General features: G+C 50.8%; 187 protein-coding genes and 8 riboswitches (2 of these 195 only partly in view). Of the genes, 46 read left to right on the plus strand and 141 right to left on the minus strand.

What is annotated here, in order from left to right; all coding sequences use genetic code 11:
• From AC0YOA_RS19640 to AC0YOA_RS19650, 3 genes are all read right to left on the minus strand, one after another.
• Nucleotides 1–1,069, minus strand: partial view of an SGNH/GDSL hydrolase family protein gene (locus AC0YOA_RS19640; RefSeq protein ID WP_475788029.1) — the 5' portion only. It extends 599 nt beyond the left edge of the window; the window shows 1,069 of its 1,668 coding nt (coding positions 1–1,069); it begins with the start codon at nt 1,067–1,069; its stop codon lies beyond the left edge, outside the window.
• Between the two features lie 203 nt (nt 1,070–1,272).
• Nucleotides 1,273–2,130, minus strand: a complete 858-nt coding sequence (locus tag AC0YOA_RS19645; RefSeq protein ID WP_475788030.1) for a phytanoyl-CoA dioxygenase family protein — start codon at nt 2,128–2,130, stop codon at nt 1,273–1,275.
• Nucleotides 2,131–2,240: 110 nt separating this feature from the next.
• Complete coding sequence (locus tag AC0YOA_RS19650) at nt 2,241–3,122, minus strand: AraC family transcriptional regulator (protein ID WP_475788031.1); 882 nt, start codon at nt 3,120–3,122, stop codon at nt 2,241–2,243.
• A 252-nt stretch (nt 3,123–3,374) separates the two neighbouring features.
• Here AC0YOA_RS19650 and AC0YOA_RS19655 point away from each other — a divergent pair, with 252 nt between their 5' ends.
• Nucleotides 3,375–4,010 carry a helix-turn-helix domain-containing protein gene (locus tag AC0YOA_RS19655; protein WP_475788032.1) on the plus strand — a complete coding sequence of 212 codons (636 nt, stop codon included), beginning with the start codon at nt 3,375–3,377 and terminating at the stop codon, nt 4,008–4,010.
• A gap of 474 nt (nt 4,011–4,484) precedes the next feature.
• On the opposite strand, the gene AC0YOA_RS19660 is transcribed toward AC0YOA_RS19655, so the two are convergent.
• Entirely contained in the window at nt 4,485–5,150 is a 666-nt protein-coding gene (locus AC0YOA_RS19660) for an HAD family hydrolase (RefSeq protein WP_475788033.1), read from the minus strand.
• A gap of 316 nt (nt 5,151–5,466) precedes the next feature.
• On the opposite strand from AC0YOA_RS19660, the gene AC0YOA_RS19665 reads away from it, so the two are divergent.
• Together AC0YOA_RS19665 and AC0YOA_RS19670 are read left to right on the plus strand one after the other, a co-directional pair.
• The gene (locus AC0YOA_RS19665) at nt 5,467–7,044 is read left to right on the plus strand and encodes an MDR family MFS transporter (protein ID WP_475788034.1); all 1,578 of its coding nucleotides are present in this window, start codon (nt 5,467–5,469) and stop codon (nt 7,042–7,044) included.
• 5 nt (nt 7,045–7,049) lie between these two features.
• The gene (locus tag AC0YOA_RS19670) at nt 7,050–7,694 is read left to right on the plus strand and encodes a PadR family transcriptional regulator (protein ID WP_475788035.1); all 645 of its coding nucleotides are present in this window, start codon (nt 7,050–7,052) and stop codon (nt 7,692–7,694) included.
• 49 nt (nt 7,695–7,743) lie between these two features.
• On the opposite strand, the gene AC0YOA_RS19675 is transcribed toward AC0YOA_RS19670, so the two are convergent.
• The 7 genes from AC0YOA_RS19675 to AC0YOA_RS19705 form a co-directional block, all read right to left on the minus strand.
• Nucleotides 7,744–8,613, minus strand: coding sequence for a sugar phosphate isomerase/epimerase family protein (locus tag AC0YOA_RS19675; protein WP_475788036.1), 870 nt, complete (start codon nt 8,611–8,613; stop codon nt 7,744–7,746).
• Complete coding sequence (locus AC0YOA_RS19680) at nt 8,613–9,605, minus strand: Gfo/Idh/MocA family protein (protein ID WP_475788037.1); 993 nt, start codon at nt 9,603–9,605, stop codon at nt 8,613–8,615. The genes AC0YOA_RS19675 and AC0YOA_RS19680 overlap by 1 nt, the downstream gene beginning before the upstream one ends.
• Before the next feature lie 519 nt (nt 9,606–10,124).
• Nucleotides 10,125–11,309 carry a Gfo/Idh/MocA family protein gene (locus AC0YOA_RS19685; RefSeq protein WP_210044878.1) on the minus strand — a complete coding sequence of 395 codons (1,185 nt, stop codon included), beginning with the start codon at nt 11,307–11,309 and terminating at the stop codon, nt 10,125–10,127.
• Nucleotides 11,310–11,341: 32 nt separating this feature from the next.
• Nucleotides 11,342–12,163 carry a sugar phosphate isomerase/epimerase family protein gene (locus tag AC0YOA_RS19690; RefSeq protein ID WP_475788038.1) on the minus strand — a complete coding sequence of 274 codons (822 nt, stop codon included), beginning with the start codon at nt 12,161–12,163 and terminating at the stop codon, nt 11,342–11,344.
• Nucleotides 12,164–12,183: 20 nt separating this feature from the next.
• Nucleotides 12,184–13,485 carry an ABC transporter substrate-binding protein gene (locus AC0YOA_RS19695; protein ID WP_475788039.1) on the minus strand — a complete coding sequence of 434 codons (1,302 nt, stop codon included), beginning with the start codon at nt 13,483–13,485 and terminating at the stop codon, nt 12,184–12,186.
• Nucleotides 13,486–13,646: 161 nt separating this feature from the next.
• Entirely contained in the window at nt 13,647–14,489 is an 843-nt protein-coding gene (locus AC0YOA_RS19700; RefSeq protein ID WP_210044875.1) for a carbohydrate ABC transporter permease, read from the minus strand.
• A complete protein-coding gene (locus AC0YOA_RS19705; RefSeq protein ID WP_475788040.1) occupies nt 14,486–15,439 on the minus strand; it encodes a carbohydrate ABC transporter permease in 954 nt (317 codons plus the stop codon). Before AC0YOA_RS19705 ends, AC0YOA_RS19700 begins: the two co-directional genes overlap by 4 nt.
• A 120-nt stretch (nt 15,440–15,559) precedes the next feature.
• Between AC0YOA_RS19705 and AC0YOA_RS19710 the strand changes: the two genes are divergently transcribed.
• The 4 genes from AC0YOA_RS19710 (at nt 15,560) to AC0YOA_RS19725 (ending at nt 21,243) form a co-directional block, all read left to right on the plus strand.
• Nucleotides 15,560–16,819 carry a response regulator gene (locus AC0YOA_RS19710; protein ID WP_475788041.1) on the plus strand — a complete coding sequence of 420 codons (1,260 nt, stop codon included), beginning with the start codon at nt 15,560–15,562 and terminating at the stop codon, nt 16,817–16,819.
• A 26-nt stretch (nt 16,820–16,845) separates the two neighbouring features.
• A complete protein-coding gene (locus AC0YOA_RS19715) occupies nt 16,846–18,633 on the plus strand; it encodes a cache domain-containing sensor histidine kinase (RefSeq protein ID WP_475788042.1) in 1,788 nt (595 codons plus the stop codon).
• 51 nt (nt 18,634–18,684) lie between these two features.
• A complete protein-coding gene (locus AC0YOA_RS19720; protein ID WP_475788043.1) occupies nt 18,685–19,791 on the plus strand; it encodes a glycoside hydrolase family 88 protein in 1,107 nt (368 codons plus the stop codon).
• A gap of 420 nt (nt 19,792–20,211) precedes the next feature.
• Nucleotides 20,212–21,243: a YheC/YheD family endospore coat-associated protein gene (locus tag AC0YOA_RS19725; protein ID WP_475788044.1), complete on the plus strand. Its 1,032-nt coding sequence runs from the start codon at nt 20,212–20,214 to the stop codon at nt 21,241–21,243.
• A 217-nt stretch (nt 21,244–21,460) separates the two neighbouring features.
• Here AC0YOA_RS19725 and AC0YOA_RS19730 read toward each other — a convergent pair whose 3' ends face one another.
• Together AC0YOA_RS19730 and AC0YOA_RS19735 are read right to left on the minus strand one after the other, a co-directional pair.
• On the minus strand, nt 21,461–22,309 hold the full coding sequence (locus AC0YOA_RS19730; protein ID WP_475788045.1) for a BclA C-terminal domain-containing protein: 849 nt from the start codon (nt 22,307–22,309) through the stop codon (nt 21,461–21,463).
• Between the two features lie 312 nt (nt 22,310–22,621).
• Nucleotides 22,622–23,356 (minus strand): alpha/beta fold hydrolase, encoded by a 735-nt coding sequence (locus tag AC0YOA_RS19735; protein ID WP_475788046.1) that lies wholly within the window; start codon nt 23,354–23,356, stop codon nt 22,622–22,624.
• A 102-nt stretch (nt 23,357–23,458) separates the two neighbouring features.
• Between AC0YOA_RS19735 and AC0YOA_RS19740 the strand changes: the two genes are divergently transcribed.
• A complete protein-coding gene (locus AC0YOA_RS19740; protein WP_475788047.1) occupies nt 23,459–24,409 on the plus strand; it encodes a helix-turn-helix transcriptional regulator in 951 nt (316 codons plus the stop codon).
• Between the two features lie 304 nt (nt 24,410–24,713).
• On the opposite strand, the gene allC is transcribed toward AC0YOA_RS19740, so the two are convergent.
• The 8 genes from allC to AC0YOA_RS19780 form a co-directional block, all read right to left on the minus strand.
• Complete coding sequence (gene allC, locus AC0YOA_RS19745; RefSeq protein WP_475788048.1) at nt 24,714–25,997, minus strand: allantoate deiminase; 1,284 nt, start codon at nt 25,995–25,997, stop codon at nt 24,714–24,716.
• Between the two features lie 30 nt (nt 25,998–26,027).
• Complete coding sequence (locus AC0YOA_RS19750; RefSeq protein ID WP_475788049.1) at nt 26,028–27,398, minus strand: allantoinase; 1,371 nt, start codon at nt 27,396–27,398, stop codon at nt 26,028–26,030.
• Nucleotides 27,399–27,738: 340 nt separating this feature from the next.
• A complete protein-coding gene (locus AC0YOA_RS19755) occupies nt 27,739–28,704 on the minus strand; it encodes an ABC transporter ATP-binding protein (RefSeq protein ID WP_475788050.1) in 966 nt (321 codons plus the stop codon).
• On the minus strand, nt 28,697–29,680 hold the full coding sequence (locus tag AC0YOA_RS19760) for an ABC transporter ATP-binding protein (protein WP_475788051.1): 984 nt from the start codon (nt 29,678–29,680) through the stop codon (nt 28,697–28,699). Before AC0YOA_RS19760 ends, AC0YOA_RS19755 begins: the two co-directional genes overlap by 8 nt.
• A 13-nt stretch (nt 29,681–29,693) precedes the next feature.
• The gene (gene opp4C / locus AC0YOA_RS19765; RefSeq protein WP_475788052.1) at nt 29,694–30,620 is read right to left on the minus strand and encodes an oligopeptide ABC transporter permease; all 927 of its coding nucleotides are present in this window, start codon (nt 30,618–30,620) and stop codon (nt 29,694–29,696) included.
• A 16-nt stretch (nt 30,621–30,636) separates the two neighbouring features.
• The gene (locus AC0YOA_RS19770; protein ID WP_475788053.1) at nt 30,637–31,590 is read right to left on the minus strand and encodes an ABC transporter permease; all 954 of its coding nucleotides are present in this window, start codon (nt 31,588–31,590) and stop codon (nt 30,637–30,639) included.
• Nucleotides 31,591–31,649: 59 nt separating this feature from the next.
• Nucleotides 31,650–33,410 carry an ABC transporter substrate-binding protein gene (locus AC0YOA_RS19775; protein ID WP_475788054.1) on the minus strand — a complete coding sequence of 587 codons (1,761 nt, stop codon included), beginning with the start codon at nt 33,408–33,410 and terminating at the stop codon, nt 31,650–31,652.
• A 350-nt stretch (nt 33,411–33,760) separates the two neighbouring features.
• A complete protein-coding gene (locus AC0YOA_RS19780) occupies nt 33,761–34,672 on the minus strand; it encodes an ArsR/SmtB family transcription factor (RefSeq protein ID WP_475788055.1) in 912 nt (303 codons plus the stop codon).
• Nucleotides 34,673–34,937: 265 nt separating this feature from the next.
• On the opposite strand from AC0YOA_RS19780, the gene AC0YOA_RS19785 reads away from it, so the two are divergent.
• Complete coding sequence (locus AC0YOA_RS19785) at nt 34,938–35,702, plus strand: SDR family NAD(P)-dependent oxidoreductase (RefSeq protein ID WP_475788056.1); 765 nt, start codon at nt 34,938–34,940, stop codon at nt 35,700–35,702.
• 89 nt (nt 35,703–35,791) lie between these two features.
• Here the strand turns inward: AC0YOA_RS19785 and AC0YOA_RS19790 are convergent, their stop codons facing one another.
• From AC0YOA_RS19790 to AC0YOA_RS19885, 20 genes are all read right to left on the minus strand, one after another.
• Nucleotides 35,792–36,505, minus strand: a complete 714-nt coding sequence (locus tag AC0YOA_RS19790; protein ID WP_475788057.1) for a hypothetical protein — start codon at nt 36,503–36,505, stop codon at nt 35,792–35,794.
• Between the two features lie 95 nt (nt 36,506–36,600).
• Nucleotides 36,601–41,595: a CehA/McbA family metallohydrolase gene (locus tag AC0YOA_RS19795; RefSeq protein WP_475788058.1), complete on the minus strand. Its 4,995-nt coding sequence runs from the start codon at nt 41,593–41,595 to the stop codon at nt 36,601–36,603.
• A gap of 490 nt (nt 41,596–42,085) precedes the next feature.
• Complete coding sequence (locus AC0YOA_RS19800; RefSeq protein WP_475771344.1) at nt 42,086–43,042, minus strand: ABC transporter ATP-binding protein; 957 nt, start codon at nt 43,040–43,042, stop codon at nt 42,086–42,088.
• Entirely contained in the window at nt 43,035–44,063 is a 1,029-nt protein-coding gene (locus AC0YOA_RS19805) for an ABC transporter ATP-binding protein (protein WP_475788059.1), read from the minus strand. Before AC0YOA_RS19805 ends, AC0YOA_RS19800 begins: the two co-directional genes overlap by 8 nt.
• 13 nt (nt 44,064–44,076) lie before the next feature.
• Nucleotides 44,077–44,991, minus strand: coding sequence for an ABC transporter permease (locus tag AC0YOA_RS19810; RefSeq protein WP_210044853.1), 915 nt, complete (start codon nt 44,989–44,991; stop codon nt 44,077–44,079).
• 6 nt (nt 44,992–44,997) lie between these two features.
• Nucleotides 44,998–45,924, minus strand: a complete 927-nt coding sequence (locus tag AC0YOA_RS19815; protein ID WP_475788060.1) for an ABC transporter permease — start codon at nt 45,922–45,924, stop codon at nt 44,998–45,000.
• A gap of 134 nt (nt 45,925–46,058) precedes the next feature.
• The gene (locus AC0YOA_RS19820) at nt 46,059–47,768 is read right to left on the minus strand and encodes a peptide ABC transporter substrate-binding protein (protein WP_475788061.1); all 1,710 of its coding nucleotides are present in this window, start codon (nt 47,766–47,768) and stop codon (nt 46,059–46,061) included.
• A 540-nt stretch (nt 47,769–48,308) separates the two neighbouring features.
• Nucleotides 48,309–49,355 carry a zinc-dependent alcohol dehydrogenase gene (locus tag AC0YOA_RS19825; protein WP_475788062.1) on the minus strand — a complete coding sequence of 349 codons (1,047 nt, stop codon included), beginning with the start codon at nt 49,353–49,355 and terminating at the stop codon, nt 48,309–48,311.
• 254 nt (nt 49,356–49,609) lie between these two features.
• Nucleotides 49,610–50,497 carry a carbohydrate ABC transporter permease gene (locus AC0YOA_RS19830; protein ID WP_475788063.1) on the minus strand — a complete coding sequence of 296 codons (888 nt, stop codon included), beginning with the start codon at nt 50,495–50,497 and terminating at the stop codon, nt 49,610–49,612.
• Between the two features lie 17 nt (nt 50,498–50,514).
• Nucleotides 50,515–51,414: an ABC transporter permease gene (locus tag AC0YOA_RS19835; protein ID WP_210044848.1), complete on the minus strand. Its 900-nt coding sequence runs from the start codon at nt 51,412–51,414 to the stop codon at nt 50,515–50,517.
• Between the two features lie 95 nt (nt 51,415–51,509).
• Nucleotides 51,510–53,270, minus strand: a complete 1,761-nt coding sequence (locus tag AC0YOA_RS19840; protein ID WP_475788064.1) for a type 2 periplasmic-binding domain-containing protein — start codon at nt 53,268–53,270, stop codon at nt 51,510–51,512.
• Between the two features lie 178 nt (nt 53,271–53,448).
• Entirely contained in the window at nt 53,449–54,882 is a 1,434-nt protein-coding gene (locus tag AC0YOA_RS19845) for a helix-turn-helix domain-containing protein (protein WP_475788065.1), read from the minus strand.
• Nucleotides 54,879–56,636 carry a sensor histidine kinase gene (locus AC0YOA_RS19850; RefSeq protein WP_475788066.1) on the minus strand — a complete coding sequence of 586 codons (1,758 nt, stop codon included), beginning with the start codon at nt 56,634–56,636 and terminating at the stop codon, nt 54,879–54,881. Before AC0YOA_RS19850 ends, AC0YOA_RS19845 begins: the two co-directional genes overlap by 4 nt.
• 308 nt (nt 56,637–56,944) lie before the next feature.
• Nucleotides 56,945–57,895, minus strand: coding sequence for a magnesium/cobalt transporter CorA (gene corA, locus AC0YOA_RS19855; RefSeq protein ID WP_475788067.1), 951 nt, complete (start codon nt 57,893–57,895; stop codon nt 56,945–56,947).
• A 76-nt stretch (nt 57,896–57,971) separates the two neighbouring features.
• Nucleotides 57,972–60,296 carry a histidine kinase gene (locus tag AC0YOA_RS19860; RefSeq protein ID WP_475788068.1) on the minus strand — a complete coding sequence of 775 codons (2,325 nt, stop codon included), beginning with the start codon at nt 60,294–60,296 and terminating at the stop codon, nt 57,972–57,974.
• Nucleotides 60,297–60,416: 120 nt separating this feature from the next.
• Nucleotides 60,417–61,031 (minus strand): potassium-transporting ATPase subunit KdpC, encoded by a 615-nt coding sequence (kdpC, locus tag AC0YOA_RS19865; protein WP_475788069.1) that lies wholly within the window; start codon nt 61,029–61,031, stop codon nt 60,417–60,419.
• Between the two features lie 47 nt (nt 61,032–61,078).
• A complete protein-coding gene (kdpB, locus tag AC0YOA_RS19870; protein ID WP_475788070.1) occupies nt 61,079–63,112 on the minus strand; it encodes a potassium-transporting ATPase subunit KdpB in 2,034 nt (677 codons plus the stop codon).
• 21 nt (nt 63,113–63,133) lie between these two features.
• Nucleotides 63,134–64,813 (minus strand): potassium-transporting ATPase subunit KdpA, encoded by a 1,680-nt coding sequence (gene kdpA, locus AC0YOA_RS19875; protein WP_475788071.1) that lies wholly within the window; start codon nt 64,811–64,813, stop codon nt 63,134–63,136.
• Between the two features lie 40 nt (nt 64,814–64,853).
• A complete protein-coding gene (gene kdpF, locus AC0YOA_RS19880; protein WP_379114309.1) occupies nt 64,854–64,931 on the minus strand; it encodes a K(+)-transporting ATPase subunit F in 78 nt (25 codons plus the stop codon).
• A 120-nt stretch (nt 64,932–65,051) separates the two neighbouring features.
• A complete protein-coding gene (locus AC0YOA_RS19885; protein ID WP_210044839.1) occupies nt 65,052–65,462 on the minus strand; it encodes a hypothetical protein in 411 nt (136 codons plus the stop codon).
• Between the two features lie 116 nt (nt 65,463–65,578).
• Nucleotides 65,579–65,763: riboswitch (cyclic di-AMP (ydaO/yuaA leader) on the minus strand.
• Nucleotides 65,764–65,854: 91 nt separating this feature from the next.
• Nucleotides 65,855–66,052, minus strand: a riboswitch (cyclic di-AMP (ydaO/yuaA leader).
• A gap of 399 nt (nt 66,053–66,451) precedes the next feature.
• A riboswitch (cyclic di-AMP (ydaO/yuaA leader) is annotated at nt 66,452–66,616 on the plus strand.
• A gap of 7 nt (nt 66,617–66,623) precedes the next feature.
• On the opposite strand from AC0YOA_RS19885, the gene AC0YOA_RS19890 reads away from it, so the two are divergent.
• Nucleotides 66,624–67,052, plus strand: a complete 429-nt coding sequence (locus AC0YOA_RS19890; protein ID WP_475788072.1) for a hypothetical protein — start codon at nt 66,624–66,626, stop codon at nt 67,050–67,052.
• Between the two features lie 262 nt (nt 67,053–67,314).
• Here the strand turns inward: AC0YOA_RS19890 and AC0YOA_RS19895 are convergent, their stop codons facing one another.
• Together AC0YOA_RS19895 and AC0YOA_RS19900 are read right to left on the minus strand one after the other, a co-directional pair.
• Nucleotides 67,315–67,845, minus strand: coding sequence for a chromate transporter (locus AC0YOA_RS19895; protein WP_475788073.1), 531 nt, complete (start codon nt 67,843–67,845; stop codon nt 67,315–67,317).
• A 33-nt stretch (nt 67,846–67,878) separates the two neighbouring features.
• Nucleotides 67,879–68,514 carry a chromate transporter gene (locus AC0YOA_RS19900; RefSeq protein WP_475788074.1) on the minus strand — a complete coding sequence of 212 codons (636 nt, stop codon included), beginning with the start codon at nt 68,512–68,514 and terminating at the stop codon, nt 67,879–67,881.
• Nucleotides 68,515–68,803: 289 nt separating this feature from the next.
• Between AC0YOA_RS19900 and AC0YOA_RS19905 the strand changes: the two genes are divergently transcribed.
• Nucleotides 68,804–70,006 (plus strand): ROK family protein, encoded by a 1,203-nt coding sequence (locus tag AC0YOA_RS19905; protein WP_475788075.1) that lies wholly within the window; start codon nt 68,804–68,806, stop codon nt 70,004–70,006.
• Nucleotides 70,007–70,151: 145 nt separating this feature from the next.
• Here the strand turns inward: AC0YOA_RS19905 and AC0YOA_RS19910 are convergent, their stop codons facing one another.
• The 7 genes from AC0YOA_RS19910 to AC0YOA_RS19940 form a co-directional block, all read right to left on the minus strand.
• Nucleotides 70,152–71,696, minus strand: a complete 1,545-nt coding sequence (locus tag AC0YOA_RS19910) for a sulfatase (RefSeq protein ID WP_475788076.1) — start codon at nt 71,694–71,696, stop codon at nt 70,152–70,154.
• 29 nt (nt 71,697–71,725) lie between these two features.
• Complete coding sequence (locus tag AC0YOA_RS19915; RefSeq protein WP_475788077.1) at nt 71,726–74,101, minus strand: helix-turn-helix domain-containing protein; 2,376 nt, start codon at nt 74,099–74,101, stop codon at nt 71,726–71,728.
• A 160-nt stretch (nt 74,102–74,261) separates the two neighbouring features.
• Nucleotides 74,262–75,785, minus strand: coding sequence for an extracellular solute-binding protein (locus tag AC0YOA_RS19920; protein WP_475788078.1), 1,524 nt, complete (start codon nt 75,783–75,785; stop codon nt 74,262–74,264).
• Nucleotides 75,786–75,823: 38 nt separating this feature from the next.
• The gene (locus AC0YOA_RS19925) at nt 75,824–76,696 is read right to left on the minus strand and encodes a carbohydrate ABC transporter permease (RefSeq protein ID WP_210044825.1); all 873 of its coding nucleotides are present in this window, start codon (nt 76,694–76,696) and stop codon (nt 75,824–75,826) included.
• Nucleotides 76,697–77,605: an ABC transporter permease gene (locus AC0YOA_RS19930; protein ID WP_475788079.1), complete on the minus strand. Its 909-nt coding sequence runs from the start codon at nt 77,603–77,605 to the stop codon at nt 76,697–76,699. It lies immediately after the preceding gene.
• A 247-nt stretch (nt 77,606–77,852) separates the two neighbouring features.
• Entirely contained in the window at nt 77,853–78,302 is a 450-nt protein-coding gene (locus tag AC0YOA_RS19935; RefSeq protein WP_475788080.1) for a hypothetical protein, read from the minus strand.
• 135 nt (nt 78,303–78,437) lie between these two features.
• Nucleotides 78,438–78,752, minus strand: a complete 315-nt coding sequence (locus AC0YOA_RS19940; protein ID WP_475788081.1) for an antibiotic biosynthesis monooxygenase family protein — start codon at nt 78,750–78,752, stop codon at nt 78,438–78,440.
• Between the two features lie 471 nt (nt 78,753–79,223).
• Here AC0YOA_RS19940 and AC0YOA_RS19945 point away from each other — a divergent pair, with 471 nt between their 5' ends.
• Nucleotides 79,224–80,111, plus strand: coding sequence for a hypothetical protein (locus AC0YOA_RS19945; RefSeq protein WP_475788082.1), 888 nt, complete (start codon nt 79,224–79,226; stop codon nt 80,109–80,111).
• Nucleotides 80,112–80,245: 134 nt separating this feature from the next.
• Here AC0YOA_RS19945 and AC0YOA_RS19950 read toward each other — a convergent pair whose 3' ends face one another.
• The 4 genes from AC0YOA_RS19950 to AC0YOA_RS19965 all read right to left on the minus strand — a co-directional run bounded on the left by AC0YOA_RS19950 (nt 80,246) and on the right by AC0YOA_RS19965 (nt 89,391).
• Nucleotides 80,246–83,476, minus strand: a complete 3,231-nt coding sequence (locus AC0YOA_RS19950; protein WP_475788083.1) for a CheR family methyltransferase — start codon at nt 83,474–83,476, stop codon at nt 80,246–80,248.
• Nucleotides 83,477–83,772: 296 nt separating this feature from the next.
• Nucleotides 83,773–84,717: a helix-turn-helix domain-containing protein gene (locus tag AC0YOA_RS19955; RefSeq protein ID WP_475788084.1), complete on the minus strand. Its 945-nt coding sequence runs from the start codon at nt 84,715–84,717 to the stop codon at nt 83,773–83,775.
• Nucleotides 84,718–84,776: 59 nt separating this feature from the next.
• Nucleotides 84,777–85,784: a zinc-dependent alcohol dehydrogenase gene (locus AC0YOA_RS19960; RefSeq protein WP_475788085.1), complete on the minus strand. Its 1,008-nt coding sequence runs from the start codon at nt 85,782–85,784 to the stop codon at nt 84,777–84,779.
• A 289-nt stretch (nt 85,785–86,073) separates the two neighbouring features.
• Nucleotides 86,074–89,391 (minus strand): S-layer homology domain-containing protein, encoded by a 3,318-nt coding sequence (locus AC0YOA_RS19965; RefSeq protein ID WP_475788086.1) that lies wholly within the window; start codon nt 89,389–89,391, stop codon nt 86,074–86,076.
• Between the two features lie 457 nt (nt 89,392–89,848).
• Between AC0YOA_RS19965 and AC0YOA_RS19970 the strand changes: the two genes are divergently transcribed.
• Entirely contained in the window at nt 89,849–91,009 is a 1,161-nt protein-coding gene (locus AC0YOA_RS19970) for an acyl-CoA dehydrogenase family protein (protein ID WP_475788087.1), read from the plus strand.
• 88 nt (nt 91,010–91,097) lie between these two features.
• Here AC0YOA_RS19970 and AC0YOA_RS19975 read toward each other — a convergent pair whose 3' ends face one another.
• Together AC0YOA_RS19975 and AC0YOA_RS19980 are read right to left on the minus strand one after the other, a co-directional pair.
• Nucleotides 91,098–91,814, minus strand: a complete 717-nt coding sequence (locus AC0YOA_RS19975) for a PIG-L family deacetylase (RefSeq protein WP_475788088.1) — start codon at nt 91,812–91,814, stop codon at nt 91,098–91,100.
• Nucleotides 91,811–92,122 (minus strand): DUF1806 family protein, encoded by a 312-nt coding sequence (locus tag AC0YOA_RS19980; protein WP_475771427.1) that lies wholly within the window; start codon nt 92,120–92,122, stop codon nt 91,811–91,813. The genes AC0YOA_RS19975 and AC0YOA_RS19980 overlap by 4 nt, the downstream gene beginning before the upstream one ends.
• A 171-nt stretch (nt 92,123–92,293) precedes the next feature.
• Here AC0YOA_RS19980 and AC0YOA_RS19985 point away from each other — a divergent pair, with 171 nt between their 5' ends.
• Nucleotides 92,294–94,054 carry a sensor histidine kinase gene (locus tag AC0YOA_RS19985; RefSeq protein ID WP_475788089.1) on the plus strand — a complete coding sequence of 587 codons (1,761 nt, stop codon included), beginning with the start codon at nt 92,294–92,296 and terminating at the stop codon, nt 94,052–94,054.
• A gap of 37 nt (nt 94,055–94,091) precedes the next feature.
• Nucleotides 94,092–95,675 carry a response regulator transcription factor gene (locus tag AC0YOA_RS19990; protein ID WP_475788090.1) on the plus strand — a complete coding sequence of 528 codons (1,584 nt, stop codon included), beginning with the start codon at nt 94,092–94,094 and terminating at the stop codon, nt 95,673–95,675.
• Between the two features lie 79 nt (nt 95,676–95,754).
• Here AC0YOA_RS19990 and AC0YOA_RS19995 read toward each other — a convergent pair whose 3' ends face one another.
• From AC0YOA_RS19995 to AC0YOA_RS20020, 6 genes are all read right to left on the minus strand, one after another.
• Nucleotides 95,755–97,962, minus strand: coding sequence for a heparinase II/III domain-containing protein (locus tag AC0YOA_RS19995; RefSeq protein ID WP_475788091.1), 2,208 nt, complete (start codon nt 97,960–97,962; stop codon nt 95,755–95,757).
• A 39-nt stretch (nt 97,963–98,001) separates the two neighbouring features.
• Nucleotides 98,002–101,097 carry an alpha-mannosidase gene (locus AC0YOA_RS20000; RefSeq protein WP_475788092.1) on the minus strand — a complete coding sequence of 1,032 codons (3,096 nt, stop codon included), beginning with the start codon at nt 101,095–101,097 and terminating at the stop codon, nt 98,002–98,004.
• Nucleotides 101,098–101,406: 309 nt separating this feature from the next.
• Nucleotides 101,407–103,035: a type 2 periplasmic-binding domain-containing protein gene (locus AC0YOA_RS20005; protein WP_475788093.1), complete on the minus strand. Its 1,629-nt coding sequence runs from the start codon at nt 103,033–103,035 to the stop codon at nt 101,407–101,409.
• Nucleotides 103,036–103,091: 56 nt separating this feature from the next.
• Complete coding sequence (locus tag AC0YOA_RS20010) at nt 103,092–103,979, minus strand: carbohydrate ABC transporter permease (RefSeq protein ID WP_210044811.1); 888 nt, start codon at nt 103,977–103,979, stop codon at nt 103,092–103,094.
• Nucleotides 103,980–104,006: 27 nt separating this feature from the next.
• A complete protein-coding gene (locus tag AC0YOA_RS20015) occupies nt 104,007–104,774 on the minus strand; it encodes an ABC transporter permease (RefSeq protein WP_210044810.1) in 768 nt (255 codons plus the stop codon).
• A gap of 524 nt (nt 104,775–105,298) precedes the next feature.
• Nucleotides 105,299–106,429: a glycoside hydrolase family 88 protein gene (locus AC0YOA_RS20020; protein ID WP_475788094.1), complete on the minus strand. Its 1,131-nt coding sequence runs from the start codon at nt 106,427–106,429 to the stop codon at nt 105,299–105,301.
• Between the two features lie 112 nt (nt 106,430–106,541).
• Between AC0YOA_RS20020 and AC0YOA_RS20025 the strand changes: the two genes are divergently transcribed.
• A complete protein-coding gene (locus AC0YOA_RS20025) occupies nt 106,542–107,420 on the plus strand; it encodes a helix-turn-helix transcriptional regulator (protein WP_475788095.1) in 879 nt (292 codons plus the stop codon).
• A gap of 337 nt (nt 107,421–107,757) precedes the next feature.
• On the opposite strand, the gene AC0YOA_RS20030 is transcribed toward AC0YOA_RS20025, so the two are convergent.
• From AC0YOA_RS20030 to gcvH, 4 genes are all read right to left on the minus strand, one after another.
• Entirely contained in the window at nt 107,758–108,771 is a 1,014-nt protein-coding gene (locus tag AC0YOA_RS20030; protein WP_475788096.1) for an aldo/keto reductase, read from the minus strand.
• Between the two features lie 164 nt (nt 108,772–108,935).
• Nucleotides 108,936–109,934: a copper amine oxidase N-terminal domain-containing protein gene (locus AC0YOA_RS20035; RefSeq protein ID WP_475788097.1), complete on the minus strand. Its 999-nt coding sequence runs from the start codon at nt 109,932–109,934 to the stop codon at nt 108,936–108,938.
• Nucleotides 109,935–110,447: 513 nt separating this feature from the next.
• Nucleotides 110,448–111,467 (minus strand): alpha/beta hydrolase family protein, encoded by a 1,020-nt coding sequence (locus tag AC0YOA_RS20040; protein WP_475788098.1) that lies wholly within the window; start codon nt 111,465–111,467, stop codon nt 110,448–110,450.
• 249 nt (nt 111,468–111,716) lie between these two features.
• Complete coding sequence (gene gcvH, locus AC0YOA_RS20045) at nt 111,717–112,109, minus strand: glycine cleavage system protein GcvH (protein WP_475788099.1); 393 nt, start codon at nt 112,107–112,109, stop codon at nt 111,717–111,719.
• 287 nt (nt 112,110–112,396) lie between these two features.
• A riboswitch (glycine riboswitch) is annotated at nt 112,397–112,515 on the minus strand.
• A 135-nt stretch (nt 112,516–112,650) separates the two neighbouring features.
• Nucleotides 112,651–112,755: riboswitch (glycine riboswitch) on the plus strand.
• Nucleotides 112,756–112,758: 3 nt separating this feature from the next.
• A riboswitch (glycine riboswitch) is annotated at nt 112,759–112,856 on the plus strand.
• 106 nt (nt 112,857–112,962) lie between these two features.
• On the opposite strand from gcvH, the gene gcvT reads away from it, so the two are divergent.
• From gcvT to gcvPB, 3 genes are read left to right on the plus strand one after another with little or no spacing between them, the layout of a single operon-like run.
• A complete protein-coding gene (gene gcvT / locus AC0YOA_RS20050) occupies nt 112,963–114,075 on the plus strand; it encodes a glycine cleavage system aminomethyltransferase GcvT (protein ID WP_475788100.1) in 1,113 nt (370 codons plus the stop codon).
• Nucleotides 114,076–114,081: 6 nt separating this feature from the next.
• On the plus strand, nt 114,082–115,440 hold the full coding sequence (gene gcvPA, locus AC0YOA_RS20055) for an aminomethyl-transferring glycine dehydrogenase subunit GcvPA (protein ID WP_475788101.1): 1,359 nt from the start codon (nt 114,082–114,084) through the stop codon (nt 115,438–115,440).
• Nucleotides 115,441–115,490: 50 nt separating this feature from the next.
• The gene (gene gcvPB, locus AC0YOA_RS20060; RefSeq protein WP_475788334.1) at nt 115,491–116,954 is read left to right on the plus strand and encodes an aminomethyl-transferring glycine dehydrogenase subunit GcvPB; all 1,464 of its coding nucleotides are present in this window, start codon (nt 115,491–115,493) and stop codon (nt 116,952–116,954) included.
• A gap of 322 nt (nt 116,955–117,276) precedes the next feature.
• Here the strand turns inward: gcvPB and AC0YOA_RS20065 are convergent, their stop codons facing one another.
• From AC0YOA_RS20065 to AC0YOA_RS20075, 3 genes are all read right to left on the minus strand, one after another.
• The gene (locus tag AC0YOA_RS20065) at nt 117,277–118,233 is read right to left on the minus strand and encodes a phytanoyl-CoA dioxygenase family protein (protein ID WP_475788102.1); all 957 of its coding nucleotides are present in this window, start codon (nt 118,231–118,233) and stop codon (nt 117,277–117,279) included.
• A gap of 208 nt (nt 118,234–118,441) precedes the next feature.
• Nucleotides 118,442–120,511 (minus strand): serine hydrolase domain-containing protein, encoded by a 2,070-nt coding sequence (locus tag AC0YOA_RS20070; protein ID WP_475788103.1) that lies wholly within the window; start codon nt 120,509–120,511, stop codon nt 118,442–118,444.
• A gap of 317 nt (nt 120,512–120,828) precedes the next feature.
• Nucleotides 120,829–121,233 (minus strand): hypothetical protein, encoded by a 405-nt coding sequence (locus AC0YOA_RS20075; RefSeq protein ID WP_475788104.1) that lies wholly within the window; start codon nt 121,231–121,233, stop codon nt 120,829–120,831.
• 155 nt (nt 121,234–121,388) lie between these two features.
• Here AC0YOA_RS20075 and AC0YOA_RS20080 point away from each other — a divergent pair, with 155 nt between their 5' ends.
• The gene (locus AC0YOA_RS20080) at nt 121,389–122,501 is read left to right on the plus strand and encodes a GerAB/ArcD/ProY family transporter (protein WP_475788335.1); all 1,113 of its coding nucleotides are present in this window, start codon (nt 121,389–121,391) and stop codon (nt 122,499–122,501) included.
• Nucleotides 122,502–122,690: 189 nt separating this feature from the next.
• On the opposite strand, the gene AC0YOA_RS20085 is transcribed toward AC0YOA_RS20080, so the two are convergent.
• A complete protein-coding gene (locus AC0YOA_RS20085; protein ID WP_475788105.1) occupies nt 122,691–123,470 on the minus strand; it encodes an alpha/beta fold hydrolase in 780 nt (259 codons plus the stop codon).
• A 212-nt stretch (nt 123,471–123,682) separates the two neighbouring features.
• On the opposite strand from AC0YOA_RS20085, the gene AC0YOA_RS20090 reads away from it, so the two are divergent.
• Genes AC0YOA_RS20090 through AC0YOA_RS20100 form a run of 3 tightly spaced genes read left to right on the plus strand, consistent with a single transcriptional unit; the run spans nt 123,683 to nt 127,331 of the window.
• A complete protein-coding gene (locus tag AC0YOA_RS20090) occupies nt 123,683–125,155 on the plus strand; it encodes a spore germination protein (protein ID WP_475788106.1) in 1,473 nt (490 codons plus the stop codon).
• A 26-nt stretch (nt 125,156–125,181) separates the two neighbouring features.
• On the plus strand, nt 125,182–126,240 hold the full coding sequence (locus tag AC0YOA_RS20095; protein WP_475788107.1) for a Ger(x)C family spore germination protein: 1,059 nt from the start codon (nt 125,182–125,184) through the stop codon (nt 126,238–126,240).
• Complete coding sequence (locus AC0YOA_RS20100) at nt 126,240–127,331, plus strand: GerAB/ArcD/ProY family transporter (RefSeq protein WP_475788108.1); 1,092 nt, start codon at nt 126,240–126,242, stop codon at nt 127,329–127,331. The genes AC0YOA_RS20095 and AC0YOA_RS20100 overlap by 1 nt, the downstream gene beginning before the upstream one ends.
• A 169-nt stretch (nt 127,332–127,500) precedes the next feature.
• On the opposite strand, the gene AC0YOA_RS20105 is transcribed toward AC0YOA_RS20100, so the two are convergent.
• The 5 genes from AC0YOA_RS20105 to AC0YOA_RS20125 form a co-directional block, all read right to left on the minus strand.
• Complete coding sequence (locus tag AC0YOA_RS20105; protein ID WP_475788109.1) at nt 127,501–128,007, minus strand: GNAT family N-acetyltransferase; 507 nt, start codon at nt 128,005–128,007, stop codon at nt 127,501–127,503.
• A 514-nt stretch (nt 128,008–128,521) separates the two neighbouring features.
• The gene (locus AC0YOA_RS20110) at nt 128,522–130,066 is read right to left on the minus strand and encodes a Calx-beta domain-containing protein (protein WP_475788110.1); all 1,545 of its coding nucleotides are present in this window, start codon (nt 130,064–130,066) and stop codon (nt 128,522–128,524) included.
• Nucleotides 130,067–130,571: 505 nt separating this feature from the next.
• A complete protein-coding gene (locus AC0YOA_RS20115; RefSeq protein ID WP_475788111.1) occupies nt 130,572–130,955 on the minus strand; it encodes a DUF6220 domain-containing protein in 384 nt (127 codons plus the stop codon).
• On the minus strand, nt 130,948–131,448 hold the full coding sequence (locus AC0YOA_RS20120; RefSeq protein ID WP_475788112.1) for a DUF6022 family protein: 501 nt from the start codon (nt 131,446–131,448) through the stop codon (nt 130,948–130,950). The genes AC0YOA_RS20115 and AC0YOA_RS20120 overlap by 8 nt, the downstream gene beginning before the upstream one ends.
• A 33-nt stretch (nt 131,449–131,481) precedes the next feature.
• Nucleotides 131,482–131,916: a DUF6526 family protein gene (locus AC0YOA_RS20125; protein WP_475788113.1), complete on the minus strand. Its 435-nt coding sequence runs from the start codon at nt 131,914–131,916 to the stop codon at nt 131,482–131,484.
• Nucleotides 131,917–132,080: 164 nt separating this feature from the next.
• Between AC0YOA_RS20125 and AC0YOA_RS20130 the strand changes: the two genes are divergently transcribed.
• Entirely contained in the window at nt 132,081–132,668 is a 588-nt protein-coding gene (locus AC0YOA_RS20130; RefSeq protein WP_475788114.1) for a TetR/AcrR family transcriptional regulator, read from the plus strand.
• Nucleotides 132,669–133,279: 611 nt separating this feature from the next.
• Here AC0YOA_RS20130 and AC0YOA_RS20135 read toward each other — a convergent pair.
• Nucleotides 133,280–133,927 (minus strand): DJ-1/PfpI family protein, encoded by a 648-nt coding sequence (locus AC0YOA_RS20135; protein ID WP_475788115.1) that lies wholly within the window; start codon nt 133,925–133,927, stop codon nt 133,280–133,282.
• 179 nt (nt 133,928–134,106) lie between these two features.
• Between AC0YOA_RS20135 and AC0YOA_RS20140 the strand changes: the two genes are divergently transcribed.
• Nucleotides 134,107–134,703 carry a TetR/AcrR family transcriptional regulator gene (locus AC0YOA_RS20140; RefSeq protein ID WP_475788116.1) on the plus strand — a complete coding sequence of 199 codons (597 nt, stop codon included), beginning with the start codon at nt 134,107–134,109 and terminating at the stop codon, nt 134,701–134,703.
• Nucleotides 134,704–134,896: 193 nt separating this feature from the next.
• Here the strand turns inward: AC0YOA_RS20140 and AC0YOA_RS20145 are convergent, their stop codons facing one another.
• The 12 genes from AC0YOA_RS20145 to AC0YOA_RS20200 form a co-directional block, all read right to left on the minus strand.
• Nucleotides 134,897–135,628, minus strand: a complete 732-nt coding sequence (locus tag AC0YOA_RS20145; RefSeq protein ID WP_475788117.1) for a class I SAM-dependent methyltransferase — start codon at nt 135,626–135,628, stop codon at nt 134,897–134,899.
• Between the two features lie 198 nt (nt 135,629–135,826).
• Entirely contained in the window at nt 135,827–136,501 is a 675-nt protein-coding gene (locus tag AC0YOA_RS20150; protein WP_475788118.1) for an HAD family hydrolase, read from the minus strand.
• A 77-nt stretch (nt 136,502–136,578) separates the two neighbouring features.
• Nucleotides 136,579–137,139 carry an HAD-IA family hydrolase gene (locus AC0YOA_RS20155; protein WP_475788119.1) on the minus strand — a complete coding sequence of 187 codons (561 nt, stop codon included), beginning with the start codon at nt 137,137–137,139 and terminating at the stop codon, nt 136,579–136,581.
• 231 nt (nt 137,140–137,370) lie between these two features.
• Nucleotides 137,371–137,952 carry a dienelactone hydrolase family protein gene (locus AC0YOA_RS20160; RefSeq protein WP_475788120.1) on the minus strand — a complete coding sequence of 194 codons (582 nt, stop codon included), beginning with the start codon at nt 137,950–137,952 and terminating at the stop codon, nt 137,371–137,373.
• 137 nt (nt 137,953–138,089) lie between these two features.
• Nucleotides 138,090–138,359 carry a stalk domain-containing protein gene (locus AC0YOA_RS20165; protein ID WP_475788121.1) on the minus strand — a complete coding sequence of 90 codons (270 nt, stop codon included), beginning with the start codon at nt 138,357–138,359 and terminating at the stop codon, nt 138,090–138,092.
• A 54-nt stretch (nt 138,360–138,413) separates the two neighbouring features.
• Nucleotides 138,414–138,680, minus strand: coding sequence for a sigma factor (locus AC0YOA_RS20170; RefSeq protein WP_475788122.1), 267 nt, complete (start codon nt 138,678–138,680; stop codon nt 138,414–138,416).
• A 110-nt stretch (nt 138,681–138,790) separates the two neighbouring features.
• Nucleotides 138,791–141,040, minus strand: coding sequence for a sensor histidine kinase (locus AC0YOA_RS20175; RefSeq protein WP_475788123.1), 2,250 nt, complete (start codon nt 141,038–141,040; stop codon nt 138,791–138,793).
• The gene (locus tag AC0YOA_RS20180; protein WP_475788124.1) at nt 141,018–141,710 is read right to left on the minus strand and encodes a response regulator transcription factor; all 693 of its coding nucleotides are present in this window, start codon (nt 141,708–141,710) and stop codon (nt 141,018–141,020) included. The genes AC0YOA_RS20175 and AC0YOA_RS20180 overlap by 23 nt, the downstream gene beginning before the upstream one ends.
• 235 nt (nt 141,711–141,945) lie before the next feature.
• Nucleotides 141,946–142,416 carry a pentapeptide repeat-containing protein gene (locus AC0YOA_RS20185; RefSeq protein ID WP_475788125.1) on the minus strand — a complete coding sequence of 157 codons (471 nt, stop codon included), beginning with the start codon at nt 142,414–142,416 and terminating at the stop codon, nt 141,946–141,948.
• Nucleotides 142,417–142,553: 137 nt separating this feature from the next.
• Nucleotides 142,554–143,927 carry a sensor histidine kinase gene (locus AC0YOA_RS20190; protein WP_475788126.1) on the minus strand — a complete coding sequence of 458 codons (1,374 nt, stop codon included), beginning with the start codon at nt 143,925–143,927 and terminating at the stop codon, nt 142,554–142,556.
• A gap of 11 nt (nt 143,928–143,938) precedes the next feature.
• Nucleotides 143,939–144,613 (minus strand): response regulator transcription factor, encoded by a 675-nt coding sequence (locus AC0YOA_RS20195; RefSeq protein WP_475788127.1) that lies wholly within the window; start codon nt 144,611–144,613, stop codon nt 143,939–143,941.
• A 24-nt stretch (nt 144,614–144,637) separates the two neighbouring features.
• Nucleotides 144,638–145,699 (minus strand): DUF4097 family beta strand repeat-containing protein, encoded by a 1,062-nt coding sequence (locus tag AC0YOA_RS20200; protein ID WP_475788128.1) that lies wholly within the window; start codon nt 145,697–145,699, stop codon nt 144,638–144,640.
• A 756-nt stretch (nt 145,700–146,455) separates the two neighbouring features.
• Here AC0YOA_RS20200 and AC0YOA_RS20205 point away from each other — a divergent pair.
• Entirely contained in the window at nt 146,456–147,319 is an 864-nt protein-coding gene (locus AC0YOA_RS20205) for an RCC1 domain-containing protein (RefSeq protein WP_475788129.1), read from the plus strand.
• Nucleotides 147,320–147,466: 147 nt separating this feature from the next.
• Here AC0YOA_RS20205 and AC0YOA_RS20210 read toward each other — a convergent pair whose 3' ends face one another.
• The 12 genes from AC0YOA_RS20210 to coxB all read right to left on the minus strand — a co-directional run bounded on the left by AC0YOA_RS20210 (nt 147,467) and on the right by coxB (nt 160,813).
• Nucleotides 147,467–148,801 carry an ABC transporter permease gene (locus AC0YOA_RS20210; RefSeq protein ID WP_475788130.1) on the minus strand — a complete coding sequence of 445 codons (1,335 nt, stop codon included), beginning with the start codon at nt 148,799–148,801 and terminating at the stop codon, nt 147,467–147,469.
• Entirely contained in the window at nt 148,794–149,696 is a 903-nt protein-coding gene (locus tag AC0YOA_RS20215) for an ABC transporter ATP-binding protein (RefSeq protein ID WP_475788131.1), read from the minus strand. Before AC0YOA_RS20215 ends, AC0YOA_RS20210 begins: the two co-directional genes overlap by 8 nt.
• A gap of 40 nt (nt 149,697–149,736) precedes the next feature.
• Nucleotides 149,737–150,654 (minus strand): ABC transporter ATP-binding protein, encoded by a 918-nt coding sequence (locus AC0YOA_RS20220; RefSeq protein ID WP_475788132.1) that lies wholly within the window; start codon nt 150,652–150,654, stop codon nt 149,737–149,739.
• 13 nt (nt 150,655–150,667) lie between these two features.
• On the minus strand, nt 150,668–151,072 hold the full coding sequence (locus tag AC0YOA_RS20225) for a GntR family transcriptional regulator (RefSeq protein WP_210038894.1): 405 nt from the start codon (nt 151,070–151,072) through the stop codon (nt 150,668–150,670).
• 39 nt (nt 151,073–151,111) lie between these two features.
• On the minus strand, nt 151,112–151,837 hold the full coding sequence (locus AC0YOA_RS20230; RefSeq protein WP_475788133.1) for a hypothetical protein: 726 nt from the start codon (nt 151,835–151,837) through the stop codon (nt 151,112–151,114).
• A gap of 371 nt (nt 151,838–152,208) precedes the next feature.
• Nucleotides 152,209–155,244 (minus strand): PAS domain S-box protein, encoded by a 3,036-nt coding sequence (locus AC0YOA_RS20235; RefSeq protein ID WP_475788134.1) that lies wholly within the window; start codon nt 155,242–155,244, stop codon nt 152,209–152,211.
• Nucleotides 155,245–155,417: 173 nt separating this feature from the next.
• Nucleotides 155,418–155,873, minus strand: coding sequence for a DUF420 domain-containing protein (locus AC0YOA_RS20240; RefSeq protein ID WP_379113533.1), 456 nt, complete (start codon nt 155,871–155,873; stop codon nt 155,418–155,420).
• A 79-nt stretch (nt 155,874–155,952) separates the two neighbouring features.
• On the minus strand, nt 155,953–156,870 hold the full coding sequence (gene ctaG / locus AC0YOA_RS20245) for a cytochrome c oxidase assembly factor CtaG (RefSeq protein WP_475788135.1): 918 nt from the start codon (nt 156,868–156,870) through the stop codon (nt 155,953–155,955).
• A gap of 87 nt (nt 156,871–156,957) precedes the next feature.
• On the minus strand, nt 156,958–157,275 hold the full coding sequence (locus AC0YOA_RS20250) for a cytochrome C oxidase subunit IV family protein (protein ID WP_210038889.1): 318 nt from the start codon (nt 157,273–157,275) through the stop codon (nt 156,958–156,960).
• A 4-nt stretch (nt 157,276–157,279) separates the two neighbouring features.
• The gene (locus AC0YOA_RS20255) at nt 157,280–157,900 is read right to left on the minus strand and encodes a cytochrome (ubi)quinol oxidase subunit III (protein ID WP_210038888.1); all 621 of its coding nucleotides are present in this window, start codon (nt 157,898–157,900) and stop codon (nt 157,280–157,282) included.
• Nucleotides 157,897–159,705 carry a cytochrome c oxidase subunit I gene (ctaD, locus tag AC0YOA_RS20260; protein ID WP_475788336.1) on the minus strand — a complete coding sequence of 603 codons (1,809 nt, stop codon included), beginning with the start codon at nt 159,703–159,705 and terminating at the stop codon, nt 157,897–157,899. The genes AC0YOA_RS20255 and ctaD overlap by 4 nt, the downstream gene beginning before the upstream one ends.
• 67 nt (nt 159,706–159,772) lie before the next feature.
• On the minus strand, nt 159,773–160,813 hold the full coding sequence (gene coxB, locus AC0YOA_RS20265; protein WP_210038886.1) for a cytochrome c oxidase subunit II: 1,041 nt from the start codon (nt 160,811–160,813) through the stop codon (nt 159,773–159,775).
• Nucleotides 160,814–161,174: 361 nt separating this feature from the next.
• Here coxB and AC0YOA_RS20270 point away from each other — a divergent pair, with 361 nt between their 5' ends.
• Nucleotides 161,175–161,903: a hypothetical protein gene (locus AC0YOA_RS20270; RefSeq protein WP_475788136.1), complete on the plus strand. Its 729-nt coding sequence runs from the start codon at nt 161,175–161,177 to the stop codon at nt 161,901–161,903.
• Nucleotides 161,904–162,043: 140 nt separating this feature from the next.
• On the opposite strand, the gene AC0YOA_RS20275 is transcribed toward AC0YOA_RS20270, so the two are convergent.
• On the minus strand, nt 162,044–162,781 hold the full coding sequence (locus tag AC0YOA_RS20275; RefSeq protein WP_210038885.1) for a phytanoyl-CoA dioxygenase family protein: 738 nt from the start codon (nt 162,779–162,781) through the stop codon (nt 162,044–162,046).
• A 162-nt stretch (nt 162,782–162,943) separates the two neighbouring features.
• Here AC0YOA_RS20275 and AC0YOA_RS20280 point away from each other — a divergent pair, with 162 nt between their 5' ends.
• The 4 genes from AC0YOA_RS20280 (at nt 162,944) to AC0YOA_RS20295 (ending at nt 166,558) form a co-directional block, all read left to right on the plus strand.
• Complete coding sequence (locus AC0YOA_RS20280) at nt 162,944–163,798, plus strand: helix-turn-helix domain-containing protein (RefSeq protein WP_475788137.1); 855 nt, start codon at nt 162,944–162,946, stop codon at nt 163,796–163,798.
• Nucleotides 163,799–163,922: 124 nt separating this feature from the next.
• Nucleotides 163,923–164,699 (plus strand): ABC transporter permease, encoded by a 777-nt coding sequence (locus tag AC0YOA_RS20285; protein WP_475788138.1) that lies wholly within the window; start codon nt 163,923–163,925, stop codon nt 164,697–164,699.
• Entirely contained in the window at nt 164,696–165,487 is a 792-nt protein-coding gene (locus AC0YOA_RS20290) for an ABC transporter permease (protein WP_475770065.1), read from the plus strand. Before AC0YOA_RS20285 ends, AC0YOA_RS20290 begins: the two co-directional genes overlap by 4 nt.
• A 48-nt stretch (nt 165,488–165,535) precedes the next feature.
• A complete protein-coding gene (locus AC0YOA_RS20295) occupies nt 165,536–166,558 on the plus strand; it encodes an ABC transporter ATP-binding protein (RefSeq protein ID WP_475788139.1) in 1,023 nt (340 codons plus the stop codon).
• A 216-nt stretch (nt 166,559–166,774) separates the two neighbouring features.
• On the opposite strand, the gene AC0YOA_RS20300 is transcribed toward AC0YOA_RS20295, so the two are convergent.
• On the minus strand, nt 166,775–167,401 hold the full coding sequence (locus AC0YOA_RS20300; protein WP_475788140.1) for a cyclodeaminase/cyclohydrolase family protein: 627 nt from the start codon (nt 167,399–167,401) through the stop codon (nt 166,775–166,777).
• Nucleotides 167,398–168,264, minus strand: coding sequence for a bifunctional 5,10-methylenetetrahydrofolate dehydrogenase/5,10-methenyltetrahydrofolate cyclohydrolase (locus AC0YOA_RS20305; protein WP_475788141.1), 867 nt, complete (start codon nt 168,262–168,264; stop codon nt 167,398–167,400). Before AC0YOA_RS20305 ends, AC0YOA_RS20300 begins: the two co-directional genes overlap by 4 nt.
• Before the next feature lie 82 nt (nt 168,265–168,346).
• A riboswitch (ZMP/ZTP riboswitch) is annotated at nt 168,347–168,486 on the minus strand.
• Between the two features lie 178 nt (nt 168,487–168,664).
• On the opposite strand from AC0YOA_RS20305, the gene AC0YOA_RS20310 reads away from it, so the two are divergent.
• From AC0YOA_RS20310 to AC0YOA_RS20325, 4 genes are all read left to right on the plus strand, one after another.
• On the plus strand, nt 168,665–169,108 hold the full coding sequence (locus AC0YOA_RS20310; RefSeq protein ID WP_210038878.1) for a MarR family winged helix-turn-helix transcriptional regulator: 444 nt from the start codon (nt 168,665–168,667) through the stop codon (nt 169,106–169,108).
• Nucleotides 169,109–169,328: 220 nt separating this feature from the next.
• Nucleotides 169,329–170,108, plus strand: coding sequence for a pirin family protein (locus tag AC0YOA_RS20315; RefSeq protein ID WP_475788142.1), 780 nt, complete (start codon nt 169,329–169,331; stop codon nt 170,106–170,108).
• Between the two features lie 130 nt (nt 170,109–170,238).
• The gene (locus tag AC0YOA_RS20320; RefSeq protein ID WP_210038876.1) at nt 170,239–170,400 is read left to right on the plus strand and encodes a hypothetical protein; all 162 of its coding nucleotides are present in this window, start codon (nt 170,239–170,241) and stop codon (nt 170,398–170,400) included.
• Nucleotides 170,401–170,481: 81 nt separating this feature from the next.
• A riboswitch (guanidine-I (ykkC/yxkD leader) is annotated at nt 170,482–170,597 on the plus strand.
• A 104-nt stretch (nt 170,598–170,701) separates the two neighbouring features.
• Nucleotides 170,702–171,031: a hypothetical protein gene (locus AC0YOA_RS20325; RefSeq protein ID WP_210038875.1), complete on the plus strand. Its 330-nt coding sequence runs from the start codon at nt 170,702–170,704 to the stop codon at nt 171,029–171,031.
• Between the two features lie 219 nt (nt 171,032–171,250).
• Here the strand turns inward: AC0YOA_RS20325 and AC0YOA_RS20330 are convergent, their stop codons facing one another.
• From AC0YOA_RS20330 to AC0YOA_RS20340, 3 genes are all read right to left on the minus strand, one after another.
• On the minus strand, nt 171,251–172,288 hold the full coding sequence (locus tag AC0YOA_RS20330) for a zinc-binding alcohol dehydrogenase family protein (RefSeq protein WP_475788337.1): 1,038 nt from the start codon (nt 172,286–172,288) through the stop codon (nt 171,251–171,253).
• Nucleotides 172,289–172,480: 192 nt separating this feature from the next.
• Nucleotides 172,481–174,499, minus strand: a complete 2,019-nt coding sequence (locus AC0YOA_RS20335) for a beta-galactosidase (protein WP_475788143.1) — start codon at nt 174,497–174,499, stop codon at nt 172,481–172,483.
• Nucleotides 174,500–174,587: 88 nt separating this feature from the next.
• On the minus strand, nt 174,588–176,951 hold the full coding sequence (locus tag AC0YOA_RS20340; protein WP_475788144.1) for a helix-turn-helix domain-containing protein: 2,364 nt from the start codon (nt 176,949–176,951) through the stop codon (nt 174,588–174,590).
• A gap of 327 nt (nt 176,952–177,278) precedes the next feature.
• On the opposite strand from AC0YOA_RS20340, the gene AC0YOA_RS20345 reads away from it, so the two are divergent.
• Nucleotides 177,279–179,954 carry a family 78 glycoside hydrolase catalytic domain gene (locus AC0YOA_RS20345; protein ID WP_475788145.1) on the plus strand — a complete coding sequence of 892 codons (2,676 nt, stop codon included), beginning with the start codon at nt 177,279–177,281 and terminating at the stop codon, nt 179,952–179,954.
• A 272-nt stretch (nt 179,955–180,226) separates the two neighbouring features.
• Here the strand turns inward: AC0YOA_RS20345 and AC0YOA_RS20350 are convergent, their stop codons facing one another.
• The 7 genes from AC0YOA_RS20350 to AC0YOA_RS20380 form a co-directional block, all read right to left on the minus strand.
• On the minus strand, nt 180,227–180,397 hold the full coding sequence (locus AC0YOA_RS20350; RefSeq protein WP_475788146.1) for a hypothetical protein: 171 nt from the start codon (nt 180,395–180,397) through the stop codon (nt 180,227–180,229).
• Nucleotides 180,398–181,314: 917 nt separating this feature from the next.
• Entirely contained in the window at nt 181,315–183,702 is a 2,388-nt protein-coding gene (locus AC0YOA_RS20355; protein ID WP_475788147.1) for a glycoside hydrolase family 95 protein, read from the minus strand.
• Entirely contained in the window at nt 183,686–184,729 is a 1,044-nt protein-coding gene (locus tag AC0YOA_RS20360; RefSeq protein WP_475788148.1) for a glycoside hydrolase family protein, read from the minus strand. The genes AC0YOA_RS20355 and AC0YOA_RS20360 overlap by 17 nt, the downstream gene beginning before the upstream one ends.
• 36 nt (nt 184,730–184,765) lie before the next feature.
• Complete coding sequence (locus AC0YOA_RS20365; RefSeq protein ID WP_475788149.1) at nt 184,766–187,225, minus strand: glycosyl hydrolase family 95 catalytic domain-containing protein; 2,460 nt, start codon at nt 187,223–187,225, stop codon at nt 184,766–184,768.
• 199 nt (nt 187,226–187,424) lie between these two features.
• Entirely contained in the window at nt 187,425–189,113 is a 1,689-nt protein-coding gene (locus AC0YOA_RS20370) for an ABC transporter substrate-binding protein (RefSeq protein ID WP_475788150.1), read from the minus strand.
• 80 nt (nt 189,114–189,193) lie between these two features.
• On the minus strand, nt 189,194–190,090 hold the full coding sequence (locus tag AC0YOA_RS20375; protein ID WP_210038867.1) for a carbohydrate ABC transporter permease: 897 nt from the start codon (nt 190,088–190,090) through the stop codon (nt 189,194–189,196).
• Between the two features lie 18 nt (nt 190,091–190,108).
• Nucleotides 190,109–191,032 carry an ABC transporter permease gene (locus AC0YOA_RS20380; RefSeq protein ID WP_475788338.1) on the minus strand — a complete coding sequence of 308 codons (924 nt, stop codon included), beginning with the start codon at nt 191,030–191,032 and terminating at the stop codon, nt 190,109–190,111.
• Between the two features lie 337 nt (nt 191,033–191,369).
• On the opposite strand from AC0YOA_RS20380, the gene AC0YOA_RS20385 reads away from it, so the two are divergent.
• The gene (locus AC0YOA_RS20385) at nt 191,370–193,448 is read left to right on the plus strand and encodes a glycoside hydrolase family 65 (protein ID WP_475788151.1); all 2,079 of its coding nucleotides are present in this window, start codon (nt 191,370–191,372) and stop codon (nt 193,446–193,448) included.
• 548 nt (nt 193,449–193,996) lie between these two features.
• On the opposite strand, the gene AC0YOA_RS20390 is transcribed toward AC0YOA_RS20385, so the two are convergent.
• Complete coding sequence (locus AC0YOA_RS20390; RefSeq protein ID WP_475788152.1) at nt 193,997–194,611, minus strand: TetR/AcrR family transcriptional regulator; 615 nt, start codon at nt 194,609–194,611, stop codon at nt 193,997–193,999.
• 160 nt (nt 194,612–194,771) lie between these two features.
• On the opposite strand from AC0YOA_RS20390, the gene AC0YOA_RS20395 reads away from it, so the two are divergent.
• Both AC0YOA_RS20395 and AC0YOA_RS20400 read left to right on the plus strand, forming a co-directional pair.
• Nucleotides 194,772–195,665 (plus strand): ketopantoate reductase family protein, encoded by an 894-nt coding sequence (locus AC0YOA_RS20395; protein ID WP_475788153.1) that lies wholly within the window; start codon nt 194,772–194,774, stop codon nt 195,663–195,665.
• A 159-nt stretch (nt 195,666–195,824) separates the two neighbouring features.
• Nucleotides 195,825–196,811, plus strand: a complete 987-nt coding sequence (locus AC0YOA_RS20400) for an NADP-dependent oxidoreductase (RefSeq protein WP_475788154.1) — start codon at nt 195,825–195,827, stop codon at nt 196,809–196,811.
• Nucleotides 196,812–197,066: 255 nt separating this feature from the next.
• Here the strand turns inward: AC0YOA_RS20400 and AC0YOA_RS20405 are convergent, their stop codons facing one another.
• The 5 genes from AC0YOA_RS20405 to AC0YOA_RS20425 form a co-directional block, all read right to left on the minus strand.
• Nucleotides 197,067–199,259, minus strand: a complete 2,193-nt coding sequence (locus tag AC0YOA_RS20405) for an alpha-L-rhamnosidase-related protein (RefSeq protein WP_475788155.1) — start codon at nt 199,257–199,259, stop codon at nt 197,067–197,069.
• 26 nt (nt 199,260–199,285) lie between these two features.
• Entirely contained in the window at nt 199,286–200,119 is an 834-nt protein-coding gene (locus AC0YOA_RS20410) for a carbohydrate ABC transporter permease (RefSeq protein WP_475788156.1), read from the minus strand.
• A 15-nt stretch (nt 200,120–200,134) separates the two neighbouring features.
• The gene (locus AC0YOA_RS20415; RefSeq protein ID WP_475788157.1) at nt 200,135–201,031 is read right to left on the minus strand and encodes a carbohydrate ABC transporter permease; all 897 of its coding nucleotides are present in this window, start codon (nt 201,029–201,031) and stop codon (nt 200,135–200,137) included.
• Between the two features lie 75 nt (nt 201,032–201,106).
• Nucleotides 201,107–202,414, minus strand: coding sequence for an ABC transporter substrate-binding protein (locus tag AC0YOA_RS20420; protein ID WP_475788158.1), 1,308 nt, complete (start codon nt 202,412–202,414; stop codon nt 201,107–201,109).
• A 105-nt stretch (nt 202,415–202,519) separates the two neighbouring features.
• Nucleotides 202,520–204,613, minus strand: coding sequence for an amylo-alpha-1,6-glucosidase (locus AC0YOA_RS20425; protein ID WP_475788159.1), 2,094 nt, complete (start codon nt 204,611–204,613; stop codon nt 202,520–202,522).
• A gap of 229 nt (nt 204,614–204,842) precedes the next feature.
• On the opposite strand from AC0YOA_RS20425, the gene AC0YOA_RS20430 reads away from it, so the two are divergent.
• Nucleotides 204,843–205,856, plus strand: coding sequence for a LacI family DNA-binding transcriptional regulator (locus AC0YOA_RS20430; RefSeq protein WP_475788160.1), 1,014 nt, complete (start codon nt 204,843–204,845; stop codon nt 205,854–205,856).
• Nucleotides 205,857–206,093: 237 nt separating this feature from the next.
• On the opposite strand, the gene AC0YOA_RS20435 is transcribed toward AC0YOA_RS20430, so the two are convergent.
• A complete protein-coding gene (locus tag AC0YOA_RS20435; RefSeq protein WP_475788161.1) occupies nt 206,094–206,930 on the minus strand; it encodes an oxidoreductase in 837 nt (278 codons plus the stop codon).
• Between the two features lie 341 nt (nt 206,931–207,271).
• Entirely contained in the window at nt 207,272–208,147 is an 876-nt protein-coding gene (locus tag AC0YOA_RS20440; protein WP_475788162.1) for a helix-turn-helix domain-containing protein, read from the minus strand.
• Nucleotides 208,148–208,230: 83 nt separating this feature from the next.
• Between AC0YOA_RS20440 and AC0YOA_RS20445 the strand changes: the two genes are divergently transcribed.
• A complete protein-coding gene (locus AC0YOA_RS20445; protein ID WP_210038854.1) occupies nt 208,231–209,046 on the plus strand; it encodes a phytanoyl-CoA dioxygenase family protein in 816 nt (271 codons plus the stop codon).
• A 172-nt stretch (nt 209,047–209,218) separates the two neighbouring features.
• Here the strand turns inward: AC0YOA_RS20445 and melA are convergent, their stop codons facing one another.
• The 4 genes from melA to AC0YOA_RS20465 form a co-directional block, all read right to left on the minus strand.
• A complete protein-coding gene (melA, locus tag AC0YOA_RS20450; protein ID WP_475788163.1) occupies nt 209,219–210,727 on the minus strand; it encodes an alpha-galactosidase in 1,509 nt (502 codons plus the stop codon).
• A 157-nt stretch (nt 210,728–210,884) separates the two neighbouring features.
• Nucleotides 210,885–211,796 carry a helix-turn-helix domain-containing protein gene (locus tag AC0YOA_RS20455; protein WP_475788164.1) on the minus strand — a complete coding sequence of 304 codons (912 nt, stop codon included), beginning with the start codon at nt 211,794–211,796 and terminating at the stop codon, nt 210,885–210,887.
• Between the two features lie 168 nt (nt 211,797–211,964).
• Nucleotides 211,965–213,374 (minus strand): SulP family inorganic anion transporter, encoded by a 1,410-nt coding sequence (locus AC0YOA_RS20460; RefSeq protein ID WP_475788165.1) that lies wholly within the window; start codon nt 213,372–213,374, stop codon nt 211,965–211,967.
• A gap of 110 nt (nt 213,375–213,484) precedes the next feature.
• The gene (locus AC0YOA_RS20465) at nt 213,485–213,691 is read right to left on the minus strand and encodes a DUF1657 domain-containing protein (protein WP_210038850.1); all 207 of its coding nucleotides are present in this window, start codon (nt 213,689–213,691) and stop codon (nt 213,485–213,487) included.
• 188 nt (nt 213,692–213,879) lie between these two features.
• On the opposite strand from AC0YOA_RS20465, the gene AC0YOA_RS20470 reads away from it, so the two are divergent.
• From AC0YOA_RS20470 to AC0YOA_RS20485, 4 genes are all read left to right on the plus strand, one after another.
• Nucleotides 213,880–214,740: a DUF421 domain-containing protein gene (locus AC0YOA_RS20470; protein WP_475788166.1), complete on the plus strand. Its 861-nt coding sequence runs from the start codon at nt 213,880–213,882 to the stop codon at nt 214,738–214,740.
• Nucleotides 214,741–214,823: 83 nt separating this feature from the next.
• Nucleotides 214,824–215,306 carry a stage V sporulation protein AC gene (gene spoVAC, locus AC0YOA_RS20475; RefSeq protein WP_475788167.1) on the plus strand — a complete coding sequence of 161 codons (483 nt, stop codon included), beginning with the start codon at nt 214,824–214,826 and terminating at the stop codon, nt 215,304–215,306.
• A 1-nt stretch (nt 215,307) separates the two neighbouring features.
• Nucleotides 215,308–216,315, plus strand: coding sequence for a stage V sporulation protein AD (gene spoVAD / locus AC0YOA_RS20480; RefSeq protein ID WP_475788168.1), 1,008 nt, complete (start codon nt 215,308–215,310; stop codon nt 216,313–216,315).
• Between the two features lie 181 nt (nt 216,316–216,496).
• Nucleotides 216,497–217,111, plus strand: coding sequence for a YitT family protein (locus AC0YOA_RS20485; RefSeq protein WP_210038846.1), 615 nt, complete (start codon nt 216,497–216,499; stop codon nt 217,109–217,111).
• 136 nt (nt 217,112–217,247) lie between these two features.
• On the opposite strand, the gene AC0YOA_RS20490 is transcribed toward AC0YOA_RS20485, so the two are convergent.
• Nucleotides 217,248–218,186, minus strand: a complete 939-nt coding sequence (locus AC0YOA_RS20490; RefSeq protein ID WP_475788169.1) for an aldo/keto reductase family protein — start codon at nt 218,184–218,186, stop codon at nt 217,248–217,250.
• A gap of 202 nt (nt 218,187–218,388) precedes the next feature.
• Between AC0YOA_RS20490 and AC0YOA_RS20495 the strand changes: the two genes are divergently transcribed.
• Nucleotides 218,389–218,721, plus strand: coding sequence for a winged helix-turn-helix transcriptional regulator (locus AC0YOA_RS20495; RefSeq protein ID WP_188994965.1), 333 nt, complete (start codon nt 218,389–218,391; stop codon nt 218,719–218,721).
• Nucleotides 218,722–218,769: 48 nt separating this feature from the next.
• Here AC0YOA_RS20495 and AC0YOA_RS20500 read toward each other — a convergent pair whose 3' ends face one another.
• The 15 genes from AC0YOA_RS20500 to bioB all read right to left on the minus strand — a co-directional run.
• Complete coding sequence (locus AC0YOA_RS20500; protein ID WP_475788170.1) at nt 218,770–218,934, minus strand: hypothetical protein; 165 nt, start codon at nt 218,932–218,934, stop codon at nt 218,770–218,772.
• 201 nt (nt 218,935–219,135) lie between these two features.
• Nucleotides 219,136–219,645, minus strand: a complete 510-nt coding sequence (locus AC0YOA_RS20505) for a DUF2179 domain-containing protein (protein ID WP_379113550.1) — start codon at nt 219,643–219,645, stop codon at nt 219,136–219,138.
• Between the two features lie 18 nt (nt 219,646–219,663).
• A complete protein-coding gene (gene thpD / locus AC0YOA_RS20510; RefSeq protein WP_475788171.1) occupies nt 219,664–220,563 on the minus strand; it encodes an ectoine hydroxylase in 900 nt (299 codons plus the stop codon).
• Complete coding sequence (locus AC0YOA_RS20515; protein WP_475788172.1) at nt 220,563–220,970, minus strand: ectoine synthase; 408 nt, start codon at nt 220,968–220,970, stop codon at nt 220,563–220,565. Before AC0YOA_RS20515 ends, thpD begins: the two co-directional genes overlap by 1 nt.
• A 43-nt stretch (nt 220,971–221,013) precedes the next feature.
• Nucleotides 221,014–222,267 (minus strand): diaminobutyrate--2-oxoglutarate transaminase, encoded by a 1,254-nt coding sequence (gene ectB, locus AC0YOA_RS20520; protein WP_475788339.1) that lies wholly within the window; start codon nt 222,265–222,267, stop codon nt 221,014–221,016.
• A 44-nt stretch (nt 222,268–222,311) separates the two neighbouring features.
• Nucleotides 222,312–222,809: a diaminobutyrate acetyltransferase gene (ectA, locus tag AC0YOA_RS20525; protein ID WP_475788173.1), complete on the minus strand. Its 498-nt coding sequence runs from the start codon at nt 222,807–222,809 to the stop codon at nt 222,312–222,314.
• 151 nt (nt 222,810–222,960) lie between these two features.
• Entirely contained in the window at nt 222,961–223,818 is an 858-nt protein-coding gene (ehuA, locus tag AC0YOA_RS20530) for an ectoine/hydroxyectoine ABC transporter ATP-binding protein EhuA (protein WP_475788174.1), read from the minus strand.
• 14 nt (nt 223,819–223,832) lie between these two features.
• Entirely contained in the window at nt 223,833–224,498 is a 666-nt protein-coding gene (gene ehuD, locus AC0YOA_RS20535; protein WP_475788175.1) for an ectoine/hydroxyectoine ABC transporter permease subunit EhuD, read from the minus strand.
• 7 nt (nt 224,499–224,505) lie between these two features.
• Complete coding sequence (ehuC, locus tag AC0YOA_RS20540) at nt 224,506–225,156, minus strand: ectoine/hydroxyectoine ABC transporter permease subunit EhuC (protein WP_475788176.1); 651 nt, start codon at nt 225,154–225,156, stop codon at nt 224,506–224,508.
• Nucleotides 225,157–225,158: 2 nt separating this feature from the next.
• Nucleotides 225,159–226,097 (minus strand): ectoine/hydroxyectoine ABC transporter substrate-binding protein EhuB, encoded by a 939-nt coding sequence (gene ehuB / locus AC0YOA_RS20545; protein ID WP_475788177.1) that lies wholly within the window; start codon nt 226,095–226,097, stop codon nt 225,159–225,161.
• Between the two features lie 945 nt (nt 226,098–227,042).
• Nucleotides 227,043–227,639, minus strand: a complete 597-nt coding sequence (locus AC0YOA_RS20550) for an RNA polymerase sigma factor (protein WP_210038836.1) — start codon at nt 227,637–227,639, stop codon at nt 227,043–227,045.
• A 99-nt stretch (nt 227,640–227,738) separates the two neighbouring features.
• Complete coding sequence (gene bioC, locus AC0YOA_RS20555) at nt 227,739–228,608, minus strand: malonyl-ACP O-methyltransferase BioC (RefSeq protein WP_475788178.1); 870 nt, start codon at nt 228,606–228,608, stop codon at nt 227,739–227,741.
• Nucleotides 228,571–229,383, minus strand: a complete 813-nt coding sequence (locus AC0YOA_RS20560) for an alpha/beta hydrolase (RefSeq protein WP_475788179.1) — start codon at nt 229,381–229,383, stop codon at nt 228,571–228,573. The genes bioC and AC0YOA_RS20560 overlap by 38 nt, the downstream gene beginning before the upstream one ends.
• Nucleotides 229,380–230,558: an 8-amino-7-oxononanoate synthase gene (gene bioF, locus AC0YOA_RS20565; protein WP_475788180.1), complete on the minus strand. Its 1,179-nt coding sequence runs from the start codon at nt 230,556–230,558 to the stop codon at nt 229,380–229,382. Before bioF ends, AC0YOA_RS20560 begins: the two co-directional genes overlap by 4 nt.
• A gap of 18 nt (nt 230,559–230,576) precedes the next feature.
• Nucleotides 230,577–230,686, minus strand: partial view of a biotin synthase BioB gene (gene bioB, locus AC0YOA_RS20570; RefSeq protein WP_475788181.1) — the 3' portion only. It continues 889 nt past the right edge of the window; only the last 110 of its 999 coding nucleotides appear in the window; its start codon lies beyond the right edge, outside the window; the stop codon is at nt 230,577–230,579.

A 230,686-nucleotide genomic window follows, 5' to 3' on the forward strand; every position in this document is an offset into this window, starting at 1 on the left:
ATGGAAAAGCATCAAAGAATTCGGTCCGCCATATCCACGGTTTTCCTGCTGCTGGCGTATTGGGAACAATGATGAAGCCTTCCCTGCCGCCCACATAGAAATCGATCCGCTCATAACCCTTCCACAATGACCGTGCTGTCGAATGCCTGTTCTCCGGCCGGGCTTCGGCTGACTCTAGGATCCGGCCGGCCAGGCGCTCACTTTGCTCCAGAGCCGTCTTCAGCGGCAATGCCTCGACCTTGTTGACATGGGTATGTCCGACATGCTCCTTCCACGCCGCGCTCAGCAGCAGATGACGCTCCCATGCCAGCTGGTACAGCTCCGATTGCTCTGGATGCTCCACATAGGAAGGCTCCCGCTCCAGGGTAATATTGAATAATCCGGCCAGCAGTGTCTTCGCGATGATCCAATGCCCCTGCTTGTTGGGATGAATGCCATCGCCGGAAATATAAGCGGGATCGGCGCTGCGCCTGCTCTCAATATAGGTAGTCAGAGGATCATGGATGTTAATAATTCCATCTGCTTCAGCTGTCAGTGTGAGCATCCAGTCCGCATACCGTCTCAATACGCCGTTATACTCGGCATACGGTGTCATATAGCTGTATTTCTCATGCCCTGCAGGAAGCAGATTTGCCCCCTGCAGCGACTTTGGATCGAATGGCGGCGGTGTCATCACAATCGCCAGAGCTCCGGCTTGGCGGACACGTCGAATGATTTCCTGCACGCCCTGCCGGTATGCCTGAAATCTTTCTTCGGAAAAGGGATAATAAATGCCATCATTCATTCCATAGCATAAAACGACCCAGTCCGGCCTGCTCTCCTGCAGCGCCCGGTCCAGACGATCATGAATGCAGGGGCGCGGAAACGGATGATCCGGCTCGCTTAAGCCGGAAGCGGTTTCACTATTAACGCCCAAATTGATCAGGGTCATATCATGCTCTGGCATATGCTGGCGGAAATAAGCTTCCATGTAGGCAATATATGTGCCTTCGTCGGTTATGCTGTCTCCAAGAAAAACAATCCTTTTGCTGAGGGGTACCCTTGAATTCTGCTCGAATAGCGGCTTCATTGCTTCGCTCCTTATCACTATGTTTGAATAGGAAATGCCCGATGCCGGCCGCCGCGGTCCGATTGTCCGGTGAACCGCAGCCGCCAAATCCTGCTACTAAGAGAATAGCTGATCTATTCGAACTTTTCCAGACTTATATACGGGCAAAAGCCCCATATCCGGGTCGGATATGGGACTCTGTGCCTTGGGCGGTTAATTTGCATTTATTGATGCTCCGGCTGGTTGTTCAGCCAATCCTCCAGCGTGGCAACACGCTCCGGATGCTTGTAGCTGCGCGCCAGGAAGCCCGCTCCATGCTGCGGCATGGGATCCTGATCCGTCGGCTGGTAACGCAGGTCAACGCTCCAACGCACGCTGTCCGACAGATTCGGCGTCGACATATGCAGGCAGCGGTCATTGAAGAGGATCGCTGAGCCCGCCTTCACCGGCAGCACGACCGTTTCCGTTTTGCCGAGCTGATTTTCCTTCAGCGCCGTATAACCGGTGCCGGTGTAGGATTCCTGATGCCATTTGAGCACGCGCTTCTTATGGGTACGCGGCTTGATATGCAGGCAGCCGTTCTCCAGAGTGGCGTCTACCAGAGGAATCCAGACGGTAATAACGGGATTGGCATTCGCATCCGGCCAATACGATTTGTCCTGATGCCAGGGAACGGCTCCGGAAGCGACAAGCGGCACCTTCGGCCTGACATTATATACGGGGTTGGAGAACAACTCCCCGCCGATCAGCGACTCCACCACATCCAGGATTTTGGGGTTGCTCATCAACGTGAAATAACCCGGAATACGGTCGCGCCAGCTGCGGCCGTGTTTATTGAAATGTTCATCCGTCAAGCCCTTGAACAGCTCCGCGAGCCGGTTGGGAAAAGGCAGATGCTCCAGCTTGTCGCTGATAAGGCCGGCATCAAAAAGCTCGTCGGCGATTTGTGAAACCTTCGTTTCCATCGCCTGCTTCGGCGCTGCCATATCTTCCGCATTCAACAGCTCCGGAATAACGAGATACCCTTCGGTATCATAAAAGTCCACTTGCTCCTTGGTCAGACTTCCCTGATTCGTTTTCATTACATCCGCCTGCCTCTCTATACTTTGTAATAGCTGATAGGTCTATTATAAAGAAGGAGAGGGAAAACGTATTTAAACAAAGCTTGCAAATTTGTCATATTTTCCGGTTATTATTGCGATTCTGACGGTCCTTCCCAGCGGATCTGCTTGCCCTCACGGTAAGCCTTGGGCGAAACGCCGTAATAGGATTTGAACCGTTTGGAAAAATAATGGATAGAGGGAAAACCAAGCGAATCGGCAATCTCGGATATGGATTTCCGGCTCTCCAGCAGCTCGGTCACGGCCTGCTTCATCTGATTGCGCAGGCAGTAGGCTCTTGGGGAAAGCCCCGTCACCTCCAGGAACAAACGGTGAAACTGAGACTTCTTCAGCCCCTCCTGCTCCATCAGGTCCAGGTAGTTCAAGGAGGAGTCCATATCCAGACGCTCCTTGATGCGTTGGATGCGGGAATCGTAGGCAGCTTGATGGGCACGCCACATAAACAGCTGCAGGAGCAGAGCATAGAGCAGACTGTTCTCCATTGCCTCCGCATAAGGCTCCCCGGTATATTGATGAGATTCCACAATAAGCGCCATCATCTCGAAAACGGCGGGCTGGTTCTCCAGCTGCAGCACATTTGGCATATGTTCCAGTTCCGGACAATCCATCACCGGAGTGAGCATCGCCTTGTCGAACTCCGACTTGTCCCGCACCAAATGCATGCTGGTGTTCAAGGCAGGTCTGCGCCACGGCTCATAATAGATATTGAAGGAGCTGAACGGATTCACCGGATCCGGGAAGAAGGAATGCGGCTGATCCGGCCGCAGGAAAATAAGCGTGCCCTTCGCAGCGTTATGCATCGTTCCGTCAATCTGCACCTTGCCCCGGCCGGAATCAAACAGGTGCAGGGCATAGCAGTATCCCACCCTGTTCATCTCCGAGAATCGATTCTCGCTGAACCGATAGTGATGCGCGATGCGGATGGACGGCGTAATCTGCTCCAGCTTCTTCATGCAGGCTTCAACTTCCTTCGTTCACAATTTCCTTCTTGATGGCTGTATGATTTAATGTTTGTAGGCTATCTTTATTTTATCATTTATTGCTGCCAAACATCGAGAGGCGGTGCGGCTGTGATTACGATACGTCCTGAGCGGCTTAAGCCGTATGTCGACAAAATCGTATATCAGGACGGAGGAACGGGCGAGCCTTTTACGGTATACCCCGATATTTATCATGTGATGGGTTTCTAGACTGTCGGCCGTGTCATGCTTGTGAGCGGCGGGCATACCCGGCCGCTTGCGCCCGCCGGACTTACTGGTCTCCATAAGGAGACGCGAATATTCCAGACTACGCCGCATCTATCCTCCATGCTCGTATATTTCAAGCCCGAGGCGCTCTTCCGCATGCGGAACTACAGCTCTCGGGAGATCGCGAACCAGAGCGTTGGATTGACCGATCTTGGGGGAAGCATGTCGGACTGGGAGCGGTTGATGCAGGTGCCGATGGAGCCGCGTGAGCTGCTCGGCTCTGTGGAAGCCATGGTCTGGGAGTGGTGCAGGGTGCTGGAGATCGATACATGGGCCAATTGGGCGGTTGAGCGGATCCGCGCAGCCCATGGATTGATCCGAATCGAGGAAATAGCCGAGGAATCCACGGTCAGCAGACGGCAGTTTGAACGGCGCTTCGTGGAACGGGTTGGCGTCCCGCCCAAATCATTCGCGCAGATTGTGAAATTCCAGCATGTGCTGCAATCAATGGGCACAGCGGAAACGCTGACGAATCTCGCCCACGATGCAGGCTACTTCGATCAGTCGCATCTGATCAAGCATATTCGCGGCATGAGCGGCCTTTCACCCGGCGATGTGCGCCGTCTGCTCGCATGGCCTGCTGCTGAAGATTAAGCAGACCGGGGTGAGTTGAAGGTGGAGGAATTCTTCCGGAACATGCATCACGGTCTGGAGCGGCGAATCTGCGCTCCAGCAAGGTTTCCCCGGCTTACAGTGCCAAGACCCAATGACGCGGCGCCTGTAAGCCGGTTTTTCCTTGGTGGAGACACCGTTTGCGCCCGATGAGCGCCGAATCGGCGCTCCAACAAGGTTTCCCCGGCTTGCAACGCCAAGACCCATTGCCACGGCGCCTGTAAGCAGGTTTTTCCTTGGTGGAGACACCGTTTGCGCCCGATGAGCGCCGAATCGGCGCTGCAGCAAGGTTTCCCCGGCTTACAGCGCCAAGACCCAATGACGCGGTGCCTGTAAGCAGGTTTTTCCTTGGTGGAGACACCGTTTGCGCCCGATGAGCGCCGAATCTGCGCTCCAGCAAGGTTTATTGGCGCGCCGTCAGATGACGTATAGTCAGCCTGTTCTACTGACGGTCCACTAATTGAATTGAACCCCATGCTGCGCCAGATAAGAGCGGAAATCCTCCAGGTTCTCAAATGCCCGTTCAGGCGGAATTCGGTAATCCTTATCCTGAACCATGGACATCCATTGGGCAGCGAAGGTGCGCACACCGGCATCCCGGCCCGCCTGCATATCATCATTGCTGTCGCCGACAAAAACCGTATGCTCGGGGCTCCAGCCCAGCTTATCCATAATACGGTGGATGCCTTCCGGCGAAGGCTTGGAATTCTCCACATCATCCCCTGTAACTACATGATTAAAAGGGACATTCCAGCCCAGTTTGTTAATGGAAATATCCAGCGTCCGTCGGGATTTGCCTGTAAACAGGGCCAGTCCTACTCCCGCCCGCCGCAAATCCCCAAGCAGCTCCGTGATGGCTTCATCGCGTTCTACCAGCTCTTCATGCCGCTGCTCATAGTGGGAGACAAATTCCTCCACTGCGGCGTCCGCCATGTCCCGGTTGCCCAAATGCTGATGGATAATACGCAATTCAGTCGGACCCGTCATTTCATGTAGATCCTCAATTAACAATGTCCGGTTGTCGTATTTTTCAAAAACAGATACACAGGCATGAAACATGACAGGCCATGTATTCGCCAACGTACCGTCAAAGTCAAATATGATGTGTTTGATATCACTCATGTGGCTAACTCCCCATTCTGTGTCCTTATAAACTCTAATGTCATTGTGCCCGCCTTATAGCCTTACGCCCCTATGCCTACGGGGTATAAGTAAAAAAAATTGCTTCAGTGCCGGAGAGGATGGCCTTGGCCGTTTCTTCATTATAGAAAAGTAAACATGAATCGCGCAATACTCCGTAGCTCGCCCGCCAGAGAATCAAAATATATTTATTGTAAATCGATCCCACCCATTGATTTTTACTCAAATTTGAGTAAAATAGGTGAAGGCAATTCAAATTTGAGTACATAGGGGACTCAGCAGGGGAAGGAAGTTATTAATGGACGCCAAAAAAAGCAATACGAAACTGGTTATTGCCGGTTTGCTGCTTGGTCTGTTTATGGCCGCACTCGATCAGACGATCGTTTCCACAGCCATGACAAAAATCATTCAGAAGCTTGGAGGGCTGGATAAATTCGTCTGGGTCTACTCCGCCTATATGATCGCGATGGTTGTTTCAACACCGATTTTCGGCAAGCTGTCCGACATGTACGGCCGGAAACGGTTTTTCTTATCCGGTTTGTTGTTATTCATGGTGGGCTCGATTCTATGCGGTACGGCTACCAACATGGATCAGCTCATTATTTATCGTGCCATTCAGGGGATTGGCGGCGGCGCTTTGATGCCGATTGTCTTCACTATCATTTATGATTTATTCCCGCAGGAGAAGCGCGGCAAAATGATGGGACTTTTCGGCGCGGTGTTTGGCGTCTCCAGCGTATTCGGCCCTATCATGGGCGGACTGATCACGGATAATATCAGCTGGCGCTGGATATTCTACATCAATGTGCCAATCGGCATTCTTGCTTTTCTGTTTATTTTCCAGGCTTATCACGAGTCCAAGAATCACCGCAAGCAAAGCGTGGACTGGGTCGGCGCTGTTCTTCTGACAGGAACTATTCTGTGCCTCATGTTCGGACTAGAGCTTGGCGGATCTGAAGGCTGGGCATGGGGATCGTGGAATACGGTCTCGTTATTCGTGGCCTCAGGCGTGCTCCTCGTTATCTTCCTGCTGGTAGAGAGAATCGCCAAGGATCCTATTATCCAGCTCAGCCTGTTCAAGAAACGGTTGTTTACGAGCAGCATGATGATCAGCCTGCTGTATGGCGGCGTCATGATCGCCGCTGCGACGTATATCCCGATCTTTATTCAAGGGGTATTCCACAAGACGGCTACGGAAACGAGCTCCGTGCTTACCCCGATGATGCTGGGCGTTGTCGCCAGCAGCCAGATCGGCGGACGGATCGTCAACCGATTCCGGTACCGCGATGTCATGATCGTCTCGGCCCTGTTCCTGCTGATCGGCACATCCTTGCTCGGATTCGCGATGGATACCTCCACCAGCCGCCTCGTCATTACGTTGTTCATGATCGTTGTCGGACTTGGCATGGGCGTATCCTTCTCGCTGCTCAATATCTCGACGCTTAATGCGGTGCCGCCCCAATACAAGGGCTCCGCTTCATCTTTGATCACATTCTTCCGGACGATCGGCTCCGCACTTGGTGTAACGGTATTAGGAGCGCTGCAAAAGCATGCCTTTCAAACCGGAGTTACGGAAATTCCGGATCTTGATCCCGGAATGGCCGCTCAGATCAAGGGAGGACAGGCGCTTCTGGATCCAACCGTCCAGGCCCAAATGGGGTTGTCTCCGGAGCTTGTCAACACGCTTCTGGGCAAGCTTGCGGATTCCATCATCTTTATCTTCCAGTGGTCCGTTATTCTGCCGATACTTGCCCTGGTATTCGTTTTCCTGATGGGCCGTGCGCGGCTGGAAACCAACAAGAGCGCCCAGCCAAGCCCCTCCGGGCAGCAGGGTGAAACGGCTGTAAAACCGAATCCTTCCTTAAAAAGAGGATAATTGCGATGTCGATGAAGCTGCTTATCCTGGGACTGCTGATGGAGCGCGACCGGCATCCTTACGAAATCCGCCAGACGATCAAGCAACGGAATTGGAACGAAAGCTTCAAGCTTCGGGATGGTTCACTGTATTACGCAGTGGATCAGCTGCGCGGGGATGGTCTGATCGAAGCCGCCGAGATTGTCTCCGTACCTGGCGACAACAGACCGGACAAGACGATATACCGGATTACAGAATCCGGCAAATCGTCGTTCGAAGAGCTTCTGTACGCGCAGTTCAATCAAATTTCATATCCGCAGCATCCGCTGTTTCTGACACTGCCATTCGTCCGTTACGGGAATCCGCAGAAGGTCGAAGCCTTGATTGAGAAGCAAATAGCCCACTGTGAGGCCAGGATCCAGAGGATGCAGGTGGTGCTGAAGCTGAAGCAGACTTTCCTTCCCAGAGGCTCCGAGCTTATGATTCAAGGCTTTATCCAATTTAGTGAAATCGAGAAAAAATGGCTGGGCGAGATGCTGAATGATGCCCGCGAAGGGACACTCTTCACCGGAGTAAAAATGTCTCTGGAAGAGATTCAAGCCTATCTTGAGTCGCTTGCGGAAAACGGGGACATGGAACCGCCATTCTCACTTGAGTACAGAGAAAAATAAAAAACGACCGCTTTCCGGTGTACTGATCCGGGAAGCGGTCGTTTTGATTTTATCGGAAATACTTCGACAGATGCTCGGCGGCTTTCACGATACCGAGCCGCTCCGCTTCAAGCGAGCCCCAGTAGCGGTGGTCCTCCAGCTCGATGCTGACCGCTCCCTTATACCCGATACGATCGAGACGGACGGCGACTTTACTCCATTCCACCTCGCCATGCCCCGGTATAGTGTACCGCCATGAGCCTTCCGAGAATGCGTATTTCGGACCAAAGGTTGCAGGAAGAACTCCGCATTCATACAGCTCGTTATGCAGAATTTCCGTATCCTTGCCGTGGCAGTGAACAATGCGGTCCCCGAATTCCGTAAGCGCGCGGAGATAATCAATCCCCAGCCGCACCAGATGCGAAGGGTCATAATTCAGTCCGAAATGCCTGGAAGGAATGGCTTCGAACATCGCCCTCCACATTTCCGGCGTACAGCCAAGCGTCGGATAATGCGGCGCGGGTCCCGGCCACCCTTCGATTGCCATATAGATGCCGGTCTGCTCCGCGTGGCGGACCAGCTCCGGGAAGGTATCCTTCCATATCGCAAACCCTTCCTTGCGCGGAAGCGCAAGATCCTCGGGCACCAGACACATGAACATTACGCTTCCACCCAGCTCCGAAATTGCGCTCATCTGCTGCTTGACCGATTCCACCGCATCTCCCCGCACGGCTTCATCCCGGCTTAACAGCTTCGACGTCTGCTGGGCATCGACTGAGCCAATGCCAATACCAGCCTGCTCGCATGCCTGCTTAATCTCCGGAGTCAGCTGCGGAACATCCAGAATATCCAGTCCAGCCTCTGCCGCCCACCTGGCGGTCTGACTGATTCCTTCCGCACCGATCTTGGGCGGGATACGCATGCCGATTTGATAACTCATCAGGCGGTTTCCTCCTCTTGTATAAGCGCTGCATCCGGCACATAACCGGCTGCCTGATAGATCATTTCCGACAACTTGACAACCTTGAGGGCGAACTCGCCTGGAACGAGCACTTCATGACGACCCAGAATCGCGTCGATGAAGCTTTTGTCCTGATTGGTGGTTGGCTGCGGCAGATCCGGAACAATCGCTTCCTGCTTCAAGCGGCGCAGGGTGATCTTGCCGTTGTCGTAGAAAATCCCGCCGTCCTCCCCGCAGAAGACGAAGGTCTCATGCCAGCAGGGGGCAAAGCCGACCAGATTCAGACCCGCCACAGCACCCTCCGCAAACCGGATGGAAGTGAATGTATCGATCTCCACCGGCGCGCCATGCATATGCAGCTGCGGCTTTACATCCACAGGGGTAAGACCGGTGGTCCAGAGCAGCACATCAATAATATGGCTGCCGGAATCCATCAGGAAGCCGCCGCCGGATAACGCCGGGTCCTGCCTCCAGGAGCCCGGTGTCCCCTGGCGCCATTCCTGATAGAGCGAAGCGGTGACGGAGGTCAGCTTGCCGATCTCCCCGCTTGCGATGGCATCCCGGATGTATAGAAATTCAGGCTGAAAATGGCGCTGGTAGGAGACCTGCATGATTTTGCCCGACTGCTCGGCCGTGCGGATGAGCAGCTCTGCCTCCGCGGATGAGCAGGTCATCGGTTTCTCGATCAGCACATGCAGACCTTTGTTCAGAACGTCATTGGCCTGTTGAAAATGCAGCGTATGCGGAGAGCAGATCACGACCGCATCCAGCTCCGCCTGCTCCAGCATTTCCTCATAATCGGAGAACAGGCCCGCATCCTGCAAGCCGTATTTCTCCACAAAAGCATTCCGGTTCACTTCGCTCGTATCCGCAAGAGCCGTTATTTGGACTTCCGACAGCTGCAACAGCTGTCTGGCATGCCATCCGGCTATGCCTCCCGTGCCGATGATTCCCACCCGAACTTTGCTCATAACTAAGTACCTCCCATAATGAAATGCAATGCATAATCATGTTATCAGGCCAACTCAACCAAAATTGCCGGATTATTCACAACACTCTCATTATAGAATTGTAAGCGCCTTCTAGCAATCCAAAAAACCGCCAGCTTTTTCAATCCCGCTGGCGGTTTATCATAGTTTTTGAACGGGTGCGTCACTACAAGTCCGGTGATTAACTGGCGGAGCAGGCGGAAATAGTCTGGAGGAGCGTGAGCTGAAAGCTTTCGCTAGAAAGCTGCTTCGCAAGCATCCACTTACGACCTTTGTACCCCGAATTTAACAATAGGGTTCAAAACCAATCACATTTATACCGCGATTGGTTTTGAACCAGGGTGGCAAAGCGATCCACGGTGTTTATTGTGGATTGCTTTGCACCAGAGGTATCCAAAATAAAAAATTCAGGGGTACAACAGCTCCTCGACAAGTGGCAAGCGGCTAACTCGCTTGTCACACTTGCGAGTATCGGAAGACGTTTCCGCATGCGCAGCCCGTCTAGACGGAGAAAGACTTCGATATATCCGCTTCTACATTTTCCTTCACCTGCTTGGTGAACTTGGAGGACTTGATCAGCTCCTGCAGCTTGCTTTCATATTCATCCGCGTCGAACGGAAGCTCAATCATCGCTTTCTTAAAGGAAGAAAGCATGATGCCGTTGCCGAGGGTCAGCCCCTTGACCCCTTCCTCGCCGTGGGCAATCAGGTCTCCCCCTCCGCTTAGAATGGCATTGAAGAACTTGTCGGCGACAACGCGGTGTCCGGTTGGCACATTGGTTTTGACCGGAATTTCCGTATACCAGCTTTCCACATTGCCGAAGCCGCTCTGGGACTCCCGCAGATGCTGGAGCATGGAAATACGATTTTTATATAATACGAGCTTCTCGTTCTCATAAATCAGCTTGCCGTTCTCCCCCACGATTTCGAAGCGGTTGGTTCCCGGGGATTCCGCCGTGGTCACGATAAAGTGGCCGATCATGCCGTTGTCATGCTCGAAGTAGGCGGTCACTTCATCCTCGACTTCAATATTATGATATTTGCCGATATGGGCGTGGGCGCTTATCCGGGCCGGAAGGCCGAACAGCCACTGGTACATATCCAGATTATGCGGACACTGATTCGTCAGGATGCCTCCGCCCTCTCCGGCCCAGGTTGCCCGCCAATCCCCGCTGTCGTAGTAGATTTGCGATCTGAACCATGCCGTGTTAATCCAGGTCACCCGGGTCAGCTGCCCGAGTTCTCCGCCGTCCACGATATCCTTCAACTTCTTGTAGAATGGCAGAGTGCGCTCTTGAAACATGATTCCGAATAACTGGTCCGGGTTACTTGTCTTAGCCTTCTGATAGGCCGCGATCATCTTGTTGGCATCATTGACATGGACGGCGATCGGCTTCTCGCACAGCACATGGAGCCCGCGCTCGAAAGCTTCAATCGCGATCGGGGTATGATCATAATGAGGAACCGCGATAATGACGGCTTCAAGCCCGGATTGTTCAAACAGCTCCTTATGGCTGTAATAGGCGGCCGTATTCGCTTCAGCGGCAAACCTGTCCGCCACTTCCTTCTTAACGTCGCATACGCCCACAAGCTCAACATTATCCATCGTTTGCAAATAGCCGATATGGGTGCGACCAATATTGCCGAGTCCTATTAACCCAACCTTAACCTTCTTGTTCGTACTCATGCTTCCCATCTCCTCCAGTCCTGATATACGGATTAATTCCAAGCCATGGATTCGGCTTCAAGCAGCTTCTTCAACGCTTTGACGGCATGGACAAATCGCCCTGGTCCGTCCTGCTCCGGCAAATATTTGTGCAAATGCGGCTCGATCGAGAGAAAACCGGAGAACCCCGTCTCTTTCAGATTACGGATGAAAGCAATGAATTCTCCGTCTCCATCGCCTGCCGGCACGAAAATCCGCTTTTCCGCCATGGCATCTTTAATATGAACATATTCGAGGTAAGACTGCAATTTAGGCAAGGCATCCGAAACCGGCTTAACACCATTCATGACAAAATTGCCGGGATCAAAAGCCATCCGCAGTCTTGGGCTGCTGCATGCATCCAGCAAATCCAGACACCGCTCGTCGATATCTCCATACACATGGCTTTCATTTTCCAGAAGCAGTGTCACCTGACTCTGTGCGGCAACTTCAATGAGCTGTTTCATCCGGGAAATCACTTCCTCCTTAAAGGAAGACGGCTCCTCCCCTTCGGGAATGAAGTAGGAGAAAATCCGGATATATGGAGCTTCCAGGTAATTGGCAATCTCGCAAGCCCGCCTGATGCTCGCCAGCTCGACGGAAAAATCATCGCGGATCCCGTATTTGCCCACGGGCGAGCCGATGGAGGAAATTTTGAAGCCGCGTGCATTCAGCCGTTCCTTAACCTTGCCTAATTCCGTATCCGACAGCTTGAGCACATTCTTCCCGTCCACGCCCCGGAATTCAATATGGGATATTCCTTCGGCTTCCATTACATTCATCTGTTCTTCCAGGTCCGGTGAAATTTCATCGGCAAAACCGGTAATCGTCAGCAAGGCGGACATCTCCTCTATCCTTAATTTTCGTATTCGGACGCTTTACTCTTCAAATCATCAAAGGCCTGCTCCGGCGTTGTTTTGCCGAACATCAAGGACTCGGTGATTGAAGTGTACTCCTTGGATTCAAAATTGATCCATCCCTTGGCCCCAGGGTTGAACGGCTGCGCTCCCGGAGTGGCTTTCTCGATCATTTCCACCGTCAGTTTATCTGCAGGAGTAAACTTGGGCTCCAATTCAGCTACGATTTTACTGGATGCCGGTACGCCGCGTGTGGTTCCGGAAATCTCCCCGACTTCGGGGTCATTGATAAACCAGTCGATAAACTTCATCGCCTCCTCTTTGTTCTTGGAGTCCTGGCTTACACTGAAGAAGAAGGTCGCCTTGAGCCAGCTGCCTGCTTGCTCGCTTTTGGGCATGGCGGAAACGCCTATACTGCCGGGCTTCAAGCTCTCCCACGAGGAGGCTTGGGCTGCATGAGCATTTCTGAAAATAATTCTTCCGTTGATCATAAGATCAAGCTTGGGATCCAGCTCTTTATCGCCAACTTGCACATCCGGCGGGGGGACAATGCCTTCTTTTCTAAAGTCACTGAAAAGATTAACCCATTCCAGCCAAGTATCCCTGTCGAAATTGAATTTGCCATCCATCGTAATCGGGAGGCCTTTTCCTTTGCTCAATTGATAGGAATAATAAGCCTCTTTACTGGATGTTCCATCCTGCATGACGTATTGATCTTTGCCAAGCTTCGCCTTGATGTCACGGGCCAGCTGGAAATATTCATCCCAGGTGATGCCGTCCTTGAGCTCAAAGCCGAGCTTCTCCAGCGATGCCTTATCATAAATGATGCCCCACGCATTATTGCCGAGCGGTATGGCGGTTTGCTTGCCATTGTACTGACCCGTTTCCGCGAGCTTCGGATCGATATCCGCGATATTGATACTGCTAAGGTCGGCCAATTGGTTTCTTGCATTCCAGTCCGCCAGCCAAGCCGCGTCCATCTGGATAATATCCGGCGTGTTTTTGGCTGCGGCTTGCGTGGTCAGTTTATCAATATACCCGTCGAATCCCGAATATTCCGGTTCAAACGTGACATTCGGATTTTCCTTCGTGTACAAATCGAGAATCTTGAGGGTGGCGTCATGTCGGGGCTGGGATCCCCACCAATTAATGCGAAGCTTCACCGGCTTGCTGCCAGTCTCCGCCGGTTGATTGTTTCCCGTCGATTCCGCTCCCGGCGATGCGCCCCCGCAGGCGGTCAGCGATATTCCCATTACAGCTGTCAGTACCGTGAGAATGATTTTTTTCCGCATTTTCAACATAAACGGCATGTCCCCTTTGATTAGTATTCTACTTGCCTGGCACAACTTCCTGTTTGACTTTTCCGGAAAGTTAAACGCTTACAGCCCCATCATAGCAACATGACAAGCCCATTAATATAATACTAAAACACAATTTGTTTCAATATTGTCAGAATATAGTTCTAACCTTTGATGCCTGAAGTGGCAATCCCTTCAACAAAATGCTTTTGGGCGAGGAAGAAGATAATCGCCGAAGGGATTACGGACACCAGACCCATGGCCAACAGCTGTCCCCATTCCTGGACCGACTGCGAATCATTGAACATGCGCAGCGCCAGGCCAACCGTATATTTATCAACTGAATTAATATAAAGCAAATGGCCGAAGAAGTCGTCCCAATTCCACAGAAAGCAGTAGATGAACACGGTAACAAGCGCCGGTTTTGTTAAAGGAATCACAATTCTCCAATAAATCCCAAACCAGCTGCAGCCGTCGATTTTGGCGGATTCGTCCAGTTCTCTGGGAATCCCTCTAATAAATTGCACAAGCAGGAATACGAAGAATGCGCCCCCCGACCCGCCTGCAAGAGAATGGGGAACAATGAAGGGCAAGTAAGTATTTACCCAACCAAGGCTGTGAAACAGCGTATATTGCGGGATAATCGTCACCTGTCCGGGAAGCATGAGCGTTAGCATCAAAATGGAAAACCAGAAATTGCGAAGCGGAAAATCCAGCCGGGCAAAACCAAAAGCGACAAGACTGCAGGATAGAACGGTCGTTATCAGAATGCCCAGCTCCAGCTGCAGGTTATTGAGATAGAAATCGGTAAAGGAGTGGCCGGGTATGGCGTACCAGCCATCCTTGAAATTGCTCCACAGCGGACTTGCCGGAAACAATCCGGGCAGGCTCATCTCCTGATTCGATTTCAGGGAAGCGCCGACCCACCAGATGACGGGATAAATCATAATCAAGCTGAGCAAAATGAGTCCCAAATGCCTGAACAGGATATTCCGTCTCACGTTCATCGTCTTTTCCTCCCTTCATCTTCATAAAACACCCAATACTTCGAGGTCAGGAATATAAGTGCCGTTGAAGCTACTATAATCAGGAGCATGATCCAGGCAAGGCCCGAGGCATATCCCATTTGAAGCCTGCTGAAAGCGCGTTCATATAGATAAAGCGAGTAGACGTAAGTCGAGTTGGCGGGTCCGCCGTTCGTGATGATCATCGCCGGGGTGAACATTTGGAAGGCTCCAATAATTCCCATCACGGTATTGAAATAGATCGTAGGCGAAAGCATAGGCAGTGTAATCCTAAAAAACTGTCTCACCTTGCCCGCCCCGTCAACAGACGATGCTTCGTACAGATCACCAGGTATCTGCTTCAGCCCGGCAAGGAAAACAACCATGGCGGAACCGAACTGCCAGCCCACGAGCAGCACCAGCGTCCATAACGCCGTATCGGGATTGGTCACCCATCCGGCCCCTTGTATGCCGAATTCGGCCAGTATATTGTTAATGAAGCCTTCTTTTCCGAAAATGTTCTTCCATAGAATCGATACGGCGATGCTTCCTCCAATCAAGGAAGGAAAATAAATCGCCGTTCTGTAAGCTGACATGCCTTTTACATTTTTTGCAAGCAATATGGCCACGAACAAGGCAGCAATCAGTCTTAACGGGGTTGAAGCCGCAACATAAAGGAATGTCACCTTGACCGCTTGTATAAAGCTATCATCTGATGTTAATATTTTGTTGTAATTGCTAAGCCCTACCCAATTAGGCTTTTCAAGGAGGGAGAAATCGGTAAAGGAATAGTAGAGTGACTGTATAATGGGATACAAGGTCAGGCCGAGCAAGCCGACCAGCCACGGCGAAATGAATAAATAGCCGGCAATCGGCGACTCCCAGCGCTTGATCCTGGGTTTGTGGCGCTTGGCCGATGGCAGGGGTATTGTCGATGTCGAACCGTCTTTCATGAAGTCCACCTCATTTACTGTGATTTTCTCTAATTATAGTTTTCATCAGGCTGCAAACCTATGAGGGTATATCACTATTTCTTTCAAATTAGTCCTACATTCTCAGCGGGAGGGATATCCATGTGGAAAATCGCAATCATCGATGATGACCGGCAGGTACTTAAAGGAATGAAGCAGGTGATTCCCTGGAAGGAGATCGGCGCCGAATGGGCGGGAGAAAGCACGAACGGCGCCAAGGGGCTTGAACTGATCCGCCAAACGAAACCGGATATCGTCATTACGGATGTTTATATGCCTGTCATGGACGGGCTGAAAATGATCGAGCAGCTGCGGGAAGAACGCTATGGGGGCAAGTTTCTCATTCACAGCGGCTATTCCGATTTCGAATTTGCCCGCAAGGCATTGAGGCTGAACGTGGAAGACTATTTATCCAAGCCCGTGTCCAGACACACGCTCCGCGAAGCGCTTCAGCGCGTTATCCAGGCGGTCGAGCAGGAGAACCGGCTCCGGAAGGAGCAAAACGAGCTCAAGGAAAAGGTCGGCCTGTATGAGCCGTTAGCCCATAAGGAGTGGCTGAAAACCGCGGTTACGGGCAGCATGGATCACTGGAACAAAGAGCATCCGCTGTTCAGCAGCGGCATTGACCGAAGCCATCTGGTTCTCGGAATTGAAATCATGAGGACAACGCGCATTGCCGAGGTTGGCACTTCCGACCGTTTTCTGTTCCGGTTTGCCATTCAGAACATCATTCAGGAAATTCTGGGCGAAGAAAATCTTTCGTTTGACTTCGTCGAACTGCATGGCTATCATGCGGCATTGATTATACATGTTGATCAGGACGCCACATACGAGGAGCTTAAGGACGGCATTACGACAATCGCCGGGAGAATTATCGAATGCGTGCAAAAGTATCTGTACGTTTCGCTCCGTATCGGTATCGGCGGCCTCAAGAAGCATTGGTCCAAGCTGTCCGATTCATTGGAGGAAGCATTCCATTTTCTGACCCAGGAGGCTTCCGTCATTCCCGCCTCCAGCTTGTACGAATATCACGATTCGGGCAAGCGCTCCCACAAACAGGCTGTCGATTTTATGAAGCAGTATATTCACGAGAACTACACGCGGGAAATCACATTGGCCGAGCTCGCCGATAAGGTGTTTATATCGCGGAATTACTTAAGCTTGATTTTTAAAAATGCTACCGGGGAAACGATCAACAACTACATTATCCGGGTGCGGATGGAGAAGGCCAAAAGCCTGCTGTTGATGGGGACGCTGAAAATTTACGAGATTGCGGAGAGTGTCGGGTACAAGAATATTCCTTATTTCAGTACGACGTTCAAAAAGCATTTTGGTGTCACCCCGGCGGAACTGAGCAGATAAAGTCACTTTTGAGGGTGTGAGAATAAATGAAGCATATATTCAAAAAATATCCGATTTATTATTTGCTGTACGGCGGATTTTCCGGCTTTATGGTCATCCTTCTGGTTGTGGTGATCGGACTTGCTTATTCGCTGTCCGCGCAGGAAATAGTGAAGAACACGTCTTATTATCAGCAAAATGTGCTGAACGAGCTGAACAGCAAAATCGGCATTCAAATGCGTTCGTTCGAGCAGACCTCCCTCGCGGCCTCAAGAAACCCCCTGTTATCAGACTACTCCCAGTCCAATGACAATTATTCCGATCATACCAGGAGCGCGGAGATTGAAGAATTTCTCGCCAATATCACGTATGCTACGCCGATGATATCCTCCATCCAGTTCTACACGAAGAATGCCATTCCCAGCCAATCGCAGACTCCGGTCGTATTTATCGAAGAAGAGAAAGCCAGGAAGGAGATCTGGTACGACTGGGTCCAGAAGGCGGATTTCACCTGGATCGGCGAGCGGATGATCACGCTGTTCAACGGCGAATTTGCCGTTATCAGCTTTGCCCGGAAGGTCTATTCCCCCTCCGGCGAATACAGCGGATTACTGCTGTTGAACATTAAAGCCGCAGCCATTCAGGCTCTGGTCCAAGGGGAGACGGCCGATGCCAACCGCATTCTGCTGGATTCCGGGGGGAGGGCAATTACCTCTATAGGAGACCCGGAGCTCCGGGATAATTTAGGCGATTTTCTTCCTTCCATGAACGACGAATCCGGATATTTAAGAGTGAAGACGGAAGGCTATACGCTGGCCAACGCCAACAGCCATCTGATGGTGTGGTCCAAGCACTTTAATTCGGATTGGACGATCGTGGAATTCACGCCCTGGAAGCAGATTACTTCGAGCAGCGTTCATAATGCGTTTATTTTGTCCCTTGTCGGGATACTGACCATCTTTCTGGCGTTATTCTTCACTTTATTGTTCTCCAACCAGTTTATCAAGCCGATCCGGCTGCTGCTGCATGAGATGGGCCGATACACGACGAATGCCAATAAAGTGAAGCTCCCGGAGGATTATACGAATGAATACGGCGTATTGTTCTCGGGCTACAGAAAGCTGATGGACCGCATTCAGGAGCTGTATCAATCTCTGGAAAATCAGTACAAAAGGCAAAAGAAAGCGGAGATCAAGGCGCTGCAGGCGATGATCAATCCGCATTTTCTCTACAACACCCTGGACCAGCTGAATTGGATGGCCCTTGGGTCCGGTCAGGATAAGATGAGCGAAATACTGGAGCTGATGGGCAAAATGTTCCGGATCGGCTTATCCAACGGGGAAAGCCTGATAACGATCCGCGAAGAGCTTATGCATGCCAGCTGCTATATGCAGATTCAGCAGCTGCGCTGGGAGGAAGGTTTAACCGTGCAGGTCGAGGTACCGGAGCATCTGGAAGGCTTTTATATTCCGAAAATGACTTTGCAGCCCTTTATCGAGAATGCCATTATGCATGGCTTCGACGGAAGAACAGCCGGGAGCATCAGGATCCACGCGGCCAGAGAGCCCTATGCGGAAGCCATTATGATTACGATAGCGGATGACGGAGTCGGGCTCAAAGCGAACTGGAATTCCGACAAGAACGGCAAGACCGGCGGGTATGGAATCCGCAATGTGAAAGAAAGATTCGAGGCCTTCTTCGGGGCGGTCTATGGGATTGAAATCAGAAACAAGGAGCCCGGCGGCGGGGTAGTGGTATTCATCCGGATTCCCTTGCTGAGCAATCAACATGACAATATAGGAACGTTTTCTCACAATCTACCGCCACTTTTTTGATTCTGAAAGCGCTACACTTATCATATAAACCAACCTTTGGAGGTAGAGAGAATGACCCAGTCCTACTGGCAGGAAGTAATAAGCCGTCTTGATGCCAAGATCGGCAATTCGATCGGCAAGCTTGCGGGAACCTATCCTCATTTTGCCGGAGAAGATGGAAAATTCGATAACATTGGCTCGGACTGGTGGACAACCGGCTTCTATCCGGGAATGCTCTGGATTATGTACGACATGACAGGCAAGGAGTGCTACAGGGATGCGGCCTGGAATTATGATCAAGTATTGGAGGAATGGTTCGTCAAACCGACCGAGGAGCTGCACCATGATGTCGGCTTTCAGTTCCTGTCGACCGCCGTTATCAAGCATAAAATGACGGGGGATGCGGACGGCTTCCGGAGGGGCATCGAAGCCGCCAATTTTCTTGCCGGCCGGTATAACCCCGTCGGACGCTTCATCCGCGCGTGGAATGCCGACAGGCATGGCTGGGCCATTATCGATTGCATGATTAATATCTCGCTTCTCTTCTGGGCAAGCAAAGTAAGCGGAGACCCCCGGTACAAGCATATTGCCATTGCGCATGCCGAGACGACCATGGAATATGGCATCCGCGAAGACGGGTCCACAAAACATATTTTGTCCTTCGATCCGGAGAACGGCGGATTCATCGAATCCTTCGGGGGGCAGGGCCATTCAGTGGAATCCTGCTGGAGCCGCGGCGCTTCCTGGGGGCTGTACGGCTTTATCAATACCTACCGGAACACAGGCGATGTACGTTTCCTCAACACGGCCAAACGGATCGCGCATTATTTTATCGCAGCTTTGCCGGAGGATCATGTCCCGTACTGGGATTTCCGGCTGGAGTCGCTGGAAGGTCAGTCAAGAGACAGCTCGGCCGCAGCTATTGCAGCTTCCGGCCTGTTGGAAATCGCGGAAGTCGTGACTGCAGGGGAGAAACAGCTGTACCTCGGAGCAGCCGGGCGGATCCTTCGTTCTCTAACCGAGAATTACGCCACATGGGAACTGCCGGAGCATGAAGCTATTCTGCTCCACGGTACTGGGAGCGGCACCTCTTTCATTGATGTCTCTCTCATATATGGAGACTATTACTATGTGGAAGCAGTCGCCAAATTAAGCGGCTGGAAGCATCGGATTTATTAATCGCTTAAGATGACGGCACACAGCAGGGGCTGGCCGATGCCTGCAGCAGCAATCCTTGGGCTGCAGGCCATCCAGCCGCAATATCTATAACCAAAGGGTTGAGCAGGAGACTTTTACCGCTGCTCAGCCCTTTTTTCTATGTGGTCCCGGAGCCCGGGAGGGCCTGATCATTTACCCATTAAGATGCAAGCTCCTCATAAATGAATACAACTACCTGCATAATATCAAATGCATAAACCATCCGCACAAAACAGCCTTTTCTTAAAGTAGTAGAAAGGCTTTGCTCGAATCAATTTATTCCCAATAGCGGAAAAGGGTGCAAACACATATTTTTGTTCAAGTGTATTGTTGTCCAAGCGTTTCCTTATTTGAGACATACCCTGTTCTTGACAGGCTTTTCGGGAATAGGAGAGATAAAGAATGTACAGAACCGGAACTTTACTCGGCATTATGGTCGCTACCCGCAAAATAAGAAAATCTTCGCTTATCAACTATCTTCGGCACAACACAACCCATTTCAAACTTTTCTGTTTCACACCGGCCGATATCGACTGGCAGCGGAACAGGATTACCGGACTTCACCGCTCCAGAGGCAAATGGGCGATTAGCATATTTCCTTTTCCGAAGGTGATCTACAACCGCTGTTATGAGCTGAAACAAGAGATGATTGAACAACTGGAAGCCGTAATCGGACGAAACAAATGCTTCAACCATATCAATCATCTCAATAAATATGAAACTCACAATCATCTAACCAAGTCGCTTGTTCCTTATCTGCCCGAGACCCTTCCTTTTGACCGGAAGAACGCGGTCGAAATGCTTGCTGCTCATAAACTTCTCTATCTCAAGCCTTGTTACGGCAATAAGGGCAAAGGGGTATATCGTGTAGAACTGAAAGATTCCGGCGAAATCCACATCGGCGAGCATTATATTCAACCCAGTATCATAGCCAGCAATATTCCGCAGTTTCTGGAGAGCGTGCAGACTCTTCTCGGCTCCGAACCGTACATCATACAAAGGGGAGTCCCTACACAGCGATTAGCCGGGAGAATCTTCGACATTCGCGTGCTTGTGCAAAAAAATAAGACGGGCATATGGTCTGTAACCAGTGTAATCAGCAGAGTGGCCTATAAAGGATGCTTTAACACCAGCATATTTGAGAAGATGTGCTCGTCTATAGAGGCGTTCAATTATTTATATCCGCAAGAACAAGCCGGCGCTATTTTAAACCGGATTCATGAGATCAGCTTGCAGGCTGCAAAAACCATCGAGACAAGCAGCGGCCTGCATTTAGGGGAGCTTAGCGTCGATTTGGCGCTGGACAACGATTGTCATCCCTGGATTATTGAAGTAAACGGCAAACCGCAAAAGAGTCTGTATCAAGCTTTCCGCAATAAAAGCACCGTCTATAAGAGGCCATTGGAATATGCCCATTTTCTGCAGAATCGCTGATCCCCATGCTTTAAAGGTATGCGGGTGTCAATATGCCCGAAACGGACTTTCGTTTCCTTGTTTCTTGGCACCTCTTCCGTCTTAAGAGAAGACCGACAGGACTTTTGTAAAGAATGGACAAACCTTCACCCTGAAACCGCATCTCCAAGACAAATCAGCAAAGAAGCAGCTCCGGGAAAAAGAGCTGCTTCCGGCTGTACCTGATCTATTCGCGGGTCTAAGCCAATCTCTTGATAACAACAGAGGCGTTCACGTTGGCTTGCGTGCCTCCTGCCAGCGACTGAAGGGTAACTGCGGCAGATGAGCTATGATTGCGCAGCGTGAGCACATCGCCGGAAGCCAAAGCGATTATAGCCTGCCCGTTGTTTTGCTGCGTGCCGGCACCGGAGCCGTATATAGTTCCGGCAACCAGAGCCCCATTCAGGAATAGTGCGAACTGGTTAGGCTCCACACCCGACACGGAAAAAGTAACCTCATAGGTACCCGCATCGGTAACTGCGATCTGAGTTGTTCCGGGGGCATGCGTAATTCCAGGCGTCAGAAGACCATTCGTATCGAAGATAACATCCGCCTCTATAGGAACCACTCGGGATGCCAGGTTATAAACATACCCGAACTGGGAAATCCCTCCGGCAGGGCCTGTAGCTCCTGTTGCTCCAACAGCACCCACGCTTCCCGCAGCTCCTACACTGCCTGCAGCGCCTACAGTGCCCGCGGCGCCTACGCTTCCCGCGGAGCCTACTGTGCCTGCGGGGCCTACCGCACCTGCGCTGCCTACACTGCCTGCCGTACCAACAGATCCGGCAGCTCCTACGTTGCCTACTGAACCGGCAGATCCTACACTGCCTGCTGTGCCTACATTGCCTGCAGCTCCTACATTGCCTGCAGCTCCTACACTGCCTGCGGCCCCTACCGCTCCGGCAGCACCTATATCAGCTCCTTGAGGAAGATTGACAACCACCACTTGCTTTTTGACGACGATTTTCTTGCAGCAGCAATTTTTCTTCGGGCGACGGATTTTTCGCTTGACTGTTTTCTTTTTACAGTCTTTTTTTGGTTTTATCACAGGACAACCCAATTCACACACACCTCCAGTTAGATTTGATGTATAGTACTCCATCGATCTATCGAAGGCATGGACATTTGTCTTACAGCTCATAGACTCCTATCTATTTCTATTGAAAATAGGCGTTTGTACAAGGTACATTCATCCGTAAAGTACATAAAAGTGTTTATCTATCCCGGCACGACTATTTTAATAGAATCATATACTACCAACGGGACAACTCAATAAAGCATCTCAACAAACCCTCCTTTATGAACATAAGTGAGGGTTCTTTTTTGTCCAGGCGGCATCCGGTTGCGGTGTGCTCCCCTTTTATTGGAGGGGCAGCTTCGCCAAAAAGGTCTGCAGCGCAAGGCGCAATCCGTCCGGATCGCTGAGCATTGGCAGGTGGCCTGTGTTCAAGCTGGCAATGTGCTCAGGGGTAAAGTTTGCAATCATTTTGTCCTGCTGAGCCTTACTGAGCTCTCTATCGTTCAGCAGTTTAATATACAGCTTCGGCACCGGAGGAATATCCGCATTTGATCGGTCCGTGTAGACGCGGACCGATTCCGGGACAAACTCCCGCACAACCTCTGCCGCCTGTTCCGGCGACAAATCATTGCATAAACCCGAACGGATGGCAGATTCGGGGGGCCGTGTGCCCAGCTTTCGCAGCAGGATGGACATGAGAAGACGTTTGGGGAATGGCAAAATGGAAAGAAAGGACCCGCCATTCCCGGGGATTGCCGCTCCGACGGCCGCGAATCCGGCCAGACGCCCGGACAACCCCGCGGCAGCCTTCAGAGCGGGAATTCCCCCGAGCGAATGGGCCACAATAATGAATTTTTTTACTTCCCATTCCTCTATTTGTTCCCGGATATAGGCCGTATAATGATCCAGTGAAAGTCCTTGCGCTGTTTCGTTATTGCCGCCGCGCAGCGGGAAGTCAACCAATAAACAGGGATTTTCCAATCCTTCAACGACCTGCTCCCAAATTCCGCGATTCAGGCCCGCACCATAAATAAAGACCAAACCGATCCTGTCTTCGGATTGTTGTTTAACGTTCATCCTGATTCCCCCTCCAGTTGATATCCTTTGTAGAGATCTTACCGTATAAACCGGTCAATTTCTGTCCTATTATTATGGTAAAATAAAAAAAACGGAGAGGGGATGGTATTTGTGTTAAAGGCGCAGCGTCTTATCCGGCTTATTATGATAATTAACGCCAAAAAATCCTTTACCGTTCAGGAGCTGGCTGATGAATTCGGACTGTCCTACCGGACGATAACCCGCGATTTGCTAGAGCTCAGTGAGCTTGGCGTCCCCATCTATTCCGTCCAGGGGAGGGGAGGCGGCTATAAGCTGCTGCAGGACCGGATACTGCCGCCGATCGCATTCACGGAAAGCGAAGCGGTGGCCCTGTTTTTCGCCTGCCAGTCCCTGCAGTATTTCGGCTCCTTGCCTTTTGACGAGGGAGCAAGCTCCGCGCTTCACAAGTTTTATCATTACCTGCCTGCTGACGTCAAGGAACAAATAGACCGTTTGCAAAACAAAGTGGCCATCTGGAGCCCTCACCGCAGAATGTCTCCGGACTGTCTGCGAACACTGCTGCAGGCCATCATGATCCGTAAAGTGGTGACGATCGAATACAGCTCGCGCAGCGGCACGACAGAGCGGAATATTCAGCCGATCGGCCTCTATTCGAGCGATGGCTACTGGTATTGTCCCGCTTACTGTATACTGCGCAGCGAGCAGCGATTGTTCCGTGCAGACCGGATTCTCTCTGCCACCTTGAACGATGCCATACCGTGGTCGGATGATGTGGAGCAATGGAATCTGCAGAATACGCCTGAAAAAAGCCAGTCGGAGCAAACTTCTCTGACCATCGAGCTCACTCCCAATGGTGTGTGGGCGCTCGAAACGGATATCTGGTTCGGTTCTGCCCTTGAACGCCGCGAAGACGGCAGCGGCACGGCAACTATTTTGGTCCCTGTTGAAAATCTGAAGTTTTATGTGGATCTGATCTGGAAGCTGGGGAGAGACGCCAGGATTCTGTATCCCGCTCAGGCCATAGCGTATACGAAACAAAAGCTCCAGGCCATGAATTCGCAATATCTCTGATTGCTATACAGCAGCCAATGTCAGACGGATATCTCATTGATCCCCCTGATCCAAGGATATCCTCCAATGAGGAAATTCATGCTTTATTCGGCATCTTTTGGACCTCTAGCAAGGAATAACCTCACTGCATCTATTCCTACTGGTAAACACTGGACATCTACTGAAATTCAATGAAAAGACGCCTCCATCGCCACTGTCAGAGTGGTTTTGAGGCGTCTTGTACATTGCTTGGGAGTGAGCCGCTCACTGAACCGCCTTTGGCAAAGGCTGCCTGGCAAAGCACATGGCCGATCCCAACAGGTTGTTATCCTCCTTGCGCGTACCCAAGCTGATAGAGCAGCTCGATCAGGACAGCAATCCCCGCCGCCATATCCTGAGGCAGCGTATATTCCTCAGGCGAGTGGCTGATGCCCCGGCAGCTTGGAACGAATAGCAGAGCTGTCGGACAATACCGCTGAAAAACCTGTGCGTCATGTCCGGCGCCGCTGACCATTCTGCGATAGGAGAGCGACTTGGCCTGGCAAATCTGCTCCAGTCTATGCGATAAACCGTGATCCATCCTGGCAGGCGCAACATCCAGGCTTTTCCGGCAGTCCAGTGATAATCCCCGGATATGTGCTATCTCCTCAAGACGGGTCAATACAGCCCCGCAAAAGCTTTCCAGCTCCGCTTCACCTGGATGCCGGATATCCAGCGTAAAGATTACTTTCCCGGCGACGACATTCGATGTATTGGGCACCGCTTCGATTTTTCCGACGGTAGCGACAAGCGGCTCTCCGAGGCGGAGCGCCTCCTGCTCCAAATAAACAATCATCTCCGCAGCGCCGCTGAGCGCATCCTTGCGCATCCGCATCGGCGTCGTTCCGGCGTGATTGGCCTCGCCACTCAGTTCAATGACATAACGCTTCTGCCCGACAATCGCATCAACGATTCCGATCGTCTGCTCCATGCGCTCCAGGATCACGCCCTGCTCGACATGCAGCTCGATAAAAGCCGCAATATCGTCCCGCCGGCTGGCAGGCTGCTGCGGATTTCCGAATCCTGCCGCCTCCATGGCTTCGCGAAAAGCAATGCCGTTATCGTCGTATATCCCCCGGATATGCTCCTCCCCGCGAAAGCCGGTAATGCTTCCGGACCCCCAGAATGCGATGGGAAACCGGCTCCCTTCCTCCTCGCAGAACGAAACCGCCTCGAGACTGCGCTGCGGCTGCCCGCAGGTTAGTTTCAAATAACGCAGCGCAATCAGCCCGGCGGCAATCCCGTAAATACCGTCATAGCTACCGCCGCAGCGCACGGTATCCACATGGGATCCGGTAAGAATCGAAGGCGCTGCCGCATCCATTCCGGTTAACCGGCCGAAGACATTGCCCGCCTGATCCTGCCGCACTTCAAGGCCCATGCGCCTCATCCGCCTTGCAAGCGCCTCTTGCCCGCCGCGCCAGGCTTCAGAGTAGAGCAGACGGGTAACTCCCCCGTCCGCTTCAGCTCCGAACGAAGCCAGCTCATTAATGATCGTTTCCGCCTCCGCCGCAAACTGCGCCAGCTGCTTCTCGCCGATTGAAACCGGGGTATCCGCTCCTTCTCCCATCGTCCGCCTCCCCCTTCTTCCTGCTTCAACTCACTGCACACTCACCCAATGTCCGTCCGGATCTCCCTGCAGCCCCCGGCCGTTCTCATATACAAGGCGCCCCCGGCTGATCGTCGCTTCGATCCGGCAGCCCATCCTCCTCCCGACATAGGGACTGTGCGGATGTCTGTAGTACAGATCGGATTCGCGCAAAACATATGTCCGATCCAGCGCGATCAGCGCAAGATCGGCATCCGCATGAAGGGCGATCCCGCCTTTCTGCGGGTGAAGCCCGAATCGTTTGGCGGGGTTTGCAGACAGCCACTGCGCCACCCGCTGCAGCGGAATTCCTCTTTTGATATGCGCTTCGTCGATGATAATTTCCATGCTGCTCTGTCCGCCGGAAATCCCGCCCCACAAGGCGAAGAAATTGCCGTCGGCATTTTCCTTCATCGAGCGCGGACAAGGGGAGTGGTCCGAAGAAATCATGTCGATTTTGCCTTCGCAGAGCGCTTCCCACAGCTGCTCCTGCTCCTGCCGGGTTCTTAAAGGAGGCGAGCATTTGGCAAGACCGCCAAGCGTATCCAGGTCATCCGCCGTCAGAGCCAGATAATGCGGACAAGTCTCCAGCGTTACATCGATTCCGCGCTGCTTGGCGGCATCGATCAATTCAACGGAACGGGCGCTGCTGATATGGACAAAATGCAGCGCGCAGCCGGTTTGCTCCGCAAAGAATAATGCGCGCTGCACAGCTTCCATCTCGGCAATGACCGGGCGCGAAGCGATATAATCCGCCTCCGAATGCAGGCCCAACCTCTTACAGCGCTCAGCCAGCCTGCCCGTTATCGCTTCGCTTTCCGCATGCAGGGCCAAAATTTTGTGATGCCTCGCAATCTCCTGCATGCCTTCATAAAGCGTAAGATCATCCGCTTCTCTGAATTCATCCTCCTCCGATGGCGACGGGGATGACATAAATGCCTTAAAGCCGATGATGCCGCTTTGCGCGAGCGCCGCGAGATCATCCCTGTTTCGGGGAACCAGTCCTCCCCATAAGGCATAATCGACGAAGGATTGGCCTTTGGCCGCTTCCAGCTTTTGCTGAAGCGCGGAGATTCGGATAGTTGGAGGATCGCCATTGAGCGGCATGTCAAAATAGGTGGTGCATCCTCCTGCGGCCATGGAGGAGGAGCCATGATAGAATCCCTCCCATTCCCCCAGCCCCGGCTCGTTGAAGTGTACATGCACATCGATCATCCCCGGCATAATATGCAGCTGCGAGGCATCTATCTGGCGGTCGCCTTCGCCATCGATCCGTTCCGACAGCTCTGCAATCCGACCACCGATAATCCCGATGTCGAGCCGTTTTACCTCATCCGCAAGAACCGCCATTCCGCCCCTGACAATCAAATCAAAACGCTGCATGCTTCATCCGCTCCCTCTTCTTCCTGCCGTTTCATGGAATCCCATTTACCACATATGTTATATATACTTACATAATAAAGATTAAGTCTTCCAAAGTCATTATCTATATTTGCCCATTTTGTCATGGCCTTCATGCTTGCCAAGCTGCAACGTAAGCGTATCGCCTCACCTGTTCTGGTGTTTCTCCGCCGTTCTTCCAGAAGTGCAAAAAAACCAGTCAGGTCATGGATTTGACCTGACTGGCATTATTAATGCGATCTCTGGCGCCTGCGCCATTCGCGAAGCGGCTTCGACCGTTATTCGGCTGCACAGGAGTGATCTCCCGCCGCAAGAAGCCCCGCTAAACCAGATGGCAGGCAACATAGTGATTGCCGCCTGCGTCGCGGAATTCCGGCACCTGTTCTTTGCAGATATCCGTGGCGTAAGGGCATCTTGTATGAAACTTGCAGCCCGACGGCGGATTGGCCGGACTTGGAATGTCGCCTTTCAGCACGATTCTCTCCCGCTTCAGCTTCGGAATCGGGACCGGAACCGCCGACAGCAGCGCTTTGGTATAAGGATGCAACGGATTGCGGAATAATTCATCCCGGGATGCTGTTTCCATCATGGAACCCAAATACATGACGCCGATCCGGGAGCACAGATGCTCGACCACGCTCAAGTCATGGGAGATGAACAGATAGGTCAATCCCCGCGTCTCCTGCAGCTTGCGGAAAAGGTTGATGATCTGGGCCTGTATCGACACATCCAGAGCGGATACGGGCTCGTCGGCGATAATCAGATCGGGATTCAGCACGAGCGCCCGGGCGATGCCGATCCGTTGACGCTGCCCGCCTGAGAATTCATGGGGGAAGCGGTCGATATGATAGGATGACAATCCGCAGGAAGCCAGCACCTCCTCCACGCGCTCCCGCACTTCCCCGCCCGAAACCAGACCGTGGTCCAGCAGCGCTTCGCCGATGGCGTCGCCTACGCGAACACGCGGATTCAGCGAGCTGTACGGATCCTGGAAGATCAGCTGCATTTTCGGTCGCAGCTTGCGAAGCTCCTGCGCGGAGAGGCTGTACAGATCGATTCCTTTATACTTCACTTCTCCGGCCGTTTTTTCCGTCAGCCGCAGAACCGTCCGCCCGACCGTGCTTTTCCCGCTGCCGGATTCACCGACAAGACCGAAGGTCTCGCCAGGCTGAAGCGTGATGCTGATATCGTCTACCGCTTTGACCTGCCCCACCGTGCGATTGAGCAGACCGGATTTGATCGGAAAGTATTTTTTCAGATGGTTGATTTCAAGCAGCGCCTCAGACATGAACGACCGCCTCCTCATAGAGCCAGCAGGCGACTTTTTGCTTAGCCGCTACAGCTTTGAGCTGCGGCTCCTTCGACTGGCAGACCGCCATACAGCTTTCGCACCGGTCATGAAAATAACAGGACGGCGTCAGGTCGAGCGGATTGGGAACCTGTCCCGGGATCGAATATAAGTCATCCTGCCGACGGCCCAGCACCGGCTTGGATTTCAGCAGCCCCCGCGTATACGGATGCTTGGGATTCTCGAACAGCTCGACAACCTCGCCCTCTTCAACGATTTTGCCGGAATACATAACGATTACATAATCAGCCATTTCCGCCACCACGCCAAGATCATGCGTAATGAGCAGAATGGACATGTTCGACTCTTCTTTGAACTTGCGGAGCAGATCCAGAATCTGCGCTTGAATGGTCACATCGAGCGCGGTCGTCGGCTCGTCGGCAATCAGCAGCTTGGGACTGCAGGATACCGCAATGGCAATCATGATCCGCTGCAGCATACCGCCGCTGAGCTCATGCGGATAGCTGCCCGCAATCTGCTCGGCCCTGGAGATGCCGACCTCCGTAATGAGCTCAATCGCGCGCTTCCGGGCTGCTTTCTTGCTCATCTTCAAATGCTCGACCAGCGGTTCAATCAGCTGCTCGCCGATCGTCAGAACCGGATTGAGCGACGACATCGGTTCCTGGAAAATCATCGCAATATCATGACCGCGTATGGTACGCAGCTCATTCTTGTCCAATTTGAGCAGGTCACGGCCGTCGAACCCGATCTCTCCGCCCACGACTTTGCCGGCCGGTCCCTCTACCAATCCCATCACCGACATCGCCGTAATGCTTTTTCCGCAGCCGGACTCCCCGACAATGCATACGGTCTCTCCACGTTTGACCCGCAGGCTCACATCGTCAACCGCTTTGACCGTACCCGCTTCGGTATCAAAATATGTGCTGAGGTGATTGATCTCAAGCAGCTCTTTCATGGAAGTCTGTCACCTACCTCTTCTGTTTGGGGTCCAGTACGTCCCGGAGCCCATCGCCAAATATGTTAATTGCGATGACCGTCGCGAATATCGAGAAACCCGGCGGTATCCAGAGCCATGGCCGCTCCTGAAAATCAATCATGTTGTTGGCCGAATCGATCATATTGCCCCAGGTCGGCGTTGGCGGCATGACGCCAAGACCGAAGAAGCTCAGAACCGATTCGCTCAGGATGGCGCCGCCGATATTGAGCGTCGCGATAACAATGAGCAGCGGCACCAGATTCGGCAGCAGATGGTTGAACAATTTGCGCCGGTCGCGCAAGCCGAGCACGACCGCGGCCTGCATAAATTCGCGTTCGCGGAGGCTGAGCATCTGCCCCCGCACCATCCGCGCAAGTCCCGGCCAGCCGACAAAGCTGAGCATCACCATGACAATATACATCCGGTAATCGGTCGGCACCTTCCACTCCGAGAGCATCGCGCCGAATATGAACAATAACGGAAGACTCGGAATCGTAAGCATCAGATCCGCGATCCGCATAATAATTTGATCCGCAATTCCCCGATAATAGCCGGCAATCGTGCCCAGAAGCGCTCCGATAAAGACCGAAAGCACCATGGACGCGAGTCCGACAGTCAGTGAAATCCGGCCGGCCTGAAGCACCCGGGTCAATACATCCCGGCCAAGCGCATCCGTGCCAAGCCAGTGCTTGAGGCCAGGAGCCTTGTTCATCATGGCCATATTGATTTTGTTGTCGGTATAAGGCGAGAACAGCGGTCCGATGAAGCACGCCGCAAACATGAGGACGACGACGACAAAGCCGGAGACCGCCAGCTTATTCTTGAGCAGACGGCGCAGCGACTGCTTCCAAAGCGATGATTTTACCGGAACCGGCTTAGCTTGATTGACCTTGCTCAAACCGCTGCTAATGGTTGACATCCATGACAGCCCCCTTCTACAACCGGACGCGCGGATCGGCAACACGATATAAGATGTCCGATAACAGCGTGCCGATGACCGTCAGAATCGCAATAAATACAGTAAAGCCCATAAGCAGCGGATAATCCCGCAGCGAGAAGGACTGCATATACAGCTGTCCGATTCCCGGCCAGTTGAATATTTTCTCAATGATGAGCGATCCGCCGAACAGCGCCGGAAGCTCGAAGCCGACCAAGGTAATAGCCGGCAGAAGCGCGTTTCGCAGCGCATGCGTAAACAGCACTTTTCTTTCCTTCAGCCCCTTGGCCCGCGCCGTACGGATATAGTCCTGCTTGAGGACGTCGATCATGCTGCTGCGGAAATATCGGGTCAGCGAGCCGAGTCCCAATAGCGTCATGACGATGACCGGAAGCGCCATATGATGGATGACTTCCTTCACATAAGCCATTCCGGTTGCGTTGCTTCCCGTCGTCAGCATTCCGCCGGGAGGCAGCCATTTCCAGTCGACCGCCATGATTTTGATCAGGAACAAGCCAATGAAGAAGGACGGGATCGACATGGCGGCGAATATCCCGACCATCACCAGCGTATCGAACCAGGAGTACTGCCGGTAAGCCGCGACCACCCCGACAATCACGGCGATCAGCCAGGTCAGGAACGTTGATACAACCGCCAGCAGGAAGGAATTCCAGACATATTGGTTAAACAGCGTAAGAACGGGCTTCTGCTGCGCCAGCGAATAACCGAAATCCCCGTGAAAAGCATGCTTCATCCATGTGCCGTAACGCTCCAGAAGCGGCTTGTTGAGGCCGTAAATCTCCCGCAGCTCCGCCTTGCGCTCCGGCGTCAGCTTGATGTTGCCGGTGATGAAATCACCTGGAGTCAACGCATACAGGCTGAAGATCAGAAATGTAGCTGCGAGCAGTATGACGACCATGTATGTCAATCTTTTCGTTAGATAAGCGCTCATGACCGGCTCCTTAAATGGCATCCCCCGCCCTTAAGCATATAAGGCAGGGGACGGTTTATTTATTTCAGGGTCCAATTCGGCAGGCTGGCGGCAAGTCCGTTGAAAGGACTTACAGACAGGTTCTGAATCCGGCCGTTGTAGGCATACACCGATTTCTTGTAGTTGGTGAAAATTACCGGAAGCTCATCGTTCAGAAGCTGATAAATTTCTTTGTAAATGGCTTTGCGCTGCTCGATATCGAGCGTCGCCAGCCCTTTGTCGTACAATTCCTTGAATTTCGGATTGTCGTAGCCCTTGATCTCTCCGTCCACGAACATCAGCAAGCCATCGGACGGATCGGTCAACAGCGGCGTCGAGAAGGATACGAGATCGTAGTCTCCGCCTTCCACCTTGGATGACAAGGCATTAAAGTCCGCGAACACTTCCGGCTGGAAGTCGACGCCAATCGCCTGAAAGTTTTCTTTGGCGACAGCGATAAAGATATCGGTGTTTTTGCTTTTGGAGCCCAGGTAATGAATGGACAGCTTCTTGCCGTCCTTCTCGCGGATGCCGTCCGCGCCCGGAACCCAGCCCGCTTCGTCCAGCAGCTTGTTCGCCTGATCCGGATCGTATTTGTACGGATTGATTCCGTCCTCGGTATAGGACCAAGCAATCGGTGACGATGGAATATTGGCGATGGAAGCGGCCCCCTGGTTGGCGTCAACATAAATACTTTGGCGGTCCAGTCCATAGGTGATCGCCTGCCGCACTTTTTTATCCTTCAACGCTTCATGCTCCAGATTGACCTGCAGATATCCGTAGGTGCTCGGCGTGTAAGAGAGAATATTAACGAACCCGAGGCTTTTCAGCTTATCAATATTTTCCTGCGTTGCTGTGAACGAGGCATAATCGACTTCACCGGTTTCAATAAACTGCCATACATCGCCTTCCGACGTTTTATAGATAAAATGCTCCGTTGCCGGTTTCCCTTTGTAGTAATTCTCATTGGCTACAAGCCGGACTTCCTGACCGGGAATGAACTTCTCCAGCTTGTACGGGCCGCTGCCGACCGGTTGTTCATGCATCTTCTTGATGTAATCCAGCTGGCCGAATTTATATTCCTTGCCGTAGTAGGCTTTGGACAGCACATCGGAGCCAAGCGTCAGCAGCGCTGCCGCATTCGGTTTTTCCAGCGTGACGGAAATCGTCAGGGGGTCAATCACCTTGATGCCCTCAATGCTTTCCGCTTTGCCTTCTTTGTATGCCTGGCCGCCTTTGACAAGCAGCGTTGGCAATTGGGAATCGCCGTCATAGGCTTTGTCATGCAGAATCGTCCAGGTGAACGCTACATCATCAGAGGTAATCGGCGTCCCGTCGCTGAACTTCAAGTCTTTGCGAAGATGGAAGGTGTAAGTGAGATTATCGTCAGAGACATCCCAGCCTTCTGCAAGAGCAGGCTGCGGGACTCCTTGATCGTCAACCGTAACCAGCGGCGTATAAAGCAGGGAAGACACATTGCCGTCATAACCGCTCTGTTGAAAATAAGGCGTGAACGCGCCGCTTGGATCCGTCAGGCCTACAATGATCGTATCTGTACGCTGCTGGGCCGCAGCGGGAAGTTTGGACATGTCGCTAGCCTGAATCGTCGAGGCTGTACCTTGCGCCGCATCGGCAGGTTCTTCTGTGCTTGCATTGCTGCCGTTCGCTGCCGCCGGAGCTGCCGGTGCATTGTCAGCAGGTACATTGCCAGCCGGTGTGCTGCTGCTCTTATCCGAGCATGCGGATAACAATAAACTGCCGATAATCAATACGGTGGATAATAAAGCAACGCCCTTCTTCATAACAACCTCTCCCATTTCAATTAAATTTTCTTTTTCTCAAAATATAAGAAAGTTAAATTTGGTCTAACGGTTTCTTATATTTCCAAGGTGAAAAGTCTTGGCTGCACCCCGTAAAGAAGGCGTCAACCGTTCTTCTCGATAATTCCGATAATATAAGTATGAATTAACTTCAATTATTTATATTATAGAAACCAATTGCGGTTCTGTAAATAGAGAACTGAAAAACATTTCCTAAAAAAGAGAAAATATTTTAAAAACAAAAAAACCACTCCCTCCGGAAATGGTTTGCTGGCATTCTTATTTGACTCCATAAGCCCGGTGATGAAGGGCGGAGAGGCTATTTTTACGGACTAGCTCTGCTCAATATATGCGATCAGTCTGCGCTGCATATGCTCCAATGCGCCAGGCCTCAGGGTGTATTCAACCAGTGTCTCGCCCTCAAAATAGGCCCGGATCATCCCTGCGCTCCGCAGCTTCGCAATATGATCATGCGTAATCCCCTTGGATAAATTCAAATGCCTCACGATTTCTATAAAGCTGCGGGGACCCTGGTGAAGATAGCGTAATATTTTCAGCCGGTTCTTCTCTCCGAGACTTCGGATCATCCGGTATTCCGGCGCGGGAAAATAATCGTCATCGGCAAAATAGATTCTTGCGGAATAATGGCAGAGCGTTAATTTGCCGAAATTGCAGATCACATTCAACGGCTGAAAATGATGCTGCGGGATGAGGATCAATTGTTCCAGCCCGTTCGCCGGTTTAAAATGCAGCCCGTTGGTTGTTTGGTCGATAAACTCATCCTGCTGAAGCCCCAATAACGCTTTCTTGCGGTCAAGAGTCTCCTCCCTTAACGATTCAATGATAGCCGGATCGATATGCCGGAAATATTGCTCTTCCCACTGCGACAGCATCGACAAGGTGCGGGAGCGGAATTTTCCTTTGTTGTCGGGAAACTGGTTGCTGTACTCCGATATAAGCTCGTAAAGGTCGCCGGATGACAATCCTTCCAGCCAAGCCAGGAAATCCTCGGTGCTTCCACAGCCGGGGCACAGATGAACGAGCAGAGAGGTTAATTTCCAATCCCCGTCGATCTCTGTTTGATCGAGGAAGGAAGCAAATTCAGGCGTCAACCGCTGACGGGTTTCTTTGGCCCACTGCGGGGCCAAATCAATCTTCTTATATGATTTTCGACATATGTACGTATGCAGACTATTGAGAAGTTCATATATGGGCCCAAACTTCACGTCTATCTGGTAATCCATCTCTCACGCTCCTTTCTTTCGCTTTCTGTTAGGCGTATTCTACAGCAGACTTTACGAAAAACGCAAGAGGAATGTGTAACCATCTGCGTTACAGACCCATGCAAACTCCCTGTCCGTATGCCGTTCAAAGGTACCGGCATGGCCGCATTAGTCCTGTTAACCATACCTGGTATGAATAAACGGCGTACTTTGCAAATCCGCGATTATCGCCAATAATGAGGCTGTAAGAACATACGGCAAACAAAGCTGCGGGAGGATGAACACAATGAACATTTCTTTGAACGGCAAAGTCGCCATTGTCACCGGCGCAGGGCGCGGAATCGGACTTGCAACCGTCAGAGCGCTGGCTGAATCCGGAGCGGACGTCATAGCAGCTTCGCGTCAGATAACGGCAGAGTTAAAGGAGCTTGAGGATACCGGCAAGGTGCTTACGGTTATAGCGAATGCAGCAAAGGCGGAAGGAGCGGAGCAGGTCGTGAAGGAGGCGCTAAATCGCTATGGACGGCTGGACATCCTCGTTAACAATATCGGCGCAACGGATACCCGTTCCGGGGAAGGCTTCCTTCAGCTGTCCGATGCCGACTGGGCGGAGATGATGGACGTTAATCTGATGAGCGTTGTGAGGACAGCTCGTGCTGCGCTTCCCCATCTTACGTCGCCAGGAGGGGCAATCGTGAATATTTCCTCAATGAACGCCGTCATGCCTAATCCGCGGATCATCGCTTACAGCTCAGCCAAAGCCGCTGTCACGAATTTGTCCAAAAATTTAGCCGGCGAGTTCGCATCAAGAGGCATTCGCGTCAATACCGTCGCACCGGGACCGACCCGTACGGAGATGTGGGCGGGAAGAATACCGGATAGCGATGAAGATTCCAGGAAAATGGCTCTTGATCTGGGCATCTCCTTGGGGCGTTTTGCCGAATCCGATGAAGTTGCCAGTCTTGTCGTATTCCTTGTTTCCGGTCACGCGTCCATGATTACAGGGGTGGATTATATTATCGATGGCGGATTGGTCAAGACCATTCACTAACGAGTAAGCCGCATGGGTATGACGGAGGATAAGCGGCGGCAATCATTATACAATTTAGGTCTGTATTCATTCCAAAGCCTGCGGATTATTCAGTTGGCCGGTTTGCGTACAGCCTTATTGCCGGTTTGCAAACTCACGGATTTGACGGAATTCCGCCGTCTCCATATCAGTACGCCGAGGGAGAACAAAAGCAAGCAGCCAAGAATGATCCCCCACCTGATCAGCGTTGGTTTGGCGATTGCCGAAACATGACCGGAGGAGTTATTCTCCCCATCCCTGCTCCAGCTGAACTGGGTGCTGGTCTGATTAAAGACAACTTCCTGCTCCCGGTCCGCAAACTGAATATGGGCCATATTTATATGATGGACGAACCCTTCTACCTGAAAGAAACGGTAATTAATCTCAAAATCTTCAACCGGCTTCGCAAATTTATATTCGATTTGGGCCATGATCATCGGCAGCGTGCCTTTCTCCGTCATTACTGTTTGCCTGATCAACGGCTCGCCGGCCACGCCTCCGCTCAATACCTGAAGATTGGAACCCATGAACGCATCCAGTACCGCTTCCTGTTCCTTCACTTCCTCCGCGTCGACATAACCGTCCGTATTCAGATCCAGTTCGACGAACTCCTGAAGCTGGTAGGGGTCCATATAGAGCGAATATTCGATGGTGTCTGTTCCGACGACGATCTCCGAGTAGCCGATAGGCTCAAAATGGGCGGACGAAATCTGGGGCAGGATCGGCAGCATGCCAAGCAGGAGAATCGCGATTTTCACATATGCATTTATCTTCTTGGCAGTCACAGCAATACTCTCCTCTCAGGTATGGATTTCACTCACCAAACAAATAGCCGGGAATACAGGCAAGCGCCCATATTCCCGAACTGATGCAGCATTGTTTATTTCATCAGATGCATGGCTGTCAAAATAACTTTAATCGCTTCAGCGCGTGTAGTGCCGGCTTTCGGAGCGAATTCCCCATTGCCGCGGCCCTGGATAATACCGAGCTGCTTCAACTGCTCCGCCATGCCTTGTGCCCATACCGGGATATCAGGCGCATCGCCGAATGTCGATTTCAATCCGGCATTGTCAGGAAGGCCCAGCGCTCTGGCCAGCAGAACGGCCATTTCCGAACGGCTCACGATCTGACCCGGACGGAAGGTGTTGTCGTCATAGCCTTTGATAATGCCGGCTTTGATTGCCTTCTTGATCGCATCGGCGGACCAGGCAGGAATGCTGCCTTGATCTGCAAAGCTTAATGCTGCGTCGGAATCGTTGTATCCCATCGCTTTGGTGAGAATAACCAGGAACTCGGCCCGATTGATCGTCTCATTAGGTTTGAACGTGCCATCCGGGTATCCGCTAATCAGACCGCTGTCAACGGCTTCCTGGATATAGCTTTTTGCCCAGTTATTCGACACGTCAGTAAACAGCTGATCGACAGGCTTCGTTGGCTGCTGATTCTCTCCTCCGCCTGACGCCGGAGCTTCAGGAGCTTCCGGCTCCTCAACTGGCGGCTTCTCTGCAGGCGGCGCAGGCGGCGCAGCCGGAGGGTACGAAGGATTATCAGATCCGTCCGCCGGAGGTGTGTTGTCATCGTCATCTGGATGACCCGGTCCCGGCAGCTTAATGGATATCGATACGATACCCGGATTTGAATTTCCTTTGCCGTCGTTCACCATATACATAAATGTATCCTCGCCGGGCTGCTCATCATTCGGCGTATACGTTACGCTGCCGGTATGACTATCCTTGAACACGGCTTTCCCCCTCGTACCGTTCTGCACAATGGTATACGTAAGCGGATCGCCGTCTGAATCCGTTCCTTTCAGACTGACATCGATCGCGATGCCGATTGTCGTGTTGAAGGAGAGATTCTCGGCCTTCGGCAGATGATTGCCTGGTGTAATATGGACAGTGATAGTAGCCGTATTCGAATCGACAGAGCCATCATTTACTTTAAAGCTGAACGTATCGGTTCCCGTCGCCGCGCCAATGTTCGGCGTATAGCTGAAGCCGCCGTATACCGCGTCTATGACGGTTGCCGTGCCCATAGTACCATTAGCCACGATTGAATAGGTCAGTTTATCGTTATCCGGATCCGTTGCCTTCAGCTTCTCCAGCAAAGATCCGCCCTGCGCAACGCTCCAGGTTCCACCTTCGGCAACCGGTGCCTGGTTGGATGCCGGAACTTCCTTGATGTTGACGGTAACAGCTGTCTCCTGGGAGTCCGCTTCGCCATCACTTGCTATAAAGGTGAACGTATCCGTTCCCGTGACACCCGGGTTCGGTGTGTAAGTAAATCCGCCGTATACCGCATCCGTTACGGCTGCCTGACCAAGCGTCCCTTGCTTCACGATTCGGAAAGCAAGCGGATCGCGGTCCTCATCCGAAGCGACCATTACGCCGTTGATCGGCGTGCCGGCAGCCGTATTGTATTCGGATGTCGAGGCGGCAGGCGCTTTGTTCGGCACAACGGTGACGGTTGTGATGATTTCAAGATTCCCGATTGAAACGGTAATATCCGCTTTGCCCGTCTTCAATCCCGTCATATGGCCGTAGCTGTCGATTGAGACAACCGAGGAGTCGCTGCTGATGAAGGCAAGCTTCCCGGTCTCCGAAAGCTCCAGCTTGCTGGCGTCGAGGTAAGTGCCGGTAACGGACAGCACATCCGATTTGTTTACCCGCAGCGTCATATTCTCATCATCAAAGCTCATGCTTTGCGGAACGCTGATTCCGTCTGTGATCCAGATCGGGTTGGAGAAAGCGAATTTTCCGTTGGCTCCCTCCAGCTCCATCCTGTAGAAATCACCAGGCAATGCATTATCCTGCAGGTTCTGATTAAAGGTTGTTCCCGTTAGACCGGTCCACTCTTTCAGAAGGACTCCGTTCTTGATTACGCGGGCGGTCGTCAGTCCTCCAGGCGCAGAACCGTTCAATACGATGTTTGCCTGTCCGCCTTGTCGGTCCACTGCAACATCGGAGCCAATCATTTTTCCGTTAATGTTGAGCTCCAGGTCGATATCGCCGTTCGTACCGTATAGCATACCGCCACGGATGGCTTGGTAAATCTCTTCCTTGGACAGGTTGTCCATATAGGCTTTAATGTGCGGATCGCCTACTTTGCCCGGGTTATGGGCATCGGAGTTGGCAAGACCGATAATATGCCGGCCCGCTTTGTTCAACTCATCCCATTTGGCGAACGCCTGGGCGTTAACCGTATGCTTGGGCGGGTAGAAGCCGTTCCACACTTCGATCCCGTTATAATTCTTGACGCTCCAGTCCTCCCACTCCAGGCCGGGATAATACGGATGGGCGATAAAATGCATCCCCTGCCCATCATTGTTCGCCCGGGTCTCGTTGATGTAATCCTGGGTCGGCTGCGCCCAATTGATCAGACTTGAAATATCGTAGGCCAGCGAGTGGCCGGTGCCGGTTGTGACTTCCTCGCCCAGCAGCTCCACGAAATCGGCGCGGTTCTCTTTGGCCACGTCATCTTTTTGCTTGATTGAGTTGTGGTCGGTTGCCGTAAGGAAATCCAGTCCCTTGTTGCGTGCAACCGTAGCGTTGTCGTTAATCGAACCGCTGCCGTCGCTGTAACGGCTGTGCGTATGGTTGTCGCCGGCATACCAGCCCGGTCCGTTCACGAAAATTTGCTTGTTCTTGGTGATATAAGGATTGCCGGATTTCTTGATTTCAAGCTGGATATCTCCGTGACCCCCGCCTGCCGCCGCAGCATTCCATGTGACGGTTGTAGAACTGTGAGCAGCAAGTTCCGGAATGTCTTTCGCTGCCATATCGCTTGAGGTTACATTGGCCGGCAGGTTGAGATTGGCCTGCAGCCCGGACACGATATCGTCCGAATCATTCTTGACCGTAAGCGATACCTGGAACGGCTCATTGACGGACAAAGTCTCCTTGTCTACGGCCAGTTCCATGCTGATACCGGTTTGGTGGCTGATGATCTCGTCATAAACGTTGTTGATCGCTTGGCTTTTGTCAGTCAAGCCTTCTGTGCTGGCCGCCACAAGATGGCGTGTAAGCCGGTATTCGCCGCCGGCAGGGATCGTAATCTGCTTCTCGCTAAGCACATTTGTATTATTGCCGTTAAGCGTGAAGCCGCTGGCAAAATCACCTTCGTAGATAATGCCGTATGCCTGCTGCGAGCTGCCGTATTGAGAGAACCACGGCGCGTTCGGCGTATACGTTGCCACATCGGGAATCGTTCCAACACCCGGCACGAAGGAGGTTTGTCCCTCCCCGTCATGGTCCATCACGTCACCGGCATAGGCAACGACATCGCTTGCCGTCGTGTTCTTGAACACCGTTTCCGTGTCGATCCACGTCTGATTGGCTTGCAGGGAATAAGTCGTCTCCACATTTACGCCGGGCACCTCTGAGTAGGTCCCGGTTACTTTGACGGTTGCCTGCTTGGCTGTGTTCTCCGTGACATCCACACTGGAGTTGCTAACCGTTAATACTTTCCATGGTTCTTTAGCAGGAAGAGGTGCACGTCTCAGGTATGGAAGGTTGATCCAGTCCAGATCATCATCCAGCCCTTGAACGGCGAAGTCGATCGGCCGTCCTACCGAATTCGTCAGTTGGGAATCGACGTAGGTCTTGGCGATTGTCATGGCGAGTTTGGAGTTTTGGATGACGACATCATCCACCGTTCCCTCGGCAAGCGTACCGGGGAGCCGGACGCCAGTTCCCGCCGAGACCGAAATCGGATTCATATCAAAGTCGATCGGGTAGACGATCGTTGAATCCGTTGTAATCTCTACAGAGTTTGAATCCATCTCGTAGCCGGGTCTGGAGGCTGTCAGCGTGTAGGTATTTGCCGGCAGATACAGCTCGTACTTGCCTTCGGCATCCGTTACAGCCGTGCCCGCGACCTCGGAATTGATGTTCTTGGCAACGAGAGTGACACCCGGAATGCCGGTGTCCGTAGTCGGGTCCGTCATCTGCCCGGTTACTTTGCTGTAATCGGGGACCTCAGGGTCCATTACGGACAGCTGCTTCGCATAAGTCGAGAAATTATCATATGGATTGCCGCGCTCCGACGGAATTTCCGTGACATGATACCAGGAAATTTGTTTGCTCTCTCCGGCTTTTACGCTGGCGTCAAACCAGGCGCCGAAATAGAGATCGCTGCCGTATATCCCGGTCGGCTGATCATCGAGCCAGGCGATGGAGTGAGCCGGTTCACCTGACGAACCCGAGGTGCCGTCATAGAGATAGTTCTCCGACCAGCCTGACGTTCTGAGACCGGGCAGCCAGCCAATACCAGGCGCATAAGACGATTGAGCGCCCGGAACATCGGGATCCATGGAATACAGGAAATAACCGGCGAAGTCGCTTGTATCCTGATTATTCAACGTCAGGGTCATCTTCATGACCGGCTGGTCCGGCAGCATTTGGTAGGTAACGGAGCCTTTGATCTTGGCATTCTGATCCCACTGGCCAGAGGCAACGATCTTATCGTTGTCCACGACTTGAATATTATCAAGGGACAGTTGAACACCCTTCTGGTTGTAGTCGCCGTTCATGGTAGGGCTCAGAACAAGCTCCGACCAATCCAGCGTTTCCTTCATATTCGCTTTCGGGTCTTTGGAGACGAAATCAACAGGCCAGCCCTTTTTGAAGCTGCCCTGCTTGTTATTTGCTCCGACTTTGTTCGAAATGATCGCGATAGCCTCGTCATTCTGCAGATAATAGTATGTATCGCCTTCCGCTACGTCTTTGCCGGTATTCGCAGTTCCATCATAAGTGAAGCCCGGATCCTCGGTCGATTGACCCGCTTGCGCATCCAGGGATGCGTAAGACTTCCCGATTGGCAGCATGCTGAACGCAATCGTCCCCATAATAGTAATATTAATCCATTTTTTCCACATGAAATTGTTTAGCTTCCTTTCGGTTTTTATAATGGTGACAGGTTTGACGCAAATACTTTCTAGTGATTTCCAACAATCCCCTCTACTTTGCCGGTAAATTTTTGCACAGCGCTAATAATAAGTCTGGACTGTTACCGTTGTGTTCTCAAAATAATAATAAATTATTAAGAATTTATATATGATCTGAAGATTTCGAAAATTTCATATAAAATAGACCATCAACCTGACGGCTAATGATCCTGCAAAATCTGTTTCACATGTCATAAAAGTAAAATATATACAGTTTTAAATTCATATTCTTGCTGCTTATTCAAGAATCAGGCTTCCCGGTGCTCCTTAACGGCTGCAAGCCGAGCCGGCCAAAAGCAAAAAACCACATGGAGCATCGGCTCGCATGTGGTTCACTTATTTAATTTATTATCATGCCGATCCAATAAATCAACGGAACAGCTGCGGCTGGCACGGATAAATGAATAGCTGCACCGCCATATTAATACAGATGACAAGCCGCAAAATGACCCGGCTCGATCTCTTTGAAGGCCGGCATCGAAGCCGCGCATTCCGGCATCGCTTTTGGACAGCGGGTGCGGAATGGGCAGCCGCTAGGCGGATTGACCGGGCTTGGAATTTCTCCCTGCAAAATAACCCGCTCCCGCGATTTCTGGATTTCCGGATCGGGAATCGGAATCGCCGAGAGCAGCGATTGCGTGTAAGGATGCAGAGGCTTCGCGTTCAGCGTACTGGCCGCCGCCACTTCAACAAGCTTACCCAGATACATGACTCCAATCCGGTCGGAAATATGCTTGATCATCGCCAGGTCATGGGCAATGAACAGATAGGTCAACCCATGCTCGCGCTGCAGATTCTTGAACAAATTCACGACCTGCGCCTGAACGGACACATCAAGCGCCGAGATCGGTTCATCGGCGATAATGAACTGCGGTTCGATCGCAAGTGCCCGCGCGATGCCTATCCGCTGGCGCTGGCCGCCTGAGAATTCATGGGGAAAACGCCCCGCATGCTCTTCGTTCAGACCGACGGCGTGGAGCAGCTGATGCACGCGCTCTGTCCGCTTTTTACCCGTGTAGAGTTTATGAATGTCGATTCCCTCGGCGATAATTTTGCCTACAGTCATCCGCGGATTAAGCGAAGCGTACGGGTCCTGGAACACCATCTGCATCTCGCGGTTGAATTTCAGGCGATCGTCGCCCTTCAGTTTCCCGACATCCTTGCCGTTGAAAATAACCTGCCCCTCCGAAGCCTCGTAAAGCCGGATAATCGTGCGGCCAGCCGTTGACTTGCCGCAGCCGGATTCCCCTACCAGACCGAATGTTTCCCCGCGATTGATCGAAAAATTCAAACCGTCGACCGCTTTCAGCGTCCGGTTGTCTTTCAGCTGAAAATGCTTCCGCAAGTTTTTCACTTCCAGAATAGGCGCTTCAGGCATATACTTTACCTCCTGTCTCCTTCGACTGCTCCACCTTCGGCGCGTCGGGATGATTCAGCCAGCAGGCAGCGCTGTGCGTATCGGATATTTTGAAATGATCGGGATCCGTCTCCCTGCATATCCGCATGGCATGCGGGCAGCGGGCCGCGAAAGCACAGCCCTTCGGCGGAGCGTACAGATCGGGCGGTGTACCGGGTATGGATGACAGCTCGGTATTGCCGTCGCTGTCCAGACGGGGTACGGAGCTGAGCAAGCCCCATGTGTAAGGGTGCCGCGAACGATAGAAGATATCGTTCAATTCGCCCTGTTCCACCACCTTGCCCGCATACATAACGATGACCCGCTGCGCCATTTCGGCAACCACGCCAAGATCATGGGTAATCAGAATAATCGCCGTGTCCGTCTTTTTCTGAATATCCCGCAGCAGATCCATAATCTGCGCCTGGATCGTCACGTCAAGAGCTGTTGTCGGTTCATCCGCAATCAGCAGCTTCGGATTGCAGGCCAGCGAAATTGCAATCATCACCCGCTGGCGCATCCCGCCTGACAGCTCATGCGGATACTGGTTAATCCGCTCCTCCGGATTGGACATGCCGACCAATTTCAGCAGTTCAACCGCGCGAAGCAGCGCCACGGATTTGCTGGCGCCTTCATGCTTGCGGATCCCTTCGGCAATTTGCGCGCCGACCGTCATCGTCGGATTGAGGGAAGTCATCGGGTCCTGGAAGATCATCCCCATTTCCTCTCCGCGCACTTTTTTCATTTGTTTCTCGGACAGCTTGGTAATATCCGTTTTGCCATTGAACATAATCGAGCCTGCTTTGATATAGCTCGGCGGAGACGGCGTAAGGCGCATAAGGGTCTGGGCCGTCACTGACTTGCCGCAGCCGGATTCACCGACGATTGCGAGCACTTCGCCTTTATTTAACTTAAAGGAGACGCCGCGAACCGCCTGGACTTCGCCGGAGAACATTTTGAACGAAACTTGCAGGTTGTTGACTTCCAGTAAAGGTGCGCTCATTCGACTCTCCTCCTTATTTTCTCATTTTCGGGTCGAGAGCGTCGCGCAGACCGTCTCCCAACAGGTTGAAGCTGAGCAATATCAAACTGAAGATAACAGTCGGGAACAGCAGACGGTGCGGATGATATCTCATTACTCCGGCGCCATCGCTAAGCAGATTCCCCAGTGAAGCCAGAGGCGGCCGTATGCCAAGTCCGATAAAGCTGAGGAATGCTTCGGCAAAAATAGCCGTCGGGACAACAAACGTAATTTGAACGACAATCACGCCAAGGGCGTTCGGAATCAAATGCTTCAGAATAATACGAAACGGTTTTGCACCCAAGGTGCGTGCCGCCAGGACGAACTCCTGCTCTTTGAGCACGAGCAGCTGCCCGCGGACCAGCCGCGCCATCGATACCCAACCGGTAATGACATAGGCAAAAATAATCGATTTCATCCCCGGACCCAAAACCATCAAGAGAAGAATGGCCATCAGCAGGTAAGGAATAGAGTATACCACTTCGATAAAACGCTGCATAATCGTATCGACTTTGCCGCCAAAATAAGCGGAAATTCCGCCGTAAAGAACTCCGATCACCAGATCGAGCAGCGCTGCTGTTATCCCGATCGTCAAGGAAATGCGCGCTCCCCACCATACGCGGGTCCAGAGATCCCGCCCAAAATCGTCGGTGCCAAAATAATGGTCGGCTGATGGACGCAGATTGACGGCTGACGGATTCTGCGTCTCGTAATCATAACCGCTGACAAGCGGAACAATAATAGCAAAAGCGGCGATGATCACAAGGACTACCAGTCCGGCCATAGCCAATTTATTTTTCTTCAGCCGCCTCCACGCATCCTGCCAATAATTCAGGGAAGGACGCAGAATCGCTTCTTTGCTGCTAGTCTGCGGAGCCGGTTGAAATTGATCTTTAACGATGACTTCCATCCCTTATCACCCTTTCCCTAACCGAATACGCGGATCGACGAAGCCATATGCAATATCAGTAATAAACATAGCCACAACAAGAATAGCCGCATAGAATATGGTCAATCCTGTAATCATCGTGTAATCGTTCGTCAGGATGGCGCTCACAAATTGATAGCCTATCCCCGGAACGGAAAATATCTTCTCCACGACCAGTGTCCCGGTTAATACATTGACGGTTATCGGTCCCAGAATGGTGATAACCGGTAATATCGCATTACGGATCATATGCGTCCCCACTACGGAAACCGTCGGTATTCCTTTTGCCTTCGCTGTCTTGATATAATCCTGGCTGGCGACTTCGAGCATGGAAGCCCTCATCATCCGCGCCAGTATGGCAATCGTTCCGAGCGACAGGGCCAGAGCCGGTAAAATCCGGTGCTCCGGAGTCGTCCACAAACCAGGCGGAAGCCATTGCAATTTAACTCCTACGAAGTAGGAGAGCAGCGGTCCAATAACAAATGATGGAATGGACACCCCGATGATGGCGATGAACATTGCGGTGTAATCGCCGAGCTTGTTATGTCTGAGCGCGGCAATAATCCCGAGCAGCAGACCGACAATAACAGCAAATATCAGAGATTCCAGACCAAGCTCAAAAGAGGCCGGATAAGCTGATTTGATTACGCTCACAACCGAGCGTGTAGGGAATTGATAGGAAATCCCCAGATCACCTTGTACCACTTGTCCTATATATTTCAAATATTGCTGCCATATCGGTTTATCCAAACCGTATTGTTCAATCAAAATTTGCAAGTTTTCCGGAGTAAGCTTCGCCGTAGCCTCGCCAAAGGGATTACCCGGCAGCAGCTTCATCAGGAAAAAAGTGATGGTGACAATAACCCACAGCGTCACAATCATATAAAAGAATCTGCGCAGCACATACTTAAGCATGATGGCCTCCCTCCCGCATTTGAAAGTTTGCAAGCAACATGAAGGAAGCCGTTCAAGTCGTTAACCGTGAACGGCTCCCCATGTTATGAAGTATGATGTTTGTTTCCTGGATGCATTAAATAACTTCTGCTTGTTTAACCTTCAAAATGGGCCCATTTCAATTCGAAATCCGGACCGTAAGGAGGCAGAATCAGATCTTTCAATTTTGGATTGATGACAAACGGCGATGAACGGAAGTAAAGCGGCATGACGGCTGCTTCGCTCATCAGAATTTTCTCTGCCTGCACCATTTCATCAGCACGCTTGGCCAGATCGGTTTGGATCTGAGCGTCTTTGATCAGCTTGTCGTAATCGGCATTCGACCAGTCCTGTGTATTGAGCGAACCGCCGGTCAGGAACATATCAAGCCATGTCATCGGGTCGTTATAGTCAGCACCCCATAATGTGGAGACGATAGTATAGTTCTTGCTCAATTCGCGATCCAGACGATTCGCATGCGGCAGCGGTTCAGCCACTACATCGACGCCAAGATTCGTTTTCCATTGTTGAACAATGTACTCAAGAAGCTTCTTGCCGGTTTCTGTATCGTCACCGATAATGGACAGCTTCGGAAGCGTCGTGCCGGATTCAGCCAAACCTTCTTGAAGCAGGGTTTTTGCCTTGGCCGCATCGAACGCATCGCGCGTGTCGCCGACAACAGTACGGAATTCTTTACCGTTGCCATCCTGGTTTCCTGCAGGCACAAAGCCGGTTGCCGGTACGGAACCATTGATCAGTACAAGATCCGTTACGCCTTTAAGATCGACAGCCATACTGAACGCTTGACGGACTTTAAGATTGGCAAAAGCAGGAACTTTGGTTTGTTGAAAATTGAGGTAGCCGGTAACAAGCTCTTTCTTCATTTGCAGATCCGGTTTACCGTCATAGGCTTTCATTTGGTCGCCTTTAACATCCGCGTAGTCAGTCTCGCCGGTTTCGTACAAATTCAGACCGGTATTCGTATCCTTCACGATGTTCAGGGTAACTTTGTCGAGTTTGACATTAGCGGCATCCCAATACTTGTCGTTCTTTTCGAGAACCAGCGATTGCTCGTGATTCCATGAAGTCAGCTTGAACGGACCTGCGCCAAGGACTTTATCGGCATCTGCGCCGCTCTTGTCTCCTTGAGCTTCTACAAACTTCTCATTCTGCGGGTAGAAGTTCAGAAATGCAAGCTGGGCCGTGAAGAACGGAATCGGGTGATCCAGCGTTATAACGAGAGTGGTGTCATCCTTCGCTTGGACCCCGAGCTTTTGTTTATTGGCTTCAATATCTTCCGGAGTTTTCGAATTCAGCACATCGTTGCCGCCTTTGATCCATGCGAGCATGAAGGCATAAGTCGCTTTGGTGTTCGGGTCAAGCGTTCTGCGGTAAGAATATACGAAGTCATTCGCGGTCAGCGGGCTTCCGTCTGCCCAGACAAGGCCGGAACGCAGCTTAATGGTATATGTCAATCCGTCAGCCGAGATTTCCGGCATCGATTCTGCCAGTGCCGGCTGCGGCTGCATGTCTTTATCCAGACGGTACAAACCTTCGCTGATGGCTCCAAGGATCGTGAACGTAGCGGCAGCTTCCGCTATCGAAACGTCCAGTGCGGGAGGATCGGCCCGGTAGTTCATGACCAGATCTTTTTTACCTGTACTGCTGTCACTAGGACTATTGGCATTGGTGTTCGTAGTAGTGCCGGGATCGGATGCCGCGTTGCCTCCATTGCCCCCGTTGTTACTATTGTTGCCGCATGCTGCCAAAATGGTACCGAGTAGAACTAATGTAATCATTCCTGACAAAAAACCTTTCACCTTCATAAATAAAACCTCCCCATTGATGATTTGTTAAGGATTAACCGCGGTAATTTCCATTTATTTTGGAGAACCTCATCCCAACGTCAGTATTATAACCTATCATTTTGACGATATCTATCATTATTTTTGATTATTAGGCGCAGCTATCCCATTCACCAAAAATTGTAAGCGTTTTACGATAAGGATATTATAAAAGAATTTGTAGCATTTGCACAGTAAATGTTCTCGTTTTTAATACCGTCTATTTATAACATACATATTACATAATTGAGTTATTTGGATGTTATATATTAGTCTCCTATATCTATTTATATGGAAATTAAGGCATTGGGAAAGCGCTATCAGCAATTAAAACTTACCACCAACACAAAAAAAGGAACCAGATTTTTATGATCCCTTTTTACCATTACAATTTTCACAATCCCATAAATGGCAATATTTTGTTTATTTTTTTCGACACTTCACGTTTTTGCGGTTGTTATTATTTCGAAACAACGGGAAATATAACCTATATTGAAGTCTGCGTGAGCCTCAAATTGCCGCCTATTCCTCGAAACTCAGCACGACTTGAAGATTTTTCTCCGTCTGCCTGTCCAGCATGGCATAAGCGTCCGAAGCTTCGCTGAATGGCATGATCCGGGTAATGAGCGCCTCCAGCTCCAGATCGCCTTGACCGGCCAGCCGGAAAATAGTCTGCTCCATCCGAGTGCGGTTCCAGCGGTTGCCAAGCTCGGGAGCTACCGCATTAATTTGCGAGCACACGATCTGGATGCGGTTGTGATGGAACTCCTCACCGAGGTACAACCCTTCCGCCTGCCCCTGATAGAAGCCCGCCGCCACAACGCGTCCGTTATACACAGCAGAACGGACAGCTTGGTGCAGCGCATGCGGGGAGCCGGAGATTTCAATCACAACATCCGCGCCGCGGCCCCCTGTGAGCGCTCTGATTTCCTTTGCAGCATCGCAGGTACCGCTGTTGATGGTATAGTCGGCGCCCAGATCTTTTGATTTGGCCAGACGGTAATCGTCCAGGTCGACCGCGATAACTGCTGCACCGTTTCTTTTGGCCAACTGGGCGGCCAATTGTCCGGGAACGCCCTGGCCGAACACCGCCACCGTCTCGCCGACATGCAGATGGGCGTCCAGTACGGCATTCAATGCAATGCAGCCCATCTGCGAAAATATGCCAATGATCGGCTTAAGACCCGGAGCAAGGCGATGCCCGCGGGCAAACGCCTCCGTGACGACATGCGAGCTGCGGTGTCCCCATGTCCCGTAAACGAGATCGCCGGCCCGTACCTCCTGTACATCGGGCGACGCTTCGACCACCTCGCCGATTTCCTCGTAAGCCCATCCGCCGACAACAGGATAGAACGTGCTGCCCGGCTGCCTTTTCTCGAACAGCTGCAGCTCCCTGTTCCATATGCCGCCGACCATCGGATTCGTCCCCCGATAGGCGGTCAGCTGCGTGCCTGCGCTGATCCCCGAATAAAGCGTCTGCAGTCTGAGCTCTCCCGGCCCAAGCGGCCTCTCCTCATACTCCTCGATCCGTACGGAGCGTTCCCGGTCGAACACCAGTACCTTTCCCACTGCTGCAGCCTCCTTCGCTGATTGATGGCGCAAAACTAACGGCCCAGTTTCATCTTTATGAAGAATTGGAGATTTTTGTGTGGGAAAGCTGTTGCCTTGTCATCTTTTTTTGCAAAGCAGGCCATACTGCCGACTCGTCATGGAAGAAATAATGACAAAACCCGAAATATATTCGAATTTCTAAATTTGAGCTTTGTATAACAAACGAGCAGTTCGGATTCAAAGATTGCTTGTCAAAAACTATACAATCCGCGCTATTCCTTCACCGAGCCCAATGTGATCCCATGAATAAAGAACCGCTGCAGAAAGGGATATATAAACAGAATCGGCAGCATCGTCAGCGAGATCTTCGCTGCATTCAGCGTCTGGTTCGAGACCTCCGAGAGCACTCCGCCCTCTCCAATATCCTGCGGTCTTGTCGGATCAATCGTGATGACGATCTGCTGCAGATAGGTCTGCAGCGGCATCAGATGGGGATCGTTGATGAAGACGATCGCCTGAAAATACTCGTTCCAGGTGTTGACGATCGTGAACAGCGATATCGTTGCCAGCACCGGCAGCGACAAGGGAAAATAAATATGCGTCAGCTTCACCCAAGGGCCCGCACCGTCGATATTCGAGCAGTCGTCGAGCTCCCTGGGCAGATTCCTCCAGAAGTTGAACACCAGGAGAATGTTGCCGAAGTTAAACAGGTATGGCAGGATCAAAATCCAGAAATTATCGAGCAGACCAAGGTTCTTGGCGTTCATATACCCCGGAATAATGCCTCCGTTAAAGCTGCTGACAATGAGCAAAATCCACAGATATATATTCCGCATGCGAAAATCTCTCGTCTCCCGGGAGAACGGAAAGGCGGCCAGATACGTCACCACCGTTCCCAGGATAAGCGTCAATGCAATCCGCTCCAGCGACACCCACAGCGAGATGAAGAACTGCTTGTCATCCAGCACTCTGGCATACGCATTGAACGACAGCCCTTTGGGCAGCACGGTAATCGTACCGCTCCCGGCTACCGCCGGATTGCTGAAGGACACGGCGACGGTATGCAGAATCGGGAACAGCGTGATAAGCGAGATCAGGACAAGGATCGTGATGTTGAACCCGTCAAACAGCCGTGAACCGAGCGTTTTGGAATGAATCATGCGCTGTCCTCCTTGGGCTAAAAGATCCGGTAATTGGCGAACCGGTAGGCGAGCGTATACGTCAGGGCGATCAGGGAAAGCCCCATCAGGCTGTTGACCAGGCCAACCGCCGTGCCGATCTCGTACTGCGCACCAACCAGGCCGTTGCGGAATACCCAGGTTTCAATCACGTCGGCGGTATCGTATACGATGACATTGTACAGGTTGTAAATTTGATCGAAACCGGCATACAGGATGCCGTTCAAGCTTAATGTCGCCAGCAAGGCGATGATGATGGCGATTCCCGGGATGGAGATATGCCAAATCTTCTGAAAACGGCCGGCGCCGTCCATTTCCGCAGCCTCGTACAAGGCCGGGTTGATGCTCGTTAAAGCGGCCAAATAAATGATTGTGGAGAAGCCCAGCTCCTTCCACATATTGGACAGGATAATGATCGGACGGAACCAGAAGTTGCTGCCCAGGTACATGATGGGCTCGATATGAAACACCGTCTCCAGCATATAGTTGATGATGCCGTGCGTGGAGAAAATATCGCGGAAGATGCCCGCAAGAATGACCCAGGACAGGAAATGAGGCAGATAGGTGATCGTCTGCACGGAACGCTTGAACCATTTCACCCGCAGCTCGTTCAGCATAAGCGCCAGCATAATGGGCAGCACCAGCAGCGTGACCAGCTTGCCGACCGAGATCAGCAGCGTGTTTCGGAGCACACGCCAGATTTCCGGATTTTGCACCAGAAACTTGTAATGCTCCAGTCCCGCCCATGGCGAGCCCAGCACGCCCTTGGTCGGGATGAAGTGCTTGAATGCCAGCACGATGCCATAGATAGGCAGCACGTTGAACAGGATGAATACCGCAAATACCGGAAGCAGCATGATGTGATAATGGAACTGATCATTCTTGAAGAGTTTGGTCATTCTTTTCACGCTCCGCCTGCGGCGAATCGGGCTCCGACGGCGCCAAGCCAGCCTCCCAGCCTGGCACCCCCAAAATCCGGATCGCCCTATATTCGTTAGCTGCCGCTTTCCTGGGCAGCCGATTCATTCACCTCTTGGGTAATCTGGTCGCCGCCCTGCGATTTCCACTCCTTGACGAAGGTATCGAAGTAGGCGATGGGCTCTTTATTCATGATGATCTTCGTATACGCGGTGAGCTGCTTGTCGATCAGCGAGCCCATCTTGGCATCGTAGGTCGGCGTCGTGCCGCTGAAGCCGTTCCATTGGATATCCAGGTCCGAGTGCGCGATAGCCGACAGCGCTGACATCCAGTTGATATAGTCCTTGTATTTGCCGGGGTCCTTCCGCGGGTTATCGTGATTGGGCTTGAGCGAATTTTCAAAAATTTGCCGCTCTCCCACCGATAAGTCATCCACGGTCGCTTTCCCGGCGAAAATATCCTCGAACAGCTTTACGCTTCGCAGCGTCGTATCAAGATAGGAGATTCCGAAGTTCGGAATGATCGTCGGCGCATCGACCTTATCGGTACCGAACTGCGTGTTAAGCTCATTGCGCCGGTCGGTCGTCTCCGGATATTTCGAGTGGCTGAGGGCTGTCGAGAAATTCAGGATTTTGACAGCCGCCTCCGGATTCTTGAAGCCTTTCTTGACGACCAGAAACTGGTCGGTCGGGAAATTCATGACGGCGTGGATTTTATTGTCGGTCGTAAGCGTATAGGCTTTCCAGTCGGCTTTGGGGTCGTTGTCGATGTTGAAGGTGAGCGGGAAGCTGCCGTTCCACCAGGACCCCAGCTGCATGCCCGACCTGCCCGATGTAATGAATTCGGCGGCTTTGTTGCCGTCGCTCAGCGCGAATTCAGGATCGATCATCCCTTCCTTGTACATATCGGCCAATACCTGCAGCGCCTGCTTGTTCTGCTCTTGAATGCCGCCCCATATGAGCTGTCCGCTGCTGTCCTTCACCCAGCTCTTGGGATAGGCGCTGTACGCGTTGAATATAGGGATGGCCACTGTGAAGCCCGGGTCCATGAACTGATTCTGCATGGAAAGCCCGATCGTATCGGCTTTGCCGTTGCCGTCGGGATCCTTCTCCTTGAACGCCCTGGCGACCGTGACCAGGTCATCAATGGTCCGGGGCGCCTGCAGGCTCAGCTTATCCAGCCAGTCCTGGCGGACCCACAGGATCTGGACGTTGGCATAGGTATCGCCCTGCGAGGGCAGGCCGTACATTTTGCCATCGAAGGTGGCGTAATCCAGCGCTCTGTTGTCAAAGGTCTGATAGTAGTCCTTCACTTCGTCAGACGCGTATTGGCTGTACACCGCTGTCAAATCCTCGACCATGTCCGCATCCACCAGCTTCTTGAGCATGCTGCGGGCGGACTGCTTGTTGTCGGTGGACCGCAGAAGGAAGATATCGGGGAGATCATTGCTCGCGAACATCAGATTATATTTCTGGTTATACTGATCGCCTGCGGGCGCGCTCCACTTGACGACCGGCTTGATGTTCAGCTTCTCCAGCCAAAAATCGCTGTTCCAGTTCGTCTCATAAGAGCTGCCGGGGATAAAGGACTTCTCGGTCTCCGGGTTGCGGTCGTAGATGACGCTGATTTCAAGCGTTTCCGGGTATTTGCCGAACGGATCGGCCTTCTCCTCCGGCGCGGACGCCGGATCGGCGGTTGCCGCCGCCGGGCTGCTGTTGTCCGGCTCCGGCGTGCTGCTGCTGTTGTTTCCGCCGCTTGCGCTGTTTGAATTGGAGCATGCGGACAGGATGAATACGGCGGACATCATGACCGCAAGACCCATGCGAAGCTTTTTCATGCCTACCCCTTCTTTCACCAAATATTGACGATCGCTTCAGAAAGTAAGACCCGACTCTTTCGGCCACAGTTTTATCGTCCATAGAAAGTGTACAATGGAAACGCTCTCAACAATCAGGGAAGACCGTTTTCAGGTATAGCGAAAACCGTTGCGAGCTGATGACTGCACCAGACGATTTTCACACCGGCTCCGAACAGGATTCTACGGCCGCATTTCGAAGAGCGAGGCAGCGGAACCGGTATTCCGATGGCAGAAGACCGGCATGCTCCCTGAAAACCCGGCTGAAGTACCTCTCATCCTGGAAACCCGATTGCTCCGCGATCCAATAGATCGGATGCTCCGTGGTGGCAAGCATTCTCTGCGCCGTGCATATACTGAGCGCCTTCACATACTCGTTAAACGACATGCCGAAGATATCCTTGAATACCTGGCTGAAATAGCTTCGGCTTAAGCCCACAAGCCGGGCGACCTCGCCTTGGGACAGCCCCTCCTTCAAATGCAGACGGATCATCTCCAGCGACTTCAGCGCGCTCGTATATACCTCTTTGGAATAACGCAGCGCATGATACCGCCTCTGCAGACACTCCCGGGCGAGCCGCAGCTCCCGGGTCCACCGGTCCCAGGAAAAGGCTGCGGGCTCGTATGCCGGCAATCCATTCGTCTGCAAGGCTCTGTGCGCGGGCATGCCCGCAGCCTTCAGGCTGTCGCTCAGCCGCCAGCCGAGCAAGGAGGCATCCGTCATGGCAGTCAGCTCCCCGACAGGCGGCTCGCACTGCGCAACAAGCTCCAGCCATTCTCCAAAGAGCTCCTCCCCGAAAATCCACCCGCAGCTGTGCCAGCTTTTTCGGATCTCGGCCATAACGGCGACTGCCGGCTGCCTGCCGGAATGCAGGCGCTTTAATTCCACAAGCGATACGGTAATGGTTCCGGCGTCCGGCGTCCACCGGTACGGGAACGAATGCCGCCTGTAGCCGCTCAGCAATTCATCGACAATCCGGCTGTCTTCATTCCAATGGTCGGTTACATGCACGGCAGCCCAGCCTGCCGCCGCCGCTTCCGCGGTTATTTTCCCGAGCAATAAATCGCCCGTCTCAGGCATGAACCAGGTGTCCGCTTCGAGCCTGGTCAAGCCGGGTCCGCTCTCCAGCCGCAGACGCTCAGGCAAGTTCAGAGCCGTCTCCGCTATCCGGATCAGGAGCAGGCCGGGGGCAGGATGACGCGGCTCCTGCTTGCGCTCGGACATTCGTTCATTGATGCGGTAGAGCGACTGTTCAAGCTCCGCCGTATCCAGGCGCGTCTTCACAATATAATCCAGCGCCCCCAGCCGGAGCGCTTCCTGGACGAATTCAAAATCGCGGTGGCAGGTCAATACGACGGAGGATAGCGACGGATAGAGCAGCTTGGCTTCATGCAGCAGCTCCAGACCTGATTTGACGGGCATCGTCAGATCGGTAATGAGCAGATCCACCTCATGATCGCGCAGGAACTCAAGCGCCGATTCCCCATTGTCCGCCTCCCCGATAATCTGTATGCCGAATTTCTCCCATGGCAGCGAGTATACAAAGCCCTGGCGGACAAAATACTCATCTTCGACAAAAAGCGTCCTGATCATTCGTTATCCCCTCCGATTTCCAGCGGCAGCCGAATGGTCATCGTTGTCCCGGAGCCCGCTTCGCTGACGACCTCCAGTCGATATGGCTCGCCATAATAGGTGTGAATCGTATTCTGGACGAATTGCAGGCCGATGCCCAGGCCCACTTTTCGGGTCACATCGTCCGGCTTGCCGAACAGCTGATTCAGCTGTTCGGGAGACATCCCTTCGCCGTTGTCCCGGATCTGCACGCAGAAGATGCCGCTGCCTTCGCGTCTGATCCGCACCACAACGAAGCCGTCCTTGTTGCGGAATCCGTGATAAAGCGAGTTCTCAACCAGGGGCTGGAGCAGAAAGCGGGGGAACGGAAGCTCCAGCACATCGTCGTCAACCTCGTATTCCACGCAAAATGAATGCTGATAGCGGATTTGCTGCAGACGGACATAATCGCCCAGCGCCTTGAGCTCCTGCCGGATGGTGACGATCTTCCCTTCCTTGCCCAGATTGTAATCCAGCACTTCAATGAAATAGGAGACCAGCTCGAAAATGTCGCGCTGATTGTTCATTTTGGCCATCCACTGTACGGTGTTAAGCGTGTTATGTATAAAATGCGGATTGATCTGGTACATCAGCTTCTCAACCTCCAGCTTCCGCTTGTTGCGCTCTCTCTCCCCGATCTCTGTCAACAGATTGACAATTTCGCTTTTCATATAGCCGAAAGTGCCAAGCAGCTCGTCGAATTCCAAAACTCCCGTATAGCGGACCGGCTCATTGAAACGGGTTGCCGCCGTATGCTGCAAATACCGGTTGAGCCGGATAAGCGGACGGTAGATGGTCCGCCAGATGAGCCATGCGAGAAATAGACTGGCGCCGATGGATAGTATGCCGACCGCCACAAACCGGATGATCCATTCGTTCGTCTCACGGAAGAACTCGTTCTTCGCGACCGCTGTAATGAGCGTCCAGCCATGCGCGCCCTGCGAGGTGAACAGCACATAATCACCCTGCTTGTAATACGAACGGCCGTCGACCTTGCGGGGCTGGACCGATGCCAGCAGCGGAAACGCCTTCTCCTCCTCGCTGTAAACAGTCTTCCCGTCCCGGTTGAGCAGGATATGCTTGATCGGCAGTCCGTATGGCAGGCTGCTCAACCGGTCCTGAAATACCTTGAAATTGGTCTCGATATAGACGGCAATCCGCTTCTCCCCGGCACTGCCGCCTCCGACCGTCCGCAGCACGGAGAGCACCCGGTTGTCGCTGTACGGATACAGCGTGCGGTGCGGCCCCAGAAATTCAAGTCCTGCATAGGGCGTTGCGATATGGGGAAACTGCCGGATATGCAGGTCAGGGTTTACATTCATATTGGAAAAAAGAAAGATATCGTCGTCCGGGAGGAAATACGTCATCAGTCCGAGATCGGGATTGGTATAATTGACGATCGTGGTGAATTTATATACATCCTTCTCGATCGCTCCCCGTTCAAGAGGATCCGACTGGCTGATAAATGCGTTGTAATGGTTCCGGATATCCCCGAACAGCGCCAGCTGCTGCGAGGCATAGTCGAGATTGTTCAGGGTAATGTCGAGGTTTTGCTTCTCCTGCTCCAGATTGCTCTGCACGCCCTTCTCCAGCTTGTTGGCCAGAAGGTTGTATATTGTATAATAGGAAATGCCGCCGATGAGCGAAACGGGGATAAAAGAAGCGAGCAGCAAAACAATAATCAATCGGGATTTGAGAGAATGCGGGAGCGGTATTCCGGTGCGGATTGGGTTCATGGGTAAGCTCCTCCTTTTGAATGCGGAAGAACGAAGCAGCAAAACTAAACCAATTGTAACACAGGAGAGGATTATTCAGGGATAAAAATGAAAACGCTTTTAAACGCCCCTGCGGGCATTGGATCAAGCCATTGCAGAAGCCTCCATCAGCCCTTTTTGACATTCCTTGTCTTCTGTCGGCTATCCTGTATCACGGCCTCGCTGCAAGAGCTCCGAAGGAGCTGCAGCAGCTCTTGCGGCCGTTCCGTCATGCAGCAAGGGCTGCCAATCGCTGGCAGCCCTTGTCGGATTTCTGTCAAATAAAAGCGCTAATCAAACCATTTCTTAAACCGGAACCACAGATACATACCAACGCCAATGCCGAGCATAATAAGAAGAACCATATAATAGCCCCAATGCCAGGCAAGCTCGGGCATTCTCTGAAAATTCATCCCATAAACCCCCGCAATAAAGGTCAAAGGCATGAATATCGTCGTAATGACCGTTAAAGTTTTCATAATGGTATTCATACGGTAAGAATTTATCGAAACATAGCTGTCCCGTATATCAGCCGTCAGTTCCCGATTGGCTTCAATCGTTTCAGAGAGCTTGAGAAGATGATCGTAGATGTCAGTGAAATAGACGATCCGCTCCTTCAGGCCTTCGATTCTTTCCGAATTGATGACCCGGTAGAGCAGCTCTGTCATCGGAACGATCGTTTTTCGAATTTTCAGAAGCTTGGATCTGATTTCGAAAATTTCGTTCATTAGCATATGAAGGGGAACATTCTTCCCTCTTATTTCAATCTCGTTCAGTTGATCTTCGATCCGGTAAAGACTCGGGAAATATTCGTCAACCAGTTTGTCTATGATGAAATAGGCCAGGTACACATTGCCTTTCTCACGAAGCCTCTGATGTTCAGCCATCCGCTGCCACACCTCGTCCATTTCCTTCAACGGCCTGGAATGAAAGGTCACGATGAAATTGCTGCCCCAGAACATATCGATCTCTTCCGCGGCCAGCGTGTCCGGATTCATGGCATGCAGCACAAAAAAATGAATGTCATCGTAATGATCCAGCTTAGGCCGCTGCAGCCAGTGATGGCAATCCTCAATAGCCAGCGGATGAAAATGAAAGTGCTGCTGCAGGAGCTGCGCTTCTTCCTCTGATGGCGCATTGAAATCCACCCAGTACCATCGTATATCGGCATGATTCAGATCATCTAATGATGGTTGATGGAGAAGCTCATGTTCGTCGTTAACAGCCATTATCCTGATCACAGTGCATCTCCCCCTTAGCCAGCAAAAAACAAAAATCCCATCCGGATTAAGGAGGGATTTCTGCTGTTCAATACGTTCACTCCTTAATCGACGGATCAAAATCCGCTACGATCAGCATATCCATATGGCGGGCGGTACGGAGCAGATAATGAACTACCGTTTCCTTAAACAGCGTGTACCAGAGCGGCCTGCGGGATTGCCCGATGATCAGCTGCGTGGCGTGCACTTCATTCATTCTTTGCAGCAAGGCCCTGCGTATGCTCTTGCGGCTGTCCGCCTCGGCTACCTGCATGTTCCCTCCCAGCCGCTCGCATAGTTGGCGCAGCGTATCGAGCCGCTTCTGCTCCTCTTCTGTCTTCACCGCGCCATGATGCACATAATGCACATGCCATTCCGCCTTCAGCCGGTGGGCAATCCGGAATCCGCGCCGGATCAGACGCTCGGAGCGGCTGCCCGTGTCCACGCAGACGAAGATCACCTCGCGTCTGCGCCAATGCCCCCGCAGCGAGGTATTGCGGTCCCACGCCTCCAGCCGCTCGTCCACATCATCGGCGATTTCACGCAGAGCGAGCTCGCGCAGGGCGATCAGATTGCCGATTTTAAAAAACGATCCTAGCGCCTGATCCACCTTCTCCAGCGCATAGATTTTCCCGTCCCGCATGCGGCTCTGCAGCATCTGCGGCGTGACGTCGATGAGCTCGACCTCGTCCGCCATCTTCAGAATGGCGTCCGGCACAGTCTCCCTGACACGCACGCCGGTCAGCTGCAGAACGGCATCGTTCAAGCTTTCCAGATGCTGAACATTCACAGTGGAAATAACGGAAATCCCGCTTTCCAGCAGCCGGATGACATCCTCGTATCTTTTCTTGAAGGGACTGCCGGGCACATTCGTATGCGCCAGCTCGTCGACCAGCACCACTTCTGGACAAAGCGAGATGATCGTCTCCGTGTCCATCTCCTCCAGCTGCGCTGCCTGATAGCTGGTCTTCGCGCGGGGAATAACCGGCAGCCTGCCCACCTGGTCAGCCGTATCCTTGCGTCCGTGGGTCTCAAGCAGGCCGATGACGGCATCGATGCCCTTGCTGCGGAGAATATTGCCCTCCTGCAGCATTTTATAGGTCTTGCCGACACCCGGGGCAGCCCCGATGTACACTTTAAAGGTTCCGCGCCGAATCGTCTCGATTTTCTCCTCGATTTCCCTCGAGCTGAGCCGGCGGAACGAGTCCTCTCCTCCAGCCGGATTGGGCTTGACGGGCAGAATGCGCTCACCCTCATGCTCTGCCCGGTCCGCCATGAGAAATACATCGATGTTCCTCGTCCGTCTCAGCACTCTGTTTACAATCGAGCCCTGCCACCGTTCCTGCCAGCGGTTCTTCTTGGAATGGCCCATGACGATCCGGGTCACATTGTGCTGTGTGGCGTAACGCACAAGCACGGTCGGAAGCTTGCGCAGATGCGGCAGGGGCAGCTCCTCGAATTTGGCCCCGACCTTCTCCACCAGCTTCTGGATCGAAAGCTTGAACGCCTGCTGGTTGCGGCTTAGCTTCTGCCGGGGCAGAACAAACGTGACCACAACCAGGTCACCGTTCAACCGCTTGGCTACCTGCTGTCCCCTGCGTACGTATAGCGACCCGTTCCAGTGATATTGAGCGGAGACAAGAATCCGTTCCGCCGCGCCGGAGGGGCCGATGAGCCCCTGCTCCTCCCGGTGCTTCTCCAGCGAATCGTTGACGCCTTCGGCCATCAGCCGGAGCGAAATCTCGCGGAGCACGCCGAGATTGCCGCGGCGGGACAAGGCGGGATGCGTACTGTCTCCCAATACCCCCTCGTCAATCCGCTTCAGTATCGTCTCCGGCGAAACATCGATCAGCCGGACTTCGTCCGCCAATTCAAGGGTATTCGAGGGCACAGTATCTTCGGCCTTGATGCCTGTCATCTTGAAGACAAATTCGTCTTCTCCGGCAAGCTCATAGACATTAATCGTGGTAATAATGCTGATCCCGTGGTCCATCAGAAATTGAATATCCTCGAGCCGGGTCTTGAAGCGGGCGTCTTCACGGTTGCGGTGGGCAAGACCGTCGACGAGCAGAACCTCCGGATTCCGGGCAAGCAAGACATCCAGCGGCAGGTCCTTCTGCTCCTTGCCAGCCCGCTGCCAATGAATGCTTGGCACGCGTTCCAGCTCCAGCGCCTGCTGGACGGTTTCCGACCGCTGCATCGTCGATACCGCACAAATGACCACATCGATCCCCTGCTGCTTCAGAAGCTTGCCTTCCCGAAGCATATGATAGGTTTTGCCGGATCCGCTGACCGCGCCGATAATGATCTTCAAGCGTCCCCGGTGCAGCCTGGAGATAGAATGCAGGATTTCTTCCGGTGTCTTGCGTCTGAACTGAGTCACGTTCTCTCCCCCTCCCGCAGCCAATCATCGATTTGCTTATATGCCTATTATGCCGTTGATTCTGCCGAAAAAGAAACCGCCCCGTCCGCGGAATGCCGTGCGGACAGGGTACGGTTACTCTTATTTCTTCAGCTCCGACAAAGCCAGATTGAGCTTCAGCACGTTGATCCGCTTGTCGCCGAATACGCCCAAGTCCCGGTTTTGCGTATGCTCATCTACCAATGCCTCCAGTTCCTGAGCGGAAATGCCGGTCAGCTTGCTGATTCTGGGAATCTGCACCAGGGCCGATTGCGGGGTAATATCCGGGTCGAGACCCGATCCCGAATTGGTCACCAGGGCAAGCGGCAGCTGCGCAAGCGGCACGTCAGGATTATCTTTTTGCCACTGCTCGATCGAAGCCTTCGTCCGCGCCAGCAGATCCGGATTGGATGGCGCATAGTTGTTGGTGCCGGAAGCCTCCGCTTTATATTCGATGCTGGATACGCGTCCCTGAAAATAGCTCGGATCCGTAAAGTTCTGCCCGATCAATTCGGAGCCGATTACATTACCGCCTTTATCCTTCAGCAGACTCCCGTTCGCCTGGGAGGGAAACAGCAGCTGCGCAAGTCCCGTGCTGACAAGCGGATAAGCGATTCCGCACAGTACGATGAACAGCACGCCGGCCCGCAGGGCAATCCCGAAAACCGATCCTCCAGACTGCTTCTCATTCCCGCTATCCGTAAGTGGTGTACTCATGGTACGATTCCTTCTTTCCATTTGAGTTTATAGCCTTGCGCCGTTCGTCAGATCCATACATGGACGATCAAATCAATCAATTTAATACCGATGAACGGAGCAATTATTCCGCCCAATCCATAGATGAACAGGTTGCGGCTGAGCAGACGCGAAGCGCTCATCGGACGGTAAGCGACCCCTTTCATGGCCAGCGGGATGAGCAGCGGGATGATGATCGCATTGAAGATCAAGGCCGACAATACCGCCGACAGCGGCGAACCCAGCCGCATCACGTTCAAAGCATCCATCTCCGGTATGGCCAGCATGAACATTGCTGGAATAATAGCGAAATATTTGGCAACGTCATTGGCAATACTGAACGTAGTCAATGCTCCGCGGGTCATCAGCAGCTGCTTCCCGATTGCCACCACTTCAATAATCTTCGAAGGGTCGGAGTCGAGATCGACCATATTTGCCGCTTCCTTGGCGGCTGTCGTGCCGCTGTTCATCGCAAGTCCGACATCCGCCTGCGCAAGCGCCGGAGCGTCATTCGTGCCGTCGCCTGTCATGGCAACCAGCTTGCCTTCGGCCTGCTCGCGGCGGATAACGGCAATCTTGTCTTCAGGCGTGCTCTCGGCGATGAAATCGTCGACGCCCGCTTCTCTGGCAATCGTAGCCGCCGTCAAGGGGTTATCCCCCGTACACATGATCGTCCTGATGCCCATTGCCCGAAGCTGGTCGAAGCGTTCCCGCATACCGGGCTTCACGGTATCCTTCAAATAAATCAATCCGAAGATCTCTTTGTCTACCGCTACGGCCAGCGGCGTACCGCCCTCGGAAGAGATCCGGTCCGACTGCGTACCCAGATCCGCCGGAATAGCGCCTCCCTGGGCCAGCACCCATTTACGGATCGCGTCGACTGCGCCTTTGCGCACGATGCGGCCATCCTTCAGATCAATGCCGCTCATCCGGGTTTCCGCTTTGAATTCCACAAAGCTTCCGCCTTCGCCAAGCGCGGCATCGTACGTTTTGCCGTTCTTCTTCATCCATTCCAGTACGGAGCGCCCTTCCGGCGTTTCATCCTGTACAGAGGTGATCGCCGCCCAGGCAGCCGTCTCGTTCACATTCGCCCTGCCCACCGGGACGATTTCGCTGGCCATCCGGTTTCCGAAGGTGATCGTCCCTGTTTTATCCAAAATCATCGTATTGATGTCCCCTGCGGCTTCCACCGCTTTACCGGACATCGCCAGTACATTAAACTGCGTGACCCGGTCCATGCCGGCGATGCCGATCGCCGACAGCAGTCCCCCGATTGTCGTCGGTATGAGACAGACGAGCAAAGCGATGAGAACCGGAATTTCCAGATCGACATCCACGTAGGAAGCAATCGGTCCAAGCGTTACGACTACAATCAGAAAAATAAGCGTCAAGCTGATCAGCAGCGTATTCAAGGCAATTTCATTCGGCGTTTTCTGCCGCTTCGCCCCTTCGACGAGCGCGATCATCCGGTCGATGAACGTTTCGCCGGGATCGCTTGTGATCCGTGCCTTGATGCGGTCGCTGACAACCCTTGTTCCGCCGGTGACGGAGTTGAAGTCGCCGCCGGCCTCCTTGATGACGGGTGCGGATTCGCCTGTAATCGCCGATTCATCGACAGATGCGAGACCCTCGATGACTTCGCCGTCACCGGGAATCATCTCCCCCTGCGAGACAATGACGATATCCCCTTTGCGAAGCTCGGTGGAAGGAACGACTTTGATGCCGCCGCCTACGACCTTGTTGGCCATAATTTCCTGCTTCGTTTTCTTGAGCGAATCAGCCTGCGCCTTGCCCCGGCCCTCAGCCAAAGCCTCTGCGAAGTTGGCGAACAGCACCGTGAACAGCAGGATTACAAACACGGTCAAATTGAAGCCGATGCGGTCCCTTGAGTCGAAATATCCCGGGAATATCGTCATCAGCAGCACGATGACGGTGCCGACTTCAACGACAAACATGACAGGATTCTTGATCATGGCTGCGGGATTCAGCTTGATTACGCTGGCTTTTAGCGCCTGGGCGACAAGATCGCCAGAAAACATGCTTTTTTTACGATTTCCATTCATTCTCGGCTCACCCCATTTCCTTTAACGAATTGTCAAATACTCGGCGATCGGGCCCATAACGATAACTGGCAGGAAGGTCAGCGCGCCAATCAGAATGACAGTCCCGATCAATAAGAATGTGAACAGCGCATTGTCCGTGCGGAACGTTCCGATCGTCTCCGGCACCCATTGCTTGCGGGTCAGCGACCCGGCAACGGCCAGCAGCGCAATCATCGAAATATACCTTCCGAAGAACATGACAAGGCCCGTGGTAATATTCCAGAACGGCGTATTATCTGCGAGTCCCTCAAATCCGGAGCCGTTGTTAGCCGCGGATGAGGTGTATTCATACAGCACCTGCGAGATGCCGTGGAAGCCAGGATTCGTAATGGCCCCTTTTCCAAGATCGGTCAGGAAGGCAATGGCCGTCGGTGCAAGAATGATAAACGGATGCGCCAGAATAGCGATCGCGATCAGCTTCATCTCCCGCGGTTCAATCTTCCTGCCGAGAAACTCCGGCGTTCGCCCGACCATCAGACCGCAGATGAAAACGGCAAGAATGGCATACATCAGCATATTGACCAGCCCTACGCCTTTACCGCCGAATACGACGTTAAGCATCATCTCTGCAAGCGGTACAAGACCGCCTATCGGTGTGAGCGTATCGTGCATGTTATTGACCGATCCCGTTGTCGCCGCCGTCGTAACCGCTGTGAACAAGGACGATTGGGCAATCCCGAAGCGTACTTCTTTACCTTCCATGCTGCCCTGTGAAGCATCAATGCCAAGCCCGTTCATGACAGGATTCCCGCTTTTCTCAGCCGAATAGACGACAGAGAGGAATACAAGGAACAGGATCATCATGGCCGAGAAAATAACCCAGCCCTGCTTGCGGCTTTTTGCGAACCTGCCGTACATGAAAGGCAGAGCCGCAGCCAGCATCCACATCGACAAAATCTCGATGACATTCGTAAGTGGTCTCGGGTTCTCGAACGGATGCGCCGAGTTGACGCCGAAGAACCCGCCTCCGTTGGTGCCCAGATGCTTGATCGATTCCAATGAAGCTACAGGTCCGATTGCGATCTGCTGGGTCGCGCCTTCCAGAGTGGTTACGGACAAGGTGGGATCAAGCGTCTGCGGCACCTGCAGGCCGACCAGCACCAGGGTGACGATAATCGCCAGCGGGAAAAAGACCCGCGTGTGCGCTTTGACGAAGTCCTCGAAGAAGTTACCTACCGTTTTGCCTTTGCTTGTGATTCCCCTCACGAATGCGACTGCAACCGAGAAGCCGGTCGCCGCCGACGTGAACATCATCATCATGATGACCGCCATTTGCGTGAAATACGACAGCCCGCTTTCACCGCTGTAATGCTGCAGGTTCGTATTGGTCATGAAGCTGATTATCGTATTCATGATGAGCGTGGGCTCCATATCGCCGATTCCGTTCGGATTTAGCGGCAGCCCGCTCTGCACCCGAAGCAGCACATAGCTGATGGCTACGAATATGAAGTTGATGGTAACAAAGCTGATGGCGTACTTCTTCCAGCTCATCCCTGCCCTGTTCTTCAGCCCCATGATCATAAAAATCACTTTCTCCACCGGACCGAACACCTTGTCTGTGCGGTTAGGTTCATTCGAGAATACATGATACAAATAATTCCCGAGCGGTTTGGCGATCAGCATCAGAACGCCGATCACAATAATAATTTGCAATATGTCCATAGCCGTTCCTCCTTGGGGCTTAATCGACTCTCAAGCTCATTTAAAATTTCTCCGGATGAAGCAGGGCATACACCAGGTAGATCAGCAACGCGCCTGTAAAAATCAATACCAGCGTCATAAGCGTTCTCCCTCCGTCTCGTCGATCGATTTGTCGCACCAGACCAAGAATCCAGCGATAACAAGGAAAGAGGCGATCAAAGTCAAAATCATCCATACATCCAACATAACAGCACTCCCTTTATGGTTGATCATTCAGGCGGCTGAGCAAGAACCCGACATCTCCGGATTGCGTGCGCACAATATAGGCAGCCCCGAGCTTTTTATAAATAACCTCGGGATGCCATACCGTCGTAATAACGGTAATCTCCTGGCAGGACCAGTTGGCCATGAGCTGCAGATACTGACAGCTGAGCGGCAGGCTCGACTCAAAAATATAAACGCGTCCGATCGAAAATTGGGGAGCCGCTCCCGCTTTGCTGCGGGTCGTGTTCACTCGGATAATTTCATTAACGCCCAGTTCCCGCAGCAGCTTTTCTTCCCTCCTATTATTCGTGAGGGCAACCACAGGCTGCTGTTTGTAGAGCAGCAGCCGTACGAATTTTCTCCCTGCCTCAGTCGATGCAGCCACCAATATGGGCCGTTGTTCCATACTTTTCTCCTCCAAATTCAGGGAAGAAGGCAACAAAAAAGAAGCCTTAGGAAAAGAGTAACCTTTACCTGCGGCTTCTTTGACCATGACAAACGTCCTGATCGCTCGCGATAAGTGTTGCCTCTCCCGGTACGCTTACGAGGTTAGCTGTCGGATTCGGGCATGAGAGTAGCCCTACGCCCGGCATTTTGGAATGCCGGATGATTCACCCCGTGACCGTCGCCTTCGTCCCGATGGACGAGGACGGTCGTTGGTTCCCCCGTTACTGCAGCTGCTGCGCAATATTCAGCGAATGAAACAAAACAAGATTTATACAAAAATCTATACAACAAAAAACCGCAGAGGCACGTGACGCTCTGCGGTCGAATTTAATCGATCACTTCGTTCACCATTCCTCTCTCCACCTGCGCTTACGAGGTTAGCTGTCGGATTCGGGCGGTGAGAGTCGCCCTACGCTGCATGAGTTTCATGACACTCCTGCAACGATTCACCCCTGCGCTGTACGATCCGACTCTCACATCGGATACCAACAACGCCTCTATGGTTCCCCCGCTTTCCACCCGAAGGCGGAAACTCAGCGATCAAAAAAATGGATATATGCTGTTAAGCACGATATGAATCATACTCCCAGCCGTACGGCGTGTAAAGCATGTCCAGAACAGCTATGGGCACAAATAACGCCGCTGGACATATTTTCAAGCGCTTTCAGAGGATCAATGCTTCTTTATGCTCTGTATATCGCGGTATTTCGCCGTTTTTCTTTATCTCCGCTTAAAATGAAACCCGGCCCTTCGGTAGCTTATATGAAGAATGGAGCAGCGTATTAGCAACATGAAGAGGGAACGAGCAATTGCGCAAAATGACTGGTTTTAGCCGCTTATTTTCACTTTAAATGAAAAATATGGCGTTATGAAGTGTTTATCAGGCTGCGGATCGTTTTACAGAAGAAAAGGAACGGAATATGATAAATGGCAAGCCTGATTACGGCTATCATTTATTCGCTGAGTGCTTCCAAAGGAAGCAGCGGGGGAACCATGTGAGCGTCTGGGACTTCTGGCGTTCAAGGGGTGAATCCGGATGCCTGACGGCTCTGGAAGGGCGGCTCTCTCGTCCGAATCCGACAGCTAACCTCGTAAGCGAAAAAAGGGAGAGAATTTAAAGATGTCTGTTCAAACCGTTGACCCACTGCCCAAAGCTGACCCGCTGCCTGAACCGGAACTCCGCCTGCAGATCGTTCAAGTCAAAAGGATGGAACTGTTTATTGTGGCCCTCAATGAAAACAAAATGACCCGTTATCAGGTCATCCTGTTTCTGACCACAAACGCCGGACAGGCATGGAGCGATATGGTGCTGGAAAATTGGCAAAAGCCCGCGGACTGGATTACATGGTCCAACCGTTTCCGGGACATTCTGGATTCCAGGGAGCCTCATAATCTCGGTTGGTTATTGCAGCATTATCATGAAGATACCATTCAAAGTGTACTGGTCTCCTCAGCTCTGGAGCAGTTGAAAGGCAATCCCGGTCATAATCAGTCAGCGATAAAAACCGTATTGTTTGACCGTGCATCTTCTTATATTAGTTTGTTCTAGCATTCAAACCTCTTTTTATATTGTAGGGAAGCCCGGAGAGTTTCTGTGCTCTTCGGGCTTATTTTCTATGCCCTAAGGTCAGAGGATTCCTAAGGAGTATGGACCGGGCCGCTTGTCGATCAAGCCATCCAGAATAACGTGTACAAAAACACATAATTATGGCGTACAGCAGCATAATAAATCGTATAAATAACTCCCGTGCGGATAAAATCAAAAAAAAGCATCGTCCGCCCTAACAAGCAGCAGCGATACTTTAAATGAATTAGAACAATATAATTCCGGCGGCCCCGGCAGCCAAGATGACCATAATGGGATGGAGTTTATATTTCAGTAGGAGATATAAGCATCCGGCGCAGATCAGGAGCGTGCAGACCGTCACCCAGGTGAAGCCCGTCTCGCCGTCCGGAAACCCGAAATGGATGGCAGCGAATACTATCAATCCCGTAATAACGGGCCGTAATCCATAAAATGAGGATTTTACCCACTGATTATGCTGCAGCCGGAAGAAAAAAGCCGCCATCAGCACAACCACGGTGAGAGACGGAAGCACCATCCCCAAAGTAGAGGCGACGGCTCCCAGGATGCCGGCTGATTTGTAGCCGATCAAGGTGGCCGTGTTGGTAGCAATCGGACCGGGCGCCATGCCCGCCAGCGACACGGCTTGCTGAAAATCGCCGCCCGTCATCCACTGATGAGCCGATACCTCGAATTGAATCATGGGGATCACCGCGTAACCGCCGCCGAAGGAAACCAGACCTATTTTCAAAAATGTGATAAACAGCCCCCAAATCATTCCTTCATCCCTCCCTTCTAAACCATGTCGCTCTTAGATGTAATATTCAAGGTAAACCGGCTCCGGCTTCTGAGCTTCCGAGGACGTTTTCTCCGTATTCGTCTTAAGTCCCATCAATCTCTTCATCTGTATAAGCACAATCCCTCCCAGCAGTCCGCAAACAATGATATACAAGGGATTGATATTCGCGAACAGAAACATAAGTGCAGCAATCGATACGAATGCCGTCGCAGCGTCAAAAACGGATGTTTTGAGCATTCTGTAGGCGGCCATGAGGATGAGCGCGACGACGGCGCCATGTATTCCCTTCAAAGCCGCCTCGACCTTCGGATTATCGTTAAAATATAAATAGAACAGGCTGAGTATAATAACGATCAGAAAAGTAGGGAACGTCACGCCCATAACGGCCGCGACCGCTCCCGGGAAGCCGGCCTTCCGAAAGCCCACGAAAGCCGCCGCGTTGACGCCGACCCCGCCCGGAGCAGAACCGGCAAGGGATATCATATCGGTCATGTCCGCCTTGTCGATCCATTTCTTCCTTCCGACGATCTCACGCTCAATGACCGGCATCATGGCATAACCGCCACCGAAAGTCGATGGTCCAATCCGAAAAAATACCCAAAACAGCTGTAGGAGGATTCCCAGTCGTTCTTTCCAAGCCTGCGCCATTGTTTTACCCTCTTTCAATCGCTTTTCTCTATTTTATCACATTTATTTCATTTTGGATTTATCTAATCGGTAAATGGGTTATAAATTCATTTTATAGCTAATTAAAGGTTTATTTAATAGGTATCTCTTAGCTTCAATTTGCAAAATTCCGATTATTCAGCTTCATTTAATCCATTATGGGTTAAAGTTAGGCGGGCGAATTGGGCTGCGATAGCGGAAGGCAATCTATTCGGGTATAATCAGAATTATACATTTACGATTACAATACTTGTGTAAGTAGGGATTAACGATGAAGAACAAACCCGAGAGAGCTGTTCCTTCGCATAAAAAGCTTATTTACACAGAGGTGGCCGAGCGGGGGACCGTTTCCAAGGCGGATTTATTAACGTCGAGCAAGCTTACAAGCAGCACGTTAACACGTTTATTGGATGATATGGTGGCGGAAGGGCTGATTCAGGAAACCGGACGGGGTCCTTCCAATGGCGGAAGGCGGCCCATTCTTTATCAAATCAGACCGGATTACGGCTATATTTTCGGGCTGGATATTTCCAGGATATCCTCGACACTCGGCTTATTCGACATGCAGATGAACCCGAAGTCGCTCGTCCGCTGGCGGATGGATGAGGCCATGACACCGGAGAGAACGGTCGAATACGTGGCCCGTCTCATGCAGGATATCATGAGGGATCACCAGATCGGGCCCAATCAAATCCTAGGCATGGGCATCGGTGCTGTCGGGCCCCTGGACCGGACTAACGGCATGATTCTAAGCCCGCTTTATTTTCCGGCCAGAGGCTGGACCCAGGTTCCGATCTGCCGGATGTTCGAGCAGGCAGCCGGGATCAGGAGCACGCTTGAGAACGGGGCGAATATGGCCCTGGTTGGCGAGCAGTGGTCGATGCGCCATGAGAATGTCCAGCATGCTCTTTATATCCACGCCGGCGTGAGCCTGCGTTCGGCTATGATGTCTTATGGCCGGATCGTCCATGGAACAGTCGATATGGAAGGATCGATCGGGCAAATGATTATTCAAACGGACGGGCCCAGACTTCACCCCTCCGGAAATTATGGGGCTCTTGAAGCATTGGCCTCCGTGCAGGCTCTGGAGAAGCAAGCCAGAGCCAGGGCGAAAATGGGCGATGATGCGCTCCTGCAGCAATACCGGATCACACCTGAACAGCTAAACTTCGACATCCTGGTGCAGGCCTTGTCATCCGACAACCCTTCCGTCCGGGAAATGTTCCACCAATCCGCCGTTTATTTTGGCGTGGGACTTGCCAATCTGATTAATATTTTTCTTCCGGAGCAGGTCATCCTGGGCGGCGCTCTGATTAATTCCAACCCCATGTATTATCAGACCGCGACGGAGATTGCCGTGCAAAACACGTATAATTATCCAGCCTATGAGCCCCGGTTCTCGAAAGGCCAGCTGAAGGAGGATGCGGTTGTTACCGGGGCCGCCCTGATCGTAAGGAACAGTATGGAGCTGTAAGGATCAGTGAGCAAAACGAAAGGCCCTAAGAATAGTTCCCCGGGCCTTTCAGGATTTTTTATAATAGGCTGTCCGGTTAGTCCGGCACCTCGTATCCATGATGGCTTTCTTTCGAGCACTTTCCCCGACCGCAAGCCCAGCTCCTTTACGCTGTTCCTCCAGATTCTGCGTCCTGCCGTCTTCTCCGCTCTTTCTCCCGGCTTACGTCCTCCGCTGTAACGATTCCGTCCAATGGTATCCCTAACCGTTCGAACTGCTCAGGCGGTGCGTCATTGTCCCTCATCAGTCCGGCCAGCAATCCAATCATTCGCACTTCGACCTCCGGATCGTCCATAACCGACTCCTGCTTCGGGTCTTGAGTCAGATCAAACAACAGATCTCCATATTGGTAAGGATTGACGAATGTATGGCCCGGAATTTTCATCACTTTACACTCCTTGGTAAAGGAGAATGGCGCGCGAAGCTCCAGCCCTTCGAATTCTCCGGGGGCAAACATCCGGTTCATATGGGTCGGCATCAGCGTATACTCGTACAGCGGCCGGTTGCCGGCATCCTTCGGCCCTCTCATATATACATACCGCCCGTCCGTGCAATTGACATGGCCGCCATGGATCCCGAACAGTGCCGCTTCCCGGATTGCACTGCCCTGAACGACTGCCGCATTGATCGGCTTCCCCTGCATGTCCGCCGGCAGGTCGGCGCCGAAGAAGTCAAGCAGCGTCGCAGGCAGATCGATCGTCTGCACCAGCGCATCGGAACGCCGGTTATGTTGTCCGCTTCTGGGGTCCCACAAGAACAGCGGAATATTCACGATTTCGTTATAGAACGGTTGAATATTTTTCCCCCACCACTGGTGCTCCCCGAGCAGGAAGCCATGGTCCGTATTGACGATCAGCAGCGTATCTTCCCATAGATGGAGACGATCGAACATGTCCAGCACCCTGCCCAGATGCGCATCGCACATGCTGACCAGCGCGGCATACTCGAAGATAGCGTGCTGCACCTCCTCCGGCTGCTCCTTGACCCTCCCGTAATCCGGCCAGTCAAAATGCTTGCCGATCGGGGAGTGGGGATACAAATCCTTGTACTTCTGCTGCGTAAAATAAGGCTCATGCGGATCGAACGCTTCGATTTGCAGGAACCAGCGGTCCTGATCGTGATTCCGCTCCATAAACTCGATGCCCCGGTCGACCGTAACCGCGAGCGGCTGCTTCTCTTCGGCATCCAGATACTGGCGGTTGACCCAGTCCTGCCGCCATAAATCGCCGGTCCGCCCGCTCAGGCTCTCCGGAATTTCCGGATTCTTCACATGCCCTTTCCAGGGGTCTCCCTCCTGCCCCCGCGCATACTCCCAGGTGTTATAACGGGTATGGTAGGTGGCGCCTCCATCCTCGAAATAATGCGTATGGTCGGTTGTGAGATGGGTATATACCCCGCTCTTCCTCAAGCACTCGATCATCGAATCATCGAAAGGCTCAAGCGGTCCCCAGCTTCTGTGCAGGAAGCTGCAGCGGCCTGTCTGCAAATCCCTTCTTGCCGGCATACACGGAAGACTTCCCGAGTAGCACCGGTCGAACGTAACGGAGTGCTCGGCCAGTCTTTGGAAATTCGGCGTATGAACCCAATCGCATCCATACGGGGCCAGCATATGCCGGTTCAATGAGTCAAACATCAACATGACGGCTTTCATATCAGGAATGCCTCCTTTTGATCAAGAGGTTACAGCTTGGGCCTATGCCCCTCATCCAGCATCATTTCCCTGTACCGGCTAGGGGTAATGCCCTCGCTCTTCTTGAAAATGCGGTTGAAGTAGGTCGGCTGATAGCCGACCAGCTCCGCGATATCGTTGATTTTGCAGTCTGTTTCGAGGAGCAGCTGCTTCGACTTGTTAAGACGGACGTCGGTTACATAGGTCACAAAGTTGATGCCGGTTATCTTCTTGAAGGCTTTGCTCAGCGTAAGCGGAGTCAGCTCATGCTCATCCGCCAGCATGTCCAGCGAGAGATCCGCATTGCCATACCGGCTGTGGATCGTCTCCACAATCCGCTCAATCGTCAACTTCAAGCGGCTGTCCTGATCCTCGGATTCCTGTCTGATTCTCCGGATGTACGGGCTGATGACCCGCTCTCTGAGCAGAGCTGCGATCTCTGAGGTTTCAATGCCTCTGTCCAGCTCCTCCTGGAGACTGAAGGGCTCTGTTTCAAAAGGGTTGTAGCCTGCCTTCAGCATTCCGAATCTAAGGTTGCCCAGCAGCTGCAGAAGCCCTTGCTGAAACAGATATTCCTTCGTCGTATTGGCCTCCAGCTCGCTGCAGAACGTCTCCAGAACCTGGGCGGCCAGCTTCTCGTCCAAATTGCGGATGGCCTGCATCAGCTCTGATTCTGCTGCAAAAGGGTAGCGTATCCCATCGTTTAGCTGCGGCATAAAGTCCTCCGCTTGAATGACCTGCTTGGAATCGTATAAATTCCGATAGCGGACAAGCCGGTTCACTTCCTCCCATGCCTGCGGGATTTCGGTCACGGTCTCTATCGGACGGCTGATGCATAACGTAGTGGGCATCTGCAGAAATTGGTAAATGATATCCACCAGCCTCTCGGCAAGAAGCTGCAAATCGTTTCTTCTGTTATCGGGAGATTCATCCGGCGGATATTCCAGAATGACGCCAATAGAGAGATCGTGAAGATTGATAACCTCGCTCCGAAGTTCGCGGTCCTTGAGCACTTCCTCCACCATGTTCACGGCTGCGAACGAGATGAGCTCCTGATCCCCTTTATGAAACCGCTCCTTGGACTGCGGCGATCCTGTCATCTGAATACCAAGAACCGCATACCCTGGCCGCTCTGTGTTCCAGCCGAAAAGCTGCATCCTCTCCTTCAGCTCATCAGGCCTGGATAATTGAAAATGGCCCTGCAGCAGCTGAAGCAGGAAGCCTTCCTTCATCACCGGAAGCTGCTTCTGAAGACGATCCTCCAGCGCGCGGCTCTGGAAGTTCAAATGCTTCCACTGCTCCGTAATAAACTCAACCTCATCCGCCGTTTCGCTTCCAGGAGAGAGATGAATCCCGAACATTTTGTTTAAGGTATGAATGGGCTGATACAGCTTGCGGGACACCAGGAAAGCAACCGCAATAGCCAGCAGCAGCCCCGCCCCGCCGAATAAATAAACGAAATTGGAGGCTGCCACAACGGGAGAATTGATTTTCTCAAGCGAATCGACGCTCGCATAGGTCCAATATTTGCCCAGCCGCTTGAATACCGTGTAAGTGACGGAATACATGCTCCGGTCCGCTTCATAAATCAGAGAGCCGCCGGCCTTCCCGCTGCCGCCGATACGCTCTATCAACCCGCTTTGCAGCTGCAGCGATTGGGCCTTCTCCGTGGAGCTGCCAATCGGCTGCCCCGAATCGTCGAACAGGAACGCGGCGCTGTTCTCGTCCAATGTCGAGCCGCTTAGCATCCGGGAAACCTGGTCCCGGTTCACCTGTACAAGCAGAGCGCCGAACGGTTCGACGTCGCTGCTCGCCGGCAATTGATAGACAAGCGTAAGCGTCTCTTTTCCCGCGCCGGTATTCGCTGCCGGGAGAAACCCCGGAAGCCAGAAGGCTGTTTGCGGATTATTCAATAATTCATGGAACCGCAGCTTGTCGTCATCCCCCAGGGCCAAGGTTCCACTGCTGTCCGAATATACGACGCCTGGACGATCCAAATAAATATCCGCCTGCTCGATTAACGGATTGGACTCCTTCAGGAGCAACAGATTCGTATAGATACTGCGGATGAACTCGTAATCGTATTGCGTCTCCAGGTTCTTAAGCTTCAGTCCGAACTCCGGATTGAATGCCCACTGCGTGGCGGCTTTCTCCAGAAACGACAGTGAATCGTCCAAGCGCTCCGCAGTCTGGGCTACCTGGTGCTGACGGGAGGAGAGCACAATTTTCTCCATCTGCCGGGTGCCGATCCACTTCACGCCGCTGCCCACAGCGATGGTGGGAAGGCAGATTGCCAATAGAACAAGGACGAGGCTTCTCCGGTAAAACCGTTTGCGAAACAGCGATGATATACGGAACGAATGAAAGGCGGCCTTCCAATTTTTCAAGTGCGATCTCTCCATTTTTTCGGCTCAAGCTAACGCCATTCTATCACCAAATCTCTGAACCAACCATGACCGCCAAGAAGAAACTGCGACGTCCTTTGGTGTCTCCAAGGCTGAAAATTGTCCTGCCCCGTCCCGTGAAGCTGTTTCGCAAAGGCAGTGCCTAGCTGCTTTGTCTCTTCTGATAATCTTCATTAAATTCGCTGATGATTTGCTGATACTGGGGATCTGCCTTCAGATCGGCTGCATATTTGTCCCAAGCTTCAATGGATTCGCGGCCCAGGATGACTTTTACTTTCATATCCTGCGTGCGCTTGTCGTAATCGGCTCCGACCTTGTTGTACGTATCGGAGTTCAGACCGACGGACGGATTGGCCATGCCATCCTTGGCCTGCTCGTCGATGATGGACATATTGCGCTTCAGGAAATCCTCCGGAATACCGGTCTGGTATGCGAAGGCGTACTTGTCGATGCTTTGGAAAATCGGGAAAATGACGCCGGTGTATTCTTTTGCTTTCTCCGTAAACAGGTACATGCCGTCCTTGACATTATAATGCTCGCCTTCAATCCCGAAGTTCGCCATGACGCTGCCTTCCTCTGTAGCTCCGTAATCCATGAAAGCCAGAATCTGCTTCATCTTCGCTTCCGGCACGGTCTTCGGAATGACCCAGAAGCCATATGCGCCGCTGCCCTTCGGAGCGAATTTCCCCTTGGGGCCTTCCAGATAAGGCAGGTACAATAGATCCGCTTGCGGATTGGCCGCGCGCATTTGACCGGTAAGCAGCCAGGTCGGCTTGATCGCATCGGCGAATATTCCCGCTTTATTGGTCGTGATGCTTTCCCTTACCTGTGTATTCTTCAGCGTCGGGAAGTCAGCAGCCAGCAGGCCCTCCTTGTACACTTTGTTCAGCCACAGGAGAGCATCTCGCGTTCCCTGCTCGAACGTCGTATCGATCAGCTTGCCGCCTTGATCCTTCCACTTGCCATAGTTCCCGTTCATGACATTCTCTACCCATGACAGGCTGCCCATATCCGTCTGCGACACGTTGGCGGTCAGTCCTACCGTATCGTTCTTCCCGTTGCCGTCAGGATCCTTCTCCGTGATCGCTTTCATGACATTGTACATGTCATCCAAGGTTTTGGGCGGCTGGAGGCCCAGCTTATCGAGCCAGTCTTTGCGGACAATCGGCATTCCCTCCGTGCCGAAGAGCGGACGGACGAACGGGATTCCGTAATAGTTGCCGTTCAGGCTCGTGTTCTTCCAGCTGTCCTCCGGGAAGGCGCTCAAATTCTTGTAATCCTTCAAATAAGGCGTAAGATCCCAGAAAGCGCCCTGCTCGGCCATTTTCCTGACCTGTGCCTGATAGGGACTGCGGAGCAGCATCAATTCCGGCATGTCGCCCGATGCCAACGTCACATTCGTCTTGTCGGTAAAGTTGTTGGACGATACCCATGTAATGTTCAGCTTCGTATTCGTTTTCTTCTCGATTTCCTGACGGATCGGATCCTGGTCGCTTGGCGGCTCCGGACTGAAATAGTCCGACATAATGCTGATTTCGACCGGCTTGCTGCTGCCTTCCCCGTTTGCTGCCTGGTTCTCCTGATTTCCGTTCTGACCGCAAGCAGCCAGTAATAATGCCATGATGATTACACATGAGAGCATTGTGATCCTGCTCTTTCCTGCCATGGATGACTCCTCCTCTATTGTTTCTATTGTATAGGATCTCATTCCTTCACGGAGCCGATCATGGCTCCTTTTGCAAAATGCTTCTGCAGGAATGGATATACCATAAGAATGGGGACAGTGGCCACGACGACCGCCGCCATCTTGATCGTCTCGCTCGGCAGCTGCAAATCGTTGCCCAGCGCCATTGAACCGCCCATCGAGGTCGATGAATCGACGATCATGTTGCGCAGCAGCATTTGCAAGGGCCACTTCGTATAGTCGTTGATATACAGCATCGCGTTAAAAAACGTGTTCCAATACCCCACCGCGAAGAACAGGCCAAAGGCCACCATGGACGGTATGGACAGCGGCAGAATAATTCTCATCCATACGCCGATTTCATTGCAGCCATCAATCGTCGCAGCCTCCTGCAGCGCATCCGGGATACTGTCGTAAAAGCCCTTCATCAGCAGTACGAACCAGCCGCTGGTCATGACCGGAATGATCAGGGACCAGATGCTGTTGATCATGCCGAGCTCCTTGACAAGCAGATAATCAGGGATAATGCCCGCTTGGAAAAGCGTGGTCAGCAGCACCAGCAGCATCAGGATTCTGCGGCCCTTCAGTCTTTTGCGCGACAGCGTATAGGCAAAGCTGGATGTCAGCAGCAGCGAAACCGCCGTACCGGCAGTCGCCAGAATACCACTGACGCCGATCGCATTGACGAATGCTTTTGTGGAGAAAATGTATTGATACGAAAGCGTGCTCCAGGCTTGTGGAAACAGCACAAAACCTCTGTCGATATACTCCTGCGGGTCCGTGAACGACACGACAAATACATAGTAGAGCGGGAACAGGGTAACCAGTCCGATAATCGACAAAATGCCGGCATTGGCCGTAATGAACAAGCGGTCTCCCATGGTTGGCTTCATCTAATACACCCCTTCCTCGCCCATCTTCTTCGCAAACCGGTTAGCGGCGATGACCAGAATGAGGCCCGTGACGGACTTGAAGAACCCGATCGCCGTACTGTAGCTGAATTCACCCTGCTGGATACCGGCACGGTAGACGTACGTATCGAAGACATCCGACACATCGGAAACAGCGCCATTCATCATCAGAAAGACCTGCTCGAAGCCGACATCCATCGTATGCCCAATCCGGAGGATCAGCAGAATGACGATGACGTTGCGGATGGATGGAAGCGTAATATGCCACATTTGGCGGAACCGGCCGGCCCCGTCCATCTTCGCCGCCTCATATAACTGCGGGTCGGTTCCCGCAATTGCCGCCAGGAACAGGATGGTCCCCCATCCGGCGTCCTTCCAGATGTTTTGAATCGTAAGGATGATCCAGAACAAACGCGGATTGGTCAAAAAGCCGATTTTCGCAAAGCCCGCCGCGGCCAGCAATTCGTTGATCACACCCTCCGATTGGGAGAGCAGCAGAAAGGTGATGCCGACAATAATGACCCACGACAAAAAGTGGGGCATATACACGATGGTCTGGATCGTTTTCTTGAACCGTTGATTCCGCAGCTCGTTCAGCAGAATCGCCAGCACGATCGGTAGGGGAAAAAACAGAAACAGATTCATAAAGCTGATGGCCAATGTATTTCTGAACAGATTCAGAAAATCGGGATTGGAGAAGAAACGCTGAAAATGCTCAAGGCCCACCCACGGGCTTTGCAGGATGCCTTGATAGGGAGAATAATCCTTAAAGGCAATGCTGAGTCCCCATAAGGGCACGTATTTGAACATCAGAAAAAATAAAACCCCGGGCAGCGCCAAAATATATAAATACTTATCACGCTTCAACGAATACAGCCAGCTGCTGGTCATGGTGCTCCTCCTCATCACGTTATAGCGCAATCATAGGAGAGAGCGGTTCTTGCCGGCAATCATACATTTCTCCCGGCCTGCAAGCCATGTCTTGCACTTTTTATCGCATTGGACTTTTCTCCCATGCCCGGAATTCTGCGATTGGTTTGTTCCCTTCATGCCCCGTAAATCCGCTTCAATCCATACCAAAAAAGCCCGACCGGAATCCATCCGGCCAGGCGGGCATCAGCGTTTCTTCCCGCAGAAGTCAATCATTATAAATGACGGCTTTTCTGTTTCTTCGTAAAAAAGAAAGATGCAGCCGCAGCAGAATAATCCCGATGATATACACACCGGCTGAATACCAAAGCAGCCAGTGGATATAGGTCAAATAACCGACCCGCAAAGTTAACCATTCAAACGCAACGGATACAAGCGTCCATCCGATCAGATAGTAGAAAAAATGCCGGCCGCTCTCTGGCATAAAATTCAGGATCAGTATTCCTACCGCCCCTGGAAAAATAGACTGGAGCACAACGGCCTGCCATTCTACGCCAGGGCCAAGCTGATTATAAAGTTTGAAGTAGAGGTCCAGCAATTGGTCAGCGGTACGTGTTGCAACCACCATGAACAACCATGTGCAGTACATTTCTTGCCGGGTAAGCCGTTTGGGCATAAACCAGACAACAAGAATGGCCAGGATTGTTGCGATTGTCATAAACAGCAAAATTCTGCACCTCATCTCCATTAACGCGGCTGTCTCATTAATTTCAAGTATGGTCAGAGAACTTATTATTCATGCAGAAATAATCGCGAGGCCCTTTCATCCAAGTCCTCCAGGACTGCTGCCCCGTTAAAAAGAATACTCCCTTTCAACTTTACAAATCTTAACCTTGTAATTTTGATACCATTCTTGCTTGCCCTTCTCCTGGGCGGCAAGATGAGCCGGATTTTGCTTCCAGTTCCTTATCGCCTCCAGACTCTCCCAATAGGAGATCGTGATCCCGGCTCCCGAGGAATCCCGGACACTTTCCACCCCGATGAAACCAGGCTGTTGGCCAGCCATCTGCTCCATTTTATCAGCCATGATGCTGTATCCGTTATCCCCCTCTGTACGCTCACTTGAGAATATGACGGCATAATACGATCCGTTCGTTTCTGGAACCATTGCTATCATCTCCTTCTATTATAGATGTCAGTTGTATACGTCAGATTATACTACAAGAAACAGATCGGGGATCCTTAGATATCTATTGATTACCATTTAAAAGGAAATTAATATAGACAATATCTATACTAATATATATATTGTTAGATTTTACTTAATAAAACCTTCTCATAGCGTTAACCTTTGGCTAACACTGCTCCCTTATGCTAAGACAGTACCGATTACAGCCTGTCCTGAAGGAGGGAATGCCCGCCGCCAAACCGGCAGATGTCCATTTTTGAATGAAACCGCTTGAATTTATGGCATGGCACCGGCCGATCCGGCATTGGTACCGGCGTCAACAGCGTCTTCGCCTGATTCATGGAGAGCCGACCGGACAGTAAGCATTCCTGCCGACCGATCCGGCCAAGCCTTACAGCAGTAACAACAATGGGACGGGAAGCCCGCCCACAATCCAAGGAGGCATTTATAATGTTCGCACAAGGTCAATTCCGCCTGCTCAAAACTGCCAAATCTGCAATCCTCGCTGCCGCTCTGCTCAGCACGCTTACTCTGTCCTTCAACAGCCATCAGGCGTCAGCCGCTCCTTCACCGGCCGTTCCCGATTATGAAGTCAAATTGCTGCTTAATCCAGGCGCTGTGCTCGACTCGAACCACGATCTGAGCAGCAGTGTGAGAAGTCATTTCGGTATACCAAGCACAAAGACCAAGATGAGCACGGAATTTCTGGATTCGGACGATCAGGATCTGAACGCTGAAGGCTGGAACGTCCGGGTGCGTAAAATGGAAGATTTCGACGACAAGGAATTCGAATTGACCTACAAGAAGCGTTATCCGATTACGAATGGCAATATCGATGCCGCACTGGCAGCCGCAGCACTTGACGGCTTCGATGCCGACGAGGATGACTACGATGCACAGGTTGATTGGGGCTATCAAAAGCAGACACTTAGCTTCAGCAACAAGAAGTCGGTCGATCAAGACGGGTATGACGGCATGGACAACCTCTCCAAGGACGATGCGATCGACATTACGATTGATGAAGCTCCCGGCAAATTCGAAGACTGGAGCTCGAGCAATTGGGGCACCGATCTGCTCGAGGATGCCCATCTGTACGGGCCGGTTGACGGCAAACGCTGGACCGGCACATGGAGCGGTGACGACATCGACATCGAAGTGTATGAAATCCTTCAAGCAGACGGAAGCGGCTATGATTATATCGCCGAAGCTTCCTTCAAGACCGACAGCCGCACAGATGCCGCTTCGCTGAAAACGCAGCTCCAAAACGAGCTGACGCAGCAGGGCTGGTTCCTGGCCGGCGATGAATTGAAAACCCAAATGATTCTGGACCGCTACTAAACAATTTGCTCTTCCCCATAGCCTCATGAAAAGAAAGGGACGCCGAATGATCCGGCGTCCCTCTTTAATTGCCTGCTATGCATTTGTCACGAAGCACGAATTCTGCCTTCCGCCAGTTGTGGTTTCGAAGAAATTCAGCGCAGGCTAACCTCTACAAGAGTCCCTTTGTTCGATGTGCTTTTAATCGATATACTGCCGTGATGATTCTCAACAATTTTATAACATATCAACAAGCCTAACCCTAAGCCCTCTTCTTTCGTCGTGTAGAAGATATCCCCTAGCTTGGCCATCTCCTCCTCGCGAATACCGATGCCCGTATCGCTGAAGCTGACAATGACCGATTCATTCGCATCGACTTTCACCTTGATGAACAAATTTCCGCTTTCCGTCATAGCTTCGATGCCGTTCTTAAGAATATTGCTGAACACGAGTTTGATTTGATTGGGTACACACCGGACCAGGGGTATCTGGTTCGCAAATTTCGTAATGATGTCCACGCCTTTTGCAGCGGCCTCCAGTTCATAGCGCAAGATCACATCCTGTAAAATGAGGATGAGATCCGTTTTCTCAAAATGCAGATTTTGAGGGCGGGCAAGAATGAGCAATTCATCAGTAATCGCTTCAATTTGTTCCAGTTCGGTGGACATGATTTCAATATGCTGTATTTTGGCTGAACCCGGCACAAGCATTTTCGTAAACCCCTTAAGCGTCGTTAACGGATTGCGTATCTCCTGTGCAATTCTCGCTGCCAGAAGGCTCACGGTCGTAAGCACCTCAGAGGTGTGCAAATCGGGCATTCTCGCATTCTTGAGCTCCGTAATGTCAATAAATGTGATAACAACTCCTTGATTGACAGAATCAAACGTAAGAAAAGGCAGTATTTTCAAACGAAACCACTTGCCGTCCAGGCTGCTCTGGATCTCTTTCTCTATCGTCACGCCCGCGAGAAGAACTTTATTCGCATCAGCCACCAATTGGTCATATTTGAGATGCGGCGAGATCTCGGCGATGGACTGTCCAATAACCAATTCTCCCAAACGAATCTCTTTGGTCATGGCAGGTGTAATTTTGCGGACAATCAATTTGGCATCCACAAAAACAGTCGCTACATTGGTGCTGTTGAAAAAGTTGGACATGTCCAGGTTCAAATCGGTCAATTCCTGAATCTTGAATTGGTACTCGTGATTCACCGCCAGCAATTCTTCGTTTCCCGATTGCAGCTCTTCATTAGTGCTTTGCAGTTCCTCGTTGGAAACGATCAATTCCTCGTTTGTCATACCGAGCTCTTCATTGGAGGTTTCCAGCTCTTCATTGGAAATTTGTAATTTGGCATTGGCAGCCTGTAGAGATCGCTTGGCATTGACCAGTTCCTTGTCCAATTCATGGATGTACTGCTCGATCTCCGTTTCCGATTGAAGATTAATTGGAGCTTGAATCTCCATCTTGACGTGAACAGGAGGTTCTTCCTGCTGCATTCCCGCTTCTTCGAAAAAAAGGATCATCAATTTATCGTTGATCGTATCGACGTCAAACGACTTCGCCCTTATATGTATGGAGTGCCCCCTGAAGCTGTCTTTGATCGCAATATCCCGGTACACGACTTCCTTCAGTTCTTTTCTTACTTTATGCAGTACGGTTTCAATGATCACCGCCAAATATTCCGGCACCATTTTCAATAGATTATGGGTTGGCTTCCCCTTCGGGATGATAAGGAGTTGATTGGCATTGCCATTGATATGGATAATGTCGTTGTTCTGATCGATAATAATGCAAGCGCCCACATATTCTTCGATCAACCTCGCAGAAATTGTATCCAATTTATGAATTCGTTCATTTTCCCTTAATCTGGAGATTACTTTATTTTTGTGATTAAGCCTCTTCCCCTTCTCTGTATTCTCCTGCCTGTATTCGCCAGGTGTGGATATAGAAGATTTATGTTGATAAAGATTCCATTTGTTATCCAGGGATTTAAATAATTTCGTTAATTTCCCCAATGTCTCGCTAGGCCCAAGAAATAAGTAGGCCTCCGGCTTCAAGGAAAAATTAAATTGGGCTATCACTTTTTGCTGGATTTCGGGCTGCAAATAAATTAACAGATTGCGGCAAGAGACCAAATCCAGCTGAGTAAAAGGTGGGTCATGAAGTAAATTATGCTGGGCAAAAATCACCATCTGCCGGATTTCTTTATTTATTTTATATTCATTTCCCTGGCTGGTGAAATAAGCCTGCAAATACTCCGGCGGTACATTTTTGGAGATGAATTCGGGGTAAATGCCTTTGCCTGCGAAGCGGATGGATTCCTGATCCACATCCGTCGCGAATATTTTGACTTCAAAGGTTTCTTCAATTTCCTCCATATATTTGGAGAAGAGGATCGCGAGCGAATATACCTCTTCACCGGTAGAGCAGCCCGCTACCCAGACCCGGATTTGTTTCTCAACCCCCTGCTGCTCGAAGATCGCAGGAAGCACCTTTTCATATAGAGCCGTATAGGCGCCCGGGTCCCGAAAAAATTGCGTCACCCCAATCAATAAATCCTTTTGCAGCGCGAGGACCTCATCCGAATGATGATATAAAAAATAGTTGTATGCCTTGAGATTATCAAGCTCCTGAATCCCCATCCGCCGTTGCAGACGCCGCATAATGCTGGCCTGCTTGTATATGGAGAAATCAACGCCCGAAGCTTGCTTCAGAATCGCAAACAAGGTTCTGAGCTCTTCGGCAATGGAGTCTTTGGTCTGATTCGTATAAAATCCGATATACTCCAGAATGTGCTGAGGCATATCCCCGGGAGTCAGAAAATAATCATTCCAGTCGACTTCCAGCTCTTTACCCGCGGAACGGATGGAGCTGACTGTGTTTTTTTCCTCCACCATCACCAGCCCGTTGGCTCGTGTGATCGCATCAATTCCCACTGCTCCGTCGATACCTTCCCGGGACAAGAGGATACAGATCGTATTGCTTCCAAAACTTTCGGCAAGCGACAGCATAAATCGGTCGGCAGGCAATCGCTCATCTTTAACTTCAACCGACGGATAATCGTTCAGAAATATTTTCCATGACTGAAATTTGAAATCCTGCTGCGGGGGCAGTAAATAAATACAATCCGGCCTGATTTCCATATTGTCTTCCGCATATAAAATTTGCTTCTTTGTATGCATGGAGAGCTGCGCCAGCGGAAAGTCTTTCGATTGTGCCCCATCGTGATGCGCAATGATAAAAGAAAGACCGTGAATGAGATCCACATGCTGCAAAAATTGGACCAAACCCTCCAGCTTCCCTGGTGAAGCGGCGATGCCGACTACGCTAAATTCTTTTATCCGATCATTTGCAGAGTCACTCTCATTATTTATCGTTGTTTCCATTAGGCATGATCATTTTCCTTCCCGTTGACACTTCCTTACGCTTGATTATCATCACTCTCAAAATAAAAAAAGAAATAAAGCAGCAGTACTTTATTTCGAGAACGTCATAGTATGCAGTTGAATATACGATCCAATTGACCATAATTTCTTGTCGCTCAACCAGTGTACCACGGCTATAACTTTTTGTCGATAATTGACAGTCCGGGGCTGAAAATAAAGTTCTGAACGGTCAAAAATTACGCACCATTCGTGAAGACAACAGCCATATTCCGCCTGCTCCACCAGTTAATCTTTATTCATTTCCATAATTTAGAGTTCGAAGCTTGAAAATGACTGGGTGTAACACCGACCATTGCCTTGAAGGCGCGGCTGAACAGGTGAATGCCCGAGAATCCTACTTCCCTGGCAATAACGGTCAGCGTTTTTCCGCCCTCAAGAATTCGCTGCTTGGCCTGTTCGATTCTGACATGCGTCAAATATTTGTGAATCGTAATATTCAGCTGCTCCTTAAACAAAAAAGATAAATGATTGGTCGAGATGCCGGCATGCTTGCTAATGGATGCATTGTCCAGCTGCGGATCCCAGTAATGCCCGTTAATGAAGCTGATGGTTCTCTCAATGAATACCCACCCTTTGGTCATCTTGCCCTCATGAGAGCCGCTGTTAATCTGGCCTTTTAAGAACAGGAACAGCAGCTCGATGCAAACCGCCTTCATGAGCAGCGCGTTATTCACGCGCTCATCAAGGGATGCTTTGTGCATCATGAGGAAGCTTCTTTTCAGGTCTATACGGTCTGCCGGACGCAGGTGGGAGATGGGCAGAAGGCTAGCCAGCCGCATCTCACGTTCCGGTATTTGTCTCTGCTTGTCCATCGTGATTCCGGTTTCCGTCCAGGCGCTTCGCTCGCCGTCATAGTAGAGATCGAAATGAAAGATGTATTGAATAACAGGAGCAGCCGATGTCGTGCGGATGATGTGTGACATGAATGGACTCATCAGGAGAACATCGCCCTCTTGAACGAGATACTTCACCCCGTTCAATATAAAATCCGCTTCGCCCTGCTCGATGTACGTAAACACATGATCATAATCCACCCATTCTCCCGACAGGGAGGAGGATTTCAGAATTTTGACCTTTCTCACAAAGGGAGAAATCGTATTCATCCATGCTTCCATCGTCCATCCCTCCGAACCGGCTTCACCTGCGATACTGATCCGCCCCCGCGCGGCAGGCTTCTCCATCGATTGTCTCATATCACTATTATAAAAGAAAAGGAGCCTATTCTGCCAAGCCGGCGGAATCAGGTCCAATCAAATAAAACCCCGTGATATTGATCCTTGTCATTCCGCAATCCTTCATATGCGGATGCCGCTTCCTCCGGTTTCAGCACATGGCTGATCAGCGGCTCAATCTGCAGCTTGCCGCGTTTCATAAGCTCGAATACAATTTGCGAGTTGCGCACCAGGGAATGCTTGAGAAATTCATTCGGCTCAACGGGATAACGCCACTCGTGAGCCCCTTTGAATGTAATGCATCCACGGTTATAAAGATGGCAATAGTTCAGCACATCGGTCAAATCGGTGTTAAATTCCCCCCTTGGACTGCCCAGGAACACGATCTCCCCTAATCTGGCGATCCAGTCCAGACTCTGAGCGGCAACCTGGGCAATGCCCGTGGCTTCAATATGCGTGGAGACGCCGATTCCGTCCGTCCTTTCCTCCACCCTCCGCTTGGCTCCCCCTTCGGCGCTATTGTACGTATCGAATAATCCGCAGCGTTCGGCAATTTCAAGCCTTTTGCGGGACAGGTCAATTCCAATGACATTAGCCCCCTGCAGTCCGGCCAGCTGTGCCGCCATATTTCCAACCAGTCCGAGTCCCGTAACACTCACATAATCGCCAAGCTCAATATTGGACACCCGAATGGCGGTAGCGGCCACCGTAGCCATGCGCGTAAAAGGCACCCACCGCAAGTCCAGACTTTCCGGGACCTTCAGGAACGTTCCTCGGGTCGAAACGGCCTGATACTTCGAGTGATCCCCGTAATGAAAAACGATGTCCCCTTTCCGCAGGGCAGACTCCCCTTCTCCCATCTCGACAATTTCGCTGACCGAGGCGTAGCCCGGCGTTCCCGGCATCTGAAACCAGCTCTCGTCCCCGGACAAGCAGGCCAGTTCCGTTCCTGGACTGATCAGCGTAAACAGCTTCCTCACGACTGCCTCTTCAGCCGGAATGGGAGACGGATCAAATGCCTCCTCCACCACTTCAACCTGCCACGGTTTGACGAAAACAACTTTTTTATTTTCCATTGTAAGCGCTCCCTTATTTTTGGTCTCCTTACAATATAATTGTTTTTTGAAGGGAAGTCTTTGAGGAGAACTCTGATTTTTTATCGAAAAAACCGATTGATCCGGCAAAAGGGATTCAGCAGGGGATTCGGACTTGGGCAAATTTAGATAACATCCATTCAAAACTAAAAATTAATCCCCAGTACCTGAAACGGTACCGGGGATTAAACCAGAGCAGAAGCTCACCGCCAGCGGGATCAATGCTCCACGCACTCTGGTCAGACTATTATATTCCTTTAAAACTTGAACTCTACTCCGTCCAGTTCTCCGTACCGTCCTCGAACTTCTCGAACTTATGAGGGATGGAGGCTTCCATAATCGCATCATAGTTCCAGTATGCTGCCGAAACATCCGTCCATTTTGGACTTACAGTGATCTTCCATGGGTGACGGTCCAGCAGTTTATTGAAAACGACCACCGCTTCGCTTCTCGTAATCGGTGAATCGGGGTGGAAGGTTCCGTCCGGATAGCCGGTCAGCAGTCCTTGCTGCTTGCCCGATGCAATGGCGTCTTCCGCCCAATGTCCGGCGACGTCAGGGAACGAGCCTTCCAAACTTACGGCCCACTGCTCTGCGTTCATTAGCACCTGAGCCAGCTCCGCACGCGTCACTTGTTTCTCAGGCTCGAATTGCCCGCCGCTGTAGCCGACCATCCACTTCTGCTGTTCGGCAAGGGCAATCGCGTTGGCCGCCCAATGCCTGGCATTCACATCTTTGAACGTGGCCGCTGCCGCTGTCACATCAGTTGTCGTGACTGGAATAACCCGGCTCAATATCGCAGCTATTTCCGCACGCGTAATGCCGCGCTCCGGTTGGAAGGAACCATCCGGATAGCCCGCCATGTACGGCTTGTGTTCTCCAGAATCAATGACATTCGGCTGCATTTTGAAGTTGTACTGTACAATCGACTCACCGACATGAATATTTCCTCCGCGGACATAACTGTTATCTCCATGCGCTTCGTCGCGTGCATCCTTGCGGCTGTCATAGGTAACATAACCGTCTTTCTCCGCGATGATGTAGTAATCCCCGTCAGGGAATACCATCCAGCCATATTGCCCTTCATCGTTGCTTGATTGCGGATCATGGTTCTTGTTCGGTGCAAAGTCCGGAAGCTCCGGAAGCACGACCACATCGCCCGCTTTTCTTCCCTTCGAACGATTTAGTTCCGTATCCGCCCAATGCAGCGTGACCTTCGCTCCCGCTACCTTGCTGCCGGTAACAGCGTTCGTTATAGTGCCATAAGGGTCGATCAGATCCGACTTGAGCGTCGCACTTCCATCGCTCTTGATCGTCAGCGTCGCAACGCGGCCTGCCAATTTCTCTCCTGTTGGCGCGATGACGCTTAATACAACCTTGTATTCCCCTGCCGGTACGTTCGGCAGACTGAAGCTGCCTGCTGCATTAATGGAGAATTCCGGAATATTCAGCGGCTCTCCGTCCGCCGTTAAGATTTGGGCAGACATGGAAAGTCCGGTCCCGACGATTTTTGTGATTACTGTTTTGGCTCCACTGCCTACGGTGCCCGGATCCGATTCCAATACGAGTGTAACGTCCTGAACCGGCGGCGTAGTGGCGCCATTTCCTTGATACGGCTGCGGATTAACCAAAGCGCTTGGTCCGCTTACGACTGGCGCTCCTGTCGGGTTGCCCGTCAAGGACTTTGGCGTGACTTCGAAGAACAGATATTTGCCCACGTCCCCGCTTGCGATCGGGTAGGTTTTGCCTGTCGCTCCGGTTATGGGCTCCTTGCCGCTGCCGTCGGCCTTGCTGCCTCTGTACCACTGATAGACAGGCTCGTTCTCCAGATCGCCCTCATTATCCGAGTACGTGTAATTACCGGTTACTGTCTGTCCAGCAGTTGCCGTGCCCGTGATAGCTGCATCCGCCGCTTCAGGCGCGTCATTCCCTACCAGGGCGCCGGGGCTGCTGACAACCGCCTCACCTGTCGGATTACCTGTTGACGCCTTGGGAGTAACCTCGAAGAACAGGTACTTGCCGTAATCTGCATTTGTGATTGTGTAATCAGCAGCTGTCGCCCCGTCAATCGCGATTTTATCGCTGCCGTCGGCATTGCTGCCTCTGTACCACTGATAGACAGATCCGCTTTCCAGATCGCCTTCATCATCGCCATAGGTGTAGGCTCCGGTTACCGTTTCTCCGGTCTTGACACTGCCCGTGATGCTCACATCTGCTGCTTCCGGCGCTTCATCGTTTACCAGGACCCCCGGACTTATAGCAGTTTCTCCTGTCGGAGTACCTGTCTCTGCTTTCGGAGTGACCTCAAAGAACAGATACTTGCCGTAATCTGCATTTGTGACCGTGTAGTCAGGGTCAGACGCTCCTTCAATCAGCACCTTGCCGCTGCCGTCTTCTGAGCTGCCTCTGTACCATTGATATACCGATCCGGTTACACTCTCCGGATCTCCGTCCTCATCCGAATACGTATAGCTGCCTGTTAGCTTGGTTCCGATCTTTGCCGTTCCGGCGATCTCTACGTCAGCCGCTTCAGGCGCATGATCATTCACCTTGTCAGTTGGACCACTTGGAACCGGCACTCCGACCAGTGCACCCGTCTCTGCGATGGGGGTTACTTCGAAGAACAGATATTGTCCATAGTCTTCATCTGTGATCGTGTAATCAAGGTCTGTCGCTCCTTCAATCAGCACCTTGCCGCTGCCGTCTTCCGAGCTGCCTCTGTACCATTTGTATACGGAACCGGTTACACTCTCAAGATCGCCGTCCTCATCCGAGTACTGATAGCTGCCTGTTAGTGTTTCTCCCAGCGTTGGTGTCCCGGTGATATGGACATTCGATGCAACTGGCAGTTTACCGTCAACACCGAAGAAAATATCATCCAGAAAATTACCGGATGAACTGTTGCCGACAGATACCGCTGTGAAAGCGAAGCGGGTTGTAGTTTGATTTGCAGGCACGATATAGGTCCCTGAATAGTATCCCCAGTCCGGTATACCATCGACCATGGTAAACGAATTGTTATACGGACTGGTAATTACGGTCGGTGCCCCGTTCTGTCCGATTCGTTTCGTGTAGGAGGCAGCGCCCGGGACTTCCTCAACGGAATAAGTGGTGCCGGTCACCGTGAATTGATCGATACTGCCGATCTGAAGCTTCATCTCATCTTGTCCTGTGGGAGCTCCCTCCCTTGCACGATGGGCAAGATGCCAGGTCAGCACATCACCGGGTTGCGTTGTGACATCCTGATACAAGGTAGAGAATTGAGTTGCATTCAGCTCTGCGAATTGATTCCCTTTTGCGGATAGAACAGGTATAGTTCCACCACCAGCAGCGCCGCTTCTCCAAATTTCTATCAGGTTATCTGTCGCTGTAGTCAGCCATATTAAAGTGGGCTCGGATCCTCTGGGCAGCTGCCTGGTTTCCAGCTGAATCACCCGATCCTCAAAGCCGCCATTCTGGATCAGATTTCCTCCTGTATCCGGAGCCGGACCGGGTTCCGCGTGGGATGAAGGAACAAAATAAAACGCCTGTACAGCGATCAAAAAAGACATAAGCATGGCCAATTTATTACGGTAGATTCGCCAATTCATTAAATACCCATTCCCTTCAATAAAGAGTTAACGTTGGGCTGCCCCAACGAGTGATACCTAGACAGCAGCAGATAGTACGTTCGCCCCGATTAATTACTCATGTTGCCATCTCCTGTTGATGGTTTTTCCCTCCCAATATAGCAAAATAGTCACACATTCATTGACATACTTTGCTAAATTTCTACAAATTCCCCCTTTGAAATATATTAATCCTATAAACTGTACAAAAACTGAACAATTCCCCGTTTGCTTGCAAAAAGAGCCTTGCTCAAAAGAAATGAGCAGAGCCTCACTGTGGAAATCGAAGTTTTAAGGCGGGTATTACCGCAAAGGCAGCATCCCGGGAGGAACTCCGGGGATGCTGCCTTTTTCTTTTGAACCGCGCTTGGAGCGCTCTTTCAATTTGTACATGACCCTGTGCCAATTGGTATAATAAGAGGGAAGGAGCGTGTGACTGATGATTCGATATATTGATCAATATATTCGCAGTGAGGAAGAGCGGATGCGGGCCGGCAAAGTAGAGGAGCTGGCTGCCCGTTTCGCGGAAAGGGCCGCACGGCATGACCATGAAGGATCTTTCCCGTTTGAGAATTTTGCCGACCTGCGGGAGGCCGGATATTTAAAGCTGACAGTCCCTCAGGAATTCGGCGGGGACGGGCTCTCGCTTTACGACCTCGTGATGCTGCAGGAACGGCTCGCGTATGGGGATGGTTCGACCGCATTGGCCGTCGGCTGGCATATCGGGCAGGTTCTTCATCTCCGGACAACCCGAAAATGGCCGCAGAACATTTTTGCCGATTTATGCCGCTCTATCGTGAAGGATGGGACCATGATCAATACCTTTGCCAGTGAAGCGGCAACCGGCAGTCCCAGCCGGGGCGGACGGCCCGAGACAACGGCAGTTGCCATAGAGGGGGGATGGCGGATTACGGGGCGCAAAACATTCAGCACGCTTTCGCCGATTCTCGACCGTTTTGTCGTATCGGCTTATATCCCGGATGAAGATTGTACGGGCGACTTTCTTGTTCATCGGACAGACCGGGTGACCGTTGTGGAAACCTGGGACACGCTCGGGATGCGCGCAACCGGGAGCCATGATGTGGTGTTGGACGAGGTTTTTGCAGGCACGGATATGCGGCTTTCCGGAAAAGGCATGGACGACGGGGGCGGCTGGCTGCTGCATATTCCGGCATGCTATATGGGCATTGCCCTGGCTGCACGGGATTACGCCCTTGAATTTGCCCGCTCCTACCGTCCCAATAGCCTGGCCGAACCAATCGCCTCTATCCCCTCGGTCCAGCACTTGATCGGGGAGATGGAAGTCGAACTGCGAACCGCCCGTTCGCCCCTGTATGCAGCGGCGGACCGCTGGGACCGGGAGAAGGAGAACCGGCCCTCCCTGAAACCGGAGCTCGGCTTGGCCAAGTATGCAGTCACCAATAACGCCATCAAAGTCGTGGACCTCGCGATGCGGATTGTCGGTGCTTCAAGCTTGTCCCGCAAGCAGCCCCTGGAACGGTACTACCGGGACGTTCGCGCAGGCCTGCATAATCCGCCGATGGATAATATGGTCCTTAACAGCTTGGCCGCTGCCGCTTTAGGCGAGAGGTCCCTGTGAAACGGGGAGGAAACGCTGCAAAAAGAAACTTGCTTCATCCTTTGGACGATGCAAGTTTCTTCTCTCTGAACTTATAGAAATTCAAGTGTTATGCGTTGAACAAATCATGGAGAGCTTGCGCCCGTTCCCCAGTGTTTCCCTTGAGAAAATATTCATGTCCGCCAAATCTGGCAAGCGCCTCTTGATCCGGCTGCCATACCCATTCGTCGATTTCAGTCTGGCAGCGGTGGGCGCGGAATGCCGCAAGCTTCGCCTCCAGATGAGCATGCACGTCGATTTTGACGACGTCTTTGCGGGTATAACCGTACCGCTCCGGACGCTCCATCGCATCGCCGAACGTAATGAAGTACAGATTTCCCCTATGCCCGGTTTGTTGAAAAGCGGCTGTCGTCGCTTTTCCGATCGCGCAATGATCCGGGTGTCCGCCCAGCTTTTCATGAAAAGTAAGAATGACGTCCGGATCGACTTCTTGGATCAAGCCGGCAATTCGCGCCGTCAGCTCGGCCTCATCGGCAAATTCAACCGTCTTGTCGCGGATATCGAGGAAGATGAGACGCCCGATACCCAGGCTTGTACACGCTTGCTGCAGCTCTATTTCGCGGGCGGCTGCCATCGTTTCCCTGTTGAGATACGGCGGATTGCCCATTCGGCGCCCCATTTCGCCACGGGTGGCGCTCACCAGCGTAATGTCGACTCCTTCGCTGGCATATTTCGCTAGGGTGCCGCCGCAAATAAACGACTCGTCGTCAGGATGCGCAAAAACCGCCAGGAGCTTGCGCAATGGTGTTTTTTCGATGCTGTTCATTCCGGAAATGGCTCCTTTCCCAGGTGCAGGGCGACATTCATCCGCCCTCTGTCGTCATAGCCGGCCAGCAGAAGACGGCCGTTCCCGTCTACCTCATAATGCGTGAGGGCTTCCATACGGAGCCACCCGTGTCCATCGAAGCGAATTGCGGCGCGAAAAGGACCATCCCCGGCCACATAGGCATGGGTAACCTTGACCTTGAAATTGCGGACGAAAACAAATGAAGTCGCCTCGCTGTGAATATAGGCGTCAGCCCCGACGAAGGTTCGAAGCTCGGCCTCCACCTGAGGCTTGATTATTTTGATCATCACGTTTGGTTCTCTTTTCTTAAAGGGATTTTTTATTGCAACATAATAATATCACAATATTCATATGAAATCTGTTTCATATTCATACAAAGGATGGAGCTGATTGCGATTAAAACCAAAATTCAAACCCAATTTTTTTTATATTATCTTTTTCTTTCCGTAATTCCGCTTTTGGCGCTTTCCTATTATTCCTACTATAATATCAAGACAAACACGCAGCAGGATTTGGTCAATACGATTTCATTCGATATGCGGCAAAGCCAGTCTTCCCTCGATAATTTGTATACAAGGTTCCAAAAATATACCGATATCCTGTCCAACTCCACCACGTTTTACAATGCGGTGATCTCCACATCCAATGATATGAAGAATGGGAAGATCCAGCAGGCCAAATACAGCGGTGCGATTAATCTTGATCCGCAAATCAAAAGCTTGTTCGCAACGGACGATGTGATCTCTGCCGCAATGGTCGTTATTGACGGGCGGGTCGTATACAGCTATAAGGATTTTGTATCCATTATGAATAATTTCGAAGATAACCCAATTATTGTAAATACAAAAAATACGCCCAACATGCACTGGTTCAGCAATCAGTCCAGCCCATTCGGTTTGTTCGACGGGAATTATACGATCATTACCAAAAACATCTATGACATCATTGGAAACAACCCGACGGAGAGCATCTGTCAATTTGTCATCCTGATTAATCAGCAAAAGATTACCGATCTATTAAACGATCATCTTCGATTTGCGGACAGCATCATTCGGGTTATAGATGAAAACGGTAACATGATTGCCGGCAATGACAGCGTTCCCCAGACAAGCGAAGAGCATTTTAATAAAATTATCCAACAGATGCCTTCCGATCAAAATTCAACCCATACGAAGTATATCGATAACTATCTCGTTTTACAGAGCTTTTCAACCACTTCCAATTGGCATATCGTTCAGCTGTCTCCTTCCAAGCATGTAACAAAAGCATCCTCATCCATTATTTTCTTTACCATTTTTCTGATAGCGGGCCTGCTGATCATCATGTTCCTGTTTTCTTTCTTTATTTCCAAAGAGATTATACTTCCCATCAAGCGTCTGGCCCATGCCATGAAAAAGGTTGGCGAGAAGAATATTAAAATTGAAATCGTTCAGCATTCAAAAAATGAAATCGGAGAAATCATCAGCGGATTTAATCAGATGGTAAAAAGAATCGACAATCTGTTTACACTTACGATTGAAATCGAAGGCAAGAAGCGAAAGTCCGAGATTGACATGCTCAAATATCAGATCAATCCTCATTTCTTATATAACACCATCAATTCCATCCGCTTCTCTGCCATGAATCACAAGGATGAAATAACGGCCACGATGCTGGTAACCTTGAGCCGTCTGCTTCGGAATACCCTGAGCCATACAAGCCATGTTATTCAATGGGGGGAAGAAATCCAAAACATCAAGGACTATATTATGCTGCAGCAGCTTCGGTATGATAACCAATTAAATGTAGCGTATAATATAGGAGAAAACACACAACATTTGTTTGTGCCCCATATGATTTTGCAGCCTATCGTCGAGAATTCCATCATGCATGGATTAAATCAGAAATTAAACTCGGGGGCTTTTGCAAGCGTCGTCATCTCTTCCTATTTAAAAGATAATCATATCCATATCATTTCTGTTTACGATAACGGGGTCGGTATTGCGGACTCTATCATGGAGAATATATTGGAGCATAATTCAACGACTGTTTCGGATTCTCTGCAAATCGGTTTAGTCAATATTCATAAACGAATCAGACTCCAATACGGAGAGCCCTATGGAATCGAGCTGGAAAGCGCAGCAGGCGAATATTCCAACGTGAAAATCATTTTGCCTGTACTAAAGAATATCGAGGATGAGCTTCCCATTTCGTTTGAACACATCGAAAACTATTCCTAATAGAAACGGGTGAAGGATTACGGTTAACGTTATTATTGTGGATGATGAGCCCTATGTCAGACAGATGATCAAAAGCATGATTCATTGGAAGGAGTTATCGCTGGAATTGGTGGGCGAGTTCTTCAATGGCGAGGACGCCTATAAGCGGATCATTGAGGACAGCAGCATAGAGCTGGTTATTACTGATCTGAGGATGCCGGTCATGGATGGACTGGTTCTGATCAAAGAAGCTTTAGCCATCCGGAGCGAATTAAACTTTATGGTTATCAGCGCCTATGACGATTTTCATCTAGTCAAGGAAGCGTTCATGCTTGGCGCCAAAGATTATTTATTGAAGTCCGAGATGACTGAGGATCATATTTATAATACCTTGTCCAATCTGCGATTACACGACAGCAAAACCTCTGCAGCCGGACTTGAATTCAAGCCTGACACTTCCAGCCGGGAGGCGGAGCCCTATTCCAGCGGAGAACTGATGAAGGAAAACCTGCTCAGCAGGCTGGCTGCGGGAAATATAAAGGCTAGCGATATCGGTACTCTCCAGGAATTACTGTGCAAGAATGAACCGAAGCGACTAGCGCTGACGATATTGAAACTGAATAAAATGGATATTCATGCCGCCCTTCCCGAAGCATCCTTCAAGCATGACATTTCAGAATATCTATCCCATACCGAAGAGCTGCTGGCCCCCGGGAGTGAAGTGCGTTATGAAATTGTTCAGACTTCACCCTATGAGTATTTAATCCTTCTGCTCTATTCCAGGCATGAATCAGACTCTTCGATCATGAAACATTTAAAGCATGTATATGACAGCTTTCGTCCCCCGGGCTTCAATATTAATCTGGGCTTGAGCCGTATCGCTTCTGATTTTGCCCGACTTCCCGAGCTCATTCATGAGGCGCGGATTTCCACCGACTACTGTTTTGTTGCAGGCAATGGGTCGATCATCCGGTATACGGCACAATTTGATGAAACGCCTCCTTTGGAAATCGATGTTATGAAGCAAATTTCCATGCTGAAGAAGCTGCTCAATTCCATCCTTTTTGATAACGGCAAAGCGGATATAAGCAAAATTATGGTCGTTCCCGGATCTGTAAGCGCCAGCCATATTCATGCCATTATGGACCTTTATATGAAATATCATTTTATCCTGATCGATTTTGCGCTGCAAAATGGACTGCATGGCGAAATTCGTGCTTTAAGCCATGAGTATGAAAAGCATTTGAAATTTTACGGCGACCTGAACTCGTTGAACAAGTGGCTTGCTTCCGTCATGTCACGGGTTCAGGGCCGCAAAGGCGAGAATTCGGTCATCAACCAGGTAAAGCACTTTGTTGAAGAGAATTATACCTGCGATATCAGCCTGCAATCCGTCGCCCTTAAGTTTAATATCAACAGCAGTTATCTCAGCCGCCTTTTCTCGGAAACAGAGAATACCAATTTCATCGATTATTTAGCGCATATCCGAATTACCAAAGCGATTGAATTCATCAAAACATCGAATCTGAAGATATATGAAATCTGTGAAAAAGTAGGCTATACTTCGCCAGAGCATTTCAGCAGAACCTTCAAAAAAATTACGGGAAAAAGCCCGAAGCAGTTCATGGATGGGCGGGAATAACAAAAAAAATCTGCCGAAGTCAAATTCGGCAGATTTTTTGTATTGCGGTTTAGGCGAGCAGCTTGTAATCTCCGGCGTGCTAGATTTTTAAAGTGCTTGTGCCAGCCTTGAGTTTGAATTTTCCGGGCTGCGCCTGGTTATCCGGCGAGGTCTTAAAATAACAGCTGGCATCGGAGGTGTTGTGTACCGTAATGCTGCCGTCCTCCAGATTCAACAGGCTGTCATTTTTCAGCATGGAAGAGATGTAACAAATGCCGTCAATTTTCAACAGGCTGCCATTATGCTGCGCGACTTGAAGGATTTTACCGTCATGGCTGCTCTTGATGTAAATGATAAACGCATCAGTCTCTAAATTTTTGTACGTAAGGGAGGAATTCTGATGCATGACTCTTCCGTCTGCGCGTATATTGCAAATGATGCGTTCCGTGCCGTCTTCTCTTTCAATAATGACTTCCTTGGCCCATTCGCCCTCGTCAGCTGTAATTCGAACCTCGCTGGCGCTGCCCGAAGGCAGCTTGAAGCAATGAATGAACTTCTCCCGCCGTTCCTCCGTAGGCGTTGAAATTTGCAAATATTCAACCTCCGGCTGGACCGGCGCAGCGGAGCCTCCATTCTTGATTTCATGAGCGTATCCGGACTGCAGCTGCCACTCTTTATTTCGCGGGAACAAGCTGTGTATTTCAAGCTGCACGCCATGGCTGGTCAGAACAGCGAGACTCGCATCCCGTTCCACTTTCCCGTTCACATGAAGATTATAATGCAGATTTCCCTCTTCATAGGTAAACAGATCGTCGATCATGACAATCATATCTTTGATAAAGATGACATGGCGGTAATATCGCTGGAACTGGTTAATGAAAGGGCCGGCGCAATCCGCAAGAAGATATTTATACGGTTCCGTCGACAGAAAAGCCGGGAAATTGCCCATATACTTGGTGCCATGATACCTGATATCGTCCGGCACCTGACCGCCGTTGAAATGGATCACATTATGCGCCTGGGGCTTAATATAGTACTGCACATAATTCGGATCGCCATAGCTGCAGTTGCCCGAATCCGTTATAAACAGCTGTCCTCTGCAGGCAAGCTCGAACGTTCCGGCATCATCATGATTGTGATTCCAGCTTTCACCCGTTTTCATCATAAAAGAAGTGTCGTCCGCCGTAAAACCGCTGCGTATGATGGCATATCCCGAATCATGAAAGATCCTTTCTCTGGGCGGCCGCCAACCGCTCGAGGCTATATCGGGATTATAAAAATAGAATTCATAGGGCAAAGCAAGCCGGGCGTTCAGTTGTTTGAAGTTCTCCTGCGTCCAGGATTTGTTGAATTTGCCGCATAAATAAAAAATATACTGGCTGTGCCTCTCAATTTTAAGAGAGATGTCTCCAAAATCGGCAAGCCTCGGTCCATCCCACAGCCTATGAAAAAAGGATGAATAGAAATCCGCCGTCTTTTCCTCCAGCTCGCTGAAATCCAAAGCTTCCAGTTGATCATCTTTTTTCAATATTTCATTGAATATACAGTAATTGGAGAAGGCATACATAAAATACCCGACATACTCTATGTAGTCCCCGTCACTTCCGAAGTTGGCCTTCTTGTTTTGCAGGACATTCCCAGGGTAATCCATCCATTCTCTTAACGAATCCATAATTTGATCCAGGCAGGAGTCAAATTGGGGGATTCTGCTTTTACCGGCTGTAAGTAAAACTACGCCCATTCCGCTTATACAGACATTCCACCAATTATGACCCATCGTATCCAGAGCGTTCACATGGTTTTCCGGTGACAGCCATTCCTCGTACAAGGGATAAAAGCTGTTATGGAGCAATCTAGAGGTTACTTCCTGAATATACTCCTCCGGCATTTGAGCTTTTATATTCTCTAATGCAATCGCAATATGCACGCCTATATCAGCCGTAGTCAGATCCGACTTCCACACCTTGAAGTTTGGCCCCAGATTGGACCAGCTGTCAGCGCTGCATACTGCGGAAATCAATCCTTTCACAATCGGCAGAAGGCTGCTGTCAGGTTCGAGAAGATAAAGAAAAGAGGCGTTAACGCTTAATTCCGACAGCTCTCTTGTCAAGACAGTACGTTCATAATACGCTTTCTCCTCGTCAGCCGCCCGATGGTTTAATTCCAGAAGAAGCTTATGCTTCTCCTGGACAAATGTATAATCAATGGACAGGATGTCTTTTTTCAGCAGCTCAAAACTATTGGCCGCATAGGGATCCTTACGGATAGCGTCCCGAATCCGCGCGATCGAATGATGATCAAATAACATATTCATCCTCCCTCTTTCGTCCAAAGCCGTTTCCAGGCTTTAATAGCTGATCCTGATCGTTTTGATCTCAAACGGCTTAAAGCTCAGCTGCATATCATTCTTATCCTCCAGCTCCTGAATTTCTTCCTCCAGCATGTTGGTCACTGCGGCCCGCCTGACAGCTTGACCGAAGACCAAATATGAATTCGTATACGTGCCTTCCGCTTCATACAGTCTGATTACATAGGCTTTATCATTATCTTCGCATGGCTTGATCGCCTCAATGATGATATTGGGCGCGCTGACGCTGATAAACTTTTCAAAGCTGCATTCGCCCGAAATAATAAGCGGCTTGTAATTGAATTCGTAGGCGGGCTTGATTACGGAATCCGCATCAAATCCGCTGTTATGCGGCAGAAAAGCATAGGAGCACATATGCTCCCCCTTGTCTCCGCGGTAATCCGGACGGCAGCCGCCTTTATGCAAGGTCAGGGTAAGCTGTGAATGATGGACAGATATGCCGTATTTGCAGTCATTCAAGATACTGACGCCGTATCTGTTTTCCGAAAGATCAGTATATTTGTGGTTGCAAACCTCGAACTTTGCTTTCTCCATATCCGTATTCCGTGTTGTCGGACGCTTGATGTACCCGAATTGCAGCTCCTGTCTCGCAAAATCCGCAAACACATTCGTATCGAATACGGTCTTCAGCAGTCTGTGATCGTCCTGCCAATCCATCAAGGTTTCGAATTTCACCTGCCTGCTGCCGCTGTAAAAAATCATGTCCTGAATCAGGCTTGATTTGGCAGTCAGCTTATAGCGGTTGCGGATTCTGAACTCGACGTGTCCATCTGATATGACTTCGCTACCCAGAAGAACAGCGCTATCCTTGAACTTAAGCTCAATATCGGCGTCGATGTCCCAGCTGTCCCAGGCTGTAGGCACATCCTCGGCGATAAGCAGCGTATTCAGGGCATAGCCCTGGCCTCTCAGCTCCCTGTTCAGGCTCTTGTCGATAAAGGACGCCATGTATTTTCGCTCATCGAGAACCACTTTGTATAATGGCGTTTCCAGGACAGTGCCGTCATAAGTAAAGCAGGAGCCTTCAGCGGGATAGCCTTCCACCCGTTCAAGCACCACAGAGGACAGAGCTTCCAGCTTTACGCCCGAAACAGCCAGCTTGCGATGGCCCGAAATATCCGTTACAATTTGCTGATTGTAGCCTCCTTTTACAACATACCCCTCCACATCATCCAGATAGATGACATCGCTGCGGTCGAAGGATAAGCTGTTGAGGACCGAAATGCTGTTCTCCGCAGCTTTGGCCGGAACGGCCTGTCTGATTAATTCATCGGCGGCTTGAATGATATGCGTTGTTTCCGCGATGCTCCGGTCATGGACCGCCGGAATGGACGTGCCTGGCAATATATCATGAAATTGATTGACAAGAAGCGTCTCGACAAGAGGCTTGATATGCGTATCGATGCATATGGCATCATGATGGACGGCGTTCCGGACTGTGAGATATTCCAGATCATGCAGCCGTACTTCCGACAATCTGTTATTGCGTTTGATCGTATGCTGGTTCGTGAGCGTTCCCCGGTGAAGCTCCAGATAGAGCTCGCCCGCATATACGGAAGGGTTTGTCAGCGACTGCTCCAGCCTTTGCATAAATTCGCCCACGAACATCGTCTCCACCTTCGGACAGCCTTCCAAATCGGCCGATCTCCGGGCCATCTCAATCATTTCAAATTGCGGCCCCCCGCCGCCGTCGCCGTAGCCGTAAGCCAGCAGCCGCATATTCGATACCGTCTTGTCGGTTATCGCGTCTCTGGATTTATGGCCGTCAAATACGGAGTCGATGCAGGTTTCCGGATCCGGCCACAAATGGGTTTTGTTCAAATGCGTCAGCACTCTCGTACCGTCCAGCCCCTGCCAGTAAAAGGTGTCGTAAGGGAATTTATTCGTATCGTTCCACGCCATTTTGGTCGTAAGGAAATAATCGACCCCGCAGCCCTTCATAATTTGCGGAATGGAAGGGCTGTATCCGAACGTATCCGGCAGCCAAAAGCAGTTGGATGTGTAGCCGAAATGCTCCCGGGTAAACCGCTGCCCCCACAGAAACTGCCGCAGCATCATTTCCCCGCCTACCAGATTGCCGTCGCACTCAATCCAGACCGCTCCATTCGGTTCATATCTGCCCGCTTTTACCGCGTCTTTTATTTTTTCGAACAACTCGGGATAATGGTCCTTGATCATCTTTCCGTGATAAGCGGAGCTCTGTACAAATTTGTACTCCGGATACTGCTCCATCAAGCTGATTTGATTGGAGTAGGTGCGGGTGCATTTCTTGATCGTTTCCTCGATGGTCCAGCGCCATGCCGTATCCATATGGGAATGGCCGATAACGGCCGCTATGGGGGCGAGTGAGGTATTCTTGTGTTGATATAAGGTTTTGATTAATTCGCTGGCCTGTCCAACGGCATCATTGAATATTTCCTGCTCGATATTGTCGGGAGAATAATAAAGAATCTCATGGATCTGCGTTAATGTTTTGATGAGGTTGGCCCTGACAAAGCTGTTCTTGTCCAATGCGCCGGCCATTTGATTGAAGGTTTTCAGATCGAAGTAAAAATCCGCCATTTTATCGTTTTTCACGCAGATTTCCATCGATATGTATTTGTGCATATAGTCGGAGCGCGGTGTTGCGGCCAGGGGCTGGCTCGCAATGGAGAAATGACCCGCATAGGATTCCAATGCAATGTCGATGATTTCTCCGCGCTCTGCATCTGATTTGAGCAGATCGCAGTAGTGATTGCCATGGCTTGCCGTAAATATCCCGAAAGGCGCTCCATTGACCCACAGAAGCGATTCATGTCCTCCGACATGCGGTTTAAGAAAGAGGGCTTGATGCTCCAATCCGTCCTTAACCCGGTACTCGCCCTTAAACCAGCAATAATTCCCCTCGCCGCCCCAGCTCTCGCCTGAATCGGCCCTGCTGAACAGATGGCTTTGCGGTATTTGATGGAGTCTTTCCGGCGTCCGGTACATTTCAACCTCGAAGGTATCCACCTTGGTGAAGATGTAAGGTTCTATCGTTTGCTCAAAACGCTTCAGCTTGCCCAGCATTCGTTCGGTCTGTTTTTCGTTCAGCATATCTATCTCCTCATTTCGTTTACTGATAGTGAAAAGGACGGGCTGCGCATGCGGAACCGTCTTCCGATCGCTGTTGTACCCCTGAATTTTTTTATTTTGGATACCTTTAGCTGTTAAATTCGGGGTACAAAGGCGAACGCTTGCGCTTCTCCAGACTGTTTCCGCCTGCTCCGCCTGTTATTCACCGGTTTGCGAGAAATATAAAGGTAGTATGAGATCGGTAGAAAGCTGATCTCATACTACCTTTTTTTGATTAAAAACGACATAAAACCTTTAAAACCATGCTGCTCCGCCGGTTAATCACCGGACTTACTTGTTATACAATCTGTTGGCGCTTGAGACCAGTTCATCGCCGATTTGTTTTTTCCAATCCGCAATAAAGCTGTCAAAATCTTCGATTTTCTTCTCGCCCACGATGACGGAGGTGAACATGGTGTTCCATTGCGTCAGGTACGTTTGGTTGCGGACATCGAGATTTTCGCCGGCTTCAGACGTAATCGGGCCTTCTACTGTCGGCTTATCCGTTGTAACCAGATAGTCGACATTCTTCTTGCTGTATAATCCGTTATCGTCAAAGAGCAGCTTCTGTCTGTTTTCTTGAACAAATGGAGGAAGAACGACTTTGTTCACTTCATCTGTCGCATCGAACCCGCTGTTGAAGGGCCATCCGAAGCCTTCTTTGGCTTTGGCGTCATTGGTTGAAAACTCCTGCTTCGTAACCATAGCGCCGTTAACCGTCGTATAATGAGTATCCTTCAAGCCATATTTGACAAGCGTATACATCTGCGGATCGCTGAATATTTTATCCCATGCTGTCAGGATGGCATGCAGCTTGTCTCTGTCCTGCTCTAATTTTTTGCTGAAGAAGGTTATATTCGTGAACATCGGTGCATTGGCAACAAGCGCCTTGCTTCCGTCTCCCAGGGTTGGGAATGGCGCCCAATCGAGCTTGGCATTCGGGAAATTGGCCGTTAACTGGGCGCCGATGCTTCCTTCATCGAAAGGCGGGCTTATCTGGAAAGTGGTGTTGTAGTATTGGTAAAAGAGCGCATTTCCCTTTACAAACTCATTCACCGGCGCCGATGTGTTTTGATACATCGTATAATATTCAGGGTTAATGTAACCGGCTTCATACCATTTGTTAAGCTGAATAAGCGCATCTCTCATTCCAGGCATAAATGGCGCATACTGAATCGTGTTATCCTTGTAGACCCATGCGTCGCGCCTTACACCATATGCGGACAGGAAGTAATACATTGCCTGGCCTTCTCCGCCGTTTTGAACGGTGATCGGGTAATTGTCGGGATATTTCTCCTTATACTTTTTCAACACATTATCCCAATCCGCAATCGTTTTGGGCATACCGACCCCAAGCTCCGCCAATATATCCGAACGGACCGCAACGCCATAGGGCAAGGAGTTGCCCAGGGCGCCATTGCTGAACCCTTTAAGCTGCCCGTCCTTGGACCATAAATCCAGGACATGGTCTTTTTGAGCGCCCGCTCTGCTGACAAATGACGCATAGATATTGGGGGCATACTGCTTGACTTCGTCTTCCGTCAAATTTGCGGCTGTGTTAAAGAGAGCGTCGCTGCTGGATGTATAGCCGCTGTACACATCAGGCATATCGCCCGATGCCACGAAGAGGTTGAGCTTGGTATCGTAATCGGCATCGGGAACGGCGGTTATTTTCAGATTGAGACCAAGCTTTTCATTCACCTGCTTCATGACTTCAGAATTTGGATCAGGCTGAATTCTTGTGGTAAATACATTGACGGTGTAATCGTTCTTGGTCTGGCTTGATTGTGTGTCCGCCGCCTGCCCTGCCGGTTCTGCAGCCTGATTCTTGTTATTGTTGGATGACGTGCAACCCGAAATAACAATCGTGCCGGCAATGACCATGGAAAGTGATGCTGAAAGCCATTTGACATTTTTCATCGATGATTTTCCCCTCTTCTTGGATATGATTTATATGTGAAGACATTGAAGCCCAATTAACCTTTTACGGCGCCGATCATAATCCCTTTGACAAAATATTTTTGCAGGAAAGGATAAACCATAATGATCGGGAGGGTAGTAACGAGCAGTATGGCCGCTTTTACCGATTCCGCGGTGTAATTTTGCCCGGAGCTGTCTACGATCTCTCCTCCTCTTACACTCGCCATCGCAGCATCCTGGGCATTATTAAGCACATCTCTCAAGAGGATTTGCAATACCTTGATTTCGCCATTCGATATATAAATCATCGCGTCGAACCAGGCATTCCATTGGCCTACCAGAGACCACAAGGTTATGGTTGCGATAATAGGCGTTGACAGCGGCAAAACAATTTTGAAGAAAATGGTAAAGTCATTGGCTCCATCCATATAAGCGCTCTCTTCAACCTCAACAGGCAAAGAAGTGAAGAAATTTCGGATAATTACGATGGTATACGCACTGCAAAGCCCGGGAAGTACCAGTGACCATATGGAATTGAGCATATGCAGCTCTTTCACAAGCAAATAGGTCGGAATCAGTCCGCCTCCAAAAAACATCGTGAAAATAATCAAGCCCATCCACATTTTTCTTCCGAGCAGATATCTTTTCGACAGCGGATAGGCAAGCATGGCCGAAACGACTACCGTAAGAACGGTTCCCAGCACGGTGCGCAGGATAGTCCAGTAATAGGCTTCCAATATGGAGCCCGTTGCAAAAATCTGCGTATAGGAGTCAAAGGTAGGGTTGCTGGTAAACAGGTGAAGCCCGATTTCGCCCGATTCATTGGACGGACTAAGCGAAATCACGATTTGCTGGACGAATGGAAATACAACAGTCAGACATATGAACACCATTAGGGAGATATTAAAGATATCAAATGCTCTTGCCCCTATGCTTTTTTTCATGTGTACACTCCTTTATTCCGTTAAAAGCTAGAAGACCGTATAATTAGAAAGCTTGCCTACGATCCAGTTGGCAGCCAATACAAGTATGAGCGCAATAACGCTTTTCGCTATGCCGACTGCAGTGGAGAAGCTGTATTGCATTTCCACGAGGCCGACCCGGTATACAAATGTATCGATGATATCAGCCGTTGGCATGACCATGGAATTGTAAAGGTTAAAGATCTGATCGAAGCCTCCATCCAGAATCCCGCCGAGTCCAAGGACAAAAAGCATGGCTATGGTAGGCAATATACTGGGGATCGTAATATATAGACATTGCTTAAACCGTCCTGCGCCATCGATGGTTGCAGATTCATACATATCCGTGTTTATCCCGGCGATGGCGGCTAAATAGATGATGCTGCTGTACCCGATTTCCTTCCACACATTGGAAACCAGCAAGATTTGCAGAAAAGATTTGCTGTCGCCGAGCAGCACTTGTGGCTTCCAGCTAAAGGTATCCGCCAATAATCCATATAAACCGTAGCTTGGCGATACCAGTTGAAATATCAGGCCCGCTACAATAATCCAGGAAAGAAAATGCGGAAGATATGAAATCGTTTGCACAATGCGCTTGAATTTGTTGGAAACCAGTTCATTCAACAGCAGGGCAAAAATGATCGGTGTAGGAAAACCTACGAGAATCTTCAGCAGACTAATTTTCACTGTATTTCCCGTGACGGTCCAAAAATATTTCATTTCAAACATCTGGTGGAAATACTTGAAGCCTACCCACGGACTTCCGAATATGCCCACCTGCGGGTCATACTCCTTAAAAGCAAGAAGAATGCCATACATCGGACCGTATCTAAACAGTAAGAAATAAATGAGACCGGGCAGCAGCAGCAAGAATAGAAATCTCTGCTTCATTAAAGTTGGAAGTATGCCTGTTCTCTTTTTAGGATTATGGATATTTAATCCAATTTTCCCATTTAATGCACTCACGCTCATCTCCTGCCTCTCTTGTTTGTTAACATCTTAAGAAAATGCTTATCCTTCATGCCGCATGAATCTGTCCACACAGCAATGGAATCGCTTTCGTTTCTTTCCCTTCACTTCATTGCCTGTATTTATTGTAACGCTTTCATATTTTAAAGGAATGATTTTTCTTTACAAAACTTGATGTATTTTTACTCCTTGCGCTTCTCCAGACTATTTCCCCATGCTCCGCCCTTCCGCATCCGTCGACAAAATCGGCATGGGCCTGGTCATGCAAAAATGGCCCGCAAGAGAGCCGCTTTTTGCAAAGCGTCCTTCTTGCGGGCCACAATTCACCTGGATTAGCGTCCGTACCAGTAACCGGGAATCCCTTTGTCGAGCCGCAGCAGCGCTTCAAGGAAGAAATAATCGCCCCAAATCACGAAATCATCGGGCGATGCGCCGCTTCTCACGGAATATGAGCCATGTCTCAGGAAGCCTTGCTCGTCCCTGTCTCCGGCTGTAAAATAATGCTTAATAAGGGAAGTCATGGACTGCTCCACTGCCGTCACAAAGAATTCCCGCTCCGGATCATCGTCCGGCAGATACCCGATAAGCTCGAGCAGGCCGCATGCGGTAATCGCAGAAGCCGAGCTGTCCCTTGGTGTGCCAGCGGTCTGAGGAGCGTCGAAATCCCAGTAGGCCACATGGTCCTCGGGCAGATGGGCGATGAAATACCGCGCGAGCCGTTTGGACGCTTCCAGAAACTGCGGCTCCTTGAAATAGCGGTAAGCCAGCGCGAAGCCATAAATCCCCCAGGCTTGACCGCGGGTCCAGGTCGAACCGTCTTTGAAGCCTTGATGTGTTCCACCGCGGATGGAATCACCTGTCTCCGGATCAAAATAAAACGTATGGTAGGAGGAGTCATCCCCCCGTACAAGAAAGCGCCTGCTCTTCTCGGCATGGATATAGGCTGCTTCCGCATATTTCCGGTCTCCCGTCTGTTCGGTGGCCCAGCACAGCAGCGGGAGGTTCATTAAGCAATCGATTATGATCCGCCCGCCGTTCTCCGGATCTCCTTCCGGTCCCCATGCCTGGAAAAGCTGCGATGCCGGCCTCCACCGTTTCATAAGAACATCCGCTGCCTGCAGGGCCAATTCCCTGGCGGATTCATCCTGCTCCACAATCCACTGCGCCTTGGCGGACAGGGAATACAGAAATCCGATATCGTGATGACCCAGATGACTCCCCTGCTCTATTCTTCTTTTGAAGGAAGCAACACTTTGAACAGCGGCCTCACGGATTGCCTGATCCTGGTTATATTCATAGCTCAGCCATAAGATTCCCGACCAGAAGCCTTCCGTCCAGCCTGTATTGTTCACTAGCTCATACTTGCCGTCCCCATTGCTTACATGCGGAAATTTGTCCTTGAAACGGTTCATATTGGCGGTTGTTGTAAGGATGGTTTGTTCGATTGCGGTTTTCCAGCTCATGAATGCCTCCTATGTGCTTTTTTGCTTTCAGCACCTATTATAGGAGCAGTCTACCGTTGATTTGTTGTGCTATTATATAGGTAAATTGCGAATTTGAAAGGAAACCTGCCCGATGTCCTTCCTGCAGCGGATCGAATACGAATTAGGGTCATTCTCCTACAGCTACAAGCAAAAAACGGAAAAATCCCGCTGGTACCATGCCCATCGGGGAATTGAAATGCTGTATATTTACGAAGGCGAAGGCGAGGTTATGCTGGAGGGCAAATATTATCCGCTTGGCAGGGGAACCGTGATCTGGATTCAGCCCTATCAGCTGCATCTTGTCGATGTGCCTTCCAGCTCCAATTCTCTATATGTGCGTACCAATCTGACCTTTGATCCTCATTCGCTGTCCGCTTATCTGGCTCCCTTTCCCGGTCTGCTGCGGTTTTATGAAAGACTGTGGAAGGGCAATTTGCCTAAACAGGTGTTTTCTCTTCAGGAAGGATATCCTCTGACCGGCATTTTGGAAGAAGTGCAGCAGATTCGTCATGCCCCGTCTGCAGAGCATGAGGAAAGCTTTGGTCTTGTCATGCTGAGATTGCTTCGGTTTCTGCAGCAAAACGTATTTGCGGAGAGTCTTTCCGGTGCCGGTGCCCATGTAAGTCCGCGCGCTTTAAGACATGTTGAGAACATAACGGAATGGGTGGAAAAACATTATCACCGCCCCTTCCGCCTGGAAGAAATGGCCGATGATCTGTTCCTCTCTCCGTATCATCTGTCGCATTTGTTCAAAGCGTCCACAGGCATTACCCTCTCGGATCATATTACGTTCCGCAGGATCAGGGAGGCTTGCTCGCTTCTGGCAAACACCTCCAAAACGATCCGGGAAATTGCGTTTGAGGTCGGCGGCCTGAGTTCACCCTACTTCTGCCAGATGTTCAAGAAGAATAAAGGGATCACTCCCGAAAATTACCGGAGAACCATTCACGATTTGCAGGTAAAGATGTAAGGAGGAACACCTCTTCGCCGTCTAGAAGTCTGGTGAATAACAGACGGAGCAGGCGGAAATAGTCTGGAGAAGCGTATGCTGAAAACTTTCGTAAGAAAGCTGCTTCGGAAGCATCCACTTCTTACGAACTTTGTACCCCGAATGTTGTATACACATGAACCAGAGGGCGATTGGGAGCTTCCTGCTTAAGCTCCTGCTGCATTAAACCGATCCCTTCCTGTTGTTCCTGATGGTATGATCATATTCTTTGTCCCTACTTCGCTTCAACAATCAAAAATAGCCCCCAACCTTGTCATCAAGGTGAGGGCTGACGCTTATTGCAAGCTACATGAAGTACTTACCTGCGCCGCAGGCGCTTATCTGTAAGAGCAGGCGGTTCAGCGGCGTAGTTGTCCGACGGATTGAGGTCCGTGCCCGGAGGGACAATCTCATCGATGTGGTCGAGCATCCCCCCGTTTAATTCCAGGTCCGCGCCAGCCAGAAGACTCTCAAGCTGCTCCTGCGTGCGGGGGCCGATGATCACCGAGGTGATTGCCGGATGCGAGAGGACGAACGCCAGCGCAAGATGCGGCAGCGGCAGCCCCGCCTCATTGGCAAGAGCGGTAAGTTTCCGCAGAGCTTGCGCTTTGGCCTGGTTGGCCGGTATCGCCGGATCGTAAAGCGTCGGTCTTCCTGACGCCCGGTGACTCGCCATTTGATCAGTACGCCCGGATAGCCAACCGCCGTTCAGCGGACTGTACGTGAGCACACCCATTCCGTAGCGCTGCGTGGTTGGCAGCACCGCGGCTTCGAGTTTCCGCGTAAAAATGGAGTACATCGGCTGCTCCGTGAGAAAGCGTTGGCAGCCGCCGCGCTGTGCCGCCCATTGCGCCTCAACGATCAGCTCGGCAGGGAAGGTGGATGAGCCAATCGCTCTCACTTTTCCGGCCCGGACCAAATCCGTGAGCGCTGACAGCGTCTCGCTGATGTCGGTATTCGGGTCCGGACGGTGGATTTGGTAGAGATCGATATAATCCGTGCCGAGCCGCCTGAGACTGTCTTCTACTTCGCGTTTGATCCACCGGGCCGAGCCCCCGCGCTGGTTGAGGTCCTCGCCCATGGGCAGACCGAACTTCGTTGCGAGAACCACATCATGCCGGCGTCCCTTGAGCGCCTTGCCGACGATCTCCTCCGACTCACCTCTGGAGTAGACGTCAGCCGTGTCGATGAAGTTGACTCCTGCGTCCAAAGCCGTATGGATAACGCGCACCGACTCGTCATGGTCAGGATTGCCCATTGCTCCGAACATCATCGTTCCAAGCGTGAACTCACTAACCGATATGCCGGTTCCGCCGAGAATTCTATGCTTCATAGGTTTCTCCTCCTTATTTTTACGACTTGCCGCACATTATTCCCAAGAGAATGCAGGCTCCATCCCTCGTTCTCCTCCCGGCTCCTTGACGATCCGGTTTAGCTTGCTTGCTTTCATTTACGAATGTTATCTGATGGAGTATGCTCCATGTCAAGCGTTATTCTTTACTTAATGACGGAATCGGTACGTTGCTCGCCGGTCTTCATGATTTCCAGCGTTCCGGTTTTTGTTTCCCCGTGATTGTAGCCCGTCTGCGTCAATTTCCCTTCCGCATCTACATAGCCGTATTCCGACCAGCCTTCTGGTCCGAAAATGCGGAAATGGGAATATACGTAATCGCCACTCGGCTTCGGAGCGATACCTTGGCCGTCGGTCCATTGCTGATTCATGAAGCTTTGAAACGCATTTTCTTTGGTGCATGTCGTGCAGTTTAGGCGCCCCTGCCAGGTTACCAAGGCGAAATCGTCCTTTATTTCGACCTGCGACACAATATCGTCCTCGAACCTATAGAAACGGAGTGTTTCGCCTTCCGGAAACAGCGTCGTAACACCGTCCCTATCTCCAACATAGCTGCGCGGCGTGACCGGATCATGCGTATAATACAGATCGCCACCAAGGCCATTCGCAATCTTTCGCGCATCCTTAAGGTCACCCTCGAACAATGTACGTTGATCCTTCGCACTCAATTTCGAGTCAAGAGCGGCGATATGGTCGTGCCAGGTTACTTTATAGCCGAACTGGGTACCAAGAAACCGCAGCGGCACATACGCCCGGTTATTGTACATCTTCATTGGAGCATCAAGCTGCACGGTGCTGTGACTTGTGCCGCCGGACATCCCACGGTCGATAACGGCGACCTGACTGTTCGATTTGAACCGGGCCGCATCGGACCACCTGCGAACCGTCGCCGTACTTGTTTTGGCATCCCACTGCACCGCAGCTCCGAATGCTTCAGCAACCACGCGCAGCGGTATAAGCACCCGTCCCCGGTCGATAATCAACGGCGAATCCGATTGTACCGCCTTTCCCATTACCGTAATTTGAACGCCGGCTGAGGCGGCTTCGGCCTGCGTCGTCATTCCCAGCCACGTCATGAACGGTACGCCCGCAAGTAAGACCGTGGCGATCGCAACAGTAATTCTCTTTCGAACCATCTTCATCATTGTGATTCTCCTTTTAAGTTGTGATTATTGCAACAGTCGTTCACCATGCATTTTAGACGCAGCTCTACAGTTAAAGGTTCCAAAAAACAGCCTTTCTGGAAAGGAAATTTCTCAATTAATTTGCCAGTTTGGCTTAACGCTTGTCGGCAGTCTAACAGTTTATTTTCACTGAACAGTGACCAGAAAATCAAGCTCGGAATTTGGGCCAAATTCGTTTGTGAGCGCCGATTTTCCCTCCGTGGAACACGTGCAGAAAACTAATGGAGTGGTACGTTCCATTGCTGGTATCCCAATGATTTTCAACCTTCAGTGGTATGTTGTTTTTAAATTAGTAGCAAAAAAACAGACCGATATCTATTTCAAATCGGCCTGTTTCCCATTTATTGGTTTAATTAGGGTTCGTCGTTCGTTTGGCCCCCTACCGATATGCCCAAGCAAGCTGAGTTTCAAATAACTAAATTAGTTTCCTTTTTGCCGAGAAGGTTCAATAGAAATAATTCTCAATTAAAACCTTCATAAATTATGCTCCTGACGGTGAAACCAGTTGTAGGCCAATCTGCCCGATATTTCATGTTCACCCTCAAAGAGATCCAGTTCCAGGCGGTCAGCAGCTCCCAATAATTCATAGACGCGTTGAAGCTTCCCATACGCTTCCCTGGTGGCTTGAACAGGAAAAATCGGGTCCTGCGTCCCAGCTTCAATCAGCAGCGGTCTGGGGGCGATCAGACTGAGCAGATCAGGCATTTCTGCAGCAAGAGACAACCCGGGAACATAGTTGTCGACACAATGATGGATCGATAAAATGCTGTCTTTGAAGGTGTTGGTAAACCCGCTTACTACCGCAGCAGAGATTCTGTCATCGATGGCGGCCGCATACGAGCATACGAGACCTCCGCCGGAAATGCCCATGCATCCAATACGCTCCAGATCAACATCTTGACGGGTGAACAGATAATCCACGCACCGCAGCGTCTCAAATACCCGGTAACCCGCCATCGTTTGGCCTACTGCCAGAAGAAAGGTTGATAGCTTATGGCAGGAGTTCGAAGCCTGGGCATCCTCCTCTAGTTTGCGGTCTCCAAATCCCAGCAGCTCAGGCGCTAGGGTGAGAAAACCCTGATTGACGAGCTCGATGGCAAAATCCTTCTGGTATCCTGGATGGCCCGTTTTTTTCGTGCCGTCGGGATTGAGACCCACTATATCCTTGCTGCCATATCCATGCCCGTGACAGGCGATAACCGCCCCTGGTCGGCCATTACTTTCTTTTGGGATAAGGACATAGATTGGCATATACAGCTGTGGATAGGTCTGAATTTGAACGCGTTGACGAATATAGGTTCCGCAATCCTCGGATTCCAGCAGCACCGGCGAAAGACTTGGCACCTCTTCGGGGAATCCGCCCAGCAATTGAACCAATCGTTTCCGCAGACGACTCCTCCACTCCTCCCATTCCTGCTGCGAATCCGCGCGAAAGCTTTCAACGGGTTGGATATTGTCATATAATTGCTTCAGATACAAATCCGGGTTCCACATAAAAATCCCTCCTGCATTCTAGTACTCAAATTCATCCTTCGAAACTCATTCGAGATTGATAGACCAATCCCTTCAAGTCAGGAAGCAATTATTTGGGACAGCTGTCCTGAGGAATCAGAGGACGAGAGCCGGGGATTGAAATCGTTTGCAAAATAGCGGAGCCGGATCATTCCTTATGTTCTTCGAGGAAGCCATCCGCCTCCAGGCGAATAGGCAATCCTCAGACCCTTAAAATATCTCCATTCCTCCTTAGTTGGAAGCAATGAACTTTTCGTAGCTCTCCGCGCTCAGAAGTCCGGCTACCATTTCCGTGGCATCACCATCCACCTCAACCTCAATAATCCAGCCTTCGCCATAAGGATCTTCATTCACTTTTTCCGGTGAGTCCAGCAGACTCTCGTTCACTTTCGTTACCTTACCGCTTACGGGGCTGAACAGATCGGAAACGGTTTTGACCGATTCAATCGTTCCCATTGGCTGATTGGCCTCCAGCAGGGCATCGACCTCGGGCAGCTCCACGAACACGATATCTCCGAGCTGATTTTGCGCGAAGTCCGTTATTCCAATTCGTACCGTGGCTCCATGAGCCTCAGCCCACTCATGCTCCTCCGAATACCGCAGCCCTGCTTTTACATCGCTCATATTTGCACCCTCTTTTTGATTATTTGTCCAAAGCCGTGAGACTGATCCTGCCGGAACCAGGCATCTGACGTAAGTCGTTCTCATACACAAGAAGAAACGGCTTCGCCGTCCTGTTGACAGCGGCAGCAAGTTTCTTCCCTCAGCAAAGTGTCGAGGTAGTTTATGCTTTCTAAATTTTAAAAAAGGACAGAGAACAGGCTCTATGCCGTGTTCTCTGTCCCGGGTACCCTGAGAGTTTAAGCGTCATTACCGCTTGCGCTCCCTCAAGTTTGCACTCTCCAGAGTTGCGTCGGATGAAGGTACTTTTACCTGAGAGATTAATCGATCGGCTGGCTGGCCTTGTCGACTTGCCCCTTCGGTGCCGGCGGGTCGTTACACCCGCTTGGTCTCTCCCTGCCATCGTCATCCGCTAATCGTTTATAGATTAATGCAGCTACACCACCATGTCAATAAATCTGACGAATATTTTTTATAAAAAAATATTTTGTTGACTCACACTCTTAAAATCTGTAAGAATATACTATGACAACCAAATAAGCGGATGATGATAAAGGGAGAGATCGCCCATCGGCAGGATGGAGGCGGCGCCGAAGGAGTAAACCTCACATGGGGTGAATCTCTCAGGCAAAAGGACATTTATCGGACGCGACTCTGGAGAGAACGCACGGCATCCTGTAAAGGCCGGCGTCACCCAAGGGGAAAGCCGGATCTATTATTCGGGGTAACTCTCAGGTACAAAGGACAGAGCAAAAAGAAACGCAGGAAAGTAACTTCTACTTTGTGCGCCATTCTTTTTGCTTCTGTCCTTATTTGCATTGGCCTGCAATCACGAACCAAAGAGGAGTGAATGAGGATGACCGAATTAATAAGAAAAACCCCGCTATACCCGGTTTATGCCGGCTATCCGGGTATCCGCTGCATCGACTTCAGCGGATGGGAGCTTCCGGTACAGTTCTCCGGCATTCAGGCAGAACATGACGCCGTGCGGCGGCAAGCCGGGTTATTTGACGTCTCGCACATGGGTGAATTTATGATAATCGGTCAATTCGCGGAGGACTTTCTGCAGAAAATGACGACGAATAACGTGTCGAGGCTGGCAGACGGACAGGCGCAATACACGCTGATGTGCTATCCGGATGGAGGAGTGGTCGATGATTTGCTTATCTACAGGCTAACAGCGGATCAATATATGCTTGTCGTGAATGCATCCAATATCGACAAGGATTTCGAGTGGCTGAGGGAACATTTGATCGGAGACGTCATTCTGGATAATATTTCTGACAAGATGGCTTTGCTTTCCCTGCAAGGGCCTAATGCGGCCGCTGTCCTTGCATCCGCAGGAATCGGAGCGGCGGTGCTCGAGCTGGCCCCCTTCCACTTCAGGAATGAGGTAACTATTGCCGGCGCAAGCACGCTTGTATCCCGAACAGGCTACACCGGCGAAGACGGCTTCGAAATCTATGTGGCAGCGGAGCGGGCTGGCGATGTCTGGCGTGCTTTGATGGCTGCAGGTGAGATGCACGGACTTGTTCCTGCCGGGTTAGGAGCGCGCGATACCCTTCGCTTTGAAGCCCGCTTGCCGCTGTACGGACAGGAGCTTTCGAAGACGATTACGCCGCTGGAGGCGGGCGCCGGATATTTCGTCAAGCTTGACAAGGAAATGTTCATCGGACGCGATGCGTTGCTCAGGCAAAAAAATGAAGGTCTCCGCCGCAAACTGGTCGGCATTGAAATGATCGACCGGGGAATTCCCCGCTCTCATTACCCCGTCTACATGAATGACTCTCTGATTGGCGAAGTCACATCGGGAACCCAGTCCCCGACGTTGAAACGCAATCTGGGTCTTGCCTTGATCCATAGTGACTATGCATATCCCGGAACTGTGCTGTGGGTAGAAATTCGCTTCAAGCGGCTGAGGGCTGAGGTCGTCAAGACGCCATTTTATAAAAGGCTTCCGAAGGAGTGATCGATAATGACCAGTATTCACCGCTATATTCCGATGACTGATCAGGACCAAGCCGACATGCTGAAGACGGTCGGCGCCTCAACGACGGAGGAATTGTTCCGCGATATTCCCGAATCGATCCGATACCGTGGAGTGCTGCCTATGTCTTCCGCACTCGACGAATTTTCGCTGCTTGAGCATATGAAGGAGCTGGCCGGACGGAGCGCCGACACGGACCGCTATAAAAGCTTCCTCGGAGCCGGCATATATGATCACCATATTCCGGTTGTCATCAACCATATGATCTCCCGCTCCGAATTTTATACCGCGTACACGCCTTACCAGCCAGAGATAAGCCAGGGCGAGCTTCAGGCTATCTTCGAATTTCAATCGTATATTTGTGAACTGACCGGTATGGCTGTCGCCAACGCGAGCATGTACGACGGGGTTACTGCCCTGTCCGAAGCCGGTGCGCTGGCGGCCGGGGCGACGAAAAGAAAACAGCTCGTCATCTCACGCACCGTACACCCTGAAGCGCGGCAAATGGTGCAAACCATGGCCAAGGGCCTGAATTTGGAGATCCTGGAGATCGGCTATGCAAACGGCGTTACTGACCTCGATGCCCTTCAGGCAGCCGTCAGCTCAAAGACGGCGGCGGTGCTCATCCAGTCGCCAAATTTTTTCGGTTCTGTCGAAGACCTCGCCGCCATTAAGCCGATTATCCATGGAGTTAAAGGGCTATTCATCGTCAGCGCCAATCCGATGTCACTTGGTCTGCTCGAGGCGCCTGGCAAGATCGGCGCAGACATCGTCGTCGGCGATGCGCAGCCGCTAGGTATCCCGCAATCGCTCGGCGGTCCTACCTGCGGCTTTTTCGCTGTCGCGGAGCCGCTCATGCGCCGTATGCCAGGCAGGATCGTCGGTCAGACAGCCGACATCGACGGCAAACGCGGCTTTGTGCTGACGCTTCAGGCACGGGAGCAGCATATCCGCCGCGAGAAGGCGACCTCCAACATCTGCTCGAACCAGGCGCTGCTCGCCCTGTGCGCTTCCATTTACTTATCGACAATGGGCAAGGAGGGCTTACGGGAAGCGGCCAACCTGAACCTGCAGAAGGCACACTATGCCGCCCAACAATTTAAGCAGCAACCTGGATACAAGCTTCCGTTCTCCACTCCATTCTTCAACGAGTTCGTTGTAAAGCTTCCGGACGGGGCGTCAGTGAAAGATATAAATCTGAAGCTCCTCGAATCCGGCTTTCTCGGCGGCTACGATCTGGGTCTCGCCTATCCGGAGCTTGAAGGGCATATGCTGGTCGCCGTCACTGAAAAACGCACCCGCACCGAAATCGACAGCTTTGTAAGCCGACTGGGGGAATCGATATGACAACGACAACGTCGGGCACCGGCGATACGAACAGGAACGAGGCGAGCCGGATGTCTGCGAAACATGAAAAATCACTTATTTTCGAGCTGAGCAAGCCGGGCCGCGCGGCCTATTCTCTCCCGCCTTGCGACGTGCCGGAAGCGGATCATATTGAATATATTCCGTCCCCGATGCTAAGGGCGGTCCCCGCGCAGCTTCCCGAAGTGTATGAGGTGGACGTCATCCGTCATTACACCGAGCTGTCCCGCCGCAACTTCGGCGTAGACAACGGCTTTTATCCGCTTGGCTCCTGTACGATGAAGTACAATCCCAAAATCAACGAGGATACAGCGCGCTTTGCCGGCTTCGCCAAGATACATCCGTATCAGCCGGAGGAAAGCATCCAGGGGGCGCTCGAGATTATGTACACGCTGCAAAATGATCTCGCTGTACTGACCGGCATGGACCAGGTGACGCTGCAGCCTGCGGCGGGCGCCCACGGCGAATGGACCGGCCTGATGATGATCCGCGCCTACCACGAGAGCAGAGGCGATAAACGGACAAAGGTGATCGTTCCCGACTCGTCGCACGGAACAAATCCGGCAAGTGCGACCGTCGCAGGTTTCGAGACGGTTACGATCAAGTCAAATGAACGCGGCATGGTCGATTTGGATGCTCTTCGCGCGGAGGTGGGCAGTGATACTGCAGCCCTGATGCTTACCAATCCAAACACGCTCGGCCTGTTTGAGGAGCAGATTGTGGAGATCGCGGAGATCGTTCACGAAGCGGGCGGCCTGCTCTATTACGATGGTGCAAACTCTAACGCCATTATGGGAATTACCCGTCCAGGCGATATGGGGTTTGACGTCGTGCATCTTAACCTGCATAAGACGATGAGCACGCCCCATGGCGGCGGCGGCCCCGGTTCGGGTCCGGTCGGCGTGAAGAGCATTCTTATCCCCTTCTTGCCGAAGCCGCTCGTCAGCCGCAGAGAAGACGGATCATACTTCTTTGATTACGAACGTCCCGAATCGATTGGCCGCGTCAAAGCCTTTTACGGCAACTTCGGCATTCTAGTCCGCGCGTATACCTATATCCGGACATACGGTCCGGAAGGGCTGCGGCGCGTATCCGAATGCGCGGTTCTTAATGCCAACTATATGATGCACCGCCTTGCTTCGCATTACGAGATTCCCTATCCTGGCCTGTGCAAGCACGAGTTCGTTATGTCGGGGAGCGGCCTGAAAGCCTTCGGCGTTCGGACGCTGGACGTTGCCAAGCGGCTGCTTGACTTTGGATACCACCCGCCGACCATATACTTCCCGCTTAACGTGGAGGAGTGTATTATGATTGAGCCTACCGAAACCGAGAGTAAAGAGACGCTTGATGGCTTCATTGATACCATGATCCGGATTGCTGAAGAAGCCAGAACCAATCCGGAGCTCGTCATCAACGCGCCCTATAACACGGTTGTCCGCAGACTGGACGAGACGACGGCTGCACGCAAGCCTGTTTTGAACTGTTCATGCAGCTGACAAATTAGAGGAGCGTATACTCATAACACCAAGAAGAAACGGCAGAAGCCGTCTTTTGGCCGTAAAAGTTAGTATCTTCCTCAAAATTATCTGAAAAGTAGAGGCCAAATTTTATACTTTCTGACAGTTAAAACAATGCCCCGCCCTCAGCGGTGTCCTCAAGGAATGAGTGAACTTCAGCCCTTGGCGACGAATGCTGTGCGCGGGGCATTTTTGTATGAGGACTTCTGTGAAATCCATTGGCAATAAACAAGAAAACAGCCGCTCATCTCCCGAAGGAAACGGCGGCTTATTGATTAATGCCTGGAGTGTATGAGGCGGTTCAAGTCCGCTCTATTGAACGCCGCACGCTGATCTCAAGCGGAGAATAATCCTCAGCATTCGCTCTGTTCAAATTCATCCGTCTGTCCAGAGGAGTGGCGCGGTTGCACATGAATCTGGGCACCCCGGAATGATTCTGCGACGCGCTATGATAAAGGAACGGATGGCAGAGCAGCACATCGCCAGGAGATGCGGGCGTCTCAACCACCCGCAGATGAAACCCGTTGCTGTCCACATGCGTCTGCTCCATGAACCTTTGAATACGATCACTACCTCCGGGCACAGCCGCTGCAGCCGTGTCGTTCGCATAGATATCAGCTACCGCTGCATCACGGTCTTTTGTATCCGTCAGCTCCCTCAACCAGGGGTGAGAGCGGTTGGCTATCTGGATCGCTTCACCAGCCATAGGACCGTAGTTATGCTCTGCCAGTACATTGGCGACGACTTTATGGGAACCTTCGGCAACCAGTGTGCTTCCGCTGTGTGTGCCGATCTCCGAGAATACGCACAGCAGCAATAAGCCCTGCTCCGGGCTGTCAACATAATGCGGACGCATCATTCCGTCCCAGTGCCACCCCTTAGCCGGCACATCCCAAGGGAGATCCGCTCCTGATGCGAAGTTGATCGGCCACCAGCCCCACTGCGTCTTGTCACCGTCCTGCCCATATACGGAGCGTTCCTTCCAACGGCCTTCTCCGACCACATCCTCAATGGCGTCGGCCAGCCTCAAGGTGTTGCATACTTGAAATTCCTCTGCGTCAAACTGTTCCTTGATGTGCACCATCGGCTGATTCCAGGTAGAGCGGTCATTCTTCTTCACACCCTGCTTTTCTATCTCTGTCCAGAGAAAATCTTGCGCGGCAAGCGCCGACTTGCGCGGAAACGCCTCTTCCAGATGAACATATCCGAGTTCGATGAATTGCTCGATTTGCGATTTTGTTAACACTTTAGTTTTCATTATCCCACATCCTATCATGAATGCTGACCTCGTACTTATACTATAAAACGTACTCCCAACATTCACTACGCAGTTAAAGGATTGGATTAACGGTTTTATGACTTGTTATATCTAATATTTACCAATAAATCCCATCAACAACATGCCGGCATAACGAAAGAGGGAGATGTCTGGACAGCAGACAATCCCCCTCTTTTGGTTTTAGGTATTATTTAATGGAAATATCTATTTTCGAACCGGCTTCGCCGGCAAAAACAATGGAGCCGTTCTCAGGCAGTACGAATTTATGATTGCCGCTGATTACGCTGTAGTTCACGCATGTACCCTGTTCGTCATATATGGCAAACGAGCCGTGCGCAGGCATCTTCACCTGTATGGTCTTGCCGGCGGCTTTGCCGGATACCGTATACCACTTGGCCAGACCACTCTCCGGGATCGTCGCTGTCGATTTTTTGCCCGGATAGATCGGCTTCACGGCGGCTTCACTCGCATAGAGGCTTCCTCCTGATTCGAGATATTCGATTCCATCCTCTTTATAGAAGGTAAAGGCCTGGGTATCTCTGCCCGCCATCGTCGGGATCTGCAAGTCGCCGGCCGATGTGTTCGGACCGGTTATTTTTTGGTCCAGCACATAACCGGGCGTTTCTTGGAACAAGTCCAACTTGAGGGCCGGCAGCAGCAAATACGCAAGCGACGTATATTTCTCATCGACCAGGTAATATTTCTTGCCGCTGCGCTCCTTCCATGCCGCAGCAGTCTCTTCCGGTATGCTGTTGGCTTCAAGCTTCTCGGCGGAGTAGTGCGACAAGGCCGTCTGGCCCAGACCCGGCAGCGAGACATATGCCCGGATCCACAGATACGTATGCCCGTTCTCCTCCTGCATGAAGCTGAGCTTCGTGTTTCCGTCCGCACTCATGAACGATCCATCCGCTGTGTACACATATTTCTCTGCCGGAGCCTCCGGCATTTGCACCGACGATACGGACAGTTCGCCTTCCTTGCTGATGTCTGCCTTGATCACTTGATTCGTCGCTCCGTATATTCCCGCTTCATTCATCATTTCCGCCGGCATCGCTGCCTTGACTGGAGCGCCGAACGACTTCTCAGGCTTGATTTCGGCAATGACCCCTTTTTCCTGCAGCGCTCCCAGCAGAATTTCATTCGCCAGCAGCTGGTCCGTCGTGCTGGCGCCGCCGGAAGAGAGAACTGCAGCGGCCATGTTATGCTCGGGAAGCACGACGAGCGAGGCGTGATAGAGAATTGTGTCTCCGCCCTTCGTCAGCGCCTTAATGCCATAATTGCCGAACGGGAACAGATTGACGCTGTCCCAACCAAGCCCGTAATTGACAGACGTATCCGCATCCTCGGGCCACATTCCTCTCTTATACTCTTCCTGCTCCATAGCGGTTACCGAATCTTCTGAGAGTATGCCTTCGGTTTGCCCGGTGAAGATTTGCGAGAAACGGACCAAATCCTCCGCCGTAGAGTAGATGCCGCCGGTTCCGATAACGTTGACTGTCTCGTTCGGCAGCTGTCCCTGATATGTAGGGAAGTAAAGTCCCGCCATGCGGGATGTGTCAGGCTGATCCAGCGGGGTCTTGGTATTGGACATTCCCAGCGGCTGCGTAAAATATTGATGAATATACGAGGTGAAGTCCATGCCGCTGACCTGCTCTACCAAAAGCTCAGCTAATGTAAACCCGTCGTTGCTGTAAACCGAATACGCGCCGGGATCGGCCTTCAGCTTCTGATCCGCTAATTTCTTCAGCAGTATATCGTGCGCGTAGGTATCGTCGTCTTCAAATAAAAAAGCGTTGGTTAGCGTCGAACCGTAAAGTCCGGATGAATGATTCAGCAGCATGCGCGGCGTAATTTGCTTGTAACGCTCATCTTGCATCGTAAAGTCCGGGATATACTGAACGACAGGCGTGTCCAGATCGATTTTCCCTTCGTCTGCCAGCTTCATCACGGCCGCCGTTATGAACATTTTGCTTGTCGACCCGATGCCGTACATCGTGTCCTCCGTCAGCGGCTTTTTTCCCTTCTCGTCGTTGCGGCCGGACTCGCCGGAGATGACAATCCTGCCTTGATCGATAAGAGCATACTGAACGCTTGTCGTATTGTAAGTTCCAGTAAGCAGCTCGGCTTTCTCGGCAGCAGCCTTCCGCGTGGCCTCATAGTCGGGCGTATCGCTTTGACCGGCAGCCATAGCTCCCGTCGGTATCAGCAGCGACACCACAAGTGCCGCAGCCGTCATCCACAATCCTCTTTTTCGCATTAGAACCTCCTAAAATAGTAAAATAGTTTTTTTGCGATGCTTACCGTATCGACCATCCTCCTTCGAAAGCATACGCTTGGGGCAGAATCTATATTTAATACGTAAGAGCGTCCTAAAAGAGTCCATTATTTGAAGTGTCTGTAAAAATATTAATGTTGCTCCGATAAGGTTCGAGTCAAAATTACTCTATCAGACTTGTACTCTTCCCCATCCGAACATTAAGAAAGGCCAACCAGAAATCTCCGGCTGACCTTGATGCTACGAAAGCTGCTTGGCTTAAATCGTCCTTTTTAATGGGCAAATTTGTCGATGCGTATTTATTCCTTCATAAACCGGGTGCATACTATCCTGCACACAAGAACAAGGCAAAACGAAATGGATTGCAAAAGAATGAGGTTATTTTCCTCTGGTGATAAAAGCATTTTACGTGCCAATACCGTCAAGAAAATATCTGTGAGACGCATGGGGTTCCGCAGCCGCAGCAATTCCATTATTTCGAAGACCAGGATCAACGAAAAAATATCCTCTGCTACTTGGTGAAAATCATTCAGAACATCAGACGGTTGGTTTAATAATGTAAACCATTTGCTAATGAATCCGACTATACCAAGACACAACGCAATGAGAATAAGGACGTAGATCCCAAAGTGCAGCCAGGAGGAAAGCTTATATAGAGCATCAACAGACTTTTTGTAATTCTCACGGTTCATAATTCTTTTCAACTTGATCCCTCTTCGACAGAAATGTTTTATATATTGTGCCCAAATTTTTGTATTCAATCGCCATTAACAAAGGCTGCGATACATATTTGGATGAAAAAAATGGAATCCTACCTGTATCATGACTTGTTTCTAGGAAGGAGAAAATCAACTTGGAGATGCGTCAAATCACAACGATCCAGGTGGCAGCAGTTCTGATTAGCACAACGGTTGGAGCCGGCGTATTCGCGCTTCCCCGCCTTGCCGTTTTTGCTGCTGATACGGGAGCTCCGCTTATCACATTAATCGGGGCATTGGTCGGATTGTTCGGGCTGCTTCTCATTACAGTACTTGGCGTACGTTTTCCTGAAAAATCGATCGTGCAGTACAGCGAGGACATTCTGGGAAGGGGTACCGCGTTTGTGGCAAGCATGAGCATCGTTTCGTTCTTCACCGTATGGACTGCGCTCATTTCCCGGGAATTCGGAGAAGTTGTCGTCACATCCCTATTGAGACAGACTCCCTTGGAAGTGACTGTCCTTGTCATGCTGCTGCTTGCCGCAATCTTCGCAAGAACTGACATTGTGACCTTCGTCAACACCCATCTTTTTTATATGCCTTTTATTTTGGTGCCAGGTATTACCGTTATAGGCTTGTCTTTTAAAAATTCCCATATTCTGAACTTGCTCCCGATATGGGGAAACGAGCATCATCAATTGTTTTCGGGGATATTAATGATTGCCGCCTTGTTTCAAGGCTCATTCATCATGACGCTGGTCATCCCATTCATGCGCTCCCCCAAGAGAGCCTATGTGTCCATGCTTTGGGGCTGGGCAGTTCCGAGCGGCACATATGTACTCATCGTCATTGCTTCTGTAGCCGTATTCGGACCTGAGGAAGTCAAATTATTGATGTGGCCCACCTTGGAATTGGCAAAAACAACCTCGGTTCCGGCCAATATATTGGAACGGCTGGATGCGGCGCTTCTGGCGGTATTCGTGACCAATGTGTTCACCGCGCTGTTCTCCTGTTATTATTTTATCATCAGATCCTTGACCTATATGTTTCATCTACGTGATCATAAAATGTTCGTTTATTTCATACTCCCTTTTATCTTTCTGATCGCCATGCTGCCGCAAAACATTCTTCAAATGTACCAGATTCTTGAATTTGTCGGAAAAATAGGACTGATTATTACGATCGGGTATCCGGCTTTGTTGTGGATTATGGCTGTCATTCGTAAAAAAAGGGGAGAACCGGATAATATCCGGGACAGCGGCGGGAAAAGTTAGCATTTTCTTGGTTCTATAGGTCATTCTTGCGTGGACATTTTTTCAACGATGCAATGACAAAAAGTAAAAGATTTGGAGAAGAAGCAAAAGGAGCTGACGCGGCAGTTCCTTCGTCAAATGTCTTTATTAAGCTATCTTGCTTCCCCTAAACTTCCATCGTTTAATTATCCTCGAATAGATACCACAATATTACTTAAGAAAGCCCGAAAGCAATGGCAGCAAGGTTTTTGCATTAACCATGTGGTCTTGGCCTGCAAGTTGTACGAACTTTGCTTCTGGAATTGCCTTCGTTAGTTGGCGGCCGACATCTTGTATGCTGGCGGGGCTTTTTTCGCCAACGATGATTTGTGCTGGTACAGAAACTCGAGTGACTCGTTCAACGGGTGGCATATCCTGAGTTAGAGCAATATCATAAGCGAGGGTTGGAGCAAGTGCTTTCATAGTTCGCCAGCCAGGAAATAACGGCAATAACAAAACAAATACTTTTGGCATCCCAATACCTTTCAAAAAGGTGCTCATTGCTTGCGCTCTCTTGCCGTTATCGAGTAGTTTGTGTATGGTTTGACTTAATTGTTTGTATTCGGCCTTTTCTTTCTCGTCGTGCACATATGGCGCATCATACATAACTACCTTTTGTACTTTGCTGCCCAGTCGCAGTGCAGCCTCAAGTGCCAGCACGGCACCTGAGGAATGTCCATACAAATACGCCGTCCCGCCAGCTGCATCAATCATGGCTTCGATATCTTCGATTTCACGTTCCATAGAATATGGCAGCGTATTGCCACTATCGCCCCGTCCACGACGGTCGTAGCTGTAAACTGTGAATTCAGCGGCAAATACTTTGGCATCCTGCACAATTGGCTTAAATGAGCGAAAGCAGCTCGCTCCTGTAATGTATACGAGCGCTGGTCCACTACCGTAGACATCGTACGCTAAGATTGTGTCGTCTTTTGATTTTGTTGTTTTCATGATATCTCCTTTTTACACCAGCGTTTTTAATTAGCGATCAGTTTCTGAAACGTATCTTCCTGAATATGGTATCAGATAACATCATCCATTCTATCAGGAGATAAGCGCGGAAATTTCTTATCGATTGCTCTTTTGTAAAATAACGGGTATAACTTCAACTTCAGAACCTCATAATAAGACGAATTATTTTTCCTAGACAGGTGGTACGTCTTATGCTCCCCAATATACATAAGGCTTTAAGAGAGCTCTCAAAATCAGATGATTTTCTACAGATAACCCTAAGCATAAAAGATAAGCTTCTTCATTTTTCGTACTATAAAACGCTTATAAACCATGAACAATTTCACCATGATTTACTCTCTTTTATTCAAATCTCGAATGGTGAAATCAAAAATTTGCATAATTTAAAGGCCTTGATTCCCATTGAAGGAATCAAACTTTCTTCAGACCTGGAAGAAATTTTACAAAGTTTGGCTCACGGTTCAATTTTCCTTCAAATGGATCCCCATCTAAATGAAGGCCTTTTAGTGGACATCGCGGATTTAAAACTGGGCCATCGTGGTTATAATGATACCGAAAATGAATACAGCGTAATTGGTCCGAAGGTCGGTTTTGTCGAAAATATAGATACCAATATGACTTTACTTCGAAGAGCGCTTGTAACTGAAAAACTTATATTTGAGGAACTCATCGTTGGTTCTATTTCAAAAACGAGAATCGTTATCGCTTATTTGGAGGGTATTACCAATCCTCAACATGTAAATACGGCAAGGCAGAGGCTCTTGGACCTTGATTTTGACGTGGTTTTTGACAGTTCTCTTCTGGAACAACTTATCACAGACAACTCGAATTCTCCCTTCCCGTTATTTTTGTCCAGTGAACGCCTGGACAGAATCATGTATTCTTTGATAAACGGGCAAGTATCCCTTATATGTGACGGTTCTCCGACTGTACTTTCGGGACCCGTCAACTTATTTAGCTTTATAGCTTCTGGGGAAGATTACTATTTGCCGTGGATTTTGGGTTCATTCTTTCGTCTTATTCGTTATTTTGGGATTGTGTTTTCAATGCTGGCTACTTCCTTTTATGTTGCGATTCTTACTTTTCACTACACAATCATTCCCAGGGATCTTTTAGGCCCAATCATCGAATCCAGAATAAACGTTCCGTTCCCTCCTTTGCTGGAAGTCCTGTTCTTGGAAATAACCATCGAGCTGCTGCGCGAAGCCGGGTCCAGATTGCCTACAAAAGTCAGTCAAACGTTGGGCATTGTAGGGGGTATTGTACTTGGGCAAGCAGCGGTGCAAGCTGGTTTAACCAGTAATATTTTGCTCATCATCGTAGCTCTTTCGGCATTGGCTTCCTTTACCACGCCTGCCTTTAAGATGTCCAACACGATACGGTTTTTACGTTTTCCATTGATTATCTTAGCATCCTTGTGGGGCGGTTTAGGCATAATGTTTGGGTTAATGTTTATTTTAGGCCATTTATTGCGTTTGAAATCGATGGGTTCGCCGTATATCGTGCCCGTGTTCCCTTTTCGCCACAAAAGTTTCAACGACAGTTTTATCCGTTCTTCCTTTACCCTTCTTTCTAAACGATTTTTATTTAGTCGTCCTCTCTCGACAAAAAGATATTCCGTACAAAAAAATAAAGATATCGGTGACGACTATAATAATGAATAGTGTTGCGCAGATAGGAGGATGAAATCATGAAAGGGCATATCTTGGCTCTCCTCTGCTGTTGCCTATTATCCGGTTGCGCGCAAGAGACGATAATCGACCGGATTAGTATTCTCCAAAGCATGGGCGTAGACATCGAAGGAGAGACGTATAAGATAAGCGCTTCTTATCCTACGTATATAAAAGCTTTCCGGGAACAATCCGTATCCCCGATAACAGCGGAGTCGAAAATCATGTACGGGATGTTCACAGCCCTAGCTGCCAAGTCTCCTCAACCTATCGAAATCGGTCAAATGCGCACATTGGTAATTAGCGAAAAAATCGCAAGAGAAGCCATCTCTGAGCTTGCCGATATCATCAATCGAGAATCCATTAAAAGCAGCAATGCTACCATAGTTATAACAAAACAAAATGCCAGTTCGATAATATCCGAAACGTTAAAAAAACCTCCCTTTTTCTTATCGGAGCTAATCGAACAAAACATGCATCATGGGAATACGCCGATAACAAATTATCATTCATTCATAAATCAGTATTATGGAGAAGGCCAGGATGTTTATTTACCCGTTATCAATACAGATCAGGGCTTATTACATATGGATGGTGTCGGCGTCTTTAAAGGGGCCGAATTAAAGCTCTGGTTAACCAACGAAGAAGGATTATATTTAAAGCTCCTTAAAGACAAAGCCCTGACAGGCGAATATGATTTCACGACCGTTCCAAAAGATATGTATTCCTTTATCATTCTGCACGGAAAGAGAAAAATAGCCATCGCGCAAAACGGAAAAGCAGCGATATCCCTTGAATTAACCATCGTGCTTAGAGAAATTCCGGAAAATATAAACGCTCAGAAAAAAGACGATTTGCATAAGGTAAGGAAGCAAATCGAAGAAAAATTAGCTTCGGAAATCAAAACGATGCTAATCCGTTTACAAAAGAACAATGTCGATCCTATCGGCTTCGGAGAGCAATACAGGAGGCAGCATAGAAGCTATAGCGAGAACGGATTTAATGGAAAAATCTACCCCAATCTGGATTTTGAAGTTAAGACGAAGATTATTATTTCACACTCAGGGGTTGGTCATTAGTGCAGAATCGGGTGAAGGAAAATTACACAATTTCCGGATACTTTGTATTTTTCTTAATCGGCGTTTCCCAAACTGCCGCTAACATTCTGAATTTTCAAAGTCTTGTCCTTGAGGATGCCGGTCAAGATGCCTGGATATCGATTATCCTCATGGGTTTGAGCCTGCATCTAATCATCTGGATGGTTTATAAGATGCTCGGTAATCCGGCTAAAGACGTAATTGACTTACACCGAAAGATCTTCGGCAGCTTCCTGGGCAATGCCGTTTCTCTGCTATTAGTCGGATACTATTTTATAATGGCTCTATTTTACTTCCGAACTTACATTGAAATCATTCAAGTATGGGTATTTCCAACCCTTAGAACATGGGCTTTGGCAGGGCTCTTAATTTGCATGATTTATTATGTCGTATCCGGCGGTTTCAGGGTTGTTGCCGGGTTTAGCTTTTTCGGGGCTCTGATCCCTTTGCTCTTTTTGCTTTACTTCCCGATACGACAAGGCAATCTCCATAATTTATTGCCTTTGCTTAATCATTCTTTTCTTGATTTGCTAAAAGGATCTAAATCTTCCAGTTTCATTTTCTTCGGACTTGAAACTTTGCTTATTTACTTCCCTTTCTTAAAATTACCCGAAAAAAACGTAAAATGGGCGCATTTCGCCTTGCTTTTCACGACATTCAAACATACGGCAATAATCATTGTAACTCTGATGTTTTTTAGTCAGGGACTGCTGAAACATACGATATGGCCAACCTTGGCGATGACGAAAATCGTTGAGTTATCCTTCATTGCAAGGTTTGAATACCTTTTTATTTTTATCTGGCTTTTGGTTATCATCCCGACGGTTTGTATCCCTATATGGTGCTGTACAAGAATTATGAAAAGAGTTACCGCGCTTAAACCCCGGCTGTCTCTACCCGTTATACTGGCAACCCTTCTCATCGCCGCGCTTGCGCTCAAAGAACAAACGAAGATCGGTGCATTAGAAAAAATCATAAATGAGTCAGGATTTTATTTCATCTTTGCCTATATCCCGTTACTATTTATAATCAGTCGCGTTGCATCAAACTCTGATTCCGATGTTGTCAAATAATTCTGAAACTGATTTATTGTGACACTTCCAAAAGGTTATATTTCATTATCCTGCCCACTTAACAGAATGAGTCTGCCGATTTAGCCAGCAGCCTCATTCTGGTGGTTTATTGAGTTCTTGTGCCCGTTGGTTGAACCCTAAGAACTCAGAAATGGATACAATTTAGCTTTCATGAGGTGCATACCCCAAATGGTGCATTGGAGAGTCGCAATGCGGTTATTAGCTCATCTTCGAAGATTTCGCCGTTGTCACGGAAGCCGAAGCTTTCATAAAGCTTTTTGGCGGCCACGTTATCAGCCTTATAAGAAATCCAGCAGTAATGCGCAGGCCCTGCCGGAAAGGTGCGGATAAATTCCAAAATTTTTTTCATGGCTTCCCGACCGTAGCCCCTGTTTTGGTATTGCTTGCCAATCATCAGTCGCAGGATGCAATAGCTGTCATCTGCGATTGTCGGGCGTTCATACCCGGTGATTCTATAAGTTATCATAACAAAACCGACCGGTTGTTCATCCGCGTAAATGGCAAACGGAAATGGATGTCCCCCATTGGTTGCAAGGACATAACACGAAGCCACGCTTGACAGATTGGACGCAACGAAGCGGCGTTGATCTTCTGAGACTTCCAGGTTGAATATGGAACGTCGATTTTCCAGCGTGATTTTTCTGAGTGTAATCATGCAGGGCTTCTCCTTCTTTGGTAAAATGACATGTGGCTCTATGTTTAATCTCCCTTATCGTTTTTGCGCCGCGGTCGCTTAATTAACATACAATTAATGCGAAAAAAGTAATAGACTTATGTTGAATTTTTTTATACACTATTATGTATCTATGGCTTTTTTAGGGATCATCCTTATTTGGCATTATTGGTTAAACCGGCACATAATTGTGCCGGTTTTATTTTTTCGTTAACGTTAACTGCCCTTACTTCAACAGACGAAAAAGGAGCTGCCGCGTGGCTAGCTCCTCATTAACGTGCCCAGTTAGCTTAATCCCGTAGTTTATCTCAGCTTCACGAGGTAAACTCAATCTCGAAAAAAGGATGTCCCGGGTCTGGACAGGGATCCCCTTTAAGGCCCACCTGAATCTTGATTATTCCTCTTGAGCTTCCGATGAAGGGCAGTTAACCCGGCGCTCTTTCGTGTCTCAGCCGCAGCCGGGAAGAGGACTCAATTTACTTGATACCCGCTCTGCTCACTTAAGATGATCTTCATCGAAAATGACAACATCCGTTCCCGATCCGTTCGATGTCAAGACCTGGAACTGTTCCTTATACTCAATCAGATTATCATCCAGGATGGGAATCTGAATCGTCTTGCTCCACTCTTGACTCTCAAAGGTAATGTTGCCTGAGACCGGAGTGAAATCATCGCTTGTTGCCGAGCCTGGTACCGTGTAATAATGGATGGTCTGCCTGCCGTTCGTATTCCCGGAGCGAATAAGTCTGAGGTTGGCCATGCCCTCCTCCTCAATTACATTGTTGGTGTGATTGGCGAATGAAATTCGATTGAATATATCAATAATCTCAATATATTTTTCTGCACCTGGGATAATAGCTTCTCCCCCTGTAGGGTTGCTTAGTCTTATTCCAAAATTTTCATCCATGTCTTCGACCGTTCTATCATTTGTGACTGGAATTGTAATCCACTTTTCCGTTTCTCCGGGTGCGAAAATCAGCGTGCCGGAGGTGTGCTCATAATCACTCCCGCTCTGAGCCGTACCGTCAAAAGTCTCATAGTCGACGAGAATCTCATCATCGGTTGGATTCTTCCGTATTACATGTATCATGTTGTCTTTTCCTTCATTTGCATGGTCGGAAAAAACATCAAACTCAAACCAATTTGCCAGCGCTGTAGTAGGACGGCCTCCTTTTTCTGTAATCTCGATTGATATATTCGACCAGTTATCCAGCGTTGCTCCCCCGCTGGGATTACTGAGTTGGACACGGAATAATCGAACATCTTCCTTCGCATCGTTGTCTGTGATCGGGATCTCTATTTTTTTCCACCACTCCCCTTCTGCGAAGGTGAGTGTCCCGCTAACTGGCATGTAATCCTCGTTTTCCGCTGCTTGATAAGGAGAGTCGGAATTCGTGGCAGTGCTGCTGGTCGTATAGTTGACTGTCACTTGGCCGTGTGCACCGTTCATACGGCTCACAAAGAGGCTGTATGCTCCAGCCGCTTCGCTAACGGAATCGAATTCGTACAGGAATACAAGCGAACCGGGAGATTCGGATTGCCCCCAATCGTCATCCCATATACAGATGGTCGTTGACGATATCGCATAAGGTATCGACTGAACATATAGATCTACGGTTAATAATTCTGCCTGTCTTGTAGGAGTACCCGGTTTGGATTGGGTATTTTCCGGCAAGACATCGTCGTAAATCGGTATCGTGATGGTCTTGGAGGTTTCTCCGGGATCAAAGATCAAGGTGCCTTGAGCGGCCTGTCCGTCAAAATCGACTCCCGGTAGAGCGTTACCTAAAGTTCCCGAAAATCCCAAAACGTATTGAACAGTGCCAGCGCTTTCGGTACCGGTCGTTCGCAAGACCTTCAGTGTGACCGCCTCGTCCGTCTCCATTACGCCGTAATAGGGACTCTCGAAATGATAATCTGCACCGTCATTGCTCAAGGCATGAGCGTCATGATGAAATATCGGCAAAATCAGCGAGGCGATTAGAATGATTGCGGCAATTAGACATGACTTGCGTGTAAATCGTTGTAAAGCGATTTCCATGTTCAGCAGCTCCCTGGATATTATTTTGAAGCAAAAAAAGAACAAGCGGCTGGTCTTATGACTTGGACAGGCTGCATGTTCTTCTTTTGAGTTCAGTAATATTGCACATGGCATTTAAAGTAAATTTATAGATATTCTCCCTCATAGTCAAGGGTAGAATGGACCATGACAATGCATCTACAGTCTCGATTGGCAAAGCAAGTTCTTTCTTTCATCATTTAGATAATTCAATTCATGTCCCTCATTTTTTTGTTTATGGTAATCTTTTGGATCAAGGAACAGACTGGTTCTTCCTTTATATACAAGTCCTAAACTGGTCTCAGACTTTATTAATTGATCCACTGATTCATCAATTATATGACTTGGAGGTTCCGATAATTTAAAATGACCTACTCTCTCAATTACTTTCTCCTTAAGGAGTCGTCTTTTTATCCGGTTCCAGTATTGTTCTATCTCTATACAGTTATCTGATTTGTAGTCCAGAGGTATATCTTCATCAAACAGATCATTGAATTGTTTTGTGGCAGGAGCGGATGATCTCCACGCAACCCCAGAACAGCATAAGGGCGATTACAGGGTGAAGCGCTGATAATACACCGATCCTTGATGATAATATAGCCGTAAGAAACATACCGATAATCATCCCAAATAATCCGACACTTCTCCAGATTGTTTTTTGGGGCAAACGAGCACCCCATGCCAACACAGTCATAATAAGAGGAAGGAACGCAAAATATCTAGCAAAACTTATGTGGGTATTCCAGTAGGTCGGATCGACAAATAGAGAAAGTCCTGCGAAAAAAACTTGAAGTGCGACGAAGACAGCGAACAGCCAAGCTAAGCCGATAAAACAGAAACGTGCAATTCGAGGAAAAGGTCGGTCATGCATAACACTTATTCTCTCCGTCCATCAAATCGCCGTTTTCCGGATCTGTGTGTATGATAACATGTGAAATAAGGATGGGGTCGGTCTCGCTAATCACATAGACTTGCGGCGGTCTAGGTATACGCAGACAGGTATGATCATGAAAAACCCGCGTGACCAGCGTTCCCAGTTCCCTTCCATTTTCTTGGTGTATCACACTCCACAATCGTCTTTCCCTGTCTTCCCAAGGGCCCCAATGCTCTTCCGATTGGGGAAAAGTTCCAGGCAAAATCGGTCGGGGAATAAATCCTGCTTCAACTATTTCCGCCTGCAAAGGTTGAAAAAGTTTGAGGCAGAAGAAGCCATAGGCTGAATCTCCCCCTCTTGCAAAAATCCGTTCGATTTCCGTTAGATGCTGTTCCCAGACTTGCTGCCATTTGTTATCGATATATTGCTGTGTGTAAGTTTTCAGCATATTCATGGTCGTCCGCTTGAAGGATTCGGTTAGTTTGTTCATTTTAATACCTCCATTTATTTCATTATTAATTCGTCAAACCCGATCATAATCGGCTTTCCATGTTTTGATAGTCCGCTTGATACTGTCAGGAATTGTACTATCGTTCGCAGCCTTTTCACATAAAGACAAAAATTCTTCATCCGGAGCAAAACGCAGCGCGATAATTTGGTTCATCGTCAAACGAGGATCGAGCAGTTTGCCAGTTAGTACGAAGTGACGTAGGTTTTCTTCTGAGCGAATCGCACGATCCTGAGCTTTACATGCAAATATCCGGGAAAATACCATGGTCATGACGATCATTAGGGAAAGAGATACGAATATCAGGGAGGCAATCAGCGGTCCCTCGCTCCGCCCCGAAATAAACAGATATACGGTTGCAGCGGTCAGCGTGATCAAACCGAGCGGCACAAGGAAAAAATGAAAAGCCGGAATCAACCTCAAGTAATTGCTATAGTTTTGAGACTTCATGTTGAGCAACCTCCTTTCACTAAAATATGAGTGGGTGCACACTCATTTTGCGGTACATACTTTTCTTTAATAGACATTAACATTACTTGACATTGAGTGGGTGCTCACCCATAATGTAAGCATAAACAGCTTTTCAGACCATGTCAATAGAGCGAGGGATAAAATTGGATTTAAAAACCAAAATAGCTGAAGCTGCCGAGCGAGTGTTATTAACAAACGGACTTGCCAAAACTACGACTAAGGAAATTGCTCGGGCAGCCGGTTGCTCTGAAGGATCGTTATATAATCATTTTAGAAGCAAGGAAGATATATTTCTCCATGTTTTACGGGGACAATTGAAAAATTTTATGAGCACCTTAACATCACTACAGAACCTTGCTGGTAACGAAACGGTACGAAAAAACTTAGAGCAGGTAGCTCTTGCGGCGCTGGAGGATTTCAACAATTCCATGTCCTTGATCTGTTCTATTTTCTCGGAACCTGAAATTTTGCATCGTCACCGAGAAGGTTTTACATTGCGAAACGAAGGTCCGCACAGGGCTAACGAAGCCGTGGAAGCCTATTTGTTGAAAGAGAAATATCTTGGCAGAATCCGAGGGGAAATAGATTCGAGAGCCGCAGCGGATTTATTGCTGGGTAGTTGCTTTCAACATGCGTTCCAGTTGAACTTTTTAGGTAAAGAGGAGTCTCAAGAAGAACGAATTGAATTTGCAAACCGTGTTTTGAATACATTATTTGCAGGACTAACATAACAATAAACGTCGCCTTTTATTACCTGATAACAAAAGGGCGATAACTCATCTTGAAACAAACATCAATAGGCTGCCATTTGATAATGGAAGCCTAATTTCTTTTTATGGAATTGAAAATGTACAATTCTGCTCCAGCCTCACAACGAAGGTCATTAAACCCCACCACGCTCAACTTCCCCGTTAGCGCCGCACAGCAGTTCCTCAATATTGTGCTATCGTTCCCCCGTAAGTGTACTTCATCCTTCATGCAGCCCCATATTTACTGAAACGGTGATACCAGCCATCTTCTGTAAACAGTTCTCCATGTAAGCCGTCACTAACTTCTGCTATATTGACCACATTTACAAGCACCTCGATCTTGTCACCACGATCATGCGCTTCTTGTAATCCGAATAATCATTCATAAACGTACACCTTTTCTTGTTGTAGTTACTTGTTATTCGGGTTCTCAATCACAATCCCTTTTGCAATGCTAAACTGCCCAATCGGTGAGAAAACGACAGCCTTTAGCTGACTGCCGTTTCTTCGAGTTTATTTAGCTATTGTGCCCAGTTAGTTGAGCGAGCACCAGATTCAATTTGAATAGCATGTGGAGGTTTTCTGCTCAAACGTTAACCAAATGTTTTTTCGTAGCCATCATACTCTACAGTATCTGCTGTCATGAGAGCCGCTTCTTCACCCAATAATCGTTTGACAAGATGAAAAGTTAAATGTAGCCCCGCATCTGGTCCTTGTGCAGTAATAATGTTTCCCTCATCTACAAACTTTTGATCCCGAATTACCGTGACCTCTGGAAAATACTTCGCGAGGGAGTCCAGCGCTTTTCGGTTGGTTGTTGCTTTTTTTCCATTTAACAGCCCCGCTTGAGCTAGAGCGAATGCACCCGTACAGACAGATGTCATCAATTCTACAGTCTTCATTTGCTCGGTAATCCACAGGATCAACCTTGTATTTGCTATCAGTTTGCGGATTACTGGTTGGAATCCGCCTGGAATCAAAACAATATCAAATTGGGGGGCATTCTCAATGCTGTAGTCGGCCATAATGCGAAGGCCGTTGCTGGCCGTTACCATTCCTCCCGTTTCTGATACCGTATGGACTAGGAATGGCTTATGTTGCTCCTCCACCGAGCCAAAGATCATTTTCTGAACATCTTGAGCACTGTACCGAGTAACTGACAGGATCTCAGACGGACCTACGTAGTCAAAAGCGTCAACCTGATCAAATACGAGCATTCCTACAGACCATTGTTTTTTCATAAGCTTTATTCACTCCTCATTTAAAATGTGTGGACATATCCTCACAAAAAAACCGAACGTTCGTTATATAAATTACCATATTTCTCATTGCCCGTCTACATACATTTACGCCTATGACGGGAACCTCATATGTTTTATAATCAATATAACGAACGATTGGTTTTTTAAGGGGGATGGCATTGAGAAAAGGGGAAAAGACAAGGGATTTTATCATCCAACAAGCTGCCGTATTATTCAATCAGAAAGGGTATTTTGGTTCCTCCATATCGGATCTGTCTCGTGTCACCGGCATGCAAAAAGGCGGAATATATAATCATTTCGAGAATAAGGATCAGCTTGCCCTAGAAGCGTTTGAACATGCTGCAGCAGTATTGAGGGTATGTTACGTGAATGCCATGGTTAACAGTAAAACGGCTTTTGAAAAGCTGTCTGCCGTGATTTCGATTTATCAAAATGCTTATGATAGCCCTCCGCTTGCAGGTGGCTGTCCCGTTCTAAACACAGCCATCGAGAGTGATGACGCCCACCCGGCATTAAAGGAAAAGGCGCAAATCGAAATGGGGAATTTTTTAGAATTAGTTCGTTCTCTTCTTCGGTTGGGTATCGAACAAGGCGAATTCATAGAAGAGATTGATGTGCAAGAATTGGCCGTCTATATTACCTCAGTTATTGAGGGCGGTGTCATGCTGAGTAGACTTTATGAAGACAATGCGCATATCCGCTCTAACATAAATCGGTTGCTAAGGGAGATTGAACGGTACCGAACGGGAAATTGAAATATAAGAACGGATAATGACGAGGTATCCGCTTATCAGGTTGTTTAAAAATTCAGATCATCTAGGTTTCCATGTCATAAAAGGCTGATTTGCCACACTTAACATGTTTCAATTGGTTTACGCGCGACTGGTCATACAAATAATAGTTTTTTTGTCGCTAAACCTATTATACTAGTTCAAAGCGTTCAAACTTTTAGTCGGGGCAGCGAGCGATGAAAACGAATTCCAACCCAGGACGATCCGGTGCATCTCGAATATCTTCGACTGGTAAGTCGGCAGCAGCCAAAGAGTCAATAATCTCGGACTGACTCCGGAACCTCAGTGTCGAGTCCGAGGTCAGTTCCGTCCCGTCACTATGAAAAATGAACGTGTGCCGGAACGTAACTAGCGGTAATTGCACACTAACGAGATCAGTCCACGTCTCGACCCTTCCGATTTCAGGTGCTTCAATCACCTGATGGGACTGCTCACGATTCCAGTTCTTCCATGCTTCCATTGCAGGGTCCCGGACCTCGAAGACAAGCCGTCCACCTGGTCGTATAGCCCCTCGGCAAGCACGGAGAGTTGATATCCACTCTTTGTCAGTTACAAAGACTTGGGCGACGTTGCCGGTCATCGTTATTAGATCCACTTGCAATCCAGAAAGCATTTCCGTTGTTCCATGAAACCATTTTACGCGATCCGCATACGCCTTACAGCTTGCAATATTGAGCGAAGCAAGGGCTGGATCGACTCCAACAACCTCCTTACCAAGGGCTGCAAGGCGACAGGCAAGGTTCCCGGTTCCACAGCCAAAGTCAATCACTGATTGAGCATCGAACTCTTCTGTTAGTGCAATATAAAGGTCAAGATCCGGACGTTCTGGCGAATCAAACAAATCATAAACATCTGCAAGCCTCGGTTCTTCAAATATCTTATCGGCCATCACTGTACCTCCCAGGTTCTCGTTAGTTCTACTCCGTTATCTAGAAGCTATTCTGCCCTTCTCCCTCACCTGATCTTAGCCTTATTCAGGACTTACAATTTCAATATTTCGTGGTGCCTTCGCCGTTATCCTGCCCGTTACTTCAACAAAACGAAAAAGGAGCCGCCGCGCGGCAAGCTCCTGCTGCGTTAGTTCAATTCACAATACAGATAAACGATTTATAATATCCGGTATCTCCGTTAAGTTATCACAAATTGCATCAGGATGTGTAAAAGAACAATCCTTGCCTTTTAGAATTGTGAACATCCCAAGCTCCTTAGCAGGAATGATATCAGCCTCGAGACTATCCCCAATAAATACTGTGCACATACTCGACGACTTTAAGTTTTTTAAAGCCATTTGAAATATTGCATGGTCAGGTTTTTTAATATTGACCGCACCTGATGTAATGATGTCAGTGAAATAATCCGACAATCCTAAAGCGGTAATTTTGTTCCGTTGGTAAAAGTCCCTTCCATTTGTGATTATTCCTAATTTATACCCTCGCTCCTTTAATGTTTCAAGCATCTCATGCAGTCCAGGGAATCCAGCACTGTACACATGAAAATTATGATTCAAATCATCAAGCAATTTAGCGCGCAGACTCTTTTCGATATTAAAAATGTCTATTAACTTTTTATAAACTTCCTCTTTAGGCATTATAATATTGTTTAGTTCCGAGAATTTCCCCATAAATTTGGGTTTATCCGGAATAAATCTGAATAGAGAGAACTGTTCATATTGGTAATCTGCAAAGTTTAATAATGATTGGTCTTTATCAAGCAATGTTTGGTCTAAGTCAAAAATGACTGTATCAATTTTATTTATAACCATATCACCCCATACCGCGTTTTTATTTGGATGCTGCCCGTTAAGCGCAGCTGCCGATCTTCAATTTCTACTTGATGAGATCAAAGGTTTATTAAAAAATAATCTTCATAATTTTCTAAATAAAAATCAGCACCACCCGTTTTATTTTGAAATAAACAGGTCTTTATGCCAAGGGTTTTAGCTGGTAGAATATCTATTTCACGGTCTCCAATAACCAGGTCTATATTGTATTTATTATGCAAGTATATATAGGACTCGGGATCCGGCTTCCTTGAAAACCCATCGTCACCTGCTACTAGTTCTTTAAAATATCCCGCCATATTGTAATAGTTCAACATATTCAATACTTCTAATCGTGGTTTATGGGTCATGATTACATTTGCATTGGCGGATTTCAGGATATTCTCTACATGTGGAAATGGCGGGGTTTTCTCTGGATGAAGGCTTGATTCCATAATAAACATTTTTTTCACCTGTTGGTCTGAGAGATTGAAATGACTTACGGCATGGCTAAATGAAACCTTTAATTGTGATAAAATTTCTTGCCTGGTAACCGAACCACGCAATGCTTCGTAAAATATGTCGGAATAGGCTGGATAGGTATCAAACAATGTTCCATCAAAATCCCATAGTATATTCATAATAATGATCCTTTCTCCCAGACATATATCAGGTTTAAACCAGCCTGCCCGTTAGCTGACATGAAGGCGGCCGACTGTTCTGGATGGCTGCCTTCATGTCTGATTGAACTATTGTTCCACGTTTAGCTTAACTGACTAACCGTATGCAGGAGTCTGTCCCCTTCCCTAACAGGAAACTCGCGTCCTCGTGCCGGAATGGCCAAGGTCTACCCCCTTCTGTGCGCAAGCAGCTCAGTTATCCAGCTGCCGGAGGAATTCGAGTACGCGCTGCAACAGCAGCGCCGTCGCTTCAGCGTCATACGACGACAAACTACTGTCGGCGAAGTAGTGTTGATCGCCCGGGTACAAAAAGAGCTCGGCATGATTGGCTGACGCCACGAGCTCATGTGCCGCCTCAATGTCGCCCTCGTCTACGAAATAGGGATCAGCGTCCATGCCGTGAATTTGTACTGGCAGATCCGCTGGCCAGGGGGAGCCGAACATAGAGGTCGGAACGCAGGAGTAAAAGAATAACGCGCCACGGGCATCTTCACGGGTCTGAGCGAGCTTCTGGGCTGCCAATACACCGAGCGAAAACCCCGCATAGACAATCTCACGCGGTAACTCACTGGCCACACGCGCACCGCGCTCCATAATCTCTTCGAACCCAATCTCCTTGACATAGGCCATGCCGTCCTCGATAGTGGTAAACGAGTGACCCTCGAAAAGGTCAGGCACATGTACAGTGTGCCCTCCCCCTCTAAGCTCGTCCGCGAAGGTGTGAATACCGTTTGTAAGTCCCAATGCGTGGTGAAATAGAAGAACCTCAGCCATTTCTTTTCTCCTCCCATGTGGATTATTATGAAATTGCGCCTCTTACTCTTCATAGAATTCGACCTTTTATTGTCGTTAACCTGCCCGCTAGTTGAACAAAGACAGCCAATTCGAAACGGCTTGATTCGTTGCGTTTATTATACAGAGAAGAAGCACAACTTTCTCAAAAGCTTGAGGAAGTTGTGTCTGGACGAGTCGTCCTTCGCCGAGTACAGGTCGCCGGATTCCCGGTTCAGCCACAGAATACCCGACGCGTAAAATCGGATAAAATCATCCGAGCGCGCAATGTTTGCCGTTCGGATCGGCGCCTCCCATTTAACGTCGGCGCCGATCGCTTCCGAGAAAAATCGGATTGGGGCGTAAACCCGGCCGTCGACGATGCGCAGCACCGCTTCTTCCCGCTTCATCAGCACCCGGAAAAAGAATGGCTTGATGACATGAAGGAACGAGCACCCCGTCCTTCATCCGGTACTCGGCTGTAATCGCCGCCACATAGGTACCGGGAGAGGCCTGCCGCCGGCAGGCTGCAGACCGACAAGCGCGATTTTGCGCATAAAGGCCGATCTTCGCCACGTATACCAGCTGTTTCGGGCGATAACCAGCAGCCACGTTTTCACCGAGCTTTCGCCGCGATAGGAGGCAAGCCGCCTGAACGCTTTAACGAACATCTCTTGAGCAAGCTCGTCGGCGGTATCCTTGTTCCGGTCAAAAAGTAGGCGTAGCTCCACACATCGTCTCCGTATTCCTCCATCACCCGCCGGAAATCGGCGGAGCAGAGCGAAGACACATATTTCAGCGTATCGCTATCTTCCGGCAAAACGTCCCCCTCCCTCTTCCTCTACCTAATAGACTGCGCAGGACGATCTAAAGGTAGGGAAATACGTACTTTAAATAAATCACCATCAATTTCAATATCAAGATTGCCTTCATGAAGATCCACGATTGACTTCGCTATGGCCAGCCCAAGGCCAGAGCCTTCTGTATGACGTGACGAATCTCCGCGTTTGAACCGTTCAAACAGCTCATCCATATTTTCGCTGATCTCATATTTTGATACATTCTTAAACGCAATAATCGCATGATTATTCAACGTTCGTACAGTAATATAAACGCGTGAGTTTTCCAGTGAATATTTTAGGACATTTCCAATTAAATTATCAAAGACACGCCATAGCTTTTGTCCATCAACAAAGGCATATACCGGCTCTTCAGAGTTCGTAATCCGGAATCGAAGACTGGAATCGTTAATCATGTTATCATATTCCGCTAGCGCCTGTTGTAAAAGCTGGGCGAGATCGACCTTTTCCTTGGTTAATTCAACATTTCCGCTGGCCATTTTCGAAACTTCAAACAGATCATCAATCAGCACCTTTAACCGTTTTGATTTTCTGTCAATAATCTCAACGTAGGCTATCCTATCCCCACTTGATAGATCTTCCTTTTTTAATAGCTCGGTATACGTAATGATGGAGGTTAGCGGTGTCCGAAGGTCATGGCTTACATTTGTAATCAGTTCAGTTTTAAGGCGTTTGCTCTTTGCCTGTTCGTTCTGCAGCGTTTTTACTCCTTGTTTTAACCCATTGATATTTTCAGCGAGCGTTGCCAGAACAGATTTTCCTGATATCGGCAGATCCTGACCCAGATTTCCTACAGCCAGCTCATTCGTCTTTATTACGATCCGGTTAAAATACCCGATTCTGATAATCAAGAGCAACACGACTGGAAGACCTATTACTGCAAACAGTATGACATATAAGAGAATAAAACCAGGATGCAAGCCCATCATCATTCCCGCTAAACCCAGACCAAATACGATCATCAATAAAATAAACATCTGCGCGCCCGTGCTCTTATTCAGAAAAGCGTCTGTTAGGCTGCGTTTTGCCTGATTATATAGCGACTTTACGCTCTGCCCCGCTTTATTCAAAAGACCCTTTTCCCATTCTTTCTTTATATAGGGCCAATCCTTAAAATATACCGCAAAAATTTTGCTCTGAATAATGGTAATAACCAAAAATAACGAGGCAAAAGCTATACCGATAAACATATTCCAGCCGTAATCAAATGGATTCTCGTATGCATAAATAAATTGATCTCTTATAAAAAAAAGTAAACATATGGTTCCAACGCTCGTTAAGGTAATAAATAATGCCCGAACATCAATTGGCAACCTATTGTAATAGGTAGTCCATCTTTCAACTACTGAAGGAATAGCTATCGCTTTCTTTCCGAAGACGATACATAGAATAAGCGCGGCTAAACTTGCCAAAGTATATACCCATAACGTTATTTGTTCCTGTTTGTATCTCTTGTATTCGATCATAACGGAGCTCGTTGAGGATAAGTCTCTGGTTACCGCAAACTCCCCTTTGAACGGGATAAATGTTTCTGCCCGTTGATCATGTGCCGGGATCGAATAAAAAATCGGTTGTTTTGTTGGAATAGAATAGCTTGTCATAAATAGCATGTTTTTGGAGTTCATCTTGTCTTTAACCGATTCATCATCGACAACACTCGAATTTGTATAGACTTTATCGGTAAGGCTGCTCTTAAAGTAATATTGAAATTGATTTATGTATCTTAAAAAATCCGTGCGGTATTGCTCTCTCTCCTTGTAATACTCTTTCAGTTCCTCTTCTTTTTGATTTATAACCTTTGCGCGGGCATACTCATTGCTTTTGAATATTTTTGTTATATCTTCGATCTGTTTATCTCTTTCTGCTATGTAGATGTCCACAGCCTCTTGATTATCTCCTAATGATGCTTCATCAATCCGCAATTGATAATCGCCTTTGAGGGAGTTAATTAGATTCGTTATATTTCCCAACCCATTCCGATAATCATTGATTTCATCCTCAGAAACCGTTATGGATTGCTTCGCTTCCTCAAAAGTAATGCTGTTTAGCTCGAACATGTTTAAATACTGAGCAAATAGATCGAGCTCGCTTCGAAATTCAGGCGTGTGAAAATAGTCGCGATGAACATAATTGCTGCCGAAAGTAAATACCACTAAGAGTCCGCTTAGGCCAAACGTAAACATAATAGCCCAGAAGCCAAGGTTTAATCTATTTTTCAATTTTATAACCAATTCCCCATACCACCTTTAAATAAGTTGGATTCTTCGGATTGATTTCTATTTTCTCGCGAATTTTTCTGATGTGAACGGCTACCGTATTTTCCGCGTTATAGCCAGGTTCCTTCCATACCCGCTCATAGATTTCATTGATCGAGAACACCCGGCCGGCGTTCGTCATCAATAATTCAACGATTTTATATTCTATAGGCGTAAGCTTCACCGGTTCTCCGAGGACCGATACTTCTTTGGCAGATTTGTCTAATATAAGCCCCTTAAGATCAATCACTTTTTTAATGCCTTCATAAGTACCCAGAGCAACATACCTTCGCAACTGGGATTTTACGCGGGCAACGAGCTCCATTGGATTGAACGGTTTTGTGACATAGTCATCCGCACCCACATGGAGGCCTAATATTTTATCGCTATCCTCGCTTTTTGCGCTCAAAATAAGGATTGGAATGTTTTTCTTCTCGCGAATTTGGGATGTAGCGGCAATTCCGTCAAGCCTGGGCATCATAATATCCATAATAATGAGATGAATTTGGTGATCATTTATGATCTCTAACGCTTCAATTCCATCCTTTGCTTTTAACACGGTAACGCCTTCATTCTTCAAATAAATTTCGATTACGTCCCGTATTTCCTTTTCATCATCAACAACGAGCACAAAATAATTATCCATTTTTCACCCTACTTTCCAGCAGCCATCTTTCATTATCTTAATAGTAATCGGAAAATCTTAACATCCATTTACGATAATTATGAAGAACTTCTTAATATTTTTGTGGTTTGCCCCCGAATGCAACAAGAAAAACCGCCTCATCACGAGACGGTTAATTGAATGCTCATTCCTAGACTGCGCTACCAGTTAGTCGAACAATTTCTACCTATACTATTATATACTTTGTCACTTGCCTTTATTTGTTCTTGATTAAATCTGCAATCAAGATACCGTTTATTTTCAATCCAGTAATGTCACAATCCGTTATCTCAACATTTGATAAATCACAATTTCTTAATTGCCCATTAGACAGGTTACAGTTATGAAAACGAAGCGGTTTATATGTTCCTTCAGGATTGAAGTTTCCGTCTCCCTCCATAGGAAGAACCACATTATGAAATTCCGTTCCAAATAGGTGGACATGGTCAATAACAGCGTGGCTGAAGTTAGCATGCTGAATACCTAAACCCGACATGTTTGCGTTCGAGATTTTAATTCCACCCATATTAACATCATTCAAAGACATTTCACTCATGTTTACGTTATTCACTTTCGTCTTTGCCAGGCTGACATTATCAATATCAAGCTCCTCAGCTCTGACTTCCTGCCACTTAGACCCTGATATATCTGCTTTTTGCAAATTCAATGGTTCCGCCTTCAAGCTCATTCTCCTATCCCCCTTCGGATTATAAATTGATCCGCATTTGTATATTCAACATGCGCTTATCAATTTCCTTTATTATCCACTTAACTAATCTGTCCGTTAGTGAAGGGCTGTGTGCATGGTCAAGTAGTGAAATCCCTTTAACCCTTGATATACCGCAACGTCACTTTGGTGCCTTGTCCCAGGGTACTGTCGATCGTGATCGAACCTCCATAACGCTCCATGATTGTTTTGGCGATAGCAAGTCCAAGACCCGATCCTCCTTGAGTCCGGTTCCGCGAACTCTCCGTACGGTAGAATCGATCGAAGATGTGCGGCAGTTGTTCAGAGGATATCCCAATTCCGGTGTCGGCTACTGACACCGTTATCTGCCCCTCCTTTTCTTGAAGTCTAATGCTTACCGTGCCGCCCTTGGGAGTGTACTTCAGCGCATTCTCTATAATATTACGCAGCACCTGATAGCTGGCGCTAACGGGCATCCTGATTAGAGTGGCAACCCCGCTCGGATTATCATCATAATCGAGTTTGACTTCGGGATTGACGTGTACGGTTTGGGGAAGCAATTCACTCAATGTCATCTTGAGATCGCATACCTCCACAGCTTCGACTGGAAGAGGTTCTTCCGCTTCGGCAAGCAGGAGAAGCTGTGCGATCAGTTCCTTCATCCTTCTGGTTTCATTCATCATGAGCGCCAACGACTCATCCAGCACTTCCGGCGATTTTTTCCCCCACCGCTGTATCATATGCGTATGCCCTTCAATGATGGCGATAGGCGTTTTCAGCTCATGCGAGGCATCAGCGACGAAACGTCGTTGCTGGTCAAAAGAAGCATCCAGCTTATGAAGAAAAACGTTGAAGGTTTCCCCCAATTGATAAAGCTCATCCTTGGCGGCGGGTAAATGCAGCCGCTGGGACAAATCGTTCGCCTTAATGCTCCGTACCTCACTAATCATGCGACGAATCGGTTTCAACGTCGAACGGGCCACGATCCCCCCCACAACGATAGCCATTCCGGCTGCAATCAATAAACCAAGCAGAAGAAGTCTGCCTATCACCCGTTCGGCGGCTGCGCTGCGAGAATGCTCACTTTCTTCTGTAAGGAGTAGTTTTACGGAGCCGTATGCAGGCAAAGTGAGATCTCTTTCAGCCATATATTCGATTTTCTTTCCAGATTTTTCACTACCAACCCCAGCCAACACTTGTCCATTCTGATCTAACATTTCAAGTCGCTGCCCAACATCAAGATCCGCGAGAAATGCTGATAAATCCGGCTTAAATACGTTTCCTGTACCACTGCCTTTTCCCGTTACCGGTTGAAGCAAGGAAGGCAGAAACGTCACATCGCCAAGCTGAAGTTCGAATTGCTTAAGCTTTGAAGCAAGCAAAGCGACCTCTTGACGTTCTGTCCAATGCTTGAATGTCACATATACAAATCCGCTAGCAACGATCGCGACTATAAGAGTCGCTGCAGCAATGGATGCACTGACTTTGCGAGAGAACGTCCATGTGTTCATTCTCATCACCTTCAGTCCCTCAAGATATAACCGCTGCCGCGGACGGTATGAATCAGTTTTTCCTCGAACCCGTCATCTACTTTCATACGCACATACCGAATATAGACATCCACCACGTTCGTTTCGCCCTCGTAGGAATAGCCCCATACGCTATTGAGCAACGCTTCGCGGTTCATCAGACGATTTTTATTGGTAAGCAAACACCGAAGAAGTTCGAATTCGCGTTGCGACAATTCAATTTCCACCCCGTCGCGGCTGACGCGATGCGCCGTTACGTTCAACGTCAAATCCTTTGCATACAACACATCCTCGGTTTCCTTAGGCTGAAGTCGTCGCTGTAAGGATCGCATGCGGGCAAGAAGCTCTTCGATCGCGAACGGCTTAGGCACATAGTCATCCGCGCCGGTATCCAGTCCGCGCACCCGGTCCCTTACCGTATCCCTGGCCGTTAGCATGATAATCGGCGTTTGCTTCGCTGTACGTATTCTCTTGCACACTTCTATTCCATTGATTCCAGGCAAATTCAAATCCAATAGAATCAAATCAAAGTTTTCATTAAGAGCCATATTTGTACCAACGAGGCCGTCGCTCGCGACCACAATTTCATACCCCTCATAAGCCAACTCCAATTCCAGCAGGCGTATCATTGCGATTTCATCCTCGATAAGTAAGACGCGTTCCTTCAAACTCTTATTCACCTCTTAGCAAGTTTAGCTCGTTTTCATAAATGATAATCCGGCATTGGAATCCGCGCGAATATGATACGTGCCATCACCGACTTTCCCGCTTACACTCTTACCTTTTATCACTAACGGAAAGTCAGTTCGGATTTTTCCAAATAACGTACGCCCGTCTACCTCTACATCCGCTCTCTCAGGCCAAGTCAAGTAAACATCTCCTACAGTCGAGGATAAATTCCAATTACCTCCAACCTTCTCAGTTTCGATGTTAATGTTTCCCGTTACGGTGACCGCTCTGATAGATGAAACAGCGCCCTTTGAGGACAAATTACCGTTCTTTGTTTCGATATCCATTGGTCCCGAAATTTGATCAGCTTGCACATTTCCATTGGTAACGGAGGCTCGAACGCTTTTCTTCACATTGGACACACGGATAGTACCATTTGTCGTTTGTAACGATAATTCTCCGCCGATGTCAGTTGCCGTAATGTTGCCATTCGATACGGACATATTGATTTTGCCAGTGCCAGTAACGCTTGACATAGATAGTTCTCCATTTTGCTGATTGATCTTCAAGTCAGGCTTGATTCCTTGAGGCAACGTAATCGTCAAGTAGACTTTCGGCTGGAGTTGCTTACCCTCTCCATAAGGCTCGCTATCTGTCTTGATGTCCAGATGCGCGCCCTCCGTAACTTGCAATACAGTTTTATTAGCGACAGCTATTGCTTCCTTTTTTTCAGCATGATCCACGACCACCGTTGTTTGAATTTCGATAGCCTTGACTTGCCCTTGCCTGATATTGATCGCACCGTACTGGTTCGAAACCGAAACCGTTTGGGTGCTATTTCCTAGTTTGACGCGGGTAATACCTTTATCGAAAGATAATCCAGGTATCTTAGCTTGAACCTGTTGAAGCGAGGTAACTGTTTGCTTGGAAGACGATTTCATGGACGACAGTTGCACGGACGACGATTTCATGGACAAGGGTTGCACGGATTGCTTCATATCTCCATCATTCTTTCCACATCCCGCGTTAATTAGCATCGCACCTAGGGAAACACTCATCAACATGACTTTTGGTGAAACTTTCATTCTCATTCCTCCTATATTCTTTGATCGGTCTAATCATAAAACATAGTGGATGAGAAAGACTTTGCAAACACATTAGAATTTAATGAGAGATATATGCGACGATGAGATCTCGCATAACAAGTGGGTATCCGGCGGAATTGAAAATGAGGTTGTCAATAATCAACTATCGTTCGCCGTCGTATTATAAGGTCAGCCAATTTTTACTGGTTGACCATTTGTTTGTGTGGTGTATTTGAGAGCATGCTTTATCGACTTTAACTGGTTACCATGATTATCATCCAAACAAAAAACCTTCCAACGTTCATAGGGAAGGTTCGTTAATGTACCCGTTTTAGTATACTACCATCGTCATTTTAATTTAAGAGAGAAATGTTGACAAACTATTGGCTGGTTTTCGTTCAATCAAAATTGCCATTGTAAAATTTATCCTAGCATTCTCAGAGTTAAACAAATTAATTTAAATGAAGTTGCGCTAAGCTGCCAGTTAGAGTAGCAAATATGACGGTGGACAATAAGCCGATGCGATGTTTGCTAGATTTACAAGCTTTGCTTTGCAAAATGGTCTATGTATCTCATCATTTCTGATATGCCCTTCCTGTTTGAATGTTGTATTGCTGTAAATTGACTACCCATAGAGCCTAAACGAACTATTGGGTTTCTGCGCAAGGGTTCAAGGAATATGAAACGAAATCTTGCATGAATGTTGTATGATCAAATATGAGCGGATGGAAAGAAAAGAATACGAGGAGGAATGACATGGTGAAAAGGTGGCCTAAAGATACCATAGCGGCGGGTCGTCGTCATACCGTTAGTCTTAAATCGGACGGCACGGTGACGGCTGTGGGTGATAATAAATATGGTCAATGTGATGTAAGCGGCTGGCGCGATATGACGGCGGTCGCGGTGGGTAATGTTCATATGGCGACGAACACGGGTAATGCTCATACAATCGGGCTTAAATCGGACGGCACGGTGGCGGCTGTGGGTTGGAATAAGCATGACCAATGCGATGTAAACGACTGGCGCGATATTGTAGCGGTTGCCGCGGGTTGGCGTCTTAGCGTCGGGCTGAAATCGGATGGCACAGTGGTGGCTGTGGGTCGAAATAATGAAGGCCAATGCAATGTAAGCGGCTGGCGTGATATGGTGGCGGTAGCGACTGGTGACTGGCATACCATCGGGCTTAAATCGGACGGCACGGTGGCGGCTGTGGGTAATAATCGATATGGCCAATGCAATGCAAGCGGCTGGCGCGGCATAGTGGCGGCAGCGGCGGGTTACCTTCATACCGTCGGTCTTAAATCGGACGGCACGGTGGCGGCTGTGGGTTGGAATAAGCGTGACCAATGCGATGTAAGCGGCTGGCGCGATATGGTGGCGATAGCGGCGGGTAGTAATCATACCATCGGCCTTAAATCGGACGGCACGGTGGCGGCTGTGGGTTGGAATGAGCATGGCCAATGCAATGTAAGCGGCTGGCGCGGTATTGTGGCGGTTGCTGCGGGCTGCGCTCATACCGTCGGTCTTAAATCGGACGGCACGGTGGTTGCTGTAGGTGATAATGAATATGGCCAATGCGATGTAAGCGGCTGGCGCGGCATCCAACTGCCCGGCAAATAATCTTCAATATTAATTAAAAAAAGTCCAATAACGACAAGCATTCGTCGTCATTGGACCGCCATTGTTAATATAAAATTACCGGCATCATTCTATACAATTAGCGTTATTTTACCATGAAGTTCGTTCTTCATCACATTACGCAATCCCTTACCCTTTGTACGCCCTCATAGCCTTCCGCAGTTCACGAATGCTCGGACGCTTGCCGTACATCAGAACCCCGGCGCGGTAAATCCTCGCAGCCAGCCAGCCGACGATAAGTATCGATACGATCAGCACCGCGATCGAGATCCAGAGCTGCCATACTGGCGGATCGGACAGCCCCAGACGGGTGACCATGACATAAGGCGAGAAGAAGGGAATGTACGACGTCACTTTGACCAGCATCGTGTTGGGGTTGTTCAATCCCCCGAATATGCAGATATAGAAGCCTGCCAGTGAAAGCATCGTAATCGGCAGTACCGCCTGCCCGAGATCCTCGGTACGGCTGACGATGGAACCAACCGCCGCGAACATGGTGGCAAACAGGAAATAACCGAGCAGATAGAAAATGATCGAATAGACCAGCAGGACCGGATCCATTTCACTAAGCGAGATATTCATGTCCTTCAGAGTCTCCAGATTATGCGGCAGCGTCATATTAACAACAATGACGATAACATATACCGAAATTTGAGTCATCCCGACCAGGAACATGCCGAATATTTTACCGAACATCCCCTTAAGCGGCGATACGCTCGTAATGAGAATCTCCATGACACGCGAGCTTTTTTCGGCGGTTATTTCACTTGCAATCATCTGCCCCGTAATCATAATAGCCATGAACAGCATGAAGATAATGACATAGACAAGACCGATATCCATCGCTTGCTCCGAGGCCGTTTTCCCCTGCCCCACCGAGCCCGCGCCTTCGGATGTGGAGATTTGGACGGAATCGATGACCACCGGAGCCTGCAGCACCTGCTTCAGCTCATCGCTTAGACCCACACCGCTTAATATGGCATCATTCTTGATCGACAGCAGCGCAACCTGAAGCGATTGCGTCGAGCTTGTATCGAGCAGCGCTTCCGACTTGTACACAACATTCGGGAACGCGCCTTCTGCACCTGGTTCAAATTCGAGATAGCCGTCAATCTTCCCATCGGCGACCGCTTGTTTGAGAGCTTTTTCATTGGCTTCTTCTGACCCCGCATCGGGAATGGATACCATTTCGATATCCGGCTTCTCCTGGGCTTTGTAATAATCGCCCAGCTGCGCCGCGATATGACCGGGGGTAAACATCTGTGAACTCAATTGATCCTGCGAGCTGCCCAGATAACCAACCGCTGTCGGCTGGTCCTCACCGCTGAATTTGGCGAAGAGATAAGGAAGATTAATGACCACGCTAAGAATGATGGCAATAATAACGGTTGTAATCAGAAAAGCTTTTCCTCTGAATTTGTTCTTGACCGTAAATCCGACAACTGTCCAGAATCCGTTACTCATGATTATCACCTACCGTCTTTATAAAGATTTCGTTAAGCGTTGGTTCCATGACTTCAAAACGCGTGACATCCGTCTGCCCCATCGCCAGCTCCAGAACCGGCCTGCCTGCCGCTTCGCCCGATATCAGCAATTCATAACCATATTCATGACGATTCACCTTCTGTACGCCTTCAAGCGTTTCCAGTCCCGACACCTCGCCGGTTGTCGAAAGAATAATGCGCTCACGCGGGAATTGATTCTTGATGCTCTTCAAATTGCCCTGCAGCACCTGATTGCCTTTATGCAAAATCGTAATATTGCGGCACAGCTCCTCGACATGCTCCATCCGGTGTGTAGAGAACAGGATGCTGGTGCCCGCATCGCGCAGCTCCTTGACCGTCGACTTAAGCAGCTCCACATTGACAGGGTCAAGGCCGCTGAACGCTTCATCCATAATGACAATTTTCGGCTCATGGATAACCGCCGCAATAAACTGGATTTTCTGCTGATTCCCCTTGGAGAGCTCCTCCACCTTCTTGCCGTAATACTCCGGTACGCTGAACCGGTCCAGCCATCTTCTTAGATTGCGGTCGGCATCCTTGCGGGACATGCCGCGGAGCTGGGCCAGATAGATGATCTGATCATTGACCTTAACCTTGGGATACAGCCCGCGCTCCTCCGGCAAATAACCCAGATTGCGCAGCTGCTCCAGCTCGTAAGGCTTATCGCTGTAGTGAATGCTGCCTCCATCCGGGTAGATGAGTCCCAGCACCATGCGCATCGTTGTCGTCTTGCCGGCGCCATTGGCACCCAGCAGACCGTAAATCTCCCCCTGCTCCACTTCAAAATTGATTCCGTTAACCGCCGTTTTGTCCCCATACTGCTTCATCAACTGATTTACTTTCAATGCTTTCATTGATCCTTCCAGCCCCTCTCCTATTTCGGGTTGATCTGCCTCAAGTCTGCATGCGCAGCCGTTCTCTCTCCGTCAGCAGAACCAGAATATCATCCAGCTCCAACTTCTGCCTTCCGACAATATGCACCTGCTGTGCTGCACACCACTCTTCCGCTTCCCTGGCTTCGCTTGTCGTTATCTTAACGGTGGTTCCTCCGGTATGCTCCATGCTGCAAAGGCCCGGGACCGACTTCCAGTTGACTCCACGACGCTCCTGACTGCCGCCATCCAGATACAGCACATACCAGGATTCCAGCAGCGTATCCTTCTCGTATAGGCCAAGCATACGCCCATGAACCATGAACACGATATAGTCTGCAAGCCGCCTGACCTCATCAACGATATGCGAAGCCATAAGAATCGTCCGCTCTCCCCTCTCCATGTAACGATGCAGGACGTCGATCATCGTCTTCCAGGCAATGGGATCAAGTCCGGATGAAGGTTCATCCAGCAGCAGCAGCTGCGGTTGATGCGCCATGGCGATGGAGAGATCGAACTTCCGCCGCATCCCTTTGGACATTTTGCCCAGCTTCAGGTCCGTCTCCACATCGAAGCGGCGAAGCAGCTCGCGATACAGGGTAATATCCCACTGCGGGTACCATTTCCGGATGAATTCCGCTTTCCGGTCCGCTGTCATATGATCGTCGATCTCATTGCTTTGCTCCGGCACATAGCCGATCTTCTCCTTCAGCAGCTGATCGTTGCCGGAGCCGACTCTCTCGCCAAGCACCTCAATCTGCCCCGAATCCGGTTTGGAAATATCCAGCAGCAGGCGCAGCAGCGAGCTTTTTCCCGAACCATTGGGACCCACTATAGCGGTTACATACCCTCTGGGAATATCCAGATTGACAGGTCCCAGTTCAAAATGCTTTCTCTTCTGAACGAGCTTTTTAAACCGTATTACCGATTGCTCCAACACGATTCACCTCCTTTCATTCGTCAGTGCCGCCGGGCTGCCGCTTGCGCTTCAATATGTCCCGCAGCATATCCAGCATCTCCTCATCCGAGCATTGCACCCGCAGACCCGCATCGACAGCGGCTTCAAGGGCCTCCATCACCGCACTGCGGCGCTGCAGATCGCGCTGCTCTTCCTCCACCTTGGCCACAAATGTTCCTGTACCCTGCCGTGTCCGCAGAATACCCTCGTTCTCCAGATCCTGATACACGCGGCGGATCGTAATCACACTGCATTTGAGATGCTGAGCGAGCTCCCGAATGGAAGGCAGAAGCGTATTTTCAGCCAACTGTCCGCTTACAATCAAAGCCCGCAGCTGCACTTCGATTTGGTGGTACAAGGGCTCTGCGCTTTGTTCATTAATTTGAATGGGAATCCACACCTTGCACACCTTCTTTATTCTTACTTCAGCTTGAACTGCTTATTGCGCCAGATTACTGACATCCAGCCGCTTCTTGACCAGCGATCCGATGACAAGGATGGACAGGATGCCGGCAACCGGCATGCAGATGGTCAGCAGCAGCTCATGCTGCCTGGCCGCATTCAGCGTATATTCCAGAACCGAGAAGTGATTTAACCACAGCAGCAGGACGATGAAGGCATAGATAAATATATAGAGGAAGCATACAATCAGATAAATCCTCCCGCCGATCGCCATTTCGAAATAAATATAGGTTGAGGCGACCACAAGTCCATATCCCAGCCAGATCAGCAAGAATCCCAAGTACTCACTAAGGCTGAGCGCCTGACGAAGCCCACTGGAGACAAGATACTGTGAAGCAAAGAATACCAGTCCTACTATCAGAAAGACCACGAGCATCTGAATGATTCTAAAGATAACAATCGAGCTCATCTGAATCGGCATCGTCCGCCAATAGGCGATCTTTTCTTTCAGGTAATCCCTCTTCCAAAATTTAAAGGAATGTTGACCCATCAGAAAGCCTAAGCAGGGGACCAGACTCAGGTAGAAGAAATCACCCATCCACGCATCGAACGAGAAGGCAGGATTCGGTTCCTCATAAACAGGCAGCAAGGGGAATGTAAATAAGCTGACATATAAAAAGAATAAAATCGAAACAATTAATCCAACCCAGGATCGGCGCATTTCATGCTGGAATAATACAAGTGCTCCCCGCCAGCTGGTCATGCTCTTCCTCCTTCACTCATTATACTGTATATATCTTTATACACAGTATAATGACAGAGGGCCAGTTCTGTCAATCCCTGGTTTGTATAAAATTTAAAAGCTCATACATTCCTTCGGCGATTTCAGAGTTAGTTTCCCCGCAAGCCTTCACACATCTAATAGCAAAACTCATAAATAATACCTCAAGGTCAAGAAGAACCGGCTGTCGCCATCCTTTTGGCTGCTCCGTACGTTTTTCCCCGTAGATGTTAAAGAATTGTACAGGCGTGAAAGTTATAAATTCTATAAGCTCAAAAAAAAACCGGCCCTCACCGGACCGGCATAAGTCTAACACTTGTATCAATATTCGTTTCTGCAGCGTATGTTCACCTTTAGACAGGCTCTCCTTCATCCTCCGCAAGCCCAACCGCGATTGTAAAATAAAACGTAGCTCCCTCCGACTCCGCACTCTCGACACCGATTATGCCGCCCATCAGTTCCACCAAATTTTTAGAAATAGCCAGACCCAGTCCCGTACCCCCATATTTGCGGTTAATAGCAGTGTGCAGCTGGGAGAAGGACTGGAAAAGCTGATTCTGTTTATTCAGCGGAATCCCGATCCCTGTATCGGTCACCTTGAATTCCAGCAGTATCCCTTGGGATAAAGCTCTGCTCTTCACATCAACCGTCAGAGATATGCTTCCCGAATCGGTAAACTTGATCGCATTGCCCACCAGATTAACGAGCACCTGGCGCAGCCTGACGGGATCCCCGACTATGATCGCCGGAACGTCATCCGCTATTTCGCAGGTCAGCTGGATCTCTTTCTCCACCGCGCGGTGAAGAAAGAGATCCAGCAGATTGGACATGGTCTCATGAATCGGAAAAGGCTCCCGGTTCAGCACCATTTTGCCGGCTTCGATTTTACTGATATCGAGTATATCATTGAGAATCAGAAGCAGCGCTTCGCTGCTCTGGCTGATAATTCCCGCATATCCGCGCTGTTCTTCATCCAATGAGGTTTGCAGCAGCAAATCCGTCATGCCGATAATGCCGTTCATCGGCGTCCGCAGCTCATGGCTCATCACCGACAGAAATTCTGATTTGGCCCGGTCCGCGCGTTCCGCCGACTCCTTGGCCTTGAGGATTTCCTTCTCGCCGGTAATATCCCGGAATACTACGACCGCCCCCTTGCGTTCACCCTTATCGAAGAGCGGAGTCACCTGATATTCCGCCAGAAAGCTGGTACCATCCTTCTTCCACAGCACAGCCTCCTTCTCCTGATGGGAACGGCCGCTATGAATCGCCTGGTAGATGGGGGTATCCGCCGATGACAAGCCCTGCGGGCCATACTGTTCAATCATGGTCAGATCCAGCGATTCCAGCAATTCACTGGAGCTGAAGCCCAGCAGCTGCGCTCCGGCCGGATTAATGAAGGTAGGCCTGCCCGTAATATCCAGGCCAAAAATCCCTTCAGATACCGCATTCAGAATAAGCGCATGCTCATAGCTGAGCTTTTCGATTTGATTGATATACTGCTTGCGTTCCGTAATATCCGATGCAATCCCATATACACCGACGATCTGTCCGTTTACCATGATCGGCACATTATGAATGCTGAGATCCCGTACATGGCCGTCCTTCCCGATCATTCGGGCTTCATAGGACTGCGGCTGACCCTGCATCACAAGCTTTATGCGACGGACGGTTTCCGCAGCATCATCCGGATGTGACAGCTCGTTGAACGGCTTCGCCAGCAGTTCCTCTCTGGAGTAGCCAGTGAGCTTCTCCATACTGGGATTAAGCGAAGTAAACTTAAAATCCAGATCAAAGGAACTGATCCCCGACGGATTATAATCGAACAGCGATTTGTAGCGGCTTTCGCTTTCGCTCAGCTTCGATTCGAACATTTTACGGTCCGTAATATTACGGGAAATGGAAATGAGCTCACTTATTTGATCATGTTCATCATACGTGTATCGGCTGCTTGTCTCAAACCAGACATACGTCCCGTCCTTCTTGCGGAACCGGAATACATAGGTTTCCAGATAGCGCCCGTTTTTATTGTTTTCCAAAGCCGCCTTTACCTGGACTCTGTCATCAGGATGAATATAATCGATATAGCTTGCACCAATCATTTCCTTCTGCTCATAGCCCAGCATATGGTGGCAGATCGGAGAAGCGTACAGGATCGTCAAGGCGTCGTCCACGGCATGACGCGAGATAAAGTCCAGTGAATGCTCGGATATAATGCGGTAATTGCGCTCGCTTTCGCGCAGACGATCCTCCATCCGGGTTTGACCGGTTATATCCTGCACCATGCCGATCATCTGCAGGGGCTTCCCGTCTTTAATCACTACCGTTTCCCACTGGTTGCGGAGCGTCCTGATTCCCCCGTCAGGAAGCACAATCCGGCATTTATAAGCAGCCGGGAGCCCATCAAGAAGAGATTGCTCCACGACATTCCTCGCCTGCTGACGGTCATCAGGATGAATTCGTTCCAAGACAACCTCAATACTGCTGGAAAACGCTTGGAACGCATAGCCGAAAATACGGCGTGTTTCCTCCGAGAATGACAGCTCCCCTTTGATCAAATCCCATTCCCAGCTACCCATATTGGCAATCCGCTTGGCTTTGGTCAGCCTATCCTCATACTTCTTCCGTTCCGTTACATTTCTGCCGACGGATAAGATTTTCTCCGGGATTCCATTCTTGTCTCTTACGACATGCGACCATATCTCAAACCACAAATACCGCCCATCCCTATGCTGCAGCCTGCGGATAAAACGCTCTCTATCGGAATAAAGCATGCCGGGCTGCTCCATCTGGGCGGCATCCTCCGGATGATAATAATCCATGCGTTTTCTGCCGACAAACTCCTCCGGCTTGTAGCCGAGCAGGCTCCAGGAGGATGGAGAAAGATAGATCAAGACGCCATCCGGCGTACTGATCGAGATCAGATCCTGTGCATTGCGAGTGATCAGCGAGTATAAGTCCTGATAGTCGGGCATCGATGGAACCATCGCCTCAAGAGCCATATCCGGTACTTTCGCAGACAGTTCAACTACCAATTTTGCCGGCTGCTCCACATCTTTTTCTGCCGCGCAGCGCGTCCATCGTTGATGGGTACGGATGCCATAGCCCAGCTTATGCCGAACGATCTGATCGGTATCATAAAAGGCGTCGCTTGAGGCCAGCAGACGGTCAAGCTCTTTCTTGGGGAGAGGTGATTCACCATTTATCCGTTCAATCAGCTCAGGGAACGTTCTGTGAAGCAGCTCGCTCTCGGAGAAGCCTGTCAAATCTCTATAAGCAGGGTTGGCATACAGCACCGCTAAATCCTCTGCAGCTAATATGGCAACACCATTCATCGCATGGTGATAAATATGCCCAAAATGCGGATCCTGGTTTAACGGAGGTATAGTCATCCGGATCCCTCCTTGGTTCTTTAGATATATCTTCATTATACTATTAAACAGGTAGTCATAAACATGAGGCGGCGGGTCTAGTGTATATCCGCATAAAATAGAAAAAGAACCGAAGCAGGCTCCGATTCTTTCTTTTTGAACTAATCTAATTCCATTGTCCCGGTTAATACGGGTTACCCAAACAAAACATCAAGCACCGGTTTGGTATGACCGCCCGGATACATTAAATATAACAGCACATAAACGATAACACCCGTAACAACGGTGACAAGCCAGATCACCGATGTAATCCTGCCTACTTTGCGATGCTTGACGAAGCTGTTTCGAAAAGCAAGCGTAAGCGTCGTGATGCCAAACACAGCCGCTACCGTGGCAAGCGTAATGTGGAAGAACAGGAACACCATATAATAGGTCTTCAGATCATCCGGTCCGCCCCATTCCGTATTTCCTACGAAGATGGTGCGGGACACATAAATAATAAAGAAGAGAAGCGCCGCTATGGAGCCCGCGATCATGACCTTCTTATGCGTCTCAAGTCTTCTCTTAATCGCCAGACGCCAACCGATAGCTACCAATATTCCGCTTATAAAGATGAACGACGTGCTGATTGCAGGCAATAAATCATACATTGACAAGGAACATCCCACCAATTCTTTCAATTCAAACCCATTACCGATTTACACTGCCATAAGCGGCGGTTCCTGCAGGTTAAACCCCTGCGCCTGCAGGGCCTGCGCTACCTGTTCTTGGCAGCTCATCCTCTGTATCGCCTTGCTCTCTCTTATACCAATGAAAAAAGACATAAGCGAGAATACTGCCGTACATCAGCTCCTGAACCAGCTTCATCACGATTCCGCCAAGCTGCTGATCTTCAACGGGCTTCATCAGATTAAAGAAGGACGGGCCGTCGAACATCGTAAGCAGACGGGTAGGATCGCCGGATACACAGTATCCCATTGCCTGTGCCCATACCTCAGGATCATTATAAGTTGCATATAAGGGTGTGGTCGCAAAGATAATCAGTGCACAAGCCGGCGTGAGCAAGATCCCGTTGGCAAATACATAGGCCATTTTGCGCAGATCCGTCAAACGGTTCCACTCCGGAACAGGGCAAACAATTTGCCACCACATCATAAAGGCTGCCAGCAGCATAACCAAATAATAGATACGATGAACCGTATAATGCGTCATGACAAAATCATGCACGTGAGGAACATGATACAGCGAGAACAGCATATTAAACAGAACCAATGACAGAATCGGGTGCATCAGCGGATTCAACTTCTTCCAGAATGCCCCGCTGAACATCTTTCGCCATACAAACCCAGGTACAGCCAGCAAAATCAGCGGTGGAACGATCAAATAAGAGATGGACATATTCATCATGTGAAATGTAAACATCATATGTCCAAGCATCTCAAATGGCCCGCCTTGTGCCAAATAATACAAAACAGCACCGAAAACAAATAAACTTTTCTGGAGCCAAGTCGCTGGCGGCTCCTGCGGCGCGTGCTTCAGCTTCCACGGTCCCACCATATAGAAATACAGAATAACAATCGCAGCAATAAAAAAGAAAAAGATTGGGCTCCATAGCTCTTCAAAGGTGAAGTACTGCAAACCTAGCATGCCTTGATCCCCCTTCCCAGCATTACCCATATTTACAACAAAAGAGGGGGCCAGCAAGGACCACCCTCTTTTCAATTTATCCGTGTACTACCACCATGCCCAATACTCAGCCATGATAACAATGGTGAACACAACGAACACTCCCATGAGAATACCAACTATCGGGAAAATATGTCCGCGATCCTTCATGTGCATCCAAAATGACATTTGGATAATAACTTGCAGAATGGCCATAAACACCAGCATGATATAAATAAACGTTCCGTTTATTTCACCGGCGGCTACCATGGAGAAGGCAATTACCGTAAGCAGGATAGAGAAAATAAAAGCGACGATATGCTTCTGTGGTCCTTCATGCTTATGGCGTTTGCCATGCTCTTCAACAGTTGTGTCTTGGCTTGACATTTGGTTAGCCCACCTTTCCCATCAGATAAACGACAGTGAAGATGAAAACCCACACGACGTCGATAAAATGCCAGTACATACCAGCAACATAAATCTTCGGCGCAGTTACAACAGTTAACCCTTTTTTGAAAATTTGCGCGATAAGCAATCCGATCCACAATACCCCGAAAGCTACGTGAGCACCGTGAAAGCCTACCAGTGTATAGAACGATGTACTGAACGCGCTCGTTGAGAATTTATGTCCTTCATGGACATATTCGGTAAATTCATAAATCTCAAGTCCAAGGAAGCCAAGACCCAGAACAATCGTAATGATGAGCCAATTGATCATCGCTTTAACTTTATTGGTGTGCATCGCTTGGATCGCGAACACGCTTGTCAAACTGGACACCAGCAGGATGAAGGTTGCCGCGGCAACCGTCGGAAGCTGGAACAGCTCTTGCGATGTCGGATTTCCGTCTCCCACCTGGTGACGAAGCGCCAGAAACATGGAGAACAAGGTTCCGAACAAGACCGTCTCCCCGCCAAGGAAGAGCCAGAAGCCGGTCACTTTATTGCGGCCCTCAAGAGTTGCCTTCTCCGGCTCGTGCGGCAGCTTTCCATCTACATGCGAGTGTGCGCTCATGCTTTTACCCCCTTGTCATGCAGTTCTTCCGGTTCAATATGGAAGCCATGATCATCGAAGACCGAGCGGAGAAACATACAGCCGAACGTGATAACCAAGCCCACGATACCCACAATCGTTTGGTGATACATAAATCCAAGACCTGCGATAAACAAGCCGATCGACATAATTAACGGCAGAATAGATGGTGAAGGCATATGAATCGGTCCAACCGGTTCAGCCGGCGTCATGCCGGTATTGCCGTCCATTTTTTCTTTCCAGAAAGGATCGTAGCTGCGCACAAGAGGCGTCTGCAAAAAGTTATACTCCGGCGGAGGCGATGGAATCGACCATTCCAGCGTACGGCCGTCTTCCCACGCATCGCCAAGGGCATTCTGCGGTTTCATTGCTGTTACGACGATATTGACCAGGAAGAATATTGTGCCAAGACCCATCAACATGGCTCCAACTGTACTAATCATATTCAAATTATTGAAGCCCATGCCATCCAGATATGTCCAGACCCGACGAGGCATCCCCATCAGTCCAAGGAAATGCTGCAGGAAGAACGTCAAGTGGAAGCCGATGAAGAAGGTCCAGAACGTTAAGCGGCCAAGATTTTCATTCAGCATGCGGCCGAACATTTTGGGCCACCAGTAATGGAGACCTGAGAAAATACCGAAGATCAAACCGCCGACAATAACGTAGTGAAAGTGAGCGACAACGAAATAGGTGTCATGGTACTGGTAATCGGCCGGAGCGGCAGCCAGCATAACGCCGGTTACTCCACCCATTACGAACGTAGGCACAAATCCGATGGCAAACAAATTGGCTGTTGTAAACTTGATGGAACCGCCCCACATCGTGAACAGCCAGTTGAAGATTTTGATACCGGTAGGTACAGCGATCAGCATCGTCGCGATTGAGAACAAGGCGTTGGCAACTGGTCCAAGACCGGTTGTAAACATGTGATGCGCCCAAACCATGAAGCCGAGGAAGCCGATCAGAACCGTTGCGAAAACCATGGAGCTGTATCCAAACAGCCGTTTGCGTGAGAACGTACTGATGACTTCGGATATAACTCCGAAAGCCGGCAGGATGAGGATATATACCTCAGGATGTCCGAAGATCCAGAAGATATGCTCCCATAGAACGGCGTTACCGCCATTATTGACCTCGAAGAAATTACCGCTGAACAAGCGGTCAAACATCAGCGCCACCAGACCAACCGTCAGGGCTGGGAAAGCGAACAGAATGAGCGCCGAGGTAATGAATGCGGTCCAGGTAAACATCGGCATACGCATGAAGCTCATGCCCGGAGCGCGCATATTAATAATCGTCGCCAGGAAGTTGATACCGCCGATCAGCGTTCCGATACCGGCGATCTGCAAACCGATGACATAATAATCAACGCCATGATCCGCACTATAGGTGGAGGTTGCAAGCGGTACATATGATGTCCAGCCCGCGTCCGGCGCTCCACCTGTGAACCAGCTGACATTCAGCAGCACTCCGCCTGCGAAGAATGTCCAAAATCCAAGTGCGTTTACAAAAGGAAAGGCAACGTCGCGCGCGCCAATCTGCAGCGGTATAACCGCATTCATCATCGCGAAAATCATCGGCATCGCGGCGAGGAAAATCATAGTTGTACCGTGCATGGTCAACAGCTGGTTATATGTATCAGCGCTGACAAAATCATTTTGCGGCTGCCATAACTGAATCCGAATCATAATAGCTTCCAAACCGCCAACAAGGAAGAAGAAGCCACCTGAAATCAAATACAGAATGCCAATTTTCTTATGGTCAACGGTTGTCAGCCAATCCATTAAGCCGCTATACCGTTTAACCGCATGTGCGTGAGCCAAAGTTGGTACCTCCTTCAATCCGCGAGTATTAATAATTAAGCTTCAAGTCAGCCAAGTACTTGGCAATGGCATCAATCTGTTGATCGTTGAGCTCTACTTTCGGCATTAGTGATCCAGGTTTAACGGCTTGAGGATCTGATATCCATTTCTTGAGGTTATCCTCAACCGATCCTTCATTCTTGTATTTAGGCTCGTCTCTATTGACTAATATGCCCGCAACCGCATCGCGGCTTCCGATACCTGTCAGGTTCGGATAGGTTTGTCCGCCATTGGCGCCAATCGCATGACATGACAAGCACTGGTTCGTTATGAGATCCGCAGTTGCCTGATCGGCAGGCAGCGCAACAGGCTCTTTCATCTGTGCAACCCAGCGATCAAAAGAAGCGCGGTCGACTACTTTTACCTTGAAATCCATCAGTGAGTGGGAAGGTCCGCAAAGTTCGGCGCATTTCCCTAAGTACACGCCTGTCTTCGGCGCCTCAAAATACATTCTGTTGACGTTGCCGCCCGGGTTCGTATCGATCTTACCCGCAAGTGAAGGAATCCAGAAGGAGTGAAGCACATCAGCCGTCTTGGCTTCGATGGAGATAACGGCATCATTAGGAATCAAAAGCTCCTGAGCCGTCTTCAATCCGTATTTCGGGTATTCAAATTCCCACCAATATTGATGAGAGGTAACCTTGATCTGAATCGCGTTGGGATCTTTGGAATAATCCTGTGCGAGTCCAAAAACCGTCTTGATTGTCGGAACACCGAGAATGATCAAAAGAATGATCGGAATAACGGTCCAAATAATTTCCAGCTTGTGGTTACCTTCAACCTGAACCGGAATTTTGTCGCCTGGACGACGGCGAAAGCGAATAATAACATAGAACGCAATTGCGAAGATGACCACGACTACAATTACCATGATAATAATAGTCAACTTCATTAGTCCGAATTGTTCCTCGGCTACCGGTCCTTGCGGTCTAAGAGTCGACAGGTCAGCTCGTCCGCATGCTGACAGGAGCAATACCATCCCCGCAAGAAGCGGCATAAGCCGTTTTAGAACGTGCCACCGATTCATCATCAATCAACCCCACTTTTGACTTTTTCGCAGCAGCCTTGGATGGCGGAAATACGGCCTGCTGCGTGATTTTCCTAGGTGTATAGACAAACTTCCGCAATCTAATCACTTTATTAAATATAAAGTTGGAGGTGCTATTTGTCAATGTTCCCAAGAGAGTTCACAAATTGTTCTCAAAGCTGAAAAAACCTCGATTTTAGCGCTTTTTTTGCTTGCCAACAGCCTGCTCCATGACCCTCTTGAAGCTCCATGTCTATCCTTCATTGTTTGCTTAAACCATGGTTCTTTATGTATGAAATTGTGATGCATATTTCAAGTTTCGACGCCCATGCTAAGAACAGATTAAAGGAAGGGGCGAACCACCGTGGAAAAGCTGCGCAAGCTTCTTATGTCATTCACCGCAATTGCCGTCATTCTAACCGTCTCAAGCGGCTGCAATTACAGACGACAAACCGAGAACAGCACCTACGATTACGGCACCCAGCAGAAGAACGATCCGAAAATGCTCGGCAGCCGCATGTACGGGACGATGAGCGGCTTGCCGGGTCAACATGACAATCAGTGGCTCGAGTACAGCAACATGCTCTCGACCGAAGTGTCCAACATCAACGGCGTTGCTGCCGCGCTCGTATTTCTGACGGACAAGAACGCATATGTAGGCATGACGCTGGACTGGACGGCAACCCACACCCGTAAAACCGGCGGCAGAGGCACCCGGGAGCAGAACAATACCGGGTCGAACTCCGGCGTTTATAATTCGGATAACGGCAGTCCGTACTGGAACAACCAGCGGATCGTCGGTCCTTATAATTCCCAGTTGTCTGTCAATGATCATAATGAAATTTCAGGCGAGCTCAAGCAGACCATTGCCGTTCATATACGCAGACTGGCGCCTGCTGTTCAGGAAGTTCATATATCGGCCAACCAGCAGTTCGTGAACCACCTTGTCCAGTATGCCCAGGAAGCATGGGCAGGACACCCTCTCACCCTTTGGACAGACTCCTTCAATAAATTGGTCAAGCATCAGTTTGTTGGCGGCGATGATGTTCCCGAACCGCTGGATGTACAGATCCGCCGCGCACAAACAAAATAAAGATCAAGACTGAGGAATGCGCTGACGCACATTTCCCGGTCTTGATCTGCAAGCATAAAATGCCGATTGAGGATTTATTTCTTCTATAATATATGCAATAAGATTACGCTGCCCCGCCTGATATACCCGGCCCGGGCAGTTTATTCGTTCACGAATTTGCTGCCTGCAATATTCTTGCCCCTGGCCAGCCACACCTTGAACCCGGGATTCTTCTCCGGCACAACCTTTGCTTCCGTGGAGAAATACCTCATTGTGTAGCCGCAGCGTCGGTAAGGGCTCTTGTTCGCTTCTGCACCATGAATGATACGGGAATCATGCAGCGAGCATTCTCCTTGCTCCAGCTCGAAATAAACGGCTTCAGACTCGTCAACGTTCTTGATTTGGGTGGCAAACAGATTCTTGGCCGCGTCGATATCCTCGTACTCTGAGAACCCGTTCCGATGAGTGCCGGGAATCACGCGCATGCATCCATTCTCTTTCCAGCTGCGGTCGATGGCAAGCCAGACCGTGATGATTTTATCGAAGGAGCTCAGACGTCCCTTCCAGTACGTAGAATCCTCATGCCAGGGAGTCGGGCGGCCAACTACAGGATCCTTACATATAAAGTGACTTGACCAGAGTCCGATATTGGGCCCGATTATGGGTTCAACCAGATCGAGCACCTCGTCGCTCAGCAGATAATCCAACAGCCGTTCATCGCGAAAATGTGGCGTATCCAGCTCATCGGACAGCTTGCTGCCTTTTTGGGCCAGCTGCTCCTCGAAGATTTCCGTGAGAGTACGCATTTTTTCCGGGCTGAAAAGCTGTTTATTGTGGAGCAAATAGCCATTCTCCTGATAATAGTCAACCTGTTCCTTTGAAAGCGTAGACAATTGCATTAAAAATGCCTCCTTCGTTTGTGTTTCCTTGCCTGTTGTCCTCATTTTATAATGTTTCGGCCTGTGAATTCTCCTTTTATGTTCAGATATAATACGCATATCTTCAGATTGATGATGAATTCCTTTATAATCTACTTAGATGAAAGGAGATGAAGGAAACAAATGGTCTATCCCCCGCTGCCGACAAGACTGACCAATGACGAGTATTTCTCCTCCTCGACCTTCCGTATCTTTCATCAGCATATTGAGGAACAGGTGGATCTTCATTGGCATGAGTTTTATGAGATTTCCTTCGTCGTGTCAGGTGAAGGCTATAATATTGTCAACGGAGTTCCGATGACGATCGCAAGAGGTAATCTCTTCCTGCTGACGCCGGCGGATTTTCATATAATCGGCCCTTCGCGAGGGAACTCTCTGGAGATTTACAATCTCATATTTTCCGATGAGTGGATTGAGCCTCAGATGCGCGAGCTGCTGTTTCATAATCCTGTTGAACTTTCTGCTGTAATGACAGAGAGCATGACGCCGGATCTGATTGCATGCTTCTCGCTTATTATGAAGGAATCAGCCAGTCAATTCTCCGGCAGGCGTCTCATGGTGGGAAGCGCTCTGAACCGTATACTGATTGAATTGCTGCGCGCATGCGAGGCCGAAGCCGGGGAAGTGGAGAGGAAGCAGCCGCCAATGCCTCATGCCCATTCAGCCGGCATCCAGGATAGCCTCGTGTATATCCATCATCATTTTCGCGAACCGCTCTCTCTGGAAGCCGCTGCCAGACAGGCAAGGCTTTCCCCCAATTATTTCAGCGATTGCTTCCGCAAAACGACCGGGACTGCCTTTCAGCAATATTTGCAGAGCCTCAGGCTTAATTTTGCCAAATCGCTCATCCAGTCCTCCTCACTCCCGATCTCGGAAGTCAGCTATATTTCCGGATTCAACACGCTGACCCATTTTGAGAAAATGTTCAAACGGAAGTTTGGAGATGCTCCAAGGAGCTTCCGTACCAAGGCTGAATAAAAAAACATTGCATTTCCTCCACCATTTAGGATATGATGGTCTCTCGCTCTCTCTACGAGCATTTCACCTTTGCATCCAGGCAGTCCGGCTCTTCGCCGCAGCTTATCATGATGGAGGTGCTATTTTGCTTTTCCTCGTTTTGGCCCGTAAGACATACTTACGGAATCTGCAGTACCGCGGCGCACATATGGTACATAATATCGCCAGCGCCCTGTTCGGCTTCATCTACATTTCCATCTGGACCGGCATTGGCGTAAGCCAATCGCTTGGCGTCTACGGAATGAGCGGCATGATCAGCTATGTCGCCTTCAATCAGGTCAGCTTGTGGGTCGCCGCTTTTCTGAACAACGGCCTGGGCCTGGAGCAATCCGTCCGAACCGGTCAAATCGCCATTGAGCTCATGCGTCCGGTTCACCTGTTCTATCAGCTGATGTGCAAGGAATGGGGGCAGATCGCCTACCAGTTTGTCTACAAGTTTCTCCCGATTTACACGCTGTACCTCTTCGTCCTTCCGCTTCATGTCCCTTCATCCCTGCTTACATTCATCTGGACCGCTGTCGCTTTGATGCTCGCCGCCTATATTTCCATCTGCATCAATTTCCTGATTGGAGCCCTGGCGCTCTGGACGACCGAATCACGCTGGCTGTACTGGGTGAATTACGCCTTCAGTATGCTGCTGTCCGGCTTCCTCATTCCCATTGAGTGGCTGCCGAACTGGCTCGAGCTGATCAGCCGGGCTTCGTTCTACCCGTTCCTGCATTACGTGCCGACCCGGATTTATCTGGGCATGGACGGCCCCGTCCCGCTGCTCGGCTCTCTTGGCTGGGGCGCCGGACTCACCGGCATCTGCCTGATGATTGCCCGGACGATGCGGCGCAAAGTGGAGGTGCAGGGCGGATGAAATGGCTTCGCATGTACCATCTGCTGGTAGTCGCCAGCCTTCGCAGCCGTATGCAGTACAAATTCAATTTCTGGTTCTCTTCCCTGATGGCTGCCCTGATCAATGTCGTGGAATTCGCCATGCTGGCTATTATTCTGCTGAAATTCGGCCATATTAAAGGCTGGTCTCTGGCAGAAGCCGGCTATCTGTATGCCATCCTGACTCTGTCCAAAGCGATATACCGGACGGTAGCCTCTGATGTGCATCATCTGGAAAAATATTTGCTCAGCGGCGACCTGGACAGTCTGCTGCTGCGGCCGGTCCCCGTGCTGCTCGGACTGATGTCGTTCAATGTATCCTTCCGGATCGGGGAGATCATTCAAGGCGCTGCCGTGCTTGCTGTCAGCATGCAGGCTTTATTTGCCGCCGGGCAAATCTCCTGGGCCTCTATCCCGCTGACGCTGCTGGTTATCCTCTCAGGCGCTTTGCTATTATTCGGAATCGGACTGCTTACGGCTACAGCCGGCTTCTGGATTACGAGGATTGAAGAGCTTCAGAATATTACGGAGGACGCAGCGCGGACAGCCGTCCAGTATCCGGTTTCGATTTATCCCAAGTGGATGCAGGTCATGCTGCTCAGCGTTATTCCGGTCGCATTCGCCAATTATGTCCCCTCATTGTATATTCTGCGCGAGGAAGGCGGAGTCTGGCTGCTGTTGTCCGCATTCGCGGCGGCTGTGCTGGTATTTGCCGCAGGACTGTTTATGTGGCGGGTCGGTTTATCCCGTTATCAGAGTACAGGCAGCTAAACAAGCATCTCTATTCGTATATTCTCAAATAGGAGGACCAGCGCTCATATGATAACGGTCGAGCACTTATCCAAGGAATTCAAATCAGCCGTCCCCAAGGAGGGGCGGTTCAGCGGGCTGCGCACCATGTTCTCAAGGGATTATAAGGTGAAGGAAGCCGTCCGTGATATCAGCTTTACGATTAATCAGGGGGAATTCGTCGGGTATATCGGGCCTAACGGAGCGGGAAAATCAACAACGATCAAGATGCTATCCGGCATTCTTCATCCCTCAGCGGGCGAAGTGCGGATTGCCGGCATGAGCCCCCACCGCGAGCGGCGCACCGTCGCGCGCAGACTTGGCGTGCTGTTCGGTCAACGGACACAGTTGTGGTGGGACTTGCCGGTGCGGGATTCCTTCGACATTTTGGCCGCCATGTACGGTGTGCCCGATGAAGTGAAATCGCGGCGCCTTGGCGAGCTGAGCGAACTGCTGACTCTTGCCCCGTTCATGGAGACGCCAGTGCGCAAGCTGTCACTCGGACAAAGAATGCGCGCCGACATCGCGGCGGCGCTGCTCCACGATCCGGACATTCTGTTTCTCGATGAGCCGACCATTGGACTTGATGTAATCGCCAAACGGAGCATCCGCGAATTTTTGCATTCCATCAACCGCGAGCTCGGCAAGACGATCCTGCTCACGACTCATGATATGGACGATATTGAACAGCTGTGCAGCCGCGTCATTGTGATCAATGACGGCCGTCTCGGATTTGACGGGACAACCGACGGGCTGAGGCGGAGGATCGGCTTGCCGACCATCATTCGGGTAACCTATCTCAGCATGGCTTCTCCGCTGATAGACGGCCAGTTTAATCCGGCCGACTGGCCGGGAAGCGCCGCTGAGGAACCGCAGGATCACCGTTGGCCCCTGCGTCTTACGGGAAGCGACGGTCATACGCTTACCGTGGAGTGCAACCGCGATCAGCTCAGCGCCATGGAGGCGCTGCGGATGCTGGAGCAGCTGGGCGAGATCGAAGATGTTCATATGGAGGAGCCCGACTTTGAAGAAATCGTTCACCGGGTCTACTAAGTCCTGATTGTGTTAAAGACCTGATCAGGATAAATCAGGTCTTTATTTACAAACGCCCCACTCCATGCGCGCAGCCCGTCAGAGTCAGTTGGTATTGGCCAGTCCGTTGGCATTAGCCAGTTAGTTGGCGTTGGCCAATCAGTTGGTATCGGCCAGTCCGTACGCCACTTGGAGTATGGGCCTAAGTTTATCTTGTCTCAAATGAAAAGGAGCAGCTTACAATCGAGATCTGACTGTCGTCAGGATCTCTGCCTTCAGCTTGGCACCCGCAAGCTCAAGCGCTTCACCCTGTTCACGAATGCGTTCTGCGGCTGCCAGGTCTTGAATGGAGCTCAAATTAATTTCCACCGTGAGCCAAGCCGATTGGATCGCCGCTTCGAGCATCAGGGCGGCGATTCCCCAATCGGAGATGACATTGCGGTTCACTTTCATAACCGCATCATGCAGCAGCAGCAGCAGCTCATGGCACAGCACCATTAAGCCTAATGGCACCTCGGCAGCGCGGACAGCAGCTCCGCTGAGGGCCTTTTTGCGCAGCTCCCGCCCTTCTTCAGTTGTCCTTGGCAGAGCCAGAACACGCATAAATTCCCCGAAGCTCTCTATATCCTCCAGCATGACCGCCTCGCATGCCGATACAGCCCCCGTCATTTGTCCGGTGATGAAATTCATATCCGCCTGCACATCTTCATACTTGTTTCCTGTCGTCAGCCGGGTTACCATCGAGCCCATGGATGCGCCAAGTGCCGCGGCGAGGGCAGCCACGCTTCCTCCTCCTGGAGTAGGAGAAGCGGAGCCCGCTTTCTCCAAAAAAGCATGGATCGATTGCTTCCATGAATCGCTCATATGTGCAGCCTCCCCGCATCCTGCTGCAGCTTTAATGCATGCAGGACATTCTCGAATAGTATCGTTGTGGTCAATGTGCCCACACCCCCAGGGACCGGTGAAGAAGCCGCTACAAAATCGGCCGTTTCCGGAGCGGCATCACCGGCAATTCCACTGCCATCTTGACTGACATTGATGCCTGCGTCAATGAGAGTCAGCCCGGTATGAACCATCTCCGGGGTAATCAGGTTCAATCGGCCCGCAGCCGTGACCAGCACGTCCGCAGCCTTGATCATTCGAGCCAGATCAGCCGTACGGGAATGGCACACGGTCACAGTTGCGTTCAGGTGCAGCAGCATTTGCGTCAGAGGCCGGCCTACCGTCTCCCCCCTGCCGACAACGACAACATGCTTGCCGCTTAGCGGGATTCCCGCAGCCTCAATCAATCGGATGCAGGACTGCGGGGTAGCCGGCCGCAGACCGGGTTCATTCATCATGCAGGCCAGCTTATTGGCCGGGGTAATACCGTCAATATCCTTCAGCGGATCCAGCGCAGCCGCAAGCCGGCTGGAATCCAATCCCGCTGGCAGCGGAAGCTCGATCAGGATGCCATGAATTCTGTCATCCCCATTCAACCGCTGAATCTCCCGGAGCAATTCAGCCTCCTTGACGTTCTGCTCGAAAGTCAGAAGCTCGAAGCCGATCCCCAGCTTCCCGGCAAGCCGCCCCTTGGCGTTGGCATAGGCTGCCGAGGCCGGGTCTCCATTTACCATCAGGACCGCAATTGCCGGTGCAATCCCTGTTTCCTTCCATTCCTGAACCTGTGTCTTGATGAGCCCGCCTGCCTCATCAGCGAGCGGTTTTGCCTTCAACAGCTTGGCCATGATCGAATGCCTCCCTCATGCAATAGGTAAACAAAAAAAAGCATCTGAAAGGACCCGTGCTCTTAAGCACATCTTCCTTCAAATACTTTGCCCAGGCGTACGGCTATGACAGAGCGGCCGCTGCACCCCAATTAACTGATAGCGGAGGTCAGCATGGATACGCTCATTCAGTCGCTTGCTTCCTCGTGGTTAATCCACGCTGCGCCAGTTGCACGCGACCCTTATTCCAATGCTGTCATTATAGCAGAAACGAGGTCCAGAAGAAACGGCTACTGACGTCCTCTGGAGGATATATTGGAATTCCCCAGACTGTAACAAAATGCAGCCGCTTGACAACGTCGTCAAATTGATTTATCTTTAAATTAAGATATTTAATATAAAAGAAAATGAGGTGAGCAGCGTGAGTCAACCTCCGGATACTTCTTTACAGCTATTCGTTACTTTATCACGGGCGAATCAATGGGTTAGCGCGCATATACAGCAGGATATTCGCAAATACGGGTTGAACCCCACTGAATTTGGTGTACTGGAGCTGCTGTATCATAAGGGAGAGCAGCCTCTGCAGCAGATTGGCGAGAAAATATTGATGACAAGCGGCAATATTACCTACGTCATCGACAAGCTGACGGCTAAAGGATTAGCGCGGCGCAAGGCATGTCCTACGGACAGGAGAGTAATTTTCGCAGAGCTTACGGAGCAGGGGACCGAGCTGCTTGAGCGGATTTTTCCAGAGCATACCGTGGCGATTCAGAAGGCGGTAGCCGGTCTCACGGCTGAAGAGCAGACACAGGCCATTCAACTGCTTAAGAAGCTGGGCCTTGCAGCCCAGGCAAGCTTCATCTAGTTAGCTGCTTGCATTCAGAGCTACAGTGAAGCTGCGCACGCGGAACCGTCTTCAGATATTCGAGGGGGATGAGAGTGTTCACCGCTTGTCACTTGTCTAAAAATCCGTTGCAGACTGTTTCCGTCTGATACGCGGTATGATAACCGGCTTTTTGAGACGATCAATTGTCATATTGAGGCTATACCCTAATTATATAAAACCAATAATGGAGGTCATTTCTATGCAAACCTTAATATACGGTCCAACTTTACAAGGCAGAGGCGCATTTGACGGCGGCAAAATTACAGAGCAGAAACCAATCGGCTTTACCGGGGACGGCTCGGTGCTGCGCAGGCTCGGCCCTTTGTTCTACTGGGCTTGGGCGCATTCGGCCGAAGGCGGGCACATTCCGCTGCATCCCCATCAAGCCTTTGAAATTATGACCTATGTAGTCAACGGCCAAGCCGAGCATGGCGATACTCTGGGCACCAAAAGCACTGTAGGGCCCGGCGGCGTCCAAATCATGCAGACCGGCTCCGGCGTCAGCCACCAGGAGCGTTTTGTTGGCCCGGATATGGAAGCTTTCCAGATCTGGTTCGAGCCAAGCCTGGAGACGGCCTACAAAGCCACGCCAACCTATAATCAGTATGATCATGAGGCTTTTCCGATTGTGGAGACGGACGGCGTTATCAGAAAAACCGTCATCGGCGAAGGATCGCCCATCTCCATCGTTGCCGATGCCCGGATGTGGGATGTTACCGTACCGGCCGGACAATCCTACCGCCATCAGGTCCCTGCCGAACGTACTTTATCGGCGCTTGCGATTCGGGGCGGAGGCAGCTGGTCCTATGCAGAGGATGCAGCAAAAAACACGGACTTCCAGCACAAGGATTATGTCGTAGTGCGTGCTGACGAGAAGCTGAACGTCATCATAACGGCAAGTGAGGGCAGCGAGCCGCTGCGGCTCATTCTGATTGAGGTTCCGACGATCGTTGACTATCCGCTGCACCCCAAACGCTGAGTAAAGAAGTAATATTAACTGCCATCAGATCAGGGCAATAGCCTGATATGTATCCTTTCCATCTCCTCTCCGATTTACTAAAGCCATTTATCATGTTATATTAACTAACATATGAGTGCTGGAGAGGACGATGGATGATATGAATGTCATGCGGCTGGCTTTACTGGTTGTTTTGCTGCTTCCGGTTATTTATTTGTCAATCCAACATACACAGCTGTTTCTTATCAGCCTGCTTATCTTCTCCTTCGGGATCCGCAATATGAAATTCATAAACCTGTTCCGACGCTCCTGAGGGAGAGTCTGCATGCCGGTTGAAGATTCCGGGTTGATTTTTCAGTCCTGATCGTTTATATTAAAAACAATATAACTTTATATGTAAGGTTTCTAGGGTTCCGCGGCATCGTTTCAGCCGGACTGGACCGAGGGAAACCCACGTAAGCCGGTTCATCGGTACGCGTGACGACACGGAGGGATAAAAGCCCGGGAGATATCGTTATGATCGATATTTCCAGGCTTTTTTGTTTTGTTCAGGTGATTTCTTTCCATACTAAAGGGAGACTTCCACCACGATTGCGGGAGAGAAAGCGAGGTTTATGATGAATTTTATTTTGGATAATAAGTGGTTTATCTTGCTTATGCTCGAGGTGCTCGCCTGGGCATCCACCTTCTTTATGGTGTTTGCCAGATACCGGCTGGGCTCCAAGCCTCTGTTCCGTATCGGAGCCATACTGACCGTTCTAACAGGCGTGCTGCCTCAGGTTACGCTCGGCATTGTGAATTTCATTGTGGAAAAGAAGCTGGACCTCTTTACCTTCGTTATTGTGCTCCTGATTCTCTATGGCTCCACGCTGGGGCGCAAGAAAATCAAGCAGCTGGACGACTGGGCCAAACGCAAGTTTTCCAAAGCTGGCCCGCAGATCTGAACGGCGCTGGCCCGCAGATCTGAACGGCGCTGGCCGGCATACGGCAAGCAAAATCATTGCAGCAAGCTGACAGCCCCAGGCTTGAGAAGCACGGCTGGAAAGGCTCAAAAAGAAGCTTGACGGTCGCCGTCCTATGACGCACAGTCAAGCTTCTTCCCTTCTGGGCATAAACAAAGTCTGATGGAATTTCAACCTTTCTTGCCTTTAAAGAAACATAGACTATTGGAAATGCTCGAGAACAACCTTGCCAACGGTCCGGCCGGCTTCAATCGTGGCATGGGCTTTTTTCAGGTTGGCGGCATTAATCGGCTCCATTCTTTCAGTCAAGGTGGTGCGGATGATGCCGGCATCAATGAGCTGGGCCAACTCGTTCAGCAGCCTATGCTGTTCAATCATATCCGCCGTCTGGAACATCGCACGGGTGAACATGAATTCCCACACGAACGCTGCGCTTTTATTTTTAAGCACATTCAGGTCCAATGACTCCTTCGTCTCCACAATAGAGCAAATTTTGCCCTGCGGCGCTACCGCTTCGCCCATCTTCCCCCAGTGCTGCTCCGTGCTGTTCAAGCAGAAAATATAATCGGCCTCCAGCAAGCCGATGTCCTTCAATTGGGTGGTGAATGGCTGGAAATGATCGATGATATAATCAGCCCCAAGCCCCTTGACCCATTCCGCCGATTCCGGACGTGAAGCTGTTCCAATAACCGTCAGCCCCGCATATTTGGCCAGCTGCACGGCGATGGACCCCACACCCCCCGCAGCTCCGATAATAAGGATTGACTTGCCTGCATTAGCGTCCTTATTCCGGGACACCCCCATCCGGTCAAACAGCCCTTCCCATGCCGTGATCGCCGTTAAGGGCAGCGCAGCCGCTTGGGCAAAATCCAGCGATGCCGGCTTGGAACCGGCAATCCGTTCATCGACGAGATGAAACTCGCTGTTGCCGCCTGGCCGGGTAATGCTGCCGGCATAATAGACCTCGTCGCCAGGTTGGAACAACGTACATTCCGGCCCTGTCTGCTCTACGACTCCAGCCACGTCCCAACCCAGAATTTTTGGCGAGTCTTCCGTCTTGTCTTTCGGAGCGCGCACCTTGGTATCGACCGGATTGACAGAAATGGCCTTAACCCGGACCAATATATCCCTCCCGGTTGGAACCGGCTTCTCAAGCTCCATATCGATCAGGCTGTCTGGATGCTCAATATTCAAATATTTATAAAGACCTATCGCTTTCATTGTTTCCTTGTTTGTCATCATGCCAACTCCTTATAATCCAAGATTGCTTCCATATCTTATTTTACCCGCTCCAATCCAAAATAGTAAATATACGCATTCGTGCGAGGTGAAAGCAAATCGCAGCAAGCAAGGCAAAAGGACAGGATTATTCCCTGGAGGGCAGCCTGAATGACTGTCCCCCGGGGAGATAACCCTGCCCTGATGATAGAATTATTCCGTCTCTTCTGTGCTATCGGAATGAAATAAAGCAGCTCCGTAGGCCGGGAGCTTCAATGCGCCATCCTGCAGCTGTCCTGCGCCGCACACGAGAGCCTGCCAGCCGGCCGGGATTTCTATTTCCGCTGCTGAGGCGTTATGATTCAGGACGAACAGATATTCACCTGCGTCCCCTTTGCGCCGCGTGATCTCCACTCCATCCACGGATTCGGCAATGCCGCGAATTCCCGACGCCCGGACCAGCTCTGCAACGAGCGTTTCCATCGTCAGGGGACCAAGCTGTGTACCCACATAATAGGCAAATCCGCCACCATATGAATTTCTGGTAATCGCCGGCGTATTCGCATAAAATTCCTCCGTATACTCGGCAAGCGTCTCAGCTCCGTCAAGCGTGATGATATCACACCATAGATTGGCGCTCTCCGTGACTTCCCCGTTTCCGATCCAGCGTATGCCCTGGCCGAATTGACGCAGGCAATCATAATCCTCAATCTTCACACCGGCGAGCTCCGCATAATCGCCGGGCAGCGTCGCGGCATGAACCGCATTGTCCCAATCCTTCACGCCAGCCCGGATATCAAGCACCAGATGGCCGCCGGCTGCAGCATAATCGCGAAGCTTGCAGCTGAGCCCCGGATTGGACAGAAACATCAGCGGGGCGATAAGCACCTTGTATGCGGAGAAATCCGCTTTGTCGGACACCAGGTTGACCGGCACATTCTTATCGAAGAATGCCTGATAATAGCTGTACAAATGCTTCACGTAGTGCAGATCCGGATGATGGGGCTGAATCTGCATGGCCCATTCCTGATCGTAGCTGAACACGATGCCCACTTCGGACCCCGGAAGACCGCCCTTGAACGCGTCCATATGGGGGGCCAGCTCCTGAATCGTCTGCTTGATCTCCGCGTGGCGCCGCCCCGGAATCCGGCTGTGGGGCAGTATGCCGTGCCAGTACTGCTCGCTGCCCACAAGCGCCGTATCCCAGCGGAAATAGACGATTGTATCCGCTCCATGCGCAATGGATTGGTAGGTCCACAGCCGGATTTGTCCGGGCCGGGGCGTGGAGCCGAGAATTTCCGTGCCTGTCGGACCTGCCAGCTGCTCCATAATCCAGAACGACTGCTCCTTGGTTCCCCTCATCAGATCAAGCGCCATTCCCAGATGCGCCGGCGAGCTGCGCTTGATGCGCTCCTCCAGGAACAGCATCGGGTACTGATCGTGTGAGATGAAATCCAGATCCCTGGCAAGCTCAAAATAATCGGTTTTATCGAAGAAACCCATAAAATTATGCGTTATAAAATGATGAGGGCAGATTTCCCGCAAAATATCGACCTGTACCTTCTGAAAATCGACAATCAAATCTGAGCAAAACCGCTTCCAGGCGAGCAGATGCGACGGATTATGGGAATTCGGCGTCGGCATGGGAGCCGGAACCTGATCAAAGCGTGAGTAGGTCTGGCTCCAGAAGACGGTGCCCCAGGCTTCATTCAGCGCTTCGATCGTGCCATACCGCAGCTCCAGCCATTGCTGGAAGCGGCTGCGGCAGGAATCGCAGTAGCACAGCTGCTGATGGCTGTTGCCGAATTCATTATCCGTCTGCCATCCGATAACGGCGGGATGGTCCTTGTAATGCAGAGCCATCTCCCGTACAAAACGGCGTATATGCGTGCGGTATGTCTCGTTCGACTGGCAATCGTGATGGCGGCCACCGAAGCTCATACGCATTCCGCTCGCATTCACGGGAAAAATATCGGGATGCTTTTCCATCAGCCAGACGGGGGGAGCTGCGGTAGGCGTCCCCAGCACTGTTTTGATTCCCCGGCTGTTTAGGATTTCGATAGATCTGTCGAGCCACCCGAAATCGTACCGCCCTTCCTCCGGTTCCATCTTCGACCAGGCAAATTCGGCCATGCGGACAAGATCGATGCCCATGCCGCGCATCTGATCCGCGTCCCATTCCCAAATATCGCTTGGACAATGTTCGGGATAATAATCCACTCCAAATTTCATACTTTCGTTCCTCCTTATGATTCCCCAAACGAAAACCGCTTGCTGATATTCATGTGATGAATTAAACATTTAACAATATACATCATATCTATTTATCCTGTACAGCTTTTTGTATCCGGTCCTGGGTAATCAGAATATCCTTCTTCTTCCCCAGCGTTTTGCGGTATACCAACGGCGTTGTCGCATGTATGCGCTTAAATGCGCGGCAAAATGTATTGGAGGAATTATAGCCGACCGCAGCTGCGATTTCATTCACGGAGAGCTTGGTTGCGCCGAGCAGATTTTTCGCCTGATTCATGCGAAGATCCTCAATGTAGCTGGAGAAGTTGACGCCCGATTGCTCCTTGAAGAACTGGGACAGATACATCTCCGAGATGTGAAACCGGTCGGCAACCGCGCTTAGATTCAGCGATTCATCCACATAAGCCTCCTGCAGAAAAGCAATGATATTCTGAATCATCTCGTTGTTATGGCTTTTTTTGCGAAGCTCCACCGTGTCGCATATTTTCAGAAACGTATCCGTCACGGACTCGAACATCCGGCTCTGGTTGTGTACCTGATCCTGATTGATCATATTGTCAACAAATTCGCTGATTTCCGCCTCGGATATGGAAGCCTGATCAATCAGCTTGATGAAGCTGCCCGACAATTCATATAGAAACAGCCTGAACATATAGGCGGAAAGCTTCCGGTCCCGAAAATTCCACTTATACAGCTGCTCGAGAATTTCACTGACTTCCTTCTTGTTGCCCACCTTCGCATAGTTGATCAGCCGGATTTCGACATCGCCGGGATAAACATAATTTTCATTTGTTTTTGGCAGGTCGCTGTACCAGACGATTCCCTCGGAAAGCTCCGAGACCTTATAATTCAAAGCCCGCATAGCTTCCTCGTAGGAACGGGATACCTCCAGAAGATTGCTGTAGCTTCCGCCCACGGCAAAATCTGATTTCGCCTGGAATTGATGACCGAGCAGTTCTTCCGCTTTCATGAGGTTCACCGTAATGTTCCGGCGGCACTCATCGAGATCATCAAAATTGCATACAAACAGCATAGCGGTTTTATTCTCGCCGGCGTCATGAAAATAGACATCCGATTCAAACAAAGAGCGAATGACCTCCTTGGCCACAACTCTTTTGATATCCAGCTCCTGAAGCAGATCCGCGTTATCGAAATGATCGTTTTTCTCGAACTGCAGCAGCGCCACCATATAAAACCTGCCGTCCAGGTTGATCCGTATATGGTTTTGCTGCGCCTTGATTTCCTCCAGTGTCATAAAACTTCCTGCAAGCAGCCGTTGGAAGAAAGCCGCCCTGAGGAAAGGCTTGTGGGCTTCAATCTCGGTCTCCAGCTCCTCATTGTTGGAGATCAGCCGGGCGATCGTATTCTCGATGAAGCCGTATGCGTCCTTGCCCCGAATATGCTCGAAGGAGAGCTTGTCGGAAATTCTGGCGATGATCGTCTGCACCGGCCTGCTGTTCCGGTACGAAAGATACAGCGCACAGAACAAGCCCAGCAGCAAGGAAACCGCAAGTACGATCAATGTGATCCGCTTAATATAATTGACCTTGTCCATGACCACATAAGTGGGCTGAACGGCTACGAATTTCCATCCGTTGTAGGTTGAGGTCGTGTACGTTACGCTCATTGTTTTGGAACCGATTTGATGATTGAAAAATCCGGACGGCCGCTTGGCGTCAAGACTGACCGGCTTCACCCCTTCTTCTCCGGCGCCCGAGGCCCCCGTGATGATGTTTCCGTTCTGATCGGCGATATAAGCCCATCCCCCGCTGGAAACGTCCACTCCCTTGAGCAGCTGCATAAGCTCCTTATTGTCAATCAGCACCATGATGGCACCCTGTGGATTGCTGGAGAGCCCCATCGATTGGATATAAGTGACCAAATCCACATTCTTGCCCGCCAAACGAACCGGCTGAGCCGGGAAATATTCTCTTTTGTGATAAGGCTTCAGAAATTGATCGTACCAGGTCTGGTAATCCATATCCGTATAGGTCATATAGTCCTGATAAAACTTGGGCAGCGTATAGGTTTTATGCGGGGTTAGCGCAATCTCGCTGTTCTTGAACATCAAGGCATAGTCCAGTATGAAATTATTGTACAGGCCATAGTCGGCGATGCTCTTCCTTGTTTCCAGCAGCCGGATCAGATTCGTATCCTTGAACGGTTCGCGGATCCCCTGAAAACTGAGCACGCCGGTATTGGTGATCAGCTGCTGGGCCAGCATTTCCACATCGGATAGTCTGCGGTCTATGGTCGTTTTCGCTTGGTCCAGCAGAAGCAGATTCGATTTGGCCGCTTCGTTCGACATAATCGTGGATGTCTTGGAATAGGCAAACAGGCCTATGAGCAATGGTACGATCAAAATAATCAGATATGGAACAAAAAAGCGCAGCCATATGGATTTATTGTTCTCTCTAATTGTTCTCAGCACTTCTTTGTCTCCCCCTTTGAAAATAAGTAAGCGCTTTCTGATACTTCTACAGGCTCTTCTTTTTCTGTGAACCCAGAATAACATATCCCGGATAGCGAGGCGAACCCGATTATTGGGTAATGCACATTAATTTTCAAATGCAAATTCCTTTTGTATGCCGTGTATATTCCCGAATTATTGCATATCCGGCATTCAGGGAATGTGCACCATTCTCAGCATTTCCTTATATCCTTGAGCTGCGCCTATTTCTTAAACTATATGCAAGGATAAGTTTCCACCCTATAAGCAGAGTCGAAAATCCACTGGGTTTGAAGGAGGAATAAGCAGATGATAAAGGACTTGTTTGTTGAAGGCCAGCAATGTCCGCTTGGACTGGATGTCGGACATCCAGACTTTGGATGGAGCTTCCGCTCTTCGCAGCGACGCTCCGTGAAGCAAACCGCATACCGGATCATCGTTTCCGGGACGCAAGAAGAAGTGCAGGACGGCACAGCTGGAATATGGGACAGCGGCGAAATCCGCAGTGCGAGAAATATGCACATTCGCTATGAAGGAAAACCCCTGGAATCACGTAAACGGTATTATTGGAAGGTTCAGGTTCGGGATCAGGACAATGTCCTGTCTGAGAGCGCTGTCTCCTGGTGGCAAATGGGCCTGCTCCGCTCTTCGGACTGGCTTGCCCAATGGATCGGCACGCCCGAAATTGGGCCGGACGCGGATGCTGGGAGCATCCCTTTGTTCCGCAATGAGTTTACCGTGGACAGGCCCCTGGCTGGAGCCGTTCTATATATATGCGGATTAGGTCATTACGAGCTGCGGCTCAACGGTATGAAGGTTGGGCAGCGCGTGCTCGATCCGGGCTGGACCCACTATGATAAAAGCTGTCTGTATGCGGTCCATGACGTCACCGGTCTATTGCGGCAGGGACCAAATGCCCTTGGAGCGATAGTCGGCAATGGGTTCTATAACGTAACCGGCGGAAGATACACGAAATTCAAGCACTCATTCGGCCGGCCCAAATGTCTCATTCAGCTGGAGCTTTCTTATACCGACGGCAGCAAAGCATTTGTTACCAGCAGCGGCGAGTGGATGACCGCCTGCGCTCCCCTGACCTTCTCCTGCATGTATGGGGGAGAAGACTATGACGCCCGGCTGGAGCAAGACGGCTGGGATCTGCCCGGATTCATCCCCGGCAGCGGATGGAGACGCGCAGCCAATGCGGAAGCTCCCGCAGGCGTATTGAAGGCGCAGCAAATCCCGCCGCTAAAGGTCATGAAGACTTTTCATCCCGTCTCAATCGTGCGGCAGCGTCCCCATGTTTATACGATCGATTTTGGCCAAAATTTCTCGGGCTGGGCACAAATTGCCGTAAAAGGTCCTCGTGGTGCTTCGATCCGGATGCTCCCTTCTGAATTGCTGTACCCCGACGCTTCGGCCGATCAGCGGGATTCCGGTTCCCCCTATGAATTCAATTATGTCCTCAAGGGGGAAGGAACCGAGGTGTGGAGCCCCCGATTTACGTATTATGGCTTCCGGTATCTGCAAATTGAGAATATTGCCGTCGAAGGCGGGCAGGCGGCAGGCAGCGGGCTTCCCGTTCTGATTGCCGCAGAAGGACAAATGATCTATCCGGATATCGAGGCATCAGGCAGCTTCATGAGCTCAAATCCTATGCTGAACAAAACGCACGAGATTATTAATTGGGCGATCCTGAGCAATATGAAAAGCGTGTTCACGGACTGCCCTCACCGGGAGAAGCTCGGCTGGCTGGAGCAAACCCATCTCATGGGTCCTTCCCTCCTGTACAATTATCCGGTTGAATCATTGATGCTGAAGGTGCTGGAGGATATTCGCGAAGCCCAGCTCCCAAGCGGCCTGGTCCCTACTACCGCGCCGGAATATGTCGTATTCGATGGAAAACTGAGCAAGTACCGCCACTCTGTTTCCTGGGGTGCCGCCTATATCATGAACTGCTGGAATTTGTTCCGGACCTGCGGAAACACCACGGTATTAATCGGGCACTATTCCGGTATGGAGCGCTATATCCGTTATCTGGAGGCTAATTCGGAAGGGTTCATTATCCAGGATGGCCTTGGCGATTGGTACGATATTGGCGAGAATGGCCCAGGTTATGCGCAGAACACCCCCATTGCGCTGCCGGAGACGGCCATGTTTTACCAGATTGTCTCGGTATTCGCCCGAATTGCCGGTGAATTGGGCCGGGAACAGGATGCAGAACGCTGCCGCGTGTTGAGCCAGTCCATCAAAAACGCGTATAACCGTACATTCTTCAATCCGGCGACCTGCCAGTTCGCAACCGGCAGCCAGACCTCCAACGCGATGTCGCTGGCTATCGGGCTGGTCGAGGAGCAGTACCGCTCCCGGGTGCTGGCCAATCTGGTTGCGGATATTCACAGCCGCCATAGCCATACGACTGCAGGCGATGTAGGACACCGCTATGTTCTGCTGGCGCTGGCGAGTCATGGCCGGTCCGACATCATCTGCGAGATGGCCGCCCAAACAGACTATCCAAGCTACGGGTACCAGATCGAACATGGAGCCACATCGTTGACGGAAGCATGGGATGGACCGACAGCAGGCAAATCGCAAAACCATTTTATGCTGGGTCATCTGGAGGAATGGCTGTACCGGGGATTGGGCGGTCTGGATTACGAATTCATTTCCGCTGCGCAGACCTATGATTTTACCATCAAGCCCTACATTGATCTGGAGCTGGATCATCTCGAAGTTACAGGCAAGCTGCCTGGCGGGCAAGCGCGGATCAGCTGGAACCTCCTCGGCGGTCGCCGGATCGGTCTCGAAATCTCGATTCCCGTCAACTGCACGGGCACTCTGTATGTGCCTGCGGTTTCCCTCGCGTGCGTAAGCGAGAGCCATGCGGCGCTGGAGGAATCGCGTGATATCAAGGTTGTCGCCTACGAGGGCGGCTGCGCCGTGCTGCGGGTGAACTCCGGCACTTATTATTTTGAATCGGCGGTTTGAGCACCGCGTTATGGTGTGAATCGCGGTTGAAACGGTACGGCTGCAATAAAATAATCGCCCTGTCTTTTTTCCAAAAAGACAGGGCGATTATTTGCACCGAAGGCCGATGCCTCTCACCATCCTCTTGGCCGGTTAATCCTGCTTGCAGCACGCCTCCCGCTCTATCCCGACGCTGCAGCGAGGAAAAACCTTGCTACATGAGCCATGCAGCTCCTTTCACCGGTCGCTTCCTCCTCTATGCCGGTTTTTCCTGTTTGCAGCGCGTTTCGCCTCTATTCGGACGCTGCAGCGAGGAAAAACCTTGTAGCATGGGCCATGCAGCTCCTTTCGCCGGTCGCGTCCTCCTCTATGCCGGTTTTTCCTGCTTGCAGCGCGCCTCCCGCTCTATCCCGACGCTGCAGCGAGGAAAAACCTTGCTGCATGGGCCATGCAGCTCCTCTCACCGGTCGCTTCCTCCTCTATGCCGGTTTTTCCTGTTTGCAGCGTGCCTCCCGCTCTATCCCGACGCTGCAGCGAGGAAAAGCCTTATTGCATGAGCCATGCAGCTCTTTTCACCGGTCGCTTCCCACTCTATGCCGGTTTTTCCTGCTGGCAGCGCGCCTCCCGCTCTATCCCGACGCTGCAGCGAGGAAAAACCTTACTGCATGAGCCATGCAGCACCTTTCACCGGTCGCTTCCCACTCTATGCCGTTTTTTTGCTTGCAGCGACCGCAAATTTCTAATGACGGCTCCAGTGTGTAAGCTACAAAAATATATTTATAACTAGCTGCTACTATGTAAAAAGAAGGAGAGCCGGCTGTTGCTTTTTAAAAGGAGGTGACAAGCCCTTAACCCTTTTAAAAAATTATAGAAGTGAATGAACCTTATTGATCCAATATAGTCAAGCAGTGCCCGGCTGGAATCTCGGGTTGACCTGATAGTAGCAAGAGGCTGCCGCTCCCCGCGGATGAAATCCGCACGAGCGACAGCCTCTTTGCTTTTCTTGTCCTGCTTGTCAGCAGGCAGATGCCTCAATCGTTTTTGAGACTAATTCGGAAAGGTTCCTGGAGCCCACCCGAGGGATAGATATCCTGCCCAATGTCGAGGCGGCCAATTTCCCCGGCAGCCAGCCGGCTTGCCGTCAATGAGACTGTTTGGGCATCCTGCCTCATAATGGGTCCCTTCTTGAGCCTGATCCGTGGATGGTGGCCTGCGAAGACAGATTGCCCGGCGAATAGCGGTAATGACTTACCTTCCACACGGCTGGTGAACCATTCACCACTACCTCCGCCTTACCGCGAACATATCCTGGATCCAGCATATCACCGACCGAAGTCCGGATTAGCCGTATGAAACTGTGATGCGATTTCTGCGATTTCCGTCAGAGCCCCATCTCCGCCATTTCCCGGGAAATTCGATAAGTTGCGCCCTGCTCTGTCGCGAATGCGACAATATCCGATTCCACTGATACCGTCGCAACCGATCTGTCTCTCGCCGTGATAATGAACGGGTTCTCGCAGCGGATGCTGCATATCCCCCCGGCATGGGAGACGATTTCCGCTTCCGTCAGCCTGCCGTTCTTCCAATTCAGGCTGACCTCGAAGCCTCCCCGCGCTCTTAAGCCTTTGATATAGCCATCAGGCCATTCGTCGGGAAGAGCGGGAAGAAATTCGATAAAGTCCTGATGGGACTGCATCAGCAGCTCGATAATACCCGCTGTGACGCCGAAGTTCCCATCGATCTGGAACGGCGGATGCGCGTCGAACAGATTGGCGTAAACACCGCCCGAGTGGTAGTTTTTCTCCTCGGTTTCGCAAAATTGAAGCAGCTTGTGAACGAAGGATGCCGCCCGGTTGCCATCGCCGAAACGGGCCCACAGGCCAACTTTCCAGGCCAGGCTCCAGCCCGTCCCGTCGTCTCCGCGCCTCTCAAGCGAACGCTTGGCTGCGGCGAACAAGTCAGGCGTGCCGCGTTGAGTCAGCTGATGCCCGGGATAAACGCCGAACATATGGGCAATGTGGCGGTGATGGACATCCTGCTCTTCAAAATCCCGAAACCATTCCTGCAGCTGTCCGTATTGGCCGATCTGCATGGGATATAATCGGTCGCGGGCGGCAGCCAGCTCCTGCCTGAATTCATCGTCGGCCTCCAGCACCTCGCATGCGGCCATGCAGTTGGAGAACAAATCCCAGATCAGCTGCATGTCCATGGTCGAGGCAAGACTGACGCCAGCCAAACCGTCCGCGGTCTGGAATCTGTGCTCCGGCGATGTCGACGGACCGGTAATCAGATAACCGCTCTCGTCCTCGAACAGCCAGTCCAGACAGAACAAGGCGGCTTCCTTCATAATCGGATAAGCCGTGTCGCGCAAATAAGCCTCGTCTTTCCAGAAAGCGTAATGCTCCCATAGATGCTGGGACAGCCATGGGCTCGCCATCGACCAGCTTGCCCAATGGGCCTCGCCGTTGCCGTAGCCGCCGCTTGGCGAGGTCAGGCACCAGATATCGGTGCAATGATGGGCCATCCAACCCCGTACACCATAAATCTCCGCCGTTTTCCTTCCGCTTCTCGCCATATTCGCGACGAAATCCAGCATCGGCTCATGGCAGGCTTCCAGGTTCCCCGCCAGAGCCGGCCAATAATTCATCTGCGTATTGATATTAATCGTATAATTGCTGCTCCAGGTGGGGCGCGTGTCCTTGTTCCAGATCCCCTGCAAATTGGCAGCCTGGGAGCCGGGCCGGGAGCTGGCGATCATCAAGTAGCGGCCATACTGGAACAACAGTTCCACCAGACCCGGGTCGCGCCCGCCATAGGTTTTGATCCGCTGCTCGGTCGTCATATCCGCAGGAGCAAGCGGCTCTCCCAGATGCAGCTCCACCCGGTTGAACAAGGCGGTATAATCGGCGATATGATCGCCGCGGACTTGATCGTAGTTTTTCTGCAGCACATTTATCAAATAATCCCCGCATAGAACAGAAGGGTTCTTCCCCTCCGTGCGCGGCGGGCGGTCGAAGCCGTTAAAACTGGTCGCAGCACAGAAATACAGCGTTGCAGAGGTTGCCCCATAAATATGCAGGCCATCATGATCAGCGGTCATCGAGCCGCCCTCATGTCTGGCGCCCAATCTGCCTTCAAAGCGAACCGCATCGGTTTCATCCCAATCGCCATACTGAATGGGATTGTCCGGGTTCTGATGGTTAGGCCCGCAATACTCCGGCGCGCTGCCCTGCATAATCAGGGTATTCCCGGCAGCGGCAGTCCGGCAGCGCAGCTGGCTTCCGATACGGGCGTGGAAGCTCAGCATCCCCGGCTTGTCCGCTTCCAGACGGACGACAACCGTCTGATCCGGGTAAGAAGCGAAGATTTCCCGCGTATGCCGGACATCGCCGATCATGTAGCTGACGCGGGAAATCCCGTCCCGCAGATCCAGCGACCGTTCATAAGAAGCGGCAAGATTGCCGTGCTCGAAGTGAATGCGCAGATCGCCCAAGGGCATATAGGCTTCGTTATACGGACCCATCAGCTCTTTGCAGCCGAGACCCGCCTCCACATATTTGCCGGCCTTCAGCAGCTCCCGCACTGACTGAAGCGACTCCCGGGCATGGGGAGCTTCCCATTCCTGGCGTCCTCCCGACCATAACGAATCTTCGTTCAACTGGATCAACTCCGCCTCCACGCTGCCAAAAATCATCGCCCCCAGCCGGCCGTTGCCGACCGGCAGCGCATCCGTCCATTTTCGCGCGGGATGATTATAATGAAGCTTCATCGCTCATCCCTCCCGGTAAAGCTTGCTGAAATACATCCCGGGAGGCTGCAACCGTTATCGTGCGGAATTCCCTGCCGTTATTGTTGCGCGTCCGATCTCCGTCCTGCGACGGCCTTGCCGAGCAGTAAAAATGATATAACACGCCGTTATGCGTTATAACCGTTGGTTTGTGGGCATAGGTCGAATCAATTTCCCCCTCTGCACCAAGACGGATGACAGGTTCCGGATAGGCCTCCCAGTTGAACAGATCGGAAGAGACAGCCACCCCTTCCTGGGCCCGCCTGTAATCATAACCGAAGAAGAACATCACCCATTCTTCCTTGCTCCGCAAAACGCACGGATCGCTGACAAAAGCGCTTTTCCAGCCTTCTTCCGATACGCGAAGCACCGGATTATGCTCGTAGCGGATCCAGGTTTTCAAATCCGCGGAGGTTGCAAGGCCCGTCTGCTCCACCCAACCGGATGTGTTGTTGTTCTTGGCGTTGTAAAATAAATAAAACAATCCCTCATGTTCAACCAGGCATTCCTTGTACAGGCCGCCCTTCTCCCAGTCCTCTCCTTCCTCGGGAGTCAGAATCGGGTCAGGCAGGCGGTGCCACTCCAATAAATTCTCGTCTTCCGTATAGGCCAGACCGATCTTGGCGGAGCCTTCCTCATAACCGTCCTCGGGGTAGCTGTGGTAGGCAAGCCAATACTTATTGTCCCATTTCTTCAGTACAGGCGGCGCCTCAAGCTCGTTCTCTCTGAGCATCCAGGTGCCGGCAATATTTTTGGAATCCCAGTTCGACAGATCGTTCCGCTCCAGAATAACGCCGTGATGCTCCCAATTCAGCAGATCCTCGCTAACCGCCAGCGCGGTCTGGTAGCCAATTCCGTTAAATCCCACGTACATCATGTAGAAGCGGTCCTGATGCTGAAAGACAAACGGACAGTCGACCGCATTCTGATCGAAATGATCCGGCAGACCCGACCCGGTCAATACCGGCTTGCCATATTTATAAGGGGTCATATAAGGCGCAATATTCATTGAAGATCCCTCCGAAGTTGTTTAATACATCCGTGGTTATCCATGCCTTGTAAAGCGGATAACTTCACCTGCCACTGTATCCAGCGCAATATCTCCCAGCAGCGTCTCTTCCTCCATGTCTCTGACGCAAGCAGCCCCATTCTCCCATGGCGCGTATATGCGAAGCTTCCCGCCCGCCTCGCTTTGCACTTCAAGCCATTGCACAGCCCCGTCTTCCCATGCAGCGCTGACCAGAAATCCTCCTGCGGCGCGCAGGGTCCGGAATTCCGCGTATTGCTCTTCCGGCCAATTGGGGAACAGACGGAGTATGCCATTGTAGCTTTGCAGCAGACATTCATTAATCACGACCGGCAGGGCGGTATTCTCGAACCATATGCCCATGCGCGACATAAAATCGAAATTCAGCGTGTCTTTATAGCGGCCGCCGACCTGAAGCACCATATCCGTGCAGGTCCCGTTCGGCATCATGCAGTATTCGATTTGCCGCTTGAACTTCTCCAAATCCAGAATGCCGAGCCGGGCCCCCTGCAGATTTTGGAAAACAAGCTCGTTGCCGCCTTCGTTGCGGTGGTTGCGGTATGAATTGCAGGCGATCTCATAGATGTCTTCAGGCGAATGCAGGCCGTGATCCTCCCCCGGAAATACGGTGAACGCGCTGTTCGGGGTGTTGTACACCATTTCCGGATCCTCTCCCCGCACGGATACGAAAACTTCCCCCCGCTCCTGCGACAGAGCTGTCGGATAATCGGGCAGATGCTCCAGAATATCCAGCACTTCACCGATGAGCGCGGCTTCCTCAACCTCGATATCCAGCGCCGCGCACGCCTCCACATAGGCACGAAAGACGAATTTGAACAGCGTAATATCCGTCAGGCTGTCAGCATTATATTTGAATCCGGGCATCAATCCGTACAGCTCCGGAGGAACCGTCGGGAATATATGATAGCGGTCATCGCCCCACCGGGCGCCTCGGGCATCCGGGCGTTTCATATAATCCGCCATGAACAGTACGGCAAGCTTGATCGGCTCGAAGCCTTTATCCCGCAGAAACGCCTTATCCATCGTATAGACATAATGCCACCACAAGCTCTGCACCACCCACGGAGTCGTGCACATGACCCATCCGAAGGGAGGTCCGGAACTGGGATTTATTTCCATATCGACGGGAAAGGCCGAGACCGGATAGAAGGCGCCGCGCAGCCCGTAATAGTCCTCTGCCCATCTCCTGCTGACAGGCGTAATATGATGCACCATCTCCACATACGGCAGATGACGGTCCACATGATTGCTGGAAAAAGCCAGCCAGAACGGCTGCTGGGTATTGTAATCCAGATGGTAATCGCCATGCCAGGCGGAGCCGATAGTGTCATAGGTCCAGTTCGCGAACAATCCGGGACAAGTTGCCCCCTCTTTTACGCCGCATTGGAAGAAATACAGGTTCCAGTACCAAATTTTCTCCAGTTCCTTGTCGCCAAGCAGAACGCCGGAACGGTTCCAGAAAGAGGAATAGGCCTCCCTGGTGCTCTCGAAGCAGGCAGCCATCTCTCCGTGCCGAATGTCCCCGGGAAATCCGAACGAACGGGAAACCTGCACGTCCATTCCTTCCTCCAGGTCGACTGCCGCCAGGAATGGTCCGCCGGGTTTTACCTTATACTCCAGCATATGCGCGCTATCTCCGCTCATATAATCGTCCAGATGCGTCGCCACAATGCCGCTGCGGGTCTCATTCTTCACCGACAACGGCGCAAGCGATCCGCCGGACAAGCCCAGCGTCAGACGGAACGCCTTGTCCTTGCTGTGACGCTCTGTGCCGCTCTCCAGATAAGGGAGGAGCTGCCTCATGGACAGGAATGCCGCCTCCATATCCGCCGTACATCCGGCCGGAGGGAATTCCTGCGGTGTGGACGGATCGGGAATAAGCCGCACCCGGTCGAAAGGAGCGGCAATCGGCATTCCGGCTTCATTCACAAAGCTCATCCACAGCCGGTCCCGCGAAGCCTCGACAAAAATCCGGAGCGTTGCGGGAATGCCCTCCACCAGGAAGCGCACCTCGCATAAGCCGTTTGAAATATGAACCGTATGTCCGAGCACCTCCGCCTTTCTGCGGTCATAGCCAAGCAGAACCGAACCGCAAGGCATCGGCCGGGGGTACGGGTTGTTATAGGTTTCTTTGAGCATCAGGCAGTATTCCCGGTACCAATCGTCCTCTACCAAGGATCCGATGTTATCGGGCAGCCGCTTCAATCTTTCGAATACTTCGCTGAATGTGCCAACCTTCCCCGCATCCTGTTCGGCGATTCTCTGATCCCATACGTTATTGTGGGAAAAATGAAGAATAACCGCATCGGGACGGGTCGTGACGACGACTCCCATGCCGCCGTTGCCGAGCAGAGCCCCGGAGAAAAAATCCGGCGCGATCCGGTTGCAGACGATCGGATGCAGGGCAGCCTGAACGGCTGGCGCAAAAGTGGAGCTTGATCTGGGTTCGATCATCATATTCGCCTCATATCCATGGAATATTGAATAAGAAGAAATAGCTTCGCCACCCTTCGGCGGTAAAATCGGTTTCTTCCTTTAGTTGAAATGAAATAATCATTGCTACAAGATAAAGAAGAACGGGCTGGCGCCGTTCTTTAAGCGGCCACCAGCCAAGTTTCTTCTCTCGGAGCTTATGCCTGCGCAGTTTCGCGGAGCTTTATTTTTTGGTCATCGTATCGTACGCTTCCTGGTAAATCTCGATATACCGGGATAAATTCATGCTGTCCAGACGCTTGATGTAGGCGTCCCACTCCTTGTTCAAATCGGCGTCGCCGCTAATAAAGCGGGCATTCATCTCGCGGACCTGTCCATCGATTGTCGCTTTTAAATTGGCAATTTCATTGGACTGCTCGGTCGTAAAGTACAGCGGCGGAATGACATCCTGATCCGGTACCTTGAACGGCTCGTATTTCTGCGTTTCCTTATAGAGAATCGGCTCAACCGAAGCCTCCGGGTCTGTCACAGCCCAGCCAAGGCGGAATTCATTGGTTTCGTTCATCGGGAAGCTGTTGTACCAGTTGATCCTCTGCGCTCCGCTTGTCGGGGTCACCGCCTGGAAGAGCGCCGGCTTGCCGTCAATGCCCAGCTGCCCTTCGTCAGCGTACTTCCATTCGATGCCTTCTCTTCCATATTTCCCGTTCAGCAGCACTTCCTGCGTATAGAAGGCATCTGCCCAGCGCATGGCGACATCGGGATTCTTGGCGGCGTTGGTAATGATATAGCGTCCGCTGACAGCCGTGTAAGGCGTATTGCTGGCAACCTGCAGACCGCCCGGTCCCTTAAGCGGCGGAACCGCCTTGTACTGCAGCCAGCGGCCGCTTTCCCCGTTGAACTGCGTGAAGTTGCCCATGTGAAAGGCTGCGGCGACTCCAAGTATCGGCACATCGGGGTTTTCGCCAATACGCTTCAGCTGGTCATTATCCATGGTGAAGGATTCAGGAGAAATAAGTCCTTCCTGGTACAGCTTATGCAGGTAGGTCAAGCCTTCTTTCCATTCCGGCTTGTTGAAAGCCGCATCGATTTTGCCGTCTTGGAGCAGCAAGCCGAAGTTATCATGCGTTAGATTATCGTAAATGAACGCATTCATAACAAAGCTGTCTATATTGTTGCCCGGTGTCGCAATGGAGCCCGCAAACGGAATCTCATCCTGTTTTCCGTTGCCGTTCGGATCCTGCTCCTTGAATGCCTTCAGCAAATTGTAGAACTCATCCGTTGTGGTCGGCATCTTCAAGCCCAATTTATCCAGCCATGGCTGGTAAATCCACATTTTCTGGACAACCGTACAGTGGTAGCAATCGCTGACATACGGAAGCGAATAGATTTTACCGTCTGAAGCGGTAGAAACCTGCTTGATCAAGGGATTCGCTTCGAACATCTTCTTCGTCTCGGCGCCGTACTTCTCGATCAGGTCAGACAGTTCAAGGAAAACGCCGTCCTGACCGTAAATCATCTGCTGGGCCGCAGGCACGTTGAAGTTCATAATAACGTCGGGCAGATCGCCCCCGGCAAGCGTCAAATTCAATTTGTCCTGCGCGTTCATAGGGGGAACGACTTCCCATTCCACATGGACATTCGTTTTTTCTTCGTACCATTTGGTGAATTCGTTATCATCGAACGATTCCACATTAGCGTCGCCCATAACCATCACTTTTAATGTCGTTTTTTCTTTTACAATCGGAAATTCACCAGCCGCTGTCGCGACGTTAGCGCTTTCACCTGTTCCGTTATCCGATCCCGCCGGCTGATTCTCCGCATTATTGCTGCTGTTTGTATTGCTTGAACATCCGGCAAGAATAACGGCCAGGCACAGCAAAGCCAGAATTCCGGACATGACGACCTTTTTCATGTTACACGCTCCTATGATGAGAGAAATGGATGCCTTGTGGCAGTTAATGTTTACTTGGTGACGAGCCCGCTTTCAATGAATCAGCCTTTCAACGATCCGATCATAATGCCTTTGACAAAAAACTTCTGGACAAACGGGTAAATCAGCAGCAGCGGCGCGGAGGATACCACGATCAGCGAATACTTCAACAGCTCCCGCAGTCCTTCTCTTTGCGCAGCCTGCTCCACATCTGTCAGCATGTTAAGATCCACCTGGTTCTGCACGAGAATTTCCCTCAGCACAATTTGCAGCGGATATAAATCCCGGTCCTTCAAATAGATTAACGCGTTGAAATACTGATTCCATTGGCTCACCGCATAAAACAGCGTAATAACGGCGAGGATTGGACCTGAAAGCGGTATCACGATCTTCCATAAAAACTTCAGATCGCTGCAGCCGTCCAGATGCGCCGCTTCCAGCATTTCAGTCGGTAGAGTCGTCTGGAAATAAGTCCGGGTAATAATCATATTCCAGACGGATAGCGCGGTCGGCAGAAGCATCGCCCACCTTGTATCCGTCAAGCCCAAATCCTGAACGAGCAGATAGGTCGGGATGAGTCCTCCGGTGAACATCATCGTGAAGACGAACAGAAACATAAAGTAATTTCTCCCGACAAAATCATGCCGTGACAGCGGATATGCAGCCAATACCGTAAGTATGACATTGATGGAGGTGCCAGCGACCGTATAAATAATGGAATTTGTGAACCCTGTCGTAATCATGCTGTTCTTGAAAATCGCCTTGTAGCCTTCCAGATTGGGCTCCACCGGCCACAGCCAGACGCGTCCCGAGATGACCGCATTGGAGGAGCTGAAGGATGCGCTCACAATATAGATAAGCGGGTAAAGCACGAGCAGCGCCATGAATGCCAGAAACACATAATTCACAATGGAGAATAAACGGTCACCCCATGATTGCTGCGAAAACTTGTATTCCATGTTATCGCCTTCCTATTCCTACCATAAGCTGGTTTGTCCGACTTTCTTGGCAATCTTGTTTACAGTGAGCAGCAGAACCAGACCAATGAAGGATTTAAATAATCCGATTGCCGTCGAATAATCGTAATTGGGCACCATGGACGTCAATCCCTGCTTGTACACATAGGTGTCTATGACTTCCGAGGTTCTCATATTAAGCGGGTTTTGCATCAGCAGCACCTTCTCGAATCCGACATCCAGAACATGGCCCGTATTCAAAATAAACAGCGTGATCGCGATCGGCAGAATGCCCGGCAGATCGATATACCAAATTCTTTGCAGCTTGGTCGCCCCGTCTACAATGCCCGCCTCATGCTGGGACGGATCGATGCCCGTCAGTGCGGCAATATAGATGATGCAGTTGAAGCCGATCGTCTGCCAGATGTCCGATGCGACATAGATCGTCTTGAAATAACCCGGCGTTCCCATGAAATTAATGGCGTCGCCTCCGAACCAGCCGATAATGATATTGATTATACCGGTCCTGGGCGCCAGGAACTGCAGCATGATCCCGATCAGCACCACCACCGAAATAAAATAGGGGGCGAATGTAATCATCTGCACCGATTTTTTAAAGGATCGGTTGCCGACATAATTCAGGCTCAATGCGAAAATAATGGGCAGCGGGAATCCTGCAAGCAGCGTGTAAAGACTCAATCCGACCGTGTTCTTCAGAATTCTCGTAAACTCATAGGAATGAAAGAATTCCCTGAAATGGGCGAAGCCAACCCACTCGCTTCCCATAATCCCTTTGGACACGGAGAAGTCCTTGAACGCAATTTGCGCCCCGTACATGGGGCCGTATTTGAAAATAATAATGTAAATGACAGGCAGTAAGATAAGCAGATACAGCTGCCATACCTTGGCCATCTGTTTGAATGTTTGTTTTCCCGTTGCCTTCATGCCGGTCACTGCAATAACCCCTCCCTCCTCTTAAGCGGATATGACCCTCCTGTTTGCTGCCTTAGCTGCTGTCGTCGGTCGTGACAACCAAAGTATAGAAAAACGGGTGGAGCATCCGCAAGATGAATGTGCCAAGGAATGTGCACCGGAATAGATTGGAGCAAATGTGCAGCAAACCGGGGTGGTGCAGCATTTTATAACCCCTGCCGCATGAAGATAAACTTCTGCCGGGAAATGTGCAATTGCTATGGAGATAGGGACTTTGCCTTTTATCCGGGCATTTCACGCGTATAATAGTGGCGTAAATCATTTCATCCGATAAGGAGATGCGACACAGATGATCAACCGGCAGGCTCTCGTTGGACGCCATCATCCCGTTATACAAGGCTTTGACAAAAACGCTTCGCTCTCGGTCGGCAATGGAAACTATGCCTTCACCGTTGATGCCACCGGCCTTCAGTCGTTTCCGGCGCTTTATGCGGACGGCGGCGTTCCGCTCGGCCATCTCTCCAACTGGGCCTGGCATACCTTGCCCAATCCGGAAGGCTACCGCATGGATCATTATCCGCTTACGTATTACGACACGTTCAATGGACGAAGCGTCGGCTTCCCTTATTCGCCCCGCGGCCAGCGGAGCGCCGAATACAATTGGCTTCAAGCCAACCCGCACCGGCTGCAGCTTGGAGAGATCGGCTTCCGGATCTCACTGCCTTCCGGCGCCGAAGCCGCAAGCGGAGATCTGACCGATATGCGGCAGGAGCTGGATCTGTGGTCCGGGAAAATTACCAGCCGCTTCAGCGCAGCCGGGCTCCGGACGGTCGTGGAGACCTGCTGCCATCCGGTTATGGATCTGATCGCCGTACGCATAGGCTCGGAGCTGATTGCAGATGGCGCGCTGCGCATCGCTTTCCGTTTCCCCTACGCAAGCGGAACCTTCTCCGGCAGCCCGGTGTGGGATGAACCGGACGCGCATCAAACGGAGATTGAAGCGCAGTCGCCTTCTTCCATCCGTCTTCGCCGGACACTTGATGCGGATGTCCATTATATGACGGCGGCCTGGTCCGGCGGCTCATTCGTCCGCGATTCAGCGGATCCGCATCAGTTCCTGCTTACGCCGTCCGCGGAGGATCATGGCGGCGAATTCGAGTTTTGCTTCCGCTTCGGGCTTGAAGCCAACGAAGACCCGCTGCCTGCCTTCGGGGAGACAGAGACTGCCTGCCGCAGCCATTGGGAGTCGTTCTGGAGCAGCGGAGCTGCCGTGGAGCTGGCGGGGAGCGCGGACACGCGGGCGCATGAGCTGGAGCGGCGCATCGTATTGTCCCAATATTTGACCGCGATCCAGTCCTCCGGGTCGCTGCCTCCCCAGGAATCCGGCCTTACGCATAACAGCTGGTACGGGAAATTCCATTTGGAGATGCATTGGTGGCATTCTGTTCATTTTGCATTATGGAACCGGACGGAGCTCCTGGAAAATAACATGGTCTGGTACAGTGATATCTTGCCGCAAGCGAAGGCGCTGGCCGCTTCGCAGGGCTACAACGGTGCCAGATGGCCCAAATGCATCGCTCCCGATGGAGTTAACGGCCCCTGCTACATTGAACCTTTTCTAATTTGGCAGCAGCCCCATCCGATCTATTATGCCGAGCTTATCTACAAGAGCGGGGGCGGAGACGGGGCACTTGCGCGCTACCGTGAAATCGTACTGGAATCCGCCGCTTTCATGGCCTCTTTTGCGGAGTGGGATGAGGAGCACAGACGCTACGTGCTTGGTCCGCCGGTTGCTCCCGCCCAGGAGATTTACGACCATGCCGTCACCTTCAATCCGTCCTTTGAGTTGAGCTATTGGGCATTCGGGCTATCGGTCGCAAATACGTGGAGAGAGCGGCTTGGCCTGCCCAGGGACGAGAATTGGGATCATATTCTGCAGCATCTGTCCAGACTGCCGGTAGTAGATGCAGTATATACAGCGGCCGAAACCGCACCGGACACCTTCCGGGACAAAACGGGCGTTGTCGACCATCCGACCATGCTGGCACCCCTCGGTATGCTTCCGGGACTGATGGTTGACCATGAAACGATGAGACTTACGCTTCATGAGGTCTGGAAGAACTGGAACTGGGATCATACATGGGGATGGGATTATCCGATGACTGCCATGACTGCCGCCAGACTTGGCGAAGGCCAATTGGCTGTCGAAGCTCTATTAATGGAACGGGGGAAAAACGGCTATCTTCCCAACGGGCATAATTATCAGAGACCGGATCTGTCCGTCTATCTGCCCGGCAATGGCGGCCTGTTGACCGCTGTCGCCATGATGGCTTCAGGCTGGGAAGACGGGCCGGATACGCATGCTCCCGGGTTTCCGCAGGACGGGTCATGGACCGTCCGCTGCGAAGGATTTGTCAGGATGCTCTAGCCGCGATAGCAGCAGGGTTGCCGCCAAGGATCCATGGACAGACATGGACAACCATCAACAACCACAAGAGGCGGCTACGGATTGAATCGCATCCGGGCGCGGCTCGAGCAACGAGCGGGGCGGTCATGCCCTGCAGCTTCATATGATGAATTTGCCTCCCAGGCAGCAGGAGAGGATCGCCCCCTTTCGCAAGCAGTTTATACGATACTGCAGGAGCGGGGAGGATCCTTTTTCTTTTAACAGCGGCATGAAGGCTGCCCTTGCAGAATAGACTGCTTGGCCTTTCGAATCTCTGAGCGGTTATCCGTGACGCTCATTTGTTCGAACCATGGAATAAGCTCCTCTTCCAGCCAAACGATCAAACGTTCGCAGTTTGCAGCATTGGTTGAACCTGCTGCATATCAGCTTGTCCTGCCGCAATCAGTGCGGCCAGCTGCTGAAAGGCGGAAGTCAACTCCGGCAGCCCGGTTTCGTCATACTGGGGCGACGGCCGGGAGTAACCACTCTTCCGTTTCCAAACTGAAATATCGGGCCTTGTGAGCATTAATCTAAGGCGCTGTCGGCGAGTCGTTTAAATATTCATCGGAATTGCGGTACAGCCCCAGACCGTTCATTACATAGGGACGAACAATGTCTACAAGTAAATCGGCTCGATTATTTTCCCCAACAATTAACCAATAATGCGCTGCGCCATAGATCGCTGCGCCTGTCATGGCCGAAATGATCTTTGTATGATGGCGGTCTGCTATATGATGGTTATCCCCTTTCACAAAAATGCCTTCTATTATTTGCTGCAACATCTTTTTTACCTTTTCATCCACAAGCTTAGCAATAGATTGGGAATCCATTCTGCATATCTGATAAAAATATACGATGTAGCGGTGTGTCAGCAAGACCAGCTGACTGCATATTTCATCTGTAAACTCCCGCGCATTCACCACTTGTTCTGGAATCATCTCGCGAAAAGCCTGTTCTGTAATTTCCTCCATCAATGCATATTTATCTTCATAGTGGGCATATAAGGTGGCGCGGTTAATAGTGGCTCTCTGCGCGATATCTTTTATGGTTATTGCATCAAATCCTTTACTCTGCAACAACTCTCTGAATGCTTCCCTGATTAACTGTCGTGTCCGTAAAACTCTTGGATCCTCCTGATTTACCATATCTATAACCCCCTTCTTAAACATCAAATATCATAATTTGTTGTCTATGCAACGTTTTACTTACTCTGCCGGTTGAAATCCTCATCATGCAGTACTATTATCGTATCAGACAGATGTTGTTTAAACAACTGTGACTAGTTAGTTGAAAGGAAGGACAACATTGAACAGCAAACAACATAGACTTTTGATATTTGGTGCCGGTGTGATTGGCAGTGTATACGCACTCAGATTTGCACAGTCGGGACTGGACGTCACAATGCTGGCCCGAGGAAAGAGACTGGATGCGCTTAAAAGGAACGGACTGCGATACAACGATAATGGAATGATAAAGCAAATATCGATCAAGACGATAGAGAAGCTTGCAAACGACGACATCTATGATTTCATCTTTGTTCCTGTACGATATGATCAGGCAGAATCTGCCCTGTCTGCGATCAAGAATAATCAGAGCCAAACAATAATCACCTTGACCAACACTATTGGGTATGACCCCTGGCTTGAAATCGTGGGTGATCGGTTACTTCCAGGATTCCCGGGTGCAGGCGGAGATATCAAAGAAGATATTCTATACGCCCAATTCGGTTCCAAAACTCACCAAGGAACCTTTTTTGGTGAAATAAATGGACAAACGACCGAAAGAGTGAAGGAGCTTGCCAAAATATTTGAAACAGCGGATTTGCATTATGAAATCCAGAAGGACATTCAAGCATTCCATGTTTCGCATGCTGCGCTCGCTGCAGTCAACAAGCATTTCTATACGAATGACGGAATGGTGGATATAGAGACAGCAAGAAGTGAAAGCATTCTAAGCAAGGTCGCCGCAGATATTAAACAAAATCTTCGCCTGGTAGAGCAAGCCGGAATCCCGGTAATCCCGCCCGAGACGAAGTCGATGGGAGAATTGCCTGAGAAAGATATTATTTCCCGGTACCGCCAGATGCTGAGCAATGACTTTGTGATTGATGTTAAGCTTGGAAACCATGCTGTCAGCAAAAAAACAGAAATACTGTTATTGGATGAGATGTTTCATAAGAAGCTATCTGTTCGACGATGACATCACCATCTGCTCCACAAAGGACGGCAATACGGTTGATAGTACCTCCCCAGTGGGAAAGCAATTAACGGATAATGCCAAGGATTGGCGCGGTTAACACAGTAGAAACAGCAGCAGTTGAAAAATCAACGTATGTTCAATTTAAGAGGAGGCATAATCATGAAAGCTATTGCTTTGACAAGCTTTGGAATCCCCGAAGTGCTGGAGGAACTGGAAGTGCCGATTCCCGCACTCACCGACACACAGGTTCTCGTCGAAATGCGCGCCTCTTCCATCAATCCCGCAGATATTCTATTTCGCAGCGGCGCGATTCTTCAGAGTCCGATGGCCGATAAATTTCCGGCTCAATTTCAATTGCCGCTTGTTCTTGGTAATGAAGCAGCCGGCATCGTAAAAGAGGTTGGCGAAAAAGTGCGTCATTTCAAGCCGGGGGATCGTGTCATGGGCATGGTTCAGAGGGGTTCCTACATGGACTATGTTGCGGTGGAGGAAGATCTTCTTGCCGTTATCCCTGAGAGTCTTTCCTTCGAAGAGGCAGGCGCCGCACCTACGGTTGCCCTGACAGCTTGGCAAGCGCTGTTTGAGCATGGTCGTCTTCAACCGGGACAACGCATCCTTGTTCAAGCCGGCGCCGGAGGCGTGGGACATGCGGCGGTCCAGTTGGCCAAGCAGCATGGAGCATATGTTATCGCAACCGCGAGGGACTATAATCATGATTTCGTCAAAGGACTCGGTGCGGACGAGGTGTTCGACTACACGAAAGTCGACATTGCCACCCAAATAACAGATCCTGTTGATATCGTATTGGATTCCGCTATGGACCCATCCACTTTCGGTACCGGGTTACCGGGAGAGATCGGAAAGAAGAACTACTCGGTCATCAGGGATGACGGAACCTATATTTCAGTGGTGGCATTCGCGATCAATCAATATCCGAAGATCCGCGGCATTGACGCACGTTTCTTCCAGGCAAGAGCTAACCGTACCGATTTTGAATCCATTGTTCGCCATATGAAAGAGAATAAATTGAGTATCCATATCGATGAGACCTATCCCTTTACTGCTCAAGGCCTGCTTCAGGCGTATCGCAAAAGCGAAGAGTCGCCGAAACGGGGAAAAATCGTCATCTCGAAAAACATGGGATAAACCTCTTGCTTGGTGAGATGGGATGTCTCAAAAGTAAGTTTGCGCACTTGACGGATAGCTTGCCTGATCAAATCATCTTGCAAAAATAAAGCAATGGCGGTGCTGGGTCCCCCCTGCACAGCCATTGCTAGTTTCTGCCTTTTCCGATAAATGACAAGACCCACCCGACAAATGATGCGCAGCAATCAGACTCGAACCTTCTCGAATAGAATGCACGATGACCGGTAGCGCCAACAACCCCAGCATAAGCTTTACCTAAAGCTCCAGCTCAATCAGCGCTTCCGAGCTTTGCACCCTGCGGTTGTTCCATTCCACTGTCACATTCCAGCAGGCTTCGTTGCGGATCGACACGATGAGGGTAGCTTCTCTTTCTTCCAGATGGATATCGAATTCCGCCTCGCCGATCACCAGCCGCTCCATTGAACAGCGTTTGCCCTTCCAGGCCGAGGGAAGCTGCGGCTTCACCACAAGCTCCTTGCGGGCGGCAGCCGGGTTGATCCCGAAGAAATGGCGCACGACCGGAACCGCCACCGCATAGATCGTCCACGCCTGAACCACGCAGCCATAGTCCGGCGACATCTCGGAGAGGGAACCGGGCAGCACATAAGAGAAGCTCCTGAACATTCTCTCCAGCAAATCCAGCGCCGCATCCGGATTGCCGTTTGCCGCCTCCGCAACAGCATGAACCCCTGTCGAAATTGTCATCGTGCCCTGCTGATAGATGCCGGACAAATAAGTACCGTATTCACCGATAAACGTGTCATTGCGCATATGTTCAAGCGCCAGCTGCGCTTTGGCCGGATCGGCGATCCCGGTCTCCATCGGCGTGACAATAACCCAGTTCTTGTTCAGCAGCCAGCCGCGGTCCTCCGCCTCATCTTCCACATCGTCAAGCAGCCCTGTCAAGTATTCGCGATAGCCGGTAATTCCTTGCTCTTGGGCAAGCGCTGTCATGTAATCGAGCTTCGGCTCAATCTCCTTTTTGGGCGCAACCGCATCGGCAAACAGTTCTTCCGATTCCATCCAGAACCGCTCGTTTATGGCGGCCGCGCTTCTCTTCGCCAGGAGGCTATAGCGGTGATGACCTTCATCATCCTGCAGCCAGCGGCTCATCTCCGTCATGGCCTGCAGCGCTTTGGCCGTATAGACTGCGCTGTCGATCAGCTCCATGTTGAGCCCGGCTATTTCAATGATTCCATAGCCGGATGGGAATAAATCGCCGTCGGGGTCCATTTCACCGAGCAGCCAGTCTATGCCTTTTACGCAATAATCATAATGCCTGCGCAGCAGCGCCTCATCTCCGGTCCAAAGAAATAATTCCCATACGAACGCGATATAGTGTGCGGTCTCCTGCGTATTTCCGGGATTGGACACGGCGCCCATGGTCGTGGCCTCATGGATGAAGCGCCCATTGCCGTTCACTTCTTCGGACTTGCGCAGCAGCAAATCCAGCGTTTCCTTGGCGAGTTGGTGATCGCCGATCGCCAGCACACCCTGAAGGGAATAAGTATTGTCGCAGCCAAACCACCATGGATAAGTCGGTCCTCCTGCCGTAAGTCCGCGTCCGATGCCGTCCACCTGCTGAATGAGCCATTGATTATTCCATTTGACCCAGGTGAAGATATCGTTGAACACAGCTTCTCCTTCTATCGTAAGCTGAGCCCGCCTGGCCACGTTGTCATAAGCGCTTTGCTTATCGCGGAGCATGCGTTCATGATCATGCTCCAGGCTGCGGTAGGTCTCCTGGCAGGATTCGGCAGAGGCATAGGAGCCGGCGACAAACAAATGAAACTCGAACTCTCCCTCCGCAGGGATGATGATCTCCGCGCTGAACTTGATGCCGCAGCCATTGCCGGCTGTAAACTCCGGACCGTAAAGATCCGGCCGGCATTCCATCCCGTCACCCGGCAGGTCCGTACCGATCATCGCATACCAATCGTGGCTGCTGTCCTTCACCAGCACCTCCCGGCTGCCGAGCTGCACTGCTTCATCCTGAACGCCGTCATGGATACCGATTTCATCGGAGAACCACACCGGCCGCAGATCGGTGCGCGCCAGCAGCTCCAGCTTCAGCCGGAGCTCTCCTTGTCTTGTATGATGAAGCTTGTATCCGGCAACCATGCCTTTCGCAAGCTCCGGCGCAAATTGGGTACGTTTGATATTCAGCGGAATATGGCTCAGACCGTGGCCATAGTCAAATGTGCTGCCCCAGGATTCATTCGTGAAGGCATCCGCTCTGGACCACACGGAGATGCCCCTGTCCATATCCGTCACTTTGAGCCAGAAGCCGTCCAGCAGCTTGATGGGATGAAGCCATACCCCGCCCATTTCATTGGCGACATGATGCCCGAAATCAGGAAAATAGCCATCCTGCGTCCCGCAGATTTTCACATATTCGCCTGCATTATAATAGAGATTGAATGGATGCTTGCTCGTTGTATTGATCATAATGATGCCTCCTTAAGCAGCATTATCTAACCCTTCACGGCAGAAGAGATAGAGATGCCTTCTATGAAATATTTCTGTGCCACGAAGAATACAACGAGCGCCGGCAGCATAATGAGAATCGTCGCGGCCATCAGCATATTCCACTCGATGTTGTACATGCCCTTGAACATGGACAGTCCGAGCGCCAGCGTATATTTATCATTGGAATTCAAATAAATGAGCGGACCCTGAAAATCATTCCACACGCCCATAAAGGTAAAGATCGCTACCGCGATGAGCGGCGGCTTGGAGAGCGGAATCATGATTCTGGTGAAAATCTGCCATCTTTTGGCTCCATCCACGAAAGCGGACTCGTCCAGCTCCCGCGGAATTCCGCGCATAAACTGCCGGATCAGGAAGATGTTGAACGCTCCGCCTCCGAAGAAAGCCGGCAGAATAAGCGGCAGGAACGAATCCGAGAATCCCGCCTCCTTGAACATGAGAAAAGTAGGGATCATCGTCACCTGGCTTGGCAGCATCATGGTCGCAAGCAGAACGAGGAACAGCGTGCGTTTCCCTCTGAAATTAAAGCGGGCAAAGCCATACGCGCTGACCGCCGCCGACAGGACGGTTCCGATCATGACCGGCACGAGGATAATCAGCGTATTGCGGAGAAACAAAAAAAACGGGATGGCCGTTATCGCATCCGCATAATTGGACCACAGCCATTTTTTCGGAAAGAATTGGGTGCCAAATACTTCGGCCGGCGTCTTCAGCGACGTAGACAATGTCCACAGCATCGGCACCAGCACCACGGCCGATCCGGCAAGGAGCAGAACCAGCGCAAGAAGCCGCAGCGGGTTGAGTTTATTGAGCAGCATGATATAATCCCCTTTCTAGTCTCGTTGATCGTCGCCCTGATAGTGGACCCAGAGGGAGGAACTGCGAATGACCAGCATCGTGAAAACCAGTATAATCAGGAACAAAATCCAGGAGAGCGCCGACGCGTAGCCCATATCGAATTCCTTGAACGCTTTGTTATACAAATACAGATTATAGAACAGCGTCGAGTTGAGCGGACCGCCTTCGGTCATGACGAACGCCTGGGTGAAATATTGAAATCCTCCGATAATCCCCATAATCACATTAAAGAACACCGTAGGCGAGATGAGCGGAAGTGTAATACCGAAGAACCGGCGGAACGGACCTGCGCCATCCAGCTCAGCAGCTTCATACAAATCCTCGGGAACGCCCTGCAGGCCGGACAAATAAATAATGACCGTATTGCCAATGCCCCACAGCCCCATTACAATCAATGCGCCCAGCGCATAGCTTGGATCCTGCAGCCAGGCTGGACCCTGTATCCCAAACCAGGCCAATGCCTGATTCAATATTCCATACTCCGGATTGAAAATCATAACCCACATCATGGAGATTGCGACTGCAGGAATGACGGACGGCATGAAGAAGACAAGCCGGAACACCTTCATCCCCCGCGAACGCATATTCAGCAGCACCGCAACCAGAATGGACATGATCTGAAAAAGCGGCACGGAAACCAAGGCGAAAATAAAGGTAACCTTCAAAGATTGGTAGAACAAATCGTCATGAAATATAGCTTTAAAGTTATCCCAGCCGACGAACTGGATCGATTCCACACCGGTAATGACATCCCACTTACTGAAAGAAAGCACCAGCGAGAAGATCATCGGACCAAGCGTGAAAATCACAAGCCCGAGCAGCCACGGGAGAATAAACAGATATCCTGTGCGTTCAGATTTGGCGTTATTCATAATGACCTCCTTGATAAAAGAAGGTGAAGCGCGAACAACGCTTCACCCTTCGCCTATTTTATTTTGAACACGAATTTATTTAATTTTGGCATCCACATTTTTGGCTGCTTCATCCAAAGCGGCCTTCATATCCTGGCGGCCCAGCAGCACTTTTTCGAGCGCCTGCGTGAATTCATCCTTGAACAGCGGACCGTTGCCTGAGCGCATGGTCACCGGTTTCTGGGCGTAATCCATCATCTCAATGACTGCCTTGTCGGCTTGCTCCGCCGATTTGACCGCTTCCAATTCCGTAACCGTCGCCGGCAGCACCAGACCGTCTTTGGAACGCAGCTTCTGGGCATCCGTGCCGGACAGCCATTTCACAAGCTCGTAAGCTTCCTGCTTGTGTTTGCTTTTGGAATTGACCGCCCAGCCTGCGGCAGCGATAATGCCGGCGCGTGTTCCGTCTGCACCGGTAGGGATAAGCGCTGATCCATATTCCACATCTGACTTGTCGAGATCGGATTTGACCCAGCGGCCGGTAATCATCATGGCCAGCTTGCCGGTCATGAACATCGAGGAGTCTCCGCCCAGCGTTTGTGTATCCTGAGGCGTCGGCGATACGCGGTTCTCGCCTTTGGAGAGCGCAACGTATTTCTCCATCGCGGTAACCGTTTTCTCGCCATTCATAAAGCCTTCGGCTTTTGAACCGTCTTCATTGGCAATATCCGTGCCGTTCGCCCACAAATACGTGTAGATCGGATATTCCCATGTGCCTGCATTAAATCCGAACTGCGTGAATTTGCCGTTCTCCTGCTTGGTCAGCTTTTGGGCAGCCTGGGTCATGTCATCCCAGGTCCAGTCCGCACTCGGATATTCGATTTTAGCATCGTCAAACAGCTTTTTGTTGTACCACAAGGCTAGCGGATTGAAATCCTTGGGCAGATAATACAGCTTGCCGTCCAATTTCTCCATGTCGATCAGGCTCTTCTGGAAAATGTTGATATCGAATGCATCATCCTTGGCGATATAATCGTCCAGAGGCTCAATTACCCCTTTGTCCACAAAAGAACGGAAATCCCCTTCTCCGACCAGAAATACGTCAGGCGCGGTGCCGCCGGCAAGCGATGCAGTCAGCTTCGTGCCATAGCCGTCACCGGGTACCGGCTCGAATTTGACTTCAATATTGGGATGCGCCGCATTGAATTCGTCAGCCAGCGTCTGCTCGTTGGCGCCGCTGTTTACATCTCCCCAGAGGGTGAAGGTCAGCTTCACTTTCTCGACGCTGCTCCCGGAGCCCTCTCCGTTTCCGGCATTGGAGCTGTTTCCGCCCGAAGAGCAGGCAGAAAGCAGCAGGGTTAAAATCAGGACGGAAACCAGACTCAATAATCCTTTTTTCTTCATAATGAATAACATCCCCTTAAAATATAGTATATATAGCTCGGAAAGCTAAAGCCTCTCCACGATTCAAGCGGCTCTCCCTTTCCGGTATTACCTGAAGGTTCCCATTTACAGGATGTTCAACTGATATCCGGTTTCATTCGCCATGACCCGAACCTGTGGAACACCGCTTCCCGCTTCACGCATAATCAGCAGGTGAAGATGACCATCGCCGATATGAAGGCGTTTGATCTCAAGCACATTCATGCCTGCCAGGAGCGCGGGCTTCAGCGTAATCCGCTTCTCCAGCGCATCCGGCACAATTCCCAGCAGAGCCTGAACAAATGCCAGCGATGTGCCGGCTGCCCACGCCTGGGGCGAACAGGCGACCGGATAGGGAACGGGCTGCCCCAGCGATTCGCCATACCCGCAGAACAGCTCAGGCAGACGGGCATACTCGAATGATTGTGATGCCTTGAGCAGCCCTTCCATTACGGTGAGCGCTTCGCTCTGAAAACCATTGCAGCTCATGCCGATTATACTGAGCGAGTTGTCATGCGGCCATATGCTGCCGTCATGATAGCTCATCGGGTTGTAGCCCGAAGCGTCTGTGCTCATCGTGCGGATGCCGTATCCGCTGAACATATCGCCGGCTACCAGACGCCCGGCAACCGCCCGCGCCCGTTCAGGCGAAGCAATGCCGCTCATCAGGATATGGCCTGCGTTGGAGGTAACGGAATGCACCTGACGCTTGGCGCCGTCAAGAGCAATGGCGTAGAACTGCTCATCCTCCATCCAGAACTGCTGCTCGAACCTCTCCTTGAGCCGGGCCGCTTCGTCTTCAAGCCGGTCAGCGCGCTCAGCGCTTCCGAAGCTGCGGAACAGCGGGGCAAGTCTTGTTTTCGCCTGGTAGACGTAGCCCTGGACTTCAACCAGAGCAATGGGGGCCTTCGCATATTCACCGTCGGCATGGACGATAGAGTCCGCAGAATCCTTCCAGCCTTGGTTGGCGATGCCCTTGGACGATTTCTGGACATATTCGACGAAGAGATCGCCGTCCTCATCGCCATAGCGGTCGATCCATTCCAGTGCGGCATCCACATTCGGCATCAGCTGCCGGATCAATGCGGCATCTCCCGTCCAATGGAAGTACTCGGCAGCCAGCAGCAGGAATAACGGCGTAGCGTCAATCGTGCCATAGTAAGGCGTAAAAGGTACCTGATTCGTCCCCGCCAGCTCGCCATAGCGGATTTCATGCATGATTTTCCCTGGCTGTTCGTCCCGCCACTCATCCACCTTCGTTCCCTGATAAGAAGCCATCGTCAGCAGCGTTCCTTTGGCGATTTGCGGATTCAGCGGAAGCATCTGCAGCGCTGCAATCAGGCTGTCGCGTCCGAACGGCACCGCGAACAGCGGAAGACCGGCGACGGGAAACGGCCCGTGTCCGAGATCGGTCAGCAGCACCCGCAAATCCTGCAAACTGCGGTCAATGAGATTGTTAAATGCCGGCAGGTCGCTGTGGATGGAGGTGGAGCTGGCGTTCCAATCCCCGTAGGACGCATTCAGCTTCGCAAGAGCTTCCGGCGCTTCGTGCAGCCTGGGCTCCGCTCCATCGATTACAGGCATGACGACAAAAGAGATTTCAGTCGATTCCGCATGGGATAATCCGATCCGGAAATAAACGGTCCCGTCGGCGTCCACCACATTCTCGGGACCTTTCCAGCGGATTCGGGTTTCCCTGTTTACGCGGTCCGCCCCCATGTACGAAATCGTGCGTTCTCCCGGACCGGAATGACGGCCGGTAACCGTTCCAAGCTCCCCATACTGAAAACCCCGTATAACGAACATATCTGCAAAATCCGCATCCATCCGAACAGAAAATTCAAAATCGATTGGTTTTGGATAATAACTGGTAATCCGAAACGTTTCGTAGAGAATTCCGGCGTAAATAAAGCGCTCTCTTACGATTTCTACCGATTCGCGCCATAAAATCAGTTCTCCATCCTGCTCCATATGCGGATTCGTCAGCCGGATAACAGCGACGAAGTTTTCATCGGCCGATGAGGAAAGAAGGATTGGTTTTTGCCCATTGACAAAAATGTCCAGATGGCTCAAAAAGCGCGTATCCGATGTGTACAGGCCGTTTCCGCTCTCTGGCGAAATATTTCCGAGCTTGTCGGTAATCAGAAATAAATTGTTCTCTTTGATAACACGGTAATCCAATTTAAAACCTCATTTCTCTTGTTGTCATGATGCCATTATAATTCCGAAACGTTTCGGATTTGAGCCAAAAAAATATCTCCTTTCGACGGAGACCTTTCCGAAACGATTCGGATCGACTATACTTAGTATTATAAATTGCCTTGTAAGCATTTACAACAGTTTTTTAAAGTTCATTTCACAATCTGCGATCTACCCGCCTAATATATTTTTGCCGAAGGAGAATCCTATATTGGTTACCATTAAAGATATCGCTAGAGCCGCTCAAGTTTCCATTACCACCGTTTCGCGCGCGTTAAACGGTTACAGTGACGTAAACGAGGAAACACGCAAGAAAATTGTGGCGGTAGCCGACCGGCTTGGCTACAGCCCCAACATAGCGGCGCGTTCGCTTATTTCCAAGAAATCAAAAACGATCGGGCTGCTGCTCTCCAATGTGACCAGAGACAGCTCCAAGGACAACATCGCTTTCGAGGTGCTCTGCGGCATGAACGACCGCGCCGGGGAACTGGATTACGATCTGGTGCTGTTCAGCACAACGCCGCAGAAGCAGAAAACCAAATCCTATAAGAAGCTTTGTAATGAAAGAGGCGTCGATGGCGTCATTATCATGGGCATCCGCCTCGACGATCCTTATCTCGAGGAAATCGTATCCTCGGAAATTCCATGCGTTCTCATTGACATTCCGCTGCAGGGCCCCAATGTGGGCTACGTAACTTCCGATAATGTGAAGGGCGCCTGCACGGCTATGCTCCATTTGCTGGAGAATGGCCACCGCCATATCGGGATGATTAATGGGCATACACAGGCAGACGTCAGCCGACACCGGCTGAGAGGGTATATCGATGCGCTTGCAAGCTACGGCATCCCGTACAACGAATCTTACGTGATGGACGGTTCCTTCTCCGAGGCTGCCGCCAAAGAAGCGATGTACCGCATGCATTCGCTCTATCCGAAGCTGACGGCGGTATTTTGCGCAAGCGATCTGATGGCCCTTGGAGCGATACAAGCCGTCAAAGGCTTGGGACGGAGCGTGCCGGAGCATATCTCTATCGTCGGATTCGACAACATCGACATAGCGGCATACCATACGCCCGCCATTACAACCGTCAATCAGCATAAATACGAGACCGGCTATCAAGCCGCCCAGCTGCTGGTTGATCTGCTGGAGGGACGCAATGTCAACCGCTATATTGTGCTTAATACGGAGCTCGTGAAGCGCGATAGCGTGCGGACTATTCTTTGAGGGTACGTGAAAAATACTGGCTGTTCAGGCGGTTAACCACCGGCCTGTTAGAGTCCCCGCCCGCCACGTAAACCGTCTTCCTTTGCCCTATATGACAAAGAAGCTGTCTTTGAGTTGGAACAACCTCAAGAAACAGCTTCTTTGTTAGCGTTAATTCCTCAGCCTGATCCCAGACAAAGGGGCGATCTACCCTGTTTATCAACAAGTCCGGCAGCCTGAACGGCCGCAAGTCGTTCTTTATTCGTCGAAGCCGATGGATTCACTAAGATGGCGCCACTTGGCGTCAGCCTCGAGCCGGGCCTGCCCGACGGTTTCCGCTAAGGCGACGGCGTCGCTTCCGAGCAGCAGACGCAGCGGCGGCTCATCGAGCTCCGTGATGCCGATGATAACCTTCGCAGCCTTGACGGGATCGCCCGGTGCTTGTCCGCCGTGTCCGGTGAACATCCGCACCAATGCGCCGACGGTCTGATCGTACGGCTCGCTGATCGGCGGAATGGTCATGGAAGACCCTGCCCAGTCGGTGCGCAGCCCGCCTGGCTCGATAATGGTTACCTTGATTCCGAACGGGGCGATTTCCTGAGCCAGAACCTCGGAGAAGCCCTCCACGGCCCATTTTGCACTCTGGTATGCCGCCAAGCCGACAGTCCCGATACGTCCGCCGATGGAAGAAATCTGGATGATATGGCCGAAACCCTGCTCCCGCAAAATCGGCACAGCCGCCTTGGTAACGTAGACGACCCCGTAGAAGTTCGTATCAATCTGAGCTCGAATATCGCTAAGGGTGACGTCTTCGATGGAAGCCACATCGCCGTAGCCCGCATTATTAACGACAACATCCAGCCGGCCAAACACGGCGGCAGCTTCCTTCACCACAGCTTGTACCGCCTCCGGATCCGTGACGTCGAGCGCAAGCGGGTGGATCTGCCCGCCGTAACGGTCAACCAGCTCGGCCAGCTGCTCGGGGTTGCGGGCAGTCGCAATCAGTCTGTCACCTTTCTTCAATATCTCTTCAGCCAATCTGCGGCCCAAACCACGGGAGCTTCCAGTTACCAGCCATACTTTTTGTTCAGACATGGGTTCATTCTCCTCTTCTTTATCTTCTTCCTATACCTTGCAGCAAATAAATGTAATATTAAATGAACGTACACTTATAATAGAAAAAAATCGACAACGAATTCGGAACGCTCCCTATAAATTAAACTCCTCTTCAGCAGCACCACCTTTCCTAATTGAATAATGAACGTTCACTTAAATAGATATATGATCCTATCCAGATCCATCTAGACGAAACGTTCATATCCCTCTGATTCCGATCATCGTCATTTAATCTCATGGCTTCGTTCCATGTCACCTATAATAAAAGATCATTCATTTAATGTCAATGGTAAAATAAAATATGCCTGTTTAAGGACGTTTCACGTCGGCTCGTCCCCCGAACCATCCTGCCCAGCAGATCCGTAATCGATCGACTTGCGGTACGCGGTGGGGCTTTTCCCGTACAAGGCGGAGAACTGCTTCGTGAAGTAGAAGGAGTCTGCAAAACCGACATCCTCCGCTACCCGGGCGATGGACAACGCCGTCCGCTCAAGCAGTCGGGCCGCGTAGTTCAGCCTCATTTTCAGCAGCGTCTCGATCACCGAATCCCCTGTTTCCTGCTTGAACAGATGGGCGAACCGGGAAGGCGACAGGGCCACCCGCTCGGCAAGGGACGCGATGGTGTGCTGCTCCCTGAATTGCTCGCTCAGGTAATCCAGTATCTGTCCAATGCGCGAATCCATGAGCCCGCCCTCGAACTGCCGGGTATAACGGCCAAGCAGCAAAATGACTTCTTCGAGCGCATTATTCGCGAGTCTCTGCTGCAGCACATCCCCATTCACGCTATCTCTCACAACGCGCCGGAAGGCGGTCAGCAATCGTTCCCGGACGTTGGACTGCTCGATATGCAGCACGAACAGCTCCCCTTTCTTATTGGGAAACTGCAGCAGATCTATCCACCCCGGCTCCGGGAGAAAATGGGCCCAGACAAATTTCCACACTTCACCCTCGCGGGTTTCATAATCATGCCGGTCTCCCGGTCTGATCAGCACTACATCGCCTGCGGCGCATGGGTGGCGCTCATCATCGAACCCGAAGCTTCCCGCTCCCCCGTAAGTAAAGGTCAGCAGCCAATCCCGCGTCCCTTGCGGGCGTCTTATCCGATAGCCGACAGGCTGCTCAAAGTCGCCCGCAAGTATGATTCGGGAGTTAAGCGAATAGGAGCCCGCAGCAGGATCAACCAGATTGTCAGCCATTCTATATATTCCTCCATCATTATTGTCAACTTATAATAAGGATACATGAATTCAATGAATCCGTAAAATCAGGAGGGTTTTCCATGACGACAGCAAAGCTTGGAAACGTATTGAATGCCGATCAGAAGAAGCAGTTTGATCAAGAGGGATTTTTGCTGCTATCGGGATTGTTTGCCGGGGAAGCGGCCATGCTGCGCGAGCATTATATGAAGCTGCGGACAGAGGCGCCGCCCCAATTCTATAAGGCGGCAAGCGCGGAGGAAGCAGCCGGAGACATTCTCAAGCAGTATCCGCGGATCATGCATCCCCACCGCTTTGACGAGCTGTCCAAATCGTATATGCTGCATCCGAAATTAATGAATATACTGGCCGATCTGTTCGGAACAGATCCCTTGGCCGCCCAATCGATGCTGTATTTCAAGCCTCCAGGAGCCAAAGGCCAGGCTCTGCACCAGGATAACTTCTACCTGCTTGTTGAACCGGGCACCTGCATTGCGGCCTGGATTGCTCTTGACGATGCGGATCAGGATAACGGCGGCATGCTTGTCGTGCCCAAGTCCAATCAACTGGAAATCCAGTGCCCGCATGAAGCGGATCCCGCTCTTTCGTTTACCCGCCATGAAGTGGATGTACCCGAGGGCTACAGCCCCGTACAGACAAATATGAAAGCCGGCGATGTCCTGTTCTTCAACGGCAGCATTATTCACGGCTCCTACCCGAATGTATCGAAGGACCGGTTCCGCAGAGCGCTCATCTGCCATTATGCCAGTGTTGAAGACACGAAGATCAGCGCAGGCTACAAGCCGTTGTTCCGCTTTGACGGCAGCGAATTCGAGATCGAAAGCAATGAAGGCGGCGGACCCTGCGGCTCCGAGTTTGATGCCGCCGGCATCCATTAATATGGACAGCGGCCCCTCCAGGCCAGATTGCTGCACAATCACAACAACCCCTGAACGGACTGACCGTTCAGGGGTTGTTTGCTCGCGTTCCGCACCGGCGCAGCTCCAGGAGCAGGAACCGCCGCTGCGGGGCGATGGTCATGTACCATTACAGGTATCCGCGCGGTATTCTTTAATGCGCCGCTGCGGGACGCTCCTGGGCTTTATCCGCCTCACTGGCATTGCGGTTGGCCGCTTCACGGTTCTCCATCATCTCTTCGACGGTCTTCGTCTTCAGGCGGGCCGCTCCCTTGTAGCCCTCGCGGGTAGGGATAAGATTACCCGAAGCAAGGCGCGCCTTCGCTTCTTCAACAGCCTGCCCGTATTGCGGCAGCCACTGCGCTTGCGCTACGAGCATTTCATCGGCCATCTGCCAAATTTCCTTCGGATTGCATACCGCGCCTACAAGCGGGTCCATCATCATCGCCTGACGGAGCAGCTTGTCGTCGCCATGAACCGCCGCTTCCACAGCGAGACGCTGAACGGAAATGCTCACATTGCACACGGCCGCGCAGCCCAGCGGTAAAGCGCCCACATGCGGGATGTTGATGCCATTGCGGTCCACATAACCCGGCGCTTCAATAATTGCATCGTCCGGAAGGTTGGAGATGACGCCGTTATTCACCACGTTAAAGTGACCGCGGTAGACGCGACCGGTCTCCAGCCCTTCAATAATGTACGAGCCGTGCTCCTCGCTGCGCTTGTCGGCTGCATAGACGAACGGGTCCTCTTTCATCCAGTTCGGGAATTCCGTCTCGAACCAGTTCCGGCCTTCCGTACAAACACGCAGATAACCGCCGGTCTCCCCGTTGATCCACGAGCCCAGATCAATCCAGTCCATAATTTCATCCGAACGCTTGCGGTACCAGGGCACATACTCGCTGAGATGGCCGTTGGATTCCGTGGAATAATAGCCGAACCGCCGCAGCATATCGATCCTCACCTTCTCGGTCTTGGAGAATTCGGGATGATTCTCGAACGCTTCCAGCAGCTTGCCCGTCATATCCTCGCCGTTATGCTTGACACTGATATACCAGGTTTGATGATTGATGCCCGCGCAGATGATATCGACATCCTTCTTCTCGAGGCCCAGCGCCTGGGCAATCTGCCGGTGGCCGCCCTGAACGCCATGGCAGAGGCCGATCGTGCGCACGCCGCCATATTGATTGCAGGCCCAGGTCAGCATCGCCATCGGATTCGCATAGTTCAGCAGCAGCACATTGGGGTCGGCAACCTCGCGGATATCCTTGCAAATATTCAGCATCTCCGCGATTCCCCGCTGGCCGTACATGATTCCGCCGGCGCACAGCGTATCACCGACGCATTGATCCACCCCGTACCGGAGCGGAATATCCACATCATGCTGGAACGCTTCAAGACCGCCAATCCGGACAACCGTAAACACATAGCGGGCATCCTTGAGCGCCTCTCTGCGATCGGGAGTCGCATGAATCTTGATGGTCAAGCCATTCTCATCAATGTCCCGCTGGCACAGCCTGGTCACCATATCCAGGTTATGCGGATTGATGTCCGTAAAAGCAACCTCCATTTGGTTGAATTCCGGAACTGCCAGCAAATCCCTAAGCAATCCGCGTGTGAAACCGATACTGCCCGCACCGATAAAAGCAACTTTAAAAGACATGGAAAAAAACCTCCCTCATCGTTTCCGGACCCGCCGGTTGGTCAAAACCGCAAGAAGCCCATAAGCTCTTGCGCTTCTTGCGGTTTGCTTCATAACCTTTTGACCCCATTGTAGCAGGACGCCAAGGAAGGCGTTTTCAATTTTGCAACGGGTTCGGCTAGCGGATGTCAACTATTGCAACCTGATTATGGAATCCATGCACCGTCTCCCGGGATTTCCGGTAGGCTGCCGGGGATAGTCCCGTATGCTTCTTGAACATGGCGCTGAAATACTGCCTGCTGTTTAGCCCTATATAATCGGCGATTTCGATAATCGGAACATCCGTCCTTGCGAGCAGCATCTTCGCTTTCTCAATCCTCAGCTCTGACAAATATTCCGTAATGGTCATGCTCATGCTCGCCTTGAAAATCCGCTGCAGGTAGACCGGATGCAGATTAACCGCGGCAGCGATGTCCCTGGTTTGAATATCGGCGTCGTAATGCTGATGGATATAATCCGCCGCCTTGCGGACATAACGGTCGATCTGGCGGACGGAATTCCCCTTCCGATCCTCTGCGGCAAGCCGCGCAACCCGAATCAGCAGCTGCGAAATGAGCAAATTGGCCATCATTGTATGTTCCCCGCTGCCGGTATCCAGCTCGGTAACGAGATTTTTGAGCGTATGATAGACATCGCTCGGATCGCGGAGAACAAGATATGGCTCCCTGCGGTCCAGCAGCTGCCGCAGCGCAGGGCTGCCGGCTGCAAGCTGGCCCAGTGACGGATAGCTGCCCCCGCACTCGGCAAAAACAAACTCCACATTAAGCATCCGGCAGGGATTTCCGTCCACACTCAGCCGATGCTCCACGCCGCTGTCCAGCATAATCAGGTCGCCTTTGCGCATCGCAATCGTCTGATCTCTGGCCACAACCGTACAGGTGCCGCTGATGACATACATAATCTCAATGGTTTGATGCGCGTGAAAGCCCATATGGAAGTCAATCCACTGCTTATAGTAGTAAGCAAGAATTTGCGGCCGGTATTCCTCCAGCGCCCATTTGGGATTGAATAAGCTGTACATATTCTCCATTCATGCCCTCCTCACGATTAAGAAGAAACGGCTTGGCCGTCCTTTGGCGGCATCGCTAGTTTCTTCCCTCAAATCTTATAGAAATGGATACATATGAAATTTATACATTCTATAAGATCAAAAAGGCGGCCCGCCCAAGGCGCCAAACCCAGGGAAGCACCGCCTGTATTATAAAGCTTTTTTCTCATCGGTACGCACGGTTACCCGCTTGCCGGCATTCGTAAGCCGGTCAACCACCTTCTGCAGCGATAATCGCGCCGTATGATCCCAGATCTTGGCCGCGCTCAGGTCAATATGCACTTCCTCGGCCGCACAGCCATGCTCGATCCGATTGTCAAGCTCGGCTGCGGAAGCAAAGAACAGCTGTCCTTCCACCCGGTACGTGCGCTTGCTGCCCTCCCATTCGCTGTGCACATGCACGCGGGAGGCCCGGACCGCAAACCAGATAAAGCTGATCAGAACCCCCACCAGCACCCCGACCGCCAAGTCATGAGTCGCCACAACGGAGGCCACCGTTGCCAGCATGACAACCGTTTCACTGGCCGGTACGGCGCGCGGCTTGAACACCGACCGCCAATCGAAGATCGCCGCACAAACCATCAGCATGATTCCAACCAGCGCAGCCATGGGAACAAGCGCGAGCAAGTCGCCTGCGATGACCACCAACAGAAAGAGAAACAGTGCGGCAACCAACGTCGACAGCCGGTTGCGCCCGCCCATCTTCACATTGAGTACAGATTCGGCTACCAGCGCACAGCCTGCCATTCCCCCGAAGAAGCCGGCGACAAAATTGGCAATGCCCTGACCTCGCATTTCCTTGTTCTTGTCTGTCCGCTCCTCCGTCATCTCGTCCAGCAAATTATGCGTCAGCAGCGTTTCCGTGAACCCGACGACAGCAAGGGACAGGGAATAGGGCAGGATAATCATCAAGGTCTCCCAGTTGAACGGTATATCCGGGATCAGGAAGGAAGGCAGAGAGGCATCGATGACGGCAATATCGCCGATACGTGAAACATCGCCCATCCCGAATGCCCATACGGCCAAAGTCAGCACGGCTACGGCTATGAGCGGCGATGGAATGTCTTTGAAAAAACGCGGAAGCACATAAATGATAGCAAGCGTTGCAGCCACGAGCGCATACATCGTCCACGCTGCGCCCTGGAAATACCGCAGCTGCGACATAAAAATCAGAATCGCCAGCGCGTTGACGAAGCCCGTCAGCACTCCGTGGGGGACAAAATTCATCAGCTTGCCAAGCTTGAAGGCCCCCATCAAATATTGAATGATGCCGGTAAGAATCGTAGCGGCGAATAAATAGGCAATACCATGCTCCTTCACGAGCGTCAGCATCAGCACGGCCATGGAGCCGGCGGCCGCCGAGATCATCCCCGGCCTTCCTCCCAGGAAGGTCGTAACGAGCAGTATACAGATGGAGGCGTAAATACCGACCGTAGGCGGCACTCCAGCCATCAGGGAAAAGGCCAGTGAATCCGGGACAAGCGCAAGCGTGGCGGTCATTCCCGCGAGCACGTTTACTTTAACATTGGTTGTCCATTGCTTATGCCATACAGCATTCAAAATCATTCACCTCTAGTAGGAATCGTTAGGCTAGCCGAAGTAGAGCAAGACTACTCGGCTAGCATAACGTGAACCCTTCATCAGGTCAATGAAAAATGTGCCCGTTCTACCTAGAACCCTTTATATTGAGGCTCTTCATTTTCCAACTGCTGCACGCGGCTTTCCAGCTGCTGAAGGACCTGCTGCGTCGTTTCTGCGGCATTGGTGTAGATGGTTTTGGCGTCCTGGTTTTCTGTGCTCAGCGCGAATTGCTCAAGACTGGCTTGAGCGCTTTTTAGCGAAGCGACACAGGTTTTTACATCGGATGATACGGTCATCTTTTTCACCTCCGTATGGCTAGTCATTTTTTACCCTGAGTATTCTACCCCATATGAATAGGTTTATTCCCACCGGAATTCAGCTTTTAATTAATGGCATTAATGAATTAAGGAGGAGGGCATAGGGGACTATTTAACAAAGAAACATTTGCCATGAAAGACGACAGATCTTATAAAGGAGCGGGAATATGCCGGAATGGTTGCTGGTCGCGTTAAGGACCTTATTAGCGGTTGTTGTGCTTTTTGTGATGACGAAATTGCTCGGGAAGAGACAGGTTTCCCAGCTCTCCTTATTCGAATATATAACGGGAATTACCATCGGCAGCTTGGCCGCCTATATATCGCTGGATGTCGATACCAAATGGTTTCTCGGAATCGTCTCGCTGTCCGTCTGGGTGGGCGTATCGCTTGGCATTGAACTTTTGCAGCTTAAGAGCAAGGCTGTCAGGGACTTTATCGATACGAAGGGAACCATCCTTATAAAGGATGGCAAAGTCCTGGAGAAGAATCTGAAGAAAGAAAGGCTCACAACGGACGAATTGATGGAGCAGCTGCGCAGAAAAAATGTGTTCCTGGCTTCTGACGTTGAATTCGCCATTATGGAGCCGAGCGGCGATATCAATGTGCTGCTCACCCGGGATAATCAGCCGCTTACAGCCAAGCACATCGGATTGAAGATCAATCCCGAGCAGGAGCCCCAGGCTGTCATTATGGACGGTAAAATCATGGATGAGCCGCTCGCCACGATCGGGCTCAACCGGCAGTGGTTGAATACGGAGCTTGAGGCGATTGGCGTTACGCCTGAAAATGTGTTCCTCGGTCAGGTTGACGCCGATAAGCAGCTTTACGTCGACCTGTTCGACGATGCGCTTGTCGTTCCGAAGCCGAGCAAGAAAGCCGCCCTCTTTGCGCTGCTCAAAAAATGCGAAGCGGATATCGAAATGTTCAGTCTCTCCACACAGGATCCGCAGGCGAAAAATATGTTCGAGGACTGCTCCTATGCTCTCCAGAACACGATTGCCGAGCTCAAGCCTTTCTTGACCCGGTGACATCCTTTTCGCCTGACCCGGCATTGGAAGCTCTCTGTATAAGATGCAAGCCAAGGCTTAACAATAAAGGAGGACATCACCCCATGGTTAAAGAGAAATTGAAAGATGCCACGCCCGTTCAGCGGGATTACCAGGAGCTTGCCTCGCAGCTGGAGCCCAAGAGACCTGTGGTCCTTAACAGCCTGCGCGCTTTTCTGGTAGGAGGGGCCATCTGCATCCTTGGCCAGTTCATACAGGACATGTTCGTCCGCTGGACCGATTTCGACAAGGAGGAGGCCGCCAATCCCACGGTTGCTATTCTGATTCTGATTTCAGTGATTCTTACCAGCTTCGGTGTGTACGATAAAATCGCCCAATGGGCCGGGGCGGGCTCAGCCGTGCCGGTCACCGGCTTCGCCAATTCCATGGCGTCAGCCGCAATCGAGCACCGCAGCGAAGGACTGGTGCTGGGGGTCGGCGGGAATATGTTTAAAGTCGCGGGAGCTGTCATCGTCTTCGGCACCGTGGCAGCTTTTGTGGTGGGCGTGCTGACATGGATAATCGAAGGCTCGGGAGGGGGATCCTGATATGTTGAAAGGACATCAAAGCTGGGTATTTGAGAATCGGCCGGTCATCCGGGGAACCGCTACGGTAGTCGGTCCCTTCGAGGGGCAGGGTCCGCTCGCCAATGACTTTGATATCATCCACGGCGACCTGATGCTGAAGGAAAAGAGCTGGGAGAAGGCCGAGAAGGTTCTGATTGAGGAAGCCTCCAAGCTTGCCATTGAGAATGCGGGACTCTCGAAGGAAGATATTCAGTTCTATATCGGCGGGGACTTGATGAATCAAATCATCAGCAGCAGCTTTGCCGCACGTACGATGGAAATTCCGTATCTTGGCGTGTTCGGCGCCTGTTCAACGTCTATGGAGAGCCTCGCGCTCGCCGCTACGCTTGTTAATGGAGGCTCGGCCCATCATGTCCTGGCCGCGACCGGAAGCCATAATGCCAGCGTAGAGAAGCAGTTCCGCTATCCCACGGAATACGGCTCGCAGAAACCGCCTACCGCGCAATTTACGGTTACGGGCTCAGGCGCTGCCGTTGTCTCCAGATATGGCACCGGACCCGTGGTCACGTCGGCAACGATCGGGCGGGTCATTGATATGGGAATTACAGATCCCTTCAATATGGGCGCGGCAATGGCGCCAGCCGCTGTAGATACGATTGAAGCTCACTTCCGGGACTTGCAAATCGAGCCGGATTACTATGACCTTATCGTTACCGGTGATTTGGCCAAGGTTGGCCATAATATCGCCACCAAATTATTCGAGAAGCATAACTTCCCCATCCATCAGACCGTCTTCGGCGACTGCGGCATGATGATTTACAATTATGAAACCCAGTCTGTTCAGGCCGGTGCGAGCGGATGCGGCTGCTCAGCTACTGTAACGTATGGACACTTGCTCAAACGGATACGCGAGGGGGACCTGAAACGGCTGCTTGTCGTTGCGACAGGCGCCTTGTTATCGCCGCTGTCTTTTCAACAGGGTGAGAGCATTCCAAGCATTGCCCATGCAGTCTCTATTGAAGCCCAGTAAGAGGAAATCGAAGGCTCCGTCCTTCTGACGGCTGACAGCAGGCTTCTTCCCACAAAATTCGAGAAAAGGTTAGTACTAGGTACCAACCTTTCTCTATATTTAAAATATATAATAAATTTAAGCAAGCTATCCCGGGATAGAGCATATATATTAGACATGCCTATCCCCGGGAGTTGATAAAGTGCCGTCCTTCGCACAATGCTTGGCCATTATTGTTGGAAGTCTGCTGATCGCAGCCGGAATTGATTTCTACCTGGTCCCCTACCACATTATGGACGGCGGCTTTATCGGGGTCGGACTCATCTTCCACTATCTTTTCGGGTTCAAAATAGGGAATGTCATCATACTATGCAGCATCCCCGTATTTCTGGTCTCCTGGTATAATGAGCGCGAATTTCCGCTCGGCAGCCTGCTTGGCATGCTGATGTCTTCCTTTCTGACAGACCTGTTCGAGCCCTACCACTATCAAATTCCCCTGCCGCCGATCAGCAGCGCTATTATTGGAGGCGGATTCGTAGGATCGGGGCTTGGCATCATGCTGCGCCATAAGGTCAGCACAGGGGGCACGGATCTGTTGGCGCATCTGGTAGCCAAGGACACCTCCATCAATGTCGGCCTGTTGATCTTCGCGGTGGATATTGTCGTGATTGGACTTGGAGGCATGCTCATTACCGCGACCTCCTTCATCCTATCGGCAATGACGATAACCGCAGGCGCTATTGCCACGATTCTCATCACCAGCACCAGCGGGAGAATGCTGTTTTTGCCGTCGTTGATCAAACGCAAACGAAGATGAGCCGCTTAAAAAGACCCGAGCCTGTAAATCTCTATAAATCTATAAGATTAAAAAACCGCTGAATGCAAAGCCCGGATCGTAAATCCCGGCTTCTGCTTTCAGCGGTTCATACTGCCCTGCTGCTATAACAGCATTCTTATTTCAGGATCAATTCGATCCGCTCAATGACTTCCTCAGTCAGCACAATTCCAACTGCCTGCACATTCTCCACCACTTGATCAGGATTGCTTGCGCCGACAAGTGCGCTTGCCACGTTAGGCTGACGCAAAATCCAGGCCAAGGCCAGCTGGCCGACTTTGATATCCAGCTCTGAGGCAATTTCCGAGAGGGCGCGCACTTTGGCAAGCTTCTCTTCGGTAATTCCTTTGCGGACCCAGTCCAGCTTGGCTGCGCGGCTGTCTGCGGGCACATCCTCAAGCGAGGTATATTTGCCTGTCAGCAGTCCCTGCGCAAGCGGCGAGAACACGATTTGTCCGATGCCATTGCGTTCGCCGAACGGAATGACCTCTTTCTCGATGTAGCGCTCGAACATATTGTAGATCGGCTGATTCACGACGATGCGGTCCAGCAGGTAACGGTCTGCCGTTCCCAATCCTTCAGCCATCTGCGTTGCCGTCCACTCGCTGACACCGACGTATTGAACCTTGCCCTGACGGATCAGGTCGTCTATTGCGCGAAGCGTTTCGTAGAGAGGGGTTTCGGGATCATGGCGGTGGCAGTAGAAAATATCTACATATTCCACGCCCAGACGCTTCAGACTGGCGTTGCACTGCTCGATTACATGCTTGCGGGAAAGGCCGCGGTCATTCGGTCCGTCGCCCATCGGCCAGAATGCTTTGGTTGCCAGCACATAGGATTCACGCGGGAACGACTTGATCGTTTCGCCCAGCAATGTCTCGGCTGCTCCCCGTTCATATACATTAGCCGTATCAAATGAATTGATACCCAGCTCATAAGCCTTCTGAACGGCTTTCACCGCATTCTCACGCTCTACATAACCGCCATATGTCAGCCAGCTGCCAAGGCTGATCTCGCTTACCTTCAATCCGCTGCCACCAAGTTTACGATAATTCATGTAAGGAAAATCCTCCTCTTATTTGGCAAAGCCGAAGCTTTGTCCATTTATTCGATTCTACCTGCGCAAGGTACCTCTTCTATTGTACGCATGCTTCTATCATTTTAAAAGTAGTGAAATATTAATCATTTTATTATATTATCTATATATACTATACTAATAGTTACTATCAATCTTTCATAGAAGGAGTGCGCTTATTCTCATGTCCGTAAACAACTACATTCCGAAAGTACCAGCCTGCATCGATTGCAATATTGAAAAAACGCTTAACGTTATCGGCGGAAAATGGGCTTTTCTCGTCCTTCGCGAGCTGTTCGGCGGCAAGAAACGGTTCGGAGAGCTGCAGCGTCTCATCTCTGCGGTAAGTCCCCGCGCGCTGACCAGTACCCTGCGCCATCTGGAAGAGCAGGGCGTTCTTGAACGCCATGTATTTCCGACCGTCCCCGTCACCGTTGAATATTCCCTTACACCCAAAGGCGTTGATTTGCATCAGATCCTCAAGGAAATGAAGCTCTGGGCGGCCAAGTGGACGTAAGGCCGACGGCCCTCACGCTTCATTCGCCGATACATATAACCGCAGTTTTCAGTTGACCAATTCTATCAGACATCTGTCAGGCTTCAGGTTCATAATTTGCAGACGATCGAATCCAGCAGCCATTCCCTCTGCTCCTGTACCCTTCTCCTTCAGCTTGATCGCCTCCGGTGGAATCGGCGGAGCTGTGCTGCCTTTACTGGTCGGCCGGAGCATGGATTATTTTCAGCCCGCTTTAACGATATGGCTGTTGGCTGGCTGCGCTCTTTGCTGGCCTTGCTTCTGGCTTTGAAGCCGAATAAAAAATAGGCTATCCCCGCGGTTATGCATTCGGTTAGGCAAACTATCCAAATTCAAACAACCCAAGCAGCTGCCTGAGAAGACATCCGCTTGGGTTATGCATACAGTAAATCCCGCTCACCGCTCGATCATTTTCGTCCAGAAGCCGCCTTTGAACTGCCTTGGCTCATGGGAGATCACGAACGCTTTGGGCGCAACCATGCCGATGCTCCGCATGAGCCGCTTCTCGTTGCTGCGTTTGACCAGAACCTGCATGACCAGCCGTTTGCCGTCACGTCCCTCCGCCATCCAGGATGTAACGCCATAGCCAAAGTCGCGGAGCTTGTTCGGCAGGCCGGTTGCGGCGGAATCGGCGATAACTTGTACGACCGAATAGCCCAGTGCCAGATATTCCTCAATCCGGCTGCCCGCATATACGCCGATGCCGAAGCCCAGGCAGTAAGCCGCCATGTTGATGGGATTGGACAGATTCTGGAGTACGAGATTGAGCCCTGCCAAGTAAATAAAAACCTCCGCCATCGCCATCAGAGAAGCTGCGCCTCTTCTCCCTTTGATCACGAGAATCAGGCGCAGCGTAAAAATCGAAACATAGACGACGTTGATCGCTATGATAGAGAGAACAAGCATAAGACCGCTCACGCCGGGTTACCCGCGCGCAGCAATATATTTCGGCCTTGGTGTTTGTCCCGAATACGGCTTCTCCAAGGCATTCTCCACACTGTTATAGACCATGAACACATTGCTTCGCGGCAGAGGCGTGATATTGCTGTTCGAGCCATGCATAATATTGCAATCGAACAGCACGATGGAGCCTATACCGCCAACAATCGTTTCGATTCCGCCTTCTTCCACAAGCCGGGCCAGACTGCCGTCATCGGGCACGCCGTATTCCTGGCGGCGGAGCGACTGCTTGAAATGATCGTCCGGTGTCTGCCCGACACAGGAAACGAATTTCTTATGCGAGCCGGGCACCACCATCAAGGGGCCGTTAAAATGAAAATTATCCTCCAGGGCAATGGAGCAGCTGAGCGCGCGCATGGAAGGCATCCCGTCCTCCACATGCCAGGTTTCAAAATCAGAATGCCAGTAAAATTCCTTGCCGGTAAAACCCGGCTTGAAGTTGATCCGGGACTGATGGATATAGGTTTGCGAGCCGAGAAGCTCGTTGATGATTGCGGTCAGACGTTTATTGGCCGAGAGCTCCTTGAAGCGTTCATTATGCTCATGGACCGCGAAGATGGAGCGTACCTCCGTCCCGCCCGGCTCGCGAATGACATGCTCGGCTTCACGCTGCCCGTAATGCTGCTGGAGCTTCTTCAGCTCGGAGCGCCAACCGGCGACCTCCTCACCGGAGAAGAACTGATCCAGAAACAGATAGCCGTTCCTGTCGTAGAACCGAAACTGCTCTTGGGTCAATGGGCTGCCTGACTTCCAGGTGCTGTAGACGACAGGGTCCGCGCGCTCCACGATAGCAGGCTTGTCGGAAATCCGGGACGGATAATTATCTTCTCTAGTCTCCTTGGAATTTGCCAGATTTATGCTCATTAGCGGTTCGCCTCCAATTCAGCCTCTTCAATCAGCGGATAAACGCCGTCCTTGTCATGCACCTCGCTGCCGGTTAGCGGAGGGTTGAACACGCATATCGTCCGCACCTGCGTTTTTGCCCGCAAATAATGCTTCTCATGACCGTCCAGCGCATACAGCATGCCCGGACGGATGAGGAACTTCTCGCCGGTGGCGACGATTTCAATCTCTCCTTCTCCTTCGATGCAATAAACAGCCTCCACATGATTTTTGTACCAGATGGTCGTTTCCGTTCCGGCTTTGATAATCGTATCATTCAGGGAAAAACCCATGCCGTCCTTGCGGAGCAGCAGCCTGCGGGCGTTCCAGGTTTCGGTATCGATATCATACTTGGAGTTCACAATGTCCTCTAAATGCTTGACAATCATATTTATCGCTCTCCTCTCGAATTTGCCTGCATTTCGCAAGCACTTAAACCAGCGCCCCAATGCGCTCCGACTGTACGATTTCTTCAAAGCTTTCCTTAAGAATGGCCAGCCCCTTCTCCAGAACGGAGGATTCAATGGTAAGCGGAGGCATCAGCTTGGCGACTTCGTCATGCGGACCTGATGTTTCCATGATGACGCCGCGTTTGAAGGCGGCTGCGCTCAGTTGTCCGGCCAGCTGCGGCGGGTCGAAGGAAATGCCCTGAATCAGACCCTTCCCTTTCCTGTAGGCGTTTACCTCGGGATGCTCCTTCAGAAGCTGGCTCAGCGCCTCTTCAATACGGCTGGCTTTCCCGGCAAGCTCCGTCTCGAACGCCCCGTCCTCCCAGTAGGAAAGCGCCTCGGCTGCGGCGACAAAGGCGAGGTTGTTCCCGCGGAAGGTCCCGTTATGCTCGCCGGGATGCCACAGATCGTATTCCGGCTTAATGAGCGTCAGCGCCATCGGCAGACCGTAACCCCCAATCGACTTGGACAGGCATACGATATCCGGGTTAATGCCCGCTTCCTCGAAGCTGAAGAAAGTCCCTGTACGGCCGCAGCCCATCTGCACATCGTCCACAATCAGCAGAATGTCCCGCTTCAGGCACAGCTCCTGGACTCTCTTCAGCCACCCCGGGCTGGCCGCATTCAATCCGCCTTCGCCTTGCACCGTTTCCAGAATGATGGCCGCCGGCAGGTCGAACCCGCTTCCCGGATCATCCAGATATTTCTCCATCATATCCACCGTATTGATGCCTTCACCGAAATAGCCGTCATAAGGCATGAAATTCGTGTTGGGCAGATCGACGCCGGCTCCTTTGCGCTTGAACGCATTGCCTGTAGCGGCAAGCGATCCCAGACTCATCCCGTGAAAGGCATTGGTGAAGCAGACAATATTCCTGCGTCCCGTAACCTTGCGGGCAATCTTCATGGCGCTCTCCACAGAGTTCGTTCCTGTCGGGCCGGGAAACATAATTTTATAATCAAGTCCGCGCGGTTTCAGAATGGATGAAGTAAACCGCTTCAGAAACATTTCTTTCGCTTTTGTCGCCATATCCAGGCTATGGGTCACTCCGTCTTCCAGCAAGTAGTCGACCAGCCGGGTGCGGATAGCCGGGTTGTTATGACCGTAATTGAGCGCCCCCGCACCAGCAAAAAAATCAATATATTCCCGGCCTTCGATATCCCACAGCTTGGCGTTCTTGGCCTTATGGAACACCTTCTCAAAGCTCCGGCAGTAGCTGCGCACCTCTGACTCCATCTTGTCGAACACCCTTAAATCCGCTGCGTCCTTCTTGACTTCGCTCACCGAATCACTCCTAAAGAATTATTTGTAAACGGTCCGACACGAAACAGCAGCTCCGGCTCATGATCGGATTCTTCGGGAAAATAAGCGGCCGGATAATATTCTGTAATATGACATTGCCCGCCATTTTCCTCGCCAATTCCCATGAGCATCCTTTGTGAAGCCATATTATCCGGTCCGATCGTCGCCTCAACAAAGCGGATCGGGCCATTTTCTTCCCGGTTCAGCAGCTCGCGGAGCATTTTTTTACCCAATCCGTTACCCTGCCAAGCGCTGCCGACCACGGCCTGCCAGATAAACAGCGTATCCGGCTGATCCGGTCTCTTGTAAGCGGACATAAACCCCACGATTCTTTCCTCCTGGACAGCGATGACACAGGTATCGCGAAAAACATCGCACAGCATGATGTAGCTGTATACGGAATTCAGATCCAATGTACCTGCATCCTTCACCAGCTGCCATACCTGCTTGCCGTCGGAGGCCGACGGTTTATTCAAATTTATAAGCTGTATAACGCTTCACCTCTACCGTGTTCTATAAGTTCCGGGGAAGAAATTTATCATACCGCCAAAGGACGGCGACAGTCATTTCTTCCTGGCACAACCTCATCGAGGGGTGGATTGCTTCCCATCGGCCCTTGCCCCTTTGTCATGATGATTGGGAAGCAGCGCCGGCGAAGCGTCCGAGGAAGGACTGCAGGCGCTCGCTCTGTGAATTCTCAAATATTTGCTCAGGCGTTCCCTGCTCCACAATTCTGCCTTCCGCGCCAAAGATGATCCGGTCGGCCACGTCTCTTGCAAACTCCATCTCATGCGTGATCAGCAGCATCGCCATCTCGCCTTCGCTGGCGATTTCCTTAATAACCTCCAGCACCTCGCCGACCAGCTCGGGATCAAGCGCGGAGGTCACCTCGTCGAATATCATCACCTTGGGCTGCATGACGAGCGCCCGGGCAATGGCGACGCGCTGCTTCTGTCCGCCGGAGAGCTGTGAAGGATACACCTCCAGCTTCTCCTCCAGCCCCACCTTGCGCAGCATCGTGATGGCGCGGTCATGCGCTTCTTCCCTGGACAAGCCCAGCACGGTACGCGGAGCCATCGTCACATTGCGCAGGACGTTCATATGCGGGAACAGATTGAAATGCTGAAAGATCATCCCCACCTTGCCCCGCATCCGATGCAGATGCTTCTCGTCCGCACGGACCAACTTGCCTTTGACCTCCATATGCCACAGCAGCTCGCCATCCAGCTCGATTGTTCCGCCAGTCGGCTCCTCGAGCGTCATGAGCAGGCGGCCAAGCGTGGTTTTGCCCGATCCGCTCGGTCCGATCATAGCGATCTTCTCTCCCGGATAAAGCTCCAGATCCACACCCTTGATTACCTCCAGCTCCCCGAAGGATTTCGTTATATTGTTATATTTCACAATCGGCTGGACATCCGCGAACCTCCCGTTCCGGTCTTCCCGTGCGTCCAGCTCCTCTGTTTGTTTCTCCAACTGCATGCTCATTCGGACCTCACTCCTTACCCTGCGTATTTCCCGTTAAGCTTCTTCTCCAGAAACCGGAACAGCACGGTCATGATCAGGCTGATAATCAGGAACAGCACTCCTACAACGGTATAGGGTTCAAACACCCGATAAGAATCAGAGGCGGCATTCTTCGCGGTGAGCAGCAGCTCAACGAGCGTAATCGCCATCAATATCGGAGTTTCCTTGAAAATAACAATCAAATAGTTGCCCATCACCGGCACAATCGGCCGGAAAGCCTGAGGCAGTATGATTTTGATCCACGTTTGCGTTTTCGTAAAATTAAGCGCGCTGGCCGCTTCCCATTGACCGCGGGGCACTCCGTCGATGCCGGAGCGGTAAACCTCGGACAAATACGTGCTGTAATGCAGCCCCAGCCCGATTACCCCAGTCGTGAACGCGGACAAGGAAGCCGAAGGAAACAGCATCGGCAAAATATAAAACAGCGAGAACACCTGCACCAGCAGCGGTGTGCTGCGCACGAACTCCACGAAGCCGCGGATCGTATACCGCAACACGGCAAATCTGGAGCGGGAACCAACCGCCAGCAGCAAGCCGACTGCAGCCGCAACCAGAAACCCGCACAAGGTCGCATAAAGCGTTACCCGCAGAGCGCCGAACAGCTCGGGCATTAAATCCCAGACATAATCCCATTTCCACATCTCTCATTCACCTCCAAGCCGCAAATTTGCGTTCCAGCAGCCGGATCGTGACCGTGATGCATGCAGACAGGGCAAAATAGATCACAAGCAGCAGACCAAATATCTGCGGGGTCCATGATAAATAATTATTGCGGAGAATCATGGCTTCATAGGTAAGATCGCTCAGCGTAATAAAATAGACCAGCGAGGTCGATTTCAGCAGCTCGATCAATAAATTTCCAAAAGGCGGCAGCATGCGGACAACGGCCTGCGGAATGACCACGCGCCACATTCGCTGCCGAGGGGTCAGGTTCAGCGCCAATGAGGCTTCATACTGACCGGAAGGAACAGCCAATATGGAGCTTCGTACGATTTCCGAGCCGTATGCCCCGCAGTTCAAGCCGATAGCCAGCACTGCCGTCACCATCTTGCTCAGTTCGATTCCCGCAAACGGCAGAGCGAAGTAGATCCAAAACATAAGTACAAGAAGGGAGGAGGCTCTAAACAGATCAACATAGATGCGGGATATACCGCGTACAATCGCATAGCTCGATACCCGGCCAAGACCAGCCGCCACAGAAACGATCAATGCGACAATCCCGGCCATTACCGTAACTTGAATCGTAATCTTGACCCCTTCGTACAGGAGCGGAAACATCGCCGACCAGGTCGGAGTCATGATTATCCCTCACATAACTGGCTGGAGGTCATATCTCCAGGCAGCTCCTGCTCCGTAAAACCGAATTTCTTGAGAATCTCCAGCAGCTCGCCGGATTCCTTCATCTTCTCAAGCTCTGCGTTATAGGCCTCCTGGAAAGACGTATCCTCCGGACGGAAGGCCGTAGCGCCGTAGCCCGTAACATCTTTGCCATCCACCGTTGGCTGTTCAAAGTCCATAACCCGCTCCAGCTTGGCGTCCTTCGCACTGTCCAGTCTGGATTGCAGGGCCGGCCCTGTCATCGTCATGGCATCGGCGCGTCCGGACTGCAGCGCGCTGATGGCCGCATCCTGATCCGGTACAATAACCATCCGATCCTCCGGAATGCCGGACGCCTTCAGATAATCCAGCTCAACGGCACCAGCCATAACCGCAACCTTGGCCTTGTCGTTATCGGCAATATCCTTATAGCTCCCCAGCTTGAGCGGATTTCCCTGCTTCACCGCTATCGCTTCGCCGATGCTGTACTCGGGATTAGCGAACAGCACCGCTTCACAGCGTTTGGGATTAATGAACATCCCCGCCGTAATCATGTCGAAGCGTTTGGCCTGCAGACCTGCGATCAAGGAAGTGAACTCGGTCAATTCTCCCTTTATTTCCTTAATGCCCAGCCGATCCAGGATAACGCGGGCGATCTCCACCGCCTCACCGGTCAGCTTTCCGTCGGCATCTTTATATGCATAAGGATTCTCGTTGGCGAAACCGATTGTTACCGAGCCTTTTTTCTGTACGTCAGCCAAGGTCCCTGTCGCCTCGCTGTTCCCCCCAGATGCATTGGCATTGTTATTTGCCGGTGATGTCCCAGCCGTATCGTTCCCGGCAGCTGGTTCATTGCTGTTCTGACCACAAGCCGCCAACAAGAGCATTGGCAGCAAAACGACGATTGCCCAACCCTTCTTCAAAATGCTTACACAACCCTTCGTCTATATTTATTAAGAACACTTATATAAGGCTAACATCTTTGCCGCAGGAGGTCATTTCCAGTATTTCAGGATAAAATTGCTTATTTTTGGCTCTCGTAGGCAGAGCCACCCTCATCCGCCCCATCCTCCTTTTTCCTCTTGTATATTGCCGTATGATCCTGCATAAGGAGTTTTACATCAGAGGCTATCTATGATAAATAAACAATAATTATAAATCGAATCGCCCTTTTATTACATTTTTATAATAAAAATAAATTATATTTTACATCTGGCGATAAAATGGGATAGGAATGAACAAAAAACCACCTTTTTCGCGATTGTTCGCTAAAAGGTGGTTTGAGGCGAAACTATTACGGGAATGCTGCGCGGGCGGGTCAATTTTCATCGATAAAGGCACGCTGCGCGTGCGGATCATTCTTACGATCGCTGTTGTCCTTCGGAATTCTTGATTGGATAAAACATTTAGCGGTAAATTTCGAAAGACAAAGGCGACCACTATCGTTTCTCCAGAACGATTCCGCCCGCTCCGCGCTCAGGATTCCATACCAAGCCAAAGGCGCTTTCTCGCCCATACAACAAAAAGAAGAGCGCTTGACGCGCTTTATTAGCCAATTCAGCGGTACTACCGCTATTTCATCTAATGATAAGGCTAAATCGCCTCTTTAACTCCCCGCGAATATCAGCCATTTCCTCATTCGCAGCCAGTCCTTTTGCACCAGCCTTTCAAAATAAGACCGATAGCGCTTCGCAATGACTTCGAATGATAAGAATAAGACGAATAGCTTCACATGATGCTCGACAGATCAAGATCGATCGTGCTTCGCTCGATGCTCGAAATATAAGACTAGGACCGGTAGCTTCGCTCGATGCTCGGCAGAGCAGAACAAGACCGTCCGCGCTTTGCGCTTATGCGGCTAATACGGCTCATCTGCTTTCGTAATTCATCACGGCGCGTGTCCATCTGTCGACGACGAAGGATCGTCTGGGCATGCGCATGGGAGGCTTAAGCTGCGGTTTGAGCGAGATCAGTTCACCCGTAGCCTTATGCTGGGCGCCGCGTTTGCGCAGAGCCTGCTTGGATCGGTGGAGCACCATTTTGACCGCAGGCACGGTACAATCCAGTTCATCTGCAATATCCTGATAGGAATAACGAAATACCTCGGCGAGCAGCAGCATTTCCACTTCACGCTCCGACAAATGCTCCGTTACCCACTCCAGCAGACCCCGCACGGAGGCATAATTCTCATCGCAATAGGACTGTTCACCTGCTTCATCTATAGGAACCATAATGCCCCTGCGCCTACGATATGCGTCTATGTAAACGTTTCGGGCTATTTTATACAATAATGATCGCGGATATTGGACATCACCCTTGCTGCGGTAATGCTTGAAAGCCCGGAGCAGCGTCTCCTGACGCAAATCCTCCGCTTCCCAATGAGATGCCGTCAAATAAAAACAATAGGTCCGTAAATGATTCAGATGCGGGGTAATGACATCTTCAAACTCAGCCCACGGCCTCATGCATTCGCCTCCTCACTGTTTTTTCCCAGTGTAGCACGCAAATATGAAACCAACATGAAAGCTACATGAAAAATCCGGGCCTAATTCGTGACCATGGCACTAACGGGAGGCTTCTGCTTGAATGATCAGAACGTCGTAAGTGGCAGCAATGCCCCCCTGTATGCTGAATTTGTCCTCATATGACTTATACATATCGGCAAACAGGCGGCGCGTCCCGATACTGCGTGTTGTGTCTGCCCGGGATGTGCTGGCCCCCATCGCCTTGACCGAGTGGAGAAATTCCCTGGGGGATGCGTAGATTTCCCTTTGAATAAAACCCTCACAGCGAATATTCACAAATCCCGCTTCATTAAGAAGATTAACCCAGCCATCTGCCGATTGAAAGGAAAGCCCGTGCCGCTGCGGCGCATGCCCGCTGGCTGTATAAGCTTCATCAAAGGACGCATGGAGCTCATTGAAGGTATCCGGCCCAAAGGTGGCGAATGTCAACAGTCCTCCTGAGCGGAGCAGCCGCTGAATGTGGCCAAGCGTTTGTCCTGGATTGTCCAGCCATTGAAAACAGGCGTTGGAAACGATGAGATCGTATGCGTCTTTCGGTGCATCAGCCGCCCATAATTCGACATCGGCCTGAACAAAACGTACAGGATCGCGCCGTTTGCGAATTCCGCCCTCCTGGTTGGCCTTGTCCAACTGAAGCCTATGCTTGGCCGCATCGATCATAGCGGGCGCAATATCAAGAGCCGTCATCGATGCGCGAGGCCATTGGCCGGCCAATTTTTCAGTCAGCGCGCCCGTGCCGCAGCCGATCTCCAGAATATCCAACCCGGCCATGTCCGTCTCACTCTTCCATCGGACCAGGGATCTCGCCACCCGGTCTGCCATATCGCGCTGCACTCGGGAGTGAATATCATACATACCCGCTGCGCTTCGGTTAAATTGGTGCCGGATTGCCTGCTTGCCGCTGCTCATACCACCATCTCCTTATTTCATCGGCCAGATCAGCTTCCCTTCCCAGGAAAGGCGCATGCCCGCATGCGGGCAGGGCCAGCAGCTCTGCCCGCGGCAATTGTGCCGCAAGCTCTAACGCAGCGCCGTATGGGCAAATTTTATCCTCTATTCCATGTATAAGCAGAGCCGGACAAAGGATTGCCGGAAGCTGAGACTGGCATTCCTCTTTCCTCAGAATCTGAAGACCTGCAAGGAGCGCCGGAGTAGTCCAGCTGCCTGCCGGCGGAAGGCTGGCGCCAAGTCCGCTCTTCCATTCCGCCTCCGTTAGCAAAAGCTGTCGAAATTGGGCCTCTACGGCATCCCGATTTTTCGTAAGACCTGTAATCATCTGCCTGAGGTAGATATCTGCCCAGCCACGGTCTGACTCTTCCCTGGAGCGGATAAATCTTGCGTTGGCCGCAAACAGGACGAGACCATCGGCCCAGCCTGTAGCCGCCAGTCTCAGCACCAGCAAAGCGCCAAGCGACCAGCCTCCAATCAGAAGGGGGCCGCAGCGAGTTTTTGTCAGACTGGCAGCCCGGTCTGGAGACAGAGCCTTCCTGACTGCCGCTTCCGTCAAAAGCAGTATCGCCTCCTCGGAATCGGCAGCGCTGTACTGTGCGGAAACATGTTGAAAATCCGGCAGCTGCGAGCGAAGCTGGTCAAAAATCGTATCCGGCATGCTCCATCCAGTCAGCCACAAAATCGTGCCCCTGGACTCCATCTGCATTGGTGGCCCGTTACCCGAATGCCTCATCCAACTGCCACCCCAGATTGAAGGGCAGCGGCACAGATGAGTGCCGCGGCATCGGCCAGCTCCCGTTCCGTGTGGGCGGCGGACAACGAGAAGCGAATCCGCGCCGTGCCCTTGGGAACAGTCGGCGGACGGATTGCCGCCGATGCAATACCCGCTGCCTCCAGAGCGCTGCCGAAACGCAAGACAGCTGCATTATCGCCAATAATGACGGGGATGATCGGGGAATCTCCCGCAGCGATATTGAAACCGGCGGCACCAAGCGAAGAGCGCAGTCTCCTGCCCGCAGCATTAAGCCGTTCCCGGCGCCAATGCTCGGTCTGAACCAGCTCCAGCGCTTTGGCGATACCAGCAACTATGGATGCGGGTAGGGCGGTCGAATAGATCAAAGTTCTAGCCTTGTTTATCAGCCATCGGATCAGCGTACGGCTGCCGCAGACATAAGCGCCGTAAACCCCAAACGCTTTGCTGAATGTTCCCATATGTACATCCACATCCGCCTGCACGCCAAGCTCATGGCATAATCCCTCGCCGCGCCTGCCGTATATCCCTCCGCTATGCGCCTCGTCCACCATCAGCATGGCACCGTATTCACGCTTGATCGCTGCGAGCTCGCGCAGCGGAGCCTGGTCGCCATCCATCGAGAAGACGGCATCTGTCACGATCAGCTTCTTCTTTTTATCCCGGTGCTTATTCAATAAAGCCCGCAAATGCTCCATATCGTTATGGCGGTATCGGGCATGCTCCGCGCGGCTTAGTATGACGCCATCCACGATGCTCGCATGGTTCATCTGATCGCTGAATACAACATCGCCTCTGCCTGCCAGCGCGGCGATGACCCCGGTATTGGCCATGTAGCCATTGGCAAAAACAAGCGCTGCCTCGCAGCTCTGCCACAGGGCCAGCACAGTTTCCAAGCGGCCGAAGGACGGCCGGTTGCCCGTCACCAGGCGCGAAGCGCCGGAGCCGGCCCCTTCGGCGGACTGAGCTTCGCGCATCGCTTCATTAATCGCGTAATGCTGCGCAAGTCCCAGATAATCGTTGGAAGACAAATCGAGCAGCTTTCTTCCCCCGCGCATGATGTAACCCGGGCATCCGGGCACCGGAGCGCTGGCTCGCAAGGTGCGTTCCAGCGAAGCGTCAGTCATCATTTCAAGCTCTTTTTCCATCCAGTTCATGATCATTCCGCCCTACCCTCACAGAGCACTAATTTCAATTTCAAAGCCCATATCTTCAATCATTTGATGATCTTCGGATACATGTTGTCCGGCTGTCGTCAAATAATCGCCCACAAACAGGGAATTGG

The organism is Paenibacillus sp. JT22N12, assembly GCF_056269365.1.

Bases quoted from the DNA above. Each gene is read 5' to 3' on its own strand.
- AC0YOA_RS19900 (WP_475788074.1), bottom strand. From the start codon at position 68,514: ATGGCGCAGGCTTGGAAAGAACGACTGGGAATCCTCCTACAGCTGTTT.
- AC0YOA_RS20035 (WP_475788097.1), bottom strand. From the start codon at position 109,934: ATGATGAAGATGGTTCGAAAGAGAATTACTGTTGCGATCGCCACGGTC.
- AC0YOA_RS19680 (WP_475788037.1), bottom strand. From the start codon at position 9,605: ATGAGCAAAGTTCGGGTGGGAATCATCGGCACGGGAGGCATAGCCGGA.
- AC0YOA_RS19980 (WP_475771427.1), bottom strand. From the start codon at position 92,122: ATGATCAAAATAATCAAGCCTCAGGTGGAGGCCGAGCTTCGAACCTTC.
- AC0YOA_RS20210 (WP_475788130.1), bottom strand. From the start codon at position 148,801: ATGAGTAACGGATTCTGGACAGTTGTCGGATTTACGGTCAAGAACAAA.
- AC0YOA_RS19970 (WP_475788087.1), top strand. From the start codon at position 89,849: ATGATTCGATATATTGATCAATATATTCGCAGTGAGGAAGAGCGGATG.
- bioC (WP_475788178.1), bottom strand. From the start codon at position 228,608: ATGAGCAGCGGCAAGCAGGCAATCCGGCACCAATTTAACCGAAGCGCA.
- AC0YOA_RS20235 (WP_475788134.1), bottom strand. From the start codon at position 155,244: ATGACTATACCTCCGTTAAACCAGGATCCGCATTTTGGGCATATTTAT.
- ctaG (WP_475788135.1), bottom strand. From the start codon at position 156,870: ATGCTAGGTTTGCAGTACTTCACCTTTGAAGAGCTATGGAGCCCAATC.
- coxB (WP_210038886.1), bottom strand. From the start codon at position 160,813: ATGATGAATCGGTGGCACGTTCTAAAACGGCTTATGCCGCTTCTTGCG.
- ctaD (WP_475788336.1), bottom strand. From the start codon at position 159,705: ATGGATTGGCTGACAACCGTTGACCATAAGAAAATTGGCATTCTGTAT.
- kdpA (WP_475788071.1), bottom strand. From the start codon at position 64,813: ATGGACATATTGCAAATTATTATTGTGATCGGCGTTCTGATGCTGATC.
- AC0YOA_RS20550 (WP_210038836.1), bottom strand. From the start codon at position 227,639: ATGAGGCCGTGGGCTGAGTTTGAAGATGTCATTACCCCGCATCTGAAT.
- AC0YOA_RS19995 (WP_475788091.1), bottom strand. From the start codon at position 97,962: ATGTTATTTGATCATCATTCGATCGCGCGGATTCGGGACGCTATCCGT.
- AC0YOA_RS20280 (WP_475788137.1), top strand. From the start codon at position 162,944: ATGGTCTATCCCCCGCTGCCGACAAGACTGACCAATGACGAGTATTTC.
- AC0YOA_RS19675 (WP_475788036.1), bottom strand. From the start codon at position 8,613: ATGAGTTATCAAATCGGCATGCGTATCCCGCCCAAGATCGGTGCGGAA.
- AC0YOA_RS19835 (WP_210044848.1), bottom strand. From the start codon at position 51,414: ATGACCAAACTCTTCAAGAATGATCAGTTCCATTATCACATCATGCTG.
- AC0YOA_RS20250 (WP_210038889.1), bottom strand. From the start codon at position 157,275: ATGTCAAGCCAAGACACAACTGTTGAAGAGCATGGCAAACGCCATAAG.
- AC0YOA_RS20380 (WP_475788338.1), bottom strand. From the start codon at position 191,032: ATGAAGGCAACGGGAAAACAAACATTCAAACAGATGGCCAAGGTATGG.
- AC0YOA_RS20180 (WP_475788124.1), bottom strand. From the start codon at position 141,710: ATGGATAATTATTTTGTGCTCGTTGTTGATGATGAAAAGGAAATACGG.
- AC0YOA_RS19830 (WP_475788063.1), bottom strand. From the start codon at position 50,497: ATGATTCATTCCAAAACGCTCGGTTCACGGCTGTTTGACGGGTTCAAC.
- AC0YOA_RS20240 (WP_379113533.1), bottom strand. From the start codon at position 155,873: ATGTATGATTTATTGCCTGCAATCAGCACGTCGTTCATCTTTATAAGC.
- AC0YOA_RS20105 (WP_475788109.1), bottom strand. From the start codon at position 128,007: ATGATTACACTCAGAAAAATCACGCTGGAAAATCGACGTTCCATATTC.
- AC0YOA_RS19700 (WP_210044875.1), bottom strand. From the start codon at position 14,489: ATGAACGTGAGACGGAATATCCTGTTCAGGCATTTGGGACTCATTTTG.
- AC0YOA_RS19670 (WP_475788035.1), top strand. From the start codon at position 7,050: ATGTCGATGAAGCTGCTTATCCTGGGACTGCTGATGGAGCGCGACCGG.
- AC0YOA_RS20390 (WP_475788152.1), bottom strand. From the start codon at position 194,611: ATGGTAAATCAGGAGGATCCAAGAGTTTTACGGACACGACAGTTAATC.
- allC (WP_475788048.1), bottom strand. From the start codon at position 25,997: ATGGGAGAAGGAGCGGATACCCCGGTTTCAATCGGCGAGAAGCAGCTG.
- AC0YOA_RS19800 (WP_475771344.1), bottom strand. From the start codon at position 43,042: ATGCCTGAAGCGCCTATTCTGGAAGTGAAAAACTTGCGGAAGCATTTT.
- AC0YOA_RS19940 (WP_475788081.1), bottom strand. From the start codon at position 78,752: ATGGTTCCAGAAACGAACGGATCGTATTATGCCGTCATATTCTCAAGT.
- AC0YOA_RS20040 (WP_475788098.1), bottom strand. From the start codon at position 111,467: ATGTGGAACCCGGATTTGTATCTGAAGCAATTATATGACAATATCCAA.
- kdpB (WP_475788070.1), bottom strand. From the start codon at position 63,112: ATGAATGGAAATCGTAAAAAAAGCATGTTTTCTGGCGATCTTGTCGCC.
- AC0YOA_RS20215 (WP_475788131.1), bottom strand. From the start codon at position 149,696: ATGAAAGCATTGAAAGTAAATCAGTTGATGAAGCAGTATGGGGACAAA.
- AC0YOA_RS19695 (WP_475788039.1), bottom strand. From the start codon at position 13,485: ATGTTGAAAATGCGGAAAAAAATCATTCTCACGGTACTGACAGCTGTA.
- AC0YOA_RS20465 (WP_210038850.1), bottom strand. From the start codon at position 213,691: ATGACCGTATCATCCGATGTAAAAACCTGTGTCGCTTCGCTAAAAAGC.
- AC0YOA_RS20255 (WP_210038888.1), bottom strand. From the start codon at position 157,900: ATGAGCGCACACTCGCATGTAGATGGAAAGCTGCCGCACGAGCCGGAG.
- AC0YOA_RS20095 (WP_475788107.1), top strand. From the start codon at position 125,182: ATGAAAGGGCATATCTTGGCTCTCCTCTGCTGTTGCCTATTATCCGGT.
- AC0YOA_RS20020 (WP_475788094.1), bottom strand. From the start codon at position 106,429: ATGAGCTGGAAAACCGCAATCGAACAAACCATCCTTACAACAACCGCC.
- AC0YOA_RS20440 (WP_475788162.1), bottom strand. From the start codon at position 208,147: ATGGCTGACAATCTGGTTGATCCTGCTGCGGGCTCCTATTCGCTTAAC.
- gcvH (WP_475788099.1), bottom strand. From the start codon at position 112,109: ATGAGCGATGTAAAAGCAGGGCTGCGGTATTCGGAGGAGCATGAGTGG.
- AC0YOA_RS20410 (WP_475788156.1), bottom strand. From the start codon at position 200,119: ATGCTGCTCAATAAACTCAACCCGCTGCGGCTTCTTGCGCTGGTTCTG.
- AC0YOA_RS19665 (WP_475788034.1), top strand. From the start codon at position 5,467: ATGGACGCCAAAAAAAGCAATACGAAACTGGTTATTGCCGGTTTGCTG.
- AC0YOA_RS19735 (WP_475788046.1), bottom strand. From the start codon at position 23,356: ATGAACGTTAAACAACAATCCGAAGACAGGATCGGTTTGGTCTTTATT.
- AC0YOA_RS20495 (WP_188994965.1), top strand. From the start codon at position 218,389: ATGTCCGTAAACAACTACATTCCGAAAGTACCAGCCTGCATCGATTGC.
- AC0YOA_RS20355 (WP_475788147.1), bottom strand. From the start codon at position 183,702: ATGAAGCTTCATTATAATCATCCCGCGCGAAAATGGACGGATGCGCTG.
- AC0YOA_RS20370 (WP_475788150.1), bottom strand. From the start codon at position 189,113: ATGAAAAAGGTCGTCATGTCCGGAATTCTGGCTTTGCTGTGCCTGGCC.
- AC0YOA_RS19650 (WP_475788031.1), bottom strand. From the start codon at position 3,122: ATGAAGAAGCTGGAGCAGATTACGCCGTCCATCCGCATCGCGCATCAC.
- AC0YOA_RS19845 (WP_475788065.1), bottom strand. From the start codon at position 54,882: ATGATCAGGACGCTTTTTGTCGAAGATGAGTATTTTGTCCGCCAGGGC.
- AC0YOA_RS19955 (WP_475788084.1), bottom strand. From the start codon at position 84,717: ATGGAGAAGCCTGCCGCGCGGGGGCGGATCAGTATCGCAGGTGAAGCC.
- gcvPA (WP_475788101.1), top strand. From the start codon at position 114,082: ATGACCAGTATTCACCGCTATATTCCGATGACTGATCAGGACCAAGCC.
- AC0YOA_RS20335 (WP_475788143.1), bottom strand. From the start codon at position 174,499: ATGAAATTTGGAGTGGATTATTATCCCGAACATTGTCCAAGCGATATT.
- AC0YOA_RS20200 (WP_475788128.1), bottom strand. From the start codon at position 145,699: ATGAAAGTTTCACCAAAAGTCATGTTGATGAGTGTTTCCCTAGGTGCG.
- AC0YOA_RS19930 (WP_475788079.1), bottom strand. From the start codon at position 77,605: ATGACCAGCAGCTGGCTGTATTCGTTGAAGCGTGATAAGTATTTATAT.
- AC0YOA_RS19840 (WP_475788064.1), bottom strand. From the start codon at position 53,270: ATGAAAAAGCTTCGCATGGGTCTTGCGGTCATGATGTCCGCCGTATTC.
- AC0YOA_RS19785 (WP_475788056.1), top strand. From the start codon at position 34,938: ATGAACATTTCTTTGAACGGCAAAGTCGCCATTGTCACCGGCGCAGGG.
- AC0YOA_RS20305 (WP_475788141.1), bottom strand. From the start codon at position 168,264: ATGGCCAAGCTGTTGAAGGCAAAACCGCTCGCTGATGAGGCAGGCGGG.
- AC0YOA_RS20115 (WP_475788111.1), bottom strand. From the start codon at position 130,955: ATGCATGACCGACCTTTTCCTCGAATTGCACGTTTCTGTTTTATCGGC.
- thpD (WP_475788171.1), bottom strand. From the start codon at position 220,563: ATGAGCATAAATCTGGCAAATTCCAAGGAGACTAGAGAAGATAATTAT.
- AC0YOA_RS19795 (WP_475788058.1), bottom strand. From the start codon at position 41,595: ATGTGGAAAAAATGGATTAATATTACTATTATGGGGACGATTGCGTTC.
- AC0YOA_RS20435 (WP_475788161.1), bottom strand. From the start codon at position 206,930: ATGTCTGAACAAAAAGTATGGCTGGTAACTGGAAGCTCCCGTGGTTTG.
- AC0YOA_RS19740 (WP_475788047.1), top strand. From the start codon at position 23,459: ATGGTATTTGTGTTAAAGGCGCAGCGTCTTATCCGGCTTATTATGATA.
- AC0YOA_RS19925 (WP_210044825.1), bottom strand. From the start codon at position 76,696: ATGAAGCCAACCATGGGAGACCGCTTGTTCATTACGGCCAATGCCGGC.
- AC0YOA_RS19715 (WP_475788042.1), top strand. From the start codon at position 16,846: ATGAAGCATATATTCAAAAAATATCCGATTTATTATTTGCTGTACGGC.
- AC0YOA_RS20290 (WP_475770065.1), top strand. From the start codon at position 164,696: ATGAAATGGCTTCGCATGTACCATCTGCTGGTAGTCGCCAGCCTTCGC.
- AC0YOA_RS19780 (WP_475788055.1), bottom strand. From the start codon at position 34,672: ATGGATTACCAGATAGACGTGAAGTTTGGGCCCATATATGAACTTCTC.
- AC0YOA_RS20145 (WP_475788117.1), bottom strand. From the start codon at position 135,628: ATGGCCGATAAGATATTTGAAGAACCGAGGCTTGCAGATGTTTATGAT.
- AC0YOA_RS20325 (WP_210038875.1), top strand. From the start codon at position 170,702: ATGATGAATTTTATTTTGGATAATAAGTGGTTTATCTTGCTTATGCTC.
- AC0YOA_RS20385 (WP_475788151.1), top strand. From the start codon at position 191,370: ATGATCAACCGGCAGGCTCTCGTTGGACGCCATCATCCCGTTATACAA.
- AC0YOA_RS20345 (WP_475788145.1), top strand. From the start codon at position 177,279: ATGATAAAGGACTTGTTTGTTGAAGGCCAGCAATGTCCGCTTGGACTG.
- AC0YOA_RS19975 (WP_475788088.1), bottom strand. From the start codon at position 91,814: ATGAACAGCATCGAAAAAACACCATTGCGCAAGCTCCTGGCGGTTTTT.
- ehuD (WP_475788175.1), bottom strand. From the start codon at position 224,498: ATGTGGAAATGGGATTATGTCTGGGATTTAATGCCCGAGCTGTTCGGC.
- AC0YOA_RS20010 (WP_210044811.1), bottom strand. From the start codon at position 103,979: ATGAAAAAAAGCATAGGGGCAAGAGCATTTGATATCTTTAATATCTCC.
- AC0YOA_RS19850 (WP_475788066.1), bottom strand. From the start codon at position 56,636: ATGAACCCAATCCGCACCGGAATACCGCTCCCGCATTCTCTCAAATCC.
- AC0YOA_RS19760 (WP_475788051.1), bottom strand. From the start codon at position 29,680: ATGAAAGAGCTGCTTGAGATCAATCACCTCAGCACATATTTTGATACC.
- AC0YOA_RS19890 (WP_475788072.1), top strand. From the start codon at position 66,624: ATGTCTGTTCAAACCGTTGACCCACTGCCCAAAGCTGACCCGCTGCCT.
- AC0YOA_RS19750 (WP_475788049.1), bottom strand. From the start codon at position 27,398: ATGCAGCGTTTTGATTTGATTGTCAGGGGCGGAATGGCGGTTCTTGCG.
- ehuC (WP_475788176.1), bottom strand. From the start codon at position 225,156: ATGACTCCGACCTGGTCGGCGATGTTTCCGCTCCTGTACGAAGGGGTC.
- AC0YOA_RS19910 (WP_475788076.1), bottom strand. From the start codon at position 71,696: ATGAAAGCCGTCATGTTGATGTTTGACTCATTGAACCGGCATATGCTG.
- spoVAC (WP_475788167.1), top strand. From the start codon at position 214,824: ATGGTTAAAGAGAAATTGAAAGATGCCACGCCCGTTCAGCGGGATTAC.
- AC0YOA_RS19710 (WP_475788041.1), top strand. From the start codon at position 15,560: ATGTGGAAAATCGCAATCATCGATGATGACCGGCAGGTACTTAAAGGA.
- AC0YOA_RS20205 (WP_475788129.1), top strand. From the start codon at position 146,456: ATGGTGAAAAGGTGGCCTAAAGATACCATAGCGGCGGGTCGTCGTCAT.
- AC0YOA_RS20110 (WP_475788110.1), bottom strand. From the start codon at position 130,066: ATGGAAATCGCTTTACAACGATTTACACGCAAGTCATGTCTAATTGCC.
- AC0YOA_RS20320 (WP_210038876.1), top strand. From the start codon at position 170,239: ATGGATGATATGAATGTCATGCGGCTGGCTTTACTGGTTGTTTTGCTG.
- AC0YOA_RS20005 (WP_475788093.1), bottom strand. From the start codon at position 103,035: ATGAAAAATGTCAAATGGCTTTCAGCATCACTTTCCATGGTCATTGCC.
- AC0YOA_RS20300 (WP_475788140.1), bottom strand. From the start codon at position 167,401: ATGAGCGATTCATGGAAGCAATCGATCCATGCTTTTTTGGAGAAAGCG.
- AC0YOA_RS20415 (WP_475788157.1), bottom strand. From the start codon at position 201,031: ATGAATAACGCCAAATCTGAACGCACAGGATATCTGTTTATTCTCCCG.
- kdpF (WP_379114309.1), bottom strand. From the start codon at position 64,931: ATGACGCTGGTATTGATTTTTACAGGCGCGTTGCTGATCTACCTGGTG.
- AC0YOA_RS20080 (WP_475788335.1), top strand. From the start codon at position 121,389: ATGCGTCAAATCACAACGATCCAGGTGGCAGCAGTTCTGATTAGCACA.
- AC0YOA_RS20295 (WP_475788139.1), top strand. From the start codon at position 165,536: ATGATAACGGTCGAGCACTTATCCAAGGAATTCAAATCAGCCGTCCCC.
- AC0YOA_RS19720 (WP_475788043.1), top strand. From the start codon at position 18,685: ATGACCCAGTCCTACTGGCAGGAAGTAATAAGCCGTCTTGATGCCAAG.
- AC0YOA_RS20065 (WP_475788102.1), bottom strand. From the start codon at position 118,233: ATGAAAACTAAAGTGTTAACAAAATCGCAAATCGAGCAATTCATCGAA.
- AC0YOA_RS20470 (WP_475788166.1), top strand. From the start codon at position 213,880: ATGCCGGAATGGTTGCTGGTCGCGTTAAGGACCTTATTAGCGGTTGTT.
- AC0YOA_RS19810 (WP_210044853.1), bottom strand. From the start codon at position 44,991: ATGGAAGTCATCGTTAAAGATCAATTTCAACCGGCTCCGCAGACTAGC.
- kdpC (WP_475788069.1), bottom strand. From the start codon at position 61,031: ATGAGTACACCACTTACGGATAGCGGGAATGAGAAGCAGTCTGGAGGA.
- AC0YOA_RS20085 (WP_475788105.1), bottom strand. From the start codon at position 123,470: ATGAAAACAACAAAATCAAAAGACGACACAATCTTAGCGTACGATGTC.
- AC0YOA_RS20125 (WP_475788113.1), bottom strand. From the start codon at position 131,916: ATGAAGTCTCAAAACTATAGCAATTACTTGAGGTTGATTCCGGCTTTT.
- AC0YOA_RS20560 (WP_475788179.1), bottom strand. From the start codon at position 229,383: ATGAGGCATTCGGGTAACGGGCCACCAATGCAGATGGAGTCCAGGGGC.
- AC0YOA_RS20160 (WP_475788120.1), bottom strand. From the start codon at position 137,952: ATGGCTGAGGTTCTTCTATTTCACCACGCATTGGGACTTACAAACGGT.
- AC0YOA_RS20190 (WP_475788126.1), bottom strand. From the start codon at position 143,927: ATGAACACATGGACGTTCTCTCGCAAAGTCAGTGCATCCATTGCTGCA.
- AC0YOA_RS20230 (WP_475788133.1), bottom strand. From the start codon at position 151,837: ATGACCAGCTGGCGGGGAGCACTTGTATTATTCCAGCATGAAATGCGC.
- AC0YOA_RS20135 (WP_475788115.1), bottom strand. From the start codon at position 133,927: ATGAAAAAACAATGGTCTGTAGGAATGCTCGTATTTGATCAGGTTGAC.
- AC0YOA_RS20165 (WP_475788121.1), bottom strand. From the start codon at position 138,359: ATGAAGCGGGAAGAAGCGGTGCTGCGCATCGTCGACGGCCGGGTTTAC.
- gcvT (WP_475788100.1), top strand. From the start codon at position 112,963: ATGACCGAATTAATAAGAAAAACCCCGCTATACCCGGTTTATGCCGGC.
- AC0YOA_RS20365 (WP_475788149.1), bottom strand. From the start codon at position 187,225: ATGATGATCGAACCCAGATCAAGCTCCACTTTTGCGCCAGCCGTTCAG.
- AC0YOA_RS20360 (WP_475788148.1), bottom strand. From the start codon at position 184,729: ATGAATATTGCGCCTTATATGACCCCTTATAAATATGGCAAGCCGGTA.
- AC0YOA_RS19655 (WP_475788032.1), top strand. From the start codon at position 3,375: ATGCTTGTGAGCGGCGGGCATACCCGGCCGCTTGCGCCCGCCGGACTT.
- AC0YOA_RS20400 (WP_475788154.1), top strand. From the start codon at position 195,825: ATGAAAGCTATTGCTTTGACAAGCTTTGGAATCCCCGAAGTGCTGGAG.
- AC0YOA_RS19935 (WP_475788080.1), bottom strand. From the start codon at position 78,302: ATGACAATCGCAACAATCCTGGCCATTCTTGTTGTCTGGTTTATGCCC.
- AC0YOA_RS20275 (WP_210038885.1), bottom strand. From the start codon at position 162,781: ATGCAATTGTCTACGCTTTCAAAGGAACAGGTTGACTATTATCAGGAG.
- AC0YOA_RS19965 (WP_475788086.1), bottom strand. From the start codon at position 89,391: ATGAATTGGCGAATCTACCGTAATAAATTGGCCATGCTTATGTCTTTT.
- AC0YOA_RS19945 (WP_475788082.1), top strand. From the start codon at position 79,224: ATGTTCGCACAAGGTCAATTCCGCCTGCTCAAAACTGCCAAATCTGCA.
- AC0YOA_RS20490 (WP_475788169.1), bottom strand. From the start codon at position 218,186: ATGAATTATCGTAAACTTGGTGGCAGCGGATTGAAGGTAAGCGAGATC.
- AC0YOA_RS20000 (WP_475788092.1), bottom strand. From the start codon at position 101,097: ATGCTGAACGAAAAACAGACCGAACGAATGCTGGGCAAGCTGAAGCGT.
- opp4C (WP_475788052.1), bottom strand. From the start codon at position 30,620: ATGTCAACCATTAGCAGCGGTTTGAGCAAGGTCAATCAAGCTAAGCCG.
- AC0YOA_RS20455 (WP_475788164.1), bottom strand. From the start codon at position 211,796: ATGGAGAATATGTACAGCTTATTCAATCCCAAATGGGCGCTGGAGGAA.
- AC0YOA_RS19660 (WP_475788033.1), bottom strand. From the start codon at position 5,150: ATGAGTGATATCAAACACATCATATTTGACTTTGACGGTACGTTGGCG.
- AC0YOA_RS20155 (WP_475788119.1), bottom strand. From the start codon at position 137,139: ATGAATATACTATGGGATTTTGATGGAACATTGTTTGATACCTATCCA.
- AC0YOA_RS20500 (WP_475788170.1), bottom strand. From the start codon at position 218,934: ATGCTCCGGCCGACCAGTAAAGGCAGCACAGCTCCGCCGATTCCACCG.
- AC0YOA_RS19820 (WP_475788061.1), bottom strand. From the start codon at position 47,768: ATGAAGGTGAAAGGTTTTTTGTCAGGAATGATTACATTAGTTCTACTC.
- ectB (WP_475788339.1), bottom strand. From the start codon at position 222,267: ATGGAGTCAGAGGTGCGCAGCTACTGCCGGAGCTTTGAGAAGGTGTTC.
- AC0YOA_RS19905 (WP_475788075.1), top strand. From the start codon at position 68,804: ATGAAGAACAAACCCGAGAGAGCTGTTCCTTCGCATAAAAAGCTTATT.
- AC0YOA_RS19775 (WP_475788054.1), bottom strand. From the start codon at position 33,410: ATGAAGAAGGGCGTTGCTTTATTATCCACCGTATTGATTATCGGCAGT.
- AC0YOA_RS20150 (WP_475788118.1), bottom strand. From the start codon at position 136,501: ATGGTTATAAATAAAATTGATACAGTCATTTTTGACTTAGACCAAACA.
- AC0YOA_RS20120 (WP_475788112.1), bottom strand. From the start codon at position 131,448: ATGAACAAACTAACCGAATCCTTCAAGCGGACGACCATGAATATGCTG.
- AC0YOA_RS20515 (WP_475788172.1), bottom strand. From the start codon at position 220,970: ATGATTGTCAAGCATTTAGAGGACATTGTGAACTCCAAGTATGATATC.
- AC0YOA_RS19885 (WP_210044839.1), bottom strand. From the start codon at position 65,462: ATGGAACAACGGCCCATATTGGTGGCTGCATCGACTGAGGCAGGGAGA.
- spoVAD (WP_475788168.1), top strand. From the start codon at position 215,308: ATGTTGAAAGGACATCAAAGCTGGGTATTTGAGAATCGGCCGGTCATC.
- AC0YOA_RS20030 (WP_475788096.1), bottom strand. From the start codon at position 108,771: ATGAAGCATAGAATTCTCGGCGGAACCGGCATATCGGTTAGTGAGTTC.
- AC0YOA_RS19805 (WP_475788059.1), bottom strand. From the start codon at position 44,063: ATGAGCGCACCTTTACTGGAAGTCAACAACCTGCAAGTTTCGTTCAAA.
- AC0YOA_RS19770 (WP_475788053.1), bottom strand. From the start codon at position 31,590: ATGAGCGCTTATCTAACGAAAAGATTGACATACATGGTCGTCATACTG.
- AC0YOA_RS19705 (WP_475788040.1), bottom strand. From the start codon at position 15,439: ATGAAAGACGGTTCGACATCGACAATACCCCTGCCATCGGCCAAGCGC.
- AC0YOA_RS20505 (WP_379113550.1), bottom strand. From the start codon at position 219,645: ATGCTTGTTCTCTCTATCATAGCGATCAACGTCGTCTATGTTTCGATT.
- AC0YOA_RS19645 (WP_475788030.1), bottom strand. From the start codon at position 2,130: ATGAAAACGAATCAGGGAAGTCTGACCAAGGAGCAAGTGGACTTTTAT.
- AC0YOA_RS20185 (WP_475788125.1), bottom strand. From the start codon at position 142,416: ATGAGCTTGAAGGCGGAACCATTGAATTTGCAAAAAGCAGATATATCA.
- AC0YOA_RS19815 (WP_475788060.1), bottom strand. From the start codon at position 45,924: ATGCTTAAGTATGTGCTGCGCAGATTCTTTTATATGATTGTGACGCTG.
- AC0YOA_RS19920 (WP_475788078.1), bottom strand. From the start codon at position 75,785: ATGGCAGGAAAGAGCAGGATCACAATGCTCTCATGTGTAATCATCATG.
- AC0YOA_RS19755 (WP_475788050.1), bottom strand. From the start codon at position 28,704: ATGTCTGAGGCGCTGCTTGAAATCAACCATCTGAAAAAATACTTTCCG.
- AC0YOA_RS19685 (WP_210044878.1), bottom strand. From the start codon at position 11,309: ATGAGTACGAACAAGAAGGTTAAGGTTGGGTTAATAGGACTCGGCAAT.
- AC0YOA_RS19950 (WP_475788083.1), bottom strand. From the start codon at position 83,476: ATGGAAACAACGATAAATAATGAGAGTGACTCTGCAAATGATCGGATA.
- bioF (WP_475788180.1), bottom strand. From the start codon at position 230,558: ATGAACTGGATGGAAAAAGAGCTTGAAATGATGACTGACGCTTCGCTG.
- AC0YOA_RS20375 (WP_210038867.1), bottom strand. From the start codon at position 190,090: ATGGAATACAAGTTTTCGCAGCAATCATGGGGTGACCGTTTATTCTCC.
- melA (WP_475788163.1), bottom strand. From the start codon at position 210,727: ATGTCTTTTAAAGTTGCTTTTATCGGTGCGGGCAGTATCGGTTTCACA.
- AC0YOA_RS19725 (WP_475788044.1), top strand. From the start codon at position 20,212: ATGTACAGAACCGGAACTTTACTCGGCATTATGGTCGCTACCCGCAAA.
- AC0YOA_RS20420 (WP_475788158.1), bottom strand. From the start codon at position 202,414: ATGAAGAAAAAAGGATTATTGAGTCTGGTTTCCGTCCTGATTTTAACC.
- AC0YOA_RS20025 (WP_475788095.1), top strand. From the start codon at position 106,542: ATGTCCTTCCTGCAGCGGATCGAATACGAATTAGGGTCATTCTCCTAC.
- AC0YOA_RS20090 (WP_475788106.1), top strand. From the start codon at position 123,683: ATGCTCCCCAATATACATAAGGCTTTAAGAGAGCTCTCAAAATCAGAT.
- AC0YOA_RS20070 (WP_475788103.1), bottom strand. From the start codon at position 120,511: ATGCGAAAAAGAGGATTGTGGATGACGGCTGCGGCACTTGTGGTGTCG.
- ehuA (WP_475788174.1), bottom strand. From the start codon at position 223,818: ATGAGCATGCAGTTGGAGAAACAAACAGAGGAGCTGGACGCACGGGAA.
- AC0YOA_RS20445 (WP_210038854.1), top strand. From the start codon at position 208,231: ATGACGACAGCAAAGCTTGGAAACGTATTGAATGCCGATCAGAAGAAG.
- AC0YOA_RS19895 (WP_475788073.1), bottom strand. From the start codon at position 67,845: ATGATTTGGGGGCTGTTTATCACATTTTTGAAAATAGGTCTGGTTTCC.
- gcvPB (WP_475788334.1), top strand. From the start codon at position 115,491: ATGTCTGCGAAACATGAAAAATCACTTATTTTCGAGCTGAGCAAGCCG.
- AC0YOA_RS20405 (WP_475788155.1), bottom strand. From the start codon at position 199,259: ATGATCAATACAACGAGCAAGCATCCATTCAATCTCTATTATAATGCA.
- AC0YOA_RS20315 (WP_475788142.1), top strand. From the start codon at position 169,329: ATGCAAACCTTAATATACGGTCCAACTTTACAAGGCAGAGGCGCATTT.
- AC0YOA_RS19960 (WP_475788085.1), bottom strand. From the start codon at position 85,784: ATGGAAAATAAAAAAGTTGTTTTCGTCAAACCGTGGCAGGTTGAAGTG.
- AC0YOA_RS20330 (WP_475788337.1), bottom strand. From the start codon at position 172,288: ATGACAAACAAGGAAACAATGAAAGCGATAGGTCTTTATAAATATTTG.